The organism is Streptomyces sp. TLI_55 (assembly GCF_900206255.1).
Lineage (GTDB): Bacteria > Actinomycetota > Actinomycetes > Streptomycetales > Streptomycetaceae > Streptomyces > Streptomyces aquilus.
This window is the reverse complement of record NZ_OAOJ01000001.1, coordinates 2,956,878-3,187,563: the sequence shown is the minus strand read 5'-3', so window position 1 is coordinate 3,187,563 and position 230,686 is coordinate 2,956,878. Positions and strand designations below refer to the sequence as shown.

193 protein-coding genes, 4 tRNA genes and 3 pseudogenes (2 of these 200 only partly in view) are annotated in these 230,686 nt (G+C 71.1%); 136 read left to right on the top strand and 64 right to left on the bottom strand.

Annotated elements, in window-relative coordinates; genetic code table 11:
• Window positions 1-193: the end of an Fpg/Nei family DNA glycosylase gene (locus tag CRP56_RS14755; RefSeq protein ID WP_097264107.1), read on the top strand. The gene continues 629 nt to the left of window position 1, outside the view; 193 of the gene's 822 nt are visible here — the last part of the coding sequence; its start codon lies beyond the left edge, outside the window; the stop codon is at window positions 191-193.
• A 12-nt stretch (window positions 194-205) separates the two neighbouring features.
• Here the strand turns inward: CRP56_RS14755 and CRP56_RS14750 are convergent, their stop codons facing one another.
• On the bottom strand, window positions 206-1,447 hold the full coding sequence (locus CRP56_RS14750) for a GNAT family N-acetyltransferase (protein WP_179851022.1): 1,242 nt from the start codon (window positions 1,445-1,447) through the stop codon (window positions 206-208).
• Window positions 1,448-1,609: 162 nt separating this feature from the next.
• On the opposite strand from CRP56_RS14750, the gene CRP56_RS14745 reads away from it, so the two are divergent.
• The 4 genes from CRP56_RS14745 to CRP56_RS14730 all read left to right on the top strand — a co-directional run bounded on the left by CRP56_RS14745 (window position 1,610) and on the right by CRP56_RS14730 (window position 6,562).
• Complete coding sequence (locus CRP56_RS14745) at window positions 1,610-2,794, top strand: PP2C family protein-serine/threonine phosphatase (RefSeq protein WP_097264103.1); 1,185 nt, start codon at window positions 1,610-1,612, stop codon at window positions 2,792-2,794.
• Window positions 2,795-2,880: 86 nt separating this feature from the next.
• The gene (locus tag CRP56_RS14740) at window positions 2,881-3,672 is read left to right on the top strand and encodes an ABC transporter ATP-binding protein (RefSeq protein WP_097264101.1); all 792 of its coding nucleotides are present in this window, start codon (window positions 2,881-2,883) and stop codon (window positions 3,670-3,672) included.
• On the top strand, window positions 3,672-6,101 hold the full coding sequence (locus CRP56_RS14735) for an ABC transporter permease (RefSeq protein ID WP_097264099.1): 2,430 nt from the start codon (window positions 3,672-3,674) through the stop codon (window positions 6,099-6,101). The genes CRP56_RS14740 and CRP56_RS14735 overlap by 1 nt, the downstream gene beginning before the upstream one ends.
• Window positions 6,098-6,562, top strand: a complete 465-nt coding sequence (locus tag CRP56_RS14730; protein WP_097264097.1) for an HD domain-containing protein — start codon at window positions 6,098-6,100, stop codon at window positions 6,560-6,562. The genes CRP56_RS14735 and CRP56_RS14730 overlap by 4 nt, the downstream gene beginning before the upstream one ends.
• 12 nt (window positions 6,563-6,574) lie before the next feature.
• Here CRP56_RS14730 and CRP56_RS14725 read toward each other — a convergent pair whose 3' ends face one another.
• Window positions 6,575-7,744, bottom strand: coding sequence for an acyltransferase family protein (locus tag CRP56_RS14725; RefSeq protein WP_097264095.1), 1,170 nt, complete (start codon window positions 7,742-7,744; stop codon window positions 6,575-6,577).
• A gap of 534 nt (window positions 7,745-8,278) precedes the next feature.
• Here CRP56_RS14725 and CRP56_RS14720 point away from each other — a divergent pair.
• Together CRP56_RS14720 and CRP56_RS14715 are read left to right on the top strand one after the other, a co-directional pair.
• Window positions 8,279-8,473: a hypothetical protein gene (locus tag CRP56_RS14720; protein ID WP_059191782.1), complete on the top strand. Its 195-nt coding sequence runs from the start codon at window positions 8,279-8,281 to the stop codon at window positions 8,471-8,473.
• Between the two features lie 73 nt (window positions 8,474-8,546).
• Entirely contained in the window at window positions 8,547-10,688 is a 2,142-nt protein-coding gene (locus CRP56_RS14715) for a serine/threonine-protein kinase (protein ID WP_097264093.1), read from the top strand.
• Window positions 10,689-11,707: 1,019 nt separating this feature from the next.
• On the opposite strand, the gene CRP56_RS14705 is transcribed toward CRP56_RS14715, so the two are convergent.
• Window positions 11,708-11,781, bottom strand: a tRNA-Gly gene (locus CRP56_RS14705).
• A 153-nt stretch (window positions 11,782-11,934) separates the two neighbouring features.
• On the opposite strand from CRP56_RS14705, the gene CRP56_RS14700 reads away from it, so the two are divergent.
• From CRP56_RS14700 to clpX, 5 genes are all read left to right on the top strand, one after another.
• A tRNA-Pro gene (locus tag CRP56_RS14700) sits at window positions 11,935-12,011 on the top strand.
• Between the two features lie 167 nt (window positions 12,012-12,178).
• Window positions 12,179-13,585 carry a trigger factor gene (tig, locus tag CRP56_RS14695; protein ID WP_097264089.1) on the top strand — a complete coding sequence of 469 codons (1,407 nt, stop codon included), beginning with the start codon at window positions 12,179-12,181 and terminating at the stop codon, window positions 13,583-13,585.
• Between the two features lie 267 nt (window positions 13,586-13,852).
• Window positions 13,853-14,458 (top strand): ATP-dependent Clp protease proteolytic subunit, encoded by a 606-nt coding sequence (locus CRP56_RS14690; protein ID WP_165951168.1) that lies wholly within the window; start codon window positions 13,853-13,855, stop codon window positions 14,456-14,458.
• Between the two features lie 70 nt (window positions 14,459-14,528).
• Complete coding sequence (locus tag CRP56_RS14685) at window positions 14,529-15,209, top strand: ATP-dependent Clp protease proteolytic subunit (RefSeq protein ID WP_097264084.1); 681 nt, start codon at window positions 14,529-14,531, stop codon at window positions 15,207-15,209.
• A gap of 189 nt (window positions 15,210-15,398) precedes the next feature.
• Entirely contained in the window at window positions 15,399-16,688 is a 1,290-nt protein-coding gene (gene clpX, locus CRP56_RS14680; protein WP_097264082.1) for an ATP-dependent Clp protease ATP-binding subunit ClpX, read from the top strand.
• Between the two features lie 757 nt (window positions 16,689-17,445).
• Here clpX and CRP56_RS14675 read toward each other — a convergent pair.
• Window positions 17,446-18,393, bottom strand: a complete 948-nt coding sequence (locus CRP56_RS14675) for a hypothetical protein (protein ID WP_097264079.1) — start codon at window positions 18,391-18,393, stop codon at window positions 17,446-17,448.
• A gap of 136 nt (window positions 18,394-18,529) precedes the next feature.
• Between CRP56_RS14675 and CRP56_RS14670 the strand changes: the two genes are divergently transcribed.
• The 12 genes from CRP56_RS14670 (at window position 18,530) to CRP56_RS14615 (ending at window position 34,637) form a co-directional block, all read left to right on the top strand.
• Window positions 18,530-21,154 carry a valine--tRNA ligase gene (locus tag CRP56_RS14670; RefSeq protein WP_097264077.1) on the top strand — a complete coding sequence of 875 codons (2,625 nt, stop codon included), beginning with the start codon at window positions 18,530-18,532 and terminating at the stop codon, window positions 21,152-21,154.
• Between the two features lie 171 nt (window positions 21,155-21,325).
• Window positions 21,326-22,813 (top strand): bifunctional tetrahydrofolate synthase/dihydrofolate synthase, encoded by a 1,488-nt coding sequence (gene folC / locus CRP56_RS14665; RefSeq protein ID WP_097264074.1) that lies wholly within the window; start codon window positions 21,326-21,328, stop codon window positions 22,811-22,813.
• Window positions 22,814-22,819: 6 nt separating this feature from the next.
• Window positions 22,820-23,194, top strand: coding sequence for a DUF4233 domain-containing protein (locus CRP56_RS14660; protein ID WP_097264072.1), 375 nt, complete (start codon window positions 22,820-22,822; stop codon window positions 23,192-23,194).
• A gap of 74 nt (window positions 23,195-23,268) precedes the next feature.
• Window positions 23,269-23,682, top strand: a complete 414-nt coding sequence (ndk, locus tag CRP56_RS14655; RefSeq protein WP_079311146.1) for a nucleoside-diphosphate kinase — start codon at window positions 23,269-23,271, stop codon at window positions 23,680-23,682.
• 264 nt (window positions 23,683-23,946) lie between these two features.
• A complete protein-coding gene (locus CRP56_RS14650) occupies window positions 23,947-24,966 on the top strand; it encodes a rod shape-determining protein (RefSeq protein WP_004931372.1) in 1,020 nt (339 codons plus the stop codon).
• 154 nt (window positions 24,967-25,120) lie between these two features.
• Window positions 25,121-26,068 carry a rod shape-determining protein MreC gene (gene mreC / locus CRP56_RS14645; RefSeq protein ID WP_097264070.1) on the top strand — a complete coding sequence of 316 codons (948 nt, stop codon included), beginning with the start codon at window positions 25,121-25,123 and terminating at the stop codon, window positions 26,066-26,068.
• A gap of 13 nt (window positions 26,069-26,081) precedes the next feature.
• The gene (gene mreD, locus CRP56_RS14640; protein WP_097264068.1) at window positions 26,082-26,759 is read left to right on the top strand and encodes a rod shape-determining protein MreD; all 678 of its coding nucleotides are present in this window, start codon (window positions 26,082-26,084) and stop codon (window positions 26,757-26,759) included.
• Window positions 26,760-26,940: 181 nt separating this feature from the next.
• Window positions 26,941-29,190: a penicillin-binding protein 2 gene (gene mrdA, locus CRP56_RS14635; RefSeq protein ID WP_097264066.1), complete on the top strand. Its 2,250-nt coding sequence runs from the start codon at window positions 26,941-26,943 to the stop codon at window positions 29,188-29,190.
• On the top strand, window positions 29,187-30,383 hold the full coding sequence (rodA, locus tag CRP56_RS14630; RefSeq protein WP_097264064.1) for a rod shape-determining protein RodA: 1,197 nt from the start codon (window positions 29,187-29,189) through the stop codon (window positions 30,381-30,383). Before mrdA ends, rodA begins: the two co-directional genes overlap by 4 nt.
• A 22-nt stretch (window positions 30,384-30,405) precedes the next feature.
• Window positions 30,406-31,014 carry a hypothetical protein gene (locus tag CRP56_RS14625; RefSeq protein WP_097264062.1) on the top strand — a complete coding sequence of 203 codons (609 nt, stop codon included), beginning with the start codon at window positions 30,406-30,408 and terminating at the stop codon, window positions 31,012-31,014.
• A 73-nt stretch (window positions 31,015-31,087) separates the two neighbouring features.
• Window positions 31,088-32,590: a CYTH and CHAD domain-containing protein gene (locus CRP56_RS14620; protein WP_097264060.1), complete on the top strand. Its 1,503-nt coding sequence runs from the start codon at window positions 31,088-31,090 to the stop codon at window positions 32,588-32,590.
• Window positions 32,591-32,666: 76 nt separating this feature from the next.
• Window positions 32,667-34,637 carry a TIGR03960 family B12-binding radical SAM protein gene (locus CRP56_RS14615; RefSeq protein ID WP_097264059.1) on the top strand — a complete coding sequence of 657 codons (1,971 nt, stop codon included), beginning with the start codon at window positions 32,667-32,669 and terminating at the stop codon, window positions 34,635-34,637.
• A 4-nt stretch (window positions 34,638-34,641) separates the two neighbouring features.
• Here CRP56_RS14615 and CRP56_RS14610 read toward each other — a convergent pair whose 3' ends face one another.
• Window positions 34,642-35,730, bottom strand: a complete 1,089-nt coding sequence (locus tag CRP56_RS14610) for a tetratricopeptide repeat-containing glycosyltransferase (protein ID WP_179851021.1) — start codon at window positions 35,728-35,730, stop codon at window positions 34,642-34,644.
• A 214-nt stretch (window positions 35,731-35,944) separates the two neighbouring features.
• Between CRP56_RS14610 and CRP56_RS14605 the strand changes: the two genes are divergently transcribed.
• A complete protein-coding gene (locus tag CRP56_RS14605; RefSeq protein WP_179851020.1) occupies window positions 35,945-37,393 on the top strand; it encodes a glycosyltransferase family 39 protein in 1,449 nt (482 codons plus the stop codon).
• Window positions 37,394-37,423: 30 nt separating this feature from the next.
• Here the strand turns inward: CRP56_RS14605 and CRP56_RS14600 are convergent, their stop codons facing one another.
• Window positions 37,424-38,245, bottom strand: coding sequence for a hypothetical protein (locus tag CRP56_RS14600; RefSeq protein WP_097264055.1), 822 nt, complete (start codon window positions 38,243-38,245; stop codon window positions 37,424-37,426).
• A 222-nt stretch (window positions 38,246-38,467) separates the two neighbouring features.
• On the opposite strand from CRP56_RS14600, the gene CRP56_RS14595 reads away from it, so the two are divergent.
• The 18 genes from CRP56_RS14595 (at window position 38,468) to CRP56_RS14510 (ending at window position 64,437) form a co-directional block, all read left to right on the top strand.
• On the top strand, window positions 38,468-39,562 hold the full coding sequence (locus CRP56_RS14595) for a hypothetical protein (protein ID WP_097264052.1): 1,095 nt from the start codon (window positions 38,468-38,470) through the stop codon (window positions 39,560-39,562).
• A gap of 48 nt (window positions 39,563-39,610) precedes the next feature.
• On the top strand, window positions 39,611-40,369 hold the full coding sequence (locus CRP56_RS14590; protein ID WP_097264050.1) for a TIGR03936 family radical SAM-associated protein: 759 nt from the start codon (window positions 39,611-39,613) through the stop codon (window positions 40,367-40,369).
• Window positions 40,370-40,630: 261 nt separating this feature from the next.
• Complete coding sequence (locus CRP56_RS14585; protein WP_097264048.1) at window positions 40,631-44,602, top strand: Rne/Rng family ribonuclease; 3,972 nt, start codon at window positions 40,631-40,633, stop codon at window positions 44,600-44,602.
• A 266-nt stretch (window positions 44,603-44,868) separates the two neighbouring features.
• Window positions 44,869-45,936: a glucose-1-phosphate thymidylyltransferase gene (locus tag CRP56_RS14580; RefSeq protein WP_097264046.1), complete on the top strand. Its 1,068-nt coding sequence runs from the start codon at window positions 44,869-44,871 to the stop codon at window positions 45,934-45,936.
• On the top strand, window positions 45,933-46,922 hold the full coding sequence (gene rfbB / locus CRP56_RS14575) for a dTDP-glucose 4,6-dehydratase (RefSeq protein WP_097264044.1): 990 nt from the start codon (window positions 45,933-45,935) through the stop codon (window positions 46,920-46,922). Before CRP56_RS14580 ends, rfbB begins: the two co-directional genes overlap by 4 nt.
• Entirely contained in the window at window positions 46,919-47,815 is an 897-nt protein-coding gene (gene rfbD / locus CRP56_RS14570; protein ID WP_097264042.1) for a dTDP-4-dehydrorhamnose reductase, read from the top strand. The genes rfbB and rfbD overlap by 4 nt, the downstream gene beginning before the upstream one ends.
• Window positions 47,812-49,815 (top strand): glycosyltransferase family 2 protein, encoded by a 2,004-nt coding sequence (locus CRP56_RS14565; RefSeq protein ID WP_097264039.1) that lies wholly within the window; start codon window positions 47,812-47,814, stop codon window positions 49,813-49,815. The genes rfbD and CRP56_RS14565 overlap by 4 nt, the downstream gene beginning before the upstream one ends.
• A 46-nt stretch (window positions 49,816-49,861) precedes the next feature.
• Complete coding sequence (gene rfbC / locus CRP56_RS14560; protein ID WP_097264037.1) at window positions 49,862-50,455, top strand: dTDP-4-dehydrorhamnose 3,5-epimerase; 594 nt, start codon at window positions 49,862-49,864, stop codon at window positions 50,453-50,455.
• Between the two features lie 191 nt (window positions 50,456-50,646).
• Window positions 50,647-50,967 (top strand): 50S ribosomal protein L21, encoded by a 321-nt coding sequence (gene rplU, locus CRP56_RS14555; protein WP_007381993.1) that lies wholly within the window; start codon window positions 50,647-50,649, stop codon window positions 50,965-50,967.
• A gap of 14 nt (window positions 50,968-50,981) precedes the next feature.
• Window positions 50,982-51,236 carry a 50S ribosomal protein L27 gene (gene rpmA, locus CRP56_RS14550; RefSeq protein ID WP_004950923.1) on the top strand — a complete coding sequence of 85 codons (255 nt, stop codon included), beginning with the start codon at window positions 50,982-50,984 and terminating at the stop codon, window positions 51,234-51,236.
• Window positions 51,237-51,354: 118 nt separating this feature from the next.
• Window positions 51,355-52,800: a GTPase ObgE gene (gene obgE, locus CRP56_RS14545; protein WP_097264034.1), complete on the top strand. Its 1,446-nt coding sequence runs from the start codon at window positions 51,355-51,357 to the stop codon at window positions 52,798-52,800.
• Between the two features lie 80 nt (window positions 52,801-52,880).
• The gene (locus CRP56_RS14540; protein WP_097264032.1) at window positions 52,881-54,278 is read left to right on the top strand and encodes an FG-GAP repeat domain-containing protein; all 1,398 of its coding nucleotides are present in this window, start codon (window positions 52,881-52,883) and stop codon (window positions 54,276-54,278) included.
• A gap of 31 nt (window positions 54,279-54,309) precedes the next feature.
• Window positions 54,310-55,770, top strand: coding sequence for an FG-GAP-like repeat-containing protein (locus tag CRP56_RS14535; protein WP_097264030.1), 1,461 nt, complete (start codon window positions 54,310-54,312; stop codon window positions 55,768-55,770).
• A gap of 39 nt (window positions 55,771-55,809) precedes the next feature.
• Window positions 55,810-57,318 (top strand): FG-GAP-like repeat-containing protein, encoded by a 1,509-nt coding sequence (locus tag CRP56_RS14530; protein ID WP_097264028.1) that lies wholly within the window; start codon window positions 55,810-55,812, stop codon window positions 57,316-57,318.
• Window positions 57,319-57,497: 179 nt separating this feature from the next.
• On the top strand, window positions 57,498-59,048 hold the full coding sequence (locus CRP56_RS14525; protein WP_097264026.1) for an alkaline phosphatase D family protein: 1,551 nt from the start codon (window positions 57,498-57,500) through the stop codon (window positions 59,046-59,048).
• A gap of 261 nt (window positions 59,049-59,309) precedes the next feature.
• Window positions 59,310-60,809 carry a bifunctional cytidylyltransferase/SDR family oxidoreductase gene (locus tag CRP56_RS14520; protein ID WP_097264023.1) on the top strand — a complete coding sequence of 500 codons (1,500 nt, stop codon included), beginning with the start codon at window positions 59,310-59,312 and terminating at the stop codon, window positions 60,807-60,809.
• Window positions 60,810-60,964: 155 nt separating this feature from the next.
• The gene (locus tag CRP56_RS14515; RefSeq protein ID WP_257040786.1) at window positions 60,965-63,016 is read left to right on the top strand and encodes a CDP-glycerol glycerophosphotransferase family protein; all 2,052 of its coding nucleotides are present in this window, start codon (window positions 60,965-60,967) and stop codon (window positions 63,014-63,016) included.
• Window positions 63,017-63,222: 206 nt separating this feature from the next.
• Complete coding sequence (locus CRP56_RS14510) at window positions 63,223-64,437, top strand: glycosyltransferase family 2 protein (RefSeq protein WP_257040785.1); 1,215 nt, start codon at window positions 63,223-63,225, stop codon at window positions 64,435-64,437.
• On the opposite strand, the gene CRP56_RS14505 is transcribed toward CRP56_RS14510, so the two are convergent.
• Together CRP56_RS14505 and CRP56_RS14500 are read right to left on the bottom strand one after the other, a co-directional pair.
• Complete coding sequence (locus CRP56_RS14505; protein WP_179851305.1) at window positions 64,415-66,454, bottom strand: hypothetical protein; 2,040 nt, start codon at window positions 66,452-66,454, stop codon at window positions 64,415-64,417. The genes CRP56_RS14510 and CRP56_RS14505 overlap by 23 nt on opposite strands.
• 218 nt (window positions 66,455-66,672) lie before the next feature.
• On the bottom strand, window positions 66,673-68,070 hold the full coding sequence (locus CRP56_RS14500) for a polysaccharide pyruvyl transferase family protein (RefSeq protein WP_097264016.1): 1,398 nt from the start codon (window positions 68,068-68,070) through the stop codon (window positions 66,673-66,675).
• Between the two features lie 182 nt (window positions 68,071-68,252).
• Here CRP56_RS14500 and proB point away from each other — a divergent pair, with 182 nt between their 5' ends.
• The 5 genes from proB to CRP56_RS14475 all read left to right on the top strand — a co-directional run bounded on the left by proB (window position 68,253) and on the right by CRP56_RS14475 (window position 73,276).
• Entirely contained in the window at window positions 68,253-69,380 is a 1,128-nt protein-coding gene (gene proB / locus CRP56_RS14495; RefSeq protein ID WP_097264013.1) for a glutamate 5-kinase, read from the top strand.
• A 214-nt stretch (window positions 69,381-69,594) separates the two neighbouring features.
• Window positions 69,595-70,053 (top strand): hypothetical protein, encoded by a 459-nt coding sequence (locus CRP56_RS14490; RefSeq protein WP_097264011.1) that lies wholly within the window; start codon window positions 69,595-69,597, stop codon window positions 70,051-70,053.
• A 90-nt stretch (window positions 70,054-70,143) separates the two neighbouring features.
• A complete protein-coding gene (locus CRP56_RS14485; RefSeq protein ID WP_097264009.1) occupies window positions 70,144-71,430 on the top strand; it encodes a glutamate-5-semialdehyde dehydrogenase in 1,287 nt (428 codons plus the stop codon).
• A 93-nt stretch (window positions 71,431-71,523) separates the two neighbouring features.
• Complete coding sequence (locus CRP56_RS14480; RefSeq protein WP_441349495.1) at window positions 71,524-72,102, top strand: SCO2584 family spore wall biosynthesis protein; 579 nt, start codon at window positions 71,524-71,526, stop codon at window positions 72,100-72,102.
• A 100-nt stretch (window positions 72,103-72,202) separates the two neighbouring features.
• The gene (locus tag CRP56_RS14475) at window positions 72,203-73,276 is read left to right on the top strand and encodes an SCO2583 family membrane protein (RefSeq protein WP_097264004.1); all 1,074 of its coding nucleotides are present in this window, start codon (window positions 72,203-72,205) and stop codon (window positions 73,274-73,276) included.
• A 115-nt stretch (window positions 73,277-73,391) separates the two neighbouring features.
• On the opposite strand, the gene CRP56_RS14470 is transcribed toward CRP56_RS14475, so the two are convergent.
• A complete protein-coding gene (locus CRP56_RS14470) occupies window positions 73,392-74,477 on the bottom strand; it encodes a M48 family metallopeptidase (RefSeq protein WP_097274050.1) in 1,086 nt (361 codons plus the stop codon).
• A 125-nt stretch (window positions 74,478-74,602) separates the two neighbouring features.
• Here CRP56_RS14470 and CRP56_RS47580 point away from each other — a divergent pair, with 125 nt between their 5' ends.
• The 7 genes from CRP56_RS47580 to CRP56_RS14435 all read left to right on the top strand — a co-directional run bounded on the left by CRP56_RS47580 (window position 74,603) and on the right by CRP56_RS14435 (window position 78,873).
• Window positions 74,603-74,764, top strand: coding sequence for a hypothetical protein (locus CRP56_RS47580; RefSeq protein ID WP_097264001.1), 162 nt, complete (start codon window positions 74,603-74,605; stop codon window positions 74,762-74,764).
• Between the two features lie 114 nt (window positions 74,765-74,878).
• On the top strand, window positions 74,879-75,043 hold the full coding sequence (locus CRP56_RS47575) for a hypothetical protein (protein WP_097263999.1): 165 nt from the start codon (window positions 74,879-74,881) through the stop codon (window positions 75,041-75,043).
• A gap of 61 nt (window positions 75,044-75,104) precedes the next feature.
• Complete coding sequence (nadD, locus tag CRP56_RS14455; RefSeq protein WP_059191742.1) at window positions 75,105-75,743, top strand: nicotinate-nucleotide adenylyltransferase; 639 nt, start codon at window positions 75,105-75,107, stop codon at window positions 75,741-75,743.
• A gap of 16 nt (window positions 75,744-75,759) precedes the next feature.
• Window positions 75,760-77,478, top strand: a complete 1,719-nt coding sequence (locus tag CRP56_RS14450) for an LCP family protein (RefSeq protein WP_097263997.1) — start codon at window positions 75,760-75,762, stop codon at window positions 77,476-77,478.
• 129 nt (window positions 77,479-77,607) lie between these two features.
• Complete coding sequence (gene rsfS / locus CRP56_RS14445; RefSeq protein WP_097263994.1) at window positions 77,608-78,051, top strand: ribosome silencing factor; 444 nt, start codon at window positions 77,608-77,610, stop codon at window positions 78,049-78,051.
• Window positions 78,051-78,725, top strand: coding sequence for a histidine phosphatase family protein (locus CRP56_RS14440; protein WP_097263992.1), 675 nt, complete (start codon window positions 78,051-78,053; stop codon window positions 78,723-78,725). The genes rsfS and CRP56_RS14440 overlap by 1 nt, the downstream gene beginning before the upstream one ends.
• Before the next feature lie 75 nt (window positions 78,726-78,800).
• A tRNA-Ala gene (locus CRP56_RS14435) sits at window positions 78,801-78,873 on the top strand.
• A 50-nt stretch (window positions 78,874-78,923) separates the two neighbouring features.
• On the opposite strand, the gene CRP56_RS14430 is transcribed toward CRP56_RS14435, so the two are convergent.
• Window positions 78,924-79,772 (bottom strand): helix-turn-helix transcriptional regulator, encoded by an 849-nt coding sequence (locus CRP56_RS14430; RefSeq protein WP_097274048.1) that lies wholly within the window; start codon window positions 79,770-79,772, stop codon window positions 78,924-78,926.
• Window positions 79,773-79,881: 109 nt separating this feature from the next.
• Here CRP56_RS14430 and CRP56_RS14425 point away from each other — a divergent pair, with 109 nt between their 5' ends.
• The 4 genes from CRP56_RS14425 to CRP56_RS14415 all read left to right on the top strand — a co-directional run bounded on the left by CRP56_RS14425 (window position 79,882) and on the right by CRP56_RS14415 (window position 82,006).
• Window positions 79,882-81,351 (top strand): MFS transporter, encoded by a 1,470-nt coding sequence (locus tag CRP56_RS14425; protein WP_179851019.1) that lies wholly within the window; start codon window positions 79,882-79,884, stop codon window positions 81,349-81,351.
• A 69-nt stretch (window positions 81,352-81,420) separates the two neighbouring features.
• Window positions 81,421-81,594, top strand: a complete 174-nt coding sequence (locus CRP56_RS46685; RefSeq protein WP_101924580.1) for a hypothetical protein — start codon at window positions 81,421-81,423, stop codon at window positions 81,592-81,594.
• Between the two features lie 3 nt (window positions 81,595-81,597).
• Window positions 81,598-81,831 (top strand): hypothetical protein, encoded by a 234-nt coding sequence (locus CRP56_RS14420; RefSeq protein ID WP_019523121.1) that lies wholly within the window; start codon window positions 81,598-81,600, stop codon window positions 81,829-81,831.
• A 102-nt stretch (window positions 81,832-81,933) separates the two neighbouring features.
• Window positions 81,934-82,006, top strand: a tRNA-Ala gene (locus tag CRP56_RS14415).
• A 125-nt stretch (window positions 82,007-82,131) separates the two neighbouring features.
• Here CRP56_RS14415 and CRP56_RS14410 read toward each other — a convergent pair.
• On the bottom strand, window positions 82,132-83,745 hold the full coding sequence (locus tag CRP56_RS14410) for an NADH-quinone oxidoreductase subunit NuoF family protein (protein WP_097263990.1): 1,614 nt from the start codon (window positions 83,743-83,745) through the stop codon (window positions 82,132-82,134).
• Entirely contained in the window at window positions 83,742-85,028 is a 1,287-nt protein-coding gene (locus CRP56_RS14405; protein WP_257040784.1) for a cytochrome b/b6 domain-containing protein, read from the bottom strand. Before CRP56_RS14405 ends, CRP56_RS14410 begins: the two co-directional genes overlap by 4 nt.
• Window positions 85,029-85,441: 413 nt before the next feature.
• On the opposite strand from CRP56_RS14405, the gene leuS reads away from it, so the two are divergent.
• The 9 genes from leuS (at window position 85,442) to CRP56_RS14360 (ending at window position 97,316) form a co-directional block, all read left to right on the top strand.
• On the top strand, window positions 85,442-88,321 hold the full coding sequence (gene leuS, locus CRP56_RS14400) for a leucine--tRNA ligase (RefSeq protein WP_097263985.1): 2,880 nt from the start codon (window positions 85,442-85,444) through the stop codon (window positions 88,319-88,321).
• A gap of 119 nt (window positions 88,322-88,440) precedes the next feature.
• A complete protein-coding gene (locus CRP56_RS14395; RefSeq protein ID WP_097263983.1) occupies window positions 88,441-89,196 on the top strand; it encodes a hypothetical protein in 756 nt (251 codons plus the stop codon).
• Between the two features lie 72 nt (window positions 89,197-89,268).
• On the top strand, window positions 89,269-90,114 hold the full coding sequence (locus CRP56_RS14390; RefSeq protein ID WP_097263980.1) for a DegV family protein: 846 nt from the start codon (window positions 89,269-89,271) through the stop codon (window positions 90,112-90,114).
• Between the two features lie 180 nt (window positions 90,115-90,294).
• On the top strand, window positions 90,295-91,350 hold the full coding sequence (locus CRP56_RS14385) for a ComEA family DNA-binding protein (RefSeq protein ID WP_097263978.1): 1,056 nt from the start codon (window positions 90,295-90,297) through the stop codon (window positions 91,348-91,350).
• Window positions 91,347-94,082, top strand: coding sequence for a ComEC/Rec2 family competence protein (locus CRP56_RS14380; RefSeq protein WP_097263976.1), 2,736 nt, complete (start codon window positions 91,347-91,349; stop codon window positions 94,080-94,082). The genes CRP56_RS14385 and CRP56_RS14380 overlap by 4 nt, the downstream gene beginning before the upstream one ends.
• A gap of 91 nt (window positions 94,083-94,173) precedes the next feature.
• The gene (locus tag CRP56_RS14375) at window positions 94,174-95,019 is read left to right on the top strand and encodes an arylamine N-acetyltransferase family protein (protein WP_097263974.1); all 846 of its coding nucleotides are present in this window, start codon (window positions 94,174-94,176) and stop codon (window positions 95,017-95,019) included.
• A gap of 181 nt (window positions 95,020-95,200) precedes the next feature.
• Window positions 95,201-95,446, top strand: coding sequence for a hypothetical protein (locus CRP56_RS14370; protein WP_097263972.1), 246 nt, complete (start codon window positions 95,201-95,203; stop codon window positions 95,444-95,446).
• 102 nt (window positions 95,447-95,548) lie between these two features.
• On the top strand, window positions 95,549-96,538 hold the full coding sequence (holA, locus tag CRP56_RS14365) for a DNA polymerase III subunit delta (protein WP_179851018.1): 990 nt from the start codon (window positions 95,549-95,551) through the stop codon (window positions 96,536-96,538).
• 379 nt (window positions 96,539-96,917) lie between these two features.
• Window positions 96,918-97,316, top strand: a complete 399-nt coding sequence (locus CRP56_RS14360) for a nuclear transport factor 2 family protein (protein WP_097263970.1) — start codon at window positions 96,918-96,920, stop codon at window positions 97,314-97,316.
• Between the two features lie 196 nt (window positions 97,317-97,512).
• On the opposite strand, the gene rpsT is transcribed toward CRP56_RS14360, so the two are convergent.
• Window positions 97,513-97,779: a 30S ribosomal protein S20 gene (rpsT, locus tag CRP56_RS14355; protein WP_059191727.1), complete on the bottom strand. Its 267-nt coding sequence runs from the start codon at window positions 97,777-97,779 to the stop codon at window positions 97,513-97,515.
• A 222-nt stretch (window positions 97,780-98,001) separates the two neighbouring features.
• Here rpsT and lepA point away from each other — a divergent pair, with 222 nt between their 5' ends.
• Together lepA and CRP56_RS14345 are read left to right on the top strand one after the other, a co-directional pair.
• Entirely contained in the window at window positions 98,002-99,870 is a 1,869-nt protein-coding gene (lepA, locus tag CRP56_RS14350; RefSeq protein WP_097263969.1) for a translation elongation factor 4, read from the top strand.
• 261 nt (window positions 99,871-100,131) lie between these two features.
• Window positions 100,132-102,006 carry an AMP-dependent synthetase/ligase gene (locus tag CRP56_RS14345; protein ID WP_097263967.1) on the top strand — a complete coding sequence of 625 codons (1,875 nt, stop codon included), beginning with the start codon at window positions 100,132-100,134 and terminating at the stop codon, window positions 102,004-102,006.
• An 83-nt stretch (window positions 102,007-102,089) separates the two neighbouring features.
• Here CRP56_RS14345 and CRP56_RS14340 read toward each other — a convergent pair.
• Together CRP56_RS14340 and CRP56_RS14335 are read right to left on the bottom strand one after the other, a co-directional pair.
• A pseudogene (locus CRP56_RS14340) lies at window positions 102,090-102,661 on the bottom strand (response regulator).
• A gap of 12 nt (window positions 102,662-102,673) precedes the next feature.
• Entirely contained in the window at window positions 102,674-106,813 is a 4,140-nt protein-coding gene (locus tag CRP56_RS14335) for a HAMP domain-containing protein (RefSeq protein WP_179851017.1), read from the bottom strand.
• A gap of 102 nt (window positions 106,814-106,915) precedes the next feature.
• On the opposite strand from CRP56_RS14335, the gene CRP56_RS14330 reads away from it, so the two are divergent.
• The 3 genes from CRP56_RS14330 (at window position 106,916) to CRP56_RS14320 (ending at window position 112,865) form a co-directional block, all read left to right on the top strand.
• Window positions 106,916-108,871: a SpoIIE family protein phosphatase gene (locus CRP56_RS14330; RefSeq protein ID WP_179851016.1), complete on the top strand. Its 1,956-nt coding sequence runs from the start codon at window positions 106,916-106,918 to the stop codon at window positions 108,869-108,871.
• 109 nt (window positions 108,872-108,980) lie between these two features.
• Window positions 108,981-111,938, top strand: coding sequence for an SdrD B-like domain-containing protein (locus CRP56_RS14325; RefSeq protein WP_097263965.1), 2,958 nt, complete (start codon window positions 108,981-108,983; stop codon window positions 111,936-111,938).
• An 81-nt stretch (window positions 111,939-112,019) separates the two neighbouring features.
• Window positions 112,020-112,865: a hypothetical protein gene (locus CRP56_RS14320; protein ID WP_097263963.1), complete on the top strand. Its 846-nt coding sequence runs from the start codon at window positions 112,020-112,022 to the stop codon at window positions 112,863-112,865.
• Here CRP56_RS14320 and CRP56_RS14315 read toward each other — a convergent pair.
• Window positions 112,862-114,220: a right-handed parallel beta-helix repeat-containing protein gene (locus CRP56_RS14315; protein ID WP_257040783.1), complete on the bottom strand. Its 1,359-nt coding sequence runs from the start codon at window positions 114,218-114,220 to the stop codon at window positions 112,862-112,864. The two genes, CRP56_RS14320 and CRP56_RS14315, sit on opposite strands and share 4 nt — an antisense overlap.
• A 23-nt stretch (window positions 114,221-114,243) precedes the next feature.
• On the opposite strand from CRP56_RS14315, the gene CRP56_RS14310 reads away from it, so the two are divergent.
• Entirely contained in the window at window positions 114,244-115,284 is a 1,041-nt protein-coding gene (locus CRP56_RS14310; protein ID WP_257040782.1) for a Dyp-type peroxidase, read from the top strand.
• Here CRP56_RS14310 and CRP56_RS14305 read toward each other — a convergent pair.
• On the bottom strand, window positions 115,223-115,969 hold the full coding sequence (locus CRP56_RS14305) for a L,D-transpeptidase family protein (RefSeq protein ID WP_097263962.1): 747 nt from the start codon (window positions 115,967-115,969) through the stop codon (window positions 115,223-115,225). The two genes, CRP56_RS14310 and CRP56_RS14305, sit on opposite strands and share 62 nt — an antisense overlap.
• 114 nt (window positions 115,970-116,083) lie before the next feature.
• Between CRP56_RS14305 and hemW the strand changes: the two genes are divergently transcribed.
• Window positions 116,084-117,316, top strand: a complete 1,233-nt coding sequence (gene hemW, locus CRP56_RS14300; RefSeq protein ID WP_097263961.1) for a radical SAM family heme chaperone HemW — start codon at window positions 116,084-116,086, stop codon at window positions 117,314-117,316.
• A gap of 82 nt (window positions 117,317-117,398) precedes the next feature.
• Here hemW and CRP56_RS14295 read toward each other — a convergent pair whose 3' ends face one another.
• Window positions 117,399-118,205 carry a DUF3097 domain-containing protein gene (locus CRP56_RS14295; protein ID WP_097263959.1) on the bottom strand — a complete coding sequence of 269 codons (807 nt, stop codon included), beginning with the start codon at window positions 118,203-118,205 and terminating at the stop codon, window positions 117,399-117,401.
• A 31-nt stretch (window positions 118,206-118,236) separates the two neighbouring features.
• Complete coding sequence (locus tag CRP56_RS14290; RefSeq protein WP_097263958.1) at window positions 118,237-118,968, bottom strand: MBL fold metallo-hydrolase; 732 nt, start codon at window positions 118,966-118,968, stop codon at window positions 118,237-118,239.
• Between the two features lie 153 nt (window positions 118,969-119,121).
• On the opposite strand from CRP56_RS14290, the gene hrcA reads away from it, so the two are divergent.
• The 10 genes from hrcA to CRP56_RS14240 all read left to right on the top strand — a co-directional run bounded on the left by hrcA (window position 119,122) and on the right by CRP56_RS14240 (window position 129,847).
• The gene (gene hrcA, locus CRP56_RS14285; RefSeq protein ID WP_097263956.1) at window positions 119,122-120,138 is read left to right on the top strand and encodes a heat-inducible transcriptional repressor HrcA; all 1,017 of its coding nucleotides are present in this window, start codon (window positions 119,122-119,124) and stop codon (window positions 120,136-120,138) included.
• On the top strand, window positions 120,139-121,275 hold the full coding sequence (gene dnaJ, locus CRP56_RS14280; RefSeq protein WP_097263955.1) for a molecular chaperone DnaJ: 1,137 nt from the start codon (window positions 120,139-120,141) through the stop codon (window positions 121,273-121,275).
• Window positions 121,276-121,450: 175 nt separating this feature from the next.
• Window positions 121,451-122,539 (top strand): nitronate monooxygenase, encoded by a 1,089-nt coding sequence (locus CRP56_RS14275; RefSeq protein ID WP_097263953.1) that lies wholly within the window; start codon window positions 121,451-121,453, stop codon window positions 122,537-122,539.
• Window positions 122,536-123,285, top strand: coding sequence for a 16S rRNA (uracil(1498)-N(3))-methyltransferase (locus CRP56_RS14270; protein WP_097263952.1), 750 nt, complete (start codon window positions 122,536-122,538; stop codon window positions 123,283-123,285). The genes CRP56_RS14275 and CRP56_RS14270 overlap by 4 nt, the downstream gene beginning before the upstream one ends.
• 22 nt (window positions 123,286-123,307) lie before the next feature.
• Window positions 123,308-123,700: a VOC family protein gene (locus tag CRP56_RS14265; protein WP_097263950.1), complete on the top strand. Its 393-nt coding sequence runs from the start codon at window positions 123,308-123,310 to the stop codon at window positions 123,698-123,700.
• A 93-nt stretch (window positions 123,701-123,793) separates the two neighbouring features.
• Entirely contained in the window at window positions 123,794-124,312 is a 519-nt protein-coding gene (locus tag CRP56_RS14260; protein ID WP_097274037.1) for a hypothetical protein, read from the top strand.
• A 15-nt stretch (window positions 124,313-124,327) separates the two neighbouring features.
• Window positions 124,328-127,525, top strand: coding sequence for a S41 family peptidase (locus tag CRP56_RS14255; protein WP_097263948.1), 3,198 nt, complete (start codon window positions 124,328-124,330; stop codon window positions 127,523-127,525).
• A gap of 46 nt (window positions 127,526-127,571) precedes the next feature.
• Window positions 127,572-127,925, top strand: coding sequence for a histidine triad nucleotide-binding protein (locus CRP56_RS14250; protein WP_097263947.1), 354 nt, complete (start codon window positions 127,572-127,574; stop codon window positions 127,923-127,925).
• A 6-nt stretch (window positions 127,926-127,931) separates the two neighbouring features.
• The gene (locus tag CRP56_RS14245) at window positions 127,932-128,837 is read left to right on the top strand and encodes a ribonuclease Z (RefSeq protein WP_097263946.1); all 906 of its coding nucleotides are present in this window, start codon (window positions 127,932-127,934) and stop codon (window positions 128,835-128,837) included.
• A gap of 20 nt (window positions 128,838-128,857) precedes the next feature.
• Window positions 128,858-129,847 (top strand): adenosine deaminase, encoded by a 990-nt coding sequence (locus tag CRP56_RS14240; protein WP_097263944.1) that lies wholly within the window; start codon window positions 128,858-128,860, stop codon window positions 129,845-129,847.
• Here CRP56_RS14240 and CRP56_RS14235 read toward each other — a convergent pair.
• Window positions 129,844-131,034 carry an MFS transporter gene (locus CRP56_RS14235; protein WP_097263943.1) on the bottom strand — a complete coding sequence of 397 codons (1,191 nt, stop codon included), beginning with the start codon at window positions 131,032-131,034 and terminating at the stop codon, window positions 129,844-129,846. The genes CRP56_RS14240 and CRP56_RS14235 overlap by 4 nt on opposite strands.
• Window positions 131,035-131,231: 197 nt before the next feature.
• On the bottom strand, window positions 131,232-132,017 hold the full coding sequence (locus CRP56_RS14230) for an IclR family transcriptional regulator (protein ID WP_097263942.1): 786 nt from the start codon (window positions 132,015-132,017) through the stop codon (window positions 131,232-131,234).
• A gap of 103 nt (window positions 132,018-132,120) precedes the next feature.
• On the opposite strand from CRP56_RS14230, the gene CRP56_RS14225 reads away from it, so the two are divergent.
• Together CRP56_RS14225 and CRP56_RS14220 are read left to right on the top strand one after the other, a co-directional pair.
• A complete protein-coding gene (locus CRP56_RS14225; RefSeq protein WP_097263940.1) occupies window positions 132,121-133,410 on the top strand; it encodes a glucarate dehydratase family protein in 1,290 nt (429 codons plus the stop codon).
• 95 nt (window positions 133,411-133,505) lie between these two features.
• On the top strand, window positions 133,506-134,663 hold the full coding sequence (locus tag CRP56_RS14220; RefSeq protein WP_097263939.1) for a carbohydrate kinase family protein: 1,158 nt from the start codon (window positions 133,506-133,508) through the stop codon (window positions 134,661-134,663).
• A 14-nt stretch (window positions 134,664-134,677) separates the two neighbouring features.
• Here CRP56_RS14220 and CRP56_RS14215 read toward each other — a convergent pair whose 3' ends face one another.
• Entirely contained in the window at window positions 134,678-135,397 is a 720-nt protein-coding gene (locus CRP56_RS14215) for an FAD binding domain-containing protein (protein WP_097263938.1), read from the bottom strand.
• A 257-nt stretch (window positions 135,398-135,654) separates the two neighbouring features.
• Here CRP56_RS14215 and CRP56_RS14210 point away from each other — a divergent pair, with 257 nt between their 5' ends.
• From CRP56_RS14210 to CRP56_RS14195, 4 genes are read left to right on the top strand one after another with little or no spacing between them, the layout of a single operon-like run.
• Entirely contained in the window at window positions 135,655-136,713 is a 1,059-nt protein-coding gene (locus CRP56_RS14210; protein WP_097263936.1) for a PhoH family protein, read from the top strand.
• 13 nt (window positions 136,714-136,726) lie between these two features.
• Entirely contained in the window at window positions 136,727-137,224 is a 498-nt protein-coding gene (gene ybeY, locus CRP56_RS14205; protein ID WP_059191699.1) for an rRNA maturation RNase YbeY, read from the top strand.
• Window positions 137,221-138,510 carry a hemolysin family protein gene (locus tag CRP56_RS14200; RefSeq protein WP_059191698.1) on the top strand — a complete coding sequence of 430 codons (1,290 nt, stop codon included), beginning with the start codon at window positions 137,221-137,223 and terminating at the stop codon, window positions 138,508-138,510. The genes ybeY and CRP56_RS14200 overlap by 4 nt, the downstream gene beginning before the upstream one ends.
• Window positions 138,507-138,866 (top strand): MmcQ/YjbR family DNA-binding protein, encoded by a 360-nt coding sequence (locus tag CRP56_RS14195; protein WP_097263934.1) that lies wholly within the window; start codon window positions 138,507-138,509, stop codon window positions 138,864-138,866. The genes CRP56_RS14200 and CRP56_RS14195 overlap by 4 nt, the downstream gene beginning before the upstream one ends.
• Before the next feature lie 15 nt (window positions 138,867-138,881).
• Here the strand turns inward: CRP56_RS14195 and CRP56_RS14190 are convergent, their stop codons facing one another.
• The 6 genes from CRP56_RS14190 to CRP56_RS14165 all read right to left on the bottom strand — a co-directional run bounded on the left by CRP56_RS14190 (window position 138,882) and on the right by CRP56_RS14165 (window position 143,665).
• The gene (locus tag CRP56_RS14190; RefSeq protein WP_373559754.1) at window positions 138,882-140,075 is read right to left on the bottom strand and encodes a hypothetical protein; all 1,194 of its coding nucleotides are present in this window, start codon (window positions 140,073-140,075) and stop codon (window positions 138,882-138,884) included.
• Window positions 140,076-140,183: 108 nt separating this feature from the next.
• Complete coding sequence (locus tag CRP56_RS14185) at window positions 140,184-140,603, bottom strand: hypothetical protein (protein ID WP_097263933.1); 420 nt, start codon at window positions 140,601-140,603, stop codon at window positions 140,184-140,186.
• A complete protein-coding gene (locus tag CRP56_RS14180) occupies window positions 140,597-141,370 on the bottom strand; it encodes a M23 family metallopeptidase (protein WP_257040781.1) in 774 nt (257 codons plus the stop codon). Before CRP56_RS14180 ends, CRP56_RS14185 begins: the two co-directional genes overlap by 7 nt.
• A 40-nt stretch (window positions 141,371-141,410) precedes the next feature.
• Window positions 141,411-142,298, bottom strand: a complete 888-nt coding sequence (locus tag CRP56_RS14175; protein ID WP_097263932.1) for a C40 family peptidase — start codon at window positions 142,296-142,298, stop codon at window positions 141,411-141,413.
• A 169-nt stretch (window positions 142,299-142,467) separates the two neighbouring features.
• Entirely contained in the window at window positions 142,468-142,974 is a 507-nt protein-coding gene (locus CRP56_RS14170) for an RNA polymerase sigma factor (RefSeq protein ID WP_373559645.1), read from the bottom strand.
• A gap of 25 nt (window positions 142,975-142,999) precedes the next feature.
• Window positions 143,000-143,665, bottom strand: coding sequence for a M15 family metallopeptidase (locus CRP56_RS14165; protein ID WP_097274031.1), 666 nt, complete (start codon window positions 143,663-143,665; stop codon window positions 143,000-143,002).
• 246 nt (window positions 143,666-143,911) lie between these two features.
• Between CRP56_RS14165 and CRP56_RS14160 the strand changes: the two genes are divergently transcribed.
• From CRP56_RS14160 to CRP56_RS14140, 5 genes and pseudogenes are all read left to right on the top strand, one after another.
• The gene (locus CRP56_RS14160) at window positions 143,912-147,298 is read left to right on the top strand and encodes a BTAD domain-containing putative transcriptional regulator (RefSeq protein ID WP_257041923.1); all 3,387 of its coding nucleotides are present in this window, start codon (window positions 143,912-143,914) and stop codon (window positions 147,296-147,298) included.
• 143 nt (window positions 147,299-147,441) lie between these two features.
• Window positions 147,442-147,861 (top strand): hypothetical protein, encoded by a 420-nt coding sequence (locus CRP56_RS14155; protein ID WP_097263930.1) that lies wholly within the window; start codon window positions 147,442-147,444, stop codon window positions 147,859-147,861.
• A 74-nt stretch (window positions 147,862-147,935) separates the two neighbouring features.
• On the top strand, window positions 147,936-148,313 hold the full coding sequence (locus CRP56_RS14150; protein WP_097263928.1) for a hypothetical protein: 378 nt from the start codon (window positions 147,936-147,938) through the stop codon (window positions 148,311-148,313).
• Between the two features lie 29 nt (window positions 148,314-148,342).
• Entirely contained in the window at window positions 148,343-148,726 is a 384-nt protein-coding gene (locus CRP56_RS14145; protein WP_097263927.1) for a hypothetical protein, read from the top strand.
• An 11-nt stretch (window positions 148,727-148,737) separates the two neighbouring features.
• Window positions 148,738-148,854, top strand: a pseudogene (locus CRP56_RS14140) (MmcQ/YjbR family DNA-binding protein); the annotation flags it as partial.
• Here the strand turns inward: CRP56_RS14140 and CRP56_RS14135 are convergent.
• On the bottom strand, window positions 148,816-150,270 hold the full coding sequence (locus CRP56_RS14135; RefSeq protein ID WP_097263925.1) for an MFS transporter: 1,455 nt from the start codon (window positions 150,268-150,270) through the stop codon (window positions 148,816-148,818). The pseudogene CRP56_RS14140 and the gene CRP56_RS14135 overlap by 39 nt on opposite strands.
• Before the next feature lie 148 nt (window positions 150,271-150,418).
• Between CRP56_RS14135 and CRP56_RS14130 the strand changes: the two genes are divergently transcribed.
• From CRP56_RS14130 to CRP56_RS14115, 4 genes are all read left to right on the top strand, one after another.
• A complete protein-coding gene (locus CRP56_RS14130) occupies window positions 150,419-151,237 on the top strand; it encodes a helix-turn-helix transcriptional regulator (RefSeq protein WP_097274027.1) in 819 nt (272 codons plus the stop codon).
• Between the two features lie 19 nt (window positions 151,238-151,256).
• Window positions 151,257-151,607 (top strand): cytidine deaminase, encoded by a 351-nt coding sequence (locus CRP56_RS14125; protein ID WP_097263924.1) that lies wholly within the window; start codon window positions 151,257-151,259, stop codon window positions 151,605-151,607.
• 173 nt (window positions 151,608-151,780) lie between these two features.
• Window positions 151,781-153,091, top strand: coding sequence for a beta-xylosidase (locus CRP56_RS14120; RefSeq protein ID WP_097263922.1), 1,311 nt, complete (start codon window positions 151,781-151,783; stop codon window positions 153,089-153,091).
• 56 nt (window positions 153,092-153,147) lie between these two features.
• Entirely contained in the window at window positions 153,148-154,170 is a 1,023-nt protein-coding gene (locus CRP56_RS14115; protein WP_097263920.1) for a WxL protein peptidoglycan domain-containing protein, read from the top strand.
• Here CRP56_RS14115 and CRP56_RS14110 read toward each other — a convergent pair.
• Entirely contained in the window at window positions 154,064-154,402 is a 339-nt protein-coding gene (locus CRP56_RS14110; protein ID WP_097263919.1) for a P-II family nitrogen regulator, read from the bottom strand. The genes CRP56_RS14115 and CRP56_RS14110 overlap by 107 nt on opposite strands.
• Entirely contained in the window at window positions 154,399-155,709 is a 1,311-nt protein-coding gene (locus tag CRP56_RS14105; RefSeq protein WP_097274025.1) for an ammonium transporter, read from the bottom strand. Before CRP56_RS14105 ends, CRP56_RS14110 begins: the two co-directional genes overlap by 4 nt.
• A 165-nt stretch (window positions 155,710-155,874) precedes the next feature.
• Here CRP56_RS14105 and era point away from each other — a divergent pair, with 165 nt between their 5' ends.
• The gene (gene era, locus CRP56_RS14100) at window positions 155,875-156,843 is read left to right on the top strand and encodes a GTPase Era (protein WP_097263918.1); all 969 of its coding nucleotides are present in this window, start codon (window positions 155,875-155,877) and stop codon (window positions 156,841-156,843) included.
• On the opposite strand, the gene CRP56_RS14095 is transcribed toward era, so the two are convergent.
• Complete coding sequence (locus tag CRP56_RS14095; RefSeq protein ID WP_097263916.1) at window positions 156,840-157,694, bottom strand: helix-turn-helix transcriptional regulator; 855 nt, start codon at window positions 157,692-157,694, stop codon at window positions 156,840-156,842. The two genes, era and CRP56_RS14095, sit on opposite strands and share 4 nt — an antisense overlap.
• A 119-nt stretch (window positions 157,695-157,813) precedes the next feature.
• On the opposite strand from CRP56_RS14095, the gene CRP56_RS14090 reads away from it, so the two are divergent.
• Complete coding sequence (locus tag CRP56_RS14090) at window positions 157,814-158,668, top strand: NAD-dependent epimerase/dehydratase family protein (RefSeq protein ID WP_097263915.1); 855 nt, start codon at window positions 157,814-157,816, stop codon at window positions 158,666-158,668.
• Between the two features lie 20 nt (window positions 158,669-158,688).
• On the opposite strand, the gene CRP56_RS14085 is transcribed toward CRP56_RS14090, so the two are convergent.
• Genes CRP56_RS14085 through CRP56_RS14070 form a run of 4 tightly spaced genes read right to left on the bottom strand, consistent with a single transcriptional unit; the run spans window position 158,689 to window position 162,669 of the window.
• Entirely contained in the window at window positions 158,689-159,936 is a 1,248-nt protein-coding gene (locus CRP56_RS14085; protein ID WP_097263913.1) for an MFS transporter, read from the bottom strand.
• Window positions 159,933-161,249 carry a GH1 family beta-glucosidase gene (locus tag CRP56_RS14080; RefSeq protein WP_097263912.1) on the bottom strand — a complete coding sequence of 439 codons (1,317 nt, stop codon included), beginning with the start codon at window positions 161,247-161,249 and terminating at the stop codon, window positions 159,933-159,935. Before CRP56_RS14080 ends, CRP56_RS14085 begins: the two co-directional genes overlap by 4 nt.
• A 58-nt stretch (window positions 161,250-161,307) precedes the next feature.
• Window positions 161,308-161,574 carry a protealysin inhibitor emfourin gene (locus tag CRP56_RS14075; protein ID WP_097263911.1) on the bottom strand — a complete coding sequence of 89 codons (267 nt, stop codon included), beginning with the start codon at window positions 161,572-161,574 and terminating at the stop codon, window positions 161,308-161,310.
• Window positions 161,575-161,595: 21 nt separating this feature from the next.
• Window positions 161,596-162,669, bottom strand: a complete 1,074-nt coding sequence (locus tag CRP56_RS14070) for a M4 family metallopeptidase (RefSeq protein WP_097263910.1) — start codon at window positions 162,667-162,669, stop codon at window positions 161,596-161,598.
• A 344-nt stretch (window positions 162,670-163,013) separates the two neighbouring features.
• On the opposite strand from CRP56_RS14070, the gene leuA reads away from it, so the two are divergent.
• The 5 genes from leuA (at window position 163,014) to CRP56_RS14040 (ending at window position 169,935) form a co-directional block, all read left to right on the top strand.
• On the top strand, window positions 163,014-164,735 hold the full coding sequence (leuA, locus tag CRP56_RS14060) for a 2-isopropylmalate synthase (protein ID WP_097263908.1): 1,722 nt from the start codon (window positions 163,014-163,016) through the stop codon (window positions 164,733-164,735).
• Between the two features lie 287 nt (window positions 164,736-165,022).
• Entirely contained in the window at window positions 165,023-165,718 is a 696-nt protein-coding gene (locus CRP56_RS14055) for a TerB family tellurite resistance protein (protein WP_097263906.1), read from the top strand.
• A 160-nt stretch (window positions 165,719-165,878) separates the two neighbouring features.
• The gene (locus tag CRP56_RS14050; RefSeq protein WP_097263905.1) at window positions 165,879-167,966 is read left to right on the top strand and encodes an MMPL family transporter; all 2,088 of its coding nucleotides are present in this window, start codon (window positions 165,879-165,881) and stop codon (window positions 167,964-167,966) included.
• Window positions 167,967-168,028: 62 nt separating this feature from the next.
• Window positions 168,029-169,270, top strand: coding sequence for a sensor histidine kinase (locus CRP56_RS14045; protein WP_257040779.1), 1,242 nt, complete (start codon window positions 168,029-168,031; stop codon window positions 169,268-169,270).
• Window positions 169,267-169,935, top strand: coding sequence for a response regulator transcription factor (locus CRP56_RS14040; protein WP_097263901.1), 669 nt, complete (start codon window positions 169,267-169,269; stop codon window positions 169,933-169,935). Before CRP56_RS14045 ends, CRP56_RS14040 begins: the two co-directional genes overlap by 4 nt.
• Before the next feature lie 5 nt (window positions 169,936-169,940).
• Here the strand turns inward: CRP56_RS14040 and CRP56_RS14035 are convergent, their stop codons facing one another.
• Window positions 169,941-170,876, bottom strand: coding sequence for a dihydrodipicolinate synthase family protein (locus CRP56_RS14035; protein WP_097263899.1), 936 nt, complete (start codon window positions 170,874-170,876; stop codon window positions 169,941-169,943).
• A gap of 21 nt (window positions 170,877-170,897) precedes the next feature.
• Window positions 170,898-171,323: an ester cyclase gene (locus tag CRP56_RS14030; protein WP_097263895.1), complete on the bottom strand. Its 426-nt coding sequence runs from the start codon at window positions 171,321-171,323 to the stop codon at window positions 170,898-170,900.
• 106 nt (window positions 171,324-171,429) lie between these two features.
• On the opposite strand from CRP56_RS14030, the gene CRP56_RS14025 reads away from it, so the two are divergent.
• On the top strand, window positions 171,430-172,113 hold the full coding sequence (locus CRP56_RS14025) for a TetR/AcrR family transcriptional regulator (RefSeq protein ID WP_257040774.1): 684 nt from the start codon (window positions 171,430-171,432) through the stop codon (window positions 172,111-172,113).
• The gene (locus tag CRP56_RS14020; protein ID WP_097263893.1) at window positions 172,100-172,543 is read left to right on the top strand and encodes a protein-tyrosine phosphatase family protein; all 444 of its coding nucleotides are present in this window, start codon (window positions 172,100-172,102) and stop codon (window positions 172,541-172,543) included. Before CRP56_RS14025 ends, CRP56_RS14020 begins: the two co-directional genes overlap by 14 nt.
• Here CRP56_RS14020 and bla read toward each other — a convergent pair.
• Entirely contained in the window at window positions 172,527-173,348 is an 822-nt protein-coding gene (gene bla / locus CRP56_RS14015) for a class A beta-lactamase (RefSeq protein ID WP_097263890.1), read from the bottom strand. The genes CRP56_RS14020 and bla overlap by 17 nt on opposite strands.
• A 184-nt stretch (window positions 173,349-173,532) precedes the next feature.
• Here bla and CRP56_RS14010 point away from each other — a divergent pair, with 184 nt between their 5' ends.
• Window positions 173,533-174,666, top strand: a complete 1,134-nt coding sequence (locus CRP56_RS14010; RefSeq protein ID WP_373559753.1) for an abortive phage infection protein — start codon at window positions 173,533-173,535, stop codon at window positions 174,664-174,666.
• Here the strand turns inward: CRP56_RS14010 and CRP56_RS14005 are convergent.
• On the bottom strand, window positions 174,654-176,126 hold the full coding sequence (locus tag CRP56_RS14005) for an alpha/beta hydrolase (RefSeq protein WP_097263885.1): 1,473 nt from the start codon (window positions 176,124-176,126) through the stop codon (window positions 174,654-174,656). The two genes, CRP56_RS14010 and CRP56_RS14005, sit on opposite strands and share 13 nt — an antisense overlap.
• Window positions 176,127-176,267: 141 nt before the next feature.
• Here CRP56_RS14005 and CRP56_RS14000 point away from each other — a divergent pair, with 141 nt between their 5' ends.
• From CRP56_RS14000 to CRP56_RS13975, 6 genes are all read left to right on the top strand, one after another.
• On the top strand, window positions 176,268-178,868 hold the full coding sequence (locus tag CRP56_RS14000) for a DUF6185 family protein (protein ID WP_097263883.1): 2,601 nt from the start codon (window positions 176,268-176,270) through the stop codon (window positions 178,866-178,868).
• Window positions 178,869-179,094: 226 nt separating this feature from the next.
• On the top strand, window positions 179,095-179,310 hold the full coding sequence (locus CRP56_RS13995; RefSeq protein ID WP_097263882.1) for a hypothetical protein: 216 nt from the start codon (window positions 179,095-179,097) through the stop codon (window positions 179,308-179,310).
• Between the two features lie 98 nt (window positions 179,311-179,408).
• Window positions 179,409-180,155, top strand: coding sequence for a DNA repair protein RecO (gene recO / locus CRP56_RS13990; RefSeq protein ID WP_059191671.1), 747 nt, complete (start codon window positions 179,409-179,411; stop codon window positions 180,153-180,155).
• A gap of 21 nt (window positions 180,156-180,176) precedes the next feature.
• Window positions 180,177-181,016, top strand: a complete 840-nt coding sequence (locus tag CRP56_RS13985) for an isoprenyl transferase (protein ID WP_097263881.1) — start codon at window positions 180,177-180,179, stop codon at window positions 181,014-181,016.
• Window positions 181,017-181,076: 60 nt separating this feature from the next.
• Window positions 181,077-182,420, top strand: coding sequence for a histidine-type phosphatase (locus CRP56_RS13980; RefSeq protein ID WP_097263879.1), 1,344 nt, complete (start codon window positions 181,077-181,079; stop codon window positions 182,418-182,420).
• 24 nt (window positions 182,421-182,444) lie between these two features.
• Window positions 182,445-182,978 (top strand): YcxB family protein, encoded by a 534-nt coding sequence (locus CRP56_RS13975; protein ID WP_097263878.1) that lies wholly within the window; start codon window positions 182,445-182,447, stop codon window positions 182,976-182,978.
• Window positions 182,979-182,988: 10 nt separating this feature from the next.
• Here the strand turns inward: CRP56_RS13975 and CRP56_RS13970 are convergent, their stop codons facing one another.
• From CRP56_RS13970 to CRP56_RS13955, 4 genes are all read right to left on the bottom strand, one after another.
• Window positions 182,989-183,408 carry a Fur family transcriptional regulator gene (locus tag CRP56_RS13970; protein ID WP_097263875.1) on the bottom strand — a complete coding sequence of 140 codons (420 nt, stop codon included), beginning with the start codon at window positions 183,406-183,408 and terminating at the stop codon, window positions 182,989-182,991.
• 62 nt (window positions 183,409-183,470) lie between these two features.
• Entirely contained in the window at window positions 183,471-184,373 is a 903-nt protein-coding gene (locus CRP56_RS13965) for a metal ABC transporter permease (RefSeq protein ID WP_097263873.1), read from the bottom strand.
• The gene (locus CRP56_RS13960) at window positions 184,373-185,146 is read right to left on the bottom strand and encodes a metal ABC transporter ATP-binding protein (RefSeq protein WP_097263871.1); all 774 of its coding nucleotides are present in this window, start codon (window positions 185,144-185,146) and stop codon (window positions 184,373-184,375) included. Before CRP56_RS13960 ends, CRP56_RS13965 begins: the two co-directional genes overlap by 1 nt.
• Window positions 185,143-186,099 carry a metal ABC transporter substrate-binding protein gene (locus tag CRP56_RS13955; protein ID WP_097263870.1) on the bottom strand — a complete coding sequence of 319 codons (957 nt, stop codon included), beginning with the start codon at window positions 186,097-186,099 and terminating at the stop codon, window positions 185,143-185,145. Before CRP56_RS13955 ends, CRP56_RS13960 begins: the two co-directional genes overlap by 4 nt.
• A gap of 155 nt (window positions 186,100-186,254) precedes the next feature.
• Between CRP56_RS13955 and CRP56_RS13950 the strand changes: the two genes are divergently transcribed.
• The 3 genes from CRP56_RS13950 to CRP56_RS13940 all read left to right on the top strand — a co-directional run bounded on the left by CRP56_RS13950 (window position 186,255) and on the right by CRP56_RS13940 (window position 189,434).
• A complete protein-coding gene (locus CRP56_RS13950; protein WP_097263868.1) occupies window positions 186,255-187,637 on the top strand; it encodes a glycine--tRNA ligase in 1,383 nt (460 codons plus the stop codon).
• Between the two features lie 170 nt (window positions 187,638-187,807).
• A complete protein-coding gene (locus CRP56_RS13945) occupies window positions 187,808-188,821 on the top strand; it encodes an aldo/keto reductase (protein WP_097263867.1) in 1,014 nt (337 codons plus the stop codon).
• 25 nt (window positions 188,822-188,846) lie between these two features.
• Entirely contained in the window at window positions 188,847-189,434 is a 588-nt protein-coding gene (locus CRP56_RS13940; protein WP_097263866.1) for a TetR family transcriptional regulator, read from the top strand.
• Window positions 189,435-189,438: 4 nt separating this feature from the next.
• Here CRP56_RS13940 and CRP56_RS13935 read toward each other — a convergent pair whose 3' ends face one another.
• Together CRP56_RS13935 and CRP56_RS13930 are read right to left on the bottom strand one after the other, a co-directional pair.
• Window positions 189,439-189,645, bottom strand: coding sequence for a hypothetical protein (locus CRP56_RS13935; RefSeq protein WP_059191659.1), 207 nt, complete (start codon window positions 189,643-189,645; stop codon window positions 189,439-189,441).
• An 89-nt stretch (window positions 189,646-189,734) separates the two neighbouring features.
• Window positions 189,735-191,165: an MFS transporter gene (locus CRP56_RS13930; RefSeq protein ID WP_097263864.1), complete on the bottom strand. Its 1,431-nt coding sequence runs from the start codon at window positions 191,163-191,165 to the stop codon at window positions 189,735-189,737.
• Window positions 191,166-191,275: 110 nt separating this feature from the next.
• Between CRP56_RS13930 and CRP56_RS13925 the strand changes: the two genes are divergently transcribed.
• Window positions 191,276-192,172: a helix-turn-helix transcriptional regulator gene (locus CRP56_RS13925; RefSeq protein WP_097274021.1), complete on the top strand. Its 897-nt coding sequence runs from the start codon at window positions 191,276-191,278 to the stop codon at window positions 192,170-192,172.
• Here CRP56_RS13925 and CRP56_RS13920 read toward each other — a convergent pair.
• Complete coding sequence (locus CRP56_RS13920; protein ID WP_097263862.1) at window positions 192,169-193,614, bottom strand: MFS transporter; 1,446 nt, start codon at window positions 193,612-193,614, stop codon at window positions 192,169-192,171. The two genes, CRP56_RS13925 and CRP56_RS13920, sit on opposite strands and share 4 nt — an antisense overlap.
• Window positions 193,615-193,765: 151 nt before the next feature.
• On the opposite strand from CRP56_RS13920, the gene dusB reads away from it, so the two are divergent.
• The gene (gene dusB, locus CRP56_RS13915) at window positions 193,766-194,908 is read left to right on the top strand and encodes a tRNA dihydrouridine synthase DusB (RefSeq protein WP_097263860.1); all 1,143 of its coding nucleotides are present in this window, start codon (window positions 193,766-193,768) and stop codon (window positions 194,906-194,908) included.
• Window positions 194,909-195,116: 208 nt separating this feature from the next.
• On the opposite strand, the gene CRP56_RS13910 is transcribed toward dusB, so the two are convergent.
• The 3 genes from CRP56_RS13910 to CRP56_RS13900 form a co-directional block, all read right to left on the bottom strand.
• Complete coding sequence (locus CRP56_RS13910; protein WP_097274020.1) at window positions 195,117-196,736, bottom strand: sulfatase-like hydrolase/transferase; 1,620 nt, start codon at window positions 196,734-196,736, stop codon at window positions 195,117-195,119.
• A gap of 297 nt (window positions 196,737-197,033) precedes the next feature.
• Window positions 197,034-198,977, bottom strand: coding sequence for an amylo-alpha-1,6-glucosidase (locus CRP56_RS13905; protein WP_097263859.1), 1,944 nt, complete (start codon window positions 198,975-198,977; stop codon window positions 197,034-197,036).
• The gene (locus CRP56_RS13900) at window positions 198,974-200,371 is read right to left on the bottom strand and encodes an MGH1-like glycoside hydrolase domain-containing protein (RefSeq protein WP_097274018.1); all 1,398 of its coding nucleotides are present in this window, start codon (window positions 200,369-200,371) and stop codon (window positions 198,974-198,976) included. Before CRP56_RS13900 ends, CRP56_RS13905 begins: the two co-directional genes overlap by 4 nt.
• 120 nt (window positions 200,372-200,491) lie before the next feature.
• On the opposite strand from CRP56_RS13900, the gene CRP56_RS13895 reads away from it, so the two are divergent.
• Entirely contained in the window at window positions 200,492-201,688 is a 1,197-nt protein-coding gene (locus CRP56_RS13895; RefSeq protein ID WP_097263857.1) for an ROK family protein, read from the top strand.
• A gap of 382 nt (window positions 201,689-202,070) precedes the next feature.
• Window positions 202,071-204,791, top strand: a complete 2,721-nt coding sequence (gene ppdK / locus CRP56_RS13890; RefSeq protein WP_097263856.1) for a pyruvate, phosphate dikinase — start codon at window positions 202,071-202,073, stop codon at window positions 204,789-204,791.
• A 130-nt stretch (window positions 204,792-204,921) separates the two neighbouring features.
• Here ppdK and CRP56_RS13885 read toward each other — a convergent pair whose 3' ends face one another.
• Both CRP56_RS13885 and CRP56_RS13880 read right to left on the bottom strand, forming a co-directional pair.
• The gene (locus CRP56_RS13885; protein WP_097263854.1) at window positions 204,922-205,323 is read right to left on the bottom strand and encodes an excalibur calcium-binding domain-containing protein; all 402 of its coding nucleotides are present in this window, start codon (window positions 205,321-205,323) and stop codon (window positions 204,922-204,924) included.
• Between the two features lie 187 nt (window positions 205,324-205,510).
• The gene (locus tag CRP56_RS13880) at window positions 205,511-205,963 is read right to left on the bottom strand and encodes an excalibur calcium-binding domain-containing protein (protein ID WP_097263852.1); all 453 of its coding nucleotides are present in this window, start codon (window positions 205,961-205,963) and stop codon (window positions 205,511-205,513) included.
• A gap of 200 nt (window positions 205,964-206,163) precedes the next feature.
• Here CRP56_RS13880 and CRP56_RS13875 point away from each other — a divergent pair, with 200 nt between their 5' ends.
• Window positions 206,164-207,090, top strand: coding sequence for an oxidoreductase (locus tag CRP56_RS13875; RefSeq protein WP_097263851.1), 927 nt, complete (start codon window positions 206,164-206,166; stop codon window positions 207,088-207,090).
• Between the two features lie 33 nt (window positions 207,091-207,123).
• Window positions 207,124-207,567, top strand: a complete 444-nt coding sequence (locus CRP56_RS13870; RefSeq protein ID WP_097263849.1) for a hypothetical protein — start codon at window positions 207,124-207,126, stop codon at window positions 207,565-207,567.
• A gap of 10 nt (window positions 207,568-207,577) precedes the next feature.
• On the opposite strand, the gene CRP56_RS13865 is transcribed toward CRP56_RS13870, so the two are convergent.
• Genes CRP56_RS13865 through CRP56_RS13845 form a run of 5 tightly spaced genes read right to left on the bottom strand, consistent with a single transcriptional unit; the run spans window position 207,578 to window position 213,219 of the window.
• Window positions 207,578-208,348 carry an SDR family NAD(P)-dependent oxidoreductase gene (locus CRP56_RS13865; protein WP_097263847.1) on the bottom strand — a complete coding sequence of 257 codons (771 nt, stop codon included), beginning with the start codon at window positions 208,346-208,348 and terminating at the stop codon, window positions 207,578-207,580.
• Window positions 208,349-208,407: 59 nt separating this feature from the next.
• Complete coding sequence (locus tag CRP56_RS13860; RefSeq protein WP_097263846.1) at window positions 208,408-208,989, bottom strand: TetR/AcrR family transcriptional regulator; 582 nt, start codon at window positions 208,987-208,989, stop codon at window positions 208,408-208,410.
• Between the two features lie 53 nt (window positions 208,990-209,042).
• Window positions 209,043-209,393, bottom strand: a complete 351-nt coding sequence (gene nirD, locus CRP56_RS13855; protein WP_097263845.1) for a nitrite reductase small subunit NirD — start codon at window positions 209,391-209,393, stop codon at window positions 209,043-209,045.
• Window positions 209,390-212,005 carry a nitrite reductase large subunit NirB gene (gene nirB, locus CRP56_RS13850; protein ID WP_097263843.1) on the bottom strand — a complete coding sequence of 872 codons (2,616 nt, stop codon included), beginning with the start codon at window positions 212,003-212,005 and terminating at the stop codon, window positions 209,390-209,392. The genes nirD and nirB overlap by 4 nt, the downstream gene beginning before the upstream one ends.
• Window positions 212,005-213,219: an NAD(P)/FAD-dependent oxidoreductase gene (locus tag CRP56_RS13845; RefSeq protein ID WP_097263842.1), complete on the bottom strand. Its 1,215-nt coding sequence runs from the start codon at window positions 213,217-213,219 to the stop codon at window positions 212,005-212,007. Before CRP56_RS13845 ends, nirB begins: the two co-directional genes overlap by 1 nt.
• A gap of 195 nt (window positions 213,220-213,414) precedes the next feature.
• Between CRP56_RS13845 and CRP56_RS48350 the strand changes: the two are divergent.
• A pseudogene (locus CRP56_RS48350) lies at window positions 213,415-213,639 on the top strand (hypothetical protein); the annotation flags it as partial.
• Between the two features lie 15 nt (window positions 213,640-213,654).
• A complete protein-coding gene (cpt, locus tag CRP56_RS13835; protein ID WP_097263841.1) occupies window positions 213,655-214,188 on the top strand; it encodes a chloramphenicol phosphotransferase CPT in 534 nt (177 codons plus the stop codon).
• Here the strand turns inward: cpt and CRP56_RS13830 are convergent.
• Both CRP56_RS13830 and CRP56_RS13825 read right to left on the bottom strand, forming a co-directional pair.
• The gene (locus CRP56_RS13830; RefSeq protein ID WP_097263839.1) at window positions 214,172-214,807 is read right to left on the bottom strand and encodes a class F sortase; all 636 of its coding nucleotides are present in this window, start codon (window positions 214,805-214,807) and stop codon (window positions 214,172-214,174) included. The genes cpt and CRP56_RS13830 overlap by 17 nt on opposite strands.
• A 108-nt stretch (window positions 214,808-214,915) precedes the next feature.
• Complete coding sequence (locus CRP56_RS13825) at window positions 214,916-215,437, bottom strand: hypothetical protein (protein ID WP_097263838.1); 522 nt, start codon at window positions 215,435-215,437, stop codon at window positions 214,916-214,918.
• A 278-nt stretch (window positions 215,438-215,715) separates the two neighbouring features.
• On the opposite strand from CRP56_RS13825, the gene CRP56_RS13820 reads away from it, so the two are divergent.
• A complete protein-coding gene (locus tag CRP56_RS13820; protein ID WP_097263836.1) occupies window positions 215,716-216,315 on the top strand; it encodes an NADPH-dependent FMN reductase in 600 nt (199 codons plus the stop codon).
• 95 nt (window positions 216,316-216,410) lie between these two features.
• Here CRP56_RS13820 and CRP56_RS13815 read toward each other — a convergent pair whose 3' ends face one another.
• Window positions 216,411-217,142, bottom strand: a complete 732-nt coding sequence (locus CRP56_RS13815; RefSeq protein WP_097263835.1) for a TetR/AcrR family transcriptional regulator — start codon at window positions 217,140-217,142, stop codon at window positions 216,411-216,413.
• Between the two features lie 140 nt (window positions 217,143-217,282).
• On the opposite strand from CRP56_RS13815, the gene CRP56_RS13810 reads away from it, so the two are divergent.
• A complete protein-coding gene (locus tag CRP56_RS13810) occupies window positions 217,283-218,797 on the top strand; it encodes an MFS transporter (protein ID WP_097263834.1) in 1,515 nt (504 codons plus the stop codon).
• Window positions 218,798-219,015: 218 nt separating this feature from the next.
• On the opposite strand, the gene CRP56_RS13805 is transcribed toward CRP56_RS13810, so the two are convergent.
• On the bottom strand, window positions 219,016-219,339 hold the full coding sequence (locus CRP56_RS13805; protein WP_097263832.1) for a helix-turn-helix transcriptional regulator: 324 nt from the start codon (window positions 219,337-219,339) through the stop codon (window positions 219,016-219,018).
• A gap of 128 nt (window positions 219,340-219,467) precedes the next feature.
• Here CRP56_RS13805 and CRP56_RS13800 point away from each other — a divergent pair, with 128 nt between their 5' ends.
• Window positions 219,468-220,127 carry an anti-sigma factor antagonist gene (locus CRP56_RS13800; protein WP_257040766.1) on the top strand — a complete coding sequence of 220 codons (660 nt, stop codon included), beginning with the start codon at window positions 219,468-219,470 and terminating at the stop codon, window positions 220,125-220,127.
• A 68-nt stretch (window positions 220,128-220,195) separates the two neighbouring features.
• On the opposite strand, the gene CRP56_RS13795 is transcribed toward CRP56_RS13800, so the two are convergent.
• Window positions 220,196-221,866, bottom strand: coding sequence for a M4 family metallopeptidase (locus CRP56_RS13795; RefSeq protein WP_097263831.1), 1,671 nt, complete (start codon window positions 221,864-221,866; stop codon window positions 220,196-220,198).
• Window positions 221,867-221,993: 127 nt separating this feature from the next.
• On the opposite strand from CRP56_RS13795, the gene CRP56_RS13790 reads away from it, so the two are divergent.
• Window positions 221,994-222,404, top strand: a complete 411-nt coding sequence (locus tag CRP56_RS13790) for a gamma-glutamylcyclotransferase family protein (protein WP_097263829.1) — start codon at window positions 221,994-221,996, stop codon at window positions 222,402-222,404.
• Between the two features lie 26 nt (window positions 222,405-222,430).
• Here the strand turns inward: CRP56_RS13790 and CRP56_RS13785 are convergent, their stop codons facing one another.
• Window positions 222,431-224,512, bottom strand: a complete 2,082-nt coding sequence (locus CRP56_RS13785) for a molybdopterin oxidoreductase family protein (protein ID WP_097263827.1) — start codon at window positions 224,510-224,512, stop codon at window positions 222,431-222,433.
• A gap of 303 nt (window positions 224,513-224,815) precedes the next feature.
• On the opposite strand from CRP56_RS13785, the gene CRP56_RS13780 reads away from it, so the two are divergent.
• From CRP56_RS13780 to CRP56_RS13770, 3 genes are read left to right on the top strand one after another with little or no spacing between them, the layout of a single operon-like run.
• Window positions 224,816-226,360, top strand: a complete 1,545-nt coding sequence (locus CRP56_RS13780) for an amino acid adenylation domain-containing protein (RefSeq protein WP_097263824.1) — start codon at window positions 224,816-224,818, stop codon at window positions 226,358-226,360.
• Entirely contained in the window at window positions 226,357-227,604 is a 1,248-nt protein-coding gene (locus CRP56_RS13775; protein ID WP_097263821.1) for a hypothetical protein, read from the top strand. The genes CRP56_RS13780 and CRP56_RS13775 overlap by 4 nt, the downstream gene beginning before the upstream one ends.
• 25 nt (window positions 227,605-227,629) lie before the next feature.
• Window positions 227,630-228,397: an enoyl-CoA hydratase-related protein gene (locus CRP56_RS13770; RefSeq protein ID WP_097263817.1), complete on the top strand. Its 768-nt coding sequence runs from the start codon at window positions 227,630-227,632 to the stop codon at window positions 228,395-228,397.
• Between the two features lie 135 nt (window positions 228,398-228,532).
• Here the strand turns inward: CRP56_RS13770 and CRP56_RS13765 are convergent, their stop codons facing one another.
• Window positions 228,533-229,249: a SanA/YdcF family protein gene (locus CRP56_RS13765; protein ID WP_097263814.1), complete on the bottom strand. Its 717-nt coding sequence runs from the start codon at window positions 229,247-229,249 to the stop codon at window positions 228,533-228,535.
• Between the two features lie 284 nt (window positions 229,250-229,533).
• Here CRP56_RS13765 and CRP56_RS13760 point away from each other — a divergent pair, with 284 nt between their 5' ends.
• Both CRP56_RS13760 and CRP56_RS13755 read left to right on the top strand, forming a co-directional pair.
• Window positions 229,534-230,346, top strand: coding sequence for a sirohydrochlorin chelatase (locus CRP56_RS13760; protein WP_257040765.1), 813 nt, complete (start codon window positions 229,534-229,536; stop codon window positions 230,344-230,346).
• A 55-nt stretch (window positions 230,347-230,401) separates the two neighbouring features.
• Window positions 230,402-230,686 carry the 5' end (the start) of a deoxyguanosinetriphosphate triphosphohydrolase gene (locus CRP56_RS13755; protein WP_097263809.1) on the top strand. 966 nt of this gene lie beyond the right edge of the window, so the window shows 285 of its 1,251 coding nt (coding positions 1-285); the start codon lies at window positions 230,402-230,404; the stop codon falls past the right edge of the window.

The window sequence follows — 230,686 nt, the reverse complement described above, 5'->3', positions numbered from 1 at the left end:
CCGCATCGACACCGTCCGCCCCGAGCACACCCCGGAGGCGATGGGCCGCCCGCCGCGCGTCGACGACCACGGCGGCGAGGTGTACGTGTACCGCCGGGCGACCCTGCCCTGCCACATCTGTGGCGGCGAGATCCGCACCGCCGACCTCGCCGCCCGCAACCTCTTCTGGTGCCCGGGCTGCCAACGCGCCTGAATCAGGCCTGACTCAGAAGCCGTGCGGCAGCCAGGGCGCCACCGGCGACCCGAACCCGACCGCCGCCTCCGTCAGCGCCCCCTGCCGCAGCTCCCGCACCCTTCCTGCGGCCCCCAGCGCGGCCAGGCTCACCCCGCCGAGATACGCGGCCCCCAACTCCCGTACGGACAGCGCCAGATCGGCAGCGTCCTCGGTCCGCTCGCAGGACGCGCCCTTCGCGTCCCCGCTGAGCCGCCAACGCCCCGTGTTCCAGGGGCAGAAGTCGTCCTCGACGTCGAACACCACGTCCACCGGCGCCTGATAGGTCCGCGCCTCCAGCGCGGCCCCCACGTCCACCAGCCGTACGTGCAGCGAGTCCCGCAGCCGCGGCTCGCAGCGCCGGAGGTCGGAGACCAGCTGCTGCCAGACCTCGTCCACCGGCCGCGCCCGCGCATGCACCTTCGACGTCAGGTCGATCCCGAACAGGAACCGCCACAGCGCCGCGTGCGCGGCCGGATCCAGTGCCTGTACGTCCCGCAGCGCCACGGTCCCCTTGGGCCCGGCGCCGTCCCACTCCGGCTTCACATGGAAGCGCGCGTACCCGACGACCTCGCCGTCCCGCTCCGCGACCACGCACTGCAGCGGCGAGGCACCCTCCCGCTCGCCCGGGGGATCGAGCACCCCGAGCCGCTCCCAGCCGGGAACGCGCGCCACCATGCCGGGCCGCCGCGGCACCAGCCGCGCGTACACCGCCTCGCAGGCGTCGAGGACGTCGGCCGGCTTCGCGTACCGCACGCGTACGTCATCGGTACCGGGCGGCACGGACAGCCGTACCCGTGTGGTGTCGATCTCGGCGCTGACGTGGAACGTCGCCGGCGCGTACCCGAACCGGCCGTAGATCGCCGGTTCGCTCGCGGTCAGCACGGCCAGCGGCCAGCCCCATTCCCGTACGTCGTCCAACTGGCGCCGCATCATGGAGCGCAGCACCCCGCGCCGACGATGGGTCGCGGCCACACTGACCATGGTCACGCCCGCGGCCGGCACCGAGGCGCCGCCCGGCACGGTCAGCCGGAAGCTGAACGCCCCTGCCGTACCGACGCATTCGTCCCCGTCCCAGGCGCCGATGGAGCGGTCGAGTTCGGTGAGCGCGTTCCACAGCTCCCGTTCCTCGGCCGCCTCCGGGACTCCGCCGAAGGCCCGGATCAGGTTGTCGTACCACTCGTCCCACTCGTCCTGCCGCAGCACCCGCAAGTCGATCGCCAAGTCAGAAGCCATGGACCATGCCTACCAGGGCATTGCGGGACGAGCCAGGGAATTTCTCCTTGGTGGCCGCAGGGTGGCTTTCCGTGAAGTTCACTGTGAAGTTGAACCTCGGACGGGGGACAAGTGGGACCTCCCGTGCCAAGCAGCTGGTCCGATGGATAGGGTCCCGAACTAATGGCAGCAGGACGAGAGCGGCGCGCGGCGGCCGACACGTTCACGGCCCGGTTGAAGATGCAGTGGCACCGGGCCCGCGTCGGCCTGCGCAGAAGCGCCGTGGACTACTTCCGCGGGGACGGCTCGGACTGGGTCGCCCTGGCCGGTCTGCTCCTGACGATCCCGCTGATCGCGGCCACCACCCTGATGAACTCGGTGTGGTGTTCACCGGCCGCGCTGGTCCTGCCGATCGTCGCGGGCGGACTGCTGCTGCGGCCGGCGAGCCTGCTGGGTCTGTACGCGGCGGCGGCGACGGCGCTCATCGTGGAGTCGGTGCAGCTCGGCCCGTACACGGAGGGCCCGTCGAGAGTCACCCCCGGCATTGTTCTCGTGGTGGCCGCCTGCGGGTTCTTCGGCCTTCTCATCGCCCAGTTCCGCAGCCGGGTCGGCGTGCCCTGGCGGCGCGGCGGCACCATGCTCTTCGACCTGCGCGAACGCATCCGCGTCCAGAGCAAGCTCCCCAAACTCCCGCCCGGCTGGCACCGCGAGATGGCCCTGCGCCCGGCGGGCGGCCAGTCCTTCTCCGGCGACTTCGTGGTCGCGGCCCGCACCAACGGCGGCCGCACGATGGAGGTCGTCCTCACGGACGTCTCCGGCAAGGGCATGGACGCGGGCAGCCGCGCCCTGCTCCTGTCCGGCGCCTTCGGCGGCCTCCTGGGCAGCCTGCCCCCGCACGCGTTCCTGCCCGCCGCCAACGGCTACCTCCTGCGCCAGGACTGGGACGAGGGCTTCGCCACCTCCATCCACCTGGTCCTGGACCTGGACTCCGGCGACTACGAGCTCTACTCCGCGGGCCACCCGCCGGGCCTCCAGCTCAGCGCGGGCAGCGGCCGCTGGGAGGAGAAGGCGGCGGAGGGCCCCCTCCTCGGGGTCTACGACGGCGCCCAGTTCGACCCCGTCAAGGGCACCCTGCGCCCCGGTGACGTCCTGATGCTCTTCACGGACGGCCTGGTGGAGACGTCGGACCGGGACATCGTCGAGGGCATAGACCGCCTGACCGGCGAAGCCGACCGCTATGTGGCCGGCGGCTTCCACGGCGCGGCCTGGCACCTGATCGAGGCGGTGGCGAAGGACGTCAACGACGACCGGGCCCTGCTGCTGATCTGCCGCGAGGGCCCGACGGCCCAGGCGGCCTCTGCCACCTAGCCGCGCCGAGGTGGGGTTTTCCCCCGCCCCGATCCGCCAGCCGCCCTCATCGCCCCGCCCGCCCTCCGGTCCGTAGCGTCAAGTGCATGACCTCGGACCGGAAGAAATCCCCCATGTCCACCCCCGGCGAATGGGCCGTAGAACTCCACGGCGTCACCCGGCGCTACGGCCGTGGCCGCACCGCCGTCCACGCCCTGCGCGGCATCGACCTCACCCTCCCGCCGGGCACCTTCACCGCGGTCATGGGCCCTTCCGGCTCCGGCAAGTCCACGTTCCTCCAGTGCGCGGCCGGCCTCGACCGCCCCACCGCCGGCACGGTCCGCCTCGGCGGCACGGAGATCACCGGCATGAAGGAGAACAAGCTCACCGCCCTGCGCCGCACCCGCCTCGGCTTCGTCTTCCAGGCCTTCAACCTGCTCCCGTCCCTCACGGTCGAGCAGAACGTCGCCCTCCCCACGCGCCTCGCGGGCCACCGCCCCGACCGCCGCCGCACCGCCGAGGTCCTCGCCCAGGTCGGCCTCGCCGACAAGGCCCGCCGCCGCCCCGGCCAGCTCTCCGGCGGCCAGCAGCAGCGCGTCGCCATCGCCCGAGCCCTCGTCACCCGCCCCGACGTGGTCTTCGCCGACGAACCGACCGGCGCCCTGGACACCACCACCGCGGCCGAGATCCTCGCCCTGCTCCGCCAGGCCGTCGACACCGAGCGCGCCACGGTCGTCATGGTCACCCACGACCCCACGGCGGCGTCCTGGGCCGACCGCGTCCTGTTCCTGGCGGACGGCGAGATCACCGCCCACCTGGACCGCCCGACCCCCGACCAGATCGCCACCCGCATGCAGACCCTCACGGCCCGCCGGGACGACGTGAAGGCCGCCGCCTGATGCGTCCCAACGGCCTGGCCCGCGCCTCCCTCCGCTTCCGCCCCTCCGCGTTCGTCGGCACCTTCGTGGCCCTCGTCATGGCCGCCGCGATCGTCTCGGCCTGCGGCATCCTCCTGGAGACCGGCGTCCGCGCCGAGGTCCCGCCCGGCCGCTACGCGGGCGCACCCGTCGTGGCCGCCGCCGACCAACGGGCCCCCTACGGCAAGGGCGACAGCGCCGACAGCGAGCCGGTCCCCGACCGCGCCCGCCTCGACGCCGCCCTGGTCGCCAAGGCGGCCACCGTCCCCGGCGCCCGCACCGCCGTCCCCGACGTCACCTTCCCGGTCACCAGCCCGCACGGCCCCCTCGCCGCCCACAACTGGTCCGCGACCGCCTTCACCGGCGAACACCTCACGGCGGGCCGTGCCCCGGGCCCGGGCGAGGTCGTGCTGAGCGGAGCCGAGGCCGGCACCCGCGTCACCCTCACCACCCCCGACGGCACCCACACCTACCGCGTCTCCGGCACGACCACCGCCCCCGGCGTCTGGTTCACCGACACGGAGGCCGTACGACGCTCAGGGCACCCCGGCCGCATCGACGCCATCGCCGTCCTCCCGAAGCCCGGCGTCACCACCGGCACCCTGGCGGCCCAGGTGGCCCACGCCCTGGGCGGCCAGGCCGAGATCCACACCGGGGACGACCGCGGCACCGTCGCGGACCCCACCCTCGACGAGGCCAAAGAGGTCCTCATCGGCATCGGCGGCTCCTTCGGCGGCATCGCCACCGTCGTCGCCATGTTCACGGCGGCCGGCACCATCGCCCTCGCCGTCGGCCAGCGCGCCCGCGAGTTCGCCCTGCTGCGCGCCATCGGCACCACCCCGCGTCAGATCCGCCGCACCATCGCCACCGAGACCCTCCTCGCCGCCCCGCTCGCGGCCGCCCTCGGCTGTCTGCCGGGCACGGCCCTGGCGGCCTGGTGGCTGGACCAACTCCGCGACCGGGGCGCGGTCCCGGAACAGGTCGACCTGGCCGTCTCCTGGATCCCCCTGGTCTCCGCGACCGGCGCGGTCCTCCTCGCCGCCCTCCTCTCCGGCTACGTCGCCGCCCACCGCAGCTCCCGCATCAAGCCGGGCCAGGCGCTGAGCGAGGCGAGCGTGGAGCGGCTGCGCGTCGGCTGGATCCGCACCCCGCTCGGCCTCGCCGCGGTCGCGGGCGGTGTCGTCTGCGCCGCCCTGTCGGCCTCCCTCACCGGCGAGGACGCGGCCAACGCGGCGCTCGGCGTCGTCGTGCTCTTCATGCTCGCCGTGGGCCTGCTCGGCCCGCTGGTCGCCCGTGCCTGCGCGGCCCTGTTCGGCCTCCCGCTGCGCGGCGGCAGCGCCTCCGCGGCCCTGGCCGCCGCCAACTCCCGTACGAACGCCCGCCGTCTGGCGTCGGCGATCACCCCGATCGTGCTGGCGATGGCGTTCTCGTCCGTCCTGGTCTTCCTGCACACCAGCGAGGACCACGTCACCGCCCAGCAGCAGCGCGACGGCATCACCGCCGACCACATCGTCACCGCCTCGGACGGCGGCCCGGGCCTCGCCCCCGATGCCGTACGACGGGCCGAGGGCACCCCCGAAGTGACGGCCGCCGTGGGCCTGTTGAGGACCTCCGTGCTGGTCCCCGGTGCGGGCGGCACCCTGGAGGCGGCCACCGCGCAGGGCGTGACCGGTTCCGCGAGCGCCCTGGCCGCCGTACAGGATCTGGACGTGAAGTCAGGCCAACTGTCCCTCGCCCAGGGCGAGATCGCGGTCGACGCGTCCCTCGCCGACACGGCGGACGTCCGGGTCGGCGACCGCCTCCACCTCCGCCTCCCCGACGGCACGAAGGCCGCGCCGCGGGTCGTGGCGACGTACGGCCGCGGCCTGGGCCTCGCCCAGGTCACCCTGAGCCGTGCCGCCCTGGCCGACCACGTCACCTCCGCCTACGACACGGAACTGTGGACGAAGGGCGGCACGACGGCCGGTCTGCAGCCGCTCGGCACCGTCCAGGACCGCGACGACTACACCACCGCCCAGTCCGTGGACCGCGAGCTCAACGCCTGGGCGAACAACCTCATGGCGGCCGTCCTCGGCGGCTTCGCGGCCGTCGCCGCCGTCAACACCCTGGTGATGACGGTCCTCGACCGCCGCCGCGAACTCGGCACGCTCCGCCTCATCGGCTCCACCCGCCGCCAAGTGCTGCGGATGATCCGCTGGGAGGCCCTGCTGGTCGCCCTCGCGGGCATCGCCCTCGGCACCGCGATCGCCCTCGCCACCCTGGTGCCGATGATGAACGGCCTGACGGGACAGGGCCCTTACATCCCGCCGCTGACGTACGGAGCCTTCGCGGGAGGGATCCTCGCACTGGGCCTGACCGCGGCCACCCTCCCGGCCAAGGCGGCACTCCGCAGGGAGACACTGGACGAGTGACCGAACTCCTGACGCCGGCCGAGATCGAGGCCCTGGCCCGCACGGCTCACGAGGGCCAGACCGACAAGGCCGGACGCCCTTACGCCGAACACCTCCGGGCCGTCGCCGAGGGCGTCCGCACCCGCGGCGGCGACACCGACCAGATCGCGGCGGCCTGGCTGCACGACGCCGTGGAGGACGACGCCCTCTCCGAACAGTGGCTGACCGAGGCGGCACTGAGCCGCCGTACGAAGGACATCGTGCGCGCGGTCACCAAGCGCGAGGGGGAGCCGCCCGAGACATACGCGGCCCGCATCCTCGCCACCCCGGGGGCGTTGCTGGTGAAGGAGGCGGACCTGGCCCACAACGCGGACCCGACGCGACTGGCGGTGCTCGACGAACCGACCCGGAAACGACTGACCGAGAAGTACGCGCACATGCGCACACTTCTCGGTCTCGTACGGAGTGAGGGGCCGGAGTGAGGGGCCGACGGTCTAGGCGGAGACCTTCTCCCGCCGCTCCTGCTGCTGCCGTTCGCGGGCCAGTTCCGCCGCGTCGCGCTTGAACGCCCACTCCATCTTCGGCTCCATCGCGAACCGGAACACCCGTCGCACCGGCGCGGTGCACAGCGCCGTGACGACCGCGGCGGCGACCACGCTCACGAAGATCTCACCGGCCGGCCGGTGCAGCCAGGCGTGGTCGAACCAGCCCTGGTAGTCCCCGGCCTTCACCAGGAAGCCGTGCAGCAGATAGCCGTAGAGCGTGCCCGCGCCGAGCGCCGTGAACCACATCTTCCGGCGCGGCACCCAGGCGAAGAAGCACGCGGTCAGCAGCAGCGAGCAGCCGAACATCGCGAGCACCATCACCGGACCGACCCACCACGGGGCGCCCAGGTCCTGGGCGGCGTCGCGGTGGTAGAACCACGCCGTGTTCATGCGCGGCACCGCCCACCAGCCGACGGCCAGCGCGGCCGCGAACACCGGCACGGCCAGGATGCGCATCCGCCATGTGCGCACCATGTGGAAGTGCTCGGCCTTCATGCACAGCCCGAGGACGAAGTAGGGCAGGAACTGCAGCACCCGCTGGAGGTCCAGGTCGTTGCCGATCGACGGCGCCACGGACGCCAGCATGGCGATGCCGAGGGCGAAGGGGAGCGGCCAGCGGATCATCTTCAGGATCGGGGTGCACAGCCGCCAGACGAACAACGCGCACAGGAACCAGGTCAGATACCAGGGGTCGAGCAGACTGACGTCCTTGCCGGGGTCGTCGCCCACCGTGCGCTCGAAGAGGACGTACGCCGTCTCGAACAGGATGTACGGCACCGCCACGCCCGTGATCAGCCGCTTGAGCCGGTCGGGGCGCATGTCGAAACTGCGCGAGAAGAAGCCGGAGATGATGATGAACGCCGGCATGTGGAAGGAGTACACGACCGTGTACACGCCCTCCAGGATGCGGCTGTCGCCCTTGAGCGGCTCCCAGGCGTGACCCACCGCGACGAGCACGATCGCCAGGTACTTGGCGTTGTCGAAGAACGCGTCACGCTGCTTGCCCTGTGGCTTGCGCCGAGGCTGCTGCTGGGCGAGCGGTGAGCGGGGGCTCGGCACTCCGGGTGCCGACGACTGTGCCGGCGGGAGCGGCACGCGGGGCGAGGCGGCGTGGAACATCTGAGGCACCCTAGCGTTGTCTGTGCGATTTCGTAAAACCGGCCACGTCATTCCTGGTTATCGGCTTCGGGTACCCGATATTTCGGCAAGCCGACGCCATTCTCCACGTGACGGTGAACACAGCGAATGGATAGGCGCAGTCGTCACTGCAAGGGTCGTATTGGTGTGATTCATCCCGACTAAATAGGGCATATGAGCCGCAGCCGACTACGGCGGAATGTCCGCTTCCTGTGGGGCGGTTGGGGCCGCCGCTCATTTTCGAATTACCTGCGAACGGGATGTGTGGAGACCGAAACGATACGGTCGAATTCCCTGTGCGAGCTCCGCGTGAGGGCGCGCTCGAATTGCTGTACGGAACCTGGGGCGTTGGCCACGGACCCGGACGGCGCCGCACAGTTCGGGCACGGGTGTGGTCAACGATGTCTCACCTGCCGCATACAGCGGCTTGGTTGGTGGCACGATGGTTCTGGCGGGGGTGCGCGGGGCTGGCACCCCCGGGCCGGGAGAGCGGACCGACCTAGGGTGTGATCAGTTGTGGCCATTTCGCTGTCAGTGGTGCTGCTGTTGGCGATCATCATGGTGGTGTTGATCCGTGGCGGGTCCCTCAAGGCCGGACCCGCGGTCGTGGCCGTGCTGTTCGGCTTCTTCCTCGCCTCGACAGGCATGGCCGACGACATCCAGCGCTTCCTCAACTCGATAGCGGAGACGATCAACTCGATCCAGTTCTGACCCCGTTGAGCCGCCGGGCTAGGCTGACCAGCCCGGTCACGGGGGCCGGTGACGGACGGGGGGACGTACGGGGATGGCGCTGCGCGACTCGGACCCGGCGGAGGTGGGCGGTTACCGCATCGAGGACCGGCTGGGCAGCGGTGGCATGGGCGTGGTCTACCTCGCCCGCTCCGCCTCCGGCCGCCGCCTCGCGGTCAAGGTGGTGCACGGCCAGTACGCGGACGACGACGAGTTCCGTGCCCGGTTCCGCCGCGAGGTGGACGCCGCCCGCCAGGTCAGCGGCGCCTTCACCGCACCCGTGGTGGACGCGGACGCCGACGCGCCGCGCCCCTGGATGGCCACGCTCTACATACCGGGCGCCGACCTCGGCACCCACATCCGTGTCCACGGCCCGCTGCCGCCGTCCCGCGCCCGGGAGTTGGCCGCGGGTCTCGCCGAGGCCCTGCGCGACATCCACCGCGCCGGCGTCGTCCACCGGGACCTCAAGCCGGCCAATGTGATGCTCGCCGACGACGGCCCCCGCGTCATCGACTTCGGCATCTCCCGCGCCACCGGGCTCGCCGCCTCCGACGCCCTCACCCAGACCGGCCGCGTGATGGGCACCCCGCCCTTCATGTCCCCGGAGCAGTTCTCCGCTCCGCACGAGGTGGGCCCCGCGTCGGACATCTTCTCCCTCGGCGCGGTGGTCGCCTTCGCCGCCTCCGGCAAGGGCCCCTTCGACAGCCCGAGCCCGTACGAGACGGCGATCCGCGTGGTGGAAGGCACCCCGGAACTCACCGACGTACCCGAGGAGTTGCTCCCCTTCATCCGCCTCTGCCTGGCGAGGGACCCCAAGTCCCGCCCCAGCGCGGACGAACTGCTCCGCCTCCTGCGCGACGGCACCCTGCCCGCCTCCGACCCCCCGACCCTCGTCGACGCCCCGCGTCCCCGCCCGCGCCGCGGCCGCTTCTGGCTGCTCACCGCGCTCGGCACGGCCCTCCTCGCCGCCATAGCCACCACCACCCTCGCCCTCACCGACGACGACGCCGCGGACCCGGCAAGCCTCCCCGCGGGCTGGCAGGCCTGGCACCGGCAGGCGAAGGACCCCAGCGTCGACAAGGACCCGATGGGTCCCACCGCCCTCTTCAACCGCTGCGTCGCCTCCGGCACCTCGCTGGTCTGCGCGGGCGACGAGATCATGGCCACCCGCTTCGCCCTGGCCGACGGTGCCAACACCTGGGGCCGCCCCATGGACCCGACCGCCGAGGACTCCGGCTTCGGCAGCAGCAGCTCCGGCGCGGGCACGATCATCGGCACCCACAAGGGCCGCGTGTACGTCTACGGCGCCGACGACCGGCCCAGCGGCGACCAGACGTCGTACCCGACCCGCTACACGATCCAGGCCCTGGACGCCGAGACCGGAAAGGTGGCCTGGAAGACGGTCACCGCCGACAGCACGGACGGCACCGAGCCGAGCAGCGACCAGGGCGCCTCCGCCGCCGTCCCCGCGGGCGTCGTCACCGTCTACGGCAGGACGGGCAACCAGTACGCCCTCCTCGACGCCGACACCGGCGAGGTCCGCTGGAAGCGCCCCCTGCCGAACCCGGGCCAGTACATGAGCCTGCTGCGCGGCGTGGGCGGACAGGCGTACCTGCTCACCGCGAAGTACACGTCCGACGTCATCGAGGACACGAGCGTCAGCCAGCTCGACCCGGCCACCGGAAAGCCCCGCTGGACCGTGAAGCTCAAGGGCGACGTCGACATCGTCGGCCGGCGTGACGGCCGCCTGCTGCTGCTCAACACCACCGGCCCGCGCCGCACCCTGACCCTGATCAAGACGTCCACGCACATCGTCACCACGGTGAGGCTCGCCAAGCCCCAGCCCGAGGCCGCGACCCCCACCCTCACGGGCGGCACCCTGTACTTCACCCTCTCCAACGGCGGCATCCGCGCGGTCGACCCGGACACCGGCCGCCAGCTGTGGGAGGGCAACTCCGGCGTGGAACTCGCGGGCCCGCCCACCGCCTCCCGCACCCATCTGTACCTGGCGTCCCCCAGCGGCCGCCTCGCCGCCGTCAACCGGACGACCGGCAAGGTCGACGACACCCTCGACGGCCGCGACGACGCTGCCGTGGACGGCTCCCCGACCGGCGCCCCGCTCACCCTGGTGGGCGACGCGCTCTACGTCCCGTACGGCCTGCGCTCGGTCTACACGGTGGACGTACGCACCCTCTGACCAGGTGCGACGGTCCAGTACGACGAGAGGGCCCGGTTCCTCAGGAACCGGGCCCTCTACATCGAACAGAGCGGGCGACGGGAATCGAACCCGCGTAGCTAGTCTGGAAGATCGCGTAACCGGATCCGAGCTGACCTGGCGAGATCGCCGCGACTCCCCGCTGTTCCCCGTGCCGTACTTCCACATCGGGCACGCAGGGGGCACGCGTGGCTCTCTCCGACCGTGCAACCTCGTCGGCCTTCACGCGGTCGGTGAGGCGGGTTCGGCATGGCCGTAGAGTGTGTGAGTCCGATCACCGCGGGATGGCCGTCACGACACCTGCCACGGTGCGCATGGATCATGAGCGCATGCATCCTCGGTTAAGCCGCATTGCTGGCATAGCGCTCCTCCTGCTCGGTATCGCCCTCGTGCTCTGGAGGGTCTTCGGTAGCCCTCAGGACTGGGAGGGCGCCATGAGATGGCTTCGTACCGGTCTCATGCTGGGAGCTCTGGGGATGATCAGCCTCAGCGCACGACTGATATTCCCCGGCGCCAGGGACGACGCACCGGATGAGGTGTCCCAGAAGGCCGACGGTGCAGCTCCGGATGAGAGGCCCAACTCCCATGGTTGACCGGCCTGTTCGTCAATGGATGCATGTCCAACCGCCGAACCCGTCAACGTCCGAAGGGTCAACAACGACCGCCTCGAACTGCCACCGTCACCGCTTCAGAGCCCGCCGTGAGTACTCCAGAAGAGGCCCGCGCCAGGGCGGTGCGACGGCTAATGGAGCCGGGGCGGGAGCGCGTTCGGCTTGTCGCAGAGTTGGAACGTCTGGACGCCCGGATTCGTCCGCTGAAGGCGCTCTCTGTGAGTCAGCAAGTGAGCGGTGCCCCCTGCATGCCACGTGACCTGAAGGGTTGAGGCACGGCAAGCCCGAAAGCCGAAGAGGCACGCGGGGGACACGCAGGACAGAACGCGACCCCGGAACGCGATCAGGGCCAGGCGGAGGAATCATCCTCTGACCTGGCCCTGAGCCGTATGGAGCGGGCGACGGGAATCGAACCCGCGTAGCTAGTTTGGAAGACTAGGGCTCTACCATTGAGCTACGCCCGCACGCGACGCGCCGCAGGTCAGGTGACCGCGGCACAGAAGGCATCGTAGCGGGTCGGCCCCCTTCGCCGCACACCCCGGTCCACCTTGCCGCGCGGCCCCGTAAATGCGGCGATCCCATGGCCTGCGGGCATGTACCCTACGTGTCGCACCAGACGGGGTGTGGCGCAGCTTGGTAGCGCGTCCGCTTTGGGAGCGGAAGGCCGTGGGTTCAAATCCCGCCACCCCGACCACCTTTCTTGATCGCCTTTTGGGGCGTGTCGTGGCTGCGGTTACTATGCAAGCTGCATGCCCGTGTGTCTCTCGTCTGACCCTGACGACGTCCTCCGGGCGGCGAATCCGCCGGAGCCGTTCTGGCCCCGGCAGAATCCAAGAAGTCAGCCCCCAAGGAGACCGAACCGTGAAGAGCGCCGTGGAGACCCTGAACCCGACCCGGGTTCGGCTCAGCATTGAGGTGCCCTTCGAGGAGCTCAAGGACAGCCTCGACGCGGCGTACAAGAAGATCAACCAGCAGGTCACGGTGAAGGGCTTCCGCAAGGGCAAGATCCCGGCCCGCGTCATCGACCAGCGGTTCGGCCGCGGTGCGGTCCTGGAGGAGGCGGTCAACGACGCGCTCCCGAAGTTCTACACCGAGGCGGTCAACGAGGCAGACCTGGACGTCCTCGGCCAGCCCGAGGTCGACATCACCGAGCTGAAGGACGGCGACACGCTGAACTTCACCGCCGAGGTCGACATCCGCCCCGCCCTGGAGATCCCGGACTTCTCCGGCATCGAGGTCGAGGTCGACGCCGTCGAGGTCACCGACGAGGACGTCGACAAGTCCGTCGAGCAGCTCCGTGAGCGCTTCGCCGCCACCTCCCCGGTCGAGCGCGCCGCCGAGGACGGCGACGTCGTCACGATCGACCTGGAGGCCAAGGTCGACGGAGAGGTGCTGGAGGACGGCATCGCCAGCGGTGTCTCCTACACCATCGGCTCCGGCGAGCTCCTCGACGGCATCGACGACGCCGTGAAGGGCCTGGAGGCCGGTGGCGAGGCCACCTTCACCTCCGAGCTCAAGGGCGGCTCCGCGGCCGGCAAGGAGGCCGAGGTCACCGTCAAGGTCACTCAGGTCGCCGCCCGCGAACTGCCCGAGCTGGACGACGAGTTCGCGCAGCTCGCCTCCGAGTTCGACACCCTCGACGAGCTGAAGGCCGACAGCCGCAAGCGCCTCGAGAACATGAAGCAGTACGACCAGGCCACCCAGGCCCAGGAGCGCGTCCTGGAGAAGCTCCTGGAGCTCGTCGAGGTGCCCGTCCCCGAGAAGCTGCTCGAGGACGAGATCAACACCCGCAAGCACAACCTGGAGCACCACCAGCTCGGCCAGATGGGCCTCGACCTCGAGAAGTACCTCGAGATCCAGGGCAAGACGGCCGAGGAGTTCGACGCCGAGACCAAGGACGCCGCGGTCAAGGGCATCAAGACCCAGTTCGTCCTGGACGCCCTGGTCAAGCGCGAGAAGCTGAACGTCAACCAGGAGGAGCTCACCGAGCACCTCATGCGCCGCGCCGCCTCCTCCGGCATGTCCCCCGACCAGTTCGCCCAGGCGGTCGTCGAGGGCGGCCAGGTTCCGCTCCTCGTCGGCGAGGTCGCCCGCGGCAAGGCCCTGGCCGTCGTGGTCGAGGCCGCCACGGTGAAGGACACCAACGGCGAGGTCATCGACCTGGATGACGAAGACGAGGCCGCTGAGGTCGAGGAGGCCGCCGAGGTCGCCGCGGAGGCCACGGAGGCCGACGCCACCGAGGCCGGCACCGAGAAGACCGAGGGCTGAGCCCACGGCACCTCGTAGGTCGTAGGACGGGCCCCGGGTCACTCATGACCCGGGGCCCGTTCGCCTTCCCGGCGAGGTGCCCCGCGCTACGCCCCCGGCGAACAGCCCGGTATCCGGGATTCCCCGAAGGGACCAGCGCGTTAGGGTCCATGAATACGAGGGGAGTGGAGTCCCCCAGCGGCTCCAAGCCCCGCAGGGAACACGCAGGGAAACGTGAGACGGCCCGGCGCCGTCGTAAGACGAGCAGGTGGATACGTGACGAATCTGATGCCCTCCGCCGCCGGCGAGCCTTCCATCGGTGGTGGCCTCGGCGACCAGGTCTACAACCGGCTGCTCAACGAGCGGATCATCTTCCTCGGCCAGCCGGTCGACGACGACATCGCGAACAAGATCACCGCACAGCTGCTGCTCCTTGCCGCGGACCCGGACAAGGACATCTACCTCTACATCAACAGCCCGGGCGGTTCGATCACGGCCGGCATGGCGATCTACGACACCATGCAGTACATCAAGAACGACGTGGTGACGATCGCCATGGGCCTCGCCGCCTCCATGGGCCAGTTCTTGCTCAGCGCGGGCACCCCCGGCAAGCGCTTCGCGCTGCCGAACGCCGAGATCCTGATCCACCAGCCGTCCGCCGGCCTCGCCGGCTCGGCCTCGGACATCAAGATCCACGCCGAGCGGCTGCTGCACACCAAGAAGCGCATGGCCGAGCTCACGGCCCAGCACACCGGTCAGTCGTTCGAGGAGATCACCCGCGCCTCCGACCGCGACCGCTGGTTCGACGCGGAGGAGGCCAAGGAGTACGGCCTCATCGACGAGGTCATCACCACGGCCGCCAACATGCCGGGCGGCGGCGGCACCGGGGCCTGAGCCCCGCAGCAGGGCCCGCAGCGGCCCGCAGAGCCCCCAGCCGACCGCCTCAGCTCCTAGGAGACAGACAGTGAACGACTACCCCGGCAGCGGCCTGTACGACCGCACGCGCGCCGAGTACACGGGCCCCTCGGCGGAGTCCCGGTACGTCATCCCGCGCTTCGTCGAGCGCACCTCGCAGGGCATTCGTGAGTACGACCCGTACGCGAAGCTCTTCGAGGAGCGCGTGATCTTCCTCGGCGTCCAGATCGACGACGCCTCCGCCAACGACGTCATGGCGCAGCTGCTGTGCCTGGAGTCGATGGACCCCGACCGGGACATCTCGGTCTACATCAACAGCCCGGGCGGCTCCTTCACCGCCCTCACGGCGATCTACGACACGATGCAGTTCGTGAAGCCCGACATCCAGACGGTCTGCATGGGCCAGGCGGCCTCCGCCGCCGCGATCCTGCTGGCCGCCGGTACGCCGGGCAAGCGCATGGCGCTCCCGAACGCCCGCGTCCTGATCCACCAGCCGTACAGCGAGACCGGCCGCGGTCAGGTCTCCGACCTGGAGATCGCCGCCAACGAGATCCTGCGGATGCGCTCGCAGCTGGAGGAGATGCTGGCCAAGCACTCCACCACGCCGATCGAGAAGATCCGCGAGGACATCGAGCGCGACAAGATCCTCACGGCCGAGGAGGCGCTCTCGTACGGCCTGATCGACCAGATCATCTCCACCCGGAAGATGAACAACGCCGCAGTCCGCTGACGCGGCTGCTGTATCGTCTGCCGCCCCTTGGCATGGTTCGTGTGCTTTGACACGCTGCACGTCAAAGTGAACCCGGCCAAGGGGGGCCCGAACGGGGGGCCAGGCAAGGTACCGTCGGATTAAGGCAGCACCAGGAGCCGCTGGACTCGAAAGTGTCCAGTCGTCTCCCAGGCGAAGGGGAAGCACACCGTGGCACGCATCGGTGACGGCGGCGATCTGCTCAAGTGCTCGTTCTGCGGCAAGAGCCAGAAGCAGGTCAAGAAGCTCATCGCAGGGCCCGGTGTCTACATCTGCGACGAGTGCATCGATCTCTGCAACGAGATCATCGAGGAAGAGCTGGCGGAGACCAGCGAGGTCCGCTGGGAGGAACTCCCCAAGCCCCGCGAGATCTACGAGTTCCTCGAGGGCTACGTGGTGGGCCAGGAGGCGGCCAAGAAGGCCCTCTCCGTGGCGGTCTACAACCACTACAAGCGCGTCCAGGCCGGCGAGAACGGCGGCGGCAACGGCCGTGACGACGCGATCGAGTTGGCGAAGTCCAACATCCTGCTGCTCGGGCCCACGGGCTCCGGCAAGACCCTCCTCGCCCAGACCCTGGCGCGCATGCTGAACGTCCCGTTCGCGATCGCGGACGCGACGGCGCTGACGGAGGCGGGTTACGTAGGCGAGGACGTAGAGAACATCCTGCTGAAGCTCATCCAGGCGGCGGACTACGACGTCAAGAAGGCCGAGACGGGCATCATCTACATCGATGAGATCGACAAGGTCGCGAGGAAGAGTGAAAACCCCTCCATCACGCGCGACGTGAGCGGCGAGGGCGTCCAGCAGGCCCTCCTCAAGATCCTCGAAGGCACCACGGCCTCGGTCCCGCCCCAGGGCGGCCGCAAGCACCCCCACCAGGAGTTCATCCAGATCGACACGACGAACGTCCTGTTCATCGTGGGCGGTGCCTTCGCGGGCCTGGAGAAACTCATCGAATCGCGGGCCGGCGCCAAGGGCATCGGCTTCGGCGCGACGATCCGCTCGAAGCGTGAGCTGGAGGCCAAGGACCAGTTCGAGGACGTCATGCCGGAGGACCTGGTGAAGTTCGGGATGATCCCCGAGTTCATCGGCCGCCTCCCGGTCATCACGTCGGTCCACAACCTGGACCGCGAGGCCCTCCTCCAGATCCTGGTCGAGCCCCGCAACGCCCTGGTGAAGCAGTACCAGCGCCTCTTCGAACTCGACGGCGTGGAGCTGGACTTCGAGCGCGAGGCCCTGGAAGCCATCGCCGACCAGGCCATCCTCCGCCAGACCGGCGCGCGTGGCCTGCGCGCCATCATGGAGGAAGTCCTCCAGGGCGTGATGTACGAAATCCCGTCCCGCAAGGACGTGGCGCGGGTCGTCATCACGGCGGACGTGGTCCACTCCAACGTCAACCCGACCCTGATCCCGCGGGATGCGCGGGGCGGACGGGGGTCTGGGGAGGCGAAGACGGCGTAGCCGTCAGCAGTGAGCTCTGCAGGGGCGCTTGGCGGATTTACCGCTGGGCGCCCCTTTCATTGGCTGAACAGGGCTCGCCGCGATAGCGGTTGAAGCGCTTGCTTCTGTGCCTATCTGCCCCGTCGAACTGGCATCCTGCTGACCGCCTGCGTGCCCTGGCACGGCAGAGCCAACCCGCGACGTACGGAACGAGCCTCTTGGCCAATCGGATTGCCGGGGAAGCGGGGTTCACCAGGACGGTGAAACGGTTCTTTTGCGTCTGCCGACGAAATGATCAAGTCAGCTTTATGCGGCGACGCCTCACTTGTCCGCCTCCGTGATCTCAGGAACCCGACCAACGAATGACTGTTCGACTTGAAGGTCGGGGAAACGGGAGGAACCAGGATGAAGTTTGGCGGCGCAAAGCGGGTGTTGTCGGTAGTGGGGGTGCTGGCAGCTGCAGGAGCCATGCCGCTGGTTACCGCAACAACTGCGAGTGCAGACCAGATTGCCTGTGTGGACTATGTGGGCAGCCACGGCTACATGGTTGGTCCCAAGGTGAGGGCGGCGTGCAGTCACGAGGCAATTTTCTCGGGGGTCTCCAAGTCGCCCAATCCGAAGTGTCTGGTCGGGCTTGCAGATATTCACGTGAGTGCCAGCGTCTCGGGGCCGGCTTGTCGTCGTGCCTGATGGCAGGCGATCGGTCACAGCGTCGATATGAACGGCGGTGACTGAGGGAGGCGGCTCGATGCTTCCGAGCCGCCTCCTACGGTGAGGCTCAAGCCTTGACGCGGACTTCCTTGCGAATCTTGGCGGTCAGTTCGGCCGCGCTCTCCAGGTCGGCGCCCTTGCCGGCCATGGCGCTCGCCATGTCGACATGGATGATCACACCCAGAGTGCTGTGGTCACCCCAGATGCAGACAGGCATGCTGATCTCGCTCGGGCCGGTCGAGGTGGACGACTTGCCCTCGCTGTACTTCGTCTCCTGGCACTTGAGGACCGCGCCGTCGAGGCCGCTCGGCGAGTACGCCTTCGGGCTGCCGACGACCTCACCTCCGTCCTCGTCCTTCGCGTTCTTCTTCATGTCGGCGAACATCGCGTCGACGACCGCTTCCGGGTCCTCGATCTCTCCGTACACGCCCATGTAGTTGATCATCTGCATGGCGAGCGGGTTGTCCTGGTTCCCCGCCTGGTATCCGGCGTGCACGTCCTTGGCGTTCTTCACGCCGTGCTTCTCGGCTTCCTTGACGTCGCTCTCGTCGAAGCCGCCGCTGTCGGCGTCGTCCGCCTTCTTGTACTCGCCGTTGAGCAGCGACCCCGGCGTCGTCAGCTTGTGCGGACCGTCGTCGGCGACGTCCGAGCTGCCTCCGCCCTTGCCGAGCAGCAGCGTCGCCACCACCGCGATAGCCGCCACCACAGCCACCGCGCCGATGATGATGCCCAGCTTCTTCTTGCCGCCGCCCGGGGCCGGGGGCTGCGGGACGCCGTACGGGGGCTGGCCGTAGGGGGGCTGCTGGCCGTAGGGGGGCTGGCCCTGGGGCGGGACGCCCTGCGGGGGCTGCTGCGGGTAGCCGTAGCCCGGCTGCGGCGCGGTCGGCTGCTGAGGGTAGCCATAGCCGGGCTGGGGGGCCTGCGGCGGCTGCTGGCCGTAGGGGCCCGGCTGGCCGTACGGACCGGGCTGCTGAGGCTGCTGCCCGCCGTACGGGCCCGGCTGGTTGTAGCTCATTACTGGGTTCCCCTCCAGATACTTATGTGTTCCAGACATCCTGGCGCAGGCCCGGCGTGCGCAACGCATCGGGGGGCGCACCGTTACAGAACAAACGCGTTTCGGGACACGCCCGGGACACCCCTAAACTGACCCCGTGACCGAGAACGCTCAGCAGCAGCCACCAGCGCCCGACACCGAACTGCCGACCCAGTACGCGCCGGCCGATGTAGAGGGGCCGCTGTACGAGCGCTGGGTAGAGCGTGGTTACTTCGAGGCCGATGAGAAGAGCGACAAGCCGCCCTACACCATCGTCATTCCGCCTCCCAACGTCACCGGCTCGCTCCACCTCGGGCACGCCTTCGAGCACACCCTCATCGACGCCCTGACCCGTCGTAAGCGCATGCAGGGCTTCGAGACGCTGTGGCAGCCCGGCATGGACCACGCCGGCATCGCCACCCAGAACGTCGTCGAGAGGGAGCTCGGGAAGGAAGGCAAGTCCCGCCACGACCTCGGGCGCGAGGCCTTCGTCGAGCGCGTCTGGCAGTGGAAGGGCGAGTCCGGCGGGCAGATCTCCGGGCAGATGCGGCGCCTCGGTGACGGTGTTGCGTGGTCGCGTGAGCGGTTCACCATGGACGAGGGGCTGTCCCAGGCCGTCCAGACCATCTTCAAGCGGCTCTACGACGACGAGCTGATCTACCGCGCCGAGCGCATCATCAACTGGTGCCCGCGGTGCCTCACGGCCATCTCGGACATCGAGGTCGAGTACCAGGACGACGACGGCGAGCTGGTCAGCATGAAGTACGGGGAGGGGGACGACACCATCGTCGTCGCCACGACCCGTGCCGAGACGATGCTCGGTGACACCGCCGTCGCCGTTCACCCCGACGACGAGCGCTACAAGCACCTGGTCGGCAAGCAGATCAAGCTGCCGCTGACCGACCGCTCCATCCCGGTCGTCGCCGACACCCACGTCGACCCGGAGTTCGGCACGGGCGCCGTCAAGGTCACCCCGGCCCACGACCCGAACGACTTCGAGATCGGCCAGCGGCACGACCTGCCGGCCATCACGATCATGGACGAGCACGCCGTCATCACGGCCCACGGTCCCTTCCAGGGCCTGGACCGCCTGGAGGCCCGCTCGGCCATCGTCGCCGCGCTGCGCGCCGAGGGCCGGATCGTCGCCGAGAAGCGGCCGTACGTCCACTCCGTGGGCCACTGCTCGCGCTGCAAGACCACCATCGAGCCGCGCCTGTCCATGCAGTGGTGGGTCAAGGTCGGTCCGCTCGCGAAGGCCGCCGGTGACGCGGTCCGCGACGGCCGCGTCAAGATCCATCCGCAGGAGATGGAGAAGCGCTACTTCGACTGGGTCGACAACCTCCACGACTGGTGCATCTCACGGCAGTTGTGGTGGGGACACCGGATTCCCGTCTGGTACGGCCCGGAAGGTGAAGTCGTCTGCGTCGGTCCCGACGAGGAGCCGCCCACCGGTGAGGGCTGGCGTCAGGACACCGACGTCCTCGACACCTGGTTCTCCTCCGGCCTGTGGCCGTTCTCCACCCTCGGCTGGCCCGAACAGACCGAGTCGCTCGCGAAGTTCTACCCGAACTCCGTCCTGGTCACCGGCTACGACATCCTCTTCTTCTGGGTCGCCCGGATGATGATGTTCGGCCTGTACGCGATGGACGGCACCCCGCCGTTCCACACCATCGCCCTGCACGGCATGGTCCGCGACCAGTTCGGCAAGAAGATGTCGAAGTCCTTCGGCAACGCGGTCAACCCGCTGGACTGGATGGACAAGTACGGCTCCGACGCGCTCCGCTTCACCCTCGCGCGCGGTGCCAACCCCGGCGTCGACGTCCCGATCGGCGAGGACTGGGTCCAGGGTTCCCGCAACTTCGCCAACAAGATCTGGAACGCCACCCGCTTCGCGCTGATGAACGGCGCGACGGTGGACGGCCCGCTGCCCTCTCAGGAGCAGATGTCGGCCACGGACCGCTGGATCCTCTCCCGCCTCAACTCGGTCGTCGCCGAAGTCGACGCCCTCTACGAGGACTTCCAGTTCGCGAAGCTCTCCGACGCCCTCTTCCACTTCGCGTGGGACGAGGTCTTCGACTGGTACGTCGAGCTGTCCAAGACCACGTTCCAGGCGGGCGGCGAGCCGGCCGAGGTCAGCAAGCGCGTCCTGGGCGAGGTCCTCGACGTGACGCTGAAGCTGCTGCACCCGGTGGTCCCGTTCGTCACGGAGACGCTGTGGACCACCCTCACCGGTGGCGAGTCCGTCGTCATCGCCGAGTGGCCCACGGACAGCGGCTTCCGCGACAAGGCGGCCGAGCGCGAGATCGAGAGTCTCCAGTCCGTCATCACCGAGGTCCGCCGCTTCCGCGCCGACCAGGGCCTCCAGCCCGGCCAGCGCGTCCCGGCCCGCCTCACCCTCGACGGCACGGCGCTGGCGCCCCACGAGGCCGCCATCCGCCAGCTCCTGCGCCTCCAGCCGGAGGGCGAGAGCTTCTCCGCGACGGCGACCCTCCCGGTCGCGGGCGCCACGGTCGCCCTCGACCTCTCCGGCACGATCGACGTCGCGGCGGAGCGCAAGCGCCTCGCCAAGGACCTCGCCGCGGCGGAGAAGGAGAAGGCCCAGGCCACGGCCAAGCTCGGCAACGAGGCGTTCCTGGCCAAGGCCCCGGACAACGTGGTGGACAAGATCCGCGGCCGCCTGGCGAAGGCGGACGAGGACATCGCAAGGATCCAGTCCCAGCTGGACAAGCTGCCGCCCGCGTAAGGGTTTCTACGACGCCGAAGGCTCCCGGAACCATTTGGTTCCGGGAGCCTTCGCGTACCCAAGGGGCGCGGGGAACTGCGCGACCGGCCACGAACCACCCGCACCCGCCGAACAAGACAAGCCACCCCACTCCATAGGCGAGCTGTCACCCCCCGTCCGTAGACTGACCCCGTGAGCGACACCGACGACCCCTTCGACGAGATCATCTCGGCAGAGACCGACCGCGACCCCGACCTCGCGGTCATCGAGGCCGGCAGCCGCACCCTGCGCACCCAGGGCACCCCGCCCGAGGCCCAGGTACCGACCCGCCCCGAGGACCCCGAGCTCGACAAGGCCCTCAGGGACGTCGAGGCGGAGCTCGCCACGCGCTGGGGCGAGACCAAGCTGGAGCCCTCCGTCAGCCGCATCGCCGCGCTGATGGACGTCCTGGGCGAGCCGCAGCGGTCGTACCCCTCGATCCACATCACGGGGACGAACGGCAAGACCTCCACGGCCCGCATGATCGAGGCCCTGCTCGGCGCCTTCGAGCTGCGTACGGGGCGGTACACCAGCCCTCACGTGCAGTCCGTCACCGAGCGCATCAGCCTCGACGGGGCGCCCATCTCCGCCGAGCGCTTCATCGAGACGTACGAGGACGTCAAGCCGTACGTCGAGATGGTGGACGCGCAGCAGGAGTACCGGCTGTCGTTCTTCGAGGTGCTGACCGGCATGGCGTACGCCGCCTTCGCGGACGCGCCCGTGGACGTGGCCGTCGTCGAGGTCGGCATGGGCGGCACCTGGGACGCCACCAATGTCATCGACGGTGACGTCGCCGTCGTCACGCCCATCGATCTCGACCACACCGACCGGCTCGGCGAGACGCCCGGCGAGATCGCCAAGGAGAAGGCCGGCATCGTCAAGCAGGACGCGACGGTCATCCTGGCCCAGCAGCCGGTCGACGCCGCTCAGGTGCTGCTCAAGAAGGCGGTCGAGGTCGACGCCACGGTCGCTCGGGAGGGGCTCGAGTTCGGGGTCGTCTCGCGGCAGGTCGCCGTCGGCGGGCAGCTGCTGACGCTGCGCGGGCTCGGCGGGGAGTACGAGGAGGTCTACCTCCCGCTGCACGGCCCCTACCAGGCACACAACGCCGCCGTCGCGCTCGCCGCCGTCGAGGCGTTCTTCGGCGTCGGCTCGCAGCGGCCCGAGCCGCTCGACATCGACACCGTCCGCAAGGCTTTCGCGGCCGTGTCCTCGCCGGGCAGGCTGGAGGTCGTACGGCGGTCTCCGACCGTCGTGCTGGACGCCGCCCACAACCCGGCGGGCGCCCGTGCCACCGCCGAGGCGGTCGGTGAGGCCTTCGACTTCAGCCGGCTGATCGGCGTGGTCGGGGCGAGCGGCGACAAGAACGTACGAGGGCTGCTCGAGGCCTTCGAGCCGATCTTCGCGGAGGTGGTGGTCACGCAGAACTCCAGCCACCGCGCCATGGACGCGGACGAGCTGGCCGCGATCGCCGTCGAGGTGTTCGGCGACGAGCGCGTCCAGGTCGAGCCGCGGCTGCCCGACGCCCTGGAGGCCGCGATCACGCTGGCCGAGGAGGAGGGCGAGTTCGCGGGCGGCGGTGTGCTCGTCACCGGTTCCGTCATCACTGTCGGCGAGGCCCGACTGCTTCTGGGGAGGGGCTGACCACCCGTGCGTACGCTCTGTTCTTCGACCCTGATCGGCGAGTTCTTCGTCATCGGCTTCGCCGCCCTGGTCGCGATGAAGGACGACGACCTGTCCATGTCCACGGTGTGGACGGTCAGCGGGATCGCCATGTTCCTGTGTCTGGCGCTGTGCGGCGTGGTGACCCGGCCGGGCGGCATCGCGCTGGGCTGGGCGCTGCAGGTCGCCCTCATCGCCTCCGGGTTCGTGGTGCCGACGATGTTCTTCCTGGGCGCGGTCTTCGCCGCCCTGTGGTGGGCCTCGGTGCACTACGGCCGGAAGATCGACGAGGCCAAGGCCAGATTCGCGGAGCAGGAGCAGGCGCAGACGCAGGCCGAGACTCCCGCACCTGACGCTGCGTGACAGACGGCCGGACACGCCCTGTAACCTCGGTCTTCCCGCACCACGCTTGACACGCTCGACTAAGGAGCCCCCTCGTGACGCAGCGCACCCTCGTCCTCCTCAAGCCCGACGCCGTCCGTCGTGGCCTGACCGGCGAGATCATCAGCCGTATCGAGCGCAAGGCCGGCTGGCAGATCACGGCGCTGGAGCTGCGCACGCTGGACCAGGAGACGCTGGAGCAGCACTACGGCGAGCACAAGGGCAAGCCCTTCTACGAGCCGCTGGTGGAGTTCATGGCCTCCGGCCCGGTCGTGGCGCTGATCGTCGAGGGTGAGCGGGTCATCGAGGGCGTGCGCGCGCTGGCCGGTCCGACCGACCCGATCGCCGCCGCGCCCGGTTCGATCCGCGGCGACTTCGGTGTGATCGTCCGTGAGAACCTCATCCACGCCTCCGACTCCGAGGAGTCCGCCGAGCGCGAGGTGAAGATCTTCTTCCCGGGTCGCGCCTGACGCGTGTGCCGTTGGTGAAAGTCCGGGGGACCGCCTCCGGACTTTCTTGGCATATGCGTGCCGATCGAGGGAACGAGCACCCCCGAACGCCCCTCTCCAGAAGCGAACACCGTCGGCATCTGCTGACAATGGCGGAGACCCTTACGCAGTGTTCGTGCGGGCGCCACTACGATGGAAGCCTTCACGTCACAGCACCCACTTCGCCGACCTGAAAAGCCCTCAAAAGCTCCCAGGAAGGCCAGACGAATCCTGATGGGGAACTCAATGTCGTTCATCGGCCGTGACATGGCTGTCGACCTCGGGACCGCCAACACGCTGGTGTACGTCAGGGGTCGCGGGATCGTACTCAACGAGCCGTCCGTCGTCGCGATCAACACCAACACCGGTGGCATCCTGGCGGTCGGCGCCGAAGCGAAGAAGATGATCGGGCGCACGCCCGGCAACATCGTTGCCGTCCGTCCGCTGAAGGACGGCGTGATCGCCGACTTCGAGATCACCGAGCGGATGCTCCGCTACTTCATCCTGAAGATCCACAAGCGGCGGTATCTGGCTCGTCCGCGGGTCGTCGTCTGTGTGCCCTCGGGCATCACCGGCGTCGAGCGCCGTGCCGTCATCGAGGCGTCGTCCCAGGCCGGCGCCCGCCAGGTGCACATCATCGAGGAGCCCATGGCCGCGGCCATCGGCTCCGGCCTGCCGGTCCACGAGGCCACGGGCAACATGGTGGTCGACATCGGCGGCGGCACGACGGAGGTCGCGGTCATCTCGCTCGGCGGGATCGTCACCGCCCAGTCGATCCGCGTCGCGGGTGACGAACTGGACAACGCGATCATCCAGCACATCAAGAAGGAGTACTCCCTCCTCCTCGGTGAGCGGACGGCCGAGCAGATCAAGATCACGATCGGTTCGGCGTACGACCTCGACGCTGACGAGCACACCGAAATCCGCGGCCGGGACCTCGTCTCCGGGCTGCCCAAGACCGTCGTCATCTCGGCCGCCGAAGTCCGCAAGGCGATCGAGGAACCCGTCAACGCGATCGTGGACGCGGTGAAGACGACCCTCGACAAGTGCCCGCCCGAGCTGTCCGGCGACATCATGGACCGCGGAATCGTTCTGACCGGCGGCGGCGCCCTGCTGCGCGGCCTCGACGAGCGGCTGCGCCGGGAGACCGGCATGCCGATCCACATCGCCGAGGACCCCCTCGACAGCGTGGCGCTCGGCTCCGGCAAGTGCGTGGAGGAGTTCGAGGCGCTCCAGCAGGTGCTGGACGCCCAGCCGCGCAGATGACGTAACTCTTCGATTCCGCCGTACGAGATGATCTCCTCTCGTACGGCGGATCGTTGATATAGAGGCATAAGCTCGCGCATACACATCCGCGCATACACACCCGCACATTCCTGAACACTGCACATTCCTATTGAGGAAGGCACGGCCGCCGCACGTGAGGGACACACGAGAGAGCCGGCTGCTCCTGGTGCTGCTGATCGCCATCGCGTTCGCACTGATCACGGTGGACATCCGCGGCGGAGAGGACTCACCGGTCGACGGTGCCCGCCAGGCCGCGGCCACGGTCTTCGGCCCGATCGAGGACGGCGTCTCCGCCGCGGTGAACCCGGTCGGCAACGCGATCTCCTCGATCCGCGACTCCGGTGAGCGCCACGACCGGCTCGCCGCGCTGGAGAAGGAGAACGCGGCCCTCAAGGCGAAGCTCGGCAGCGACGACCGCAACGCCAGCCGCCTCAAGCAGCTCAACAAGATGATGGGCATCGCGGCCGAGGGCCAGTACGGCATCAAGGGCGCCGAGGTCATCGCCATAGGAGCGGCCCAGGGCTTCTCCTGGACCATCACCATCGACGTCGGCTCCAACGACGGCATCAAGCGCGACATGACGGTCCTCAACGGCGACGGACTGGTGGGCCGCGTGACGACGGTCGGCCCGAACACCGCCACCGTGCTCCTCGCCAACGACCCCGACTTCACCGTCGGCACCCGCATGGAGGCCGGCGACGAGCTCGGCTTCGCCTCCGGGCAGGGCGACCGCCCGCTGCGCGTCGAACTCCTCAACGGCAAGGCCGAGGTGAAGAAGGGCGACCGCCTGGTCACCTTCGGTTCGCAGGCCGACAAGCCCTTCGTGCCCGGCGTCCCGGTCGGTGTCGTCTCCCGCGTCGATCCCTCCGGCGGCGGCCTGACCCGCACGCTGTACGTGACGCCGTACGTCAGCTTCACCAAGCTCGACGTCGTCGGGGTCGTCGTCGAGGCCCCGAAGAAGGACCCGCGGGACACGGTGCTGCCGAAGAAGCCGAAGCCGACCCCCACCCCGACCGTCACCGTCACGGTCACCCCCTCGGCGAACGCCAATGCCGACGGCCAGTTCGAGCAAGAGCAGTAGGAGCTGATTCCCCGTGCGTGTCAACCGGATCCTGCTCTCCACCTCCCTCGTCGTCGTCGCCCTGGTCCTCCAGGTCAGCGTCCTGTCCAGACTCCATCTGCCGGGCGCCGTCCCCGACGTGCTCCTGCTGACCGTCCTGGGCCTCGCCATGGTCTACGGCCATGTCGGCGGCGCCCTCGTCGGGTTCGGCGCGGGACTCCTCGCCGACCTCGCGCCGCCCGCGGACCACGCCGCCGGCCGCTACGCGCTGGTGCTGTGCGTCATCGGCTACCTCGCCGGCCTCGCCAAGCCGGAGAACGGCCGTCTGAAGTCGGCCACGGGCCCGATGGTCGTCGTGGTCGTCGCCGCCCTCGGCACGACCTTGCTGTACGCCGGTGTCGGCGCCCTCGTCGGCGACACCGCCGCCCGTCATGTCGGCCTCGGCAGCCTGCTGTTCACGGCCGCGCTCTACGACCTGCTGCTCGCGCCCTTCGTCGTCCCCGGCATCATGGCGCTCGCCCGCCGCGCCGAGAACGACCCGCTCGCGGAGACCAACTCCGCCGCGAAGGCCACCGACATCTCGTCGGGGTGGCTGTCGTCCGGGACGGGGCTGAAGATCGGCGGTCAGCGGGGCGGGCTCGGCTCGCTGAAGACCAAGGCGCGGACGCGCACCGCGCGGGTCGGCCGCATCAAGGGGGTCAAGCGGCTGTGAGGGCGGGTGTGTTGAGGGCCCATCAGGTGTCTGTGGCCGTCTCGGGCGCCCGCGCGCGGAGCGCGCTAGTGGATGGATCACTCGAACGGGTTTGCCAGGGCGGAACGCCGTCTCACAGGTCAGCCGTTCATCATTCGTACGCGCACACAACCCCGCGCACTGAGAGGGGGCGGCAGCCGCAGTGACCAACATCCCCGAGACCGGTCGGACCCCACGGGTCCAGATCAGGCTCATCGTGATCCAGATCCTCGTCCTGTCCCTCCTCGGCACCCTCGGCGGGCGCCTGTGGTACCTCCAGATCCGCGAGGGCGACGAGTACGCGAAGGAGGCGTCCGGCAACCACGTCCAGCAGGTCGTCGAGCCCGCCGTCCGCGGCTCGATCCTGGACGCGCGCGGCGTGCCGATCGCGGACAACGAGACCCGGCTGGTGGTCTCCGCCTCCCGCACGGACCTGCTGAAGATGAGGGACGACGGCAAGGCCGTCCTCACCAAGCTGGCCAAGGTCCTCGGCATGAAGCCCGAGGAGGTCATGCTGAAGGTCCGCCTGTGCGACGCCGAGACCCCGCAACCCTGCTGGAACGGCTCGCCGTACCAGCCGATCCCCATCACCGACGAGGCCACCGCCAAGCAGGCCCTGCAGATCCGCGAGCGCGCCGAGGACTTCCCCGGCATCACCGCCGAGCCGCAGGCCGTGCGCCGCTACGCCGCCCCCGGCAAGGCCAACACGGCCCAGGTCCTCGGCTACCTCTCCCCGGTCACCGACGAGGAGATCACCAAGGCCCAGGACACCGACTCGCCCTACCTGCGCTCCGACCAGGTCGGCCGCTCGGGCCTCGAGCGCCAGTACGACAAGGAACTGCGCGGCAAGGCCGGCGTCACCCGCTACGAGGTGGACAACCTCGGCCGCGTCATCGGCCAGGCCGAGGCCGACGAGGCCCAGCCCGGCGCCAATCTCGTCACCAGCATCGACTCCCGGGTCCAGCGGGTCGCCGAGTACGAGCTGAACCAGGCGATGAAGATCGCCCGCCAGCAGTTCGACAAGATCACCGGCGAGAACTACAAGGCCGACTCGGGCGCCGTCGTCGTGATGGAGGCCAAGACCGGCCGGATCGTCGCGATGGCGTCCGCCCCGACCTACGACCCGAACGTCTGGGTCGGCGGGATCTCCGCCAAGGACTACAAGAACCTCACCAGCAAGAACTCCGACTACCCGCTGCTCAACAGGGCCATACAGGGTCAGTCCGCGCCCGGTTCGACGTTCAAGGTGGTCTCCACGGCCGCCGCGGTCGAGGCCGGCTACGAGTGGGACGGCGGCTACCCCTGCACCAGCTCGTACTCGGTGGGCGGCCAGGTCTTCAAGAACTTCGAGGGCGAGAGCTTCGGCCCCATCTCCCTCGGCCGCGCCCTGGAGGTCTCCTGCGACACCGTCTTCTACGGTCTCGCCGACCGGGAGTGGAAGAAGGACGGCGGCATCAACCCCAAGAAGGGCGAGCCGAAGGACTACTTCTACAAGGCCGCCCACCAGTTCGGCCTCGGCAAGGAGACCGGCATCGACCTCCCCAATGAGGTCACCGGCCGCGTCCCCGACCGCCAGTGGAAGGAGTCGTACTGGAAGGCCAACAAGGACGCGTGGTGCAAGACCGGCAAGAAGGACGGCAGCTACGTCGAGAAGATCGCGTACGAGAACTGCCTCGAAGGCAACAAGATGCGCGAGGGTGACTCCATCAACTACTCCATCGGTCAGGGCGACACCCTCGTCACCCCGATCCAGGAGGCCAGGATCTACGGAGCGCTCGCCAACGGCGGCACCATGTACCAGCCGAGCATCGGCAAGGCGATCATCAGCGCCGACGGCAAGACCGTGCAGGAGATCAAGCCCAAGGCGACCGGCCGGCTTCCGGTCAGCAAGGCCACCCTCAGGGGCATGGACGCCGCCCTGGAAGGCGTCGTCACCCGCGGTACGGCCGCCTGGAAGTTCGGCGGCTGGCCGCAGGACAAGATCCCGCTGCACGCCAAGACCGGCACCGCCGAGGTCTACGGCAAGCAGACCACGTCCTGGCTGGCCACGTACTCCAAGGACTACACGGTCGTCATGACGATCGCCCAGGCCGGTACCGGCTCCGGCGCCTCGGGTGAGGCCGTGCGCCACATCTACAACGCCCTGTACGGCGTCGCGGCCGACGGCACCATCAACAAGAAGAACGCGCTGCTGCCGACCCCGCAGAAGGGTCTGCCGAAGGTCCGCACGGACGGCACGATCAAGTCCCCGAAGGTCGCCAAGGACCCGGCCAAGGAGCAGCGGGTGAGCCAGGAGGGCGCCCCCAAGCCGGAGGAGACCACGCTGGCGGCGACCGTGGAGCAACCGACCAGCGGCAACCGCAATACCCGCAGGCGGCGGCGCCGCAGGGGAAGCCGGAGGATGTGCGCATGACCGGCAACAGCTTCTCCGTCTCCGGGTACGGACCCGAGCGCGCGGGCTGGACGCGGCTGTTCGCCCGTGACTCGCTCGCCCGTCGGCTGGACTGGCCGATACTGTTCGCGGCGCTCGCGCTGTCGGGCATCGGCTCGCTGCTGGTCTTCTCGGCGACCCGCAACCGCACCGAGATCAACCAGGGCGACCAGTACTACTTCCTGATCCGGCACCTCATGAACACCGGCATCGGGTTCGCCCTGATGATCGGCACGGTGTGGCTCGGTCACCAGGCGTTGCGGACGGCCGTGCCGATCCTCTACGGCGCCTCGGTGTTCATGATCCTCCTGGTGCTCACGCCGCTGGGTTCCACGGTCAACGGTGCCCACTCCTGGATCGTGCTCGGCGGCGGCTTCTCCCTCCAGCCCTCGGAGTTCGTGAAGATCACGATCATCCTGGGCATGGCGATGCTGCTGGCGGCGCGGGTCGACGCGGGCGACAAGCCCCACCCGGACCACCGGACCGTGCTCCAGGCCCTGGGCCTGGCCGCCGTGCCGATGCTGGTCGTGATGCTGATGCCCGACCTCGGGTCGGTCATGGTCATGGTCATCATCGTGCTGGGCGTGCTGCTGGCCTCCGGCGCCTCCAACCGCTGGGTGTTCGGGCTCCTCGGCGCGGGTACGCTCGGCGCGGTCGCGGTGTGGCAGCTGCACATCCTGGACGACTACCAGATCGCCCGCTTCGCCGCCTTCGCCAACCCCAGCCTCGACCCGGCCGGTGTCGGCTACAACACCAACCAGGCGCGGATCGCGATCGGTTCGGGCGGTCTGACCGGGGCGGGGCTGTTCCACGGCTCGCAGACCACCGGCCAGTTCGTGCCCGAGCAGCAGACGGACTTCGTCTTCACGGTCGCGGGCGAGGAGCTGGGCTTCGTCGGCGCGGGCCTGATCATCGTGCTGCTCGGCGTGGTGCTGTGGCGGGCCTGCCGGATCGCCCGGGAGACGACGGAGCTGTACGGCACGATCGTCGCGGCGGGGATCGTGGCCTGGTTCGCCTTCCAGTCCTTCGAGAACATCGGGATGACGCTGGGCATCATGCCGGTCACCGGTCTGCCGCTGCCGTTCGTGTCCTACGGCGGAACCTCCATGTTCGCGGTGTGGGTCGCCGTGGGACTGTTGCAGTCGATCAAGGTGCAGCGGCCGATGTCGGCCTAGCGGTGTCACAGGGGGGAGCGGGGTGTCCGAGGAGTATGTGTCCGTGTGCCCGGTCGGCGAGGAGCTGGTCGACCGGCTGCTGGCGCTGGCGGAGCTGGACCTGACCGACGGCGAGAGCGTGGCGGCCCGGCTGCGTGCGGCCGGCTGGCCGGACTGGTCGGAGGCGGTCGGCGGGCCGGCGTACGAGGAGACGCCCGACGTCCCCGAGGCCACCCATGTCACCCCGCACGGCCACTTCGTCACCGCCGACGGCGACGGGACGCTCCACCTGCCCTTCGCCTACCTCTACACGGTCGACGGCGGCCTGCTCGACGAGGACATCTGGGCGTCCGTCCCCGGCTGGACGAGTCAGGAGGGCGCCTGGCGGCCGGAGTTCGACGCCCACCACGCCACCGTCGTCCAGCGCTTCACCGACCGCCTCGGCCTCCCGCACCACGACATACGCCAGCCCCGCTTCCACACGCGGTACGTCAGCTGGCGCCTGGAGCACAACGTCGTGATCGTCGGGCAGGGCCCCGAACCGATGTCGTACGACCAGTTCGAGGACGCCCACGTCCTCCTGCTGTCCCGTACGGCGCAGGACGCGCCGTTCTCGGACAGCGAGGCGATGAGGGCGCTGCTCACCTCCTGATTCCCGGCTTTTCCTCGGCATTCGGGCCTGGCGCCCTCTGCCCTCCCGCCCCGACTCGGTCTAGATTCGGTTCATGGCGGACACAAAGCGCGAGATCGAGCGAAAGTACGAGTCCGACGACAGTGGGCTGCCCGACCTGACCGGTGTCGCCGGGGTCGCGGCCGTCATCGACAAAGGTGTGGCCCACCTCGATGCCACCTACTACGACACCTATGACGAACGCCTCGCAGCGTCCTCGATCACGTTGCGCCGCCGCACGGGAGGCCACGACGCCGGCTGGCACCTGAAGTTCCCCGTCGCGCCCGGCGTACGGGACGAGATCCAGGCGCCCCTGTCCGACACCCTGCCCGACACCCTCGCCGGGCTGGTCCGCTCCCGGGTGCGCGAGAGCGAGCTGGTCCCCGTGGTCCGGTTGCGCTCCGACCGTGATGTACGCGACCTCATGGACGCCGACGGGCAGCTGCTCGCCGAGGTCAGCGTGGACGCCGTGCACGCCCAGCGGCTCGCCGGGGGCGACGGCAGCGCCCAGTGGACCGAGCTTGAGGTGGAGCTGGCGGACGGCGGCGACCCGGTCTTCCTCGACGAGGTGGAGAAGCGGTTGCGCAAGGCGGGGGTGCGGCCCTCGAAGTCGGCGTCGAAGCTCGCGCGTGCCCTGGCGGAGACCGCCCCGAAAAAGCGTCCGCCGGCGCCCGTGGAGAACCCGGTGACCGCCGGCGAGCATGTGCTCGCCTACGTCCGTGGCCAGCGGGACGCGATCGTCGAGCTCGATCCCGCCGTACGCCAGGACGTCGAGGACTCCGTCCACAGCATGCGCGTCGCCACGCGCAGGCTGCGCAGCACGTTCAAGTCCTTCGGCAAGGTGCTGGACCGGGAGGTCACCGATCCGATCGGCGAGGACCTGAAGTGGCTGGCCGGCGAGCTGGGGGAGGACCGGGACCGGGAGGTGCTGAGCGCACGTCTGTCGGCGGCTCTCGACGAGGTGCCCGCCACGCTGATCCACGGACCGGTCGCGCGGAGACTGAGCCACTGGGCGGGCGACCGGCCCGGCGGGGCGAGCGCGCGCCTGATCGGCGTCCTCGACTCCCGCCGCTACCTGGCCCTGCTCGACGCGCTGGACGGGGTGCTCACCGAACCGCCACTGCTGAAGGCGGCCGGGAAGCAGCCCGAGAAAGTGCTGTCCAAGGCCGTACGGAAGTCTTTCGGCAAGGTGTCCGCACTCGTCGAGGAGGCGCTGGAGCTGGAGCCCGGCTCCGATCGGGACGTCGCCATCCACGAGGCCCGCAAGAAGACCAAGCGCACCCGGTACGCGGCGGAGGCGGCCACTCCGGCACTCGGCAGGTCCGCCAAGTCACTGGCCAAGGCCATGAAGGGGCTTCAGAACCTGCTCGGGGAGCACCAGGACAGCGTCATGGCCCGCGGGACCCTGAGCGAGCTGTCCGCGCTGGCGCACGCGGCGGGGGAGAGCGCCTTCACGTACGGGCTGCTGTACGGGCGTGAGGAACAGCGGGCGGCTGCCGTGGAGGCGGAGCTGCCCGGCCTCTGGGACGGGATCAAGGGCGGTGCGGACGCCCTCTGAGCCATGGGGCGTCCGTGGGGTGGCCGCGCTCGCGTTACGCTAGATGGTCACCCCTGTCAGTCCACGGAAGTGCGAGATGTCAGCCGAAACCGCCGAGTCGGTGTTCCCGCAGCTCGAAGCTCTGCTCCCGCATGTGCAGAAGCCGATCCAGTACGTCGGCGGCGAGCTCAACTCCACGGTCAAGCCCTGGGAGTCCTGTGACGTCCGCTGGGCGCTCATGTACCCGGACGCCTATGAGGTCGGGCTGCCCAACCAGGGCGTCATGATCCTCTACGAGGTGCTGAACGAACAGGAGGGCGTCCTCGCCGAGCGCACGTACAGCGTGTGGCCGGACCTGGAGGCGCTGATGCGGGAGCACGGCGTCCCGCAGTTCACGGTGGACAGCCACCGCCCGGTGAAGGCCTTCGACGTGTTCGGCCTGTCCTTCTCCACCGAGCTGGGCTACACGAACATGCTGACGGCGCTGGACCTGGCGGGCATCCCGCTGGAGTCGAAGGACCGCGGCCTGGACGATCCGATCGTGCTCGCCGGCGGCCATGCGGCCTTCAACCCGGAGCCGATCGCGGACTTCATCGACGCGGCGATCATCGGCGACGGCGAGCAGGCCGTCCTCGACATGACGCGGATCATCCGCGAGTGGAAGGCGGAGGGACAGCCCGGCGGCCGCGAGGAGGTCCTGTTCCGCCTGGCGAAGACGGGTTCCGTCTACATCCCGGCGTTCTACGACGTCGAGTACCTCCCCGACGGCCGGATCGCCCGCGTGGTCCCCAACAAGTCGGGCGTGCCGTGGCGCGTGTCGAAGCACACGGTCATGGACCTCGACGAGTGGCCCTACCCCAAGCAGCCTCTCGTGCCCCTGGCCGAGACGGTCCACGAGCGCATGTCGGTCGAGATCTTCCGCGGCTGCACCCGCGGCTGCCGCTTCTGCCAGGCGGGCATGATCACCCGCCCGGTGCGCGAGCGCTCGATCACGGGCATCGGCGAGATGGTCGAGAAGGGCCTGAAGGCGACGGGCTTCGAGGAGGTCGGCCTGCTCTCCCTGTCGTCCGCGGACCACTCGGAGATCGGCGACATCGCCAAGGGCCTGGCGGACCGCTACGAGGAAGACAAGATCGGCCTCTCGCTGCCCTCCACCCGCGTCGACGCCTTCAACGTGGACCTGGCGAACGAGCTGACGAGAAACGGCCGCCGTTCGGGCCTGACCTTCGCCCCCGAGGGCGGCAGCGAGCGCATGCGCAAGGTCATCAACAAGATGGTGTCGGAGGAGGACCTGATCCGCACCGTCTCGACCGCGTACGGCAACGGCTGGCGCCAGGTGAAGCTGTACTTCATGTGCGGCCTGCCCACGGAGACCGACGAGGACGTCCTCCAGATCGCCGACATGGCCGCGAACGTCATCGCCAAGGGCCGTGAGGTGTCCCGCTCCAACGACATCCGCTGCACGGTCTCGATCGGCGGTTTCGTCCCCAAGCCGCACACCCCCTTCCAGTGGGCCCCGCAGCTCTCGGCGGAGGAGACGGACGCCCGCCTGGAGAAGCTCCGCGACAAGATCCGCGGCGACAAGAAGTACGGCCGCTCGATCGGCTTCCGCTACCACGACGGCAAGCCCGGCATCGTCGAGGGCCTGCTGTCCCGCGGCGACCGCCGCATCGGCGCGGTCATCCGCGCGGTCTACGAGGACGGCGGCCGCTTCGACGGCTGGCGCGAGCACTTCTCCTACGACCGCTGGATGGCGTGCGCCGACAAGGCCCTCGCCCCCTTCGGCGTGGACGTCGACTGGTACACCACCCGCGAGCGCACCTACGAGGAGGTCCTGCCCTGGGACCACCTCGACTCCGGCCTGGACAAGGACTGGCTCTGGGAGGACTGGCAGGACGCCCTCGACGAGACCGAGGTCGACGACTGCCGCTGGACGCCCTGCTTCGACTGCGGCGTCTGCCCGCAGATGGACACCCACATCCAGATCGGCCCGACCGGCAAGAAGCTGTTGCCGCTGACGGTCAAGAACGCGGCGCCGGCGCCGGCTGGGAGCGGGCACTCGCACTGAGAGGTCACCTTCCAGGGGCCGCTCCCACCGCCAGTTTGGTGCGGGCGAAGTCGTGGTTGGCGGTGACCCGTTCGCGGTGTTGTGCCGGTAGCTTTCCGCCGTCCAGGAGTTGCTCACAGGCCTCCAGGGACTCGCGGTAGGCGCCCATCCAGTACGCCGCCACCGCCAGCTCGTCCAGGGCCCGCCAGTCGTACCAGGCGTGCTCGACGAAGAGGATGTCGTCGGGCGGGGGGAGCTCCGCCGCGCGTCGTGCGAACAGGTAGGCGAGCGGCCAGCGTTCGCCGCGGGTCCGGCACAGGTGGGCGAGTTCGCCGAGGGGTTCGGCTCGGGTGGGCCGGTGTTCGTGGGCGTCCAGGAAGCGGGACATGACCTCGGGCATACGGCGCTTCAGCTCCAGGGCGAGGCGGGCCGCGTAGAGCCGGGAGCAGAACGCCTCCTCGGCGAAGCCGTCCATGGCCGCGCGGCGGTCGTAGGCGGCCAGCGCCTTCGCCGGTTCGTCGGCGTCCCGCCAGCTCTGGGCGAGATAGAAGGCGTACCGGGTGTTGCCGGGTTCCTTGGCGAGGCCGTCCTTCAGGAGCGCCGCGTCCCGCAGGTACTTCGTGCGCTGGCTGCCCTGGGACCGGCCTCCGCCGCCCATGATGACCATGCGCACGCCGTCGAGGGTGGCCCGGCTGAACTCCGTGTCGCACTCCAGGTATTCGTGCAGCACACCGACGTACCGCCAGGGGAGGCGGGTCGACACCAGCGTCGGGCGCCAGTGGACGACCGGGCCGTGGCGCACCTGCAGGTCGTAGCAGTCGTGGGTGAGCGCCGGCAGGGTGAAGCCGGGGTCGGTCTCCAGGACGTCGTCGGCGTCGATGAACAGCAGATGGCCCGCCCGCTCCCGGGCCCGCTCGATCGCCTCGGTGCGGCTCGCGCCGAAGCCGCGGAAGGGGCTCTCGTACAGCGCCCCGGGCAGGTCGGCGAGGGTCTCGCGGACGATGTCCTGGGTGCCGTCGGTCGAGCCGGTGTCCAGGATCACCCAGCTGTCGACGAGGGGCCGTACGGACTCGAGGCAGCGTCGGATCACATGCGCCTCGTCCTTGACGATCATATTGAGGCAGACCGCGTTTGTGTTATTCGATTTTGTGTTATTCATGGCATTTTCTTTTCTCTGCAGAAAAGGACCGCCCGGTGAAATTATCCAGTGCAGGGGGTGCGTGCAAGCAGACACCGGTGAAATGACAGGTATAGGTATTCCTATGGCTATCGCCGCGCAGCTTCCCCCGCCTCGCGAAGAATTCCGTCCCGCTGCCGCGGACGCGCCCGTGCGCGGTCGCGTGCTGCTCTGGGCGGCGCCGTTCGCCCTCGCTCTGGGCCTGGGCGGCTTCGGGCTGACCGGTCCGCTGCTCAGCCGCGACGAGCTGGTCACCTGGGACATGACCGGCCGGGACACCGGCCGGATCCTCGCCACGCTGCGCAACGTCGACGCCGTACACGGCACCTATTACCTGCTGATGCACGGATGGGTGAAGCTCTTCGGCGATTCCGTCCTTTCCCTGCGATTGCCCTCCCTGCTCGCGGTGGCCGGGGCGGCGGCCGTAGTGGCGCTCCTCGGGAACCGGCTCTTCGGATATCGGGCCGGAATTCTGGCCGGGTTCCTCTTCGCGCTCGTCCCGGCCGTGAGCCGCTACGGCCAGGAAGCCCGCTCCTACGCCCTGGTGATGCTCGCCGTCGCCGTCGCCACGCTCCTGCTGCTCCGCGCCCTGGACCGGCCGCGCGGCCTTTGGCGCTGGGCCGCCTACGCGCTCGCGCTGGCCCTCACCGGGCTCCTGCACCTGATCGCCCTCTCCGTCGTGATCGCCCACCTCTGTCCGCTCGCCGCCCACGCCCGCCGCGACCGCTCCCTGTGGTGGCGGGCCGGCCTCGCCCTGACGGCGGTCGCCGCGACGGTCGCCCCGCTCGCCCTGCTCGGCCGCTCCCAGGCCGGACGGCAGCTGTACTGGGTCCCGGCGCCCGACGGCTGGGCCTTGCTCTCCCTCCCCGGCGAGGTCTTCGCCTCCGCGCTGTGCGCTGGAGCCCTGATCGCCCTCGCCCTGGTCGCCCGCTCGCAGCGCAGGGCGCCGCTGCTGCTGTGCGGCACCTGGGCGCTGCTGCCCCCGGCCCTGGTCTGGGCCGCCTCGCACGGCGAGGTCTCCTACTTCCGCGGCGTCTACGTCCTGTTCACCCTCCCGGCCTGGGCGCTGCTGGCCGGCTCGGGACTGGCCGCGGCCCGGCGGTCCCGGAAGGCGGCAGCCGTGGTGGTCGTGGCGCTGGCCCTGGTCACCCTCCCGGACCAGCGGCACATGCGGCAGCCCTTCGAGCACAACGCCCCGGTGCCCCTCGACTACGCGGCGGCCGCCGAGGTGATCGAACGGCTCCATCAGCCCGGCGACGCGGTCGTCTACGACCGGTACGACAGCTGGCAGCTCGACGGTGGTGTGCGCTACTACCTGCCGCGGGACCTGAAGCTGCGGGATGTCTTCCTGGTGCGGACCCCGGCCGAGATCGACGACCTCTACGCGGTCCAGTGCTCCGTACCGGAGCTGTGCCTCGGGGGCGAGCGTCGCATCTGGCTGGTGACGCAGGGCGCCGAATTCCCCTTCAACGCGATCGACCCGGCGCAGGCGGGGGCCTTGCAGACGCGGTACCGGGTGTCGACGAGCACGCCGGTGACGGGGATGACGGTGAGTCTGCTGGAGCGCGTCGGCGCGGCAGGGGGCGCCCGGCAGTCCTGACATGCTGCCGGAGGCCCCCTTGCCGTGCTGCTACGGGACGATCGTGCCGCTGTTCACAGCGCCGGGCGCCGGCTGCCTGTTCACCAGCGTCCACGGGTTGCTCGCACAGTTCAGCGTGCGGTCACTGGTGACCACCGCGCAGGTGGTCTCGTAGATGGCTCCTGTCGTGGTGATGACGTCGATCCTCAGGTCTCCCTCGGTCTGATTGCCTTGGGCGTGCTGGGCGATGGAGATCCCGCAGGCGTTCTGCGGGTACCCCTCGTGACCGGTGAGGTCGGTCCACAGGAAGGGACCGGGTGTCGCGGTCGTGAGGTCCCGGATGCCCGCGTAGGTCCTGGCCGGGCCGCCCATGACCGGCGGGGTGAGCGCGGCCCGGAGCTCGAAGTTGTTGCTGTCCTGGCTGGCGTCGATCTCGACGCACGGGCCGACGGGACCGGTCGCACCCGTGGCCCCGGTTGCACCCGTTGCTCCGGTGGCACCCGGGGTGCCGTTGTCGCCCGTCGCCCCGGTGGCGCCCGTCGCACCCGTGGGCCCGGTCGCCCCGGTGGCGCCCGTCGCGCCCTTCGGGCCCGTGGCGCCCTTCGGGCCCGTCGCCCCGGTGGCGCCCTTGCACTTGTCCTTGCCGGTGTACGCCTCCGCGCCCGCCCTCGACTGATGGGGCTTGTGCGGCTTGCACTTGTCGCCCGTCCGCGGCGTCGCCGCCGGCCGCTCGGACACCGCCTGCGCGGCCGCCGCGGCCGGGGCGACCAGTCCGCCGGAGACGACCAGGGCGAGGGAGGTCAGCACCCCGGCTTTCTGGAATCTCGCCCGGGCCAACGGCCCCAGCAGTGAGGGAGTGTGTCGAGGACTCATAGGAATGCTCCTTGGCACCAAACGGGTCCGGGGGAGTTCCCGGACCTCGGTGCGAGGGTGACCCGACCGGCCACGACAACCGACGCGCGCACGACGGACGCGCCGTCAAATAGGTAAAACGGTCTAGCGGATTGGTAAAACGGCCTAGCGGACAAGTGCGCCGTGACGGCATCGCAACCCACGGGGTGCATCCAGGGCGCGGGCCGCGGCGTCCTGTCCGGTATGGAACCGCAGAAGCCGCTGCCCGAGCCCCGACAGCCGGAGGGGTGCCTCGTGACGGCCATCCGCATCCCGGTGCGGATCGTCGTGCTCGTGTTGGTCGTCCCCGTGCGCATGGCGTGGGACGCGCTCGTCGTCGCCGGACGGTTCCTGAACGACACCGTGCTGCGGCCGCTGGGGCGGGCCCTGGAGTGGGCGCTGGAGTGGACGGGGCGCATCCTGTTCGTGTGGCCGCTCCTGGGCCTGTGGCGGTATCTGCTGGTACCGCTCGGCAAGGGGCTCGCGTGGCTCGGGAACGTACTGGTCGTCGTCCCCGCCGTGTGGCTGTACCGGTATCTGCTCACGCCCGCGTACGCCGCGGGGGCCTGGCTCGTGCGGTATCTCGTCGTCGTACCCGCTGTCTGGCTCTACCAGTGGATCCTCACGCCCTCCGGACACGGCGTGATGTGGCTGTTGCGGGGGATCGGGCGCGGGATCGCCGCCGCCGGGATCGGTGTGTACACGGCGGTCGCCTGGCTGGTGCGGTATCTCGTCGTCGTGCCGGCTGTCTGGCTGTATACGTGGGTGCTCACGCCGGTCGGGCGCGGGGTGACGTGGCTGCTGCGGGGGATCGGGGTCGCGCTGTACTGGGTCGCGCGTGTGGTGTTCGTGCTGCCGGTGCTCGCCCTGTGGCGCTGGGTGCTCACCCCGGTCGGGCGGTTCCTCGCCGTGGTCGGGCGGGAGGTGGGGGACGCGCTCGGGCACGCCTGGCGGATCGCCGGGCACATCTCGCTCGCCGTCGGACGGTTCCTCGCCACCCTCTTCCGGTGGGTCTTCGTCGAGCCGGTGCGCTGGGTGTACCGGACCGTGCTGACCCCGGTCGGACATGTCGTACGCGATGCCGTGCTGCGGCCCGTCGCCCAGGTCGCCCGCGGGGTGGGAAGGGCCACGCGGGAGGCGCTCGCCTCCGTACGGGAGACCGCGCGGCAGGCGCGCGCCGACTTCCGGCGCATGCTCCTCGGCGAGCCCCGGGAGCCGGTCGCCGTGGACCGGCGGGAACCGACCGGGCTCGAGACACGTACTCTTGGTAGGAGTACGACCGCTCTCACGAAGGACTGAACGACACTGGGCAAGCGACAGCCCGAAGGCCCGCCGCCCGCACCCGCGGTGCAGCGCATCCGACTGCGTTACACCAAGCGCGGCCGCCTCCGGTTCACCAGCCACCGTGACTTCCAGCGCGCCTTCGAGCGTGCGCTGCGCCGTGCCGAGGTGCCGATGGCGTACTCGGCGGGGTTCACGCCGCATCCGAAGGTGTCGTACGCCAATGCCGCACCCACCGGCACGGGCAGTGAGGCGGAGTACCTGGAGATCGCCCTCACCGAGGCGCGGGACCCCGAGAAGCTCAGGGTTCTGCTCGACGAGTCGATGCCCCTCGGCCTCGACATCGTCGACGCGGTCGAGGCCCGGACGTCCGGGCTCGCCGACCGGCTCACCGCCTCGGTGTGGGAGCTGCGGCTCGACGGAGTGGAGCCGGCGGAGGCCGAGAAGGCCGTTGTCGCCTTCAACGCCGCCGACGCCGTCGAGGTCCAGCGCAAGACCAAGAACGGCATCCGTTCGTTCGACGCCCGCTCCGCAGTCGTACGGCTTCAGACGCACAGTCCCCAGGCTGATAGGCCGACGGACCAGCCCTGTGCGATACTGCGGCTGGTTGTTCGGCACGTGACGCCTGCCGTACGACCCGACGACGTCCTGTCCGGTCTCCGCGCCGTGGCCGACCTGGCGCCGCCGGTCCCCGCAGCGGTGACCAGGCTGGCGCAGGGGCTGTTCGATGAAGAGACCGGCGAGGTGACCGACCCGCTCGCGCCCGACCGCGAGGCAGCTGAGGCCCCCACAACGGCCGCTGCCGCCGCGAAGGCGCCGGCATAGGGAAGGTCCCGCGAAAGGACGGACGTCGTAGCGCCGCCCTCGTACTCGGGAGCCACCTGGGTCGGGCAGCGCACCGACCAGAAGACTTTCGCCAGGCCGTACCCAACAAGGGAGTACGGAACCGGCGAGACAGGACACAGAGAGCTCCCGTGCGGCGCCCGCGCCCCGGACGGCGGCACCGCGCATCGCGCGAGCCGCGGACGTCACCGGCATCGCCGGACCAGGCGCGGCGCCCGGGAGCCTGACGGGAGAAACGCCCGCATGCTCGAGCCGACCGAACCCACCGAGGGTTCCGAACTCAACACCCCCAGCGACACTCTGCCGCCGCGCCGCCGGCGCCGTGCCGCATCCCGGCCGGCGGGTCCGCCGGTCGCCGCCGCGGCCGAAGCGCCGGACGAGGTGACGCCGGCCATACCGGCCGCCACCGAGACCGCCGCCGAAGAGCCGACGCCGGCCGCGGAGACGGTGACCGAAGAGGCGCCCGCGCCGCGTACGCGTCGGCGTGCCACCCGTAGGGCCTCCGCGCCCGCCGGGGCCCCCGCTGCCGCCGAGACCGCCGTCGCCGAGACGGTCGTGCCGGTGGCCGAGGAGAGCGCGCCCGCCGAGGCCGCCGCCGTCGAGACTCCGGCCGCCGAAGCCACCGAAGAAGCGCCCGCGCCGCGGCGTCGCCGTGCCACCCGCCGGGCGTCCGCGCCCACCGGGTCCCCGGCCGCCGCCGAGACCGCGGCCGCCGAGACCGTCGTACCCGCCGCCGAACCGGAGGCCGAGGCCGAGGCTGAGCCCGAGGTCGTCGCGGAGACGGTGGCCGAAGAGGCGCCCGCGCCGCGTACGCGTCGGCGTGCCGCCCGCCGGGCCTCCGCGCCCGCCGGTGCGCCGGTCGCCGCCGGCACCGAGGCCGCCCCTGAGACCGTTTCCGAGCCCGCTCCTGCGGCCGTTTCCGAGGCCGTGTCCGAGGCCGATGCCGCCCCCGAGGCCGTCGTCGAGGAAGAGGCCCCGCGTCGGGGTCGTCGGCGTGCCACGCGTCGAGTGGCCGCGCCCGCCGAGGCGCCCGAGACCGTGGAGGCGCCCGTGAGCGCTGACGAAGAGACCAAGCCCGCCGAGGAAGCCGCCGCCGAGGCCCCGGCCGCCGAGGAGGCCGCCCCGCGCCGCGCCACCCGTCGGCGTTCCGTGCGCCGCGCCGCCACCGGGTTCTCCGAGCCCGCGCGGACCGCCGGTGACGAGGCCGCCGAGGAGGACTCGCCGCGCCGCCCCGCGCGGCCCGCCGTGGCCGTGTTCCAGGCGCCCGTGTTCGCCGAGCCGCAGTTCCAGACGCCCGAGCGGGCCGCCGCCGCGGCCGCCGCCGAGGCGGAGGTCGAGGAGCCCGAGGAGCCCGCCGCCGAGGAGCCCCAGGAGGAGCCGGTCGCCTCGCGGCGCCGTCGCCGCCGCCGGGGTGAGCCCGCCGAGACCGAGGCGCCGCAGGTTGTCGAGACCGACGCCGAGGACGAGGCCGAGGAGGCCGACGCCGAGGACGCCGTCGAGGGCGACTCGGAGGAGTCCGAGGAGACCGGTTCCCGTCGTCGCCGTCGCCGTGGCGGCCGTCGCCGTCGCCGTGGCGAGTCCGCCGACGCGGACGCCGAGGGCGAGGAGGGCGACGAGCTCGCCGAGCAGGCCGAGCAGGACGCCGAGGACACCGCCGAGCAGCTCGAGGAGGACGCCGAGGACGAGCACGGCGACGAGGGCGGTTCCTCGTCCTCCAGCAGCCGTCGCCGCCGACGCCGTCGTCGTCGCGCCGGTGACGCCTCCACCGACTCCGAGCCCGGTGACGGCGACCCCGAGCGGACCGTCGTCAAGGTGCGCGAGCCGCGCCCGAAGGCGGAGCCGTCCGACGAGGTGCAGTCCATCAAGGGCTCCACGCGTCTGGAGGCCAAGAAGCAGCGCCGCCGGGAAGGCCGTGAGCAGGGCCGCCGCCGCGTCCCGATCATCACCGAGGCCGAGTTCCTGGCCCGCCGCGAGGCCGTCGAGCGCGTGATGGTCGTCCGGCAGAGCGGTGAGCGCACGCAGATCGGCGTCCTGGAGGACGGTGTGCTCGTCGAGCACTACGTCAACAAGGAGCAGGCCACCTCGTACGTCGGCAACGTGTACCTGGGCAAGGTGCAGAACGTGCTGCCGTCCATGGAGGCCGCGTTCATCGACATCGGCAAGGGGCGCAACGCGGTCCTGTACGCCGGTGAGGTCAACTTCGAGGCGCTGGGCATGGCCAACGGGCCGCGGCGCATCGAGTCCGCCCTGAAGTCCGGCCAGTCGGTGCTCGTCCAGGTCACGAAGGACCCGATCGGCCACAAGGGCGCGCGTCTGACCAGCCAGGTCTCCCTCCCGGGCCGCTACCTCGTGTACGTCCCCGAGGGCTCGATGACCGGCATCAGCCGCAAGCTGCCCGACACCGAGCGGGCCCGGCTGAAGACCATCCTCAAGAAGATCGTCCCCGAGGACGCGGGCGTCATCGTGCGCACCGCCGCGGAGGGCGCCAGCGAGGACGAGCTGCGCCGCGATGTCGAGCGACTGCAGCAGCAGTGGGAGGACATCCAGAAGAAGACCAAGAACGGCAACGCGCCGACGCTGCTGTACGGCGAGCCGGACATGACCGTCCGGGTCGTCCGCGACATCTTCAACGAGGACTTCACCAAGGTCGTCGTCAGCGGCGACGACGCGTGGGAGACCATCCACGGCTACGTCTCGCACGTCGCGCCCGACCTCGCCGACCGGCTGTCGAAGTGGACCAGCGAGGTCGACGTCTTCGCCACGTACCGGATCGACGAGCAGCTCGCCAAGGCGCTGGACCGCAAGGTCTGGCTGCCCAGCGGCGGTTCGCTGGTCATCGACCGGACCGAGGCGATGGTCGTCGTCGACGTCAACACCGGCAAGTTCACCGGTCAGGGCGGCAACCTCGAGGAGACGGTCACCAGGAACAACCTGGAGGCGGCCGAGGAGATCGTGCGTCAGCTGCGGCTGCGCGACCTCGGCGGCATCATCGTCATCGACTTCATCGACATGGTGCTGGAGTCCAACCGGGATCTTGTCTTGCGCCGCCTCCTTGAGTGCCTGGGCCGGGACCGGACCAAGCACCAGGTCGCCGAGGTGACCTCGCTGGGCCTGGTCCAGATGACCCGCAAGCGGGTCGGCCAGGGTCTGCTGGAGTCGTTCTCCGAGACCTGCGTCCACTGCAACGGCCGCGGTGTCATCGTCCACATGGAGCAGCCCACCTCCGTCGGCGGTGGCGGCAAGCGCAAGAAGCGCGGCCGCGGCGGCATCGAGCACGTGCACGAGGCCGCGGTGGCGGCGGAAGCGGCCGAGGCCGTCGACCACGACCACGACGAGGTGGAGACCGAGGCCGAGGTCGCCGCCGAGCTCGCCGAGCCGGTCGCGCTGCCCGCGCCCTTCGAGCCGGACGAGGAGCTGTACAGCAGCGCCGCCGAGGCGGAGGCCGCGGCCACCCGGGGCCGTTCGCGGCGCCGGGCGAGCCGGCGGGCGTCCGCCCCGGCCGGTGCACCGCGTCGCGAGAGGGCGTCCGAGCGGGCCGACAGGTCCGAGCAGAGCGAGCGCGCGGAGCAGGTCGAGGAGACCGTCCCGACCGCGCAGGACGTCACCGTCGCGGAGGAGGTAGAGCGTCCGGTGCAGCCGGAGCCGGCCGCCGAGGCGCACGCCGAGCCGGTCGCCGCCGAGGACCCGGTCGTCGAGGAGGCCGCACCCAAGGGCCGTACCCGCCGCCGTGCCACTCGCAAGGTGTCCGCGCCCGCCGGGTCGCCCGCGGGTGCCGAGGCCGCCGTGGTGACCGTCGCCGAAGCCGCTCCCGCGGTCGAGGCGCCGGTGGAGCAGCCCGAGGCCCAGCCGGAGGCGCCCGCCGAGAGCGCCGCCCCGGCCCGTCCGCGGCGCCGCGCCGTGCGCAAGGCCACCGCGCCGACCGCGTCCGAGGAGGCGGCCGTCGTGGTCGTGCCGACGGCGACGGAGACCGCGGAGACGTCGGAGGCCCCGGCCGCCGACGTCGAGGAAGCCGCGCCCGCCAAGAAGACGGCCCGTAAGACGGCCAAGAAGGCGACGGCGAAGAAGGCCGCCACCAAGAAGACGGCGGCCAAGAAGACCGCGGCGAAGAAGACCGTCGCCAAGAAGACGACCGCCAAGAAGGCGGCCGCGAAGAAGACGGCGGCGGCCGAGCAGCAGCCGCTCTCGTCCGTCTCGACGACGGCCGACGAGAGCTGACGCTCAGAAGGCCGCGCACTCATGAAGCCGCCCCCTGGTCCCATGGCCCAGGGGGCGGCTTCATGTTTTTTTCTTGTTACCTGGGCAACCCCGACAGAGTTCGGGTCGTCATACAAGTGTCGAAAGTGCGAACAGGCGTTGAATCACCCCTACCTGCGGTGAATCACTCTTCCGCCAGCATGGTTACGATGTAAACCGAGATCGACGACAAATCCTGACAGTTGGGGTTTCACCCCCTTCTCGGCACAGTCATTGGGGCTCAATACGTGAAGGCACTCGTGCTCTCCGGGGGAGCGGGCACTCGCCTCCGCCCGATCACCCACACCTCGGCCAAACAGCTCGTGCCGGTCGCCAACAAACCCGTGCTCTTCTACGGCCTGGAAGCGATCGCCGACGCCGGGATCACCGAAGTCGGCATCGTGGTCGGCGACACCGCGGACGAGATCCGCGAAGCGGTCGGCGACGGCTCGCGGTTCGGCATCGAGGTCACCTACATCCCGCAGGACGCGCCGCTGGGGCTGGCCCACGCGGTGCTGATCGCGCGGGAGTTCCTCGGCGACGACGACTTCGTCATGTACCTCGGCGACAACTTCATCGTCGGCGGCATCACCGGTCTGGTGGAGGAGTTCCGGGCCGAGCGGCCCGAGGCGCAGATCCTGCTGACCCAGGTGCCCAACCCGACGTCCTTCGGTGTCGCGGAACTCGACGCCCAGGGACGGGTGGTGGGCCTGGAGGAGAAGCCGAAGCAGCCCAAGAGCGACCTGGCGCTCGTCGGCGTCTACCTCTTCACCCCGGCCATACACGAGGCCGTCCGCTCCATCGAGCCGTCCTGGCGCGGCGAGTTGGAGATCACGCACGCCATCCAGTGGCTGATCGACGAGAAGCGCGACGTCCGCTCCACCACGATCTCCGGCTACTGGAAGGACACCGGCAACGTCGCCGACATGCTCGAGGTCAACCGCTCGGTCCTGGAGACCGTCCCCCCGTCGAACGAGGGCACGGTCGACGAGGACAGCGAGATCATCGGCCGGGTCCGCATCGAGGCGGGCGCCCGGGTCAGCGGCAGCCGGATCGTAGGGCCCGCGATCATCGGGGCCGGGACGGTCGTCAGCGACGCGTACATCGGCCCGTTCACCTCGGTGTCCGAGGACTGCCGGATCGAGGACAGCGAAATCGAGTACTCCATCGTGCTGCGCGGCTCGTCCGTGACCGGTGTGCGCCGGGTGGAGGCCTCGCTCATCGGACGTGACGTCGAGGTCACGCCCGCTCCCCGTAACCCCAAGGCCCACCGGCTCGTGCTCGGTGATCACAGCAAGGTGCAGATCTCCTCATGACGACCACCAAGATCCTGGTGACCGGCGGCGCCGGTTTCATCGGCTCGCACTACGTCCGTACGGTGCTCGGCCCCGAGGGCCCCGGTGACGTCGAGATCACCGTCCTCGACAAGCTGACGTACGCGGGCAACCCGGCCAACCTCGACGAGGTGCGCGAGCACCCCGGGTTCTCCTTCGTGCAGGGCGACATCTGCGACCCCGAGCTGGTCGGCAAGCTGATGGCCGAGCACGACCAGGTGGTGCACTTCGCCGCCGAGTCGCACGTCGACCGGTCCATCGACGGCGGCGCCGAGTTCGTCCGTACGAATGTCGTCGGCACGCACACCCTCATCGACGCCGCCCACCGCGCGGGCATCAAGACCTTCGTGCACATCTCCACCGACGAGGTCTACGGCTCCATCGACGAGGGCTCCTGGCCGGAGACGCACCCGCTCCAGCCGAACTCGCCATATTCCTCCGCGAAGGCCTCCAGCGACCTGATCGCGCTGTCGTACCACCGCACCCACGGCCTGGACGTGCGCGTGACCCGCTGCTCCAACAACTACGGGCACCACCACTTCCCCGAGAAGGTCATCCCGCTCTTCGTGACCAACCTCCTCGACGGCAAGAAGGTCCCGCTCTACGGCGACGGCGGCAACGTCCGCGACTGGCTGCACATCGACGACCACGTCCAGGGCATCGAGCTGGTGCGCACCAAGGGCCGGGCCGGCGAGGTCTACAACATCGGCGGCGGCACCGAGCTCTCCAACAAGGAGCTCACCGGGCTGCTCCTGGAGGCCTGCGGCGCGGACTGGGAGACCAGCGTCGAGTACGTCGAGGACCGCAAGGGCCACGACCGCCGCTACTCGGTGGACTGCACGAAGATCCGCGAGGAGCTCGGCTACGAGCCCCGCAAGAGCTTCCGGCAGGGGCTCGCGGAGACCGTGCAGTGGTACAGAGACAACCGCGCCTGGTGGGAGCCGCTGAAGGAGCGGGCCGCGCTGTGAGCGACAACCGCATCTGGCTGGTCACCGGCGCGGGCGGCATGCTCGGCCAGGACGTCCTGGCCCGGCTCGCCGAGGCGGGCGAGCAGGCCGTCGCCCTCGACCGCGCCGCCCTCGACCTCACCGACGCCGACGCCGTGCGCGGCACGATCGAGACGCACCGGCCCGCGGTCGTCGTCAACTGCGCGGCCTGGACGGCTGTCGACGACGCCGAGAGCCACGAGGAGGAGGCCCTGCGCATCAACGGCGACGGCCCGGCCCATCTCGCCGCCGCCTGCGCCGCCACCGGCGCCGTCCTCCTGCACGTCTCCACCGACTACGTCTTCGCGGGCGACGCGACCACCCCGTACGCGGAGGACGCCCCCACCGCCCCGCGCAGCGCCTACGGCCGCACCAAGCTCGCCGGCGAGCGGGCCGTGCTCGGCATCGAGCGCGGCTATGTGGTGCGCACGGCCTGGCTGTACGGCACGGGCGGCCCCAACTTCGTCCGTACGATGATCAAGCTGGAGGGGCTCAAGGACACCCTGGACGTCGTCGACGACCAGCGCGGCCAGCCCACCTGGAGCGCCGATCTCGCCGGGCTGCTGTACGAACTGGGCCGCGGCGCCCTGGCCGGCACCGCCCCGGCCGGCGTCTACCACGGCACCAGCTCCGGCGAGACGACCTGGTACGGCCTCACCCGGGAGATCTTCCGGCTGCTCGGCACCGACCCCGACCGGGTCCGCCCCACCACCAGCGAGGCCTTCGTCCGCCCCGCCCCCCGCCCGGCCTACAGCGTCCTCGGCCACGACCGCTTCGCGGCGGCCGGTATCCCGCCCCTGCGGGACTGGCGGGCGGCGCTCACCGAGGCCTTCCCGGAGATCCACCGGGTCCAGACGAAGGAGGACCCGGCGTGACCGTCAAGGTCAGCGTGGTCATCGCGGTCCACAACCCGGGCAAGTACGTCGAGGACTGCATCGGCGGTCTGCTGCGGCAGAGCCTACCGACCGACGAGTTCGAGGTGTTCTTCGTCGACGACGGCTCCACCGACGAGACCCCGGCCCGGCTGGACGCGCTCGCGGCCGAGCACCCGCACCTCCACGTCGTGCACCAGGAGGCCTCCGGCTGGTCGGGCAAGCCCCGCAACACCGGCATCGACGCCGCCCGCGGCGAGTACGTCATGTTCGTCGACCACGACGACTGGCTGGGCGACGAGGCCCTGGAGCGGATGTACGACTACGGCACGGCGCACGACGCCGATGTCGTCGTAGGGAAGATGGCGGGCATCGGACGGCCGGTGCCGCAGGAGCTGTTCCGGGTCAACCGGCCGCGGGCCACCGTCGAGAACGCGCCGCTGATCGACAGCCTCACCCCGCACAAGATGTTCCGGCGGGAGTTCCTCGCCGAGCACGGCATCCGCTTCAAGGAGGGGCGCCGTCGCCTGGAGGACCACGTCTTCGTCATCGAGGCGTATCTGCGGGCCAAGAGCGTCGCCGTCCTCGGCGACTACCCGTGCTACTACCACATCGCCCGCGACGACGGCTCCAACGCGGGCTTCCAGCGCTTCGACCCGGCCGGCTACTTCGGCAACCTCCGCGAGGCCCTCGACGTGGTCGAGGAGCTCACCGAGCCCGGCCCCCTGCGTGACCGGCTGTTCAGCCGCTGGCTGCGCGTCGAGATGGTCGAGCGGCTGCGCGGCAACCGGCTGCTGAAGCTCCCCGAGGACTACGCCGAGGAGCTCTACCGCGAGATCCGCGGCGTGGTCGTCGAGCGCTTCGGCCCCGGCGTCCTCACCCACCTCGCGCCCACGCAGCAAGTCGTCGCGGGCCTCGTCGCCGCCGACCTCTACGACGACATCCGCGCGCTCGCCCAGTGGGAGGCCGCGATCCGGCCCACCGGCGAGCTGACCTCCCTGAACTGGGAGAACGGCTCGCTGACCATCGGCTTCGGCGCCGAGTACGAGTCCGGCGGCACCCCGCTCGTCTTCCGCCGCGAGGACGGGCGTGACGTGCTCGACCTGCCGCTGTCCGAGAAGGCGCGTGAGGCGCTGGACGGGCAGGGGATCACGCTGGACGCCCGTGTCGACGACAGCGATGTCGACCTGGTGGTCCGCAACCGCGACGACGCCACCCAGTACTACCTGCCGCTGAAGAGCGAACGGCACGAGGTCGACGCCGAAGCGGACGGCGCCTTCCGGCAGCGGATCACCGCGACCGCCGTGCTCGACCCCGAGACCGCCGCCGCGGGCTCGCCCCTGACCAAGGGCATCTGGGACTTCCACCTGCGCATCAAGGCCGGCGGCTTCAGCAAGGAGTGCCGGATCGGCGCGGTGCACGGCGAGGGCGTGGAGCCGGGGCGGCTGGCCGCGCTCACCGGTGAGCCGCGCCGGCTCGTGCTGCCGTACTGGACCGACGGGCCGGGGAACCTCTCCCTCGACGTCGACCAGCACACCAACAAGCTGGAGCGCGAGGCCGTGGTGCTGGTGGACCCGGCCGCGGCGGTGGTGGCCGAGGGGGCGGCCCTCCGGCTTCCGCTGCCGCTCGCGGTGACCGGCGAGGAGACGGTGCAGCTGCGCTTCGAGCGCAAGGACGTCGGCAAGTTCGCCGCCGACGCCGCGGCGGACGGCCGTACCGTGACCGCGCGGCTGCCGGTCGAGCGGCTCACCGGGGCGCGCTGGGCGGTCCGGATCGGGCTGCCGTCCGCCGACCGGGGCGAGCCGAAGTGGACCCGGCTGCCCGTCGACGTGGTCGTCGCGGCCGACGGCACCGCTAAGGTCATCGACCGGCACATCCCGCCGGCGAAGCCCGCCCCGACACCGGCGCCGAAACCCAAGCAGCCGGCCCCGCCGCGGCCGCTGTGGCGCCGGGTCGCCGGACGCGTCAAGCGGGCCCTGACGAACCCGCAGAAGAAAAGCTGAGGGCGTTGTGATGCGACCTCCGCAGGACAAGAGCTGAGGACCTGTGATGCGACCTCTTTCGATTTCCGGCTCCTGGGTGCACGAGCCGAAGGTCTTCCCCGACGGCCGGGGCAGCTTCCACGAGTGGTTCAAGGCCCCCCTCTTCACCGAGGCGGCCGGCCACCCGCTCACCCTCGCCCAGGCCAACATGTCCGTCTCCAGCCGGGGCACCCTGCGCGGCATCCACTTCGCGGACGTGCCGCCGGGCCAGGCCAAGTACGTCAAGTGCGTGCGCGGCGCGGTCCTCGACGTGATCGTGGACATCCGGGTCGGCTCGCCCACCTTCGGCCAGTGGGAGATCGTCCGCCTCGACGACCAGGACCACCACGCCGTCTACCTCTCCGAGGGCCTCGGCCACGGCTTCATGGCGCTGACCGACGACGCGACCGTGGTCTACCTGTGCTCCGAGGGTTACGCCCCCGAGCGGGAGCACGGCATCCACCCGCTCGACCCGGAGCTCGGCATCGAGTGGCCCGCCGACCTCGCCCCGCTGCTGTCCGCCAAGGACGAGCAGGCGCCGAGCCTGGCCCAGGCCCGTGAGCAGGGGCTGCTGCCCTCGTACGAGGAGTGCGTGGCGTACCGGGCCGGTCTCGGCGGGTGACCGGGACGGGGCCGGTTTGACCCGTTCGGCAGCGGCCCCGTAACCTTGACCGTCGGCGTGTCCTTGGATATGGGCGCGCCACATCCCCGTAAACCTCATCCTCTCGGGCCTTGCGGCCGGGAGAGGCCGCTCGTTCTGCCGGGCGGCTGGACTGCGGGGGTGCCGTTCCCGAGCGAGAGAGTGAGATCCGCGTGTACGCCATCGTGCGCAGCGGTGGTCGCCAGCACAAGGTTGCTGTCGGCGACATCGTTGAGGTTGACAAGATTTCCACCGCCAAGGTTGGCGACACGGTCGAGCTCTCGACCCTGCTCGTTGTCGACGGCGACGCTGTGACCAGCGACCCGTGGGTGCTGGCCGGCATCAAGGTCCAGGCCGAGGTCGTGGACCACCACAAGGGCGTCAAGATCGACATCCTTCGCTACAAGAACAAGACCGGCTACCGCCGTCGTCAGGGCCACCGCCAGCAGTACACGGCGATCAAGGTCACTGAGATCCCCGCGGCTGCGAAGTAAGGGACTGAGGAGAGATGGCACACAAGAAGGGCGCATCGTCCACCCGTAACGGTCGTGACTCCAACGCTCAGCGCCTCGGCGTGAAGCGCTTCGGTGGTCAGGTCGTCAGCGCGGGCGAGATCCTGGTCCGCCAGCGCGGTACCCACTTCCACCCGGGTGCGGGCGTCGGCCGTGGCGGCGACGACACGCTGTTCGCGCTGAACGCCGGTGCGGTGCAGTTCGGTACGCACCGTGGCCGCAAGGTCGTGAACATCGTTCCGGTCGCCTGAATCAGGCACTGATCGGAAGCTTTCGCGAGGCGGACCTCACTTCCCTTCCGGGAAGGCGGGTCCGCCTTTCGCGTGTTACGCAAGTAAGTATTCGTACGTTTTCTGGAGGCACCGAACCATGACCACCTTCGTGGACCGCGTCGAACTGTACGTCGCCGCGGGTAACGGAGGTCACGGCTGTGCCTCCGTCCACCGGGAGAAGTTCAAGCCGCTCGGCGGCCCCGACGGCGGCAACGGCGGCCGGGGCGGCGACGTCATCCTGACCGTCGACCAGTCGGTGACGACACTCCTGGAGTACCACCACTCCCCGCACCGCAAGGCCACCAACGGCAAGCCCGGCGAGGGCGGCAACCGCTCCGGCAAGGACGGCCAGGACCTCGTCCTGTTCGTGCCGGACGGCACCGTCGTCCTCGACAAGGCGGGCAACGTCCTCGCCGACCTGGTCGGTCACGGCACCTCGTACGTCGCCGCCCAGGGCGGCCGCGGCGGCCTCGGCAACGCGGCGCTGGCCTCGGCCCGCCGCAAGGCACCCGGCTTCGCGCTGCTCGGTGAGCCCGGGGACATGCAGGACGTCGTCCTGGAGCTGAAGACCGTCGCCGACGTGGCACTGGTCGGCTACCCGAGCGCGGGCAAGTCCTCGCTGATCTCGGTGCTGAGCGCGGCCAAGCCGAAGATCGCCGACTACCCCTTCACCACCCTGGTCCCGAACCTCGGTGTGGTCACCGCCGGCTCGACCGTCTACACGATCGCCGACGTGCCCGGACTGATCCCGGGCGCCAGCCAGGGCAAGGGCCTGGGCCTGGAGTTCCTGCGGCACGTGGAGCGGTGCAGCGTGCTGGTGCACGTGCTGGACACGGCGACCCTGGAGTCCGACCGCGACCCCGTCTCCGACCTCGACATCATCGAGGAGGAGCTGCGGCAGTACGGCGCCGGGCTCGACAAGCGGCCCCGCATGGTCGTCCTCAACAAGATCGACGTGCCCGACGGCAAGGACCTCGCCGAGATGGTCCGCCCGGACCTGGAGGCCCGCGGCTACCGCGTCTTCGAGGTGTCCGCCGTGGCCCACATGGGGCTCAAGGAGCTGTCGTTCGCGCTGGCCGACGTGGTCGCCAAGGCGCGGGCCGCGAAGCCGAAGGAGGAGGCGACGCGGATCGTCATCCGGCCGAAGGCCGTCGACGACGCAGGCTTCACCGTCACCCGCGAGGAGGACGGGCTGTACCGGGTGCGCGGCGAGAAGCCCGAACGCTGGGTGCGGCAGACCGACTTCAACAACGACGAGGCCGTCGGCTACCTCGCCGACCGGCTCAACCGCCTCGGTGTCGAGGAGGAGTTGATGAAGGCGGGCGCCCGCTCCGGCGACGGCGTCGCCATCGGACCCGAGGACAACGCCGTCGTCTTCGACTGGGAGCCGACCGTCATGGCCGGTGCCGAGATGCTCGGCCGCCGTGGTGAGGACCACCGCCTCGAGGCCCCGCGTCCGGCCGCCCAGCGCCGCCGCGACAAGCAGGCCGAACGGGACGAGGCGGAGCGGGAGTACGACGGCTTCGACCCGTTCGAGAAGTAGTTAACGGCAGGGAAAGCTCTGGCCTACGGCAGGGCAACCAACTGCGGTTCCGATGTGTCGTACTGGGCATGCCAACGCCTATGCGCAGAACCCGGCGCGCCGTCGTCGTCGCGATCACCCTGGTCGCGGCCACGTGCGGCGCGCTGCCCGTGGCCGAGGCGACCGGGCGAGCCGCGGTCGCGGTACGGCAGGACTTCAACGGCGACGGCTACGAGGACCTCGCCGTCGCCGCGCCCTACGCGACGGTCGGCGGCAAGGCCAAGGCGGGATACGTCGCCGTCCTGTTCGGCTCGGCGAGCGGTCTGCGGACCTCCGCCAAGAAGGTCTACAGCCAGGCCTCCGCCGGCATCCCCGGTACCCCCGAGGCCGGCGACCTCTTCGGCTCCCGGCTGGCCGCGGCCGACCTCGACGGCGACGGGTACACCGACCTGCTCGTGGAGACCCTCGCCGAGCAGTGGCAGCAGGACGGCGTCGAACACTCCGGCACCCGGACCGTGCTCTGGGGCGGCCCCGCCGGACTCACCTCCGGCACGGTGCTGCCCGCCGAGGGCACCGGCCGCCTCCAGGCCCCGCTGACCGTCACCGGTGACTTCGACGGCGACGGCCACCAGGACCTCGCCCGCGACGGCCGTGTCCTCTTCGGCCCCCTCGACCGCGACGGACGCCCCGCCGCCACCCAGGAGAACGCCCCCTTCACCGACCACGACCTGCTGATCGCCGCCGTGGCCGCCGGGGACACCGACGGCGACGGGACCGACGACCTCGCGGTCATCGCCCGGGAACACGACTGGGACAGCGAGACCGACTACGGCAACTACGTCTACTACGCGCACGGCAGCCGCGAAGGCCTGCGCCCCGGCGCCCAGTTGACGGCCCTCGCCCTGCGCAAACAGGACGCCATCGCCCTCGGCGACCTCGACGGCGACGGCCGCGCCGACCTGGTCCTGGGCGAGGACGGCCTCCGTGTCGTCCGCGCGGGCCGGCAGGGCCTGCCCGACACCGCACCCCGGATCATCACCCAGGACACCCCCGGCGTGCCCGGCGCCCAGGAGGCCGGGGACGACTTCGGCTGGACGGTGTCCATCGGGGACAGCGACGGCGACGGGTACGGCGACATCCTCGCCGGCATCCCGGAAGAGGACTTCGGCGGACTGAAGAACGCCGGGACCTTCGCCGTCGTACCCGGCGGACCGGGCGGGGCGACCGGCGCCGGCACCAAGGTCCTCAGTCAGAACACCCCGGGCGTGCCCGGCACCGCCGAGAACGGTGACCGGTTCGGCCTGAACGCCACGTTCGTCGACGGCAACGGCGACGGAAGGGCCGAGCCGGTCGTGGCATCCGTCGCCGAGAACTCCTTCGCGGGCGGCGTCTGGGTCTTCCCCCACGGCGCCACGGCCAAGGGTTCCTTCACCTTCGGCGCCCGCACCCTCGGCACGGTCGCGAACGGGGCCCGGCTGGGCACCGCGTTCCCGCGCTGACCCTCCTTTCACCTCGATCAACCGGAGCACCATGAGCAAGCGCAGGCTCGCCCTCGCGGCGGCCGTGGCGGTCACCGCTGCCCTCACCGTCCCCGTGGCCGCGCAGGCCGCCGATGCCGGGCCGGCCGCGAGCAGGCTGCACGACGACTTCAACGGCGACGGCTATCCCGACCTGGCCATCGGCGCCCCGCCGAAGACGAGCGCCGGCACGAAGCCGGGTTCGGTCACCGTGCTGTACGGCTCGGCGAACGGTCTGTCGACCTCGCGCAGGCAGGTGCTCGACGACTCGAAGGTGTACGACGAGTCGCACCCGACCGGGTACGGCACCGACCTGCAGAGCGCCGACCTCGACGGCGACGGCTACGCCGATCTGCTGTCGTTCATCCAGTGGGCTCCGGTCGACGGTGACCGGGGCAACACGGTCACCGTCAACTGGGGTGGTCCCAAGGGCCTTTCGGCCGACCGGGACAACCTCGTGCGGCTGCCCGACTCGGTCTGGACGTACGGATTCACCGTCGGGGACGTCGACGGGGACAAGCACCCGGACGTGATCACGCTGGGCAACGAGTACGGCGTCGAGGACGGCTACGGCGACGTCCTGAACGGCCCGTTCGACCGCTCCGGCAACCCCGCCCGCACCTCCACGTTCACCATCGACACCGACAACTTCCAGATCGCGAGGACGATCGCGGCCGGTGACGTCAACGGCGACGGCATCGCCGACCTCGCCGTGGGCGCCGTGGACAGCGAGGAGCCCGACTCCCGCAAGACCGCGCTGCTGCTGGGGAGTTCGCGGGGTCTCGCCGCCCCGATCTGGCTCAAGGACCCGAACGGGCGCCGCATGGGCGGCGAGGACCTGGCGATCGGCGACCTCAACAAGGACGGCTACGCCGAGATCGTCATCGGCCACTCCATGGACGTCTACGACAGCGACGTCGAACTCCCCACCAGGGGCGGCGCGTTGGGCGTCGTCTACGGCGGCCCGAACGGTGTCTCCACCACCCGCAAGCCGGTGTGGATCAACCAGGACACCGCCGGCGTGCCCGGCGCCGGCGAGCGCGGCGACGGCATGGGCACCGGCCTGTCCATCGGCGACACCGACGGCGACGGCTATCAGGACGTGGCGACCGGACTGCCCGGCGAGGACCTCGGCACCCTCGCCGACGCGGGCAGCGTCCTCGTGCTGCGCGGCGGAGCCCACGGTCTGACCGGCACCGGTGCCAAGACCTTCCACCAGAACACCACCGGTGTCCCCGGCACCGCCGAGAAGAACGACCGCTTCGGCACCGCGACGACGCTCGTCGACGCCGACGGCGACCACAAGTACGGCCTGGTCGTGGGCGACCCGGCGGAGAACGCGAACAACGGTTCCGTGTGGGTCTTCGCCGCCACGTCCGGCGGCATCACCGCGAGCCGCTCCTTCACGTTCGGCGCGGCCACGGTGGGCGTGACACCGACCGGGGCGCGGTTCGGGACGTCGCTGGGGGACTGACGGCGTCGACAGCAACGTAGGACGACAGGGGAGGAGCAGATGAGGGGACGCAGAGGCAGATGGGGCGCGGCGGTCGCCGTGGTCCTGGCCGTCACCGGGGCCGCGGTCCCGGCGGCGGCGGACTCCGGGGCCACGACCGTGCGGCTCCAGGACGACTTCAACGGTGACGGGTACGCCGACCTCGCGGTGGCCGCGCCGGCGGCGACCGTGGGCGGCAAGGCCAAGGCCGGGTACGTCGCGGTGCTGTACGGGTCGGAGAACGGGCTGACCACCACGGGCCGAAAGGTGTTCACGCAGAACACCGCGGGCGTGCCCGGCAGTGCGGAGGCGGGCGACGGCTTCGGCTCCGCGCTCGACACCGCCGACCTGGACGGCGACGGCTACGCGGACCTGGTGGTCGGCGTCGGCGGTGAGGACACCTCGGCCGGTGTCGACGCCGGGCTCGTCGAAGTGGTGTGGGGCGGCGCGCACGGGCTCGCGGGCGGTGCGTCCGTGGCGAGCGGGAAGGCGCACGACCAGCTCGGCGCGAAGGGCCGGCTGACCGTGGGGGACATCGGCGACGACGGCTCCCCGGACGTGGTGACCGTGGCGAACCAGCACGATCTGCGGGTCCTCAAGGGCCCGTTCACGCGCGGCGGCGCGTACGGCGGCGAGGTGCTGGTGCCGGACCGGTACGACAGCCGCGTCCTGGACCTGGCCACCGGCGACGTCAACGGCGACGGCCGCACCGACGTCGTCGGCGCCGAGAACGACGCCGAGGAGTTCGACTCGCGCCGGGTCGTGTACTGGCTCGGCAACGGGACCGGGCTCAACCCCTTCACGCTGGTCTACGACATCGACGGCGCCGGGCTCCAGGGCGGCGAGAGCCTCGACGTCGGGGACGTGAACCGGGACGGCTACGACGACATCGTGGTGGGCCGGGCGATCGACGGCTACCCCAGCGACCACGACGCCTATCTCGCCAAGGGCGGCCGCGTCGCCTGGATCCCGGGCACGCCCGACGGGCCGGACGGCGTGGAGAAGGCGCAGTTCCTCAACCAGGACAGCCCCGGGGTGCCCGGCACCGCCGAGAAGGGCGACCGGTTCGGCACCGACGTGCAGCTCGGGGACGTCGACGGGGACGGCTACCTGGACGTCCTGACCGGGGTGCCCGGCGAGGACCTCGGATCCGTCGCCGACGCCGGTGCCGTGGTCGTGCTGAGCGGCCGGGCCGACGGGCTGACCGGCGTCGGCTCCCACCAGGTGGTCACGCAGGACAGCAGCATGGTGCCGGGCACCGCCGAGAAGGGCGACGCGTTCGGCACGGCCGTCCACCTCGGGGACGCCAACGGCGACGGGCTGGCCGACGCGGCCGTCGGGGCGCCGGGGGAGAACGCGAACACCGGGTTCGTGTGGTCCTTCCGCTCCAGCGAGTCGTATGTCGTCGAGCCGGGCGGTGTCCCGCTGCCGGCGACGATCGTGGCGCCGAACGGCACGACGGCCTTCGGCAACACACTGCTGGGGACGACGGCCACGGGCGCACGTCTCGGCAGCGGGTTCGCCTACTGAGCCGAATCGTCTGATCATCCCTCAGACCCGTTGTGGCCACGGCGAGTTCGTGTGTCGCGACGGGTCTCCTGTTGTCTGCTCAGTTGTCATGTGCGTGCATCCCGGCGTTCAGCGGGTGGACCGCCCCGGAGCATGAGCTTCCTGTGTCCATGAGGCCAGTGAGGCAAGGGAGTTCGCTGATGACCGGAGCTGTTTCGCCCGACCGCCGCCGCTTTCTCACCGCCGGGGCCGCCGTGCTCGGCGCCGCCGCCTCCGCCCAGCTGTGGCTGCCGACCGCCGCCCGGGCAGCCGAGACCCCGCTGCCCGACGGGGTGTTCAGCCTCGGTGTGACCTCCGGTGACCCGCTCCCCGACGGCATCGTGCTGTGGACGCGGCTCGCCCCGGACCCGCTGAACGGGGGCGGGATGCCCGACCGCGTGGTCCCCGTGGAGTGGGAGCTCGCCGAGGACGAGCGCTTCAGAAAGACCGTCCGCCGTGGTGTCACCCAGGCCCGGCCCGAGTACGGGCACAGCGTTCACGTGGACGTACGGGGCCTGCGCCCGGGCCGTGACTACTGGTACCGCTTCCGCACCGGCGGCCAGCTCTCCCCGGCCGGCCGTACCCGCACCGCCCCGCACCCGCACAGCAAGGGCGGCAGCCTGCGCGTCGCGCTCGCGTCCTGCCAGAACTGGCAGCACGGCTACTTCACCCCGTACGCCGACATGCTCGCCCAGGACCCCGACTTCGTGCTCTTCGTCGGCGACTACATCTACGAGTCGACGCCGTCCTCGACGGGTGTCCGCCGCCACGAGGGCACCGGTGAGCCGTACAGCCTGGTCCAGTACCGCAACCGCTACGCCCAGTACCGCACCGACCCCGACCTCGCCGCGATGCACGCGAACGCGCCCTGGGTCGTCACCTTCGACGACCACGAGGTCGACAACGACTTCGCCGGCGAGATCCCGCAGGACCCCGACAAGCAGACGCACGACGCCTTCGTGGCCCGGCTGACCGCGGCCTACCAGGCGTACTACGAGCACATGCCGGTCCGAGCGACCGCGGTGCCGAACGGGCCGCACATCCAGATGTACCGGCGCCTGGAGTTCGGCCGGCTGGCCCGGCTCAACGTGCTCGACACCCGGCAGTTCCGCAGCGACCAGGTGACCGGCCAGGAGGCCGCGAAGGACCCGTCGCTCACCATGCTCGGCGCCGAGCAGAAGGAGTGGCTGCTCGACGGGCTGCACGACTCGCCCGCCCGCTGGAACCTCGTCGCCTCGCAGATCATGATGGCCGAGACGGACATCCTGCCGGGCGAGGGCAAGCAGTGGTACTACGACGCCTGGGACGGCTACCAGGCCGAGCGCAACCGGTTCCTCGCCGAGTTCGAGGACGTCCGCAACCCGGTCGTGCTCAGCGGCGACCGCCACCTGACGATGATCAGCGACCTCAAGAAGGACTTCGCCGACCCGGACTCGGACGTCGTCGGCGCCGAGTTCGTCGGCACCTCCGTCTCCAGCAACGGCGACCAGGACCAGGCCGCCTTCCACGCCCAGTGGGACCCGCTGAAGGCGGACAACCCGCACTGGAAGCTGATCGACGCCCACCGCGGCTACCACCTGTTCGACATCGACAAGCACGGCATCGACGCCCAGGTGAGGGTCGTGGACACGGTCCGGCAGCCGACCGCGACGGCGAGCACGCTGGCCGCGCTGCGGGTGGAGGCGGGCCGGCCAGGAGTGGAGCTCGCGTAAGCGCTTGGCATGTCCGTGTGACGACGGGCCCGGGACACCTCTGTGTCCCGGGCCCGTCGTCACACACAGCAATACATAATTCCTGTGGAGTTACTCACAGCAATTCCAGGGTGCTCACCACAACCGTCTCCTCAATCACCAGGAGTACAAGGTGAATGACAGATGGCGCGCACATATGCGGCGGACGGCGCTCACCTTGCACTGCGGTAACCCCAAGTGGGACCATTTCCTCGTTCCCTGTCGCCCCGAGGTAGGTCACCTGTGTCCCAGCACATCGCCAAGCCCCGTACCACCGCAGTGATCCTGGCCGGCGGTACCGGTCAGCGCGTGGGTCTCTCGATCCCCAAGCAGCTGCTGAAGATCGCCGGCAAGGCAGTCATCGAGCACACCCTGACCACCTTCGAGAACGCCGACTCGATCGACGACATCATCGTCCTGATGGCGCCGGGCTACGTGCCGGACATAGAGAAGATCGTGGCCAAGGCCGGGTTCACGAAGGTCAAGAAGATCATCGAGGGCGGTTCCACGCGGAACGAGACCACCGAGCGCGCCATCGAGGCGCTCGGCGAGGGACTGGCCGACGGCGAGGACCTCAACGTCCTGTTCCACGACGCCGTTCGCCCCCTGCTCTCGCAGCGCGTCATCGACGACTGCGTGGTCGCCCTGGAGCGCTACCAGGCCGTCGACGTCGCCATCCCGTCCGCGGACACCATCATCGTGACCCGCACCCACGGCGAGGACGGCGAGTTCATCACCGAGATCCCGGACCGCTCCCGGCTGCGCCGCGGCCAGACGCCGCAGGCCTTCAAGCTGTCCACGATCAAGCGGGCCTACGAGGTCGCCGCCGGCGACCCCAACTTCCAGGCCACGGACGACTGCTCGGTCGTGCTCAAGTACCTGCCGGACGTGCCGATCCACGTCGTCGCGGGCGACGAGTACAACATGAAGGTCACCCAGCCCGTCGACGTCTTCATCGCCGACAAGCTGTTCCAGCTGGCCTCCACCGCCGCGCCCGAGCAGGTCTCCGAGGAGGCCTACCGCGAGCTGCTGACCGGCAGGACCATGGTCGTCTTCGGCGGGTCGTACGGCATCGGCAAGGACATCGCCGAGCTCGCCGAGTCCTACGGCGCGAAGGTCTACGCGCTGGGCCGCTCCACCACCGGCACGCACGTCGAGAACCCCGAGGAGGTCGACGACGCGCTGTCCAAGGCGTACGCCGAGACCGGGCGCATCGACTACGTCGTCAACACCGCCGGCGTGCTGCGCATCGGCAAGCTGGCCGAGACCGACAACGCGACCATCGAGGAAGCGCTGAAGGTCAACTACCTGGCCCCGGTGCAGATCGCCCGTTCGTCGTACAAGTACCTGTCCGAGACCAAGGGCCAGCTGCTCCTCTACACCTCCAGCAGCTACACCCGCGGCCGCGCCGAGTACAGCCTCTACTCCTCCACCAAGGCCGCGATGGTGAACCTCACCCAGGCCCTGTCCGACGAGTGGGCCGGTGACGGCATCCGGGTCAACTGCGTGAACCCCGAGCGCACCGCGACTCCGATGCGCACCAAGGCCTTCGGTCAGGAGCCCTCCGGTTCGCTGCTGTCCTCCGAGGTCGTGGCCCGTACGTCGCTGGACGTCCTGCTGTCCGAGCTGACCGGACATGTCATCGACGTCCGCCAGCAGGACCCGACCGCCGCCGCGGGCAAGGCCTCCGGCTTCGAGCAGGCGCTGGCCTCCGTTCTGGACCGTCAGGACGGCGTGGCATAATCAACTGCAATTAGACATCTGTTATTCAGGCCTCTGTGTCTGCCCGTTATCGGAGCATTCGCAGGGGCCTGAATCAGTACCTCTCGCGAATTCCTCACATTTTCGCCGCACCACCGAACAAAACCGGCACTCCCCCTCCAAGAGCAGGTTCCTCCGTGATAACCAGAGCCATTCGCGTCGCCCGGGTGGGCAGTGCGGCCGAGCTGGCCGCGGCGGCCCTCATGATCCTGGGCTTCCCTGTGCTCATGCTGGCCGCGCTCGTCCCGAGCGTCCCCGCCTTCGCGGCCGCGGCCGCAGTGACGTACCTGGCGGACCACTATCTGCATCGCAAGAGCAGCTATCTGATCAACCGCCTGAGCAAGGTGCGCGCGGGTCTGTCGATCCGCTTCCTGATCCGGCAGCTGCTGCTGATCCTGCTGCTGGCTCGCCTGGATCTCGCGGACGGCATCATCTTCTACGGGGCGGTCGCCTGCTTCATCGCGTTCTACGGCCTCCAGGCCCCGCACGGCGCCCTGGTCACCCTGATCCGCAACCGCCGCCGGATGCCGGTCGCCACCCGCAACGTCGACCTGGCCGCCCGGATCCGCATCCCGGACGCCCCGCCGCGCCGGCTGCTGAACCGCTCCGCGGAGAAGATGCTGCACCTGGACCTGTTCGCCGTCGTCGGTGTGCTGGTCTCGGCGTTCATGGACGACACCCTCGCGGCGTTCATCGGCATCGGCGCGACGATAGGGCTGGGCACGCTGTACGTCGTCGCCCTGATGCCGTACGTCCGCGGCAGCAAGATCCCGCCGAACGCGGAGAAGGTCCTGGCCGCGGTCGACGACTGGCTGGCCGGCTACCGGCCGGAGACGGTGCTGTACTTCTCCGGCTCCAAGGACTCGGCGTACCAGGTCAACATGTGGCTGGAGACCATGGAGCAGCTGGACTCCAAGCCGCTGATCATCCTGCGTGAGCGGGCGATACTGAACAATCTGGCGCCGACCACGGTCCCCGTCATCTGCGTGCCCGGAGGGGTGCACCTGATGAACATGGACCTGTCGAACGTGCGCGTCGCGCTGTACGCGGCGAACGTCGGCAAGAACATCCACCTGCTGCGCGTGCCGACCATGAAGCACGTCTTCATCGGCCACGGCGACAGCGACAAGCTGGCCAGCGTCAACCCGTTCAGCAAGGTGTACGACGAGGTGTGGACCGCCGGCCGTGCGGGCCGCGACCGCTATGCCATCGCCGACGTGGGTGTCCGCGACGACGACATCGTGGAGGTCGGCCGCCCGCAGCTGGCGCCGATCCAGACCTGGCAGGGCGTGCCCGACGGACGTATCCCCACCGTGCTGTACGCGCCCACGTGGGAGGGCTGGGACGGCAACCCCGGCAACACCTCCCTGGTGCTCGCCGGCGAGACCATCGTCAAGAAGCTGATCAAGGCCGATCCGCCGGTCCGCGTCCTCTACAAGCCGCACCCGTTCACGGGCACGGTCAGCAAGGAGGCGGGCGCCGCGCACGCGCGCATCACCGCTCTGGTCGAGAAGGCCGCCGCCGAGCGCGCCACCGACGCCCGCTTCACCGCGGACGCCGCCGCCCAGGCGCAGGCCAAGGCCGAGCTGACCCGCATCGAGGCGCGGATCGCCCAGCTGGCCGGCAACGGCGGCGAGAAGGGCGACGAGGCCGAGGCCACCCGTGACGGGCTGGTCGACGTGGCCAAGCACGAGGAGATCGCGCGGCTGCGCGCCGAGTGGAACGACACCTACTGGCGTTCCTTCGGCACCCACGAGCACCGCGTCATCACCGGCGCCGAGCCGCGGCTGTACGACTGCTTCAACGTCTCCGACGCGATGGTCTCCGACATCTCCTCCGTGGTCTCCGACTTCATCGCGAGCGGCAAGCCGTACGCGGTGACGGACTCCGCGGAGCTGGGTGTGGAGGAGTTCAAGCGGCAGAACACGGCGGTGCGGGCGGCCACGATCCTGTCCAACAGCGCCGCCGAGCTGGGCGAGCTGCTGGGCGCGGTGCGCGACCCCGCGGGCGACCCGCTGGCCGAGGACCGCAAGGAGCTCAAGCAGTACCTGCTGGGCCCGGACGAGCCCACGTCCATCGAGCAGTTCAACACCGCGGTGGCGGACCTGGCCCGCAAGGCCGACACCCGCAACGTCGGCCAGGAGTCACGGGCGGCGGCCTCGGCCGCGGAGGCCGCGACCACGGCCTGACCCGGCGCCTGACCCGGCGGCCTGGCCCATTCGGCCCAGGGCCCGGTTTTCGAGGAGTGATTCTCGAAAACCGGGCCCTTTTGCGTATCTGAGAGGGGAACGGTCGTTGTAGTCCGTGACCTGCCTCACAAATGTCCTGCACAAAGACAACCGCTTACGCCATTAGACCGTCTGACTGATTGTGAATATGAGGATACGGGGGAAATGTGACCCAGCCTGATGTGACCGTGGTCATCGGCGCCTACGAAGCGATGCCCTATCTCGTCGAGTGCCTCGCCTCCGTCGAGGCCCAGACCCTCGACCACGCCCGCATCGAGGTCATCGCGGTCGACGACGGCTCCACGGACGGCACGGGGGAGTGCCTGGAGCAGTTCGCGGCCCGCGCGGACATGCCGGTCACCGTCATCCGCCAGGACAACTCCGGCGGCCCCAGCGGCCCGCGCAACGTAGGCCTGGACAAGGCCGCCGGGCGGTACGTGTTCTTCCTCGACGCCGACGACCGGCTCGGCCCCGAGGCGCTGGAGCGGATGGTCGCGATGGCCGACCGCAACGGCACGGACGTGGTGCTCGGCCGCGTCGAGGGCATCAACCGCAAGCCGCCGCAGTCCATGTGGGGGCGGACGCTGGAGCGCACCGACGTCTGGTCGTCCAACATCAAGTTCACGCTGAGCGCGCAGAAGCTGTTCCGCCGCGAGCTGCTGAACCGTCACAGCATGCGCTTCGACGAGTCGCTGTGGACCGGCGAGGACGCCCTGTTCACCATGGAGGCCTATCTGCGGGCCGACGGCGTCTCCCTCATCGACGACTACACCTGCTACTACCTGGTGGGTCGCGACGACGGCAAGCACGTGACGAAGGGCGGGAGTTACACCCTGCGCTTCGACTCCGCTCGTGCCCTGATGACCCTCATCGCCGACATGCTCCCGCCGGGCCCGCGCCGCGACATGCTCATGGTCCGCCCGTTCGTCGTCACCCTGCTCCCGCAGTTCGGCCCCAAGTACCTCAAGGACAGCGAGACGGTACGACGGCACAAGTTCGAGCTGGCGAAGCCGCTGCTGGACGCGTACTGGACCGAGGAGGTCGCCCACCGGCTGCGGGTCGAGGAGCGGCTGCGGATGCACGCGGTGGCCGAGCAGCGCCCCGAACTCCTCCTGGACTTCCTGGAGTTCCAGCGGGCCAGGAAGGAGCCCGAGGCGCTGCTGGAGAAGCGCGGCCGCCGGGTCTACTTCGCCTACCCGCACTTCCGGGACACCGCCGTCGGCATCCCGGACGCCCGCTACCTCGCCGAGCCCCGCGAGGCCCGCGCCGTCCCGGGCTACCGGGAGGGCGGGTTCGACTCGTTCGTGCGACGGGCGGTGCGCAAGGCGCGCCGGTCGCTGCCGTCGCGGTCCCGGGACGTCAGGCCGGCTGCGGCGGCGTGACGGCGGACGGGTCCTCGGCCGGCCGGGGCGTGGGGATCTCCGCGGCCAGCCGCTCGGCCATCCGTGCGCGATGGTCCCGCGCCGCCGCGCACAGCGTCTGAACGGCCGCGTTGAAGCGCTCCTGCGAGGACGGCTCGTCAGGGCCCAGCAGATGCCGCTTCAACTCGGCCCGCGCCTCGGCGAGTTCGTCCTTCTCCGGATGCCGTACGGCGTCCAGCAGCCCCGGCACCCCCGCCGCGTCCGGCGTCAGCACGGTCGCCGCCCGCACGGTCGGGAACGCCTCCCGGAAGGCGTCCTCGCCCAGCCCGCTGGTGTTGGCCACCGCATAGGGCTTGCCGCTGGCCAGGAAGTCGCTGACGACGCTCGACACATCGCTGACCAGCAGATCGGCCCGGTTGAAGCAGGCGTACAGCGCGGGCCGGGTACCGGTGACGATCTGGTGCTCCCACTCCGGCAGCGACGCCCAGTACGCCGCCTCCCAGGCCGCCGTGGCCCGCTCCACCGCCCTGGCCCGCCCCCGCGGCGGCGCGGACTGGAGCATCATCCGCTCCACCGAGTCGGCGCTGGTCCGGAAGTCGGCGGTGGTGAGCCGGTCCAACTCCTCGGTGCACCGGGCCAGTTCACCTCCGGTCGTGGGCCGCGCCCCGGACCGCGCCCGGTTGGCGGCCCGGATCAGCTCCCGGATGCGCAGATCGGCCGCCCCCGCCCGCGGGTCCACCGACCCGGTCAGCGGATGCGGCTTGTAGAGCAGCCGTACGCCGGGATCGGCGAGCAGCGCCCGTACGAGGTTCTCGCCTGCCTCGATGACGGAGGTGTTGCCCGGATTGCCGTCCCAGCCCTCCCAGGTGGGCGCGTACAGGACGGTGGTGTACGTGCCCTTCGGCGGGCCCGCGTACGGCCGTACGGCCTCCAGCTGCGGCCGTCCGATCTCCCGCACCTCGCGGTCGTCCACGCCCACCTCGGCCAGCGCGTAGCGCTCCCGTGCCGCCGGGCCGGCCACCCACACCTCGTCGTACGCCTTGGCGTAGGGGTTGCACGAGGACAGCTTGTCGCTCTCGCCGTGGTTGACGAACGTGTGCTTGAGGGTGGGGATGCGCAGCACCTGGGAGGTCTTGCCGGAGTTCGACGGGTGGATGAGGACCTGGAGCGTGGAGTGCTCCAGGCGCATCAGGGTGGTGACCTTGGGCAGGCAGATGATCGGCACGTCGGTCGCGGCGATCTTCTGCACCATGAAGCGCTCGCGCAGCACGATGACCGGCCGCCCGTCGAGCTGGGCGAGCGGCTCCAGCCACATGTTCGCCTGGTAGGCCGAGGACGCGCCGCCGGAGAAGTAGAGGCCGACGGTGGGCCGGTAGTCGGCCAGCCAGGCGTCGAACCAGTCGATGACCTGCTGCTCGCTCGCCGGGCGACGGCTCGGCAACAGCCGCAGCAGCAGCTCACCGAGGCCGAGCAGTCCGAGGACGAGGGACACCGCGAGCCCGCCGGCCGCGGCGGCCGGATGGTCGGTCGCCGCCGTGGCCGCCAGGCCGAAGGTCGCGGGCAGTCCGAACACCAGCAGCCGGTGCCCGGGGCGGCGCAGCAGCAGCGCGGGCGGGGCGGTCGACAGACGGAGCGCGGAGGCGTCGATGTTCCGGGTCACCACCGGCAGCGTGCGGGTGCGGCGGACCAGCACGGAGACCGCCTGGATCGCGCAGTGCAGGGCGTAGAAGAGCAGCAGCGCGGCGACGATCGGCCCGTACACCCCCTCCCGGTCCTGCTCGCCCACCCGCAGCAGGCCCGCCACCAGCAGCAGGTCCCGCAGGACGTGCCGGACGGTGATGTCCGCGTGGGACTTGGCGAACACCGTCGCCATGCCCCGCTGCCAGCGGTGCAGCACCCCTTCACCGGCGACCGAGGCGGCCGTCGCGACGAGCAGCAGCGGCACGTCCGGGACGAACGCGGCGACGGCCTGGGCGGTGATGGCGGCGGCCAGCAGGGCCGTGACGAGGACGCGGGGCGCGGCACGCCGCAGGGGCAGGCGCCTGCGCCGCGGGCGGCTCTTGGGGCTGTCGGCGGAACGCTTCAGCGGGCGTCTGAGGCGGAGCAGCCGGGGTCGGCGGAGTCTCTTCGTGGGCACGGCGTCACTCCAAGGTCGTCAAGGACGTGCGCCTGGGTTAACGCCCGCCGACCACTGGACGACACGCGCGTGTCCGGGCGCCTTGGGGCGACCGTGGAGTGATAAGACGCCTGGTCCGCTCAGCGGCCCGACTGAAGCGCCCGGCGGATCGGGGCGCCGACGACCCGGCGGGCGCGGCGGTAGACCGACGGCGCCGGGATGATCCCGCCCGTTCCCCCCGACCGGGAACCGGTCTTGGCGCGGGCCAGATCGCGCTTCAAGCGCTCGTTGTCCTGGGTCAGGTCGGTGATCGTGCGCTGCATGAACGCCATCCGCGTGGCGAGCGAGCCGAGGTCGGCCTCCAGCCAGGGGCGGACGCCCGCCGGGAACGACAGCTTCCGCAGCCGCTCCTCGAAGGCCGCGCCGCCGTCGCCGTGCGTGAAGGTGTTCTGCAGGCCGTTGCGGTCGAGGAAGCCCATGAACCGCTCGTAGCGCTCGTGGTGACCGCTCATCAGCTTGGTGAAGTCAGCGTCCTCGTACAGCTTCGCCGGGTCCAGGTCCGCGGGCACCTTGTCGATGCGCAGGTGCGGGATGTCGAAGTAGCGGCACAGCTCCAGCGTCCGGGAGTCGCCCGAGAGCACGGTCGCGGGCGTCCCGGCGAGCAGCGCGGCGATGTTGCCGTGGATGCGGGAGCCGAACGAGTAGTCGAAGCCGCGCAGGTCGTCGATCCAGGTGACCGGGTCGATGTAGACGCGGACCTTGTCCTCGGCGTACATCGGGTGGTCGGGGTGCGTCGGTATCGCCTTGACCTTGGCGTTCGGGTCCGACAGGTCCCGCCAGTGCAGCTGCCGCGCGTCGGACAGGTTCTGGCCGATGAAGCGCAGCCGCGGGTACTGGGCGTGGGTGCGCTCGATGACCTTGCCCAGGCCCTGCTTCCGGACGGCACTGTGCGAGCCGTTGATCGCGATCCGGGACTCGGCGGTCAGCTCCGGCGCCCGCTTGTGCACGGCGAGCTCCTTGCCGTACATGAACAGCGACGGGCAGCCGATCACCTCGACGTCCCGGAAGCCCATGTCCTTGAGGTACTGCTCGGTGAACTCGCCGCGCACGCCGATCGAGGCGCTGCGGTCGAGGACCGCGGAGACGAAGTCGCGCACCGTGGGCTCGATGGGCTTGAGCCGCGACGGGTCGTAGTTCAGCCCGGTCTGCGCGCCGACGCCGGCGATGACGACCGGGATCTTCAGGCGTCTGATGAGCCGGGTCAGCCGCTTGAGCGCGGGCTCGAACGACGGACGGAAGGCGTTCGCCAGCGGTACGACGAAGGCGTCGTACTCCGCGTTGATCTGGTCCGCCGATGCCACGTCGGTCCTCATGCCGTTCGACACCACCTCGGTGGACGGCGTCTGGAGGATCTTGTGGGCGGCGTCGCTGAAGATCAGATTGCCCGAGTTGGTGGCGATGACGTCGCGCTGGAGGGCTTCCTCCACAGGGACGACGTCGAACGGACTCTTACCGGACCTTAGGAGAACGCGCTTCACGGCGTTCAACCTAAGTTGGCACGTTCTTTGATTTCTATACGGAACGCCTACAACCTTTTTGCCGTATGCGACGCGTGAGCAAACGGTCACGTCCTGGTGTGTCCGGGGGCTGAAACGCCGAGGCGGGCGCAGGGGCGCTTCGCGTAGATTGCTGGCACGCTGCGCAGAATTGGAGAGTGCAAGTGGCCGGGGCAAGGCAGGGTGTCGTAGAGGCCCGCAGGATCGTCGTCAAGGTGGGCTCCTCGTCGCTGACCACCGCGTCGGGAGGGCTGGACGCCGACCGCGTCGACGCGCTCGTCGACGTCCTCGCCAAGAGCCGCAGCGGGGGAGAGAGGGAGGTCGTCCTCGTCTCCTCCGGTGCCATCGCCGCCGGACTCGCCCCGCTCGGGCTGCGCCGCCGCCCCAAGGACCTGGCCCGCCAGCAGGCCGCCGCCAGCGTCGGCCAGGGCCTCCTCGTCGCCCGCTACACCGCTTCCTTCGCCCGCTACGGCGTCCGCGTCGGCCAGGTGCTGCTCACCAGCGACGACATGAGCCGGCGCTCCCACCACCGCAACGCCTCCACCACCCTCGACAAGCTCCTCGCGATGGGCGCCTTCCCGGTCGTCAACGAGAACGACACCGTCGCCACCGACGAGATCCGCTTCGGCGACAACGACCGGCTCGCCGCCCTCGTGGCCCATCTCGTACGGGCCGACCTGCTCGTGCTGCTCTCCGACGTGGACGGCGTGTACGACGGCGACCCCAGCAAGCCCGGCACCTCGCGGATAGCGGAGGTACGCGGACCGGCCGACCTGGCCGGCGTCGAGATCGGCAGCAGCGGCAAGGCCGGCGTCGGCACCGGCGGCATGGTCACCAAGGTCGAGGCCGCCCGGATCGCGGCCGCCGCCGGCATCCCGGTGGTGCTCACCAGCGCCGTGCACGCGGCCGACGCGCTGAGCGGCGCCGACACCGGCACCTACTTCCACCCCACCGGCAAGCGCTCCGCCGACCGGCTGCTGTGGCTCCAGCACGCGTCCACCCCGCAGGGCTCGCTGACCCTGGACGACGGCGCGGTGCGGGCGGTGGTGCAGCGCCGCACGTCGCTGCTGCCGGCCGGGATCGCCGCCGTGGACGGCGAGTTCAACGCCGGGGACCCGGTCGAGCTGCGGGACGCCGAGGGGCGTGCGGTGGCCCGGGGGCTGGTCAACTTCGACGCCAAGGAGATCCCCCAGCTGATCGGCCGCTCGACCCGGGAACTGGCGCGGGAGCTGGGGCCGGCCTACGAGCGGGAGGTCGTGCACCGGGACGACCTGGTGCTGCTCCAGCCCTGAGGGCTTCCCCAGGGGGCGCCGCCCGGCCGGAAGGCCGCGGCCCGGCCGAAAACAGGGGGAACGCCCTGTTCTAGGGGTCACCCCCAGGTGGACGTTCCGCAAAAGTGCCACGCGAGCCTTTGCGGCCTGCTCAACTTTGTCTCAGGGACACATTCCGCAGGACCACCGTGTGGGTCACTGGGATCACTGGGTAAAGGAGGCCGTCGTGAGACGAGTGCGCCCTGGGGCCGCGCCCCGTGGTGGTGCCAAGGAGGCCTCGTCCCGAGCGGCCGGTGAGGAGCGCCTCTTGACGAGCGTCGCGGCCGGCGACCGCTACGAGGAGCCGGCCGAGCTGCCCCGGCTGTGGCACGTCACCCTCAGCGTCTCCGGCAAGGAGGCCCCGCTGAAGGAGGTGCGGCGCGGACTCGAACAGCTGGCCCACGACCACCCCTTTCTGCTGACCAGCCGCTACGCCAACGACCACGCGGAGATCCGCTACTGGGAGGAGGCCCGCGACCTCCACGACGCCGCCGCCGTCGCCCTGCGCCTGTGGGGCGAGCACCGCCAGACCGCCCAGCTGCCGCCCTGGGAGATCGTCGGCCTGGAGGTCATCGACCGCGAGACCTACCACCAGCGCGTCGCCGAGGGCTACGGCCCGGCCCCGGCGACCCCGGTAGGGGTTCACCCCTTTTGACCTGCATCGCTCGATAGCGGCGCATTGGCCCCGTCTCGCGGTGCAAGACGACGGGGCCCTCACCCCCGTACGGCGCACTACCCTTCCCTCATGACCACGCTCTCGCCGTACGACTCGATGTCCCCGGTCACCCAGGCCGCCTACCGCGCCAAGGCCGCCGCCGCCGACCTCGCCCCGCTGCCGCGGGCCGAGAAGGACGACGCGCTGCTCGCCATCGCGGACGCGCTCGAGGTCCGTACGAGCGAGATCGTCGAGGCCAACGCCAAGGACATCGCCAAGGCCCGCGAGGCCGGCACCAGCGAGACCGTGATCGACCGGCTGACCCTCACCCCGGAGCGGGTGCGCGCCATCGCCTCCGACGTCCGGGACGTCGTCGCGCTGCCCGACCCGGTCGGCGAGGTCGTCCGCGGCTCCACCCTCCCCAACGGCATCGACCTGCGCCAGGTCCGCGTCCCGCTCGGCGTCGTCGGCATCATCTACGAGGCCCGGCCGAACGTGACGGTCGACGCCGCCGCCCTCTGTCTGAAGGCCGGCAACGCCGTGCTGCTGCGCGGCTCGGCCTCCGCGTACGAGTCCAACACCGCCCTCGTGCGGGTGCTGCGGGACGCCGTGGGCGGGGCGGGGCTGCCCGCCGACGCCGTGCAGCTGGTGCCCGGCGAGAGCCGCGAGAGCGTGCGCGAGCTGATGCGGGCCCGCGGCCTGGTCGACGTGCTCATCCCGCGCGGCGGCGCCTCGCTGATCCGGACCGTCGTCAGCGAGTCGACCGTCCCCGTCATCGAGACCGGCACCGGCAACTGCCACGTCTACGTCGACGCCCACGCCGACCTCGACATGGCCATCGACATCCTGATCAACTCCAAGGCCCAGCGCCCCAGCGTCTGCAACTCCGCCGAGACCCTCCTCGTCCACCAGGACATCGCCCCCGAGTTCCTGCCCCGCGCCCTGGACGCCCTCGCCGAGGCCGGCGTCACGGTCCACGCCGACGACCGGGTGCTGGCCTACGCCAAGGAGTCCAAGGCGACCGTCGTCGAGGCCACGGCGGAGGACTGGGAGACCGAGTACCTCTCCTACGACATCGCCGCCGCCGTCGTCGACTCCCTGGACAAGGCCGTCGAGCACATCCGGCTGTGGACCTCCGGCCACACCGAGGCCATCGTGACGACCTCGCAGCAGGCCGCCCGCCGCTTCACCCAGCTGGTCGACTCCACCACCGTCGCCGTGAACGCCTCCACCCGTTTCACCGACGGCGGCCAGTTCGGCTTCGGCGCCGAGATCGGCATCTCCACCCAGAAGCTGCACGCCCGCGGCCCGATGGGCCTGCCGGAGCTGACCAGCACGAAGTACATCGTGACCGGGGACGGGCACGTGCGCCGCTGAGGCGCACGCCCGTGCGGACGGGAGCCGTCTCACCCAGCGGATGAATTTCCATACCGTCTGCCCAAATTGACCCCCCAGGTCTACTCTGGATCCGTGCCGGAGGACGTGGGGGGTACGCCGTTCCCTGACGGCTGGGAGCCCGACGACGACCACGACCGCGGGGTGTCGGACGAAGAGTTCGCCTCCGTGGTCTTCGACGAGGCCTTCATCCGGGCGGCCGTGGTGCACGAGCCGACCGCCGTCGAACGCCTCCTGGCCGCCGCCCAGGCGAGAGCGGAGGCCTCCGAGGCCGAGGCCCGCCGCGCCCACAGCCGCGGCGAGCGCTACGACGACGGGTACGGCACCGACGGCCGCGCCGGTTTCGGCCATGATCCCGAGCTCGACGACCTGGACGACACGGACATCCTCGAAGGCCGCTACGGCGCCCCGGGCACGTACGGCAAACAGGTCCGCTGGCACCGCCCCGTCGCCTGGATGCTCGCGCTCGTCATGGGCATCGGCATGGTCGCGCTGGCCTTCACCGCGGTCTACCGCGGCGCGTCCTCGAACAACCGCGACCAGGTCCCGCCCCCGCCCGCCACGACCGGTCTCGAACAGGGCCGCACGGCGTCCCCCTCCGCCTCCGCCGAATACTCCCAGCCGGCCTTCTCGGCGACCCCGAAGACGCCCTGACGGCTTGCCGGCCATCCGCTGACGGTCCTGGTGAGAACCTGTCAGAACTTGTCGTGCGGCAGGGCGTTTACCTGAGCTCCCGGAGACCTACTCTGAAGATATGGGAGGGCCTGGAGAACCACCTGAGGGTGCACCCGAGGGCGGCCCCGGGGGTGGTGAGGACGAGTACCGATCCGTCGTGTTCGACGAGTCGTTCGTCCGTGCTGCCCGGCTCCAGGAGTACTCCGCGCAGGAGCGCATGGCCGACCACGCCCCCGCCGTCCGACGCCGCCCGCCGATGCGCCGGGGACTGTCCCGGCAGGCCATCGCCCTCGTCCTGCTGATCGCCCTCGCCTTCGGCACGGCGATCTACATGGGCGTACGGCACCCCTACGAGACCCCCGCCGCGGTACGGGACGTCTCGCTGCCCCTCCAGACCACCGTCGTCCCGCTCGCCCCCGTCGGCAAGGTGCCGGGCGCGACCGGCCCCGAGTACCTGTACGACCACAGTCCCGCCGCCCAGTTCCGCATCGGCGCCGCCGGGATCACGCTGCCCGCCGCGCGCGACACCTCGCACTTCTCCGAGACCCAGGTGATGAGCGCGCTGGACACGGTCAAGGAGTACCTGGTCCGGTCCGCGCTCTACCCGGAGGTGCTCACCGGCGGCGAGACCCGGCCCGTCCGCGTCCTGCTCCCCGCCGACCAGCACCTTCAGTTCGACGAGAGCCTGAGCCATCCGGCCGCGGACGGGCGGCACGCGGTGACCGGATGGCTGGTTCGCTTCGACGCCAGGAGCGTGCGGCTGGCCGACCCGCAGATCCGGGTGCGCGGGACGCTGGCCGTGAGCGAGACCGAGTCCACGATCCTGGAGGTGACCGCGGACCACACGTACGTGTACGCGCTGCGGCCCGCCGGGGGCGACACCAAGGCGAAGGCCTCGCTGTTCACCGTCCGGCGGGAGCTGCACTTCCGGTTCGACCGGGAGGACGTACGGCTGCATCAGGCACAGCTGTCCACGTCGTATGTGCAGGCCGGGCCGTTGTCCTGCGGTGACAACGCGGCGGACGTGCTGAGTCCGCTGCTGGCGGGGCAGACGGCGAAGGCGGGTGGGCCGGTGGGGACCGATCCGTTCGCTACGGATCGGGCTACGGCGGTGTGCGGGACGTTGGCTGCGGGGGCTCTGCCGAAGCCGTAGGGCCTAGGCGCCGTTGGCGCCGTTGGGGTTCCGTGGTGGGGCGGGTGCGGGCTGTGTGTGGCTTGTCGCGCAGTTCCCCGCGCCCCTGGGCGGCGTCAGTCCCTCCCGGCGATTTTCAGTCTTCGTCCGCTTCCCTCGGGGGCTGGTCCTTCGGGTTGGTGGTGGTGAAGCCGCCGAAGCCTCGGCGGACCCGGCCGCCCAGGTCGCCCGCGCCGCCCGCGATGTCCGTGACCAGCTTCATCAGCGGGTCCTTCGAGCTCTTGACGTTGGTCGCGTAGCTCGCCGCCGACTCGCGGAAGGAGTCGGTGACCGACGTGTCCTTGTCCTCGGTGCGGCGCGGGTAGTGGCCGTCCATCAGGCGCTGGTAGTCGCGGGACTCGGACCACTTCTTCAGCTCGGCCGCGCGGACCGTGGTGAAGGGGTGGCTGCGCGGGAGGACGTTGAGGATCTTCAGGACCGAGTCGCGCAGGTCGCCGCCGGCCTCGTACTCCTCGGCCTGCTTCAGGAACGCGTCCACGTTCATCTCGTGCAGGTGGTGGCCGCCCGCGAGCTTCATCAGGCCGCGCATCGAGGCCTGGAGGTCCTGGCCGACGAGCAGGCCCGCGCGGTCCGCGGAAAGCTCCGACTTGCGGAACCACTCGCGCAGCGCGGTCACGATCGCCATGATCGCGAGGTTGCCCAGCGGGATCCACGCCACCCTCAGCGCGAGGCTCGTCAGGAAGAGCAGGATGGTGCGGTAGACGGCGTGGCCGGACAGGGCGTGCCCCACCTCGTGGCCGACGACGGCCCGCATCTCCTCCTCGTCGAGCAGGTCGACGAGGCCGGTCGTCACCACGATGATCGGCTCGTCCAGGCCGATGCACATCGCGTTCGGCTTCGGGTCCTGGCTGACGTACATCGGCGGGACCTTCTCCAGGTCCAGGATGTAACAGGCGTCCCGCAGCATGTCGTTGAGGTACGCGAACTGCTGGTCCGAGACCCGCACCGAGTCGGACAGGAACAGGAGCCTGAGGCTCCGCTCGGGCAGCAGGCCGCTGAGCGCCTTGAAGACCGTGTCGAAACCGCTGAGCTTGCGCAGCGCCACCAGGGCGGAGCGGTCGGCGGGGTGTTCGTACGCACGCGAGGAGATCCCGGGGAAGCGCCTGCGCTGCCTGCTCGGGACGTTCTCGTGTCCGTTCTGCTCGTGGCCGTCGTCGGACATGTCTTCCCCCATGTGCGTGAGTGTGGTCCTTTGCGGACCCTTGTGCGGCCCTTTGCGCCCCCCGAGGCAGAGCCCAGCCTAGGCGGAGATACCGTGGACGGGCAGTACAGCGAAGGAGTCCCGTCATGGAGCACAGCCCCGCGTCCGCCTGGCTGACCGAAGCCGCGAACGCAGCCCAGCAGGAAGGGTCGGGGTATCTGCTCCGGGTCGTACTGGTCGTGATGGTGGTGGGCTGTGTGCTGACCGCGTGGTTCCTGCTGCGGGGCTACAAGCAGAAGGACGACTGAGCCGGGCCGGAAGTTCCGTCCGGTGCGCCAACGGCGGAGTCGGCGTGATCGCCGCCGAGCCGCCCGCTTACGATGGGCCGACATCTTTATCCCGCCCACATCGGATAGGTCCAGATGAGCTTCCACAGCACCGCTGCCCAGTTGGTCACCCTCGCCGCAGAGGGCGAGGAGCACGGCGGCAACCACGAGAGCCTGAGCCCCTACCTCACCGGCGGTGGCGCCTTCGTCGTCCTGCTGCTCCTGCTGTGGATCACCACCCGCTTCAACCGCGACCGCTGAGCGGCCGAGGAACCCCGGGGGAGACCGGACCCCGCAGGACGGGCCGGTAGGGTCTGCATGCATGGGAGAGCAGGACATGCCTACCGGCCCGGTCAACGGACCGTCGAACCCCGGCAAGCGCCGCCTCGGCGTCATGGGCGGAACGTTCGACCCGATCCACCACGGACACCTCGTGGCGGCCAGTGAGGTCGCCGCGCAGTTCCACCTGGACGAGGTGGTGTTCGTACCGACCGGGCAGCCGTGGCAGAAGAGCCACCGCAGTGTCTCGCCGGCCGAGGACCGCTATCTGATGACGGTCATCGCCACCGCCGAGAACCCGCAGTTCTCGGTGAGCCGCATCGACATCGACCGCGGCGGACCCACGTACACCGTGGACACCCTGCGCGACCTGCGGGTGCTCAACCCCGACACGGACCTCTTCTTCATCACCGGAGCCGACGCCCTCGCCCAGCTCCTCACCTGGCGGGACACGGAGGAACTGTTCTCCCTCGCGCACTTCATCGGCGTGACCCGGCCGGGCCACCACCTGACCGACGCCGGGCTCCCGGAGGGCGGTGTCTCTCTGGTGGAGGTTCCCGCGCTCGCCATCTCCTCCACAGACTGCCGTGCGAGAGTCGCCAAGGGCGACCCGATCTGGTACATGGTGCCGGACGGAGTCGTGCGCTACATCGACAAGCGCGAGCTGTACCGCGGCGAGTGAGCCGAGAGGGGCACCGGTGAACGACCGATACGACGCGGGCCACGGCGGCGACGCCGACGACCAGTACCAGCTCGTCGGCTACGACGAGTACGGCCGGCCCGTCTACCAGCAGGTGCCCCAGCAGCAACCGCACCAGCAGCCGTACGACCCGTACGCGCAGCAGTCGCAACAGGGTTACGGCTACGACCCGTACGCCGCCGGAGCACAGCAGCAGACGGGGCAGTACCCGGCGCAGGCCTACGACCCGTACGACACCGGTCAGCAGAACCCCGTGCCGTCCTACGACCCCTACGGGGGCGCGCAGGGCGGGGCGCCGGCAGCCCCGTACGACCCCTACGGGCAGGCCGCGACCAGCGGGCAGCAGCCCCGGGTCGCCGAACAGACCGCCTACATCCCGCAGCAGGCGGGACCGGTCGAGGAACCGGCCGGCCGGGCCCGGCCCGAGAGCCCCGAACGCGACTACCGCACCGAGCAGTTCGCCTTCGTCGAGGAACCCGACGGTGACTCCGAGGACGTCATCGACTGGCTGAACTTCACCGAGAACCGCACCGAGCGCCGCGAGGAGGCCAAGCGCCGCGCCCGCAGCCGGCTCGTCGCCCTGGTCGTCGTCCTGGCCCTCGTCGCGGTCGGCGGCGTCGGCTACCTCTGGTACGCCGGGAAGCTGCCCGGGCTGTCGTCCTCGTCCGACTCCGGGACCGGCACCGGCACGTCCGTCGCCGCCCAGAACCGTGACGTGATCGTCGTCCATCTGCACAACACCAAGGGCGGCGGCACCTCCACGGCGCTGCTCGTCGACAACACCACCACCAAGCAGGGCACCACCGTCCTGCTGCCCAACTCCCTCGCCCTGACCGACGACGACGGCACCACGACCACCCTCGCCAAGTCCGTCGAGGACGACGGCTCCTCCGGCACCCGCGACGCGATCGACACCGTCCTCGGCACCCAGATCCAGGGCACCTGGCGCCTGGACACCCCCTACCTGCAGAACCTCGTCGACCTCGTCGGCAACATCGACGTCGACACCAACACCGACGTGCCCGACCCGGCCGCCAAGAAGAAGGGCACCGCGCCCTTGGTGAACAAGGGCAAGGACCAGACCCTCAGCGGCAAGACGGCCGTCGCCTACGCCACCTACCGCGCCCCCGGCGAGGCCCAGAACGCCCAGCTGGAGCGGTTCGGGCAGGTCATGCAGGGCGTGCTGCGCAAGCTGTCCTCCGACGCGGGCGCCGCCACGACCACCGTGCAGACGCTGGCGCAGATCCTCGACCCGTCGCTCACCGACAAGGACCTCGGCACCTTCCTCGCCAAGCTCGCCGACCTCGCCAAGGGCGGCGACTACAAGACCGCGCTGCTGCCCGTCCAGAGCGACGGCACCCTGAGCGCCCAGGCCAGCGACAGCGTGGTCAAGGACGTCCTCGGCGGCACCGCCAAGAGCCCCGACCAGGACGCCGCCGTCCGCGTCTCCGTCCAGAACGCCAGCGGTGTGAAGGACAACACGGAGAAGGCCCGCGTGGTCCTCCTCAACGGCGGCTTCACCTTCCTGGAGGGCGGCACCGCCTCCGGCACCCAGGCCGCCTCCAAGGTCGTCTACGCCGACGCCGCCGACAAGGACAACGCCACCGAGGTCGCCAAGACCCTGGGCCTGCCCACCAGCGCCGTCAGCAAGGGCAAGACCACCTCGAACGCGAACGTCTCCGTGGTCCTCGGCCAGAACTACAAGCCGTCCTCGTAGCGGCCCCGGAAGGTCGGGTCGCGGACGTCCGTGACCCGGCCCCACCTGGTGGTCCCTTAATCACATGGGGTGCGCTCGGCGGTCCGTGAGACCCTTGAGGTCAAGTGACCGCCGACCGAAAGCCGTGTAGTGACCGCCACTGACCGCTCCATCGAGCTCATCCACACCGCCGCTCAGGCGGCCGCCGACAAGCTCGCGCACGACATCATCGCCTACGACGTCAGCGACGTGCTGTCGATCACGGACGCCTTCCTGCTGGCCTCCGCGCCCAACGACCGCCAGGTCAAGTCGATCGTCGACGAGATCGAGGAGCGCCTGCAGAAGGAGCTCGGCGCCAAGCCGGTACGCCGCGAGGGCGACCGGGACGCCCGCTGGATCCTGCTCGACTACGTCGACATCGTCGTCCACGTCCAGCACAGCGAGGAGCGCGTCTTCTACGCCCTGGAGCGGCTGTGGAAGGACTGCCCCGAGCTGGACCTGCCCGAGGACGCCAAGGCCACCCGCGGCAAGGCCGAGGAGCACGCCAAGCTGCAGGCCGCAGAGGAGTCCGCCGACCTCGGTGGTGACTGGTGATGAGTGCCACCGGTGAGGTGACGGACGCGAAGCGGGGCGGCCGCGGTCGCCGCGTCATCCTGTGGCGGCACGGCCAGACCTCCTGGAACGTGGAACGCCGCTTCCAGGGCACCACCGACGTCGCCCTGACCGAGACCGGCGTCGCCCAGGCCCGCCGCGCCGCCCGGCTGCTCGCCTCGCTGAAGCCCGACGCCATCATCGCCTCGGACCTCCAGCGGGCCGCGAACACGGCCGCCGAGCTCGCCGTGCTCACCGGCCTCGACGTCAGCCACGACGAGGGCCTGCGCGAGACGTACGCGGGCGCCTGGCAGGGGCTGACGCACGAGGAGATCATCGCCTCCTACGGCGCGGAGTACGCCGCGTGGAAGCGCGGTGAGCCGGTCCGCCGCGGCGGCGGCGAGCTGGAGACCGAGGTGGCCGACCGCGCCGCCCCCGTGGTGCTCCGGCACGCCGACAAGCTGCCCGACGGGGGCACCCTCGTCGTCGTCAGCCACGGCGGCACCATCCGCACCACCATCGGCCGCCTCCTGGGCCTGGAGGCCCAGAGCTGGGAGAGTCTCGGCGGCCTCTCCAACTGCTGCTGGTCCGTCCTCGGCGAGGGCGCCCGCGGCTGGCGGCTGCTCGAGCACAACGCCGGCACCCTGCCGGAACCGGTGCTCGGGGACGACGACTGAGCGGATTTCACTTTCCGGCAGGTCGCAGGCTAAAGTTCTTCTTGTTCGCCCCGCCGAGCGGGAAGAACAAAGCTTGGGGCTATAGCTCAGTTGGTAGAGCGCCTGCATGGCATGCAGGAGGTCAGGAGTTCAATTCTCCTTAGCTCCACAGATCGACACTCTTGAGTTGTCAAAGATCAGTTGATGAAGATCCCGTCCCTAGAGGGCGGGATTTTTCATTTCCATCAGGCGGGCCGTCCGCCGCGTCGTCTCCTCGTCGTCCGGCGTGTAGACGACGATCCGGCACTCCGGCATCCCGTGGATCGACAACGACACCGACGTCATCCGCAGCTCGCCCACCGCCGCATGCCGGAAACCCTTCACATGCCGTCCGGGCTCCGCCACGTCGCCGCTCTCCCACAGCCGGGCGAACAGCGGGCTCGCCGCGGACAGCTTGCGTATGAAGTCCTCCCAGGAGGGCTCGCCGGCATGCAGGCCGTAGGCCGCGCGCAGGGTCGCGACCATCGACGGCAGTTCCCTTTCCCGGAACATCAGCGGGCAGTCGTCCTCCGCCGCGGTGAACAGCCCCCACAGGGCGTTGGGAAGGCGACCGGAGCGCTGCACCGGCGGCGCGCCGAACAGGGTGCGGTAGACGTCGTTGGCGGCCAGGATGTCGTACCGCGCGTTGTAGACCACCGCCGGGCGCGGTTCGAGGGCGTCGATGATGCCCTGGATCTCCGGACCCGCGGTCTGCGCGGTGGCCTCGGGGACGACGGAGTACGGCACGTCCGCCAGGTGGTACAGATGCTCGCGCTCCGGCGGGTCGAGCCGCAGGGTGCGGGCCACGGCGTCCAGGACCTGCGGGGAGGCGTTGATCGGGCGGCCCTGCTCCAGCCACGTGTACCAGGTCACGCCGACCCCTGAGAGCTGGGCGACCTCCTCACGCCGCAACCCCGGGGTGCGGCGCCGTAAGCCCGGTGGCATCCCCACGTCCTCCGGCGTCACCCGGGCCCGCCTGCTGCGCAGGAAGGCGGCCAGCTCAGGTCGGCGGCGTTGTGTCGTCCCCATCGTCACATCCCCCATCGTCGACGCCCGGACCGTGCGCTGCCAGGTGCTGTCAGTACCAGCATCAATGGGCTCTCGGCACCCGTACCGGAGCGGCGGCACGCTCGATGGCATGACGACAACACCCCGTTCCGGACCGGGTACAGCACCCGTTCCCAGCACTGCGATCAGTGAAGCACCCGGCACTGACAAAGGCCCCGGGCCGCTGCTCGCCGTCGTGCTCGCCGCCCTGTTCATGGCGCTGCTCGACGTCTTCATCGTCAACGTCGCGGCCCCCACCATCGGCACCGAACTCCATGCCTCCGGCGCGGAGTTGCAGCTGGTGGTCGCCGGCTACACCATCACGTACTCCGTGCTGCTGATCACCGGGGCCCGGCTCGGCGACCGGTTCGGGCACGGCCGGGTCCACCTCGCCGGGATGGCGCTGTTCACAGCCGCCTCGCTGGCCTGCGGTCTCGCGCAGGGCGCCACGGAACTCATCGTCTTCCGGCTGATCCAGGGCGCCGGCTCGGCGGTGATGATCCCGCAGGTGCTCAGCCTCATCCAGCGGAACTTCGTCGGCGAGGCGCGGGTGAAGGCGCTCGGCGCGTACTCGGCGGTCCTCGCCGTCGGCGCGGCCGCCGGGCAGATCCTCGGCGGAGTCCTTGTCAGCGCCGATCTGCTGGGCACCGGCTGGCGGCCGGTGTTCCTGGTGAACGTACCCGTCGGCGCCGTCCTCCTGATCGTCGGCCGGCGCGTCCTGCCGTGGGAGAGCGGCGGCGAGCGGGAGCGCGGACGCGCCATGGACCTGCCGGGACTGGTGCTGCTCGGCGCGGGCGTATCGCTGTTCACGGTGCCGCTGGTGCTCGGGCAGGAGGAGGACTGGCCGCTGTGGTCGTGGCTGTCGCTGGGCGCGGCCGCCGTCCTGTTCGCGGTGTTCTGGCGGTACGAGTCCGGGCTCGCCCGGCGCGGCGGCGACCCGCTGATCGCGCCCCGGGTGCTGCGCCACCCCGGCATGGGCCTCGCCGTGCTGCGGATCCTGGCCGCCATGGCGGTCAACGGGGGCTTCCTGTTCGTGCTCACGCTGCACGTCCAGGGCGGCCTCGGCTACAGCGCCCTGCGCGCCGGGCTCACCTTCGCGCCGACCGCGGCCGTCTTCGGCGTGGTCGGACTGACCTGGCGGCGCTGGCCCGCCGCCTGGCAGCGCTTGCTGGCACCGACCGGGTTCCTGCTCACCGCGGTGGCCGTGGCCGGGGTCGGCCTGGCGCTCCACGGCGGCGGCGACGGCGGGGTGTGGGTGTACGTGTCGTACGCCGGGGTCGGCGTCGGGCTCGCGCTCGCCTTCAGTCCCACCCTGACCCGGGCGCTGGCCACGGTGCGGCCCGAGGACGCGGCCGACGCCAGCGGGCTGCTCGCCACGGTCACCCAGCTCGGCCAGCTGACCGGTGTCGCCGCGTTCGGCACACTGTTCTTGAACCGGCTTGAGTCACTCGGGGCCTTGGAGGCGTATACCTCTGCGGAGGCGCTGTCGGTGTGCATGTTCGCGCTGGCCGGGACGGCCGCTCTGGGGGCCGTGTCCGGACTGGTACTGAGGCGTCGCTGACCGTATTGGTCCGGCCGTGGCAGAATCAAACGGCCGGAAGGGGGCGCGGCCCGACGGGAGGGAGCAGTGATGCCTGCGAGCATCCTCAAGGAGGTCGGCCACCTCCTTGAAGCAGCGTCGACACGGGACACGGTCACCCGGCTCATCTGCCCTTCCTGCGGTTCCCTCCATGTCGCCCAAGTCCTCGGTGACAACGGCGGAATCTCCTACGTGTGCACGGCCTGCGGCCACAGCTGGAGCTGATCGATGGGTGCACACAGGCGAAAGTGCGATTGGTGCGGCAGCGGGACGCCGATCGTCCGTGACATGGAGCCGCTCAATCCCGACTACCAGTACTGGTGCGAGGAATGCGCGCGGGCGCTGATCATAAAAGGCGACCCGATCGAGACGTACCGCGAACTCGAGGGTGAGCCGATCTACGGTCGACTCCTCGAGGAGCACTGCACACTCAAGCGTTTCTACTCGTTCGTTACGGCTTGACCGGTTCGTCCGGTGGGGGCCGGAAACGATTTGGTGTTCCGCCCCGGCGCCGGTTAATGTTGGCGTCGTCGCCGGGGGAAACCCCGGGGAGACACCAAGCAAGGGGCTATAGCTCAGTTGGTAGAGCGCCTGCATGGCATGCAGGAGGTCAGGAGTTCAATTCTCCTTAGCTCCACAGAAAAGATCCCGCCGGGTCATCTCGACCCGGCGGGATTCTTGCGTTTCCAGGGGCAGTTGTCCTCGCGCTCCGCGAACGCCGAAGGGGCCGCGCGGATCGGGCGGCCCCTTCGTGCGGTCGGCTCAGCGGCCCAGTGCCCGCCGGCCGCGGCCCTGGGAGAGGACCGGGAGGTTGCGGGACTGGCCGTTGTCGCGGGGGGCCGACTCCTCCAGGCGCAGGGCGAGGGCGGGGCAGCGGCGCACCGCGCGCAGGGCCTTCGCCTCGGCGTAGCGGGGGACCTGGGCCTGGGCGACGGTGGGGAAGCCGTCGGCGCCGAGTTCGAAGACCTCCGGGAGGATGTCGGCGCACAGGCCGTGGCCGCGGCACAGCGTCCAGTCGACGTAGATCTTCTGACGGCTGGGGCCGTTCTCCTCGGCCTCGCCGCCGCCGGGGATGCCCACCGGGGCCTTGCCGCCCTCGAAGAGCGGCAGAACGCCCGCCACGGGCCGTCCGCAGCCGTTTCCGAGGACATGGGCGGCGAGGTCGTCGGTGAACGCCTTGATGGTCGACTCCAGGAACATCGCCGAGCCGTCCGGGTGCGAGCACGCGCCGCGCCGCTTCACGTTCTTGGCGACCTGCTTGAGTGCCTCCAGGGCGGCCGGACCGCCGCCGTTGAGGATGTCCTCCATGCCGCGCGCGGCGGCCGGCAGTCCGAGGTAGCAGGGGCCGCACTGGCCCGCGCTCTCCTCGGCCAGCCACTTGGCCACCATCAGGGACTCGCCCAGCGGGCAGGTGTCCTGGCTGATCGGCAGGATCGCGCCCGCGCCGAGCGAACCGCCCACCGCGTCCAGGGAGTTGCGGGAGACGATCGCCTCGTTGACCGTCGCCGCGTCGATCCACTTGCCGTGGTAGCCGCCGGTCAGCACACCCTGCGGGACCGGCGGGGCGCCGGCGAGCTGGAGGACGTAGCGCAGCGGCACGCCCGTGGGGACCTCGATGACCATGGGGCGGGCGACCGCGCCGGAGACCGTGAGCATGACGGTGCCCGGCTCGTCGTACAGGCCGGTGTTGCCGTAGCGCTCGGGGCCGATGCGGGCGGCGATCGCCAGCTGCGCGAAGGTCTCGGCGTTCGACAGGAGGGTCGGGGCGCCGCCGACGCCGTTCTGCGAGGCGCTGACCTTGCGGCCGGGCGGGATCGCCGGGCCGCCGTCGATGGAGCGGATCAGCGAGGCCGCGGCTCCGGTGACCATACGGACGGGGTTGCGCTGCACGCGCGCGCGGAGCGCCGATCTACGGCCGTTGCTCAGACCGCGTTCGGCGAGCGCGGCCTCCATGGAGCGCTGCGTGGACTCCCGGGTGACCCCCACCACGAGCGTGCGGGCACCGAGGGCCTCCGCGGCCAGCAGGGCGCCGTCCAGGATGAGGTGCGGGGCACGGTTGATGAGCACCGTGTCCTTGCGGCACGCCGGTTCGTCCTCGCTGCCGTTGACGACGACGACCGGCCGTACCCCGCGCTTGATGGCCGCCTCGGCGACCGAGCGCAGCTTCTTGTGGAAGGGGAAGCCCGCGCCGCCGCGGCCCTTCAGGTTGATGTTCTCGGCGAGCTTCGCGAGTTGCTCGCCGCCCAGGGGTTCGAGCGGCCCGTGCACCTTCAGGTGCATGGGCAGATCGAGTCTTTCGACAAGGTCGAAGCCCGACGTGAGCTGGGGAAGACCGACCACGCGGACTTCTGGGACGTCGGGCAGGGCCTCGTTCACCTATAGCCTCCGGAAGGCATGTTCCAAGGTTCGCCCGAGCCCGGTGCACCGAAGTCGTAGGACTCACCGGGCGTTGGATCAGTGGCGGGACCGCTGTTGTACGTGTCGTTCGAGTAGTACGCGCCGGAAACGGTGTTCGACTCACCGGTGTCGTACACGTCACTCGTGCCGTATCCGGACGTGTCCGTATTGCGGTAGGTCGGGATGTTGTATCCGGTGTCCTGGAGCGGGTCGTAGGCGGACGGGGGTGCCTCGCCGACCGGGGGCGGCGAGGGGATCGGCCAGCTGCCCGAGGTGCTGCCGCCGCTGTCGTAGCGGGGCATGGCCTCCGTGGCCTGCATGTCCATCGGCAGGTCCATGCGGGCGGTCTGGTCGGCGGCGCCGTACGACGGCTGCTGCGGGATGCCCGGCGTCGGGGTGACGGCCCGGTAGGCGGCCGCGAAGCCGTTCGCGGGTTCCGGGGCGGGGGCGGGGGTGTCGTAGGAGGGTGTCGCGCGCGGTGCGGTGCGGGCGTTCTCGTAGCCGGGCAGCGCCGAGGAGGAGGCCTCGGCGACCCTGGCCCGGCTCGCGTCCAGCTCCTCGCGGCCCGGCCGCTCCTCGGTGCCCAGGATCGCCTGGATGCGGTCGGCGACCTTGCGCTTGACCGGGCGGGGCGCCGCGCGCAGGGCGAGCGCGGCCATGACGCCGGCCAGGGAGAGGCTGTAGAGGATCACGAAGATCGGCTTCGCCTGGCGACCCGCGTAGAGTCCGTGGATCAGGGCGAAACACCAGGCCGGGTAGGCCAGCATGTGCATGGCGCGCCAGCGGGCCGCGACCGGCGCCGGGGAGGCGAACTGGTTGCGCAGGGCGCCGGTGATGCCCACGAAGATCATCAGCAGTCCGGCCAGCGAACCGAGGCCGATCAGACCTCCGATGCCGGTGACGCCGAGCGAGAACGGGATGAACGCGGCGATCAGCTTGGTGTGGTCGAGGGCGACCTTCGTGGTGATGTGCAGCAGCAGGAACGCGATCGAGCCGACGGCGGTCGTGCGGTGCACGGCCTGGCCGATGATCCGCTGTTTGGGGTTGAGGAAGATCCGGTCCTGGGCGACCAGGCCCCAGATCACCGAGCAGCTGAGGGAGACGAGGCACAGCACGCCCGCGCCGAAGTTCAGGAAGTCACGGACCGTGTCACCTCCTACCAGCACGAACACGGGTATGAAGAGCAGAGCGACAGCCGTCGCCATGCCGTAGGCCGAGCGGCCGGGCCTGGGGAGCGAGCTGTTACTTCGACGAGGGTTCATGGGGGCAACTCCGAGCAGTTCGGGTAGGCGGTCCCGCTGCCGCACTCTAAGTGGAGCCATACCGATCGGTACGGGATTTGAGTTATTGCGCTGTTACCAAAAGGCCGTGAGGTCGTTGTGGTGTCCCTTAGGGGGCGTTACGCGAAGTAACTTTTGACGTTTGTTCAGTTCGGTACCCGATGTCCGGGGCCATAGGAGGCATACGTATGTGCGTCGCAGCTTGCTCAACGGCTGCGGTACCCTGACGCCATGCGTGCCGTACGCCTTCTGCTTAGCGGGCCGCGCTGATCAGTCCCGACCGCCGGACGAGCCGGCCGGTCGGAGTCAGCGCGGCGTCCCCTCCTGTGCGAGGGGATTTTTCGTTTCCGGACGAGACAGCCGCCGGCAGAGACGATCGATGGAGCTTGAGGATCATGAGCGAGACGAACCCCGCCGCTGCCGCCGAGGTGGCCGCGCCGCACCGCTACACGGCCGCCGTCGCGGCCGAGATCGAGGCACGCTGGCAGGACTTCTGGGACGCCGAGGGTACGTACGCCGCACCGAACCCCAAGGGTGACCTGGCGGGCGACCCGGAGCTGGCCGCCAAGCCCAAGAAGTTCATCATGGACATGTTCCCGTACCCCTCCGGTGCGGGCCTGCACGTCGGCCACCCGCTGGGTTACATCGCCACCGACGTCTTCGCCCGCTTCCAGCGGATGACCGGCCACAACGTCCTGCACACCCTGGGCTTCGACGCCTTCGGCCTGCCCGCCGAGCAGTACGCGGTGCAGACCGGCACGCACCCGCGGGTCTCCACCGAGGCCAACATCGAGAACATGAAGACCCAGCTGCGCCGGCTGGGCCTGGGCCACGACAAGCGCCGGTCGTTCGCCACGATCGACCCCGAGTACTACAAGTGGACCCAGTGGATCTTCCTGCAGATCTTCAACTCCTGGTACGACGACGAGGCCAAGAAGGCCCGCCCGATCGCCGAGCTGGTCGCCCAGTTCGAGTCCGGTGAGCGCGCCGTACCGGGCCACACGCGCGCGTGGAACGAGCTGAGCGCCGCCGAGCGTGCCGACGTCCTGGGCGAGTTCCGCCTGGCCTACGCCTCCGACGCGCCCGTCAACTGGTGTCCCGGCCTGGGCACCGTGCTGGCCAACGAGGAGGTCACCGCCGACGGCCGCTCCGAGCGCGGCAACTTCCCGGTCTTCAAGGCCAAGCTGCGCCAGTGGAACATGCGGATCACCGCCTACGCAGACCGGCTGCTGGACGACCTGGACGCCCTGGACTGGCCCGAGGCCATCAAGCTGCAGCAGCGCAACTGGATCGGCCGCTCCGAGGGCGCCCGCGTCGACTTCCCGATCGACGGCGAGAAGATCACCGTCTTCACCACCCGCCCCGACACCCTGTTCGGCGCGACCTACATGGTGCTGGCGCCCGAGCACCCGCTGGTCGAGAAGTTCACCCCGGCCGCCTGGCCCGAGGGCACCCGCGACGTGTGGACCGGCGGTCACGCCACCCCGGCCGAGGCCGTCGCCGCGTACCGCGCGCAGGCCGCCTCCAAGTCCGACGTGGAGCGGCAGGCCGAGGCCAAGGACAAGACCGGCGTCTTCATCGGCTCGTACGCCACCAACCCGGTCAACGGCGAGCAGATCCCCGTCTTCATCGCCGACTACGTGCTGATGGGCTACGGCACCGGCGCGATCATGGCCGTTCCGGCGGGCGACCAGCGCGACTTCGAGTTCGCGCGCGCCTTCGAGCTGCCGATCACCTGCATCGTCGAGCCGACCGACGGCCGCGGCACCGACACCTCCACCTGGGAGGACGCCTTCGCCTCGTACGACGCGAAGATCATCAACTCCTCCGGCGCGGGCGTCTCCCTGGACGGCCTGCCGGTCGCCGAGGCCAAGGCGCGCATCACCGAGTGGCTGGAGCGGTCCGGCATCGGCGAGGGCACCGTCAACTTCCGGCTGCGCGACTGGCTGTTCAGCCGGCAGCGCTACTGGGGCGAGCCCTTCCCGATCGTCTACGACGAGGACGGCATCGCGCACTCGCTGCCCGAGTCGATGCTGCCGCTGGAGCTGCCCGAGGTCGAGGACTACTCGCCCCGCACCTTCGACCCGGACGACGCGGACACCTCCCCGGAGACCCCGCTGTCCCGCAACGAGGACTGGGTCAACGTCACCCTGGACCTGGGCGACGGGCGCGGCCCGCGGAAGTACCGGCGCGAGACCAACACCATGCCCAACTGGGCCGGTTCCTGCTGGTACGAGCTGCGCTATCTGGACCCGCACAACGACCGGCAGCTGGTCGACCCCGAGATCGAGCGGTACTGGATGGGCCCGCGCGCGGGCCAGCCGCACGGCGGCGTCGACCTGTACGTCGGCGGCGCCGAGCACGCCGTGCTGCACCTGCTGTACGCGCGCTTCTGGTCCAAGGTGCTGTTCGACCTGGGCCACGTCTCCTCCGCGGAGCCGTTCCACAAGCTGTTCAACCAGGGCATGATCCAGGCCTTCGTCTACCGCGACAGCCGTGGCTTCCCGGTGCCCGCCGAGGAGGTGGAGGAGCGCGACGGCGCCTTCTACTACCAGGGCGAGAAGGTCACCAAGCTGCTGGGCAAGATGGGCAAGTCCCTGAAGAACGCGGTCACCCCCGAGTCCATCTGCGAGGAGTACGGCGCCGACACCCTGCGCCTGTACGAGATGGCCATGGGCCCGCTGGACGTCTCCCGGCCGTGGGACACGCGCGCGGTGGTCGGCCAGTTCCGGCTGCTGCAGCGGCTGTGGCGCAACGTCGTCGACGAGGCGACCGGTGAGGTGACCGTCGTCGACACCGAGGCCGACGAGGACACCCTGCGGGCGCTGCACAAGGCCATCGACGGCGTACGGCAGGACCTGGAGGGCATGCGGTTCAACACCGCCATCGCCAAGGTCACCGAGCTGAACAACCACCTGACCAAGGCGGGTGGCGCGGTGCCGCGTTCGGTCGCCGAGTCGCTGGTGCTGCTGGTCGCCCCGCTGGCCCCGCACATCGCCGAGGAGCTGTGGCGCAAGCTGGGGCACACCGACTCGGTGGTCCACCAGGACTTCCCGGTCGCCGACCCGGCGTACGTCGTGGACGAGACCGTGACCTGCGTCGTGCAGATCAAGGGCAAGGTCAAGGCCCGCCTGGAGGTCTCGCCGGCCATCTCCGACGAGGAGCTGGAGAAGGTGGCGCTGGCCGACGACAAGGTCGTGGCGGCGCTGGACGGGGCCGGTATTCGCAAGGTGATCGTGCGGGCGCCGAAGCTGGTGAACATCGTTCCGGCGTAAGACCCCTTAAGGGTTGGGTACGGGCAGGTTCGGGGTTCTTCTGGAACTTCGGGCCTGCCCGTGGCGTTTACCGTTGAAGAGAGGCGCGGAGCCTCGCGCCCGGTCGTAGGAGGAGCGCTGTGGAGGCACTGTTGACGGTCGTCGCTCTGCTTTTCGTATTCCTCCTGGTGCTGGGTGCTTACGCCACCGTGAAGGCCGTCGGCGCCGCCAAGCGGGGCGTGGACCGTACGATCACCCAGGCCCGGCGCACCGTCGAGGACCACACCCTGCGCGCCAAGTCCATCGTGCAGCCCGGCCCGGCGGGCGAGGTCGCCCAACTGCGGCTGAAACTGCGCACCTCCATGCGCGCCACCCAGGACGCGCTGCACGCGGGCGTGGCCGAGGACGAGTCCCTCAAGGAGTCCCTCGCCCTCTTCGAGCGACTCAGCGCGCACGGCCACGAACTGGACGCCGAACTGCGCCGACTGGAGTCCGAACCGGACCGCGCGACCCTCGCCGAGCGGCTGCCCGCCCTGCGCGAGCGCACCGAGACCATCACCCGGTCCGCGGACTCCCTGCGCTGGGCCGCGCGGGACCGGGCCCGCCGTTTCGCCGACGACGACCTCGACTCGCTCAGCACCCAGATCGACATGGAGGCCGGCGCGCTGCGGCACTGGACCACGACCGAGCCGTCGAACCCCGCCGCCGCCCAGTCCTCGCCACCGCCGTGGCCCGAGGCCCCCGCCGCCGACGGCTCCCGCTCCCAGCAGACCTGGCCGGAGACCCCCCGGTCCCGTACGGCCGAGGAACCCACACAGACCGCAGCCATCACTCCGCCGGCCACCCGTCCCACCTACCCCTGGCAGAAGAAGCCCCGCCCCGAGAGCACGACTTGATCCGGCCACGGCCCTCCCGGCCGGGAGGGGTCGGACTGCCGCCCGGGCGCTACGCCAGGTAACCTCCAGCTCATGTCCCGCCATGTCGCGATCGTCACCGATTCAACGGCCTACCTGCCGCCGCGGACGATGGAGCGTCACGGCATCACGGCAGTGCCGCTGACCGTGGTCCTCGGCGACCAGGCACTCGAAGAGGGCACCGAGATCTCGACCCGGTCCCTGGCCCAGGCGCTCCAGAAGCGACGCCCGGTCACCACCTCCCGCCCGAGCCCGCAGCTCTTCGCGGAGACCTATCGCAGGGTGGCCGAGACCGGTGCCACCGGAATCGTCTCCCTCCACCTCTCCGCCGAACTCTCCGGCACCTACGACGCGGCCGTCCTCGCGGCCCGTGAGGCACCGGTGCCGGTGCGGGTCGTGGACACCGGGATGATCGCCATGGCCCTCGGCTTCTGCGCGCTCGCGGCGGCCGAGGCCGCGGAGGCGGGGGGCACGATGGACGAGGCGGTCACCGCGGCGGAGAAGCGGGCCGCGGGTACCTCCGCCTACTTCTACGTCGACACCCTCGACTATCTGCGCCGCGGTGGCCGGATCGGGGCGGCGCAGGCCCTCTTCGGCTCCGCGCTCGCGGTCAAGCCGCTGCTTCAGCTGCAGGGCGGTCGCATCGAACCGCTGGAGAAAGTGCGTACGGCGTCGAAGGCGATCGCGCGCCTGGAGGAGATCGTGGCCGACCGGGCGGGGAGCGCCCAGGTCGACATCGCGGTGCACCATCTCGCCGCCCCCGACCGGGCGTCGGCCCTGGCGGACCGGCTGCGGGCGCGGGTGCCCGGGCTGGCGGACCTGCATGTGAGCGAGGTCGGGGCGGTGATCGGGGCGCATACGGGGCCTGGGTTGCTGGGGGCTGTGGTCTCGCCTCGGTGACGGTCGTTCTGCGGGGGTGCAGAGGGGTGGGTTGAGGTGGGCTGGGTTGAGGTGGGCTGGGCCGGGCTGGGCCGGGTGTACGTCACTCGAGTGGGTGGCCGAGTTATCCACAACTGGGTGGTTGTCCCCGGGAATTGAGCAAGATCATCGCGGCTGGGTGATGTGCCCGATCCTCGTCGCATGGCACTTCGATCACGTTCACGCACAGCGACTCCCACCAGTGGGCCGGGCCGTGGCCCCGCCTCGGATGTCCGCACACGCCATCGCCACACTCCTGCGACCAGGGGCCGGGCACGGCAGCGGTATGCGTCGGCCGAGGAGCTTCGGCGGCGCGCGGAGGTGATTTTCGCGGAACGGGCGGGGGTGGAGCGGGAGTCGGGGGTTGGTTTTGTAGAGGCGGGCGCGGGCGCGGGGGCGGCGCTGCCCGGGGCGGATCGTCCGTCGGACTCGCAGTCCTGGGTGGATCCTCCGTCGGCCTCGGGGTTGGCGTCGTCGGGTTCGGGTTCGGGGGATTGGCGGGGGCGGGTCGGGCTTGCCGTGCGGGAGCGGGTGCCGGTGTGGCTTCAGGCCAGGTGTGGTCTGGAGCGGCGGAGCGTCGTCGCGCTGACCGTGCTGCTCGTGGTCGCGGCCGGTTTCGCCGTGCAGCACTTCTGGAGCGGCCGTGCGCAGTCGGTGGCGGCGCCGGAGGTCGTGCGGGCCGCGGTGCCTTTCGAGGAGCGGCACGAGGAGGCGGGGCCCGGTGCCGCGAGCGGTGCGCCGAGTGCGGCCGGTACGGCGACGGCCGAGATCGTGGTGGACGTCAGCGGCAAGGTCCGCGAGCCCGGCATTCGCCGACTCCCGGCGGGGTCGCGGGTCGCCGACGCCCTCCGCGCGGCGGGAGGAGTGCGGCCGGGTACGGACACCACCGGCCTCAACCGGGCCCGGTTCCTGGTGGACGGTGAGCAGGTCGTCGTGGGCGCACCGGCGGGAGTAGCCGGAGGGTCGGCAGGGGTGGCCGGAGGGTCGGCCGGTTCGGTGGGTTCCGTGCCGGGGGCCGGGCCCGCCGCGCCCGTCTCCCTCAACACGGCGACCGTGGACCAGCTCGACACGCTTCCCGGCGTCGGCCCGGTGCTGGCCCAGCACATCGTCGACTACCGCACCCAGCACGGCGGTTTCCGCTCGGTGGACGAACTGCGCGAGGTCAACGGCATCGGGGAACGCCGCTTCGCCGACCTGCGAAATCTCGTACGGCCATGAGTCGCCTCCCAGGGCCTTCGACGCCCCCGCAGGCAACGGACGCCCCGCGCCCTCCTGCGCACGCCACGGCCCGCGCCCGGCGGGGCGCGGCCCACCCACGGCAGGAAGGGCCCACCGACCTACGACTCGTGCCGCCCGCGTTGGCCGCGTGGGTGACGGCGGCGTCGATGCTGGGCGCCGCGCCGGAGTGGGTCACCGGTGTCGCCGTCGGGTGTCTGGTCACGGGGGTCGTGCTCCTGCTGTGGCGCGGACGTGCGGGGCGACGCGTGGCGGTCGCCGGGGTGCTGCTGTGCGTCGCCGCGGCCGCCGCCTCCGCCGGGCTGCACGGCGCCGATCTGCGCCGGGGGCCGGTTCCCGGGCTGGTGCGGGAGTACGCCACCGTGACCGCCGAGATCGAGGTGACCTCCGATCCCCGGCTCACCCGACCGCGGGTCAAGGGGGATCACATGGCACCGGCCTCCGTGCTGATCGGCGCGGAGGTGCGGAGGGTCGAGGAGGCCGACGGGAGGACGGTGGCGACGCGGACGCCGGTGCTGGTGATCGTTGACGTGGGGTCGGGGAAGGGGAGTGGCCGAGACGGAAGGGGTGCGGACGGGGTTGGCGGTCGGGAGGAAGGGGCCGGCGGACGGCTTGGTGGTCGGCTGGATCGGCCACTCGGCCGGTCGGACGAGGCCGGTGGTCGGCTGGATGGGCCACTCGGTCGGTCGGACGAGGTCGGTGGTCGGGCGGGGCAGGGCGATCGGGGTGGTGGTGCGGAGGTCGGGTCGGGGGCGGCGGCGTGGCTTCGGTTGTTGCCTTCCACTCGGGTGCGGGTGAGTGCGCGGCTGGCGCCGACGATGGTGGAGGGGGACCGGGTCGCGGGGGTGGCGCGGGTCTCGGGTCGGGTGAGGCCGGAGGTCGTGGCGGAGCCGTCGGGGGTGCAGCGGTTCGCGGGGCGGCTGCGGGCGGGGCTGCGGGCGGCCACGGAGCCGTTGCCCGGTGACGCGCGGGCGCTGTTGCCGGGGCTGGTCGTCGGGGACACCTCGCGGATCACGCCGGAGCTGGACGAGGCGTTCAAGGCCACCGACCTCACCCACACGCTCGCCGTCTCCGGGAGCAACCTCACGATCATCCTCGCCCTGCTCATTGGACCGCCCGGGCTGGCCCAGCGCGTCGAGCGCAGAGGCCTCGCGCCCAGGCTCGGCCTCCCGCTGCGGACGACGGCTGTGCTGGGCGGAGTGCTCACGCTGGCCTTCGTGGTCGTGTGCCGGCCGGACCCGAGCGTGCTGCGGGCCGCGGCCTGCGGAGCGGTCGTCCTGCTCGCGCTGGCGACCGGCCGCCGCAGATCGCTGATCCCGGCGCTGGCGACGGCCGTACTGCTGCTGGTGCTGTACGACCCTTGGCTGTCCCGCAGTTACGGGTTCCTGCTGTCCGTGCTGGCCACCGGAGCCCTGCTGACGATCGGACCCCGCTGGAGCGCCGCCCTGCAACGGCGGCGGGTGCCACCGCGGCTGGCCGAGGCGCTGGCCGCCGCCGGTGCCGCGCAGGCCTTGTGCGCGCCGGTCGTGGCGGTGTTGTCGGCGCGGGTGAGTCTGGTGGCGGTGCCGTGCAATCTGCTCGCGGAGTTCGCCGTGGCGCCGGCCACGGTGCTGGGGTTCGCGGCGCTGGCCACGGCTCCCGTGGCGTTGCCGGTGGCCAAGGTGCTGGCGTGGTGCGCGAGTTGGCCCGCCGGATGGATCGCGGACGTCGCCCGCACCGGGGCCGCATTGCCCGGCTCCGGGGTGGACTGGCCGGGCAGTTGGGGTGGGGCGGCGCTGCTCGCCGTGGCCACGGGGGTGGTCGTCCTGGCCGGGCGGCGGTTGCTGCGGCACCCGTGGTGGTGCGGGGCGTGCGGGGTGCTGCTCGTGCTGGTGGTGGTGCAGCCGCCGCCGCTGACCCGGGTGGTCACGGGGTGGCCGCCGCCGGGCTGGCGGTTCGCGGTCTGTGACGTGGGGCAGGGTGACGCAACGGTGCTCGCGGCGGGTGACGGCACCGGCGTGGTCGTCGATGCCGGGCCCGACCCGGCGCTCGTCGACCGGTGCCTGCGCACACTCGGCATCACCAAGGTCCCGTTGGTCGTGCTGACCCACTTCCACGCCGACCATGTGGCGGGCCTGCCCGGTGTGTTGCGGGGACGGGCCGTGGGCGCGATCGAGACGACCGGGTTCGAAGAGCCCGTGGATCAGCTGGAGTTCGTCCGGAGGGAGGCGGCGCGGCGGCACATCCCGGTCACGCACGCGGCCGCGGGGGAGGAGCGGCGGACCGGGGAGCTTGCCTGGCAGGTCGTGTGGCCGCCCCCGAGTTCGCCGCCAGGGGTCGCGGGAGGGCCTGCGACGCCGGAACCGGAAGGGCCGAACGACGCCAGCGTCACGCTGCTCGTGCAGTCGGGCGGGTTGCGGTTCCTGTTGCTCGGCGATCTCGAACCCCCGGCTCAGCAGGCGCTGTTGAGGTCACCGGCGGGCGCGTCGCTGGGCGGCGTGGACGTGCTCAAGGTGGCGCACCACGGCTCGGCCTACCAGGATCCGGAACTCATACGGAGGGTGGCCCCCCGGCTGGCGCTGATCTCCTGCGGACGGGACAACCCGTACGGCCACCCGGCCCCCGGCACGGTCGCGGCCCTGCGGGCCCAGGGCGCGGTGGTGCTGCGCACGGACGAGGACGGGGCGCTGGCGGTTGTCGGCATGAAGGAGGAGCTGAGGGTGGTGGGCGGTTGAGGTCCGCGGGGAAGGGCGGACGGGGGCGGCGGGTGGCTGAGGTCGGTCGCGAGCGTGGGTGGACGAGGGAGGCGTGGCGGAGACTGAAGACATGGATTCTGTACAGGTCGACGCCTACCTCCGTCGTCTGGAAGCCGGCCGCCCCGCGCGGCCCACCACGGACGCCTTGCGCGAGCTTCAGCTGCGCCATTTGCGGGCCGTGCCCTTCGAGAACCTGTCGGTGCATCTCGGCGAGGAGATCGTGCTGGAGGAGAAGCGGCTGCTGGACAAGGTCGTGGGGGCGAACAGGGGCGGGTTCTGCTACGAACTCAACGGCGCCTTCGGGGCGTTGCTCGGCGCGCTGGGCTTCGACGTGACGTTGCTCGCGGCCCGGGTGTACGGGGAGGAGCAGCGGCTCGGCATCCCGTACGACCATCTCGCGCTGCGGGTGCGGACGGTGGACGGGGGCGACTGGCTGGTCGACGTCGGCTTCGGGGCGAACAGTCACCGGCCGCTGGCGATCGGGGTGCGCGAGGAGCAGACGGATCCCGCGGGTACGTTCCGGGTCGTCGAGGCGGCGCCGGACGGGGCGGGGGTACGGGGCGGTGGGGTCGCGGCGGCCGAGGCGGCGGACCTGGAGGTCGTCATGAACGGTGAACGCCAGTACCGCCTGGAGGTCCGGCCCCGGGTGCTGCGTGACTTCGTGGCGGGCGCGTGGTGGCACAGCACGTCGCCGGGGTCGCACTTCACGCGGTCGCTGGTGTGTTCGCGGGTCGCGGAGGACGGGGGCAGGATCACGCTCAGCGGGCGGGGCCTCACGGTGACGGCGGCGGACGGGACGCGCGAGGTGCGGGAGCTGGCGACGGACGAGGAGGTGCTGGCGGTGTATCGGGAGCGGTTCGGGATCGGGCTGGAGCGGGTGCCGGAGGTGCGGGACTTCGGCCGGGTGGGGCGGTGAGCGCGGCGGGGAGGGGGCGGTCGTCGGTGGTGGTGATGGTGGTGCGGGTGGGTGTCTGAGGGACGTGGCCGTCCGTAGGGGGTGTGGTGTCCGAGGGGGTGGCCGCCGACGGTGCGTGGTGCCGGACTGGACGGTCGTTCGAGGTGCGGGTGGTGTCGGGTGGGTGCCGGAGAATGGGCGGGTGAGTGATGTGAGACATGTGCTGGTGCTGCCCGACCGGGATGCCGCCGAGGAAGTGGCGGAGGCGCTCGGGGAGCGGTTCGGGGTGGCGGAGGAGCCGCAGTTGGTGCGGGACGCGTTGGCCGGGGAGGACGACGCGGAGGACGCGCAGTGGCTGGTCGTCCTGCGGGACGAAGAGGGACGGCTCGACCCCGGGGAGCTGGACGAGTTCGTGGGCGCGTGGGACGGGTGGCGGGAGGAGCCGTAGGGCCCGTGGGACGGGGCGCGGGAAGAGCCGTAGGGCCCGTGGGGACGGGGAGGGTGGGCTCGGGGGCGTTCGCTGTCAGTGGTGCGTGCCATGCTTGTCGCGATGGCCAGGAAGACTGCGAATGACGACCCTCTCGCCCCCGTGACGCTCGCCGTGGGCCAGGAGGACCTTCTGCTCGACCGTGCCGTGCAGGAGGTGGTGGCCGCCGCTCGGGCCGCCGACGCCGACACGGACGTACGGGATCTGTCCCCGGACCAGTTGCAGCCCGGCACGCTTGCCGAGCTGACCAGTCCCTCGCTCTTCGCGGAGCGCAAGGTCGTGGTGGTACGCAACGCGCAGGATCTGTCGGCCGACACCGTGAAGGACGTGAAGGCGTATCTCGGGTCGCCCGCCGAGGAGATCACGCTGGTGCTCCTGCACGCGGGCGGTGTGAAGGGCAAGGGGCTGCTCGACGCCGCGCGCAAGGCCGGGGCGCGGGAGGTGGCCTGCCCGAAGATGACCAAGCCGGCGGATCGGCTGGCGTTCGTGCGGGGTGAGTTCCGGGCGGCGGGGCGGTCGGCGACGCCAGAGGCGAGTCAGGCGTTGGTCGATGCGATCGGCAGCGATCTGCGGGAGCTGGCGTCGGCCGTGTCGCAGCTGGTGGCCGACGTCGAGGGGACGATCGACGAGGCGGTGGTCGGGCGGTACTACACCGGGCGGGCCGAGGCGTCGAGCTTCACCGTCGCCGACCGGGCGGTCGAGGGGCGGGCCGCGGAGGCGCTGGAGGCGCTGCGGTGGTCGCTTGCGACCGGGGTGGCGCCGGTGATGATCACCAGTGCGCTCGCGCAGGGTGTGCGGGCGATCGGGAAGCTGTCGTCGGCGCGGGGTGGGCGGCCTGCGGATCTCGCGCGGGAGTTGGGGATGCCGCCGTGGAAGATCGATCGGGTGCGGCAGCAGATGCGGGGGTGGACGCCGGACGGGGTTGCTGTGGCGCTGCGGGCGGTGGCCGAGGCGGATGCGGGAGTGAAGGGCGGGGGGGATGATCCCGAGTACGCCCTGGAGAAGGCGGTTGTCGCGATTGCTCGTGCGGCGCGGTCTCGGGGGCGGGGGTAGGCGGGCGGCGGTAGGTCGGTTGCGTTGGGGCTGGCCCCGGGGATTTTCTCGCCCCCGCCGCCCCTACCCGTCCCATCACCAGGGGCTGCCGCCCCTTCGACCCCGCCCAGGGGGCTCCGCCCCCTGGACCCCCGTCGGCCCCGAAAGGGCCTCGTCCTCAAACGCCGGACGGGCTGGATAAAGCGGGCCTGTGCTGGAGAGGTGGAGCCCGGTGGGGGTGGGGCTGGTGCGGGCCTCGTCCTCAAGCGCCGGACGGGCTGGGAGATGTGGGTCGGCGCTGGAGAGGTGGAACCCCGTCGCCATGACGACCGGCGGTGCGGAGAGGACAATCGGAGGCATCAGCCGCATATCGCCGAGACATGGAGAGGTGGCGGTTGCCATGGCTGAACACCCGCACGCAGCGCTCGTCCGCAAGGGCTACGAGGCTTTCCAGCGCGGAGACATGGACACCCTGCGCGGGCTGATGACCGGGGACTGCACCCACCACGTGCCCGGCTCGCACCCGCTCGCGGGGGACTACAAGGGCCTCGACAACATCATCGAGGGGTACTACGGCCGGCTCTACTCGGAGACGGGCGGGACCTTCCGCGTCGAGCTGCTGAATCTGTTCGTGGACGGCCGCGGGCACACCATCTCCGTGCACCGCTTCACCGCTGACCGGGGCGACAAGCACATAGAGGAGAACGGCGGGATCTTCTTCCGGATCGTCGGAGACAAGATCACCGATCTCGACGAGTGCGTCGAGGACATGGACAAGGTCAACGCGTTCTGGTCGTGAACAGGGCACAGGCCCGGGCCCGCATGCCGAAGGCCCCGGCGGGCCGCCCTGGAGCAGGGCGGGTGCCGGGGCCTTCGGTTCACGATGTCGAGCCCGTACCCGCGTGGCGAACGCAGGCCGCGTACAGGCTCTGAGGTGCCGGTCGGGAGCGGATGAGAGAGGGCCCGCTCGGGTCCTTCCGGCGTCAAATCAAGTGTCAGCCGTTGAGGCCGGCGACCTTGGAAGCAAGCGCCGACTTCTTGTTGGCGGCCTGGTTCTTGTGGATGACGCCCTTCGAGACGGCCTTGTCGAGCTGACGCGCGGCAGCGCGCTGGTACTCGGTGGCCTTCTCGACGTCACCCGCGGCAGCAGCCTCACGGGCCTTGCGGATCGCGGTCTTCAGGGAGGACTTGACGGCCTTGTTGCGCAGCCGGGCCTTCTCGTTGGTCTTGATCCGCTTGATCTGGGACTTGATGTTCGCCACTGATTGAGCCTTTTCAGGTTCAGGCACGGAACCGCGAAGGATCCGGGCCAGGTGATTTCTTGGGGTGTGCCTCGCGCTGAGAGGGCATGAGACACAGCCACCCAGGCTACCAGGGGGGCGGCCGGTGGCCCAAAACGGTCCCCGGTCGCCCGCCGTGGGACCATGGAGCCTACGTATCGATCCGACCCGAGGCATAAGGCGCCTCAAGAGACAGGACCCTGCGTGCCCGCGACCCCTAACAATGTGCCCGAGCCGAGCCGTACCGACCCGGCTCTGATCCGCAATTTCTGCATCATCGCGCACATCGACCACGGCAAGTCCACCCTCGCCGACCGGATGCTCCAGCTGACCGGTGTGGTCGAGCAGCGGCAGATGCGTGCTCAGTACCTCGACCGTATGGACATCGAGCGTGAGCGTGGCATCACGATCAAGTCCCAGGCGGTGCGTTTGCCGTGGGCTCCGACCCATGACAAGACCAACACGCACATCCTGAACATGATCGACACCCCCGGGCACGTCGACTTCACCTACGAGGTCTCGCGGTCGCTCGCCGCCTGCGAGGGGACCGTCCTCCTCGTCGACGCCGCCCAGGGCATCGAGGCCCAGACCCTCGCCAACCTGTACCTGGCGATGGAGAACGACCTCAAGATCATCCCCGTACTGAACAAGATCGACCTGCCGGCCGCCCAGCCGGAGAAGTTCTCCGAGGAGCTCGCCAACCTCATCGGCTGCGACCCCGAGGACGTCCTCAAGGTCTCCGCCAAGACGGGCGTGGGCGTCGACGCGCTGCTCGACAAGGTCGTACGCGAGGTCCCGGCCCCCGTCGGTGTCGCCGACGCGCCCGCCCGCGCGATGATCTTCGACTCGGTCTACGACTCCTACCGCGGTGTCGTGACGTATGTCCGTGTCATCGACGGCCAGCTCAACAAGCGCGAGCGCATCAAGATGATGTCGACCGGCGCCACCCACGAGCTGCTGGAGATCGGGACGAACTCGCCCGAGATGCTGGGTGCCGACGGCCTCGGCGTCGGTGAGGTGGGCTACCTCATCACCGGCGTGAAGGACGTCCGCCAGTCCAAGGTCGGTGACACCGTCACCAGCCAGCAGAAGGGGGCCACCGAGGCGCTCGGGGGGTACAAGGACCCCAAGCCCATGGTCTTCTCCGGGCTCTATCCGCTGGACGGCTCCGACTACCCCGAGCTGCGCGAGGCGCTGGACAAGCTCCAGCTCAACGATGCCGCGCTGGTCTACGAGCCGGAGACCTCGGCGGCGCTGGGCTTCGGTTTCCGCGTCGGCTTCCTGGGCCTGCTGCACCTGGACGTGATCCGGGAGCGGCTGGAGCGCGAGTTCGGCCTCGACCTGATCGCGACCGCGCCGAACGTGGTCTACCGCGTCCTCATGGAGGACGGCACCGAGCACACGGTCACCAACCCGAGCGAGTTCCCCGAAGGCAAGATCAACGAGGTGTACGAGCCCGTCGTACGGGCCACCATCCTCGCGCCCTCGGAGTTCATCGGGGCGATCATGGAGCTGTGCCAGACCCGGCGCGGCACCCTGCTCGGCATGGACTACCTCTCCGAGGACCGGGTCGAGATCCGCTACACCCTGCCGCTCGCAGAGATCGTCTTCGACTTCTTCGACCAGCTGAAGTCCAAGACCCGCGGCTACGCGTCCCTCGACTACGAGCCCACCGGCGAGCAGGCCTCCAGCCTCGTCAAGGTCGACATCCTGCTGCACGGCGACAAGGTCGACGCCTTCTCGGCGATCACGCACAAGGACGCGGCGTACGCGTACGGCGTGCGGCTCGTCGCCAAGCTGCGCGAGCTCATCCCGCGGCAGGCCTTCGAGGTGCCCATCCAGGCCGCCATCGGCTCCCGGGTCATCGCCCGCGAGACCATCCGCGCCATCCGCAAGGACGTCCTCGCCAAGTGCTACGGCGGTGACATCTCCCGTAAGCGGAAGCTGCTGGAGAAGCAGAAGGAGGGCAAGAAGCGGATGAAGATGGTGGGCTCTGTGGAGGTTCCGCAGGAGGCCTTCATCGCCGTACTGAGCAGCGACGACGCCGCGGGTTCCGGCAAGGGCAAGAAGTAACCCGGATTTCCCGTGAAAATAGGGGCCTGTCGCAGCTGAGCGCGACGGGCCCCTACGCGTGCGTAACGTCGCCCTCTGTAGGAAGTGACAGGCCGCCGCCTCTTACGCGGGCGGCGGTCGCGCTCTACTCTGATCTCCACTCGATAGTTACTCGTGAGTTAAACAACACCCACTCGGGCACACCCCGTGAGTGCCCGGCCCCTCGAGTACACCAGCCGCACTGAGCCAGCCGCCGCACTGTCGCGGGCCCCGGAGGATGTCGTGAGCGACACACAGACCCTGATCGAGAACCGACCGCCGAGCGTGGCGACCCTCTTCCTGGAGCGCGTTGCGGCCACGCCCGACGCGGAGGCGTACCGCTACCCGGTGCCACCGGCCGCCGGTGAGGGCCCCGACGACTGGAAGTCGCTGAGCTGGGGGGAGGCCGCCGAGCGGGTCTTCGCCATCGCCGCCGGCCTGATCGAGCTCGGGGTGCAGCCCGAGCAGCGGGTCGCGCTGTCCTCCTCGACCCGCGTCGAGTGGATCCTCGCCGACCTCGGCATCCTGTGCGCCGGGGCCGCCACGACCACGGTGTATCCGCAGACCAACGCCGACGAGTCGGCGTTCATCGTCTCCGACTCCGAGAGCCGCGTGCTGTTCGCCGAGAACGCCGAGCAGCTGGCCAAGGCGCGGGACAAGCGCGCCGAGCTGCCCGAGCTGACGCATGTCGTGGTCATCGACGCCGAGGGCGTGGAGACCGGCGACTGGGTGCTCACCCTCGCCGAGCTGGAGGCCCGTGGCGCGGCCCGCCTGGAGAAGGACCCCGACCTGATCAAGGAGAAGGTCGGCGCGATCACCAAGGACCAGCTGGCCACCCTCATCTACACCTCGGGCACCACCGGCCGTCCCAAGGGCGTACGGCTCCCGCACGACAACTGGGCCTACATGGCCAAGGCGATCGCCGCGACCGGGCTGATCAGCGCCGAGGACGTGCAGTACCTGTGGCTGCCGCTCGCGCACGTCTTCGGCAAGGTCCTCACCTCCGGCCAGATCGAGGTCGGGCACGTCACCGCCGTCGACGGCCGCGTCGACAAGATCATCGAGAATCTGCCGGTCGTGCAGCCGACGTACATGGCGGCCGTCCCGCGCATCTTCGAGAAGGTCTACAACGGGGTCGCCGCGAAGGCCCGGGCGGGCGGCGGCGCCAAGTACAAGATCTTCCAGTGGGCGTCCGAGGTGGCCCGCGAGTACGCCAAGGCCAGCCAGGACAACTTCCGCCGCACCGGCACGGCGAGCGCCCCCTTCGGCCTCTCCGCCAAGCACAAGGTCGCCGACGCGCTGGTCTTCGCCAAGATCCGCGAGGCGTTCGGCGGCCGGCTGCGGGCGTGTGTCTCCGGGTCGGCCGCCCTCGCGCCGGAGATCGGCTACTTCTTCGCCGGCGCCGGCATCCACATCCTGGAGGGCTACGGCCTGACGGAGTCCTCGGCCGCTTCGTTCGTGAACCCGGGTGAGGCGTACCGCACCGGCACGGTCGGCAAGCCGCTGCCCGGCACGGAGGTGCGTATCGCGGACGACGGGGAGATCCTGCTGCGCGGGCCCGGCATCATGGAGGGCTACCACGGGCTGCCCGAGAAGACCGCCGAGGTGCTGGAGAGCGACGGCTGGTTCCACACCGGGGACATCGGTGAGCTCTCGCCGGACGGCTATCTGCGGATCACCGACCGCAAGAAGGACCTCATCAAGACGTCGGGCGGCAAGTACATCGCGCCGGCCGAGGTCGAGGGGCAGTTCAAGGCGGTGTGCCCGTACGTCTCCAACATCCTCGTGCACGGGGCCGACCGGAACTTCTGCACAGCGCTCATCGCGCTCGACGAGGTCGCGATTCTCGGGTGGGCCGAGGAGAACGGGCTCGGCGGGAAGCCGTACGCGGACGTGGTGGCGGCGCCGGAGACGGTGGCCCTGGTCGAGGGGTATGTGAAGCAGCTCAACGAGGGGCTTCAGCGGTGGCAGACCATCAAGAAGTTCCGGTTGCTGCCTCGGGATCTCGATGTGGAGCACGGGGAGATCACGCCGAGTCTGAAGTTGAAGCGGCCGGTTGTGGAGCGGGAGTACAAGCATCTGATTGATGAGATGTACGCCGGGGCTCGCGAGGCGTAGGGGGTGGTGGGGCCGGCTGTTGGGCGGCTGCGGGTGGGTGGGGGCTGGTCGCGCAGTTCCCCGCGCCCCCAAGAAAAAAAGCCTTAGCCCCGACCCCTGCCCAACAGTTGCCGTAGCTCCTGGATCCGGGTGCGTAGCGCCGCCCGGTCCGGGGGGCCCTCCGTGTCCAACTGGGCCTCCAGCTCCGCCAGTCTGGCCGCCACCTCCCCGCACTCCGCCTGATCCTGCGCCAGCAGCCTCTCCAACTGCTGGTTCTTTCTGTGCAGGTCCAGGAACACGCTGACCTTCGCCCTGAGGACCCAGGGGTCGAACGGCTTGGTCAAGTAGTCGGCCGCGCCGGTCGCGTAGCCGCGGAAGGCGTAGCCGGAGTCGTCCTCCGCGCCGGTCAGGAAGATGATCGGGACGTCCTTGGTCTGGCGAGCCGTTTGATGTTCGCGGCCGTCTCGAAGCCGTCCATGCCCGGCATGCGGACGTCGAGCAGGACGAGGGCGAACTGCCGGCGCAGCAGCGCCTTCATCGCCTCCTCGCCCGAACGTGCCCGGACGAGCGGCTCGTTGAGGGACCCCAGGACGGCCTCCAGCGCGATCAGGTTGTCCTCCATGTCGTCGACGAGGAGGATGCCGGCGCGCTCGTCGGTGGTTGCCTCAGCGCTCATGGTGGCTGTGCCTCATTCGGTCTCGGGCGGCGGGGCTGTCGCCTTCTCGACGTCCGCCTGCTCCTCGTCGCCCGCGCCCTCCGGGGCCAGGAGTGCGCACACGACGGTCAGCAACTGGTCGACGTCCACCGGTTTGGGTACGTAGTCGTTGGCGCCCCGCGCGATCGACTTCTCCCGGTCACCGGGCATCGCCTTCGCGGTCAGCGCGACGATGGGCAGCCCGGTCCAGCGGGGGGTGCGGCGGATGGCGGCGATGGTCTCGTAGCCGTCCATCTCCGGCATCATGATGTCCATCAGGACGAGTTCGACGTCCGGGTTGCGCTCCAGCGTCTCGATGCCCTCGCGGCCGTTCTCGGCGTAGAGGACGGGCATGCCGACCCGGCCCAGGACATGGGTCAGCGCGAAGACGTTGCGGATGTCGTCGTCGACGATCAACACCCGGCGCCCGGGAAGTACTTGGCCCGCCCGGCCGGCCTTCCACGCCTCCAGCTTGGTCGGCGCGGGCCAGGCGTCGTCGACGTCGTGGGTGGCCGTGAAGGGCTCCGCGGACAGCTGTTCCGGCACCGCGGGCACCGAGCGGTCCTCGGGGACCGGGCCGGTCGCCGGGTGGCCGGGGCTGACGACGGGAACGTAGAGGGTGAAGGTGGAGCCCTTGCCGGGTTCGCTCTCGGCGACGATACGGCCGCCCAGCAGGCCGGCGATCTCCCGGCTGATGGACAGCCCGAGGCCGGTGCCGCCGTACTTGCGGTTGGTGGTGCCGTCGGCCTGCTGGAACGCCTCGAAGATCACCGGGAGTTTCTCGGCCGCGATCCCGATGCCCGTGTCGGAGACGGCGAAGGCGACCACGTCGTCGCTCTCGCGGATGAACCGGTGGTCGGGGTCCTTGATGCGGTTCACCCGGAGCTCGACCCGGCCGCTCGCGGTGAACTTGATCGCGTTGGACAGCAGGTTGCGCAGGATCTGCTGGAGGCGCTGTTCGTCGGAGTACATCTCGCGCGGTACCGCCTCGCCGACGGCCACCTCGAAGGCGAGCCCCCGGTCGAGGGTGAGCGGACGGAAGGTGGCGTGGACGTAGTCGAGGAGTTTGATCAGCGGGAGCTTCTTCGGGCGGACGTCCATCCGGCCCGCCTCGATCTTGGAGAGGTCGAGGATGTCGTTGATGAGTTGCAGGAGGTCGGAGCCCGACCGGTGGATCGTCGTCGCGAACTGCACTTCCTGGTCGGAGAGATGGCCGTCCGGGTTGTCCGAGAGCAGCCTCGCCAGGATGAGCAGGGAGTTGAGCGGGGTGCGCAGTTCGTGGGACATGTTCGCCAGGAACTCCGACTTGTACTGGGAGGACGTGGCCAACAGGGCGGCCTTCTCCTCCAGTTCGGCGTTCGAGCGCTGCAACTCAGCCTGTTGCTTCTGGAGTTCGTCGGAGCGTTCCTGGAGCTGCATCGCGAGGCGCTGGGACTCGCCGAGCAGCGACTCCGTGCGGGAGTTGGCGATGATCGTGTTGATCGCCACGCCGATGGTGTTCACGAACTGGTCGAAGAACGCCAGGTGGACGTCGGAGAAGCGGGAGAACGAGGCGAGTTCGATGACACCCAGGAGCTTGTCCTCGAAGAGGATCGGGATGATCACGACGCTCGTGGGGGCCGCCTCGCCCAGACCGCTGTTGATCTTGATGTAGTCCGGCGGGGCCTCCTCGACGAGGATGCGTTTCTTCTCGCGGGCCGCCTGCCGGACCAGCCCGTGCACCGGGAGGCCGCCGGTCTCGACCGTCGCGCCCTGGGCCGAGCCGTAGCCCGCGATGAACGCCAGCCCCTTGGTCGGAACCGTGGTGCGGATGGAGGCGCCGTCCTCGTCCGGGTCGGCCAGGAAGAACGCCCCGTACTGGGCGTTCACCAGCGGCGTCAGCTCGCGCAGGATCAGGTCCGCGACCTCCATCAGGTCGCGGTGGCCCTGCATCAGCGCGGCGAGGCGGGCCAGGTTCGACTCCAGCCAGTCCTTCGCGCGGGTCGTCTCGCGGAGGTTGGCCACCATCAGGTTGATGTTGTCCTTCAGCTCGGCGACCTCGCCCTGGGTCTCCACGGTGATCGAGCGGGACATGTCGCCCTGCGCCACCGCGGAGGCGACCTCGGCGATCGCGCGGACCTGGGTGGTCAGGTTGGAGGCGAGTTCGTTCACGTTGGTCGTCAGGCGCTTCCATGTGCCGTACACGCCCTCCACCCGGGCCTGGCCGCCGAGTTGGCCCTCGGAGCCGACCTCGCGGGCCACGCGGGTCACTTCGGAGGAGAAGGAGGAGAGCGTGTCGACCATGGTGTTGATGGCCGTCTTCAGCTCCAGGATCTCGCCGCGCGCGTCCACGTCGATCTTCTTGGAGAGGTCACCGTTGGCGACGGCGGTGGTCACCTGGGCGATGTTCCGCACCTGCGAAGTCAGGTTGTCGGCCATGTAGTTGACGTTGTCGGTCAGGTCCCGCCAGACACCGCTCACGCCCAGCACCTGGGCGCGCCCGCCCAGCCGGCCGTCGGTGCCGACCTCGCGGGCCACGCGGGTGACCTCGTCGGCGAAGGCCCGCAGTTGCTCCACCATCGTGTTGACGGTGTCCTTGAGTTCGAGGATCTCGCCGCGCGCGTCGACCGTGATCTTCTTGGAGAGGTCGCCGTTGGCGACGGCGGTGGTCACCTGGGCGATGTTGCGGACCTGCGAAGTCAGGTTCAGGGCCATGAAGTTGACGTTGTCCGTCAGGTCCTTCCACACGCCCGACACGCCCCGCACCTGGGCCTGGCCGCCCAGGTTTCCTTCCGTGCCCACCTCGCGGGCGACGCGCGTGACCTCGTCGGCGAAGGCGGAGAGCTGGTCCACCATCGTGTTGATCGTGGACTTCAGCTCCAGGATCTCGCCCTTGGCCTCGACCGTGATCTTCTTGCCGAGGTCGCCCTGGGCCACCGCGGTGGAGACCAGGGCGATGTTGCGGACCTGCGAGGTCAGGTTGTCCGCCATGAAGTTGACGTTGTCGGTGAGGTCCTTCCAGACGCCGCTCACGCCGCGCACCTGGGCGCGTCCGCCGAGGTTGCCCTCGGTGCCGACCTCGCGGGCGACGCGGGTGACCTCGTCGGCGAAGGCGGAGAGCTGGTCCACCATCGTGTTGATGGTCGACTTCAGCTCCAGGATCTCGCCCTGCGCGTCGACCGTGATCTTCTGCGAGAGGTCGCCGTTGGCGACGGCGGTGGTCACCTGGGCGATGTTGCGGACCTGTGAAGTCAGGTTCGACGCCATGAAGTTGACGTTGTCGGTGAGGTCCTTCCAGACACCGCTCACGCCGCGCACCTGGGCGCGTCCGCCCAGCTGGCCCTCGGTGCCGACCTCGCGGGCCACCCTCGTCACCTCGTCGGCGAACGCGGAGAGCTGGTCGACCATCGTGTTCACGGTCAGCTTCAGTTCCAGCAGCTCACCGGTGGCCTCGACGGTGACCGTGCGGGTCAGGTCGCCGCGGGCCACGGCCGTGGTCACGAGGGCGATGTCACGGACCTGCGCGGTCAGCCGGGACGCCATGGTGTTGACCGCCTCGGTCACATCCCGCCAACTGCCCGACAGACCCGTCACCTTGGCGCGTCCGCCGAGCCGCCCCTCGGTGCCGACCTCGCGGGCGACCCGCGTCACCTCGCCGGTGAACAGGGACAGCTGGTCGACCATCTTGTTCACGGCCCGGCCGAGCCGCCGCAGATCACCCCGCAACTGCCGGTTGCCGTCGTGCAGATCGACGCGCTGGGTCAGATCACCGCCCGCCACCGCGTCCAGCACCCGGGTCGCGTTGGCGGCCGGCGCGACCAGGGCGTCCAGCAGCTGGTTCACATCGCTGACCCGGGAGGCCCAGGCGCCGGCCCCGGGGCTCGGTGAGAGCCGCTCGTCGAGCCGGCCGTGCCGCACCAGCTCCCGCTTGACCCGCTGGACCTCCGTCGTGAAATGGACGTTCCGGTCCACCAGCTGGTTGAAGATCGCGGACAGCTCGGCCACGACCGGGCCGTGCCCCGTCTCCGGCACCTTGGAGAAGTGTCCGTCCCGCGCGGCCGTCATCGCGGCGAGCAGCGGACGCAGATCCGATGCTCGAATCTGGTCCTGAATGTGTCCGTCTTCGAGCACACGCGTAGCACTGTTCTCACTCATGGCGGCCCACTTCGGTAACTCGGCGCTTATGGGCGCAGCCAGTCTGTCACTCTGTCCGCATCGACTGAGGTGTATTCGTCCGAACTGCTCGGGGAGCTGGACATGGGGGCCATTCCGACGCAACGGGAGAAGGATTCCCGTGCTTCTGATGCGCCCGGGTCCGACCGCGTGCCCCCGTGCGCCCGGGCGCACGCCGTCCTTCCCGGCAGCTCCCGGGCGCCGGGCGCCGCCCGCGCACTGCTGCGCGCCGCGCTCGCGGAATGGGCCGAACTCGCCCTGCCCGGCGCGGAACTGCTCACCGAACGCGTCACCGACGACCTGACCATCGTCACCAGCGAACTCGTCACCAACGCGGTCGTCCACGCGGGCACCGACGTCGAACTGGACTGCCGTCTGGAGGAGACGGGCGCGGTGGTCGTGGAGGTCACCGACCACCACCCGTCGCGCGCCCCGCGCGCCGGCGCGCCCGAAGCGCCGTACGAGAGAGCCGAGTTCGCCGGCGGAGCGCAGGAGTACGGGCGCGGTCTGCGGCTCGTCGCCACCCTCGCCGAGTCCTGGGGCATCACCTACCGCACCGGCTCCAAGACGGTGTGGGCCAAGCTCACCGCGACCGCCGGCGACCTGGACACGTACCCCGGGGAGAGCGGCCTGCGCGTCGCCGAGATCCTCGCCCCCGAACCCGCGCGCGCCGAGCGCGACCGGGACTGGCTCAACCGCGGTGCCCTGTCCTTTCTCGCCGAGGCCTCCGACCTGCTCGCCGGGCAGCTCGACGAGGACCTGGTGGCCGCGCTCGCCGGACAGCTGATCGTGCCGCGGCTCGCCGACTGGTGCGCGGTGTGGCTGGAGGACGACCTCATGGGCCGCTGGGGTTCCCCGCGCGCGACCGAGGCCGACGGCGGGGGCGGCGTCGCGGGCTGGGGCGCCGACGGGATCACCGGACCGGGACCGCGGCTGGCCCGCGTCTGGCACGGCAGCGAGAACCTCATCGAGGACCTGCGCCAGGCCCTGGACAAGGAGGTGCCGCGGCTGCCGGACCCGCCGCGCTCGGGCCCCGTCCCCTTCCCCTGGCCCGGCGAGGCCCTCGGCCCGCACGGCCTGCACGGCGCGGCCCTCGCGTACCCCCTGATAGCCGGCGGCCGTCCGCTCGGCACGCTGGTCATCGGGCGGGCCGGCCTGCTGCGCTTCCCCGACGAGGTCACCGGGCTCGTCGAGGACCTCGGCCGCCGGGTCGCCCTCGCCATCAGCGCCGCCCGCCAGTACGCCCGCCAGGCCACCATCAGCGCCGTCCTCCAGCGCGGGCTGCTGCCCGGCGCGGTCGCCGAGATCCCCGGTGTGAGCAGCGCCCTCGTCCACGAACCCTGCGACAAGGCGGGCCCCAGCGGCGACTTCTACGACCTGTTCCCCTGCGGCGACGGCCGCTGGTGCTTCGCCATCGGCGACGTCCAGGGCAAGGGGCCCGAGGCCGCCGTGGTGATCGGCCTGGCCCGGCCCTGGCTGCGGCTGCTGGCCCGCGAGGGGTACGCCGTCGCCGAGGTCCTCGACCGCCTCAACCAGCTCCTCCTCGACGACGCCACCGAGGCCGCGGACGCCGCCGCCCGCGCCTTCGTCGGACCGGTGGGCCCCGCCGGTCCCGCCGACGGCCCGCAGACCCGCTTCCTGTCCCTCCTGTTCGGCCAGCTCCGCCCCTTCGACGGCGGCGTCCAGGTCACCCTCGCCTCCGCCGGCCACCCCCTGCCGCTGCTCCTCGGACCGGACGGCGGGGTCCGCGCGGTCGCGCAGCCGCAGACCCTCCTCGGGGTGGTCGAGGACGCCGTCTACACCAGCGAGATCATCGAGCTGCGCCACGGCGACACCCTCCTGTGTGTCACCGACGGGGTCACCGAGCGGCGCAGCGGCTCCCGCCAGTTCGACGACGGCGACGGCCTCGCGGCGGCCCTCGCCGGCTGCGCGGGCCTGACCGCCCCGCTCATCGCCGAGCGCATCAAACGCCTGGTCCACGAGTTCGGCGTACGACCGCCCGACGACGATCTGGCGCTGCTGGTGCTGCAAGCGGAGTAGACCTGACGGTCCGTCATCACCCCCGCAATCCTCCCAATGGCCCGATTGGTAGATCTTCACACTTTCCATACATGAGCGGTGGGGGCCGTTTTCATGAGACGAGGGAAGCGTGCTGCACAGAAACTGGAAAGCGACCGGGCTGGGCGGAATCAGTCTGGCGCTGCTGGCGGCGGGAACGCTCGCCGGTTCGGCCGGAACCTCGGTGGCCCTGGCCGCCGGAGCGGGCGACGGCACGGTCACCGTGCGTGTGGTCACGGAGGTCGACGCCGACGGGGCGTACGACAGCGTCCTGGAACCCGGCCTGTCCGGCGTCAAGGTCACCCTGACGGACGACGCCGGCGCGACCCTGACCGCGACGACCGGCGCCGACGGCACCGCCGTGTTCACCCCGTCGTCCTCCGCCCTGACCGGCGGAAAGTACCGCGTCCAGGTCGCCAACCCCGACCCGGACACCCTCTCCCCGGCCGTCGCCGGGCTCGGCACCGGCGCCGACGTCATCCGCTCCAATGTCGGCTTCGTCGACGTCGGCGGCGGCACGGACGTCACCTACACCACCGGCTTCTGGGAACCGGACCTGTACTGCCAGGAGAACCCGGCCCTGGTCACCTGCGGCCTGGCCAAGGGCGACGCGACCGGACAGCAGGGCCTGGTCTCCTTCCCGTCGGACTTCGCCGGCTACCAGGACGGCCCGCTCACCCAGCTGACCGACAACACCCAGCAGAAAGCGGTGTTCGGCATCGGCACCGACCGCACGGGCAACGTCTACGCGGGCACCTCGGTCAAGCGCCACACCGAGTACGGCCCGGCGGGCGCGGTCAACGCGGTCTACCGCTACAACGCCACCAGCAAGGCGCTGACCACCTTCGTCACCCTGCCCGGCACCCTGACCGCGCACGACAGCGGCACCAACTACCTCCACGACGACGCCGTCTACGCCCAGGTCGGCCGCGAGGGCCTCGGCGACGTCGACGTCTCCGGCGACGGCAAGACGCTCTACGCCGTCGACCTCAACGACGCCAAGCTCTACGCCGTGCCCATCCAGGGCACCGGCGACGCCGTCACCGCCGGCACCCCCGCGCCGTACGCCATCCCCAAGCCCGCCTCCTGCGCCGGCGACTGGCACCCGTACGGCATCGGGGTGCGCGGCGCCCGGGTCGTGGTCGGCGGGGTGTGCGGCGCCGAGACGACCGTGTCCAGTGACGCGGCCTGGGGCGACCCGTCCCAGCTCAGCGCGCACGTCTACGAGTTCAAGGGCGGACAGTTCAGCGAGCTGTTCACCCACAGACTCGACTACGCGCGTGGCTGCGCCTACCGCTTCACCGGCACCCCGTCCGTGTTCTACCGCTGCGACGACAACACCACCGTCGGCCAGTGGATGAGCGCCGACTGGGAGGCCTGGAACCAGCGGGTCCCGCTCAAGGAGGAGCACGGCTTCGTCTCCGCCCCGCAGCCGATGCTGGCCAACATCGAGATCGCCGACAACGGCGACCTGATCCTCGGCTACCGCGACCGCTTCGCCGACATGCAGGGCAACCGCACCTACTCCTACGGCTCCACGGACACCCAGGTCTCGGCCGTCGCCGCCGGTGACACCCTGCGGGCCTGTCTGTCCGGCACGACGTACACGCTGGAGAACAACGGCGGCTGCGGCGGGCTGACCGGCGCCCTGCCGGGCGACAAGCGCGGTCCCGGCGGCGGTGAGTTCTACAAGGACTTCACCACCCTCGCCGACGCCCAGCACGACCAGATCGACGAGGGCGGCCTGGTCCTCCAGCCGTACCGGAACAAGCTGTGGACCACCGCCTACGACCCGTACACCAACCAGGCCTACGAGCAGGGCGTACGGCGCTGGACCGACGACTCCGGGGCCATCGAGGCCAACCTGAGGCTCAAGTCCACCTGGAGCGACGGCGCCAACCTCTTCGGCAAGGGCAACGGCCTCGCCGACCTGGAGATGATCTGCGACCAGGCGCCCGTCCAGATCGGCAACCGGGTCTGGTACGACTCCGACGGCGACGGCGTCCAGGACCCCTCCGAGCCGCCCGTCGCCGGGGTCAAGGTCACCCTCAAGGACAAGGACGGCAACACGCTGACCACGACGACCGACGCCAACGGCGAGTACTACGTCGGCACCGCGGACGGTCTGAAGCCGAACACCGAGTACCAGGTCACCTTCGACCACAGCGGCATCGACACCGCCACGCTGCCCGGCAAGCCGGCGCTGGACGAGATCAAGTGGACGGTGAAGGAAGCCGGTTCCGACCGGGCGATCGACTCGAACGTCGACCCCGCCGGCAAGACCACCGTCAAGGTCGGCGACCCCGGCTACGTCAACCACGACGTGGACGCCGGCCTGGTCGGGCCGATCAACAAGCTCGGCGACCACGTCTGGTACGACACCAACGGTGACGGCATCCAGGACAAGGACGAGAAGGGCGCCAAGGGCATCACGGTCAAGCTCGTCGACCCGAAGACCGGCAAGGTCATCAGGACGACCACGACCGACGAGAACGGCAAGTACCTGTTCACGAACCTGCCCGACGGCGACTACCGGGTCTGCTTCGTCAAGCCGCACGACTACAACTGGACCAAGCAGAACGCGGGCCGGGACGGCGACGACTCCGTCGTGGACCCCGCCACCGGCTGCTCCCCGGTCGTCACCCTCGGCCCCGGCAAGCGCGAGAACCTCACCCTCGACGCCGGTCTCGTCAAGGAACTGGGCCTGACCGTCGCCAAGACCGACGCCAAGACCCACAAGCCGCTCGCCGGCGCGGTCTTCCAGCTCTGGCGGGACAGCAACGGCACCCGCGGGCTGCAGCGCACGGGCCCGAAGAAGGACACGTTCGTCGACGACTGCGTCACCAGTGGCAAGGGGCGCTGCTACTTCGACGACCTGCCGGTGGGCACGTACTACCTGGTGGAGACGGACGTCCCCGAGGGCTACCTCCTGCCGAGGAAGGCGGTCAACGGACCGTACGCGGTCACGCCGAAGACCGCGTCGTCGAAGGACGGTCTGGTCGTGAGGATCGCCAACAAGCGAGGGGAGCCGTGCAAGGGCAAGTGCTGACACGCCCGCGTGGGTGAACGTCGGGTGGGCCGTGCGCCGGTGTCGACCGGGGCACGGCCCACCCGGCTGTAGAGACGTGCCATGCGTATCAAGGTGAAGACGCTCCTGGTGACGGGAGCGGTCCTCGCGGCGGCCGGAATCACCGCCACGACCGCCGTGTTCGTCTCCGACCCCGACGAGGGCCCGCGCCCCGTCACCGCTGCCGAGGCCCAGCGGATGGCCGTGACCCGCTTCCGCATGTACCGGGCCAGTCCGTCGGCGGTCACCGTGCGGGTGACGACATCGGCGGGTACGACGGTGATCCGCGCGGTCGTCGACCACCGGCGGCACCGAGCGGTCGGCGCCTACGAGGCCGGGGGCGAGGCGACGCGTGGGCTGCTGGCCTGGGACATGTCGGGGGTGGCGGTCGCCCGGGGCGGGGCGGCGGAAGCCGTGCGGCCGGGGGAGTCGGGCGGGGCCGGGGAATCGGGCAGGCCGGGGGAGTCGGGCGGGCCGGCGCCCGGCGCGGAGGCCTCGGTGCCCGCCGTGCTGCGGTCGGTGCGCGCGGTCGGGGCGGGCGAGTGGACGCGGCGCGGCTTCGTCGGCGGGCCGCTCGACACGGGGCTGCGACTGGTCCTCGGCCTGGCCGCCGACCGGCCCGACAACGCCCAGCTGCTCGCCCAGTCCGGCCCGTCATGGCTGCGCGGCGACCGGATCGACGGGCGTGCCCTGGACGTCTTCTCCGGCCCGCGGCCCCGCCCCCAGGGCTCGGCGCCACCCGCCGGCCGCTCCCCGCTGGCGTACTGGATCGACGCGGACGGCGACCTGCGCCGCGTGACCGCGACGCTCGGCACGGGCCGGACGGTCACCGTCGACGTGACGGCGGGCCATGCGACGCCGGGGAAGCTGCCGGACGGGCCGTGGAAGCCGCGCCGGAACAGGAACTAGTGCCGCACCGGCACCGCCTTCGCCGACTTCGGCAGCGGATAGTCCCCGGCGTTCACCCGGCCCGGCAGGCCCACGGCCGGGCGTGGGGGTGCTGTGCGGGGGCCCGGCTGGTTCGGCTGGGCGGGGGGTGCCGGGGCGTCCTGGAAGGAGATGCCGGGCGGGGGCTGGAGCGGATGGGCGCGGCCCAAGGGACGGCGGCCGGTGCCGGGTTCGGCGGGGAGCGGGGTCTCCGTGCGGGTGGCGCGGCCGCAGCGGGTCAGTGTGCTCAGGTTCGCGGGGCTGGTGACCGGCTCCCCGTTGTCCGCGAAGCAGTTGCCGGCCGGCGCGCCGGTGGCCAGCACCAGGTCCGTGCCGTTGCCGGTGACCCGGTTGCCGCGGACGGTGTTGTCCCGCGCCGGGTAGCCCTGGACGTCGCTCAGCAGGACACCGGCCGCGCGGTTGCCGGAGATCAGGTTGCGCTCGATGACATTGCCCCGGCCGCCCCCCGCCCCGACGCCGATCCCGAAGCCCCCGTCGGCCTGTTCGGGGCTGCGGTCGTCGTTGTTGTCGGTGAGCGCGTTGCCGGCGATCACCGCGTCGTGCTGGGGGCCGAGGGCCTCCAGGTCGTTGGAGTTGAGGGTCAGGCCCACCCGGTTGCGGGCGGCCCGGTTGCCCAGCAGATACAGCCCCTCGGACGCGTTCGTCACCTCCAGGCCCACCGCGTTGTGCTCCACGGTGTTGTGCCGGACCACCGTGTCGCAGGGGCGGCACTGGCCGACGTAGATCCCGGAGTCGGCCTGCCCGGAGGCGTAGGAGTGCTCGATGACGCCGGAGCGGGCGTCGAAGGCGTAGATGCCGTACAGGGCGTTGTTGTAGGCGGTCACGTAGGAGGCCCGGAAGCCCTTCAGCGGGGGGAACGCGACCGTGTCCAGCGGGTCGTAGCCCGCGCCGCCCGCCCCGCCCGACTGGAGGCGCTCGTCGGTCACGCCGGTGAACAGGACCCCGTTGGCGAGGTGGTCGCGGACCGTCAGGTTCTCCACGACCGAGCCCGCCCCGGTCACCGTGATCCCGTTGGACCGCTCGAACTCCCCGTCCACCACGACCTTGGAGCGCTCCGTCCCGCGCAGCACCACGCGCGGCTTGGCCACGACGACGCTCTCCCGGTAGACCCCGGGCGAGACGAGCACCAGCCCGCCGGGGCGCACCCGGTCCACCGCTCGCTGGAGGGAGCCGACATCCTGCGGGACCCGGACGACGGCCGGGCCGGCCGTGCCGCCCGAGCTGCCCGGTGAGCCGCCGCCGGGCGCGCAGGAGACGAGGAGGAGAAGAAGCGCGGCCGCCCACAGGACGGGGCGCGGGAAACGGATCGTTCGCACGCCGCAGATGTATCGTCCCGTTCGTGCTCAAGGCAACGAATGCCGGATTCGACACGCTTGACGGTTCCCCCGAGACCGGTCCCGCCCGCCGGACCCTCCTCGCCGTCGCCACCGGCCTCGCGATGACCGGCTGTACGGCCGCCCCCCGGTCCGGCCGCGAGGGCCCCGGCCCCGACGGCGTACGCCAGCCCGGAGTGACCACCCCGCAGCAGAGCGCCGCACTCGTCCTGTCGTACGACCTCACCGCGGACCGCCGCCGACTGCGGCCCGTACTCGACGCCTGGGCCCGAGCCCTCGCGGCGGACGGCACCCCGTCCCTGACCGCCACCGTCGGCCTCGGCCCCCGCCTCGCCCCCAACGCCCTGCGCGAGCTGCCGCCCTTCCCCGGCGACCGGCTCGACCCCGCCCGCTGCGGCGGCGACCTCCTCGTCAAGCTCTGCGCCGACGACCCCGAAGCCCTCACCCGCACCGCGGCCCGGCTCGCCCACCCGGAGCTGCGGCCGCGCTGGCGGCAGCCGGGCTTCCTGCCGCCGCACCGGAGCGGCTCGGTGCCCCGCAACCTGCTCGGCTTCAAGGACGGCTCGGCGAACCCGACGCCCGAGGAGTGCGAGCGCTGGGTGTGGCGGCCGGACGGCGGAACCTTCCTCGTCGTCCGCCGCATCCGGCTGCGCGTCGACGACTTCACCCGCCTCACTCCGCAGCGCCAGGAGGAGGTCATCGGCCGCCGCCGGGCCGACGGCGCCCCGCTGGACGGCGGGCGCGAGGACGACGACGTGGACATCTTCGCCAAGACCCCGCACGGCCGGTACATCACCCCGCTCGGCGCCCACGTCCGCGCCGCCAGCCCCCGCCTCGACGGCGGCGCCCGCATGCTGCGCCGCGGCTACTCCTACGACGCTGGCCCCGACGACCGCGGCCTGCTGTTCCTCGCCTATATGCGCGACCCGGCGCTGTTCGTCCGCGTCCAGCGGCGGATGGCGGCACAGGACGAGCTGAGCCGGTTCAGCGAGCACCGGGGGTCGGCGGTGGCGTATGTGCCGCCGGCGAAGGAGCTGTGGGCCTGAGGGTGCGTTCCGTGCCCGGCTTGACGCCCCACACGAAGACCGCGTCGTTCTCGGCGAGGGTGTCCCACAGCCGCCGCGCGTCGTCGAGCCGCAGATTGACGCAGCCGTGCGAGCCGCCGCTGTACAGGTCGCCGTTGCTGCCGTGGAAGGCCTGACCCTCGTCGAAGAACTGGGCGTACGGCATCGGCGCCTCGTACAGGTCGGAGTAGTGGTCGATCTCCCGCCAGTAGACGGTGTGCCATCCGGTGCGGGTCTCGTAGCCGTCGCGGCCGGAGCGGATCGGCACCGGCGCGAACACCACCCGGCGCCCGTCCTGCACCCACATCAGCTGCCGGTCCAGGTCCACACAGGCGACCCGGTACGCGCGCACCGGGCAGCGGCCGGCCGCGTTCGGGTTCGGGCGGGCCTCCACCACCAGCATGGTCCGGTACGTCGCGAGGCCCGCGTACCCGTCGGCGGGCCCGACGCCGTTGCGGGACTGGAAGGCGCGGATCGCCTCGCAGTCGGCCGGCGACTGCCGCCCGTCCACCGTGAGCCGCAGATGCCGCTCCAGCTCCCGCTGGTAGGGGCCGGTGCCGGTGGTGCAGGGCGCGGGGGCGGCGGTGGCGGGGGCGGCCAGGGCGAGGGGGAGGAGGCCGGCGAGGAGGGTGGAGGTGGCGGTGCGGAGCGGCCTGGATATGCGCATGACGGCCTCCTGTCTCGATGGGTCCGGACCTCCAGCAATACGGCAGCGGGACCCGACCGGCGGCCCGGACTGAGCCATCCGGAGCCTTCGCCGACGTACGGGACAATGGGACACATGCCTTCCGCACTCCCCGACGGCGAGCCCGTCCCCGACGACGGCGCACTCCCCGCGCACGCGCTCTCCGGAGCCGCCGAGCGCCCCCTCGGGTTCTATCTGCACGTCCCCTACTGCGCGACCCGCTGCGGGTACTGCGACTTCAACACCTACACCGCGACCGAGCTGCGCGGCACCGGCGGCGTCCTCGCCTCCCGCGACAACTACGCCGACACCCTGATCGACGAGATCAGGCTGGCCCGGAAGGTGCTGGGCGACGATCCGCGCGAGGTCCGCACGGTGTTCGTGGGCGGCGGTACGCCGACGCTGCTGGCCGCGGGCGATCTCGTACGGATGCTCGCCGCGATCCGCGACGAGTTCGGCCTCGCGGCGGACGCCGAGGTCACCACGGAGGCGAACCCGGAGTCGGTGGACCCGGCCTATCTGGCCACCCTGCGCGCGGGCGGCTTCAACCGGATCTCCTTCGGCATGCAGAGCGCGAAGCAGCATGTGCTGCGCGTGCTGGACCGCACCCACACGCCGGGGCGCCCGGAGGCGTGCGTGGCGGAGGCGCGTGCGGCGGGCTTCGAGCACGTCAACCTGGACCTGATCTACGGCACGCCGGGAGAGTCGGACGACGACTGGCGGGCCTCCCTGGACGCGGCGATCGGCGCCGGTCCCGACCATGTCAGCGCGTATGCGTTGATCGTGGAGGAGGGCACGCAGCTGGCTCGTCGGATTCGGCGGGGCGAGGTGCCGATGACCGACGACGACGTGCACGCGGACCGGTACCTGATCGCGGAGGACGCGTTCGCCGCCGCCGGGTTCGACTGGTACGAGGTCTCGAACTGGGCGACCTCCGAGGCCGGGCGGTGCCTCCACAACGAGCTGTACTGGCGCGGCGCGGACTGGTGGGGGGCCGGTCCCGGGGCGCACTCGCATGTGGGCGGGGTGCGCTGGTGGAACGTGAAGCATCCCGGCGCGTACGCGGCGGCGCTGGCGGCGGGGCGGTCGCCGGGGGCCGGGCGTGAGGTGTTGTCGGAGGAGGACCGGAGGGTCGAGCGGATTCTGCTGGAGCTGCGGTTGAGGGAGGGGGTGCCGTTGTCGCTGCTGCGGGAGGAGGGGCTGGCGGCTTCTCGGCGGGCGCTGTCTGAGGGGCTGCTTGAGGCCGCGGCGTACGGGGAGGGGCGCGCGGTGCTCACCCTGCGGGGGCGGTTGCTGGCTGACGCTGTGGTGCGCGACCTGGTGGACTGAGGGCGGCTGCGACCCGCCCAGGGGCGCGGGGAACTGCGCGACCAGCCCCCACCGGCCCGCAGACGTACGACCGCCCGCATACTCACGGCGCGGTGACGAAGTCGATCAGTTCCTCGACCCGACCCAGGAGCTCCGGCTCCAGGTCTCTGTAGGACCCCACCCGCTTCAGGATCGCCTGCCACACCGCCCCCGTGTTCTCCGAGGGCCAGCCCAGGGCCTTGCACACGCCCGTCTTCCAGTCCTGGCCGTGGGGGACTCTGGGCCACGCCTCGATGCCCAGGGACGACGGCTTCACCGCCTCCCAGATGTCGATGTACGGGTGGCCCACGACCAGGGCGTGTTCGCTCGTGACCGATGCCGCGATACGGGACTCCTTGCTGCCCGGCACCAAGTGGTCCACCAGGACGCCGAGGCGGGCGTCCGGCCCCGGGGCGAACTCGGCGACGATCGCGGGGAGGTCGTCCACGCCCTCCAGGTACTCCACCACCACGCCCTCGACGCGCAGGTCGTCGCCCCACACCTTCTCGACCAGTTCGGCGTCGTGCCGGCCCTCGACGTAGATGCGGCCGGCGCGGGCCACGCGTGCGCGGGCGCCGGGGACGGCCACCGAGCCGGAAGCCGTACGTGTGGGACGTACCGGAGCCGATGACGTCGGGCGGACGAGCGTCACCACCCGGCCCTCCAGCAGGAAGCCCCTCGGCTCCATCGGGAACACCCGGAGCTTGCCGAAGCGGTCCTCCAGGGTCACCGTGCCCGCCTCGCAGCGGATCACCGCGCCGCAGAAACCGGTGCCGGGCTCCTCGACCACCAGCCCGGGCTCGGCCGGGACCTCCGGGACGGGCTTCGGCTTCTTCCACGGCGGGGTCAGGTCGGCGGAGTACTGGCGCATTCGGATGACGATAGGAGAAGCCCGCGGCGGGTTACCGCGACACGCCGAAACGTGCCGCCAGGGCGTCGCGCTGTGCCCGTACGAACGCCGCGTCCACCACCGCTCCGTGACCGGGTACGTACAGCGCGTCCTCGCCGCCCAGCTCCAGGAGCCGGTCCAGGGCGGCCGGCCAGTGCGACGGCACGGCGTCCGGGCCCGCCTGCGGCTCACCGGACTCCTCGACCAGGTCGCCGCAGAACACCACCTCGGGCGAGCCCGGGACCAGGACCGCGAGGTCGTGGGCCGTGTGCCCGGGGCCGACGTTCGCCAGCAGGACCTGCCGGCCGCCGCCGAGGTCGAGGGTCCACTCGCCGGAGACCAGATGGCGGGGGTGGGGGAGGGCGTCGACCGCCTCGTCGGCCAGGTGCTCCGCCAGCCCTTCGCGTACCGCGTCCGCGCGCAGCTCGGCGCGGGCCTGCTGCTGGTCGAGGAGCGTGTCCATGCCGACCGGCCCGAACACCTCCGCGCCCGCGAACGCCGCCGCACCGAAGACATGGTCGAAGTGGGGGTGGGTGAGCGCGAGATGGGTCACACGGTGCCCGGCGAGCGCCTCCGCCTGCGACCGCAGCCGCGCCCCCTCCGCGAGGCTCGACCCGGCGTCCACCAACAGGGCCGTGTCCGCGCCGACGACCAGCCCCACCGTGCAGTCCCAGACCGGCAGCCGGCACCGGCCCACCCCGGCCGCCACCCTGAGCCACCCCAGCTCTTCCCAAGTCACCGTCATACCGCGACGCTAGCGGTACACGCGGTCACACCCGGGCCGACCTTGCCCGGGTGGTACCCCACCGCCGTACACTGGGCCGCGGGGAACGCTGGCACTCGGACGGACAGAGTGCCAGAGAGGGGCCTGGGGAACGACTTCTGGAGGTGTGCGCGGATGCTGAGTGAACGCAGGCTTCAGGTGTTGCGCGCCATCGTCCAGGACTATGTCGGCACCGAGGAGCCCGTCGGTTCCAAGGCCCTCACCGAGCGGCACAACCTCGGCGTCTCCCCGGCGACCGTGCGCAACGACATGGCCGCCCTGGAGGACGAGGGGTTCATCGCCCAGCCGCACACCAGCGCCGGGCGCATCCCCACGGACAAGGGCTACCGGCTGTTCGTCGACAAGCTCGCGGGCGTCAAGCCGATGAGCGCGCCCGAGCGGCGCGCGATCCAGAACTTCCTCGACGGCGCCGTCGACCTCGACGACGTGGTGGCCCGCACCGTGCGGCTGCTCGCGCAGCTCACCCGGCAGGTGGCGGTGGTGCAGTACCCGTCGCTGACCCGGTCCACCGTGCGGCATGTGGAGCTGCTCTCGCTCGCTCCCGCGCGCGTGATGCTCGTCCTGATCACCGACACGGGCCGGGTCGAGCAGCGCATGATCGACTGCCCGGCGCCCTTCGGGGAGGCCTCGCTGGCCGATCTGCGGGCGCGCCTCAACAGCAGGGTCGCGGGGCGCCGCTTCACCGATGTGCCGCGACTGGTCGAGGACCTGCCCGAGGGCTTCGACGTGGAGGATCGGGGTACGGTCGCCACTGTGCTCTCCACTCTGCTGGAGACACTCGTCGAGGAGAACGAGGAGCGGTTGATGATCGGCGGAACCGCCAATCTCACCCGCTTCGGACATGACTTCCCCCTCACCATCCGGCCCGTCCTGGAGGCGCTGGAGGAGCAGGTCGTCCTCCTCAAGTTGCTTGGCGAGGCAGGGGATTCGGGCATGACCGTACGCATCGGTCACGAGAACGCCTATGAGGGACTCAACTCAACTTCGGTGGTGTCGGTCGGCTACGGTTCGGGCGGCGAGGCAGTAGCCAAGCTCGGCGTGGTCGGACCGACCCGCATGGATTACCCGGGAACGATGGGAGCGGTACGCGCAGTGGCACGGTACGTCGGACAGATCCTGGCGGAGTCGTAAGTGGCCACGGACTACTACGCCGTTCTCGGCGTGCGCCGCGACGCGTCGCAGGATGAGATCAAGAAGGCGTTCCGTCGGCTCGCGCGCGAGCTGCACCCGGACGTCAACCCGGATCCGAAGACCCAGGAGCGGTTCAAGGAGATCAACGCCGCTTACGAGGTGCTGTCGGACCCGCAGAAGAAGCAGGTCTACGACCTCGGCGGCGACCCGCTGTCCCAGGCGGGCGGCGGTGGCGCGGGCGGCTTCGGCGCCGGTGGGTTCGGGAACTTCTCGGACATCATGGACGCGTTCTTCGGTACGGCGTCGCAGCGCGGTCCGCGGTCGCGTACGCGGCGGGGCCAGGACGCGATGATCCGGCTGGAGATCGAGCTCGACGAGGCGGCCTTCGGCACGACGAAGGACATCCAGGTCGACACCGCGATCGTGTGCTCCACCTGTAGTGGTGAGGGTGCGGCGCCGGGCACCTCCGCGCAGACGTGTGACATGTGCCGGGGCCGCGGTGAGGTCTCGCAGGTCACCCGGTCCTTCCTGGGCCAGGTCATGACCTCGCGGCCCTGCCCGCAGTGCCAGGGCTTCGGTACGGTCGTGCCGACGCCGTGCCCCGAGTGCGCCGGTGACGGCCGGGTCCGCTCGCGTCGCACGCTGACCGTGAAGATCCCGGCCGGTGTCGACAACGGCACGCGCATCCAGCTCGCGGGTGAGGGCGAGGTCGGGCCCGGTGGCGGTCCCGCCGGTGACCTCTACGTCGAGATCCACGAGCTGCCGCACTCGATGTTCCAGCGGCGCGGCGACGACCTGCACTGCACGGTGACGATCCCGATGACGGCGGCGGCGCTCGGCACGAAGGTGCCGCTGGAGACGCTGGACGGCCTGGAAGAGGTCGACATCCGCCCGGGCACGCAGTCCGGGCAGTCGATCCCGCTGCACGGCCGCGGTGTCACGCATCTTCGGGGCGGGGGGCGTGGTGACCTCATCGTGCACGTCGAGGTGCAGACGCCGAACAAGCTGGACCCGGAGCAGGAGCGGTTGCTGCGCGAGCTGGCGAAGCTGCGGGGCGAGGAGCGGCCTCAGGGGCAGTTCCAGCCTGGGCAGCAGGGGTTGTTCTCGCGGTTGAAGGACGCGTTCAACGGGCGCTGAGTCGGTTGAAGGACGCCTTCGACGGGCGCTGAGTCGGTTGAAGGACGCCTTCGACGGGCGCTGAGGCGGGACGGGCGCCGGCACCGTGAGGTGGCCGGCGCCTTCTCGTGCCAGGGGACTATGCCTGGGGAAGGCCGGATTCGGACTTGTTCGGGGGACGTGGCACCATGCGGGCATGTCCTCCGCGCTGACCGATCTCTTCCCCCATCCGATCGTGCAGGCCCCCATGGCGGGCGGTGTCTCCGTGCCGCAGCTCGCCGCCGCCGTGTCCGAGGCCGGGGGGCTCGGGTTCCTTGCCGCCGGGTACAAGACGGCCGACGGCATGTACCAGGAGATCAAGCAACTGCGCGGGCTGAGCGGGCGGCCCTTCGGCGTCAACCTCTTCATGCCGCAGCCCGAGTACGCCGACCCCGCCGCGGTCGACGTCTACGCGCATCAGCTGGCCGGGGAAGCCGCCTGGTACGAGACCGAGCTAGGTGACCGCGACAGCGGGCGGGACGACGGATACGACGCCAAGCTCGCCGTACTCCTCGACAACCCCGTCCCCGTCGTCTCCTTCCACTTCGGCGTGCCGAACGGTGAGGTGCTGGAGGCGCTGCGGCGGGCCGGGACCTTCACCCTCGTCACCGCCACCACCCCCGACGAGGCGCTCGCCGTGGAGCGGGCCGGGGCCGACGCGGTCATCGCGCAGGGCGTCGAGGCGGGCGGGCATCAGGGCACCCACCGGGACGTCCCCGAGAGCGACGGGGCCGGGCTCGGACTGCTCTCGCTCGTCGGGCAGATCCGGGAGACCGTCCGGATTCCCGTCGTCGCCGCCGGCGGCCTCATGCGCGGCAGCCAGATCGCCGCCGTCCTCGCCGCCGGCGCCAGTGCCGCCCAGCTCGGCACCGCCTTCCTCGCCACCCCCGAGTCCGGCGCCGCCGACCTCCACAAGCAGGCGCTGACCAACCCGCTCTTCGTGCGGACGGAACTGACCCGGGCCTTCTCCGGGCGCCCCGCCCGCGGGCTCGTCAACCGCTTCATGCGCGAGCACGGCCCGTACGCCCCCGCCGCCTACCCCGAGGTCCACCACCTCACCGCCCCCCTGCGCAAGGCCGCCGCGAAGGCCAAGGACGCGCAGGGCATGGCCCTGTGGGCGGGACAGGGGCACCGGATGGCGCGGGCGCTGCCCGCCGGGCAGCTCGTGGAGGTGCTGGCCGCCGAACTGGCGGACGCCACGACAGCGTTGTCGTCGTTCCGTACCCCCGGAGGTGAGCTGCGATGACCGCTCCCGTGTTCGTCGTCGAGCACTTCGACGCCGGTGGCGGCGGCCACTACGTCCTCGACGGGCCCGAGGGACGGCACGCCGTCTCGGTGAAGCGCCTCCAGGCGGGCGAGGACGTCATCCTCACCGACGGTGCCGGACGCTGGGCCGACTGCGTCGTGCTCGGCACCGAGGGCAAGGACCGGCTGATCGTCAAGCTGGACAGCGTCAGCGAGGAGCCGGTGGCGCAGCCGCGCATCACCGTCGTCCAGGCCCTTCCCAAGGGCGACCGGGGCGAACTCGCCGTCGAGACCATGACCGAGGTCGGCGTCGACGCGGTCGTGCCCTGGCAGGCGGCCCGTTGCATCACCCAGTGGAAGGGCGAGCGGGGGCTGAAGGCGCTCGGCAAGTGGCGGGCCACCGCCCGCGAGGCCGGCAAGCAGTCCCGGCGCGTCCGCTTCCCCGAGGTCGCGGACCTGGCGACGACCAAGCAGGTCGCGGCACTCCTCGCCCACGCCGACTTCGCCGCCGTGCTCCACTCCGACTTCGAACGCGGCAGCCGGCCGCTCGCCACCGCCGAACTCCCCGACGAGGGCGAGATCGTGCTCGTCGTCGGGCCCGAAGGGGGCGTCGCCAAGGACGAGTTGGCGCTCTTCGAGGAGGCGGGTGCGGAGGCGTACGTGCTGGGTCCTACCGTGTTGCGTACGTCGACCGCCGGGACGGCGGCCGCGGCCCTGCTCCTGGGCCGCACCGGCCGCTGGTCCTGACCGAACCCCCGGGGGAAACACCGTGGAACTCGCCCAAGTACGGCTCCTCGTCACCGACTTCGCCGCCTGCTACCGCTTCTACGCCGAAGTCCTCGGCCTGAAGCCGCAGTCGGGGGCGGCCGAGGGACCGTACGAGAAGTTCAGCCCCACCACCGGGTCGGCCGGCATCGCCCTCCAGGACCGGGCCATGATGGCCGGCATCCTGGGCGAACTGGGCGACGAGGCGACCGGGCACCGGTCGCTGGTGGTGCTACGGGTCGACGACCTGAACTCCTACATCGAGCAGATCACCTCCCGAGGCGCACACCTCCTCCACGGCCCCGCCGCCATGACGGACCGCATGCGAGTAGCCCACCTCAAGGACCCCGAGGGCAACCTGGTGGAGCTCCAGGAGTGGCTGCTGCTGCGCGCCTGAGGGTCCCTCCGGTGCACGCGTGTCACTCGAATGTGGGATGAGTGTCCGTATGTGCTCTACCGCGTCGGGCGGGACAGTGGGAAGCTGCCCTCCATGGGGGTATTGAGGAGGATTTGGCGGCACCGGGGCCGGCGTATCGGCGCGGTGGTCGCGTTCGGTGTGGTGGCCGTCGGTGGGGTCGTCGCCTGTGATCCCGCCGGGTTGAGTTCCGCGTCCGTGGCGTACACCACCGATCAGACCGTCACCAAGGAGCTGGAGCGGCAGCACGCGAAGGTGCAGTGGCTCACCTGCCAGGCCTCCTACGGCAACCGCCCCACGCCCACCGCCACCGAGAACGCCGTCGCCGAGGTGCACTGCACCGGTGAGACCAACGACGGCAAGGACATCAAGGTCGACGGGAAGATCACCCGGGTCGTCAACGGGCAGTGCGTGCGCGGGGAGTTGACCGCGAAGATCGACGGGAAGCAGTGGTTCCAGGTGAACGGGCTGGGCAACTGCAATGCCACCCCGAAGCCCGCGAACAACAACCCCGGGGCCACGGTCACCGTCACCGTCACCGAGACCGTGTGGTGCGACAAGTACCCGGACTGCCGTCCGGTGCAGGGCAAATGACCTTAGGGTGATCGGGTGACCCAGCCCGCGACGCCCGCGTATCTCCGATATCCGCATCTGCACGGCGACTTGGTCGCCTTCACCGCCGAGGACGACGTGTGGATCGCGCCCCTCGACGGCGGCCGCGCCTGGCGGGTCAGCAGTGACAACGTGCCCGTCTCCACCCCCCGCATCTCACCCGACGGCACCACCGTCGCCTGGACCTCGACGCGGGACGGGGCGCCCGAGGTGCACATCGCCCCGGTCGACGGCGGGCCCGTCAAACGGCTGACGCACTGGGGGAGTTGGCGTACCCAGGTGCGGGGCTGGACGCCTGACGGGCAGGTCCTCGCCCTCACCACCCACGGCCAGGCCAGCCTGCGCCGCTCCTGGGCGCACACCGTCCCGCTCGACGGCGGCCCGTCCACCGTCCTGCCGTACGGTCCCGTGGGGGCCGTGGCGCAGGGGCCGAGCACCGTTCTCCTCTCCGCCCCGATGGGGCGCGAGGCCGCCTGGTGGAAGCGGTACCGGGGCGGCACCGCGGGCAAGTTGTGGATCGACGACGGTGGGGACGGGGAGTTCGTACGGCTGCATGAAGAGCTCGACGGGAACATCGAGTTCCCGGTGTGGGCGGGGGAGCGGATCGCTTTTCTCTCCGACCATGAGGGGGTCGGGGCTGTCTATTCGTCCCTCGCGGACGGGGCCGATCTGCGGCGGCACACCCCCGTCGACGGGTTCTACGCCCGGCACGCCGCCGGGGACGGCGACCGGGTCGTCTACTCCTCCGCCGGTGAGCTGTGGGTCCTCGACGACCTGGACGGGGCGGAGCCGCGCCGGCTCGACATCCGGCTCGGCGGCTCCCGCGCCGACCTCCAGCCCTACACCCTGAACGCCTCCCGCTGGGTCGAGTCGGCGTCCCCCGACCACACCGCGCGCGGCAGCGCCGTCTGTGTGCGCGGGGCCGTGCACTGGGTCACCCACCGCTCCGGCCCGGCCCGCGCGCTCGCCGCCGAGCCCGGCGTGCGGTCCCGGCTGCCGCGCGCCTTCCGCGCCGACGGCGAGGAGTGGGTGGTGTGGGTGACGGACGCCGACGGCGACGACGCCCTGGAGTTCGCGCCCGCCACCGGCCTCGCCCCCGGCGCCACCCCGCGCCGGCTCGCGGCGGGCCGGCTCGGCCGGGTCCTCGACCTGGCGATGGCACCGGACGGCAGCCGTGCCGCCGTAGCCGCGCACGACGGACGCGTCCTCCTCGTCGAACGCGAGACGGGCGAGGTCCGCGAGATCGACCGCAGCGAGGACGGCGACGCCGCCGGGCTGGTCTTCTCACCCGACTCGGCCTGGCTCGCCTGGTCCCACCCCGGCCCGCGCCCGCTCAGCCAGCTCCGCCTCGCCAACACCACCGACCTGTCGGTCACCGAGGCGACCCCGCTGCGCTTCCAGGACTACGCCCCCGCCTTCACCCTCGACGGCAAGCACCTGGCGTTCCTCTCCACCCGCTCCTTCGACCCGGTCTACGACGAGTACGTCTTCGACCTGGCCTTCGTGGAGGGCGCCCGCCCGCACCTCATCACCCTCGCCGCCACCACCCCGTCCCCCTTCGGACCGCAGCGGCACGGCCGCCCGTTCGACGCGCCCGACAAGGACGAGACCCCCGACAGCGAGGGCGCCCCGGCCACCCGGATCGACCTCGAAGGCCTCGCCGACCGGATCGTGCCCTTTCCGGTGGAGGCCGCCCGCTACTCCGACCTGCGGGCCGCGAAGGACGGCGTGCTGTGGCTCAGGCACCCGGTGCGCGGGGTGCTGGGCGCCTCCCGGGCCACGCCCGACGCGCCCGACCCCAAGACCGAACTGGAGCGCTTCGACCTCGTCCAGCAGCGCGTCGAGCATCTGGCAGCCGACGTCGACCACTTCGCCGTCAGCGGCGACGGCAAGCGGGTCCTGCTCGGCACCGACGGCCGGCTGAAGGTCGTACCGAGCGACCGCCGCGCCTCGAACGACGACGACAGCGACACCAACATCACCGTCGACCTCACCCGGATCCGCCAGACGATCGACCCGGCGGCCGAGTGGCGGCAGATGTACGACGAGACCGGCCGCATCATGCGCGACCACTTCTGGCGCCCCGACCTCGGCGGCACCGACTGGGACGGCGTCCTCGACCGCTACCGCCCCGTCCTCGACCGCGTCGCCACCCACGACGACCTCGTCGACCTCCTCTGGGAGGTCCAGGGCGAGCTGGGCACCTCGCACGCCTACGTCGTCCCGCGCGGCGGCTACGGCAGCGGCGCCCGGCAGGGCCTCCTCGGCGCCGACATCTCCCGCCACCCGGACGGCAGTTGGCGCATCGACCGCATCCTGCCCTCGGAGACCTCCGACCCCGACGCCCGTTCCCCGCTCGCCGCCCCCGGTGTCGCGGTCCGCGCCGGGGACGCGATCGTCGCGGTCGCGGGCCGGCCGGTCGACCCGGTGACGGGTCCGGCACCGCTGCTCGTCGGTACGGCGGGCAAGGCGATCGAGCTGACCATCTCCCCGTCCGGCGGCGGCGACGTACGGCACGCGGTCGTCGTCCCGGTCGCCAACGAGGAGCCGCTGCGCTACCACGCCTGGGTCACCGACCGCCGCGCCTACGTCCACGAACGCTCCGGCGGCCGCCTCGGCTACCTCCACGTCCCCGACATGCAGGCCCCCGGCTGGGCCCAGATCCACCGCGACCTGCGCGTCGAGGTGGCCCGCGAGGGGCTCGTCGTCGACGTCCGCGAGAACCGCGGCGGCCACACCTCCCAGCTGGTGGTGGAGAAGCTGGCCCGCAGGATCGTCGGCTGGGCCAGCCCGCGCGGGATGCGCCCCTACAGCTACCCGCAGGACGCCCCGCGCGGCCCTGTCGTCGCCGTCGCCAACGAGTTCTCCGGCTCGGACGGCGACATCGTCAACGCGGCCATCAAGGCCCTCGGCATCGGCCCGGTCGTCGGCACCCGCACCTGGGGCGGTGTCATCGGCATCGACAGCCGTTACCACCTCGTCGACGACACGCTCGTCACGCAGCCCAAGTACGCCTTCTGGCTGGAGGGTTACGGGTGGGGCGTGGAGAACCACGGCGTGGACCCGGACGTCGAGGTCGTCCAGCGCCCGCAGGACCACGGGGCGGGCCGGGACGTCCAACTGGACGAGGCCATAAGGCTCGCGCTGGAGGAGCTGGAGGGAACTCCGGCGAAGGTGCCTCCGTCGCTTCCCTGACCTGCTCGATACGATGCCCCCGAGACCGTAGGGCGAAAGGGAGACCATGCCAGGGGAGCCGCAGGCGGACTGCCTGTTCTGCAAGATCGTCGAGGGTCAGATCCCGGCCACGATCGTCCGCGAGTCGGACACCACCGTCGCCTTCCGGGACATCAACCCCCAGGCGCCGACGCATGTCCTGATCATCCCCAAGGTGCACTACGAGAACGCCGCCGCCCTCGCCGCCGCGGAGCCCACCATCGCCGCCGACGTGCTGCGCGAGGCGCAGACCGTCGCCGACGAGGAGAAGCTGGAGAGCTACCGCATCGTCTTCAACACGGGCGCCGGCGCGGGCCAGACCGTCTGGCACGCGCACGCGCACGTCCTCGGCGGCCGCGGCCTCGAATGGCCCCCCGGGTAAGTCACCGTGTCCGTACGTGAATTGGTGGTCCTCGGCACCGCCAGCCAGGTCCCCACCCGGCACCGCAACCACAACGGCTACCTGCTGCGCTGGGACGGCGAGGGCATCCTCTTCGACCCGGGCGAGGGCACCCAGCGCCAGATGCTGCGCGCCGGGGTCGCCGCGCACGACCTGAACCGGATCTGCGTCACCCACTTCCACGGCGACCACTCCCTCGGTCTCGCGGGCGTCATCCAGCGCATCAACCTCGACCGCGTCCCGCACGAGATCACCGCCCACTACCCGAAGTCCGGCCAGCGCTTCTTCGACCGGCTGCGCTACGCGACGGCGTACCGGGAGACCGTCGAGGTCACCCAGGCGCCGGTGAACGAGGACGGCGTGCTGGGCGGGTCCGCCTCCTACGCGCTGGAGGCCCGCAAGCTCTCCCACCCCGTCGAGTCGTACGGCTACCGCCTCGTCGAACCCGACGGCCGCCGCATGCTGCCCGACCGCCTCGCCGCGCACGGCATCAAGGGGCCGGACGTGGGCCGCATCCAGCGCGAGGGCACGGTCGGGGACGTGACCCTGGCGGACGTCAGCGAGGTCCGCCGCGGACAGCGGTTCGCGTTCGTCATGGACACCCGCCTGTGCGACGGCGTGTACGCCCTCGCGGACGGCTGCGACATGCTCGTCATCGAGTCCACGTTCCTCGACGAGGACACGCACCTCGCGGTCGAACACGGCCACCTCACCGCCGGGCAGGCCGCGACCGTCGCCCGGGACGCCGGCGTACGGCATCTCGTCCTCACCCACTTCAGCCAGCGCTACACCGAGCCCGACGAGTTCGAACGGCAGGCGCGGGCCGCCGGGTTCGAGGGCGAGCTGACGGTGGCACACGACCTGCTGCGGGTGCCGGTTCCGAAACGCCGATAAAGCGGCCGTACGATGCTTTGATGCCCCTCCCCAAAGCTGAACTGCACCTGCACATCGAAGGCACACTGGAGCCGGAGCTGGCGTTTGAGCTGGCCGCGCGCAACGGCGTCGAGCTGCCGTACGCGGACACCGAAGAGCTGCGCAAGGCGTACGACTTCGAGGACCTCCAGTCCTTCCTGAACCTTTACTACGAGCTCATGGCCGTGCTCCGCACCGAGCGCGACTTCGAGGACCTCGCGAACGCCTATCTCGCCCGCGCCGCCGCGCAGGGCGTGCGGCACGCGGAGATCTTCTTCGACCCGCAGGCGCACATCGCGCGCGGTGTGGGCATGGGCACGGTGGTGCAGGGGCTGTGGCGGGCGCTCGGTGAGAGCGAGGCCCGGCACGGCGTCTCCACCCAGCTGATCATGTGCTTCCTGCGGGACGAGTCCGCCGAGTCGGCCCTTCGGACGCTGGAGGCCGCGAAGCCGTACCTCGACCGGATCGTCGGCGTCGGGCTCGACTCCGCCGAGGTCGGGCATCCGCCGGTGAAGTTCCGCGAGGTGTACGAGGCGGCTGCGGCGCTCGGGCTGCGGCGGGTTGCTCATGCGGGCGAGGAGGGGCCGCCGGAGTACATCACCGAGGCGCTGGACGTGCTCGGGGTGGAGCGGATCGACCACGGGCTGCGGTGCGTGGAGGATCCGGCGCTGGTGGAGCGGCTGGTGCGGGAGCGGGTTCCGTTGACCTTGTGTCCGCTGTCGAATGTGCGGCTGCGGACGGTTGATGTGCTTGCGGATCATCCGCTTCCGGCGATGTTGGATGCGGGGCTGTTGTGCACCGTGAACTCTGACGACCCGGCCTATTTCGGGGGGTATGTGGGGGACAACTTCGATGCGGTGGGGTCCGCGTTGGGGTTGGGGGAGGAGCGGTTGCGGGAGCTTGCTCGGAACTCGTTCCTGGCGAGTTTTCTTGAGCACGATGAGGAGCGGCGGGCTCGGTATCTCGCCGAGGTGGAGGAGTACGAGTTCTAGGCCGCCGTGACGGTCTGCGGGGCCGGCATCTCCACCGGTACCTCCACCACCGGCAGGGGGCGCCTTCCCTTGCCCATCGCCACCGCCGTCATCGGCACCGCGATCAGGAGCAGGCCCGCCGCCAGCACCCAGCCCATCGCCTCGAAGCCCGCCTGTGCCGACAGGAGGCTGCCTGCCAATGGGCCCGCCGCCGTGCCCAGTGATGATGCCGAGCCGACCAGGACCGCCCAGCGGCCCCTCGGGTCCAGGGAGGCGGCGAGGCCTATGACGTACGACAGGACGATCGGGTAGAGCGTGTTCCACGCGATCTCGCCGGTCGCGAACGTCGTGAGGTCGGTCGCGGAGGCGCTCAGGGCGATGCAGGCGGCGATCAGGGCCGTGCCCGCGCCGATGGGGAGGGCCCTGCCGAGGCGGGGGCCGAGTGCGCCCGCGCCGATGACGCCGAGCAGGCCGGCGCCCAGGGCGACGGCGAAGACCGCGCCGACGGTCGCCTCGGTGAGGTGGGCCTGGTCGAGGCCGATGCGGCCGCTGACGCCCCACAGGGAGTTCTGGGCGAGCGACCAGCACGGCAGGGTGAGGGCGAGGAGCAGTCCGGCGCGCAGGTGGGGGAGCGGGGTCCTCGGCTGTTGCCGGGTGCGGTGGGGGGTCGTCGCGGGTGTGAGGCGGGCGGTCAGGGGCCAGACCGCCGCCGCCGTGAGGGCGATCGCCGCCAGCGGCTGGCCGTGGCCCGGGCCGAGGTGCGGGACCGTCAGATAGACGGCGCCCGCGAGCGCGGAGACGCCGAGCAGGCCGAGCGTGGTGGTGCGGTGCGGGTCGGGCTGGGCGGCGATGCCGGTGGCGGCCACCGCCGTCGCCGTACCCGAGCCGAAGCCGCCGATGAGCACGTCCGCGATGACGGCCCCCACGGTGTGCGTGAGCGCGGCGCCGCCGTAGCCGAGGACGGCGAGGACGAGGCCGGTGCGGGCGAGGAGGCGGGGGCCGATCCGGTCGACGCGGGCGGCGAGCAGGAAGCCCGCCGAGGCCGAACTCAGCAGCAGCGCGCTGCCGACGGCGCCCGCCTCGGTGGCGGAGAGCGGAAGCCCCGAGTCGAGCCTGCCGACGGTGGTCGGGAGGAGGTACGGGGCGAGGTACCCGGCCGTGAAAAGGGCGACGAGGGGCCAGGGCAGGGTGGAGCGACGGGCGGACACGGGCGTTCCCAGGGCATGCGAAAGAAGCGGCTCAGAAAAGGGGGTTGGGCGACGACCGTCGACGGACAGGAACGCGCGGGCAATTTGTATCAAGCACGCGGTTCGAGAAGAAGAGCGGGGGGTGTGATGTGGGGCACTTGGTGTTTGGGGTGGGGAGGGGTGGGTAAACGTGCCGCCCGTGGCGGGCGGTCGGCGGTTTAACGCCAGTGGACCGCCGCGCCGCCCGCCGCCGGTACCGTCGCCTCGATCTTGCCCCTGATCTCCCGCATCACCGCGATGATCCGCCCCTCGTGCTCCGGCGTCAGCCGGGCCACCGGCACCGAGCAGCTGATGGCGTCCTGGGCGGGGGAGTCGTAGCGCAGGGCGAAGCCGAAGCCGATGATGCCGGGGACGCCTTCCTCGCGGTCGACGGAGTAGCCGCGGGCCCGCGTCTCGGCGAGGTCCGCCGTGAGGGCCTCGCGGGTCGTGCGGGTGTGGGGCGTGAGCGTCTCGTACGGGCCCTCGGGCAGTTCCGCGTCGGGGCGCTCGGCGAGCAGGGCCTTGCCGAGGGCGCCCGCGTGGGCGGGGAGGCGGCGGCCGACGCGGCTGATCGTGCGCAGGTACTCGTGGGACTCGCGGGTCGCCAGATAGGCCACGTCCCGGCCGTCGAGCCGGCCCATGTGGATGGTCTCGCCCAGCGCGTCGGACGCCTCGTCGAGATACGGCCGTACGACCCGGACGCGCGGGTCGGAGTCGAGGTAGCTGGTGCCGGTCAGCAGGGCGTGGATGCCGATGCCGTAGAGGGAGCCGGTGATGTCGGTGCGGACCCAGCCGCGCGAGATCAGGGTCTGGAGGAGGGCGTACATCGAGCTGCGGGGGACCTGGAGCGCGTCGGCCAGCTCCTGGAGGCGTGCCGGGCGGTCCCCGCGGGCCGCGAGGAGTTCCAGCAGCTCGACCGTCCGCGCCGCCGACTTCACCTCGCGGACGCCCCCTGTCTCTGACATGTGCCGATCGTAATCCGACCGGGCGGCGCCATTGACGGCTGTTGTTCGCGTATCTAACCTCCATCTTTATATGTGGATGTCGTCTACATGAGGAGATGGCATAGTGGATCTCACGATCGCCGACGTACGGCTGACGCCGATCCTCGTCGCCGACCCGCCGCTGCTCAACACGCAAGGGGTGCACCAGCCGTACACGCCCCGGCTGATCGTCGAAGTCGAGACGGCTGATGGGGTGGTGGGGTTCGGGGAGACCTACGGCGACACCAAGTACCTGGAGCCGGCACGGCCGTTCGCGCAGAAGCTGATCGGTCGTCAGGTGTCCGACCTGAACGGGCTGTTCGCGGTCGCCGACGAGGTGGCCGTGGCCGATGCGCGGGTCTCCGGGCAGGTCGACGTGGGCGGACTGCGCGGCGTGCAGACCGCCGACAAGCTGCGGTTGTCCGTCGTCTCCGGGTTCGAGGTCGCCTGCCTCGACGCGCTCGGCAAGGCGCTGGGGCTGCCCGTGCACGCGCTGCTCGGCGGCAAGGTGCGGGACGCCGTCGAGTACAGCGCCTACCTGTTCTACAAGTGGGCCGACCATCCGGCGGGCGTCGCCGCGGAGAAGGACGACTGGGGGGCCGCCCTCGATCCGGCCGGGGTCGTGGCGCAGGCCCGGCTGTTCAAGGAGCGGTACGGGTTCACGTCGTTCAAGCTCAAGGGCGGGGTGTTCCCGCCGGACGAGGAGATCGCCGCGGTACGGGCGCTCGCCGAGGCGTTTCCCGGCCATCCGCTGCGGCTCGATCCCAACGGCGCCTGGTCCGTGGCCACTTCGCTGAGGGTGGCGGCGGAGCTCGGGGACGTTCTGGAGTATCTGGAGGATCCCGCGCTCGGTACGGCCGCCATGGCCGAGGTGGCCGCCGGGACCGGGGTGCCGCTCGCCACGAACATGTGCGTGACGACGTTCGCGGAGATCGCGGAGGCGTTCGGGACGGGGGCCGTGCAGGTGGTGCTGTCCGATCACCACTACTGGGGCGGCCTGCGGAACACGCAGCAACTCGCCGCGATCTGCCGGACGTTCGGGGTGGGGGTGTCGATGCACTCCAACACCCATCTGGGGATCTCGCTGGCCGCGATGACGCAGGTGGCGGCCACCGTGCCCGGCCTGCACCACGCGTGCGACTCGCACTATCCGTGGCAGACGGAGGACGTGCTGACCCAGCGGTTGGTGTTCGAGGACGGGAAGGTGGCCGTGTCCGACGCGCCGGGGCTGGGGGTCGAGGTCGACCGGGAGCGGCTGCGGGCGCTGCACCAGCGGTGGGCCGACGACGACGGGGGACTGAGGGAGCGGGACGACGCGGCGGCCATGCGGGTCGCGGAGCCGGGGTGGGTGACGCCGGGGGTGCCGCGCTGGTAGGGGAGGGCCGAAGGGTGCGGGCCGGTGTTGGCACCCCTGTTGTCGGTGGTGTGGTGCAGACTGGCTGAATCCGTACCACTCGCAGGGAGCGCCCCGTGATCGCGTCCAGCGCATCCGTCGGAAAGGGACCGTCGCACTTCGGAGCGGCCGAGCCGGGTCAGGCCCAGGTCGACCCGCTCGCCGCGCTGCGCACCCCCGACGACCCCCCTTGGGACGTCTATCTCACCGGCACCGTCTTCCTCGACATCATCTTCACCGGCCTCGACTCCGCACCCGTGCGCGGGACCGAGTCCTGGGCGCGCGGGATGGGGTCGAGCCCCGGCGGTGTCGCCAACATGGCCACCGCGCTCGCCCGACTCGGGCTCAGGACCTCCCTCGCCGCCGCCTTCGGCTCCGACCACTACGGCGAGTACTGCTGGGACGCCCTGGCCCAGGGCGAGGGCATCGACCTCTCGCCGTCGCGCACGGTCGCGGGCTGGCACTCGCCCGTCACCGTCTCGATGGCGTACGAGGGCGAGCGCACGATGGTCTCCCACGGCCACGAGCCGCCCCCGGAAGCTGCAATTATTCAAGAGGGCGCCCCCGACTGCCCCCCACGCGCGCGTGCCGCCGTCGCCTCGCTCGTGCCGGGCAAGCGCGCCCCCTGGATCGCCCAGGCCGCGAGCAAGGGCACCCGCGTCTTCGCCGACGTCGGCTGGGACGACACCGGCGCCTGGGACCTGGCGGGCCTCGCCGACCTCGAACACTGCGAGGCCTTCCTGCCCAACGCCGAGGAGGCCATGCGCTACACCCGCACCTCCTGCCCGCGCGAGGCGGCCCACGCCCTCCTCGACCATGTGCCGCTCGCCGTGGTCACCCTCGGCGCGGAGGGCGCCTACGCGGTCGACCGGCGCACCGGGGAGTCCGCCGAGGTGCCCGCCATCGCCGTGGAGGCCCTCGATCCCACCGGCGCCGGTGATGTCTTCGTCGCCGGGTTCGTCACCGGCACGCTCGCGGGCTGGCCGCTCGCCGACCGGCTCGCCTTCGCCGGGCTCACGGCCGCGCTCTCCGTCCAGGAGTTCGGCGGCTCCCTGTCGGCACCGGGCTGGTCGGAGATCGGCGCCTGGTGGCGCAAGGTCCAGTCGCTGCCGGGCCAGGACCCCGCGGCCCTGCGGCGGTACGGCTTCCTGGCGGAGCTCGTACCGACGGAACAGGCCCGCCCGTGGCCGCTGAGACGAGCGGTACCGACGATCGGGTTCCGCCGGTCGGCGTAGCGGCCCGCGCGGCCCTACGAGGGCGTGCGGGCCAGCAGTTCCGTCACCTGGTCCCGGACCACCGCGCGCGCCTCGGCCGGCAGCGTGCCGATCGCCGTGCCGGTCAGGGCGTCCAGCACCGACTCCGCGCCGCTGTCGCACTCCGTGCTCTCGGCGAGCACGTCATAGCCGTCGCGGACGGCGATCCGCAGGCGGGGGCGCAGGCCCGCGGGGGCGTGCACGGCGGTCGCGACGACCAGCGGGGGCGGGCCGCCGGGGGCCTCCGACAGCTTGCGGTAGGCGCTCGCCAGCGGGGTGCGCCAGCGCAGGCTCAACAGCAGCGGACGCTTCGCCGTGAGCTCGGCGAGGTCGGTCTCGTAGGGGCCCTCCGTGTCCAGCACCACCGCACGCGCGTCCAGCACGACGGCCGCGGGCAGCAGACAGCGCAGGGTGCTGCCGACGATGTTCCCGCCGACCGTGGCGCTCTTGCGCACGGCACCGGTGCCGATCCCGGCCGCCGCCCGGCGCAGCACCTCCGGCACCCGCTCGTCGATCCGGTGCAGCAGCACCGCCGCCCCCAGCTCCCCGGCGCCGAGCACATTGGCCTCCGGCACCTCCCGCAGGCTCATCGCCTGCCGCGGGAAGCCGTCCCGTTGCCAGACGGCCCACTGGAGAGTGGCTCCGCCGACGGGTATCGCCCCCTCGGACAGGCACTGGCGTGCCTCGGACACGGACGTGGGCAGACGCAAGAGCACGGCCGACCTGCTTTCCCCGGACTGGCGCGACGAGAACCCGGTGCGCGCGGAGCGGTGTCGGCGCGCATTCTCCCCACGCGCGCGGGGGGCGTATGCAGGGCTCATCGCGGCACCGAGGGCGCCCGCATCCCGGTCGCCGCGGGCGGAAAAGGCCTTCGGCGTTGTCAGTCCCCCGGCGTACCCTGGAAATCGCCAGACCGCCCATGTGGCGGGCGAGTCGTTTCGAGGAGGACGAGCAAGGCCTTCAGAGCCGGCCCATGACTCAGACACCCACAGATCGCACCCCCGCGCAGGGACAGGCGAGAGCACAGTTCACCGTCCCCGCCCAGCACCCCATGGTGACCGTGCTGGGGTCCGGCGACTCCCTGTTGCGCGTGATCGAGAAGGCCTTCCCGGCGGCCGACATCCATGTCCGGGGCAATGAGATCAGCGCGGTCGGCGACGCCGCCGAAGTGGCCATCGTCCAGCGCCTGTTCGACGAGATGATGCTGGTGCTCCGCACCGGACAGCCGATGACGGAGGACGCAGTGGAACGATCCATCGCGATGCTCAGAGCGAGCGAGAACGGCACCAACGACGGCCAGGAGACCCCGGCCGAGGTGCTCACCCAGAACATCCTCTCCTCGCGCGGCCGGACGATCCGCCCCAAGACCCTGAACCAGAAGCGGTACGTCGACGCGATCGACAAGCACACGATTGTCTTCGGCATCGGCCCCGCCGGTACCGGCAAGACCTATCTCGCCATGGCCAAGGCGGTGCAGGCCCTGCAGTCCAAGCAGGTCAACCGCATCATCCTGACCCGGCCTGCGGTGGAGGCCGGCGAGCGGCTGGGCTTCCTGCCCGGCACGCTCTACGAGAAGATCGACCCGTATCTGCGCCCGCTCTACGACGCGTTGCACGACATGCTGGACCCGGACTCGATCCCGCGCCTGATGGCCGCGGGCACGATCGAGGTCGCGCCCCTGGCGTACATGCGCGGCCGTACGCTCAACGACGCCTTCATCATCCTCGACGAGGCCCAGAACACCTCGCCCGAGCAGATGAAGATGTTCCTCACCCGCCTCGGCTTCGAGTCGAAGATCGTGATCACGGGTGACGTGACCCAGGTCGACCTGCCCAACGGCACCAAGTCGGGTCTGCGTCAGGTCCAGGACATCCTCGAAGGCCTCGACGACGTCCACTTCTCCCGCCTGTCGTCACAGGACGTCGTACGGCACAAGCTGGTCGGCCGTATCGTCGACGCGTACGAGAAGTACGACAGCCACCACGGCACGGAGAACGGCACCCACAAGGGCGGCCGTACGAAGCGGAAGTAGACGAACCAGCACCATGTCGATCGACGTCAACAACGAGTCCGGAACCGAGGTCGACGAGCAGGCGATCCTCGACATCGCCCGCTACGCACTCGCGCGGATGCGCATCCACCCGCTCTCCGAGCTCTCGGTGATCGTCGTGGACGCCGACGCCATGGAGCAGCTGCACATCCAGTGGATGGACCTGCCCGGGCCGACCGATGTCATGTCCTTCCCGATGGACGAGCTGCGGCCGCCCGGCAAGGACGACGAGGAGCCCCCGCAGGGGCTGCTCGGCGACATCGTGCTCTGTCCCGAAGTGGCCAAGAAGCAGGGCGAGGACGCCGAGACGCAGCACTCCATGGACGAGGAGCTCCAGCTCCTGACCGTCCATGGCGTGCTGCACCTGCTCGGCTACGACCACGAGGAGCCGGACGAGAAGGCCGAGATGTTCGGCCTCCAGGCCGCCATCGTCGATGGCTGGCGCGCGGAGAAGGGGCTGACCGGTCCGTCGCCGGCCCCGACCGTGTCATGAGCCTTCCCCTCGTCTCCGGCGCGATCGCCCTGGTCGTCGTCGCCTGGCTCGCCGCCTGCGCGGAGGCGGGCCTCGCGCGGGTCTCCAGCTTCCGCGCCGAGGAGGCCGTCCGCGTCGGCCGGCGCGGCAGCGCCAAGCTCGCGCAGATCGCCGCCGACCCGACCCGCTATCTCAACGTGGCGCTGCTGGTCCGCGTCGCCTGCGAGATGGCCGCGGCGGCGATGGTCACCTACGCCTGCCTCCAGGAGTTCGACGGCACCACCCAGGCCCTGCTCGTCGCGATCGGCGTCATGGTGCTGGTGTCGTACGTCGCCGTCGGCGTCTCCCCGCGCACCATCGGCCGCCAGCACCCGCTGAACACCGCGACGGCGGCGGCGTACGTCCTGCTGCCGCTCGCGCGGATCATGGGCCCGATCCCGAACCTGCTGATCCTCATCGGCAACGCGCTCACCCCCGGCAAGGGCTTCCGGCGCGGCCCCTTCGCCTCCGAGGCGGAGCTGCGCGCGCTGGTCGACCTCGCCGAGAAGGAGTCGCTCATCGAGGACGACGAGCGCCGCATGGTGCACTCCGTCTTCGAGCTCGGCGACACCCTCGTGCGGGAGGTCATGGTGCCGCGCACCGACCTCGTCGTCATCGAGCGCTACAAGACGATCCGTCAGGCCCTCACCCTCGCCCTGCGCTCCGGTTTCTCCCGCATACCGGTGACCGGGGAGAGCGAGGACGACATCGTCGGCATCGTGTATCTGAAGGACCTGGTCCGCAAGACGCACATCAGCCGCGACGCGGAGAGCGAGCTGGTCTCCACGGCCATGCGGCCCGCCGTGTTCGTGCCCGACACCAAGAACGCCGGCGACCTGCTGCGCGAGATGCAGCGCGACCGCAACCACGTCGCCGTCGTCATCGACGAGTACGGCGGCACCGCCGGCATCGTCACCATCGAGGACATCCTGGAAGAGATCGTCGGCGAGATCACCGACGAGTACGACCGCGAGCTGCCGCCGGTCAAGGAGCTGGGCGACGACCGCTACCGGGTCACCGCCCGCCTCGACATCACCGACCTGGGCGAGCTGTACGGCCTCGACGAGTACGACGACGAGGACGTGGAGACCGTCGGCGGACTCCTCGCGAAGGCGCTGGGGCGCGTCCCGATCGCCGGCGCCTCGGCCGTCGTGGACCTGCCCGACGAGCGGGCCCTGCGGCTGACGGCGGAGGCCGCGGCCGGCCGGCGGAACAAGATCGTGACCGTGCTGGTGGAGCCGGTAGAGGTGCCCAAGGAGGACGAGTGACCCCGCAGGAGCTGCGCTCGTTCTGCCTGTCCTTCAACGCCGCCGTGGAGGACTTCCCCTTCTCACCGGAGATCTCCGTCTTCAAGGTGCTGGGCAAGATGTTCGCCCTGTCCTGGCTGGACAACCGCCCCCTGACGGTCAACCTCAAGTGCGACCCGGAGGACGCGGTCCGGCTGCGCGCCGACCACCCCGGCCTGATCATCCCCGGCTACCACATGAACAAGCGGCACTGGAACACCGTGACGGTCGACGGGGAGCTGCCCGATCAGCTCGTGCGGGAGCTGATCGAGGACTCCTACGACCTGGTGGTGGCCGGCCTGCCGCGGGCGGAACGGTTGCGCCTGGACCGGCCGTGACCGTTCCGGGGCGCGTCAGCAGACCGGTACGCCGGGTACCTGGTTCTCCGGCGTGCTGAGGTAGATGTTGGTCATGTAGCCGCCGTACTGCGGCAGTCGGGCCCACCAGTCGTTGACGTAGGGCGGTTGGCTGACCTGTTCGCCGCGCTTCTGGCAGCCGACCAGGACCTCGACCCCGGCGGGCAGGGTGGTGATCGCGCCGGAGCCGGTCGTCGCCTCGGTGCGGACGCGGACCCCGCTGCCCCAGGTGCCGACCCAGGTACCGGTGGGGCGGGAGGCGCCGGGGACGTCCAGTGAACGGGTCAGCCGCCCGAGGTCGGTGTAGGCCTTGCCGTAGGACGTTCCGCTGGGGTGCAGGGTGAAGACCGCCACGATGGAGCGGTCGCCCGCGCCCACCACACCCGTCGTGTGCAGTGCCGGGCGGGAGAGATCCACGGTGTCGGCGGCCGCCGACGTCCGAGCGGCGGTTCCCGCCGGCGCCTCACCGGTCTCGGCCGCCTTCGCGGCCGTCGCGGCCGGTGCCGTGCAGCCGCCCGAACTGAAGCCCGACCAGCCCTGCTTGACGGCCCAGGGCCGGTTGAAGGAGCCGGCGATGCCGAAGTGCTGGTCGTAGCCGTCGGTGGCGCAGCGGGTGGACTGCCGCAGGTCACCGAGGACGTAGTCGCGGGTCGCCGCCGGGGCGGAGTCCAGCAGATAGCGGTAGATCTTCACGGTGTCGCGGGCCGAGAGGGCGGTGTAGCCCCAGTAGCCGGGATGGGTGGACGGCGGCCGGGCGGTGTCGGTCAGGCCGAGCCGGGTGACCATCCGGTCGACGATCGCCCCCGAGCCGTTGTTCGACCAGAAGGTGCTCGCGGCGGCGTCGTCGCTGCCGCGCAGCATGATGTCGATCCGGGCCCGGTCGGTGGCCGACAGGGCGTCCGGGCTGCGGTTCCAGAGCACGTCCAGGGCGATCAGCAGCTTCACCACGGACGCGGATCTGAACTGTGCTGCGGTGTTCAGCTGTTCGGTGAAGGTGCCGGTCTGGCGGTCGAAGACGGCGACGCCCGCCGTCACCCCGGCCGGCACGTCGGCGCGGACCGCCGCCGGGCGCGCCGAGGGGGACTCGGCGGAGGCGGCGGACATGGTCGTCGCGGTGCCGCACAGGAGCGCGGCGAGGGCGGCGGTCAGCACGCCGGTCCGCAGCGCGCCTCGTGCGCGGTTCAAGGTCATCATGGTCGTCCTCGGGATCGGGATCGGGATCGGGATAGGGGGAGGCGGGGAGGTGGGGAAGGAGCACGAGAGCGCCGAGGAGAGGGGCTCCTCGGCGCTCTCAGCCGGTCAGCAGACCGGCAGGCCCGAGTCCCGCTCGTCGTCGCCGCCGCCGACGAGGAAGATCTCGCTCATGTACGCGGCCGGAGCCATGCCGCTGGCCGGGGTCTTGACCCACCAGGTGTGCCAGTAGCCGCCGTAGGTCGCGCGACCGCCCCTGACCTGGCATTCCGTCAGCAGCCAGCCGTCGGCGGGCGACGTGGCGACGACCGGGGCCTCCGGATCGGGGCGGGACCGCAGATTGACGTCCGTGCCCCAGATCGGGCAGCGGTACAGCCCTTCGTAGTCGGGGTCGGGGGTGCAGGGCGCCGAGTCGGCGGCCCGCGCGGACGAGGTGAGGCCGGGGGAGAGGAGCAGCCCGGCGGCCAGTGCCACCGCCGCGACCCCCCTCGTACCGGCGTGGGATCGGCTCAGGATGCCGGTCAGCACTCCGGCACCCCCGGCAGCCAGGAGGCGGGGTGGTCGATGTAGATGTTGGAGATGTAGCCGCCGAGCGCCGGGACGAAGGACCAGGCGTCGTTGGTGTAGCCCTCGGCGTTGACCACGTCGCCGTGCTTCTGGCACTGCACGTTGACCGCCGTCGGCCCGGTCAGCGTGCGCACGACCGCCGCGTTCAGCCGGGCGTCGGTGCGCACCCGGACCGAGGTGCCCCAGGTGGTGAAGTTGGTGCCGGGCGTTCCGCTGCCCGGGGTGCACGGCAGGTTCACACCGCGCTCGTTGAGATAGGGGACGGGGTCCACGCCCCGGGTGGCGGACGTGGAGGCGTACACCCTGAGGTGCAGGTGCGGCCCGGTGGAGTCGCCTTCGGAGCCCATGCGCGCGATCAGCTGGCCGCTGTCGACCCGCTGGTTCACGGAGACGAGACGCTCGTACATGTGGCCGTACTCGGTGATCGTGCCGTCGTCGTGCCGGATGCGGATCCACTGGCCGTAGCCGCTGGCGGGGCCGGAGGCGATGACGGTGCCGGGTCCGGTGGAGTAGATCGACGTACCGCGGCTGTTGGCGATGTCGACGCCGTCGTGGCCGGAGCTCCACCCCTGGGTGACCGTGCCGGCCGCCGGGCAGGAACCGGCGTAGGCGGCGGCCTTGGCGGGCGGGGCGGCGGCGGCCTGGCCGGCCGCGAGCGGGACCAGCCCGGCCGCGGCGACCGTGGCGACGAGCAGGCCCAGGGACTTGGTGCGCTTCACTACGCGCATGGCGGTGTCTCCTTCATGGGTGGGATGAGCGGTGTGCGGGTCAGGACGGGGGCGCGCACTCGGGGACCCCGGGCAGCCAGGCCGCCGGGTCGTTGATGTAGATGTTCGAGATCCACGCCTTGTACTTGGGCAGGTACGACCAGGCGTCGTTGGTGTAGCCCTCGGCGGTGATCATCTGGCCGTGCGTCTGGCAGAGGACGTCCACGGCCGTGGGGCCGGGCAGCCGGGCCACGGGCGGCCGCTGGAGGCCGGGGTCGGGACGGAGGCCCACATCGGTGCCCCAGGTCATGAACCGCTTGGTGTCCGCGGGCGGCTGCTGGGCGCCGGTGATGCGCAGGGCCCCCGCGTACTCGGAGTTCAGCCGCACGTCGCTGACCATCACGAGCGTCCCGGACTCCCGGGCCTCGACCATCCTGCCGTTGCCGAGGTAGATGGCGATGTGGTGGACGCTGCCGAGGTCGGCCGGGTCCGAGCCCCACAGCAGCAGATCGCCGGGCTGCAAGGGCGCGATCCCCTGGGCGCGGGTGAACCGTGCGGTGGCCTCGCTCCACCGGGCCTGGTTCCACGTCCCCTCGGGCAGAGCGATGCCCGCTCCCTGCCAGGCCGCGTACTGCACCAGGTGCGAGCAGTCGAAGCCCTTGACCTGGCTGTCGTGGGCGCCGGGGCCGCCGCCGGGATAGTCCTGACCGTACGTCGGCCCGTGGATCGAGCCGCCGCCCCACGAGTACGGCACCCCGATCTGCGAACACGCGGCGTTGACGATCGCCTGTGCCTGGGCGGGCGCGTCCGCCAGGGGACGGCAGTCGGCGGCGGACCCGTCCGCCGAGGCGACCGGCGCCGAGGCGGCCATCGCCGTACCGGTACAGGTCAATGCGGTGGCGAGCAGCAGTCCTCCTGCCGTCGCGAGTGCGCGGTTGGTGCGACGCATGGGTTCCCCCCGGTGGTCAGTGCGTGGGTGCGTGGGTGCGGTACGGGTCGGTGGCGTCCGGTGCGGTGGTTGGTGCGGCGGTCTGGTCTGCGTGTGCGTGGGGCCGGCTCAGTGCGGCGGGCTGCGTGAATGTGTGCGTGGGCCGGTTCCTGCGCGGCGGGCCCGCTTCCTACGCGGCGAGCGCGGCGCGGATCTTGGCGAGGCCGCGCATCCGGTTGCGCTGCACCGTGCCGCGATGTGCGCCGAGCCGTTCGCCCGCCATGTCGTGGGTCAGGCCCTCGATGTCGACGAGGATCACGGCCGCCGCCTCCTTGGGGGACAGTCCGCGCAGCAGCGCCGCCGTCTCCGCCTCGGCCTCTCTGCTCGCGAAGCCGCCGTCCCAGCCGTGTTCCGGCAGCCGGTCGGTGCAGCGCTCCTGGCGCGAGGGGTGCCGCCACAGGTCGCGCAGCAGGTTCAGCGCCGCCGCGCAGGTGTAGGCGTACGGCTGCTGCTGGCGCGCCAGGGTGCTCGCCCGGGCGCGGCGGGAGAGTCTCAGGTACGTCTCCTGCAGCAGGTCGTCGGCGTCGTGTGGATTGCCGGTCAGCGCCAGCAGCCGGCGCCGCAGCTTCGGCATCACGGCGGTGAACGCCTCGTCGAACTCGGCGGCGGTCATATGGTCGGTGGTGGTGTTCTCCACGGTGTTCCCCCGGAATCCTGCTGTCTCAGACTGTGGTGGGGCTCAGGGTGGCGAGCCCGTACTTGGCCGCCGGCGCTTCGGTCAGGAGCGCCCAGTACCGGTCCCCGTACGACCAGTGCCACCACTCGGTGGGGTAGTTGACGAACCCTGCGGCCGTCATGGCGCGGCCCAGCGCCGCCCGGTGGGCACGGGCCTCGGCGTCGATGTTGAGCGCGCCGGTGCGGCAACCGCCCGCGCTCTCCTCGGGGGTGGCGTTGACCTCCGTACCGAGCGGCAGTTCGACACCGTCGTCCGTGCACAGCGTCAGATCCACCGCGCCGCCGCTGACGTGCGGAGCGACCTCCGGGGGCGAGATGTACGCGCTGGCCAGCTCCCGGATCCGGTCCGGGCCGACGTCCGGGTGCGCCAGGCGCAGCGCCGCCGCGTACTCCTCGAAGTAGCGGCGTTGCAGGGCGGGCGGCCGGAAGCCCTCCACCATCAGCAGGCGCACGCCCGGGGGCAGCGCCTCCTGAGCGAGCAGCAGCCGGCGCAGTACGTCGGCCCGCAGATGCGCGTACGAGCCGGCGTCGTCGGACTTTCGCGTGTCGACCCGCAGGGCGGCGAACTCCCGGGCGTCGACCAGGGCTTCACCGTTGTCGGTGACACGCGTCGCGGCGACCCGGGGGTCCGAGAGCAGGATGATGTCCGTCACGCTCACAGCGTCGCGGCGGGCGTTGCAGGATCGATGCAGATCTTCTGCAGGACGCATGCAGCGCCAGGAACACGCCACCGCTACCTGCGGACCGATGAGTTCCGGCCACCCCTTCCGCCACATCGGTCCGCCGTGCAACCTGCCGTCCGCGGGTGGAGGTGAGTGTCAGTGGGGGCGGCACGGCCCCGGCTCCAGGACGTGAAATCGGGGGACACGGTGGACGTTTGCCTTCTGGGTCCGGTCGAGGTGTTGAGCGAGGGACACCGGATCGCGTTGAACGGTCCCAAACCGACCGCGATCCTCGCGGCTCTCGTCGTACGTCTCGGTGAGGTGCTGTCCGTGGAGCGGCTGGTCGATCTGGTCTGGGAGGAGGAGCCGCCCGCCACCGCGCGGGCGCTCGTCGCCTCGCACGTCTCCGGACTGCGCCGGGCCCTGGCCGGTACGGAGGGTGCGGAGGCCATCCGTACCCGCACCCCTGGCTACGTCGCCGAGTTCCCGCCCGCCGCCGTGGACGCCCGGCGCTTCGAGGCGGCGTTCGCGTCCGGCCGGGAGGCGGCCGTCGCCGGGCGGGCCGAGGAGGCCGTCGAGATCCTTCAGGCGGCGTCGCGCCTGTGGCGTGGCCGGGACGCCCTGGAAGGGCTCGGTCAGTCCTTCGCCCGGGTCGAGGCGCTGCGCCTGACGGAACTCCGGCTGGAGGCACAGGAGTTCAGGTTCTCCGCCGAACTGGACCTGGACCGGCACACGGATCTCGTCTCCGAACTCGTCGCCCATGTCGCCGCCCACCCGCTCAGGGAACGCCCGCGCGGTCAGCTGATGACCGCCCTGTTCCGCTCCGGCCGGATGCCCGACGCGCTGCGCTGCTACGACGAGGGCCGTCGGCTGCTCCGTACGGAACTGGGCGCGGACCCCGGCCCGGAACTGCGGGCCCTGCACCAGGCCCTGCTCCGGGCGGACACGACGGTGCTGGGAGTGCCGACGGCCCGCAGAGCCGCGCCCGCCGGGAGGAGATCCGTGCCCGCACCGGCGGCGGCCGCCCCGGGCGCGGACGAGGACACGGCGGCAGTCCGCCGTGCCGACCGGCCCCACGGCACCCGTCAGCCGGTGCCCACCCAACTCCCGCCCGACGCGGCCGATTTCGTCGGGCGTGCCGAGCAGACGGCCTGGCTGACCGCACTGCTGGAGAAGGTGCGCGACCCGCTGCGCACCGCGCCGCCCATCGGGGTGATCTCCGGCCGCTCGGGCACCGGCAAGACCGCCCTGGCCGTCCACGTGGGCCATCGCACCGCCGCGCTCTTCCCCGACGGCCAGCTCTTCGTGGACCTGCGCGCCTCGGACTCGGAGCCGGTACGGACCGCTGACGCCCTGGCCAGACTGCTGCGTGCGCTCGGGGTGGATCCGCAGACCCCGGCACGCGACGAGGAGGACCTCCTGGGGCTGTACCGCACGCACATCGCACGCCGCCGGGTCCTGCTCATTCTCGACAACGGTGTCAGCGAGGCCCCGCTGCGTCCGCTGCTCCCGCCGGGCGGCGGCTCGGCCGTGCTGATCACCGCCCGCCGCCGGCTCGTCGCGCTGGAGGGCGCCGCCCATCTTGATCTGGGGGTGCCGTCCGAGGGGGAGTCCCTGGACCTGCTGGCCCGCGTGGCCGGTCCGGCCCGGACCGCGCCGGAACCCGAACGGGCCGCCGAGATCGTCGCGCTGTGCGGCCGGCTGCCGCTCGCCGTCCGGGTCGCCGGCGCCCGTCTCGCCGCCCGGCCGCACTGGACGCCGGCGCGGCTGGTGGCCCGCCTGCGGGACGAGCACCGTCGGCTGGACGAACTGCAGGCGGGCGACCTGGAGGTGCGCGCGAGCCTCGGTCTGGGCTACGCGGACCTGGACAAGGAGGAGCAGCGCGCCCTGCGCCGCCTGGCCCTGATCGACCTGCCCGACTTCGCCGCGTGGGTCGCCGGGCCGCTTCTGGACGTGGGCGAGGACGACGCGGAGGACGCGGTCGAACAACTCGTGGACTGCCACTTCGTGGAGGTCGTGGGCACCGACGGGACGGGCCGGACGCGCTACCGGATCCACGACCTGGCGCGCGAGTACGCCCGCGAGCGCTGCCTCGTCGACGAGACCCGGGAGGACCGGGACGCGGCGGTGCGCAGACTGGTCGCGCGCTGGCTGACCATGGCCCGCATCGCGGCGGCCCACGGCCCGGGAGGCGCGTCACGGCTGCTGCCGGTCACGGGCAGGGGAACGGGTACGGATGGGGCGGGGCGTCCGGATGCCGGGGCGGGGCGGGGTGCGGGTGGGGGTTTGGAGGTCGCGGGTGGAGCGGGTGCGGGTGCGGGTGGGGCGGCGGAGGTCGTAGGTGGGCCGGGGGCGGGTGGGGGCTGGGCTGCGGGGGGCCTGGGTGGGGTGGTGGCGGGATCGGGTGGAGCTGCGGGTGGGGCGGAGGCGGGTGCGGGCTGGGCTGCGGGGGTCCTGGGTGGGGCGGAGGCGGGTGCGGGTGGGGCGGCGGAGATCCGGGGCGGGCCCGGGTACGGGGCGGACGGGGTTTTCCGGGGTACGGACGAGCCGTCCGCGTGGTTCGCGGCCGAGCTGCCGAGTCTGCTGGCCACCGTCATCCACTGCGCCGACCACGGAATGTTCGACGCCGCCCGCGAACTCGCCGCCACCCTCATGGCCGCCTCCGTGGCCCTCTACAACCAGTTCGACGCATGGTCCCGTTCCCACGACGTGGCCCTGGCGGCGGTACGCCGGGCCGGGGACATCGAGGGCGAGGCCTGGCTGCTGAACGGGCTGGGCCGACTCCGCCTGGAACAGGATCGCCTGGACGAGGCGTACGCGTTCTTCGCCCTGGCGCTGCGGCTGTTCGAGGAGCGGTCCGTACGCACCGGACGGGCGGACGCGCTGGCCGGCATGGGCGCGGCCCGGCGTGAACAGGGCCGCTACGAGGAGGCGTTGCCCCTGCTGACGTCGGCGCTCGAACAGTACCGGGAGCCGGCGGACATCGCGTCCATGGCCCATGTGCTGTACGGCATCGGCTTCGTGCACCGGGAACAGGGCCGGGACGGCGAGGCCTGGGAGGCGTTGTCCCGTGCCCACCGTCTGTACGTCAGCGCCCGGGACCGGCACGGCGAGGCGCTCGCGCTGCGGTCACTGGGCCTGTGTCACCGGGCGCGGGGTGAACTGGCGGCCGCGGAGGCCCTGCTGCGGCAGTCCCTCGCCCTCTTCGAGGAGACGGACGACGCCTATGGCGTCATGTACGCGAGCCAGTCCCTGGCCAAGGTCGAGTTCCGGCGGGGCCGGATGACCGAGGCCCGGCAGCGGCTCGACCGGTGCCTGGAGATCACCCGCAAGCGGCAGGACATGTTCGGCGAGGCCCTCGTCCTGCGCACCCTCGGCGAGTGGCATCTCGCCGCGTCCGACTGGGAGTCGGCGACCGGGACGCTGCGACAGGCGCTGGGACTGTGGGACGCACTGCACCTGCCGCTGTGGCGCGCCCGCACCCTGCGGGACCTGGCGCGCGCCGAACTGGCGCAGGGCCGGACCGCGACGGGACGCGAGCTCGAGCAGGAGGCGCACGACGTCTTCGGCCGACTCGGCACCCGCGAGGCGCTTGAGCCCTTGGAGCCCACTCGGGGGCGCTGACGCAGGCACCGGCACTCATACGAGAGGCGGCCACGCCTCGTCGCTGGTGTGAACGGCGCGACACCCGCCGCCCCGCCACCGCCGCCGGAAGAGGAAGAGGCCCCTCCACCATGCCGAACACATCACCACGTACCTCACCACGCATGCTCCGAGCGCTGACCACGGCCGTCCTTGTCGCCGCCGCGGCGCTGGCCGCCCCCGCGACCGCGACGGCCCAGCCGGAAGCGGCCGAGCAGCCCGCCGTGCCGCGGGCCGCGGCGACGGGCTTCACGGAGGTCCATGTGTGGGCGACCGACGTCAACGTCCGCAACGGCGCCTCGGGAGCCCCCGCCGAGACGTGCAGGGCCTTCCCCTCCCGGCAGAACTGCGGGGTCGTGGCGACGCTGTCCCAGATCACCGTCACCGCCTACTGCCAGAAGCAGGGGGAGCTCATCAGCGACGCGGGTTACACCAGCCGGTGGTGGACGTACGTGGAGACACCGAGCGGGCCCTGGGGCTGGGTGAACAACGTGTACATCACAGGGGACGAACACCTCGCGCACGTCGACGACTGCCCCTTCTGACCGGACAGTCATACGGACGCCCAGCGCCACCCGTCGTAAGACCGACCAGGAAGCAACCACCGCAAGGGGAAACAATGGCGAAGCGATCCACCAGGCTGGCGGCGACGGGGCTGGCGCTCGGTGCGGCACTCTCCCTGCTCGGCACGGCCGGCAGCGCGGAGGCCACCGCGCAGAGCATCAACACCACGATCCAGGGTGGCAGCAACCTCCGTGAGGCCGCCACCACGAACAGCGGGCTCGTCGGCACCACCACGTCCACGAGCAAGGCGTTCATCAGGTGCTACACGCGTGGCCAGTACGTGGAGGCCGGCGGCTACGGCACCGACGTCTGGTACTTCGGCTACGTCGACGACTACTCCGCGACACCGCCGCACTCCTACTACGACGTCTGGGTCTGGGGCGGCAACGTCAACGTCGGCGCCGACCCGTCCCCTCAGCTCTCCCCCTGCTGATGCGCGGAACCACACCGAGGAGCACCTCCATGACCAAGCGAGGCAGGGCCGCCGTGGCCACCGGGCTGGCACTCGGCGCGGCCCTCTCCCTGCTCGGCGCGGCCGGGACCGCCGAGGCCGCGCCGTCCGGCACCGGCGACGTCCGTGCGACGACCGTGCAGGCCCACAGCAACCTGCGCGACGCCCCCAGGACCAGCGGCCGACTCTTGCACACGACGACCGAGGAGACCGAGGCCGGGATCCTCTGCTACTCCCGCGGTGAGCGCGTCACCGCGGGCGGATACACCACGGACGTCTGGTACTACGGCCAGGTCGTCGACTACGCCGCCGGCCAGGTCTTCAACGGCGTGTACGTGTGGGGCGGCAACGTGAACGTGGGTACCGACCCGGCCGCCGGCATCGAACTCTGCTGACCGGCACCGTCACCGTCACCGTCGACGAGCTCCCGGACCGGCTGGTCCGGGAGCTCGTGGCGTACTCGTACGACCTGGTCGTGGCGGGGCTACCGCGCGCCGAGCGCCTCCGCCTCGACCGCCCCTGAACTGCGGCGGGTCCGAAGGCCTACGGCGAGCAGTGCGGCGGTGGCAAGGACGACCGCCGCGTCGATCGCGACGACCGTGCGGACCCCGGACAGCAGGTCACCGGCGGTCGTCGCCAGGACGCCCAGCAGCGGGATGCCGATCGTGATGCCGACCTGCTGGGTGGAGGTCACCAGCCCGGTCGCCAGGCCCTGTTCCTCGTCCGGCACGCCCGAGGTGACGGTCAGGCCGTACGAGATGATCGCGCCGAGGTGGAACATGCTGGCCAGCGAGACGGCGGCGACGGCCAGCCAGACCGAGGCGTTGCCGTCGCCGAGGCCCAGCAGCGCGGCGATCAGGACGCCCTGGCCGGTGAGCGAGACGACCAGCGTCCGGCGGGCGCCGCCGAGCCGGGCGATGACCCTCGGCGTGTAGATGCCCGCCACCACCGAGACCACGCCCTGCACCCCGAAGACGAGGCCGGTCTCGAACGCCGACAGGCGCAGGACCTCCTGGAGGTACAGGGTCAGCACGAAGACGATCGTCGACATCATCGAGAAGGTGACCAGGCCGCCCAGGTTGCCCCACGCCACCGTGCGGCGGCGCAGCATCGGCAGCGACACCAGCGGGGCCGCGCTGCGGGACTCGACGACCGCGAACGCGGTGAGCAGGGCGAGGCCCGCGACCAGGGTGATGATGACGTCCGTGCGTCCGAAGCCGTGGTCGGCGGCCGTCGACAGGGCGTAGATCAGCGAGAGCAGACCGCCGGTGACGGTGATCGCGCCGGGGATGTCCAGGCGGGGTCGGTCCGGGGTGCGGGACTCGGGCAGCAGGCCGGGTGCGAGGGGCAGGACGAGCAGTGCGAACAGGGTCAGCAGGCCCATGGTGGAGCGCCAGCCGAGGGCGTCGGTGAGGACGCCGCCCGCCACCATGCCGACGGTGTAGCCGAGGGACAGCAGGGTGCCGGAGATGCCGAGCGCGCGGTCGCGGGCCGGGCCCTCGGGGAAGGTGGTGGTGAGCAGGGACATGCCGGTCGGCACGATGGCCGCCGCGCCCACGCCCTGCAACGCCCGGCCGGCGAGGAACGACGCCGGGTCCCAGGCGAACGTCGCCAGCAGCGAGGCCGCGCCGAACAGGGCGAGGCCGGTGAGGAACAGCTTGCGGCGGCCGTAGAGGTCGCCGATCCGGCCGAACAGCAGCAGGAAGCCGCCGGACGGCAGCGCGAACGCGGTGACCGCCCACTGGAGTGCGGACTGGCTCATGCCGAGGTCCGCGCCGAGGACGGGCAGGGCTACGTTCAGGACCGAGAAGTCCAGGGCGACCATGAACTGGGCCGCGCACAGGACGAAGAGGACGAGCTTGTCGCGGTGCGAGAGCCGTGGTGCGGGGACGGGGCCGGTCTCGGTGCCGGTGGTGGTGGATGCGGTGTCGATCGCCATGGGCAAGAGCCTCGCGGCCGCGGAATAGCCGTGGGGAGACGGAAGTTGTCCTGGTGGTGGCACCACCAGGCAACAGCGGCGGTACGAGGGGGACGAGTTCGTGGTGGCGGAGGCTGTCCAGCGGCGGCAGGAGCTGCGGGAGTTTCTGATGAGCCGGCGGGCCCGGGTCTCGCCCGCCGAGGCCGGGCTGCCGGACGGCGGGGCGCGGCGCCGGACGCCCGGGCTGCGGCGCGAGGAGGTCGCCGTGCTCGCCGGGGTGGGCGCCTCCTGGTACCAGTGGCTGGAGCAGGGGCGGGACATCTCGGTGTCGCCGCAGGTCGTGGACTCCGTCGCGCGCGTGCTGCGGCTCAGCGACGCCGAGCGCCGTCATCTGTACGTCCTCGCCGGGCTGAACCCGCCCGTGCCCGAGGTGGAGCCGGGCCGGCGGGACATGTGCGACGGGCTGCGGCGGATGATCGACGCGTGGATGCCGTATCCGGCGCACATCATGGACCTCTACTACAACTGCGTGCTCTACAACGACGCCGCCGCGACGGTCCTCGGGATGCGGCCCGACAACACGCAGAACTGCCTCGTCGACTTCTTCATCGACCCGATGTACCGGTCCCGTTCCCAGAGCTGGGCAGAGAACGCGCGTACGGTCGTGGCGCAGTTCCGGGCGGCGTCGGCCGCGCGGCCCGACGACGAGGGGTTCCGGCAGGTGCTGGCGGACGTGTCGGCGGCGAGCGAGGAGTTCGTCGCGCTCTGGAAGGAGCGGGACATCGAGGACGCCGGGCAGATCCGCAAGGAGCTGGACCATCCGGTGGTGGGGCTGCTGCATGTCGAGGCGAGCGTGCTGAAGATGCCCGTACGGCCGGACCTGTCGATCGTGCTGCACACGCCGATGGACGAGGTGACGGCCGGCAAGCTGGAGTGGCTGGCGTCGCCGGAGGGGCGGCGGGGGGCCATGTATCCGGTGGCCGGGTGAGGGTCCGTATCCTCGGCTCATGACCGACAGCGCGCTTGATCCCGAGGACCGCAAGATCGTGACCCTGGCCCGTTCCGCGCGGGCGCGCAACGGGGTCCCCGAGGGGGCGGCGGTACGCGACGACACCGGCCGTACGTATGTCGCGGGGACGGTGGCTCTCGCCTCGCTCCAGCTGAGCGCGTTGCAGACGGCTGTGGCGATGGCGGTGGCTTCCGGGGCCAAGTCGTTGGAGGCGGCGGCGGTGGTGACGGAGGCGGAGACGGTCGCCGTCGCGGACCGGGCCGCGGTGCGGGATCTGGGCGGGGCGGCCACGCCGGTGCTGCTGGCGGGGCCGGACGGGGTGGTGCGGGCCACGGTGGCGGCGGGCTGACCTCGCCCGCGCCGCACCTTTCCGCGGAAAGGTGCGGCCCCTTTCCGCAGAAACTGATGGTTCGTCAGATTATTGCGGCGGCTCCATTGACTTCTCACGCAATCCCCACATCAATGCCCCCTGTCGGCGCAGAAGAGCCGCTGCGCCCGCATCCCTCGGAGGGGGCAACCATCATGAGAAACCGAAGACGCCGACTGGCGTCGCTGCTGGGGGCGACCGCGCTCGCCGCCACCGCCGGCGGTGCGCTCGCCGGGCCGGCCGAAGCCGCGGGCAACGTCGACTTCGCCACCCACTGCATCCCGCCCGCCGTCGCCGGCATCCCGCCCATCGACGGCACCACCACCGCGCTCATCACGGTCGACAACGCCGCCCCCAAGGTCGGCGACACCGTCACCGTGACCTACACCGTGGTCAAGCCCGCCGCCAGCAACCCCACCGCCATCAGCCTCCCGGCCGACATCATGACGCCGTCCGGCAAGGTCACCCTCGGCGGGGCGCAGACCGGGGACGTGACCGTCGTCGGGCCCAAGAAGAACGATCCGGTCGCCGGCAACGCGCCCTTCCCGTCGTTCAGCATGACCGGCACCTTCACCGTCACCACCGCCGGAGCCATCACGCTCTCGCCCGGCGACTACAACATCCACACCAGCTACATCCTGGAGCTGGACACCCCCTGCACCGTCATCAGCCCGCCCGCGCCCGTCTCCGAGACGATCACCGCGAGTCCGGCCACCCAGCCCAACACCCGTGCCATCACGCTCGGTTCGGCCTCCGGGAACCCCGGTGCCGGCGTCACCGTCAACGGCAGCCACTTCACCCCGGGCGCGACCGTCACCCTCGCCGGACGCTCCGGTGCCGGCCAGACCGCGGACACCGCGACCGTGACGGCGGACACGGCCGGTGCCTTCAGCGGGTCGCTGGTCGTGAACGACAAGACCACCACCGGTGTCGTCGCCTACGAGGGCGCGAGCTGGAACGACCAGTCCGGTGCCGGGCCCGCCGCCTACACCGTCATCGACGACACACCCGTCCCCGACAACGCCCAGAAGATCGCCACCACCGTCCGAGCGGGCACCCTGTCCATGACCCAGGCCGGGGACTCCGTGTCCCTGGGCGCGGTCGACTACGGCAGGGGCGGTGCCTCGGGCGGCGACCTCAACACGGTGAGCGTCAAGGACTTCCGTGGCGGTGTCGCGGGCTGGTCCCTGACCGGCAAGGTCACCGACTTCACCGGTCCCGGCGCCAAGATCGGTGCCGGGGCGCTCAGTTGGACCCCCGCCTGCACCACCAAGGCGGGCAGCCCCAGCACCTGTCAGGCCGGTTCGTCCGGCACCGTGGGCGCGGCCGGGGCGACCCTCGCGTCCGCCCCCAACGGCACGGTCACCGGCGGTGAGTTCACCGTCGACGCGAAACTCTCCCTGAACGTACCGGCGTTCACGCCTCCGGGCACGTACTCCGGCGTTCTCACCCTCACGCTCAGCTGACCGTACGGGCGTCCGCACCCGCCCGTGTCGCCTCGTCCCCGTGGGGGTCCGCACCCATGCGCCGTACGTTCCGCACCCTTGTCGCCCCGGTCCTCGGGATTCTTCTCGCCGTCCTCGCCCCGCCCGCGCACGCCGCCGACAACGGCAGCTGGTCCGTGTACCCGCTCGCGTCCAAGATCGCCGCGCGTCCCTACTTCTATCTCTCCGCCGACCCCGGGCAGACCCTCACCGACCAGGTGGTCGTCGCCAACAAGACCGGCAAGGCGCTGACGTTCCGGCTGTACGCCGCCGACGCCTACAACACCGCCCGCGACGGCGGCTTCGCCGTGCGCACGGTGACGGAGAAGATGCGGGGCGTCGGGAACTGGGCGCGGCCCGCGAGGACCCGGGTGACCGTACCCGCGCACGGCAAGGTGACCGTGCCGTTCACGATGAAGGTGCCGGAGGATGCCGAACCCGGTGACCATCCGGGCGCCATCGTGGCCCTCGACGAGCGGATCGACCGGGGCGACGGCTCGGTCGCGCTCGGGGTGCAGCGGGCCGTGGCCGCCCGCGTCTATCTGCGGGTCGGCGGGCCCGTCCTCCCCGCGATCTCCGTCGAGGACGTCCGGGTCAGCCACCACCAGCCGCTCGTGCCGGGACTGGGCGACAGCGCCGCGACCGTCTCGTACACCCTGCACAACACCGGCAATGTCACCCTCGACCCGAAGGTCGAGCTGCGCGCGACGGGACTGTTCGGCCGTACGCTGCTCGCCCGCGACCTGACGAAGGTCCCCGCCGAGCTGCTGCCCGGGCAGAGCGTCCGGCTGAGCGAGCCGTGGCCGGACGCGCCTCAGCTGGACTGGGGCGAGGTGACGCTCACGGCGAGCGCCAAGGACACCCGCGAGTCCGCGGGCGCCTCCTTCCTCGCGTTGCCGTGGCTGATGGCCGTGCTGCTGGGGATGGTCGTGGGGGCGGGGGCCGTCCTCGCGATCAGAGCGCGTCGGGGCCGCGTTCGCCCGTCCGTACCCGGACGACCGTCTCCACCGGCAGTGCCCACACCTTCCCGTCCCCGATCTTCCCCGTCTGCGCGGCCTTGACGATCGCGTTGATGACGGCGTCGGAGTCGGCGTCCTCCACCACGACCTCGATCCGGACCTTCGGGACCAGGTCGACCTGGTACTCGGCGCCGCGGTACACCTCGGTGTGGCCGCGCTGACGGCCGTAGCCGCTGGCCTCGCTCACGGTCAGACCGTGGATGCCCAGCTCCTGGAGGGCGGTCTTCACCTCGTCGAGGCGGTAGGGCTTGACGATGGCGGTGATGAGCTTCATGCCTGGCTCTTGACCTTCTGGGCGGAGGGGACGGAGGACGCGCTGACCGGGGCGCCGTGGCCCAGGACGCCGTGATCGTATGCGGTCTCGGCGTGCACCGTAAGGTCCAGGCCGGTGTGCTCCTGCTCCTCGCTCGCGCGGAAGCCGATCGCCCTGTCGAGCAGCTTGCCGATGCCGTACGTCACCAGGAAGGCGTACGCCCCCACGGCGACCACGGCCACCAGCTGCTTGCCGAGCTGGGCGAGGCCACCGCCGTAGAGCAGGCCCTCGGCGCCGCCGGTCATCTCCTCCACCGCGAAGACGCCGATGAGGAGGGTGCCGACGACGCCGCCGACCAGGTGGACGCCGACGACGTCCAGCGAGTCGTCGTAGTTGAGCTTGAACTTCCAGCTCACGGCGTAGGAGCAGGTCACGCCCGCGGCGAGGCCGACGACGAGGGCGCCGAGCAGGGAGACCGAGCCGCAGGACGGGGTGATCGCGACCAGGCCCGCGACCGCGCCGGACGCGGCGCCCAGCGTGGTGGGGTGGCCGTCGCGCTTCTGCTCGACGAAGAGCCAGCCGAGCAGGCCCGTGCAGCCGGCGGCGAGGGTGTTGAGGAAGGCGGCCGCGGCGAGGCCGTTGGCGCCGAGCGCCGAGCCGGCGTTGAAGCCGAACCAGCCGAACCAGAGGAGACCGGCGCCGAGCACGACCATGGGGAGGTTGTGCGGGCGCATCGCGTCCTTCTTGAAGCCGAGGCGGGGGCCGAGGACGAGCGCGAGGGCCAGTCCGGAGGCGCCGGAGGTGATCTCGACGGGCAGACCGCCCGCGAAGTCCAGTGCGCCGAGCTTGTCGAGGATCCAGCCGCCCGGGCCCCAGACCCAGTGGGTGACGGGAACGTATACGAGCAGCGCCCAGACCGGCACGAACACCAGCCACGCGCCGAACTTCGCGCGGTCCGCGATCGCGCCGCTGATCAGGGCCGCCGTGATGATCGCGAAGGTGAGCTGGAAGGTGGCGAAGAGGAGGGTGGGGACCGTGCCCTGGACGCTGTCCGGCCCGAGGCCCTTCATGCCGGCGTGGTCGAGGCCGCCGATGAGCCCTGCTCCGATGTCGTCGCCGAAGGCGAGGGAGTAGCCGGCGGCCAGCCACACCACCGTCACCAGCGCGATCGACACGAAGCTCATCATCAGCATGTTGAGGACGCTCTTCGTGCGGACCATGCCGCCGTAGAACAGGGCCAGACCCGGGGTCATCAGCAGGACGAGGGCGGTGGCGGCGAGCAGCCAGGCGGTGTCGCCGGTGTCGATGCCTTGCGCGGCGAGGGTCACGGTCGTCTCCAACGGTGTGGGGGCTCGTCAGAGGTTCACCGGCGTGCGTTTCCGGTCGGGCACGGCGGTGTTTCCTCGATGTTTCGTTGCGTGGAGGTTTCCGGGAGCTCACCGGGAAGCGGCTAGGGGGACGCTGGTGCGGCGGCGGTCTGTGGATCAGGGAGAATGGGCGCCATGAGCGTTCGCAGTCAGTCATCCGAGCCGTCTGAGCCGACCGGGGCTCCCCATCGCGCCGGCTTCGCCTGCTTCGTGGGCCGCCCCAACGCGGGCAAGTCCACCCTCACGAACGCTCTGGTCGGGCAGAAGGTGGCGATCACCGCCGACCAGCCGCAGACGACGCGGCACACCGTGCGCGGGATCGTGCACCGGGAGGACGCCCAGCTGATCCTGGTGGACACCCCGGGGCTGCACAAGCCGCGGACGCTGCTGGGCGAGCGGCTCAACGACGTCGTGCGGACGACGTGGGCCGAGGTCGACGTGATCGGCTTCTGTCTGCCGGCGAACGAGAAGATCGGGCCCGGTGACCGCTTCATCGCGAAGGAGCTCGCCGGGATCAAGAAGTCGCCGAAGGTCGCGATCGTCACGAAGACGGACCTCGTCGACTCCAAGGCCCTCGCCGAGCAGCTGATCGCGATCGATCAGCTGGGCAAGGAGCTGGGGATCGAGTGGGCGCACATCGTGCCGGTGTCGGCGACGGCGAACAAGCAGGTGGACCTGCTGGCCGACCTGCTGGTGCCGCTGCTGCCGGAAGGCCCCGCGCTCTACCCCGAGGGTGACCTCACCGACGAGCCCGAGCAGGTCATGATCGCGGAGCTGATCCGTGAGGCCGCGCTGGAGGGCGTGCGCGACGAGCTGCCCCATTCCATCGCGGTGGTCGTCGAGGAGATGCTCCCCCGCGAGGACCGCCCCGCCGACAAGCCCCTCCTCGACATCCACGCCTTCGTCTACATCGAGCGCCCCAGCCAGAAGGGCATCATCATCGGTCCCAAGGGCAAGCGCCTGAAGGAGGTCGGCATCAAGAGCCGCAAGCAGATCGAGGCACTGCTGGGGACGCCGGTGTTCCTGGATCTGCATGTGAAGGTGGCGAAGGACTGGCAGCGGGATCCTCGGCAGTTGCGGAAGCTGGGCTTCTAGGGGGTTGTCTGCTGGGGGGTGAGGTCCTGCAAGCCCACCACCCTCAGCAGCTGGAGGCGCTCGTAGGCCTCTGTGCCCGGGCGGGCCGAGTGGACGATCAGGAGGTGGCGGTGCTCGTGGCTGAGCATCACCTCGCAGTCCAGTTCCAGGAGGCCGACCACGGGGTGCAGGAAGCGCTTCGTCGCCCGGTTGCGCTGCGACACCTCGTGTTCCTGCCAGAGGGTCTCGAACTCCTCGCTCCCGGCGCGTAGTTCGGCGACGAGCGCCGCCGGCTCCGGGTCGTCCGGGCGGGCCGCCGCCACCGCCCGCAGCGACGAGACGTGGGAGCGGGCATGGACGGCGATCTCCTCCTCCGGGAAGAGGTCCCGGGCCGCCGGGTCCAGGAAGAAGCGGCGCAGGAGGTTGCGGTCCCGGCGCGGGCGGGACATCACGTCACCGACCAGCGCCTTCGCCATCGCGTTCTGGGCCAGCACCTCACCGCAGTCGTTCACCACCTGCGCCGGGGTGTCGTGCAGCCGGTCGAGGATGAGCAGCAGGCCCGGGCGGACGTGCGCCGACGCCGTCTCCCGGCGTGGGGGTTCCTCGCCCGCCAGATGGAACAGGTGGTCCTGCTCGACGTCCGTGAGGCGCAGCGCCCGCGCCAGCGCCGTCAGCATCTGCCGGGACGGGCGCGGGCCGCGGGACTGTTCCAGGCGCGTGTAGTAGTCCACGGACATGCCCGCCAGGGAGGCCACCTCCTCCCGCCGCAGGCCGGGCGTACGGCGCCTCGCGCCTGGTGCCAGGCCCACGTCCGACGGGGTCAGGCGGGCGCGGCCACGGCGTAGGAAGTCCGCCAGTTCGGGTCGGTTCACCCCTCCAGCGTGCGGCACTCCGCCCCTCTTATCCAGGGACTGCCGGTCCCCCGATCAGGAGGTCTCTCCCGGACGCCGCGAACCCGGCAGAGGCTGGTCACCGACGAGAGGAGCACAAGATGCTGACATTGGTGACAGGGACGACCGGGCAGGTCGGCCGACGGTTCGTGCCCCGGCTGCTGGCCCAGGCCCGGCCGGGCGAGAGGGTACGGGTGCTCGTGCGGGACGCCACCCGCGGGGAACCCTTCGCGGAGCTGGGCGCCGAGGTCGTGGTCGGCGATCTGCGGGACGCCGAGGCGCTCGGCAAGGCGGTCGCGGGCGTGGACGCGGTCGTGAACGTCGCGGCCGCCTTCCGCGGAGTGCCGGACGAGGAGGCCCGGGCCGTCAACCACGAGGCGGCCGTGGAGCTGGGGCGTGCCGCGCTCGCGGCCGGGGTGGAGCGGTTCGTGCAGGTCAGCACGGGCCTTGTGTACGGCACCGGACGCGGGCGCCCGCTGACCGAGGACGACGAGAGCCGGCCCGGCGGGGCCATGTGGGGCGCCTACCCCGAGTCCAAGGCGCGGGCCGAGCGGGAACTGCTCGCGATGGACGGGCTGGACGTACGCATCGCCCGTCTCCCCTTCGTCTACGGCGAGGGCGACCCCCATCTCGCCCAGTCCCTGATGTGGGCCGGGAACTGGGCGGCGACCCAGCGCCTGCACATGGGCCACCACGTGGACGTCGCCCAGGGCCTGCTGCGCATCCTGCACGCGCCGGGCATCGCGGGCCGGATCTACAACATCGCCGACGACGCCCCCGTCACGGCGGTGGAGCTGCACCAGCTCAACGGGGTCGAGGTCCCCGAGCAGCTCCACACCCGCACCGACCCCGACCCGTGGCTGGGGCTCATGTCCACGGAACGGATCCGAAGGGAGCTGGGGTACCGGCCGGTGTATCCGTCGGTCTACGCGGCCAGGGAGGCCGGAGCGCTCTAGTCCGCGCCCCTTGTACGGCTCTAGTCCACGCCCCTTATTCGGTCGACGAACACAGCCCCCGCCAACCCGATCACCGCCGCCACCGCGTACAGCACCCGGTACCCGCCGAGATGCGTCACGATCGGCGCGGCCACCGCGGGGGCGGCGACCTGGGGGAGGGCGTTGGCGACGTTGATGACGCCGAGGTCCTTGCCCCGGTCCAGGGCCTTCGGCAGGACGTCCGTCATCAGCGCGAAGTCGACCGACATGAACACCCCGAGGGCCAGGCCCAGCAGCGCCGCCACCACGATCGCGCCGGCCCACGTCTGCCAGGCCGCGAGCAGCGCCGTGGCCGCCGCCATCAGCGCCCCGGACCAGCGCACGAACGGTTTGCGGCGGCCCACCCGGTCCGACCAGGCCCCGCCCACCACCACCGTGGCCAGCAGCGTCACGCTGTTCACCGCGGTGAGGATCAGGACGCCCTGCTCCGGATCGTCGTGGTGGAGACGGTCCCGGAGGTAGTAGAGGAGGTAGAGGATCACCAGCGCGTTGCTGAGGTTGATCAGGAACCGGGTCAGCCAGGCCCAGCCGAAGTCCGGATAGCGGCGGGGGCTCAGCCAGAAACCGCGGGCGAAGGACCGGCCGTGCCACGGCGGGCGGTCCGCCGCCGCCAGCCGCAGGTCCGGGTAGCGCAGGACGTACGGCAGGACGCCCGCCAGCGCGAACACCGCGCACGCCGCATACCCCGCCGTGATCCCGCCGGCCGCCGTCGCCAGCCCCGTACCGGCCACCGCGCCCAGGATCTGCGCCGCCCCCAACCACCCGCCCACCACGCCCCGTTGGAGCCGCGGCACCCGGTCCGGCACCGCTGCCGTCACCGCCGCGAAGGACGCGTTCAGGGTCAGCTGGACCAGGCACCAGCCGAGCGTCATCAGCCACAGCCCGCCCGCGCCCGCGAGCAGCAGCAGGGACAGGAACCCGCCGCCCGCTCCGGCCACGATCCACGGCGTACGGCGGCCCCAGCGTGCCGTCGTCCGGTCCGACAGGGCGCCGAAGAACGGGTTCGCGGCCAGCGACACCACCGCGCCGGCGCCCGTCACCCACGCCAGCAGCGTCTCCTTGGACATGCCGGTGCCGGGTGCGAAGTCCTCCGCCTGCCGGGCCAGCAGGATCTGCAGCGGGCCGTACCAGCCCACCCAGATCGCCACGTTGGCGAGCGAGAGGGCCGCCGTCCAGCCCCGGCCGACCCGCTCGACGGGTTCGTCCAGGGCCGTCGCCGTGGACGTCATCTCTGGGCCCGCAGCAAGGACCGGTACCAGGCGTACGAGTCCTTCTTCGTCCTCTCCTGGGTCGTGAAGTCCACGTGCACCAGGCCGAACCGCTGCGCATAGCCTTCGGCCCACTCGAAGTTGTCCATCAGCGACCACACGAAGTAGCCGCGGACGTCGACGCCCGCCTCCGACGCCCGGTGCAGCGCCCGGACATGGCTGTCGAGGTAGTCGATCCTGGCGCGGTCGTGGAGGCCCTCGTAGGAGCAGCCGTTCTCCGTGATGACGACGGGCGGGAGCCGGTCGCCGTAGCGTTCGTGGAAGGTCGTGAGCAGTTCGGTCAGCGCCTCCGGGACCACCGGCCAGCCGAAGTCCGTGACCGGGACGTCCTCGATCTCCTGGACGGAGAAGGGGAGTTCGGCCGGGATCGTCAGCCCGCCGAACTCGATGTCCTCGCCCTTCGGGGCGCCCACCCGGGTCGGCGCGTAGTAGTTGACGCCGTAGAAGTCCAGCGGCTCGGAGATGACCTTGAGGTCCGACGCCACGTCACCCGGCATCAAGTCGCCCAGCCCGTGCGGGTATTCGCCCAGCAGGATCGGCTCGGCGAACAGCCGGTTGAGCAGCAGGTCGTAGAACGCCGCCGCCTCCAGGTCCGGCTGCTCCTGCGAGGCGGGCCAGGTCGGGCCGTGCGAGTTGGCGATGCCGACGTCCGTGGCGCCGGCGGCGCGCAGGGCCCGGACGCCGAGGCCGTGGGCGAGGAGCAGATGGTGGGCGACCGGGAGCGCGTCGAACATCAGCCGCTTGCCGGGGGCGTGGGCGCCCAGCGCATGGCCGAACAGGGTGTGTTCGGCGGGCTCGTTGATGGTGATCCACTTCTGCACCCGGTCGCCGAGCCGCTCGGCGACGACCGCGACGTACTCGGCGTACCGGGCCGCCGTGTCCCGCTCCAGCCAGCCGCCCTTCTCCTCAAGCGCGGCCGGCAGGTCCCAGTGGAACAGGGTCGGGACCGGGCGGACGCCCGCCGCGCAGAGCTCGTCGACCAGCCGGTCGTAGAAGTCCAGGCCGCCGGGGGAGTTCACCCGTGGCCAGGAGACCGAGAAGCGGTACACGTCCACGCCCAGGTCGGCCAGGAGTGCCACGTCCTCGCGGTAGCGGTGGTAGTGGTCGCAGGCCGTCGCCGCCGTCGAGCCGTCCTTCACCCGGCCCGGCTCGGCGGTGAACGCGTCCCACACGGAGGGCTCGCGCAGCTCCGCCGCGCCCTCGATCTGATGGGCCGAGGTCGAGACGCCCCAGAGGAAGCCGGCCGGGAACTTCGGTATCGCGTTGGTCGCCATGGGCGGGATCATCCTTACCGGCGGTAAGGGAAGTCAACGCCCCAGCGTGAACTGGCCGTTACGCTCCTTCCTTCAGTACCCGCGCGATCAGCTGCCGCTGCTCCTCGGTGAGCCGGGGGTCGGCGGCGTAGACCGTCCTCCCGTTCACCGTGATCTCGTAGCTGAACCCGTCGGGGACCCCGACGGGCGGGACGTGCCGCCCGTCGGAGACCGCCTTCTCGGCCAGGGCTCGCCATTCGGGTGCGTCGGGCAGCCCCGAGGTGTCCACCTCGGCGCTGCGCTCGATGCCCGCGAATCCGCCCGTGCGCCTCACTCGAATACGCATGGAACCGTGTGTAGTACGGAATTACGCCGTGCGCACCCCGACCTGCTCCCACGCCTTCAGCACGGCCTGGAGTTCCTCGCCGTCCTGGTAGCGGGCCTTGGCCGCCGCCACCGTCAGCGTCGCGAAGTCCGTGAACAGCGCGTCCTTCTTCAACTGGCCGCCGGTCAGCACGTCGTACCAGATCTGCCCCGCCCGCTCCCAGGCGTGGCCGCCGAGGGTGCTCGCGACGATGTAGAACGCGTGGTTGGGGATGCCGGAGTTGATGTGGACGCCGCCGTTGTCGCGGCCGGTGCGGACGTAGTCGTCCATCGTCGCGGGCTGCGGGTCCTTGCCGAGGACGTCGTCGTCGTACGCCGTGCCCGGCTCCTTCATGGAGCGCAGCGCCTTGCCCGTGACGCGCGGGGCGAGCAGGCCCGCGCCGATCAGCCAGTCGGCCTCGGCGGCGGTCTGGCCGAGCGTGTACTGCTTGATGAGGGAGCCGAAGACGTCGGACAGCGACTCGTTGAGCGCGCCGGACTGGCCGAAGTAGGTCAGGTTGGCGGTGTACTGCGTGACGCCGTGGGTGAGTTCGTGGCCGATGACGTCGATCGGGATGGTGAAGTCGAGGAAGATCTCCCCGTCCCCGTCGCCGAACACCATCTGCTCGCCGTTCCAGAAGGCGTTGTTGTAGCCCCGGTCGTAGTGGACCGTCGCGTCGAGCGGCAGGCCGTTGGCGTCGATGGAGTCGCGGTCGTACGCCTTCTGGTACAGCTCGAAGGTGGCGCCGAGGCCCGCGTACGCGCGGTTGACCGTGGCGTCCTTGGTGGGTTCCGAGCCCTCGGTGCGGACCTTCTTGCCGGGCAGTTCGGTGTGGTGCTTCGCGTCGTAGAGGGTGCGGTGCGGCTTGCCGGCCTCCGCGCCGGGCGGCGCGGCGACGGACGGGGCGCCGATGACGGTGGTCAGCCGGCGGTGGGTGCGCTCGAAGGCATCGCGTTCCAGGGTCTTGCGCGCGGGATCGGCGAGCGCGGGGTCCTCGGCCTGGGCCAGCTTGTCGAGGACGTGCGGCGGTACGACGGTGCAGAAGACGGGCTCGAAGCCCCCGTTGGTCTTCGTCATGCCCGGCACCCTTGCACTGCGTCATTCCGGTGTCACTACCCGCAACCATGATTGGTGAAATATGCGGACAGGGAGCGGCACACTCCGTGACGAAGTGCTATGGCCAAGTGGCGTGGCGCACTTTTTGTCCGGTTCCCTGGTCATTCGTCCACCGGGTCCCGCATGCTGATACAGCGCCCCGCATCCGAACCGGCTCGGCTAGCATGCTTCGCATCATGCGTTTCGGGCTGCTTCTCCTTAGCTGCCGCGGCGAGGGCCTGTAATCCAGGTCGACTCCCTCCCCGCGGAGCTTGGCGTTGCGTCGTCGGCCGTCCTTCCGGACACCCTGAGGAGCCCGAGTCATCATGGCGAACCGCCAGCAGCCCAGCAGCATGCCGATCCACAAGTACGGCCAGTACGACCAGGTCGACATCCCGGACCGCACGTGGCCGGACAACCGGATCACCGTCGCCCCCCGCTGGCTCTCCACCGATCTGCGTGACGGCAACCAGGCCCTGATCGACCCCATGTCGCCCGAGCGCAAGCGCCGGATGTTCGACCAGCTGGTCAAGATGGGCTACAAGGAGATCGAGGTCGGCTTCCCGGCCTCCGGCCAGACGGACTTCGATTTCGTACGCTCGATCATCGAGGAGCCGGGCGCGATCCCGGACGACGTCACCATCTCCGTACTGACCCAGGCCCGCGAGGACCTGATCGAGCGGACCGTCGAGTCCCTGAAGGGCGCCAAGCGCGCGACCGTCCACCTGTACAACGCCACGGCTCCCGTCTTCCGCCGGGTCGTCTTCCGCGGCTCCAAGGACGACATCAAGCAGATCGCCGTCGACGGCACCCGCCTGGTCATGGAGTACGCGGAGAAGCTGCTGGGCCCGGAGACGGAATTCGGCTACCAGTACTCGCCCGAGATCTTCACCGACACCGAGCTGGACTTCGCCCTGGAGGTCTGCGAGGCGGTCATGGACGTCTACCAGCCGGGCCCGGGCCGCGAGATCATCCTCAACCTGCCCGCCACGGTGGAGCGTTCGACGCCGTCCACGCACGCGGACCGCTTCGAGTGGATGCACCGCAACCTGTCCCGCCGCGAGTACGTCTGCATCTCCGTCCACCCGCACAACGACCGCGGTACGGCCGTCGCCGCCGCCGAGCTGGCGCTGATGGCCGGCGCCGACCGCGTCGAGGGCTGTCTGTTCGGACAGGGCGAGCGCACCGGCAACGTCGACCTGGTGACCCTGGGCATGAACCTGTTCTCGCAGGGCGTCGACCCGCAGATCGACTTCTCCGACATCGACGAGATCCGTCGCGTGTGGGAGTACTGCAACCAGATGGAGGTCCACCCGCGCCACCCGTACGTGGGCGACCTGGTCTACACGTCCTTCTCCGGCTCCCACCAGGACGCCATCAAGAAGGGCTTCGACGCGATGGAGGCCGACGCGGCGGCGCGCGGGGTCACGGTCGACGACATCGAGTGGGCGGTGCCTTACCTGCCGATCGACCCGAAGGACGTGGGTCGTTCGTACGAGGCGGTCATCCGCGTCAACTCGCAGTCCGGCAAGGGCGGTATCGCGTACGTCCTGAAGAACGACCACAAGCTGGACCTGCCGCGCCGGATGCAGATCGAGTTCTCGAAGATCATCCAGGCCAAGACGGACGCCGAGGGCGGCGAGGTCACGGGCTCGGACATCTGGGCGACCTTCCAGGACGAGTACCTGCCGAACCCCGAGAACCCGTGGGGCCGTATCCAGGTCAAGAACGGGCAGTCGACCACCGACACGGACGGCGTGGACACGCTGAAGGTGGAGGCCACGGTCGATGGTGTCGACACCGTGCTGACCGGTACCGGCAACGGTCCGATCTCGGCCTTCTTCGACGCGCTGGCCAAGGTCGACATCGACGCACGGCTGCTGGACTACCAGGAGCACACGATGAGTGAGGGTGCGTCCGCGCAGGCCGCGTCGTACATCGAATGTGCGATCGACGGCAAGGTTCTGTGGGGGATCGGGATCGATGCGAACACGACACGTGCGTCGCTGAAGGCGGTTGTGTCTGCTGTTAACAGGGCTGCGCGCTAAGAGGGTGCCGCGCGGGATTGGGTTGCGGCTGCGGCGCCGTCGTGGCTGGTCGCGCCCCGCGGCGGAGCCGCAAATGTCACAGCCCTGCGCCCCTGAAAGCCTTCACCCCGCCCGGCGCTGACAGGTCCCGCCCGCTGTGGTCCAGCGGGCGGGGCCCGGTCGTTTCCGGCCATCTCGCTGTGGAGGTCACGGAAAGGTCTCGTCCAGGGTGCTGACTGGGGGTCTCCGATGTGGCTAACATCACGCCAGCGCGGCGATGTTGCCGTGCGGTTACGCGGAGGTGTGACGTGCTGCCAGGACGGGGACGAAACGACCGTGTCGTCAGGCCTGCGCGCATGCTGGGCACGCGTACCGCATGGACGCCCGTGGGCGACGGGGAGTTCTTCTGCCCCGGCTGCGGCGGGGACCGCAACTACCAGCGGCTGACCGGCCGCCGCCGCTTCACCCTCCTCGGCGTCCCGGTGCTGCCGCGCGGCGAGACCGGGCCGGTCGTGGAATGCGCCGCCTGCTGCCGTCACTTCGGGACCGACGTCCTCGATCACCCCACCACCACCCGCTTCTCCGCGATGCTCCGCGACGCCGTCCACACCGTCGCCCTCGCGGTCCTCGCCGCGGGCGGCATCTGTTCGCGTACGGCGCTGGAGGCGGCCGCCGCCACGGTCCGCGCAGCCGGGTTCGACGACTGCACGGAGGACCAGCTCGGCGCGCTGGTGGAGGCGCTGGCCGCCGACACCGGGCGGGTCTTCGGCGAGCCCTGCGGGGCGGGGCTGGCGATAGAGCTGCACGAGGCGCTGGATCCGCTGGCACCGCATCTGGCACCGGCCGGGCGGGAGTCGATCCTGCTCCAGGGGGCGCGGATCGCGCTGGCCGACGGGCCCTACACCCCCGCCGAGCGCGATGCGCTGGCCACGGTCGGCGCCGCTCTCACCATCTGCGCCGACGACGTCACGCGGCTGCTGGCCGCGGCGCGGACACCGTCGTAGGACCCTCGTCACTCGTTTCTCGTTACTCCCCAGGGAGTAATCGGGGGCTTGTGCCGCCCTGCGTAGTAGTCCCCAACTCGCCCTTCCGCGCGACGAATCCGCCCTCGGCCGCCGGGAGTCTGGACACGACCCAGACATCCGACCGGAGGGAGGCCCGTCGATGGGGGCCGCAAGGACATCCGCACGACGGCGGCGTGCCGTGCCCTGGGTGATGCTCGGGCTGTGGATCGCCGTGCTGGCGATCGCCTCGCCGTTCGCCTCGAAGCTCGCCGACGTCCAGCACGACCGGGCCGTCGACTACCTGCCCGGCAGCGCCGACTCGACGCAGGTCGCCAAGATCCAGGACCGGCTGCCCGGTGGCGAGGCCACCGAGATGGTCGTCGTCTACCACCGCGACAGCGGACTGACCGCGGCCGACAAGGCGACCGCCGCCCGGCAGATCGAGCGGATCGCCGGCGCGCACCAGCTCACCGGCACCCCGCGGGGCGTCCCGTCCAAGGACGGCACCACCCTGATGTACCCGGTGGCGAGCACCGAGCCGGGCACCGACGAGAAGGCGCGCGACGCGCTGGTCAACGACGTACGGGACATCGCGCACGACGACGGCGGGATGAGCGTCGACGTGGGCGGCCCGGGGGCGCTGCAGACCGACGCCGCCGAGGTGTACAACGCGCTCGGCGGGCCGCTGCTCTACACCACGGCCGGGGTCGTCGCGCTGCTGCTGATCCTGATCTACCGCAGCCCGGTCCTGTGGCTGGTGCCGCTCGCCGTCGCCGGCCTCGCCGACTACCTGTCGACGGGCGTGGCGTACGGCCTCCACCAGGCGTTCGGCACCGCCGTGACCGGCGCCAGCACCGGCATCATGACGATCCTCGTGTTCGGCGCGGGTACGGACTACGCGCTGCTGCTCGTCTCCCGGTACCGCGAGGAGCTGCGGCGCTTCGAGCGGCCGTACGACGCGATGGCCGCCGCGCTCAGGGGCTGCGGCCCGGCGGTGCTGGCGTCCTCCGGCACGGTCGCGGCGGGGCTGCTGTGCCTGCTCGCCGCCGACCTCAACTCCAGCCGCGGCATGGGCCCGCTCGGCACGGTCGGCATCCTGTGCGCGCTGGCCGCGATGCTGACCCTGTTGCCCGCGGTGCTCGTGCTGCTCGGCCGCCGCGTCTTCTGGCCGCTCGTACCGCGCTACGGCAGCACCCCCAAGGCCCGCCGGTCCCTGTTCGCGGCGATGGGCAGCTCCGCCGAGCGGCGCCCCCTGGCCGTGCTCGCCTCCGGCGCGGTCCTGCTGGGCGCGCTGGCGCTCGGGACGCTGAACCTGCCCGGCGCGCTCAAGCAGGAGGACTCCTTCACCACCAAGCCCGACGCGGTCGCCGCCATGGAAACCCTGGCCAAGGCCTACCCCGAGCAGGGCACCCAGCCGCTCACCGTCCTCGCCCCCACCGGCAAGGCCGACGCCGTGCTCGGCGAGGTCCGGGGCACCCGGGGGGTCGCCTCGGCGGAGCGCGGGCGCAGCGGGGACGGCTGGACGGAGATCTCGGTCGCCACGACCTCCGCACCCCAGTCGGCGGGCGAGACGGCGACCATCGAGGCCCTGCGCGACCGCCTCGACGACTCGCTGGTCGGCGGGGCCAGCGCCCAGCAGCTCGACCTCGCCGACACCAACGCCCGCGACCGCATGATCGTCGTACCGCTCGTCCTCGTCTCCGTCCTGCTGATCCTGATCGCGCTGCTGCGGTCGGTGGTCGCGCCGCTGATCCTGGTCGGCGCGGTGGTCGCGGTGTGGGGGGCGGCGCTCGGCATCGGCGGGCTGGTCTTCGGGCCGGTGTTCGGCTTCGAGGGCACGGACCCGGGGCTCGGCCTGCTGTCCTTCGTCTTCCTGGTGGCGCTCGGCGTCGACTACGGCATCTTCTTGATGCACCGGATGCGGGAGGAGTCGCTGAAGGGCACCGAACCGGTGGCGGCGGCGCTGACCGCGCTGCGCACGACCGGCGGCGTCATCGCCTCCGCCGGGATGGTCCTCGCCGCGACCTTCGCGGTGCTCACCAACATGCCGCTGGTCAGCCTCGTCGAGCTCGGCTTCGTCATCGCCGTCGGCGTTCTGCTCGACACCTTCCTGGTCCGCACCTACCTGGTGACCAGCGCCGCAGTCGCGCTGCGCCGGAAGGTGTGGTGGCCGGGCGCCCTGTCCCGCGAGCCCGAGCCGCCGGCCCCGCCGAAGGAGCCGGAGCCCGTGGCGGCGGTGACGCACTGAACGGAACCGACCGGCGCCCCTCCTCTCCCGGAGGGGCGCCGTCCCGTCGGAGGATGACCCCCATGCACCTCACCACCACCCCGGTGCGGCCCCGCCTCGGCGAACGCGTCACGGCGACGCTCACCCGCGACCCCAGGACCGCGCCGCACGCCACCCGCAACGACGCGGTGCTGGCGGCCGTGCTCGCCGCCGTCGCCGCGGTCCTCGCGGCCTTCACCGACACGCTCCGCCACCCGGACGCGCTGGGCTGGACCCTGCTCCTCGCCGCCCATGTGCCGCTGGTGTGGCGCAGGCGGCGGCCGCTGCTGGTGCTCGCCGCGGTGGTGGTGCTCGTCATCCCATACCACGCCCTCGACAACAACCACGGCGCGCCCGTCCCCGCCTCGCTCGTCGCGCTCTACACGGTCACCGTCACCCAGCGCCCGGCCCGCTCGATCCTGGTCGGCGCCGCGGGCCTCGCCGTCTCCCTGACCGTGATGCTCACCTTCGGCGACCACAAACAGGCCTCCGACCTGGTGCGCACCTACGGCTGGGTGCTGGCCGTCCTCTTCATCGGCATCGACGTCCGCTACTACCGCCAGTACGTCGCCTCCCTCGTCGAACGCGCCGAACGGGCCGAACGCACCCGTGAGGAGGAGGCGCGGCGCCGGGTCGCGGAGGAGCGCCTGCGGATCGCCCGCGACCTGCACGACCTCCTCGCCCACACCATCACCCTGATCGGCGTCCAGACCTCGGTGGCCGCGCACGTCCTGGCCGCCGACCCCGAGCGCCTGGACCGGGAGACGATCGCCAAGGCCCTCAACGACATCGCCGACACCTGCCGCACCGCCCGCGGTGAGTTGCGTACGACCCTGGAGGTGCTGCGCGAACAGGGCGCCGTCGCCGGGGAGACGCGCGGCCCGCTGCCCGGCCTCGACGGCGTCCCCGACCTGGTGGAGGCGGCCCGGCTGGCGGGGGCGCGGGTCACCCAGACGGTACGAACCGGCGACACCCCGCCCGCCGTGGGGGCAGCGGCCTATCGCATAGTCCAGGAGGCCCTGACGAACGCGGTACGGCACGCGGGGGCGGAGCCGGTGGTACGGGTCGAGGTCTACGAGGAGCAGGGCGCCCTGCGGCTCGCGGTCACGGACGACGGGACGGGGGACCCGGGTTCCGCTCCCGGTGAGGGCGGATTCGGGCTGGTCGGGATGCGAGAGAGGGCCCGCAGCGTGGGTGGCACACTCGACGCGGGGCCGCGGGCCGGGGGCGGTTTCGAGGTGACGGCGGTGCTGCCGCTCAGGGGTGCTCTGGAGGGGGCCGGATGACGATCCGCGTACTGCTTGCGGACGACCAGACGCTCGTACGGGCCGCGTTCGCGATGCTCGTCGAGTCGGCGGGGGACATGGAGGTCGTGGGCGAGGCCGGCACCGGCCGGGAGGCGGTGGAACTGGCCCGGGGCACGCGTGCCGACCTGATCGTGATGGACATCCGGATGCCGGACCTCGACGGCATCGAGGCGACCCGGCTGATCGCCGCGGACCCCGACCTGACCGGGGTGAAGGTGCTGGTCCTCACGACGTACGACACGGACGAGAACATCGTGGAGGCGCTCAGGGCGGGGGCGTCCGGGTTCCTGGTGAAGGACACGCGGCCGGCGGAGATGCTGGAGGCGATCCGGACGGTGGCGGCGGGGGAGTCGCTGCTGTCACCGGGTCCGACGGCGCGGTTGATCGCGCGCTTGCTGAGCAGCCCGACGGCGACCACTCCGGTGACGGGCGGCCCGGAGTGCCTGTCCGAGCGGGAGCGGGAGGTGCTGACGCTGGTGGGGCGGGGGCTCAACAACGCGGAGATCGGCGAGGTGTTGGGGCTGAGCCCGCTGACCGCGAAGACCCATGTCAGCCGGATCATGGGGAAGCTGGGGGCGCGGGACCGGGCGCAGTTGGTGATCGTGGCCTACGAGTCCGGGATGGTGACGCCCGGGGGTGTGTAGGCGCATTACAGCAGCCCCGCCCCCGCCAGGAACTTCCCCACCTCCGCGACCTCCGCCTCCGACAACCCCACCTGAGGCTCGGCCGTGGCAGGGCATGCGATGACCCCGCGGAGGTACAGCGCGGCCTTGAACGCCCCCAGGGCCGCCGAGGATTCCCCCATCCGCCCGAGGTCCCCGGTCCGCACCATGCCGAACAGGCCGCACAGCCGGTCCTGTTCGGTGCGGGCCGCGGCCCAGTCCCCGGCGCGGCACAGCTGGTACAGGCGGACGTAACCCTCGGGGTCCACGTTCGCCAGGCCCGGTACCGCGCCGTGGGCGCCCGCCGCGAGTGCCGAGTCGACGAGCAGTTCGGAACCCGTGAGGGCAGCGAAGCCGCCGAGGTCGGAGTGGCCCCGCAGGCCCCGCAGGACGTCGCGGAAGCCCGCCAGGTCGCCGCTGGAGTCCTTCAGGCCCGCCAGCACCCCCTCCGCCGCCAGCTCCAGCACCAGCTCCGCCGGGAGTTTCGTGTGGACGCCGCTCGGGAGGTCGTAGGCGATGACCGGGAGGTCGGTCGACGCCGCGAGGAGGCGGTAGTGGCGGGCGATCTCCGCCGGGTGGGTGCGGGTGTAGAAGGGTGCCGTGGCCACCACCGCGTCCGCGCCCGCCGCCGTCACCGCCCGGACGTGCTCCCGCACCCGCGGCGTCGTCATGTCGATGACCCCGGCCAGCACGGGCAGCCGCCCGCCCACATGACCCGTCACCGCCCGCACCACCAACTCCCGCTGCCTGTCCGTGAGGTACGCCGCCTCCGACGACGTACCGAGCACGAACAGGCCGTGCACCCCCGCCTCCAGCAGGTGGTCGACCAGGCGGAGCAGCGACGGGACGTCCACCTCGCCGTCCGGCGTCAGCGGGGTGCAGACGGGTGGTACGACGCCGGTCAGCGGGGCGGGGACGGTCATCGAGGCTCCCTGTCGTCGGTCCTACACGGGCGGCGCGGTCAGCTGGGCCGCGATCGCCGCGCCGTCCAGCCACACGTTCTCGCGGGAGATCTTCCCCTCCTTGAACTCGAAGACATGCAGCATCCGGAAGGTGATCCGGCGGTTGTTGCCCGGGATGCCCATGAACTGGCCGGTGACCACGGCGGTGATGAAGTCCTCGGTGATCGCCGCGTCGTCGGCGTAGTACGTGTGGGTGCGCTCCGCCTTCTCCACGCGGAGGTCCTTCACCAGCTGGTGGTAGCGGTCCAGTGCGGCGTCGACGCCGTGGATCGGGTCGCCCGGGAAGCCGACGACGTCGTGCTCGACGTCCTCGGTGTAGACGGAGACCGCGCGCTGCGGGTCGCCGTTCTCCTCGGCCAGCATGTGCGTCCCGATCAGTACTTCCATTTCGGCGGGTGTGGTGCCCATGGGGCACCCCCTCTCGCTCATGCCGCGGCCCTCGTGGCCACGGCCCCCGTTGATGAGACAGTGCTACCGTAATGAGAAGAGTTTCTCACTACAAGAGGGGATTCGCATGACGGAGGGGCGCACCGGAAGCGCGACCGGCGCGACCGGAGGGCTTGCGCGCGGTGGGGTGTCCGAAGGGCGACGCAACCAGAAGCTGCGCACGCGCCGGGCGCTCGTCGACGCCGCCGTCACCCTGGTCCGCGAGGGCAGGCCGGTCACCATCGCCGACGCCGCCGAGGTCGCGCAGGTGTCCGTCGCCACCGCCTACCGGTACTTCTCGCACCCGCGTGACCTGCTGCGCGAGACCCAGAGCACGGCCCTCGGCTTCGAGGCCCTCGCCGATCTGCCGGACGACCCCGCCGAACGGGTCGACCAGCTCGTCTCCCGCGTCGCCGACCTCCAGCTCGGCGACGAGGCGGTGTGGCGAGCCGTGCTGCGCTCCTCCCTGGAGCGCTGGACCCCGTCCGACGCCGGTGCGCCCGAGGACGCCGACGACAGCACCCCCATCCGCAACCGGTTCCGCCTCGACCTCTCCCGCACCGCCCTCGAACCCCTCGCCGGCACCCTCCCGCCCGACCTCCACCGGCGCCTCCTCATGGCCGTCACCCTCGTCTACGGCGTCGAGGCCCTCATCACCACCCGCGATGTCTGCGAACTCGACCCCGCGGAGGCCAAGGACGTGATGCGCTGGGCGGCGGGCGCGCTGCTGGAGGCGGCGCTGAGAGAGGCGGAGGGCGATGACCGAGGCTGAGTGGGGCCAGGACGACACCGGCGTGATGCGGCTGCCGTCCGGTCGGCTGGTCCGGGGGCGCGGCCTGCGGCACGCCCTCCCACCGGGGGCGCCGACCCCCTCGTACGGCCTCTATCTCCTCGGTCACCGGCCGCCGGCCGTCCCCTGGGAGTCGCGTTGGCTGCGCTGGCCCGACTTCCGGCTGCCCGCCGATCGCGCGGACGCCCGCGACGCGCTCACCGAGGTGTGGGAGCGGGCCGCGGGCGAGCGCGTCGAGGTCGCCTGCGGAGGCGGTCGCGGGCGTACGGGGACGGCGCTGGCGTGTCTGGCCGTACTGGACGGCGTACCGCCGGGTGAGGCCGTCGCGTACGTCCGTGCGCACTACCACCGGGGCGCGGTGGAGACACCGTGGCAGCGGCGCTATGTGCGGCGGTTCAGGGCCTTGCCGTGAGGGTGTCCGCCAGCAGGGCCGCCGTGTCGCGGATCAGTACGTCGTCCCGGGCGGCGTCCTGCGCGGGCTTGGTCGTCAGGACGGCCAGCAGCAGCGGGGTGCCGTCCTCGGTCCAGGCGATGCCGACGTTGTTGTTGGTGCCGTAGGAACCGCCGCCCGTCTTGTCGGCGACCGTCCAGGCCGGCGGCAGACCGGCGCGCAGGCGGGTGCCGCTCGTGGTGTTGCTCCGCAGCCAGTGCGTGAGCAGGGCGCGGTCGGGACCGTCGAGGGCGTCACCGAGGACCAGTCGGCCGTACGTCCGGCCGATCGCGTACGGGCTCGTCGTGTCCGTGATCCGCCAGGGCTCGGCAGAGTTGAGCTCCGTCTCCCAGCGGTCCAGGCGGGTCACCCGGTCGCCGAGGGAGCGGGCGAAGCGGGTGATGGCGGTGGGGCCGCCGAGTTCGCGCAGCAGCAGGTTGCCGGCGCCGTTGTCGCTGAAGGTGATGGCCACCTCGGCGAGTTCGGCCACCGTCATGCCGTCGGCGAGGTGCTCCCGCGTCTTGTCGGAGCCCTCCTTCGGCAGGTCGGCGTCCGTGTAGTGGATACGGCGGGACAGGAACTCGCCGTCGCGGTCGAGGTCGCGCAGCACGGCGGCGGACGCGAGCGTCTTGAACAGCGAGCACATCGGGAAGAGTTCGCGGGCGCGGTGCCGGACGGTGCGGCCGGTGGCGAGGTTTCGGGCGAACACGCCCAGGCGGGCCCCGTGTTGAGCCTCCAGCTCGCGCAGGCCCTTGGGCGTGGAGGCGTGGGCGGGTGCGCTGGTCATGAGGGCGGTGGCGGTGGCGGCGGTCAGGAGGGTTCGGCGGGTTAAGATCGCGCTCTCCTTCGGTCGGTGGGTGATTGCCGATCTTCGTAGTGATCGACGCCGTACGTCATTCCTTGGTTGCGGGCTCGTAGACCATCGGCGGACGGCGGTGCGGGTGCGGGCCCGCCACAGTGGCCGTATGGAGATGACCAGGAAGACCGAGGGGATCAGCCGGGCGCGGTTTCTGACGGGGGCGGCGGCGATCGGGGTCGCGCTGCCCTCGGGGGCCGCCGCGGCGGTCGAGAAGGGCCCGGCCCGCAGCGGACTGACCCGCCGCGGCGTCGTCTACACCGTCGGCGCGGGGGAGACGCCGGCCACCGCCTGGAGCAGCGCCCGGATGCGGCGTGACCTCCGCGCCGTCCGCGACGACCTGCACGCGAACACCGTCGACGTCACCGGCGACGGCGTCGAACGCCTCACCGCGACCGCCGCCGAGGCCGCCGAACTCGGTCTGCACGTCTGGCTCCAGCCGACCCTCGGTGACGTCCCGGAGCGGGACATCCTCGAACACCTCGCGGAGACGGGCCGGTTCGCGGAGCGGCTGCGCCGGCAGGGGGCGAGCGTCGATTTCAGCGTGGGCTGCGAGTTCTGGCTGTTCGTGCCCGGGATCATCCCCGGGGACGACGTGTTCGAGCGCATCGCCCACCTCCAGAGCGGGAACCTCGACCGGCCCGCGATGCAGCGCCGGCTCGCCCGCTTCACCGCGAAGGCGGCGCGGCTCGGCCGCAGGGTCTTCCACGGCAGCCTCAGCTACGCCTCCGCCCCGGAGATCGACCAGGTCGACTGGGACCTCTTCGACATCGTCGGCGTCGACTACTACTCGTACTTCCCCCGACGCTCCGCCTATGTACGGGAGTTGAGGCAGTACCTGCGCCACGGCAAGCCCCTCGCCATCACCGAGTTCGGCACCTGCGCCTACCGTGGCGCCCCTGAGACGGGCGGCATGGGCTGGGACATCGTCGACCACCGCAAGACGCCGGAGGAGATCAAGGACCCGGTCCCGGTCCGCAGCGAGCGCACCCAAGCCGCTTATCTCGCCGACCTGTTGGACGTCTTCGAGTCGATGAACCTCTACGCGGCGATGGTCTTCGAGTTCCTCACCGCGGACGCCCCGCACCGCCCCGGCGACCCGCGCCACGACCTCGACCTGGCGAGCTACGGCATCGCCAAGGCGATCCAGGACCGCCCCGGCGACCCGGACTCGCCCTGGCACTGGGAGCCGAAGGCGGCGTTCCACGCCGTGGCCCGGGCCTACGGGAAGGCGGGTCAGCGGCAGTAGAGGTCGGCGGCGGGGCGCCTGCCCGTGGCCAGGAAGCGGGTCACCGCCGCGTCCCCGCAGGCGTTGCCGTTGTCGAGGTAGGCGTCATGGCCCGTGGAGTTCACGGTCACCATGACCGCCCGCCGTCCGAGCGCCGTACGGAGCTTCAGGGCGCCGCCCACGGGGGTGGCGACGTCCCGTTCGTTCTGTACGAGGAGGATGGTGGACGGCCCTCGGTCGGTGATCCGTACCGGCGGCTCCTGGGGCGCCCAGGGCCAGGCCGCGCAGACCATCGCGTTGCGGGGCATGCCGGCGGTGAGCGGGAACTTGGCGCGGCTCTCCTCGACTCCCTTGCGGTACACGGCCGTTGAGGTCGGCCAGGCCACGTCGTTGCAGAGCGTCCCGGCGCCCACGGCGGAGACGTTCTGGAGGACGGCGTCGGGCGGCGAGGCCGGCGCGGGCGGCACCGTGCCCTTCTCGGCGGCCAGCATCAGCTGCGCGAGCGCGGGGAAGTCGTCGGGGTCGTAGAGGCTGCTCAGCATGGCCTGGCGCAGCATGTTGCCGTTCAGCTCGGCCGGGTTGGCGCCGGGCCAGGGGAGGGGCTCGCGGTCCAGGCGCGCCGCGAGAGCCAGGAACTTGGGGCGCACCTCGGCGGCCGTTGTGGCGACGCGGTACGGATTGCCGGGCGCGGCGGCCCACCGGGCGAACTCGGGGAAGGTGTCCTCGACGCCCTGCTCGTGCCCGGCGAGCCAGGCGCGGGCCACCCGGGTGGGGTCGGGGTCGTCGTTGCTGTCCAGCACGAACCGGTCGGTGCGGCCCGGGAACATCTCGGCGTAGACGGCGCCCACGTACGTCCCGTACGACACTCCCCACGCGGAGATCCGCCGCTCGCCCAGCGCGGCCCGCAGCCGGTCCAGGTCGCGGGCCTCGTTGCGGGTGCTGAGGTGCTTGAGCAGCTCACCGCCGTTGCGCTCGCAGGCCTCGGCCATCCGCCGGGCGGTGGCCATGTTCGCGTCCACGGAGCCGTCCGCGGCGGGCCAGGGGCGTGACGCGGTCAGCGCGAGGTCGCCGCGGTCCAGTCCGCAGTCGACGGAGGTGGAGGGCGCGAGCCCGCGCGGCGCGAAGCCGATCAGGTCGTAGGCGTCGCGCACCTCCTGCGGCAGCTTCTGCCCTTTCCCGGAAGGGTCGTTGAGACTCGACCCGCCGGGCCCACCGGGGATCAGGAACAGCGCCCCGCGCCGGGCGGCGGGTTTCTCGCTGACGATCCGCGAGACGGCGATCCCGATGCGCGGACCATCGGGATGGGCGTAGTCCATGGGCACGTCGAGCAAGGCACACTGCTGACGCGGATCGAGCCCGCCGCCCGCGCACTTACCCCACTCCAGGGCGGGCGCGGCGGAGGCGGTGAGGGGCGTGAGAGCCCCGAGGACGATCCCGGAGGCGACGGCGATCTGGACGAGATTCCTGGTCAGCTGCTTCATGCCGTAGAGCCTTCCGGATCTTCACGCCCGCCCCCATCCGGCCAACTGCCTTGTCCCCACGGGGGTTTACCCCAGTGATCAGCTACCGGCAGTGCCACCCCGCGCTTGCGGGTATACATGGAGGCGGGGAGGGGACGGGGGATGCGTAAGTTTCTGCTGCCGGTGTTCGTGCTGGGGCTGATCATGCTGTTCGTGTCGGCCGGGGCCGGGACGGCGTCGGCCGAGGAGGCGGACCCGTGCGAGTCCCGGGCGCTGCGGGACGCCGAGGTGACCAGCTCGGTGCGGATCAAGCACGACGGCGAGGACTACACACGCGCCGAGGCCGACATGATCGTGGAGGTGCCGAAGTCCTGGCCGCTCTCCGACGATCTGCTGCTCAACGGGGACGCGGCGGCCTACCGGGCAGCGATGCGGTGTCTGGTGCACGACACCTACGACGACTACCCGTACCGCGACACCGAGTGGCGGCCCTGGCCGCCCCGGGTGACGGTCGGCGCGAAGACCATCACGGTGAAGTACCGGGCCGTCAGCTCCGTGGACAGCCTGACCGACCGCTGGTTCGGCCCCTGGCGCATCACACCGGGCAAGCGGCTGTGGACGCTCTCCCTGGAACGCCCGCCGGCGCTCGCGCAGTCCTGGTGGCGGGAGATCTCCGTCGACCTCGGCAACCGCGGCGCGCGGGACATCTGGCCGATGCCCACCAAGGGCTCGGCGAACGAACTGACCTGGACCTGGGCCAAGTCCGACATGCCGATGCCGGCGCTGTGGGTGCGGATGCAGCCGCCGGCCACCAAGGCACTGGCCCTGCGCTGGGAGGAAGGCGCCCCCTGGTATCTGGTGCGGTCGGTCACCTGGGTCTCCTGGGACCTCGCCCTGTTTCCCGTGGCCCTCTTGCTGGTCCGGCGGCTGTCCCGGTCCCCGGCCCCGACCCTCCGGACTCCCGCGGAGGCGGCCACCCGGCGCAACCTGCTCCTGTGGGTCTGGCTGATGTTCGTCATGTCGCTGCTCTTCGAGCTGGCGGACGATCTGCCCCGGCTGTCCACCTGGTGGGACAGCCATCGCGTCGCCTGGAACCTCGTGCTCGGCGTGGTTTTCGGCATCGTGCCGTCCCTGTTCGGCAGGCCCCAGGTCGCCGCCCGGGTGGCCGTCGCGGTGGCCGGCGTGTATCCCCTCGTGGTGGCGGTACGCCCCGGTTGGTTCGGGCTGCCCGGTGGCTTCTGGCTCGACCAGGCGATCACCGACGAGGTCCTGCGGGCGCAGCGGACGGGCGGGTTCTGGTGGCTCGCCCTCGCCTGCGTCTGTATCGCCTTCGTATGGATGGTCGGCGGGGTGTCGGCGCTCCGGCGGATCAGGGCGGGAGCGGAGATCCAGAACACCGGGACGCCGCCGCGGGGCACCCTCCCCCGGTGGGTCCTGCCGGTCTGCGCGGTCGGCGCGGTGGTCCTGCCCGCCCTGACCCTGTGGGCCACACACAACACCTGGTCCCAGACCACCTGGCTGAGCACCCGGGACGACTTCTGGGAGCTGTGGCGCTTCGTCTACCGCTACAACCAACTGGCCTGGTTCCCCTCCGACCTGTCCCTCTGGTGGTTCGTGACAGTGTGCTGGTGGTACGGCCTGACCGCGGCGCTCCTCGCGGTCCTCGCCGCCCGCGCGGCCGCTCCCCACGACGACCCGGTCGCTCCCGAGGGGACGACGCTCCTCGTCCTCGCCCTCTTCTCCTTCCAGTTCGTCTGGCCCACCCCGGGCTGGTACGTCGGCCTGTGGCTGTCGCCCATCACCGTGCCGGTCACCCTGCTCACCGGCTTCCTGTTGCTCGCTCTCGGCCGGCGCCGTGCGGTGCTGTGGCAGAAGCCGCTGCCGAACCAGCCGGACAAAATGCTGCGGCACGCGATTCGGGAGTCCGACCGGAGCTGGCTCATCGAGTCCGCCCGCACCTATCGGGACCTCCACTCGCGGCTGCGCCGGCTGGAGCAGGGCGACCCGGAGGGCAAGCGGCAGCAGATGGAACAGGATCTCGACGCCCTGCACCACTGGAACCCACCCGGTGCCACCGCCCCGTTCGCCGGCGTCCGGCTGCCCGAGTCGGTGGACGTCGTGGAACTCGCCCTCGCCTGGGGGCCGCGCGCGACCTGGTGGCAGAACGCCTGCCGCGCCGCCCTGCTCACCGCCCTGATCGCTCTGCCCGCCAATGCCGTCTCGTTCTGGGCGAACAACATCCGGGGGTCGCTGTGGGACAGCGTGACCAGGGACGAGCTCGGCATCGTCGGCCTACTCGCCAACGCGGCCGGCCTGGAACTCTGGGCAGCCGCCCTCGGCTTCGTCCTCGGTGCGCTGTGGCGCGTGCTGCCCGGCCGCCGCGGCCCCGCCAAGGCCCTGGGCCTGTTCCTGGTGTACGCCGTCCCCGTCGCCGCCCACTGGATCCTCACCCGGGCGACCGGCCAGGCCTTCGGCACCTGGGCCCTCGATCTGGCGCTGACCCTGTTCGTCCTCACCGTGACGGGCGTGGTCATGGACATCGACACATTCCGTCAGGAGGGCATCTACTGGCCTACCAAGGCGTCCCTGCTGTTGTCGATCTACCAGCTGCGGACGGCCTCGGTGCAACTGGCGTTCCTCGTCGCCCAGGTAGTGGCCCTCGTCGGCCTCTGGCAGCAGCTGAAGGGCAACGACCCCATGATCCTCATCCAGCCGGGCGAGGCCACCGACAAGTCGGGTGGCCCCGACGCCTCGAACCCCTGATCCGCACCGGCGGCGCACAGACTCCTGCCGAGTGTAGGGAAACCGGCTCGGCCCGGAGAGGTGAAGCGTGAAATCCGGGGGAGCCGGGGAGGGACGTGGAGGAACATCATGCGGCGTGCCGCGTCGGAGAAGTGAGGGAGCCGGTGAAGGAACTGCGGGCGGCGTCGGAGAAGCTCCGGGGCGAACCGGTAGGTGGGGCGCGCGACGCACGCTGTCCGGTGTCTCGATGAGGGTCCCCGTCGGCAGTCACGTCGTGGACACCCGCACCGGACGGCTCGGCATCGTCATGGGGCACGAGGGCCCCTACCTCCAGCTCAGACCCTACGGCGGCGGCAAGGAGTGGGACGTCGCGCCCGACGCCGTACGGTACGCGACCCCGGCCGAGCGGCTCAGCGCGGCGACCGCGTACGCCAACGCCCGCAGCCGGGGTGAGGGGCCGTGACCGCCCTGTCGTAGGGTGCGGGTCCGCGTGAGTACGCCGACACCATCAGCCACCCCGACCGGGCCCGCCGACCCCTCGACGTACGGGACAATGACCCCATGAGCCTTTTCCGGGACGACGGCATCGTCCTGCGGACGCAGAAGCTCGGAGAAGCGGACCGCATCATCACCCTCCTCACCCGGGGCCACGGGCGCGTGCGGGCCGTCGCGCGGGGTGTGCGGCGGACCAAGTCCAAGTTCGGGGCGCGACTCGAACCCTTCTCCCATGTCGACGTGCAGTTCTTCGCGCGCGGCAGCGAGCTGATCGGGCGCGGGCTGCCGCTGTGCACGCAGAGCGAGACCATCGCCGCCTACGGCAGCGGGATCGTCTCCGACTACGCCCGCTACACCGCCGGCACCGCGATGCTGGAGACCGCCGAGCGGTTCACCGATCACGAGGGCGAACCCGCCGTACAGCAGTATCTGCTGCTCGTCGGGGCGCTGCGGACGCTGGCCAATGGCGAGCATGCCCCGCATCTCGTCCTCGACGCCTTCCTGCTGCGCTCCCTCGCCGTCAACGGCTACGCCCCCAGCTTCGGCGACTGCGCGAAATGCGGGCTCCCCGGGCCGAACCGGTTCTTCTCCGTCGGCGCCGGAGGCTCCGTCTGCGTGGACTGCCGGGTGCCCGGCAGCGTCGTACCCTCTCCGCAGACCCTGGAACTCCTCGGCGCGCTGCTTACGGGAGACTGGGGGACAGCGGACGCGTGCGAGCCGCGGTACGTCCGGGAGGGCAGCGGACTGGTCTCCGCCTACCTGCACTGGCATCTGGAACGCGGGCTGCGCTCGCTGCGTTACGTAGAGAAGTAAGCCGGAGAGGAACGAAGCAACATGGTCGTACGTGGTTTCCTGGGGCGCCAGCGCCGCGAGTACAGGACGCCCGAGCCCCACCCCTCCGGCGCCCGCCCGCCGAAGCTCCCCGGCGAGCTCGTCCCGAACCACGTGGCGATCGTCATGGACGGCAACGGCCGCTGGGCGAAGGAGCGCGGGCTGCCCCGCACCGAGGGCCACAAGGTCGGCGCCGAGCGCGTCCTCGACGTCCTCCAGGGCGCCATCGAGATGGGCGTCGAGGCCATCTCGCTGTACGCCTTCTCCACCGAGAACTGGAAGCGCTCGCCCGACGAGGTCCGCTTCCTCATGAACTTCAACCGGGACTTCATCCGGAAGACGAGGGACCAGCTCGACGAGCTCGGGATCCGGGTCCGCTGGGTGGGCCGGATGCCCAAGCTGTGGAAGTCGGTCGCCAAGGAGCTCCAGGTCGCCCAGGAGCAGACCAAGGGCAACGACAAGCTGACGCTGTACTTCTGCATGAACTACGGCGGCCGGGCCGAGATCGCGGACGCCGCGCAGGCGCTCGCGGAGGATGTGAAGGCGGGCCGGCTCGACCCCTCCAAGGTCAATGAGAAGACCCTCGCCAAGTACCTCTACTACCCGGACATGCCGGACGTGGACCTGTTCCTGCGGCCCAGCGGCGAGCAGCGCACCTCCAATTACCTGCTGTGGCAGAGCGCGTACGCCGAGATGGTCTTCCAGGACGTCCTGTGGCCCGACTTCGACCGCCGCGACCTGTGGCGGGCCTGCGTCGAGTACGCCTCCCGCGACCGCCGCTTCGGCGGCGCCCTGCCCAACGAGGAGCTGCTGGCGATGGAGGGCAAGCAGACCGCTCCCTGATCGGGGACATGGCCATGTCGCGGCCACTCGGCGTTCACGGGGGTCGCGCACGATCCGGCCATGAAGGTCACGCACCGCGTTCTCCCCGCCGCCCTCGCCCTGGGCACCCTGCTGGTCGCGGCCCTGCCCGCGCAGGCCGCGCACCAGCCCGCCCACGCCACGAGCTACGGCACCAAGGCCCCGTACGCCCCGGCGCAGAGCGCGCACTCCTACCAGCGCCCGCCCGCCGGCTTCACCCCGGTCTTCACGGAGAACGTCTCCCGGCACGGCTCCCGTGCCGCCTCCGACAGCGAGGACGGCGATCTCGTCCTCGCGCTGTGGGACAAGGCCGAGACCGCGGGCCAACTCACCCGGAAGGGCAAGGAGTTCGGCCCCACGGTGCGCGCCCTCCAGGCCGCCATGGCGAAGGTCGGCTACGGCAACCTCAGCGCGCGCGGCAAGCAGGAGATGCGGGACACCGCGGCGCGCATGCAGCGGCGGCTGCCCTCCCTCTTCGCGCGGATCGCCGCCGACGGAGAGAAGATCGACGTCGTCAGCTCCGGGCAGGGCCGCGCCATCGACAGCGCGAACGAGTACGCCGGTGAGCTCGCCGCGACCGACCCGGCCCTGAAGCCGCTGATCGGCGCGACCCGCACCGACAAGGACCTGCTCTACTTCCACAAGGCCGCCGGCGGCGCCGCCTACCGCGACTACATCGACCACGACCAGCGGCTCGCCGCGACCCTGAAGGCGATCACCGACCAGCCCCGCACCCACGAGGCCGCCCGCAACGTCCTGCGCCGCCTCTTCACGGCCGCCTTCGTCGAGCAGCTCAGCGCCGCCGACCAGGTCGCCGCCGCCCAGGCCGTCTACAACCTCTACGCCATCGCCCCCGCGATGAGCGAGGAGAGCCCGGACGGCAAGGGCTGGGGCATGCAGCGGTACATTTCGCGCTCGGACGCCGCCTGGTTCGGCTATTTCTCCGACGCCGAGGACTTCTACGAGAAGGGTCCCGGCTTCGCGGACAGCGACATCACGTACAAGATGGCCGACGTCCTGCTCGACGACTTCTTCCAGCAGGTCGAGGCGGAGCGGGCGGGGACCAGCACGCTCGGCGCCGAACTCCGCTTCTCCCACGCCGAGGAGATCATCCCGCTGGCCGCGCTGATGGGCCTGCCGGGCAGCACCCAGCCGGTCACCGCGCAGCAGCCGTACACGTACGCCACCAACCCGTGGCGCGGCGCCTCGGTCTCGCCGCTCGGCGCGAACATCCAGTGGGACGTCTTCCGCAAGGGCGACCGCTGGCTGGTGCGGATGCTCTACAACGAGAAGGAGACCGCGTTCAAGACGGGCTGCGAGCCGGTCGCGAAGGGCAGCACGTTCTACGACCTGGACGAACTGGAGAGGTGCTTCGGCCGTGCGTAGGCGGTGGGCGTACGATCCCGCCTCATGGTCATGAACATGGGGCGGGACGCCGAACAGGGCGTGGTCGAGCTGGCGTACCAGCCGGTCGTCGGGGACTACGCGGGGGCGCTGCGGGAGCGCCGGCGCTTCAATCGTGCGGGGCGGCTCCAGAAGGTGGCGCTGGTACTGATCGCGCTCGCCTGGGTGCTGAACCTCGCGACTGCGGTGAGCGGCGGGGACTCCCACCCGTTTCTGCTGATCTGGATGCCCCTGACGGTGGCGCTGGTGCTGTGCCAGCCCTGGTTGACGGCCCGCCAGGTGTTCAAGGCCGCCGCCCGCAACGGGGTCTACCGGGCGACGGTGTCGGACGCGGGCCTGACGGTGGTCACCGAGCACAGCTCGACCTCGGTGGGCTTCGCGGCCCAGCCGCGCTACCGGGAGACCAAGGAGCTGTTCGTCCTGTACAGCGACGACAAGAACGCCACCTGCTTCACGGTGCTGCCCAAGCGGGGCGTCGCGGACCCCGCCGACGTGGACCGGTTGCGCGGGATCCTCGACCGGAACCTGAGCCGGGTCTGACGCGCTGGGGTCAGCCGGCGGAGGCCGCCGCGCAGTCCGCGCACGTGCCGAAGATCTCCACCGTGTGCGCCACGTTGACGTAGCCGTGCTCCGCCGCGATGGCCTCGGCCCACTTCTCCACCGCCGGGCCCTCGACCTCCACTGCCTTGCCGCAGACGCGGCAGACGAGGTGGTGGTGATGGTCGCCGGTGGAGCAGCGGCGGTAGACGGACTCGCCGTCGGAGGTGCGCAGGACGTCGACCTCACCGGCGTCGGCGAGGTTCTGGAGCGTGCGGTAGACCGTGGTCAGGCCGACCGAGTCGCCCTTGTGCTTGAGCATGTCGTGGAGCTCCTGCGCGCTGCGGAACTCGTCGACCTCGTCCAGGGCCGCCGCCACGGCAGCCCGCTGCCGGGTCGAACGGCCCTTCACGGGCGGTCCAGCGGTCGTCACCGGTTGCCTCCTCACACCTTCTGCGTCTGCCGGGCCATTGTGCCAGCCCGCGCAGTGCCCAGTCAGACGCCTACCTTTCCCTCGCCAGCCCGACTGGCCGGAATCACACACTCCGCCGGGTCCCCGGCGGTCCGCGCGGCCGCTGCCGCTCGCGCCCGGCGGCGGGCCAGCGGGGTGGCCAGGGCCGTGGTCAGGATGAATGCCGCGATGGTCAGCAGGACGATCGTCGCGCCGGGCGGGACGTCCTGGTAGTACGACGTGGCGGTGCCGCTGATGGTGACCGTGACGCCGATGGCCACGGCGATCGCGAAGGTCGCGGCGAAACTGCGGCTGAGCTGCTGCGCCGCCGCCACCGGGACGACCATGAGGGCCGAGACCAGCAGGAGGCCCACCACCCGCATGGCGACCGTGACGGTCACGGCCGCGGTGATCGCCGTCAGCAGGTTCAGGGCGCGCACCGGCAGTCCCGTGACCCGCGCGAACTCCTCGTCCTGGCTGACCGCGAAGAGCTGGCGGCGCAGACCCAGGGTGACCAGCACCACGAAGGCCGCGAGCAGACAGATCGCCGTCACGTCCGACTGCGACACCGTCGACAGCGAGCCGAAGAGGTACGAGGTGAGGTTGGCGTTGGAGCCGGTGGGCGCGAGGTTGATGAACATCACGCCGCCGGCCATGCCGCCGTAGAAGAGCATCGCGAGGGCGATGTCGCCGCGGGTCTTGCCGTACCAGCGGATCAGCTCCATGAGCACCGCGCCGAGGACGGAGACGAGGGTCGCCATCCACACCGGCGAGGTGTTCAGCAGGAAGCCGAGGCCGACGCCGGTCATGGCCACATGGCCGATGCCGTCGCCCATGAGGGCCTGGCGGCGCTGGACGAGGTAGATGCCCACGGCCGGGGCGGTGATGCCGACCAGGACGGCGGCGAGCAGGGCCCGCTGCATGAAGGCGTAGTCGAGGATCTCCATCAGCTCAGCAGTCCCGTGTGGATCGGCTCGTGGGGGTGGACGTGGTCGTGGCCGGGGAGCGCGTGCTGGCCGACCGCCTTCGGGGGCGGTCCGTCGTGCAGGACACAGCCGTCGCGGAGCACGACCGCGCGGTCGATCAGGGGCTCCAGGGGGCCCAGTTCGTGCAGCACCAGCAGGACCGTCGTACCGGCCGCGACCTGCTCCTCCAGGGTGTGCGCGAGCACCTCCTGGCTGGCCAGGTCGACGCCCGCCATCGGCTCGTCCATGATCAGCAGTTCGGGTTCGGCGGCGAGCGCGCGGGCGATCAGCACGCGCTGGTGCTGGCCGCCGGACAGCGCGTCCACCGAGTCCTTCGCACGGTCCGCCATGCCGACCAGCTCCAGGGCCCGGCGCACGGCCTCGCGGTCGGACTTGCGCAGCACGCCGAAGCGGGCGCGGGACAGACGGCCCGAGGAGACGACCTCGGTGACCGTCGCCGGGACGCCGCCCGCGGCGGTGGTGCGCTGCGGGACGTAGCCGACGCGCGCCCAGTCCTTGAACGCCTTGCGGGGGGTGCCGAACAGGCGTATCTCGCCCGCGGCGAGCGGCACTTGGCCGATGATGCTGCGCACGGCCGTCGACTTGCCGGAACCGTTGGCGCCGAGCAGCGCGACGACCTCACCGCGGTTCACGGTGAGGTCGATGCCGCGCAGCACGGGCCGCGAGCCCAGGTCGGCGCGGACGCCGCGCAGGGAGATGACGGGCTCGGACACGAACTCCTCCGGGTGGGTCATTTGGCGCCTAGCGCGCTCTGCAGCGCCTTGAGGTTGGACTCCATGACCTGGAAGTAGTCGTCGCCCTTGGACTTGGACGTGATGCCCTCGATCGGGTCGAGGACGTCCGTCCTGAGGTTCGCGTCGGAGGCGATGGTCTTCGCGGTCTTGTCGCTGACGAGCGTCTCGTAGAACACGGTGGTGACGCCGTCGGCCTTGGCCATCTTCTCAAGGTCCTTGACGCGGTTGGCGCTGGGCTCCGACTCGGGGTCGAGGCCGTTGATGGCCTCCTCGGTCAGGCCGTAGCGCTCGGCGAGGTAGCCGAAGGCGGCGTGGGTGGTGATGAACACCTTGGTCTTGGTGTTCTTCAGCCCGGCCTCGAACCGGGTGTTGAGGCCGGCGAGCTTCTTCACCAGGGCCGCGGTGTTCTTCTTGTAGTCGGCCGCGTGGTCCGGGTCGGCCTTCTCGAAGGCCTTGCCGACGCCCTCCGCGACCTGGGCGTAGCGCACCGGGTCGAGCCAGATGTGGGGGTCGAGGCCGGCCAGTTCCTCGTTCGCGTGGTCGTCGTGCTCGGCCGCGTGGCCGCCGACCTCGTTGCCGTGCTTCTCCAGCGTGGTGAGGGAGGCGGCGTCGATCTTGGTCTTGACCTCGGACTGGGCCACCGCGTCGTCGACGGAGGGCTGGAGGTTCTTGAGGTAGAGCACCGCGTCGGACTCCTGGAGCTGCGCGGTCTGCTTGGCGCTGATCTCCAGGTCGTGAGGCTCCTGGCCGGGCTCGGTGAGGCTGGTGACGTGCACGTGGTCCCCGCCGATCTGCTCGGCGAGGTAGGCCATCGGATAGAACGAGGCGACGACGTCGAACTTGTCCGTGTTGCCGGCCGCGCTCGCGCCGGAGCACGCGGAGAGGGTCCCGAGACCGAGGGCGGAGACGGCCGCGATGACGGTCCCGGATATGTGCTGTCGTCGTACGTTCATGACAGTCATTTTCAACAAATATGGAAACCGTTGTCAACAAAGCTGGGTAAGGGGCCGGTGAGAGGGGTGGAGGCCCGGACCGATTTGATACCGGGGGTGTCGGCGCCGGTAACCTGAGTCATTCGCTGCCGTCCATTCGTCATGAAGAGAGCACCGTGGCCGCCGACAAGATCGACACCATCGTCAGCCTGAGCAAGCGCCGTGGCTTCGTTTTCCCCTGTAGTGAGATCTACGGCGGTCAGCGCGCCGCCTGGGACTACGGACACCTGGGTGTCGAGCTCAAGGAGAACCTCAAGCGCCAGTGGTGGCGTTACATGGTGACGTCGCGCGAGGACGTGGTCGGTATCGACTCGTCCGTGATCCTGGCTCCCGAGGTCTGGGTGGCCTCCGGTCACGTCGCCACCTTCTCGGACCCGCTGACCGAGTGCACCTCCTGCCACAAGCGTTACCGCGCGGACCACCTGGAGGAGGCGTACGAGGAGAAGAAGGGCCGCCTCCCCGAGAACGGCCTCGCCGACATCAACTGCCCGAACTGCGGCACCAAGGGCCAGTTCACCGAGCCCAAGCAGTTCTCGGGTCTGCTCTCCACGCACCTCGGCCCGACCCAGGACTCCGGTTCCGTCGCGTACCTGCGCCCGGAGACCGCCCAGGGCATCTTCATCAACTTCGCCCTGACGCAGACCGCCGCGCGCAAGAAGCCGCCGTTCGGCATCGCGCAGATGGGCAAGTCCTTCCGCAACGAGATCACGCCCGGCAACTTCATCTTCCGCACCCGCGAGTTCGAGCAGATGGAGATGGAGTTCTTCGTCAAGCCGGGCGAGGACGAGAAGTGGCAGGAGTACTGGATGCAGGAGCGGTGGAACTGGTACACCGGCCTGGGTCTGCGTGAAGAGAACATGCGGTGGTACGAGCACCCGCAGGAGAAGCTCTCCCACTACTCCAAGCGCACCGCCGACATCGAGTACCGCTTCCAGTTCGGCGGCAGCGAGTGGGGCGAGCTGGAGGGTGTCGCCAACCGCACCGACTACGACCTCACCGCGCACTCCAAGGCCTCCGGCCAGGACCTCCAGTTCTTCGACCAGGAGGCCGGTGAGCGCTACACCCCGTACGTCATCGAGCCCGCCGCCGGTGTCGGCCGCACCATGCTGGCGTTCCTGCTCGACGCCTACGTCGAGGACGAGGCGCCCAACGCCAAGGGCAAGCTGGAGAAGCGCACGGTGCTCCGGCTCGACCACCGCATCGCCCCGGTGAAGGTCGCGGTGCTGCCGCTCTCCCGCAACCCCGAGCTGTCCCCGAAGGCCAAGGGCCTCGCCCAGGCGCTGCGCCAGAACTGGAACATCGAGTTCGACGACGCCGGCGCCATCGGCCGCCGCTACCGCCGCCAGGACGAGATCGGTACGCCGTACTGCGTGACGGTCGACTTCGACACGCTGGACGACAACGCCGTGACCGTCCGCGAGCGTGACTCGATGAAGCAGGAGCGCGTGTCCCTCGACCAGATCGAGGGCTACCTGGCGAGCCGCCTCGTCGGCTGCTAGGACGCGAAGCCTCTCCGCATCGGCCCTTGGTGCGGGTCCCTCAGGGGACCTGCGTCGAGGGCCGTTGTGCTGTCCGGGGAGCCTTTGCTGATGGCTGATGACTGATGGCACTGACGGATGACAGCTGACAGATATTGAAATCTGTCAGCTGTCATGTCAGGCTGGACGGCATGACGACTCAGACCCCCCGCACCCTCGGAACCACCGGCCCCCAGGTCTTCCCCCTCGGCCTCGGCTGCATGGGGATGTCCGGCATGTACGGCGAGGCGGACCGTGCCGAGTCCATCGCCACCATCCACGCCGCCCTGGAAGCAGGCGTCACCCTGCTCGACACCGGCGACTTCTACGGCATGGGCCACAACGAACTGCTCGTCGCCGAGGCCCTGCGCACCGCCCCGCCCGCCCTCCGGGAGAACGCGCTGCTCAGCGTGAAGTTCGGCGCCCAGCGCGGCCCGGACGGCTCCTGGCTCGGCTACGACACGCGCCCGGCCGCCGTGAAGACCTGGGCCGCCTACTCCCTCCAGCGTCTCGGCGTCGACCACATCGACGTCTACCGCCCCGCCCGGCTCGACCCGAACGTGCCGATCGAGGAGACCGTCGGCGCGATCTCGGAACTCGTCGAGCAGGGATACGTCCGCCACATCGGCCTGAGCGAGGTCGGCGCCGACACCATCCGCCGGGCCGCCGCGACCGCCCCGATCGCCGACCTCCAGATCGAGTACGCGATCATCTCCCGCGGCCCGGAGCGGGAGATCCTGCCCACCCTGCGCGAGCTGGGCATCGCCGTCACCGCGTACGGTGTGCTCTCGCGCGGGCTGCTCTCCGGCCATGTCACACCCGGCCAGGAGTACGCGGCGAACGACTTCCGCGCCCACTCGCCCCGCTTCCAGGGCGACAACCTCCAGCACAACCTCACTCTGGTCGAGGCCCTGCGCAAGATCGCCGAGCAGAAGGGCGTCTCCGTCGCGCAGATCGCGATCGCCTGGGTGATGTCCCAGGGCGACGACATCGTGCCGCTGATCGGCGCCAAGACCCGGGCGCGGCTCGACGAGGCCCTGGGCGCCCTGGACGTGACGCTGGACGCGGCCGACCTCGCCGCCGTCGAGGCCGCCGTACCGGCGGACGCGGCGGCCGGCGACCGGTACGCCCCCGCCCAGATGGCCATGCTCGACAGCGAGCGCTGATCGCGACGCCGGGTACCGTCTAGGCATGCCCGCCACCAGCGAGACCCTGACCGCCGAGCGCATCCTCGAAGCCACCGAGGAGGTGCTGCGCCGCCACGGCCCGGCCAAGGCCACCGTGGTCGACGTGGCCCGTGCGCTCGGCGTCAGTCATGGCAGCGTCTACCGGCACTTCCGCACCAAGGCGGCGCTGCGGGAGGCGGTGACGAAGCGGTGGCTGGACCGTACGACCGAGACGCTGGCCCGGATCGCGACGTCCGGCGGCGACCCCGAGACCCGGCTGCGCGAGTGGCTCACCGCCCTGTTCGCCGCCAAGCGCCGCAAGGCCGGTGACGATCCCGAGCTGTTCGCGACCTACCAGGTCCTGGCCGTGGAGAGCGGCGAGGCTGTCAGCGCCCATCTCGCCGATCTCACCGGCCAGTTGGCCCGGATCGTCCAGGACGGCGTCGACACCGGCGTCTTCACCGCCCCCGACCCCGAGGCCACGGCCCGTGCCGTCTTCCACGCCACGGGCCGCTTCCACGACCCCGGTTACGCCGCCGCCTGGCAACGCCACGACATCCAGGCCGAGTTCGAGGCCGTCGTGGACCTTCTCGTCCGGGGGCTGCGGGCCTGAGGGGTCAGTCGTCCTTCGGGTTCACCGTCGCCTGATGGGCCTCCAGCAGATGTTCCTCCGCCTTCAGCCAGGGCAGGAACTGTGCGGCCTTCTTCCAGCCGCAGGTGTCGCATCTGATCGTGCGCTGGGGGCCCTTGCGCAGCACCTGGACGACATGCTCCCGCCCGTGCTGGTCCCAGCGGCTCACCTTGCTCGTGCTGATCTGCAACATGATGCCTCGCCTCCGGTGAGGCAGTGTGCAGCAATCACAACATCAACAGGAGCTTCTTCACGGCGAGTTCGCTGAACCGTGAACAGTCCTCATCCGACGGTCCGAGGCAGGCGCAGGCTCAGCAGGCCCGTCAGGGCCACTCCCGCCAGTTGGGCGAGGAGCGTGGTGATCAGGGCGTCGCGCATGCCCAGGGTGGGGATCAGGGAGAGGAACAGCGTGCCGAGGGTGGCCACGCCCAGCGCCAGAGCGGCCTGCTGGGTGGTGATCATCACGCCGCTGCCCACGCCCGCCCGGGCCTGCGGAACCTCGGAGAGGACGATGCGGAAGATCACGGGGAGTTGGAGGGCCTGGCCCGCGCCCGCGATCGCCGCGCCCGGCAGCAGTTCGACCAGGCCGAGGTCCGGCCAGGAGCGCCAGGCCGCGAGGGCCATCAGGGCCACGCCCACCGCCTGGATCACCGCACCCGCGGTGACGACCCGTGTGCCGTACTTCGCGACCAGCCGCGGGCCCGCGAGCGAGGTGAAGAAGAACACCACCGCCATGGGCGCGAGAGCGAGCCCCGCCTTGACGGGCCCCAGCCCGGCGCCGCGCTGCAACGCCACCGCGATCACGAACATGAAGCCGCTGAACCCGATCGAGAACGGCACGATCATCACGAGCCCGCGCCGCAGCGACACCAGCCGGAACAGGCTCGGCGGGACCAGGGGCGTACGGCCGCGCCGGTCCGCCCCGCGCTCCACCGCCCAGAACGCCGCCGCCGCGAACGGGAACGCCGCCAGCGACAGCCACGTCCACAGCGGCCAGCCCGCCGCCCGGCCCTCGGTCAGCGGGGCCAGCAGGGTGAGCAGGGAGACGCCCAGCAGGACCGTGCCGGGGCCGTCCACCGGCTCGGGGCGCGGGGAGCGGGTCTCCGGTACGGCACGGGCGGCGAGGACCAGGCCGAGGACGACGACCGGGACGTTGACGAGGAAGACCGAGCGCCAGCCGGTGCCCGCGATGTCGGCCGCGACCAGCACCCCGCCGAGGATCTGGCCGGCGACCATGGACAGGCCCGCCGTGGCGCCGTACAGGCCCATGGCCTTCGCGCGGCGCTGGCCGCTGGTCGCCGCCTGGATGGTGGCCAGCACCTGGGGCAGCATCGCGGCCGACGCGGCGCCCTGCGCGACCCGGGCCGCGACCAGCGTCCACGCGGTGGGCGCGAGCCCGCAGGCCAGCGAGGTCAGGCCGAAGGCCGCCATGCCGCCGAGGAAGAGCCGGCGCCGGCCGAAGAGATCGCCGAGCCGGCCGCCCAGGACGAGCAGCACGGCGTACGCCAACCCGTAACCGGACACGACGAGTTCGAGGACCGACTCGCTCGCCGACAGGTCCCGGCCGATCGTGGGCAGGGCGACGTTGACGATGAAGAAGTCGATGAGGGGCAGTGCCGCGCCGAGCAGCACCGTGAAGAGACCGAGGCCGCCGAGCACGGGCGGTGCGCCGGTGGTGTCGAGGTGACGTGGAGTGATGGTTTCGGTGGTCACGTACTCCAGCGTCCGCCGGACCTCAGACTGGTACCAGAGTGTCTTTATCCTGGTAGAAGGAGTACCTGGAAACAGGGTTCGCCCGGCGGCACGCTGGAGGCATGACGACGATGGCCGAGGTGACGGTTACGGCCCCCGCGAGCTCCGGCGCGACGGGAGCCGCGGAGGTGCGGCGGCATGAGCTCGCCGCGTTCCTGCGGCACCGGCGTGAGCACATCAGCCCCGAGCAGGTCGGTCTGCCCCGAGGGCGCCGGCGCCGGACGCCCGGGCTGCGGCGCGAGGAGGTCGCGCATCTCTCGGCGGTCGGCGTCACCTGGTACACGTGGCTGGAGCAGGCGCGGGACATCCAGGTCTCGGTACAGGTCCTGGACGCGCTGGCCCGCACCCTGCTCCTGGATCGCAGCGAGCGGGCCCACCTCTTCCAGCTCGCCGGCGCGGTCGACCCGACGCCGGCCACCACCTGTCCCTCCATCACCCCCGCGATCCAACGTGTCCTGGAACAGCTGGAGCCCATCCCGGCGTGCGTGCAGAACAGCCGGTACGACATCCTCGCCTACAACCGCACGTACGGGCTGCTGCTCTGCGACCTCGACGCGGTGCCCGCGGAGGACCGCAACTGCCTGATCCTCTCCTACACGCACGAGCCGTGGCGGTCCTCGATCGTGCACCTGGACCAGACCCAGCGCCTCATGGCCGCCCGCTTCCGCGCCACCATGGCCGGGCACCTCGGTGAGCCGGCCTGGAAGATGCTCCTCCAGCGCCTGCGCACCGAGTCCCCCGAATTCCGCGAGGTCTGGGACCGGCATGAGGTCGACGCCCATCGCGGCAAGCGCAAGGAGTTCCTGAACCGGTACGTGGGCCGGGTCGCGGTCGATCACACCGACATGTGGCTGGGGCCGGAGGCGGGGCCGCGCATCGTGACGTACGTGCCGGCGGACGAGGAGTCCAAGGAGCGGCTGGAACGGCTGCACGCGATCGCCCTGGAACGGACCCCCAACGGCGCTTAGGCGGACACCCCCACAGCCTCCCGCACCTCAGCAGACGACAACCGCTCGGCCACCCGCTCCGCACTGCGCCGAGCCCGCACCCCACTGCTCAGCGCACCCAGCACCAGCACCGCGAACCCGCACCCGGCAAGAATCCACCACCCCGGCCCGGCGGCCGACACAAAGGCTTCGGCATACGACGACGATCGCACCCCGGCCGCCAGCACCGCACCGATCACCGCGACCCCCAGCGTCTGCCCGAGCTGCCGACTCGTGGAGGCGACCGCCGCCGCCACCCCGGCCTGGGCGCGCGGCATCCCGGACACCGCCGTATTCGTGATCGGCGCGTTCACGAACCCGAAGCCGACGCCGAACAGGACGTATCCGATGAAGAGCGTGACGTCCGAGGTCTCCGCGTCGAACGCCGCGAACATCACCCCGCTCGCCGTCATCGCGACCCCGGCGATCAGCAGCGGCACACGCGGCCCCCGGGTGCCGACCAGCCGCCCGGACATCGGCGCGCACAGGAACGTCGGCACCGCCATCGGCAGCATCCACAACCCCGCGTGCAGCGCGTCCAGCCCCCGGACGTTCTGCAGATACAGCGTCGACAGGAACAGGAACCCGCCCAGCGCCGCGAACGCGCTGATCGCGATCACCGTCGCCCCGCTGAAGGGAACGGAACGGAAGAACCGCAGGTCGATGAGGGGCTCCTCGCGCCGCGGCTCGTACCCGAGGATGCCCAGCAGCGCGGCCAGTGCCAGCGCGGCGTACGGCAGTGTCGAGGTGAACCCGGCGTTCGGGGCCTCGATGATCGCGTACGTCAGTGAGCCGAACAGCACGATCACCAGGAACTGGCCCAGCGGGTCGGGGCGTTTGGCCTTGGGGGCGCGGGACTCGGGGACGTAGCGGAGGGTGAGCAGGAGGGCGGCGAGGCCGACCGGGAGGTTGATCCAGAAGATCGAGCGCCAGCCCACCGAGTCCACGAGCAGGCCGCCCACCAGTGGTCCGGCGGCCATCGAGATGCCGACCACCGCGCCCCACGCGCCGATCGCGCGGGCGCGCTCACGCGGGTCCGTGAAGGTGTTGGTGATGATCGACATCGCGACCGGGTTGAGCATCGAGCCGCCGACCGCCTGCACCATGCGGAAGACGACGAGCGCCTCCAGGTTCGGGGCGAGGGAGCACAGCACCGAGCCGAGCGTGAAGACGACCAGGCCCGCCATGAAGACCCGCTTGCGGCCGATCCGGTCGGCCGTCGACCCGGCCAGCATCAGCAGCGAGGCCAGGACGAGCGTGTAGGCGTCGATCGTCCACTGCAGGCCCGACGTGGTGGCGTCGAGGTCGTGCTGCATGGACGGCAGGGCGACGTTCAGCACCGTGTTGTCGAGGCTCACGATCAGCAGGCTCATGCAGCAGATCGCGAGGACGAGGAGGCGCCGGCGGTGGCTGAGCTCGGGCATGCGCTCCAGCGTACGCCGATTTCGATAGTGCGTCTAACTAATGGTCATTACATGATCGAGTGGGAATCGAGCAGGGGTCCAGCGGGGGTCCAGCAAGGGGCGAGCGGGAATCGAGCGCGGGGCACGGGTCGTCGTACGCGACAATGGGGGAATGTCCACGACCACCGCGCCCCTCCAGATCGGGCCGCACACCGTTCAGCCGCCCGTCGTCCTGGCACCCATGGCCGGGATCACCAACGCGCCCTTCCGCACCCTGTGCCGGGAGTTCAGCGGGGGCAAGGGGCTGTTCGTGAGCGAGATGATCACGACGCGGGCGCTGGTCGAGCGCAACGAGAAGACCATGCAGCTGGTCCACTTCGACGAGAGCGAGAAGCCGCGCTCCATCCAGCTGTACGGCGTCGACCCGGCCACCGTCGGCAAGGCCGTCCGCATGATCGCGGAGGAGGGGCTCGCCGATCACATCGACCTGAACTTCGGGTGCCCGGTGCCGAAGGTGACGCGCAAGGGCGGCGGGTCGGCGTTGCCGTACAAGCGGCCTTTGCTGCGGGCGATCCTGCGTGAGGCGGTGTCGGGGGCGGGCGATCTGCCGGTCACGATGAAGATGCGCAAGGGCATCGACGACGACCACATCACCTACCTCGACGCCGGGCGGATCGCGGTCGAGGAGGGCGTGACGGCGATCGCGCTGCACGGGCGTACGGCGGCGCAGCACTACGGCGGCACGGCCGACTGGGACGCCATCGCGCGCCTGAAGGAGCATGTGCCCGAGATCCCGGTCCTCGGCAACGGCGACATCTGGTCGGCGGAGGACGCGCTGCGAATGGTGCGCGAGACCGGCTGCGACGGCGTGGTCGTGGGGCGTGGGTGCCTGGGGCGGCCGTGGCTGTTCGCGGACCTGGTGGCGGCGTTCGAGGGGCGTACGGAGGACATCTCGCGTCCGTCGCTGCGTGAGGTGGCCGACATCATGGTCCGCCATGCGCGGTTGCTCGGGGAGTGGATCGGCGACGAGTCCAAGGGTGTGGTCGACTTCCGCAAGCATGTCGCCTGGTATCTGAAGGGCTTCGCGGTCGGCAGCGAGATGCGCAAGCGGCTGGCGATCACGTCGTCGCTGGAGGAACTGCGGTCGGGGCTCGACGAGTTGGACCTCGACCAGGCGTGGCCGGTGGGGGCGGACGGTCCTCGGGGGCGTACGTCGGGGAACAACCGGGTTGTCCTGCCGGATGGTTGGCTGAAGGATCCGTACGACTGCGCGGGTGTCGGCGAGGACGCGGAACTGGACACGTCCGGCGGGTGAGCCGTGGGTGCGGCCGGGTGGGGGTTCGCGTTCGCGGGGCGGTTCGTTGGGGGTCGGGGCCGCGCCGGGGGGTGTCCGTCCTCGGAACGGCGCGGAATCGGTCGCCTGTCAAGGGCGGCCGTGTTGACGCGCCAACCGCTGCGGGCGGACACCCCCCGACACGTCCCCTTCCCGCCGTCGCGCGCTGCGGGTCCGCGGGGGCGGCTGCTCAGTCCTTCGACGGGTGCGGTGTCGATCCGTATGCCTTCAGGAAGCGGTCGCGGAACGCGCTCATCTTCCAGACCGGGGCGTTGTGGGCCGGCTTCAGGCCCTCCGTCCAGTTCCAGTCGGCGATCTTGTCCAGGACCTTGGGGTCCTTGGCCACTATGGAGATCGGGACGTCGCGGCTGGCGTGGTTGCCGCTGACCCGGGCTATGGGCTGGTGGTCGCCCAGGAAGACCAGGAGGGTGTTCTTGGTGCCGTAGCGCTCCAGCCACTGGGTGAGGGCCGTCACCGAGTACTGGATCGACTTGCCGTACTCCTCGCGGGACCTGGTGGGGTCCGTGATGATGTCCGCGGGCTTTTTGCCCGCCTTCTGGATGGCGTTGAAGATCTTGCCGTCGCCCAGGTCGTTCCAGTCGACCATCTTGGGGATCGGGGCCCACGGTTGGTGGCTGGAGGTCAGGATGACCTCCGACATCAGGGGCTTGTCCCGCTTCTTGCCGTGGACCTGGCGCTGGAAGGCCTCCAGGGCGTACTGGTCGGGCATCGTCGACCAGCTGAACTTCGGGCCCTGATAGCCGAGTTGGAAGGCGTTGTAGACCTTGTCCAAGCCGTAGTAGCGCTGCTCCGGCCAGCCCTTCTGGATGCCCGGCATAACGCCGACCGTGTCCCATGCGCCCGTCTTCTGGAACGCCTTGGTGAGGCTGAGGTGGTCGCTGGCCATGACGGTGCGGTAGCGCTGCTGGTTGTCGATCCACAGGCCGGACAGGGTGGTGGAGTGGCCCAGCCAGCTGCTGCCGCCGTACGTCGCCGACGTCAGCCAGCCGCTGCGCGCGCTGTAGCCCGCCTTCTTGAGGGCCTCGGTGCTGGTGGTGAGCGTCCGGTCCACGCCCGGCGCCATGATCGGGTCCTCGATCGCGCTGCGGCCGTAGCTCTCGATGAAGGTGAAGATCACGTCCTTGCCCCGGAGGTCGGGGACGAGCTGGCTGCCGGGGGTCGCCCCGAACGTGTCCGACTTGGCCTCGCGGGCGAACGCCGCCTCGTCGCGGATCGTGTCCGTCACCCGCGTCGCCTGGATCTTCAGCGCCGCCGCGGCCCGGTCGGCGGCGATCGGCATGCCGCCGAGCTGGAGCCCGAGGGCGTAACAGGTGATCCAGACGATGGCCGCGATCAGGGTGCCCCGGGTCGCCTTCGCCCGGTTCGCCACGAGTACGTTGCTCAGCCTGACCATGGCCAGGGCCGTCAGGGACAGCAGGAGCAGGACGAGGACGATCGCTCCGACGGTGGCGAGGACGGTGACCGTTCCGCCCATCGAGTCCTTCATGTACGACTGCGCGTCGTCCAGCAGCTCCCAGTCCAGGATCATGTTGAAGCCCCGGCCCAGGTAGTCCCGGAAGCCCATGTCCAGCAGGTTCAGGATCGTCAGGACGCCCAGGCCTGCGCCTGACACCGCCGCCACGATGATCCTGGGGCGCCTCGGCAGCCACAGCGCCACCGCCGCCCCGATGATCGCCTCCACCGGGATGCGCGTGAACCGGTTGGGCTTGAGGGCGGGCAGCGCGTTGGGGAGGAGGAGTGCGGCCAGGACGAGAAGGGCGGCGAGGGCGGTGACCGTCCAGCGGAGGATCGGGGGACGGGGGCTGGCTGGGGCGTCGAGGACGACGTCCTCGGTCGGCGGGGGCGTGCTGGTGGAGACGGACACCCGAAGGACCTTCCGTGCGGGACCCGATGGCGTGGTGGCGGGTCCGACATGGGGTCTCGGACCCGCCACATTCGGGTACGGGGTGCCGTGGGTGGCCGTTCAGGGGTGCCGGGCAAACACCAAGCAAACGGCTGCTCAACGCCGTGCTTTCAGGGGCGCGGGGAACTGCGCGACCAGCCGAAGCCCACCCGCACCCGCCCCACAACAGGTCCTGACGAGCTACTAGGCGCCCCCCACCGCCGTCAGCAACGCAAGAGGCGCCGCAGCCGACCGAGCCTCCCGCACACACGCATGCGGATAAGGCACCGGCTCCTGATGCGTGTCCCTGCCGTACCCGGCGATGACTTCCGGGAGCCGATGGCCGGCCGCCGTCGCCGCGTCGACCAAGCCGTGGGCCACCGAGCGCGCCTCGTCGTGCAGCCCGTACCGGGCCAGTCCCAGCGTGATGAGCGCGTTGTCGTGCGGCCACACCGAACCGCGGTGGTACGACAGCGGGTGGTACGCCGCCTGCCCGGCCGCCAGCGTCCGTACGCCCCAGCCCGAGAAGAAGTCCGGTTCCAGCAGGCGCCGGCCCACCACCTCGCCGTACTCCTTGTCCAGCAGCCCCGACCACAGCAGATGCCCGGCGTCGGAGGCGAGCGCGTCGAGTTGGCGGCCGTCGCCGTCCAGGGCGAGGGCGGGGAAGGCGTGGTCCCGCATCCAGAAGTCCCGCTGAAAGCGGTCGCGCAGGTCGCCCGCGGCCTGTTCGAGGAGGGCCGCGTACGTCTCGTCCGCCCACACCGTCCGCGCCAGCCACGCCGTGCGCCGCAGCGCGTCGTACGCGTAGCCCTGCGCGCCCGCCGCCATCACCGCGCCGGAGGCCCGGGTGCCGTCGGAGGAGCAGATGGAGCCGGGGGAGTCCTTCCAGTTCTGGTTGGCGAGGCCGCCCTGGTCGGCGCGGTAGACGAGATAGCCGCGGGAGGTCAGGCCGCCGTGGTCCAGCATCCAGCCGATCGCCGCGCGGGCGTGGGATTCCAGGCGGTGGGCGAGGGTGACGTCCCCGGTCTGTTCGACGTAGGCGCCCAGGAGGACGAGGAAGAGAGGCGTCGCGTCCACCGAGCCGTAGTAGCGGCCGTAGGGGACCTGGCCGAAGTGCGCCAGCTCTCCGTGGCGTACCTCGTGCACGATCTTGCCCGGCTGGGCCACCGCGTTCGCGCCGGTCTCCGTCGCCTGGGCCGCGGCGAGGGCGGGGAGGGTGGCGGCGGCCAGCTGGGGGCGGTAGGGGAGGGCGAAGAGCGAGGTCAGCAGGGCGTCCCGGCCCAGCAGGGTCAGGAACCAGGGGGCGCCTGCCGCCGGGACGTGCAGGGTCTCGCCGTCCGGGCCCGTCGCCGGGACCTGGAGCGAGGCCAGGTCCGCCAGGCCCCGGGCGCACGCGGCGGCCAGTTCGGGCCAGCCGGTCGGGAAGGCCACGCCCTCCACGAACTCGCCCTCCAGGGCGATGAGTTCGGCGTTGAGTGCGGTGGGGGACTTGGGGACGCGGAGGGCGCGTTTGTCGCCGTGCGGGCGGGCCATCACCCGGAGGGTCAGCTCCGCCGTGGCGTGCGACTCCAGGTCCAGCGTCCAGACCAGGCGGCGGGCGCCGGTGCCGGTCTCCTCCACGGCGTCCGGCGCGGGCTCGGCCGTCACCGTCGTGCAGGAACGCCATTCGCCGCGCTGGTAGGTGAACTCCACGCCGGAGTCCAGGACTTCGCGGGAGCGGGTGGCGCCGATCTTGGTGTAGGTGCGGTAGTCGGAGCGGAGTTCGAACTGGTCGGTGAAGTCGGCGTCCGCGGTGACCGCCAGGCGGACCGTGGTGGGGACCGGGCGGTTGCTCGTCACCTTCAGGGATTCCACGAACGCGCCGTCGCCCACCGCCTGTTCGCGGAAGATCGTGTATGCCGGGGGCTCGTTGCGGCCGCCCCGGGGGACCAGGACGCAGCGGGCCGTGTCGCCGTCGGCCACGGGGGTCAGGGTCTCGGGGACGGCGCCGTCCACCGTGAGCTGCCAGCGGCTGAGATGGCGGGCGTCGCGTACGAATAACCCTTCGGGGGACGGGGAGCTGCCGCTCCGGACTCCGCTGATGTCCCCGCCGTCTCCCACGGCCGCGAACGTCCCGCCGCGCACGAGCAGATGATGCCGGTCCGTCATTCCCGGTCCCCTCCCTTGGATCCCGTGTGGGTGGTGGCGCTGTGGAGCAGGTCGAGCGAGAGCGCGGCGGTCCAGCCGAAGCCGGTCGCCCCGCAGGCCTCGCCGGTGTACGGGTCGACGTACTCCGCGAAGTCCGAGGTGTCGGCGAGGTGCAGGACCGCCCTGCGCAGGGCGGCGGCCCGGCCCCGTTCGCCGTGGGTGCGCAGGCCGCGCTCCAGCAGCCAGTTGGTGTTGAACCAGGCCGGGCCGCGCCAGTAGCGGTGCGGGTCGAAGGCCTCGCCGAGCAGGTCGTAACTGGGGACCAGGCGGGTGGTGGCGCCGAGTCCGAAGTGCTTGGAGGCCGTCGTGCGGACCAGGGCCGTGACGACGTCCCGGGGGAGTGTGGGCAGGACGAGGGGGATCAGACCGGAGACGCTGCGCTCCGGGATGAGCCTGCCGGTGCGGACGTCACGGCAGAAGAACATGCCCTCCGCCGGGTCCCAGAGCCGGTCGATCAGGGCCGTGGTCAGGCGCTCGGCCCGGGTGTGGCGGGCGGTGCCCGGGGCGCCCAACTCCTGGGCGATACGGGCCAGTGCGTGCTCGGAGGCGATGAGCAGGGCGTTGAAGGACGGGTCCTCGACCGCGAACTCCCCTGCCCCGTCGGCGTATTCGCCGTCCCGGTAGTCCGTCGCCAGGCGCACGTAGCGGCCGTAGTCCAGGTCCGTGGGGCGGTCCTCCGGGGAGCCGTGGTCGAGGTCGGCGCGGCGGAAGGAGCGGGCCGGGGCCGGGGTGATCCGGCTCAACGGGGCGTCCCAGCAAGGACTGTTGTCCATGCCCTGCTCCCAGGGGTGGACCACCGACGCCAGACCGGCGCCGCCCAGGTCCCTGCGGTGCAGGAGATAGCGGTGCCAGGCGGCCAGGCGGGGGTAGACCCGGGTGAGGAAGCCGCGGGCCCGGGACAGGCCGGGGTCGGCCTGGTGCACCAGCCAGGCGGCCAGCGCGTGCACCGGTGGCTGCACGATGCCGGACGTCTGTACGGTGCGCGGGGCGCCCGCAGCGCGCCCCGCGGTCGAGGAGCGCCAGAAGTCGGGGCTCGGGAAGTACGCGTCGAGCGGCACGGAGGGGTTGAAGACGATGTGCGGGATGCGCCCGTCACCCCATTGGGCGTCGAGCAGCGTCTCCAGTTCCGTCTGTGCCCTTAACGGCGACAGGTGCCGCAGGCCGATCGCGATGAACGCGGAGTCCCAGGACCACTGGTGCGGGTACAGGTTGCGGGAGGGGACCGTGGAGGTGCCCGTCCAGTTGGCCTCCAGTACGTGGGCCGCCCTGACGTGCAGAGAATGTGTCGTGACGTCCGGTTCGTATACGAAGGGTCGGGTCCGGACATGCGAGGTCAGCTGGGCGGTGCGATCCACTCGGGGCTCCCCGAAGACGTTCGGCCTGACCAGTTCGGTCGAGGCCACCTTAGAGTTACGTCTATTTAACACGCAAAACTCAATATGTAATGCAAGCTTGAGAAACACAAGGGGGTGCGCATGAGTGGTCGAGCTCAAGCGAGCGCCGGCGAACTGCTCGAACTGGTGCGAAGCGGACGAGCGACGACTCGTGGTGCCCTGCAACAGGTGACCGGTCTCTCCCGGGCCACCGTCGGCCAGCGCCTCGACCGGCTGTTCCGGGCCGGCTGGCTGCGCGAAGGGGCCGGCGGTCCGGTGGACTCCCCGCTCGGCGGACGCCCCTCCATCACCCTGGAGTTCGACGACTCCCACGCCGTCGTCCTCGGCGCCGACCTCGACACCCGGCACGCCCGCGCCGCCGTCCTCTCCCTGACCGGCGAGATCCTCGCCGAGCACGGCGGGACCCTCGTCATCGAGGACGGTCCGGACGCGGTGCTGGGCGAGCTGGGCCGCTGGTTCGGCGAGCTGCTGGAGAAGGCGGGGCACCGGGCCGGCGAGGTGTGCGGCATCGGGCTCGCCGTGCCGGGGCCGGTCGACAGCGAGAGCGGCCGGGTCGTCCAGCCGCCGATCATGCCGGGCTGGGACGGCTACGACATAAGAGAGCGCCTGGCGAGGGCGTTCAGCGAGCACACCGGCGCCGGCCGGGTGCCGGTCCTTGTCGACAACGACGCCAACCTCATGGCGTACGGCGAACAGCGCACCGGACACCCGGACTGCTCGGCCTTCGTGCTGGTCAAGGTGTCCACCGGTATCGGCGCGGGTGTGGTGGTCGACGGTTCGATCTATCGGGGGATCGACGGGGGCGCCGGGGACATCGGGCACATCCGGGTCGGTACCGACGCGCTGTGCCGGTGCGGGTCGTACGGCTGTCTCGCCGCCGTCGCGAGCGGCGGTGCCGTGGCGCGGCGGCTGGCCGAGCGCGGGGTGCCCGCGGCGTCCGGCTCGGACGTGCGGGACCTGCTGACCGCCGGGCATGTGGAGGCCGCCGCGCTCGCCCGGGAGGCCGGGCGGCAGGTCGGGGACGTGCTGGCGACCGTGGTGACGCTGCTGAACCCCGGGGTGCTGATGATCGCCGGGGATCTGGCCGGAACCCCCTTCCTCACGGGCGTGCGCGAGCTGCTGTACCAGCGGGCGCTGCCGCGCTCCACCGCTCATCTGGACGTCGTCACCTCACGGCTCGGCGAGCGGGCCGGGCTGGTGGGGGCGGGTGCCCTGGTCGTGGAGCACCTGTACGCGCCCGGGCGGGCGGAGGAACGGCTGCTGGCGCTCGGTGTGTGACGTCCGCATGGTGGTACCCGGCCGCTGAGGACGGCGTGATTCTCGCCACCTCTGATCGGGGTGACGCTCAGATGAGCGGATCTTGGGCGACTGCACTTCTCCAAGGGGTGGCACCCAGTGCCACCCCTTGATCGTTCATCGATCGAAATCAGACGTACCCAAAGCCGCTCATGTGAGCGTCATGAGGCGGCTTTGGGATGACATGCGTTCAAGAGATGAACACATGATCACCCGATTGCTTGCCAAGCTTTGACTTTCGATCCGCTGGCAGAGGGCTGGTTACGAGCACATGACGCGCAAGTGGACGTACCCATGAGCCTTCGATCTGGGTATGTTCCCCGTCGTCAGGGCAGCCACCGCGTCCTCGAGGGAGTCGAGAACCGTGTCGGAAAACAAAGAACCCCACGTAGCGAAGTTCGTTTACGACTTCACCGAGGGAAACAAGGACCTCAAGGACCTCCTCGGCGGCAAGGGCGCGAACCTCGCCGAGATGACCAGCCTGGGACTCCCCGTTCCCCCCGGCTTCACCATCACGACCGAAGCCTGCAAGGTCTACCTGGAGAGCGGCGCGGAGCCGGTGGCACTGCGTGACGAGGTGAGTGCGCACCTCGACGCCCTGGAGAAGCGGATGGGCAAGAAGCTCGGCCAGGCCGACGACCCGCTGCTCGTCTCGGTCCGCTCCGGCGCCAAGTTCTCCATGCCCGGCATGATGGACACGGTCCTCAACATCGGCCTCTCCGACAAGTCGGTGAAGGGCCTCGCCGAGCAGGCGGGCGACGAGCGGTTCGCCTGGGACTCCTACCGCCGCCTCATCCAGATGTTCGGCAAGACGGTCCTCGGCGTCGACGGCGAGCTCTTCGAGGAGGCCCTCGACGCCGCGAAGGACGCCAAGAAGGTCGCGGTCGACACCGACCTGGAGGCGGCCGACCTCAAGAAGCTCGTCACCAAGTTCAAGCGGATCGTCAAGACCGAGGCCGGCCGGGACTTCCCGCAGGACCCGCGCGAGCAGATGGACCTCGCGATCAAGGCGGTCTTCGACTCCTGGAACACCGACCGCGCCAAGCTCTACCGCCGCCAGGAGCGCATCCCCGGCGACCTGGGCACGGCCGTCAACGTCTGTTCCATGGTCTTCGGCAACCTCGGCCCCGACTCCGGCACCGGCGTCGCCTTCACCCGCGACCCCGCCTCCGGCCACCAGGGCGTCTACGGCGACTACCTCCAGAACGCCCAGGGCGAGGACGTCGTCGCCGGCATCCGCAACACCGTGCCGCTCGCGGAGCTGGAGCAGATCGACAAGAAGTCGTACGACCAGCTGATGCAGATCATGGAGACGCTGGAGAACCACTACAAGGACCTCTGCGACATCGAGTTCACCATCGAGCGCGGTCAGCTGTGGATGCTCCAGACCCGCGTCGGCAAGCGGACGGCCGGTGCCGCCTTCCGTATCGCCACCCAGCTGGTGGACCAGGGCCTGATCGACGAGGCCGAGGCGCTCCAGCGGGTCACCGGCGCCCAGCTCGCCCAGCTGATGTTCCCCAAGTTCGACGAGGACGCCAAGGTCGAGCAGATCGGCCGGGGAATCGCGGCCTCGCCGGGTGCCGCGGTCGGCAAGGCGGTCTTCGACTCGTACACCGCCGTGAAGTGGTCGCGCTCGGGCGAGAAGGTCATCCTGGTCCGCCGGGAGACCAACCCCGACGACCTCGACGGCATGATCGCGGCCGAGGGCATCCTGACCTCGCGCGGCGGCAAGACCTCGCACGCGGCCGTCGTCGCGCGCGGCATGGGCAAGACCTGTGTCTGCGGCGCCGAGGAGCTGGAGGTCGACACCAAGCGGCGCCGGATGACGGTCCCGGGCGGACACGTCGTCGAGGAGGGCGACGTCATCTCCATCGACGGGTCGAGCGGCAAGGTCTACCTGGGCGAGGTCCCGGTGGTCCCCTCCCCGGTCGTGGAGTACTTCGAGGGCCGCATGCACGCGGGCGCCCAGGACGCCGACGAACTCGTCGAGGCCGTGCACCGGATCATGGCCTTCGCCGACCGCAAGCGCCGGCTGCGGGTGCGCGCCAACGCGGACAACGCCGAGGACGCGCTGCGCGCCCGTCGCTTCGGCGCGCAGGGCATCGGGCTGTGCCGTACCGAGCACATGTTCCTCGGTGAGCGCCGCGAGATGGTCGAGAAGCTGATCCTCGCCGACACGCAGGAGGAGCGGGAGTCCGCCCTGGCGGAGCTGCTGCCGCTGCAGAAGAAGGACTTCGTCGAGCTGTTCTCGGCGATGGACGGCCTCCCGGTGACGGTCCGTCTCCTGGACCCGCCGCTGCACGAGTTCCTGCCCGACATCACCGAGCTGTCGGTCCGCGTCGCCCTCGCCGAGTCCCGCCAGGAGCCGCACGAGAACGAGCTGCGGCTGCTCCAGGCGGTCCACCGCCTGCACGAGCAGAACCCGATGCTGGGCCTGCGCGGTGTGCGTCTCGGCCTGGTCATCCCCGGCCTGTTCACCATGCAGGTACGGGCCATCGCCGAGGCCGCCGCCGAGCGCAAGAACGCCAAGGGCGACCCGCGCGCCGAGATCATGATCCCGCTCGTCGGCACGGTCCAGGAGCTGGAGATCGTCCGCGAGGAGGCCGACGCGGTGATCGCGGAGGTCGAGGCCGCGACCGGGACGTCGCTCAAGCTGTCGATCGGCACGATGATCGAGCTGCCGCGCGCCGCGTTGACCGCCGGTCAGATCGCCGAGGCGGCGGAGTTCTTCTCCTTCGGCACGAACGACCTCACCCAGACGGTGTGGGGCTTCAGCCGGGACGACGTGGAGGCGAGCTTCTTCACGGCCTACCTGGAGAAGGGCATCTTCGGGGTGTCGCCGTTCGAGACGATCGACAAGGACGGCGTGGGCTCCCTGGTGAAGCTGGCCGCCGAGGCCGGCCGCGCCACCCGCCCCGACCTCAAGCTCGGCGTCTGCGGCGAGCACGGCGGCGACCCGGAGTCGGTCCACTTCTTCCACGAGGTCGGCCTGGACTACGTCTCCTGCTCCCCGTTCCGCATCCCGGTGGCCCGCCTGGAGGCGGGCCGCGCGGCCTCGGAGTCGGCGGGCAGCGACCACCGCTGACCTGACCGACCGAAGACGCCGGAGTCGTCGTCCGTCCCCGACCCTCAACACCGATGGGCGGCGACTCCGGATCACCAAGAAGGGGCGGGACCCTGTGCGGGGGTTCCGCCCCTTCGGCCTTTTCGGCTCTTTACGGGCGGCCCGCCGGCGCCCGGCGCCTGCGCGCCACCAGCAGGACCCCGCTGCCGGCGACGAGGGCGACCACGCTGCCGGCCGCGAGGTACGGGGTGGTGTCGGTGCCGCCGGTCTCGGCGAGGTCGTCGCCGGCCTTGTCGGTCGTTTCACCGGTCGTTTTGTCGGCGGCGGGGACGAAGTCCGCGGGCGGTTGGTCGCAGCCGATGCCGTCGCCGTCCCGGTCGAGATGGGGGCCGTAATGCTCGTCGTCCTTGGGGATGTTCGCGTACCCGGCGGCGTACGCATCCGTGCAGTTCTCGAACGGGTGGTCGCCGTCGTGGGCCGAGGCGGCCGACGGGAGTACGGCCAGGGCCAGCGCGGCGACGACGAGGGCGCCGGGCTTGCGGTGCAGCTTCACTGCGGGTCCTTCCGGGGTCGTGCGGACAGGTCGTGCCGATGTCCGGACGCGTGATCAAGAAGTGACGGTCGGTCAGATACGAGGTGACGAACCTATTGAGGGACCGCACTTGTGGAGGCGGTATGAAGGACCCGTGATGTGAACGTGATGTGACCGGCCGGTAACTCTCGGCGAGCCCGACGCCGGATCAACTGTCGCAGGCGACCCCGTCGTTGTCGCGGTCCAGGTGGGGGGCGTAGCCGGGCTGGCCGCGGTGGATGGGAGCGGCACCGGCGGCGCGGGCTTCGCTGCAGTTGGCGTAGTAGACACTGCCGGAGTCGTCGCCCGAACCGGAGCCGGAGCCGGAGCCGGTGTCCGCCTTGGCCTGTGCCGTGACGGTCCTGGTGACCTTGACGGTCTCCGTGGCGGTGACGGTTTCCGCCGGTTCCGGCTCGGCGGTCTCGGTCGCCGTGGCCGTCACGGTGACCGTCGGTGTCGGCTTGGCCGCCGCGGGCTTCGCGTCGTTCGCCGTGTCCCCGCCGTCGGCGCCTATGCCGACGCCGATGAAGAGGGCGAGCGCGAGAGCGGGCAGGACGTACCGCTTCCGGGCCCACTTGGGCGCCGGGCCGGAAGCGGACGGCGTGGTGTACGGGTTGGTCATGTGGTCCCCCCAGACGTGTGGCGCGAGGGGATGACCGTATGGCCGCACCTTCCTTCGGGAAGGTTGAGTGTTCAATCCGTGACCGATGTGCGGCTACGTCCGTACAGCGGGGTGCCTGTGAATCGCGCGTACGGCTCGCGTGACCGGGAGTGCCCCCGCTCATAGGCTGGGCTTCCGTCATCGGTGGAGGGAGGCCGGTCATGTCCGGCTGGAGCGCGCGGGACATCCCCGACCAGAGCGGGCGCACGGCCGTGGTGACCGGCGCCAACAGCGGTCTCGGGTACGTCACGGCACGGGAGTTGGCCCGCGCGGGCGCCCGGGTGGTGCTGGCCTGCCGCAGCGAGGCGCGCGGTATCGAGGCCGGGGACCGGCTCGTCACCGAAGTGCCGGGCGCGGACGTGGAGTTCATCGGGCTCGACCTCGGGGACCTCGCCTCGGTACGGGACTTCGCGCGCAGTTTCCCGTACGACCGCCTCGACCTGCTCGTCAACAACGCGGGCGTGATGGCGCTGCCGTACGGCACCACGGCGGACGGGTTCGAGACGCAGTTCGGCGTCAACCACCTCGGGCACTTCGCCCTCACCGGGCTGCTGCTGCCCACGCTCCTCGACACACCCGGCGCCCGGGTGGTGACCGTCTCCAGCGGCGCGCACGCGATGGCCAACATCGACCTCCGCGACCTCAACAGCGAGCGCCGCTACCGTCGTTGGATCGCCTACGCCCGCTCCAAGACCGCCAACCTGCTCTTCACCCACGAACTGTCCCGCCGGCTCGCCGGGCACGGCGCCGACGTCGTGGCCGCCGCGGCTCATCCCGGGTACGCGGCGACCAACCTCCAGGAGGCCGGGCCGCGGATGGCCGGGCGGCGGTTCGCCGAGCGGTTCATGGCGGTCGGCAACAGGTTCTTCGCCCAGTCCGCGGAGGACGGCGCCCTGCCCACGCTGTACGCGGCCACCGCCCCCGACGTCCCGCCCGACTCCTTCACCGGCCCCTCCCTGGCGGGCTGGCGAGGCGCACCCGGACCGTCCTGGCGGGCACCCTGGACGGTGAACGACCGCGCGGGCGAGCTGCTGTGGTCCGCCTCCGAGGAGCTCACCGGGGTGACCTACGAAGGCCTGAAGACCTGAGCCGCCGTCGCCTGGCCGGTTAGTGTCACGCCCATGCGCGAAGACCTGCCCGAGATGCTCGCGGACCACCCCCGCAACGCAGCACTGCTGGCCTTCCTACGGGCCCAGGGCTCCGCACCCAGTGGACCGGATGACTACGCGCTGGGCGAATGGCAGTTGCACACCCACCCCGATCTCATGGACCGGCTGGCCGAGCTGGGGCTGGGCGCGCCCTTGTACGCCGCCTACGGTGTTCCCCTCCTGGCCCGTAAGGGCGTCGCGGCCGTCGCCGCCACCGGAACGAGCAGGCTGCTCCTGCGTCTTCCCGCGGCGCCGGACGACCTCAAGCCCTCCACGCCGGTCCCCGGCCTGGACCGTGACGGATGGTGGGCCGTTGACGCCTGGCAGAGCGAGCTGACGACTGTCGAAGGCGACCACCGGCTCCTGACGGCCGTCGACCGGGCGCTGACCCACACCCGAGCCCTCGCCGGCAGGTGACAGGGGTGGCTCAGGCCGTCGCCCCGCTGTCCACCACCAGGTCCGTGCCCACCACCGAGGACGCGTCGTCCGAGGCCAGGTAGAGGACCGCCGCCGCGATCTCGTCCGTGGTGGAGATGCGGCCCAACGGCAGGGTGTCGGCGGCGCGTTGGGTGCGCTCCGCCTCCGTCTCGCCCGGGCGCAGTGACATCGGCGTCTCCACCGCGCCGGGGCTGACCGCGTTGATCCGGACGCCGTCGCGGATGTGGTCCAGGGCGGCGCCTCGGGTGAGTACCGAGACGGCCGCCTTGGTGGCGGAGTAGGCGGCGGCCCCCGGGTGGCGGGCGTGGACGCCGAAGATCGAGGCGATGTTGACGATCGCGCCGCCCGTGGGCTGGGTGCGCATCTGGCGGACCTCCGCCTGGAGGGCGAGGAAGACACCGGTGACGTTGGCGCCGAGCTGCTCGTGCCAGTCGGCCTCCGCGAGGTCGGCGAGCGGCTGTCCGCCCCGGAAGACGCCCGCGTTGTTGACGGCCACGTCGAGTGAGCCGAACCGGTCGACGGCGGCGGCCACGAGGGCCTGGACGTCGGCCGCGTCGGTGACGTCCGCGGTGACGGCGAGGGCCTTGCCGCCGGCCTTCTCGATGAGGGCCACTGTTTCGCTGAGCGGTTCGGGGCGACGGCCGGCGACCACCACCTGAGCGCCCTCGGCGGCGAGAGCCAGGGCGACGGCCCGGCCGATGCCCGAGCCCGCGCCGGTGACGAGAGCGGTCCTGCCGGTGAAGCGTGTCCTGGCGGTCATGATCTCCCCTTATTCTTGACCGATCGGTTCAGTATGGCGCCAAAAAAGAAACGCGGACCTCAGTCCAGCAGCGTCAGCGCCTGTTCCGCCGCGTCCCGCACCCTGGCCGGGTCTGTGGACGCCTTCCCCACGACCTTCAGGCCCTGGAGCAGTACCAGCAGCATGCGCGCGAGAGTCAACGGGTCGCGGCCCGCGGGCAGTTCGCCCTGTGCCTGCGCGCGGACCAGGCCCGAGTGCAGGACCGTCTCCAGGTGGTCCCAGTTCCGCTCGACCTGACGGGCCGCCGCCGGGTCGTGCGGGGCCAGCTCGGCCGCCGTGTTGGTGATGAAACAGCCGTTCAGGCGCAGGTTCTCGGCGGTCGCCTCGTCGGCGTAACGCCGGACGAGCGCGCGGACGGCCGGCAGTACCGGGCCCGGCTGGGACAGCTCCCCGAGCAGGTCCGGGAGCCGTTCCTCGTAGCGCTTCAGTGCCTTCAGGTACAGCTCGTGCTTGTTGCCGAAGGTCGCGTAGATGCTGGCGCGGCCGATGCCGAGGTGCTCGACGAGGTCGGCCATCGACGTCGCCTCGTAGCCGCGCCGCCAGAACAGCTCCAGAGCTGCCTGCAGCGCGGCCTCGGGGTCGAACTCCTTGGTCCTGGCCATGGGGAGCAGCCTAGGACTTTCGAGAACGGTCGGTCAAGAAATTGTCCCGGACCTCAAGCGGCCCGCACCTCGTACGTCGCGATCCGTACCGTCTCGTCGTCCAGGCACTCCCCGGTCTCCAGGTCGAAGCGCTGCTTCAGCAGGGGCGAGGCCACGAAGGGCCGCCCCTGGAAGGAACCCGTCAGGCCGCGGGAGAGGACCGCCGCGCCGCCGAACGGGTCACGGTTGTCGATGGCGTACAGCTTGCCCGCGCGGTCGCGGAACAGGGCCACCTGGCGGCCGTCGGGCAGCAGGGCGGCGACGCCGCGGCCCGGGAGCAGGACGTTCAGGTCGCAGACCGTGAACCAGCTGTCGCCGAGCTGGAGTTGGACTTTGAGGTCGGTGGTCTCGGGTGCCAGGGTCATCGCTGGGCGGTTCCTTCCAGGACGTCTTCGGCGGGGCGCAGGCCGATGGACAGCAGCGGCAGGTCGGGCTTGATCTGGTCGCGCTCGGGGACGAAGCCGACGACCGGGTCAGGGGTGTCGGGGGCGTTCACGAAGGACACGAACCGGGCGAGCTTCTCGGGGTCGTTGATGGTGTCGGCCCACTCGTCGCGGTAGTGGGCGACATGGTTGGCCATCAGGCTCTCCAGCTCCTCGCAGATGCCGAGGGAGTCCTCGACGACCACGTCACGGACGTGGTCCAGGCCGCCGGGGATGCGCTCCAGCCAGGTCGAGGTGCGCTCCAGGCGGTCGGCGGTGCGGATGTAGAACATCAGGAACCGGTCGATGAGCTTGATGAGTTCGGTGTCGGAGAGGTCCTGCGCGAGGAGGTCGGCGTGGCGCGGGGTGGCGCCGCCGTTGCCGCCGACGTACAGGTTCCAGCCGCCGGAGGTGGCGATGATGCCGAAGTCCTTCGACTGGGCCTCGGCGCACTCGCGGGCGCAGCCCGAGACCGCCGACTTCAGCTTGTGCGGGGAGCGCAGGCCCCGGTAGCGCAGCTCCAGGTCGATCGCCATGCGGACCGAGTCCTGGACGCCGTAGCGGCACCAGGTCTGGCCCACGCAGGACTTCACCGTGCGCAGGGACTTGCCGTACGCGTGGCCGGACTCGAAGCCGGCGTCCACCAACCTCGTCCAGATCAGCGGGAGTTGTTCGACGCGGGCGCCGAACATGTCGATCCGCTGACCGCCGGTGATCTTCGTGTAGAGGCCGAAGTCGCGGGCGATCTCGCCGATGACGATCAGGCCCTCCGGGGTGATCTCACCGCCGGGGATGCGCGGGACGACCGAATAGGAGCCGTTCTTCTGGAGGTTGGCGAGGAAGTGGTCGTTGCTGTCCTGGAGGGCGGCCTGCTCGCCGTCGAGGACGTAGACGTCGGCGCCGATGGTCGGGGCGAGGGAGGCGATGATCGAGGCGACCGCCGGCTTGCAGATCTCGCAGCCGTCGCCGCCCCGGGCCTCGTCGCGGCCGTACCGGTCGAGGAGGTCCTGGTAAGTGTTGATGCGCAGGGCGAGGACGATCTCGTACAGCTCCTCGCGGGTCTGCCCGAAGCAGCCGCACAGGCCCTTGTCGACCTCGATGCCGGACGCCTCCAGCTCGGCGTTGACCAGCTGGCCGAGGACCTTGACGCAACTGCCGCACGTCGTACCGGCCTTGGTGCACTTCTTCACCTCGGGCACGGTGGTGCACCGGTGGTCGGTGACCGCGGCGCGGATCGTGCCCTTGCGGACGTTGTTGCAGGAGCAGATGATCGCGTCGTCCGGCAGCGCGGTCGGGCCGAGCTGCACCGACTCACCGGCGCCGGCGGGCAGCACCAGCGACTCGGGGGAGACCGGCGGGATGGAGCCGGTGAACGCCTTCAGCGTGCCGTAGGCCTCGGCGTCGCCGACCAGGATGCCGCCGAGCAGCGTGCCGTCGCGGCCGATGACCAGCTTCTTGTACAGGCCCGCGCGGGAGTCGGAGTAGACGACGTCCAGGCAGTCTTCGGTCGTGCCGTGCGCGTCGCCGAAGGAGGCGACGTCCACGCCGAGCAGCTTCAGCTTGGTCGACAAGTCGGCGCCGACGAAGGCCGCTTCGTCCGACGCGATGGTCGCGGCGGCCGTCTCCGCCTGCTCGTAACCGGGGGCGACCAGGCCGTACACCCGGCCGTCGGCGGCCAGCGCGCACTCGCCGATCGCGAAGACGCTCGGGTCGCTGACCGTGCGGCACTGCTCGTCGACGGTGATGCCGCCGCGCTCGCCGACCGTGAGGCCCGAGGCGCGGGCCAGCTGGTCGCGGGGGCGGACACCGGCGCTGAACACCACGAGGTCGGTGGCGAGTTCGGAGCCGTCGGACAGCTTCATGCCGGTGACCGCGCCGGACTCGTCGACCACGATCTCCTGCGTGCCGACCCCGGTGTGGACGCTCAGGCCCATCTCCTCGATGGTGCGAAGGAGGGCCGCGCCACCGCCCTCGTCGACCTGCACCGGCATCAGGCGCGGCGCGAACTCCACGATGTGGGAGGTCAGTCCGAGCCCCTTCAGCGCGCCGGCGGCCTCAAGCCCGAGCAGACCGCCGCCGACCACGGCACCCGTCGTCGCGTTCTTGGCGTACTCCTCGATCGCGAGGAGGTCCTCGATCGTGCGGTAGACGAAGCAGCCGGTGGCGTCCTTGTTCGGGACCGGCGGGACGAACGGGAAGGAGCCGGTGGCGAGGACGAGGATGTCGTAGCCGAAGACCTGGCCGGACTTCGCGGTGACCCGCTTCGCCTCGCGGTCGATCGTCTCGGCCGGGTCGCCGACGTACAGCTCGATGCCGTGCGCCTGGATGAACTCCAGGTCCGTCAGGGACAGGTCCTCGGGCGTCCTGCCCGAGAAGTACGAGGTGAGGGCGACACGGTCATAGGCCGGGCGCGGCTCCTCGCACAGCACGACCACGCGGTGCGTGGCGGTCAGGCCGCGGTCGGCGAGCGCCTCCAGGAAACGCTGGCCGACCATGCCGTGGCCGACGAGGACGATCGTGGGGGTGGCCTCCGTGGCCTCCGGGCTGGCGGTCATCAGGAGCCTCCATCGTTGGTGAGCAGGTGGAGCAGGGGGCCGTCGTCGGGGAGCGGCTCTGCTCCCTCCCAGGCGCGGGCGAGCGCGCCGACGGTGCCGAGTTCGCCGACGAGGACCCCGCCGACCAGGCGGTCGTCGCGGACGACGACCTTGCGGTAGGTGCCGCGGGTGGCGTCCGTGAGCTGGACGACGTCGTCCCCGGGCCGCGGCTCGGTCTCGCCGAACGCGGCGAGGTCGAAGGGGGAGTCGGGGCCGGTCAGCGTCAGCCGGGTCAGTGAACGGGTGCCGGTGTAGCGGGCGTTGGTCCGGCCGGCGAGCAGCTCGGCGAGCACGTCGGCCTGTTCGAGGGCCGGGGTGGCCAGCCCGTACAGCACTCCGTCGTGCTGGGCGCAGTCGCCGACGGCGTGGATGTGCGGGTCGGAGGTGCGCAGTTCGTCGTCGACGACGATGCCCTTGCGGACCTCCAGGCCCGCGACCTGGGCGAGACCGACCCTGGGGTGAACCCCGCAGGCCAGGACCACGAGGTCGGCGTCGAGGGCGTAACCGTCGGACATCTCGACCGAGCGGACCGCGCCGCCGACGACGCGGACGTCCCGCACCCGGCACTCGGTGTGGATCTCCACGCCGAGGTCCTTCAGGTGCCGCTGGACCAGCTTCGAGGCGCTCGGGTCGAGCTGGCGCTCCATGAGCCGCTCACCCTGCTGGGCGAGGACCACCTGGGCGCCGCGCTGGGCGAGCGCCCGGGCCGCGGAGACGCCGAGCAGCCCGCCGCCGATCACGACCGCCTTCACGCCCGGCCGGACCTGCTGGGACAGGCCCAGGCAGTCGTCCATGGTGCGGAAGGCGTGGACGCCCTCCGGCAGGACATGGTCCGGGGTGAACAGCCCGCGCAGCGGCGGCAGCACCGGGTTCGAGCCGGTCGCCAGGACCAGCGTGTCGTATGCGATCTTCGAGCCGTCCGCGCACGCGACGGTCCGGGCCTCGCGGTCGATGCCGGTGACCCGGGCGCGGGTGAGCCGCGCCGGCGCGGGCAGCGTGATCACGTCGGGGCTGTAGCGCCCGGCCAGCACTTCGGCGAGGAGCACCCGGTTGTACGGGCGGTGCTCCTCCTCGCCGATCAGCGTCACGGGTGTGCCGAGCTCGCCGAGCCGCCGGGCGAGACGGACGCCCGCGAGGCCGGCGCCGATCACCACCACACGCGTATTCGAGGTCATGTTCAGGAGCGTGCGGTGCCGGTGTTACCCGGCCGCATCGCAGCTGTTTCCCACGAGGAACGCTGCCCTCCCCCCTGCCGGGGCGCGGATGTGAGGGTTCGGGACGGGCGTGGGGGGCGCGTTGTGAGGTGGGTGTCGTGGGCCGCAGCGGGGTGGAAGTGAGCCTGATCAGCCGCACGCCCCGAACGGTCTTGGGCGCACGGGTCCCCGGCGTACTCGACCCCTCTGACGGCCGGCTGGATCGACGCCGCGATCGGCCTCGCGGGCCTCGGTATCGGCTTCTACGACGGGCTGATCGGCCCCGGCACCCTGGGCGCGCACACCGCGCTGAAGAAGGGCAGCGGATTCGTCCGGGTCGTGCTGCTGACGGTGGTGTTCGCGCTGGTGGCGAAAATGGCGTGGGAGCAGTGGGTGGCCTGACGCTACGGTGACCGCATGGCGACCCAGGTGATCGTGCTCAACGGCGGTTCCAGCGCCGGCAAGTCCGGGATCGCGCGGTGTCTTCAGGCGGTACTGCCGGACCCGTGGCTGACCTTCGGCGTCGACTCGCTGATCGAGGCGATGCCCGGAGAAGGGGTCGGCATCGAGTTCGCCGCCGACGGCGGGGTGGAGATCGGCCCCGCGTTCACGGCGCTGGAAGCGGCCTGGGCCCGCGGGATCGCCGCGATGGCACACTCCGGCGCCCGGCTGATCATCGACGACGTGTTCCTCGGCGGCGCGGCGACACAGGAGAGATGGCGCCGGGTCCTCGACGGCCTGGACGTCCTCTGGGTCGGCGTCCGCTGCGAGGCGGCGGTGGCCGCGGGCCGGGAGATCGCCCGCGGGGACCGGGTGCGGGGGATGGCGGAGCAGCAGGCGGAGCTGGTCCACCGGGGCGTGGTCTACGACGTCGAGGTCGACACCGCGCACGCCGAGTCCCTGGAGTGCGCCCGCACCATCGCCAAGGCCGTGGTCAGCGGCTCCCCGTGAGGTGCGCGAAGACGACCACGTTCCCCTGGTAGCCGGTCGCGCGTGAGTAGCCGCCGCCGCAGGTGATCACCCGCAGCTCGGGGCGGCGGGCCGCGCCGTACACCTTCGCGTCGGGGAAGTCGTCGGTGTCGTAGACCTCGACGGAGTCGACGGAGAACACGGCCGTGGTGCCGTCGCGGCGTTCCGTCTCGATGGTGCTGCCCTTCTTCAGGGCGCCGAGGTCGTAGAAGACGGCGGGGCCGTCGGCGTTGTCGACGTGCCCGGCGATGATCGCGGTGCCGGTCTCACCGGGGGTCGTGCCGGCCTCGTACCAGCCGGCGAGGTTCTTCTTCGCGGCCGGCGGGACGTCGAGGCTGCCGGTCGGGGTGAGCCCCAGGCTCATCAGGGGCGCGTCGACCCGGATCGAGGGGATGCGGATGCGGTCCGGCGGCGAGGGCGGCAGCGCGGGAGCCGAGCGCGGGTCGGTGTGACCGGCGCGGGCCTCGGACGCGGCCGGCTGCGGCGGCGCGTGCGTCTCGGCGCCGCTGCGCAGCAGCCATGCGCCGGTGCACAGGGCGACCAGGGTGACGGCCGCTATGACGACGTTGCCGGCCCGGCCGGCCCTGCTGAAGCTGCGCACAACAAGCCTCCTGGACGGTGGACCCGCCCCCCTCCGGGCCGCGAGGGGCGTCGGACCCGGAGGGGGAGGGACATGCGGTACCGGCGGACGGACAGCGGAGGGTGTCCGTCAGATCCCGTCGCCTCTCGCCCGGCGATGCAGGAGCCAGGTACCGCCCGCGGCGGCGACGGCGAGAGCCGCCACGCCGGCCGCGGTCTGCACGGGGTCGGGGCCCAGAGCGCCACCGACCCCCGTCTTCACACTTCCTCGGGGATACACCTGCTGCCGCGCCGACGTCATCGTGACCACGAGGTCGCCGGTGACCCGCTTCCCGCCTTCCGCGCAGGTCGCGACGATCTCGTACGTCCCCGGCTGTGCGCTCTCCGGCACCTCGAACTGCCCGATCGCGTCCTGCTCGTGGGTGCTCGGCGCGAGCGTGAACCGCCCGGCGCCGACCGCGCTCGCGTCGCCCTCCGCCGTGGCGTCGTCGCCGCAGGCCGCCGTGTTGACCGTGACCTGCCCGCCCGGCGCCACCGAGGAGGGGTACACCTCCAGGGTCCCGGCACCGGCGGCGTACACCGGTGCGGTGGCCAGCCCAGCGGCCGCGGCGGCGAGCGCGGTGCCGGTGAGCAGACGGGCGGTACGGCGCATCGGGTGCTCCTTCGAGCGATTCGGTGTCCCCTGCCCTTCTGAGGTAAGTGGCAGCGGGCCCAGCGCGCTTCCTGAGGGTGCGTCAGAAATACGGTGAATGGGTGTCAGATCGGCATAAAGGACGCCCGATCGCCCGGAGTTTCAGCAGGTCACCGCCGTACGACAAGGGGGCCGGGAAAGAGAATCCGAAGGGCGCAGAGCGCGCGTGCGACCGGGTGACCCGTCCCTCGCGGCGACGACTTGACCTCGACCAAGCTTGAGGTACGAGCCTGTACCGCATGCCCATCACAGACACGCTCATCTCCGATGCCCCGCTCCACGTCACCCTCGTCGTCGGCAGCAACCGGCACGGCCGGTTCGGCCCGGTGGTCGCCGACTGGCTCCTCGACCGGATGCGCGACCGGGACGACCTGATCCCGGAGGTCGTCGACGTGGCCGACGTCCACCTCCCCACCAGCCTGACCCCGACCCCCGAGGCGACCGCCGCGCTCGCCGACGTCACCCCGAGGCTGGAGGGCGCCGAGGCCTTCGTCGTCCTCACCCCCGAGTACAACCACTCCTTCCCGGCCGGCCTGAAGAACCTCATCGACTGGCACTACGCGGAGTGGCGCGCCAAACCGGTCGGTCTTGTCTCGTACGGCGGCATGGCGGGCGGCCTGCGAGCGGCCGAGCACCTCCGGCAGGTCTTCGCCGAGCTGCACGCGGTGACGGTCCGGGACACGGTGTCCTTCCACAACGCGGGCGCGTCCTTCGACGACACCGGCCGCCTGAAGGACCCGTCGGGCCCGGACGCGGCGGCGAAGACGATGCTGGATCAGTTGGTGTGGTGGGGGAGGGGTTTGAGGGAGGCCAGGGCGAAGCGCCCGTACGGGGCGTAGCCCCGTCCCTCAGGGGCGCGGGGAACTGCGCGACCAGTCCCCACCGGTCGGCAGCCGCCCTACTGCACCTGGCCACCCCCCTCCTCCGCATTCGGTCACTTCGGCAGCCGCAGGGCCAGCCCGTCGAGGACGACCTCCAAGCCGTAGCGGAACTTCTCGTCGCGCAGGGCGGCCGGGTCGGTGATCGCGGGGGCGTCGGTGTAGGAACCGGCGAGATGCTCGTGGCCGGCGGCGGCCTGCTGCGCGGCGGGCATGAGGCGGGCGATGAAGCCGGCCTCGGTCTCGCCGGAGCGGGCCACGGTGGTGAGCCAGGCGGCCTCGGTGGTGCTCATGCCGATGACGTACGACAGCACGGTGTCGATGGCGCGGCTCGGCTCCGGGAATCCGGCCGCCGTGAACAGCGCGGCGAGCCGCTCGGAGTAGCTCATGAGGTTCGGGCCGAGATAGGCGAGGCCCGCCTGGCCGAGGACCGAGGACAGCCAGGGGTGCCGCAGGGCCGTGGCCCGGAACCCGGCGGCGGCCTCGCTGACGGCGGCTCGCCACTGCTCGCCGTCCTGGAGCTCCGGTACGCGGATCTCGGCGGCGACCTCGTCCACGGCGAGCTCCATCAGCTCGTCCTTGGTCGCGACGTGCCGGTAGAGCGAGGTCGCGCCGGCGTTGAGGCGGGCGCCCAGCTTGCGCATGCTCAGCGCCTCGATGCCGTCGCTGTCGAGCATCGCGACCGCCTCCCGCACGATCGCCTCCCGGCTGAGGGCGGGCTGGTCGGGGGTGCGCTGCTCGCGGGCCCAGACGGAGGGGAGGGGGGCGGGCTTGGCCTTGGGGGGCATGGGGCTCCTCGGCGCTCTCTGCGGTGCGTACGGCGTGCGCACTCAGCGTACAGAATTCGCGTCTTGCGTACACCGTTCCGCTGTGCGTACAGTGTTCGCACCAAGGGAACAGTGTTCGCAGCAGTGAGGGGATGTTGGCGATGGAACCGCGTGATCCGCGTCGTTGGTGGATTCTGATCGTGCTCTGTCTGAGCACGCTGGTGCTGACGGTCGACAGCATGGCGCTGACCGTCGCCGTGCCGTCGATGGCCGAGGACCTGGGCGCGAGCGCCCGCGACACCCAGTGGATCCTCGACTCCTACATCCTGGTCTTCGCCGGACTGCTCCTGACCTCCGGCAGCCTGGGCGACCGCTTCGGCCGCCGGAAGGTCATGCTGATCGGGCTCCTGCTCTTCGGGGCGGCGTCACTGGCGGCGACCTTGTGCACCAGCCCGGGCGAGGTCATCGCGGTCAGGGTGGCGATGGGTGTGGGCGGAGCGTTGATCATGCCGTCGACGCTCTCGATCCTCATCACCGTCTTCGACGAGGACGAACGCGGCAAGGCCATGGCGGCCTGGGGCTCGGTGTCGATGCTGGGCCTGGTGGGCAGCCCGGTCCTCGGCGGCGTCCTGATCGACCACTTCTCCTGGCACTCGATCTTCTTCATCAACGTGCCGATCGTGGTGCTGGCGCTGATCGCCGGGGTCGTGCTGATGCCGGAGTCGAAGGCGCCGTGGCAGAAGGCCGACCCGCTGGGCGCGGTGTTGTCGGCGGCCGGGATGACGGCCCTGGTGTGGTGGATCATCGAGCTGCCGCTGCATGGCGCCCTCGGCGGCAGCCAGTCGCTCACCCTCATCACCGCGCTCGGCGCCCTGGTCGGCTTCGTGGTCTGGGAGAACGTCACCAAGGCCCCGATGGTCCCGCTCGTCCTCTTCAAGCACCGCAACTTCAGCGGCGGTTCGCTCTCGCTGGCGCTGGTCCAGATCGGCAACGGCGGACTGCTGCTGGTCCTGACCCAGTACCTCCAGTTCGTCCTCGGCTACTCGCCGATCAAGGCGGGCCTGGCGTTCCTGCCCCTCGCCATCGCCGCGCTCGTCGGCAACGGCCTGGGCGTGAAGCTGGCGGCGAGGATCGGCAACCGGTTCGTGATCCTCGCGGGGATGCTGGTGATGGTGGCGTGCTTCGCGCTGCTGACCACGGTGGACGCGGAATCCGGCGTCACCGTCCCGGCGGTGGCCCTCGGGCTGCTGGGCCTGGGTGCGGGGCTGGCGATGCCGGCCGCGGTGGGCGCCCTGATGGGCACGATCCCGGCCGACAAGGCGGGCGTCGGCTCGGCCCTCAACGACACGATCCAGCAGGCGGGTACGGCACTCGGCATCGCCATCCTGGGCTCGCTCCTCTCCAGCGGCTACGCGGCGAAGATGCCGGCCGGTGCCCCGGAGGCGGCCCGCCACTCGATCGCCGGCGCGGCGACCCTGGGTGACGCGAGCCTGCTGCACACCGCCCGGGAGGCCTTCGCCTCCGCGATGTCGACGACCTTCACGGTCAGCGCGATCGGCGTCCTGGCGGCGGCCCTGCTGGCGGTCCTGGTCATGCGGGACGGCAAGGAGGAGCCGGTGCCCGCGGCGCAGGAAGAGGGGCAAGGGCAGGAGAAGGAGGCCGAGTTCGCGGCCTGACGTGAGAACGAGGAGGCCGGTTCCCGAAAGGGGGCCGGCCTTCGTTGCCGTCTGCCTTCCTCGTCGTCCGTCTGCTGCCCGGGTTCGTTTTCCCGTACCTCCGGGTACCCGCCTCGCGTGCGTATCCCGAGGAGAGACCGCAGATGGTCCTGTTCGGCCGGGTGGTGGGCCGGTGTGGACGGCGGGGTGGTGCGGCGCCCGGGTGGGCGCCACCGGCCTCACCCCTCGGCCGGCGCCCGCCGGGCCTCGTGGTTGGCCAGCAGGTTGAGGAGTTGCGCCACGGTCAGTCCCGACTCCGCCGGATGACGCAGGATCGTCCCCGGCTGGATCTGGTACGTGTTCGATCTGCCCTCGCGCTTGTGGGTCAGATACCCGTCGTTCTCCAGATCCGAAATGATCTTCTGGACGGCGCGCTCGGTGAGATGGCAGCGGGCCGCGATGTCGCGGATGCGGGTGGTGTGGTCCTCGGCGATGGCTGCCAGCACGCGGGCGTGACTGGTCAGGAAGGTCCACCCCGAGTGCGGTTCCGGCACTTCTCCCATGGCCCAAGGATATGACCCATGCTTCACGAAACCAAAAGAGCGAATTAAATTTCCGGTATCCCTTGACGTGTGAAGGAGTGGTGCGGAAGCTGGAACCAGAGCGAACGGACTCGACAAGGACGGCGGACATGCACGCACCGACAGAGGTCGACGAGCCCGTCCTGGACCTGACCATGGACGCGCCGTCCCCGGGCGGCCAGGTACGCGTCACGATTCGCGGCGAGCTCGACCTCAGCGTCGTCCCGGCACTGGAGCGAGCCCTGCGGAAGGCCGTCGCGCGCGCCACCCGGGGCGTGGTCCTGGACCTGAGCGGTACCTCTTTTTGCGACTGCTCGGGTCTCAACGCCCTGCTGACCGCCCGGCGGCACGCGCTGGAAAGCGGCAGGGCGTTCACCATCCGATCCGCCGGCCCCGCGGTACGGCGCCTGCTGACCGCGACCGGCACCTGGCCACTGTTCACACCGGGGGAGCACGCCCTGAACCACGACGAGCAGGCACTGCGCGACGAGGTCGTCCAACTGCGCCGCGCCATGCGGACGCGGCCCGCCATCGACCAGGCGCGAGGCATCCTGATGGCGACGTTCGCGCTCAGCCCCGAGGACGCCTGGGACGTTCTGGTCAGGATCTCCCAGAACACCAACACCAAGCTGCATGTGCTCGCCGGTCAACTGGTGGGCACCGCACAGGACGGAGGGCTCCCCGACGGCCTACGACAACAGGTGACGGCGGTACTGGAGACGCTGCCGGCGCCCTCCGACGCCGGGGAGTCCGCGCCGGACGCGAGCTGAGCAGGCCGGCGGTGCGGTGGCGGAGCCCGATCAGGCCCGCCACCGCCCTTACTTCCGTCCGTCGCCGGTCAGCCGACGTTCACCGCGCTCCACGCCGCGGCCACCGCGTTGTACTCCGTGCTCCCCGCCCCGTACAGGTCCTTCGCCGCGTTCAGCGTCGCCGTCCGGGCGGCCGCGTAGTTCGTCGAGGAGGTCATGTAGACGGTCAGCGCCCGGTACCAGATGGCGCCCAGCTTGTCCCGCCCGATCCCCGACACCGAACTGCCGTTGCAGGTGGGCGAGTTGTAGTTGACGCCATTGACCGTCTTCGCCCCGCTGCCCTCGGCGAGCAGATACGCGAAGTGGTTCGCGACGCCGGACGAGTAGTGGACGTCGAGGTTCCCGACCGAGGAGCTCCAGCAGTCGGCCGAGTTGCCGTCCTTCGACGGCTTGTCCATGTAGCGCAGCGCGTCCCGCCCGAAGCCGGACCGGACGATCTTCTCGCCGATCAGATAGTCCCCGGGGTCGGAGGAGTTCGCCGCGTAGAACTCGACGAGCGTGCCGAAGATGTCGGACGTCGCCTCGTTGAGCCCGCCGGACTCGCCCGAGTACGTCAGTGCCGCCGTCTTCGACGTCACGCCGTGCGACATCTCGTGCCCCGCCACGTCCAGCGACACCAGCGGGCCGAGCTGCGTCCCGTCACCGTCGCCGTACGTCATGCAGAAGCAACTGTCGTCCCAGAAGGCGTTGTTGTAGCTGTTGCCGTAGTGGACGCGGTTGTACGACCCCTTGCCGTCCCCGCCGATGCCGTTCCGGCCGTGGACGTTCTTGTAGTAGTCCCAGGTGACGTCGGTGCCGTACTGCGCGTCGACGGCGGCCGTCGCCCGGTCCGAAGTCGCCCCCGTGCCCCAGTGGTTGTCGGCGTCGGTGAAGAGCGTCGCCGGGGCGCGGCTGATGCAGATGCCGAAGATGCACAGGTCGGTCTTGTTGGCCGCGTCACCGGTGTACGTGTTCCCGCGCGTCGGGTCCTTGAGCTGGTACGTCGACCCCGACAGCGTCGTCTGCAGCGGCACCGTCCCGCCGTACAGCGACTTGCCGTCGCCCGAGGCGCTCTCCAGGGAGTCCCAGGCGTCGATCTGCGCCCCGGTCCCGGCGTCGGTCAGCACCACGCGCGCGACCGGGTTGCCCTGCGCGTCCTGGGCCACGGCCTCGGTGCGCCAGGCCAGCTTGGGCGTGCCGTGCAGGGCGTCGACGACCAGCTGCGGCTTGGCGGTCAGCTTCTTCAGCGTCTCGCCGAGGTTGGCGGCGCGCAGCGCGTTCGCGGCGAGGTCGGCGGCCTTCGGGGCGGACAGGGCGGGCGTCACACCGGGGAGCGAGATCGCCTTCTTCGTCGCCCGGTTGACGCCTTCGTACGCCCCGTCCGGCGCCAGGTGGACGACGAAGTCGCCGCCCAGCACGGGCAGGTTGCGGTACGTGCGGTCGTAACGGACGTGCTGGGTGCCGTCCTTGTCGACGACGACGTCGCGCACCTTGGTCCGCTGCGCGGACGTCAGGCCCAGCGCGGCGGCCCGCTCGACCAGCACCGAGGCCGCGTTGTCGACGGCGGTGGCCCGGGTCGGTCTGTCGGCCGCGTGGGCGGCGGGGACGAGTGCGGCCGCCAGCAGAGCGGTGGTGGTGGCGGCCACTCCGGCCGCGGCGAGCCGGGAGCTCCTCAGGGAGGGGAGGGAGCGGACAGGGCGGACTGAGCGTATTCGGCTCATCTGTCTCCTCAGAAAGGCGCCTGGGGCGCGTGGGGGAGGCGCTCGTGCTGGAGGAGATTCAAAGGGCACAGGCCTGTCATGTCCATACCGCGTCTGTGCCGGAGTGTGTGGAGAGAGAATCGTTTCTGTGAGCCTCCCGTTCTTTGTTTACGGCACTCTTCGCCCAGGTGAGCCCAACCACGACCACTTCCTGCGCGGCCGCACGACGGCCGAGGAACCGGCGCTGCTGCACGGCGTGGCCCTCTACGACGGTCCCGGATACCCGTACGCCGTGGAGGAACCCGGCACAGTCCGCGGCGACCTCGTCACCGCCCGCCCCGAGGAGTACGCCGCCCTCCTCGTCGCCCTCGACCGCCTGGAGGAGTACGCCCCCGGCGACCCCCGCAACCTCTACGAACGGATCGAGCGCGAGGTGGTCCGGGAGGCCGACGGGACGCCGGTACGGGCCTGGGTGTACGTCGCCGCCCCCGCCGTGGCCGAAGATCTTCGGCGCCGCGGCAGCCGTATCGCGACCGGCGACTGGCTGGCCTTGCGCTGACGCTCAGGCCGGGGCGCCGGGCGCGCTCAGGACTCGACCGCCTCCACCCGCACCGCGCACGTCTTGAACTCCGGCATCCGCGAAATCGGGTCGAGCGCCGGGTTGGTGAGGGTGTTGGCGCGGCCCTCGCCGGGCCAGTGGAAGGGCATGAAGACAGTGTCGGGGCGGATGCCGGTGGTGATCCGGGCCGGCGCCACCGCCCGGCCGCGCCGGGACACGACCGCCACCGGGTCGCCCTCGGCCGCGCCGAGCCGGGCCGCGAGCCGCGGGTGCAGCTCCACGAACGGACCGGGCGCGGCGGCGTTCAGCTCGTCGACCCGGCGGGTCTGGGCGCCGGACTGGTACTGGGCGACGACCCGGCCGGTGGTCAGCAGCACCGGGTACTCGTCGTCCGGCTCCTCCGCCGACGCCCGGTGCGAGACCGGCGCGAAGCGGGCGCGGCCGTCGTCGGTGGCGAAGCGGTCGAGGAAGAGGCGGGGGGTGCCGGGGTGGGCGGCGCTGTCCTGGGCGGGGCAGGGCCAGAACACCCCGTTCTCCTCCGCCAGCCGGCGGTAGGTGATCCCGGAGTAGTCGGCCACGCCGCCCGCGCTGGCCCGGCGCAGCTCCTCGAAGACCTCTTCGGGGTCGGTCGGGAAGCCCTTCTCGACGCCGAGCCGGTCGGCGAGTTCGTGCAGGACCTCCAGGTCGCTGCGGATGCCCTCGGGCGGGGTGATCGCCTGCCGGCGCAGCAGCACCCTGCCCTCCAGACTGGTGGTGGTCCCCGTCTCCTCGGCCCACTGGGTGACTGGCAGGACGACATCGGCGAGCGCGGCCGTCTCCGACAGCACGACATCGCACACGGCAAGGAAATCAAGGGACTTGATGCGCTCCTCGACGTGCGCGGCCCGCGGCGCCGACACCACCGGGTTGGAGCCCATCAGCAGCAGGGACTTGATGTCCCGGCCGAGCGCGTCGAGCAGTTCGTAGGCGCTGCGTCCCGGGCCGGGGAGCGCGTCGGGGTCGACGCCCCACACCTCGGCGACATGCCGCCGCGCGGCCGGGTCGTCGAGCTTGCGGTAGCCGGGCAACTGGTCGGCCTTCTGGCCGTGTTCGCGCCCGCCCTGCCCGTTGCCCTGTCCGGTGAGGCAGCCGTACCCGGACAGCGGTTTGCCGGCCCGCCCGGTCGCCAGGCACAGGTTGATCCACGCGCCCACGGTGTCGGTGCCCTTGGACTGCTGCTCGGGTCCGCGCGCGGTGAGCACCATCGCGGCCTCGGGCTCGCAGAACATCCGCACGGCTTCCCGCAGTTGGGGCACCGGCACGCCGGTGATCCGCTCCACGTACTCCGGCCAGTGCGCCATCGCGGCGGCCCGCGCCTCCTCCCAGCCGGCGGTGCGCTCGGCGACGTAGGCCTCGTCGACCCGCCCCTCGGCGACGATCAGGTGCAACAGGCCCAGCGCCAGGGCGAGATCGGTGCCGGGGCGCGGCATCAGATGCAGGTCGGCCTGGTCGGCGGTCTTGGTCCGGCGCGGGTCGACGACGATCAGGGTGCCGCCGTTCTCCTTCAGTTCGGTGAAGAAGCGCAGCGAGGGCGGCATGGTCTCGGCGAGGTTGGAGCCGACGAGGATCACACAGCCGGTCTTCGGGATGTCCTCCAGCGGGAACGGCAGCCCGCGGTCCAGGCCGAACGCCTTGATGCCGCCGGCCGCGGCCGAGGACATGCAGAAGCGGCCGTTGTAGTCGATCTGCGAGGTGCCGAGGACGACCCGGGCGAACTTGCCCAGCGTGTACGCCTTCTCGTTCGTCAGGCCGCCCCCGCCGAACACCCCGCACGCGTCCGGACCATGTTCCGCACGCGTACGCCGCAGCCCCTCGGCGATCCGGTCCAGTGCCTCGTCCCATGTCGCGGGCACCAGCGTGCCCCCGGAGCGCACCAACGGGGAGGTCAGGCGGACGCTCGACGAGAGCACCGCGGGCGCTGTCCGGCCCTTGCCGCACAGCGCCCCCCGGTTCACCGGGAAGTCCGCGCGCTCGGTCACTTCCACGCCCCCGTCCGGGACGGGCGTGAGGTTCATCCCGCACTGCAGGGCGCAGTAGGGGCAGTGGGTGGGCGTCGCGGTGTTCTGCATGCCCTTCAGCGTGCTTCCGCCGTGTTACGGGCGCGGCGGCTCCCGGTTACACGGCCGGGACGGCGACCTCCCCGCGGGGCGACGGCCGCCGTGAGGCACACGGATCCCCACCTATGGGTCGCCGCCGACCGGGGCGGACGTTGCCGCTGTGGTGAAAGACGCCACATGTGGCGCATTCCGTTCCATGGATGGCCGATCACGCCTAGTTGAGTGTTGAAAAACCGCGGCTACAGTCGAGCGCGGATCCAGCTTGGCGCCAGGTCGTCCCTCACGCGAAGAAGCCAGCCAGGAGGTCCCCCCAGCATGCCTCTGCGCCATCTGAGCCCACGCGACCAGCACCTTTTCCTCCAGTACGGCGTCGGCCCGGCCGTCCCCGTCCCGGACCCGCTCCTCCATCACGCCGTGGAACGCCGGGCCGCGGCCACCCCGCACGCCGTCGCCGCCGAACACCTCGGCGCGCGGATCACGTACGCCGAACTCGACCGCCACGCCGACGCCCTCGCCGCCCGGCTGATCCGCGAGGGCGTACGCCCCGGCGACCACGTCGGCCTGTTCGTCCGCCGCTCCCTGCCGATGGTCGTCGGCCTGCTCGGCATCCTGAAGGCGGGCGCCGCCTACGTCCCGCAGGACATCGCCCTCGCCCCCGCACCCCAGCTCGCCCATGTGATCCGCACCGCCCGCACCCGGGTGGTCATCACCGTCGCCGAACACGCCCACCGCGTGCCGCTGCCGCCGGGCCACCACCTGATCGCCCTCGACGAGCCACTGCCGTACGTCCCGGCACCCCGCGCCCCGCGACAGCACCGCCGACCGGTGCCCGTGGGCCCCGACGACGGCTGCTACGTCCTGTTCACCTCCGGCACCACCGGCCGCCCCAACGGCGTGAAGGTCACCCACCGCAACGTCGCCAACATCCTGCTCACCGCCCCCGGCGACCTCGGCATCCGCCCCGGCGACCGGGTCGCCCAGCTCCTCAACATCGCTTTCGACATGGCCGCCTGGGAGATCCTCGGCTGTCTCGCCCACGGCGGCACCCTCGTCATCCGCGGCAAGGACATCGCGGCGGCCGCCCGCACGGCCGACGTCATCGTCGCCACCCCCACCGTCCTGTCCGGCATCGACCCGGCGGCCTGCCCGCGCGTCCGCACGGTCGCCGTCGCCGGTGAGCCCTGCCCGCGCCCGCTCGCCGACCGCTGGGCGCACCGGGCGGCGTTCCACAACTGCTGCGGCCCGACCGAGACGACCATCGTCAACACGATGAGCCGCCACGACCCGGCCGCCCCGCTCCTCACCATCGGCCGCCCCACCCCCAACAACACGGTCTACGTCCTCGACGCCGACCGTCGCCCCCTGCCCATCGGCGAGGTCGGCGAGATGTGGGCCGGCGGCGACTGCGTCTCGGCGGGCTATCTGGGCAACGACGCCCTCAACGCCGAGCGCTACGCCCCCGACCCCTTCCTGGGCGGCGGCCGGAGGATGTTCCGCACCCGCGACCTCGGCCGCTGGACCCCCGACGGCCAACTCGAACACCTCGGCCGCACCGACGACCAGGTCAAGGTGCGCGGTTTCCGTGTCGAACTCGACTCCGTCTCCTCGGTGTTGGAGTCGGTCGACGGCTGCGTCCGCGCGGTGACGCTGAAACGGGACGCCCGCACCCTGGTCGCCTTCGTCACCCCGGCGGACGTCGACCCTGACCGGGCCCGGCGCGCGGTGGCCGACGCGCTGCCGTACTACTGCGTCCCCGAGACTGTCATGCCCCTGACGCATTTACCGGAGACAGACCGCGGCAAGATCGACAAACCGGCGCTGCTGAGGCTGGCGGAGGAGCGCATGGCGGTGTCCCGATGACGACCTCGCTGGAACGGCAGACCACGGACCTCCCCCCGCTCACCCCACGCCTGCGCCGCCTGCTCAAGCACCCCCGCCTGATGCACTACAACCGCCTGTGGGCCCTGGTGCTCCTGGCCAACGGGATTCTTCTGTGGGCGAGTTGGGCCCCGTCCACCCGCACCATGGGTCACGCGGCCCTCGCCAACCTCGCCCTGGCCGTCCTGGCTCGCCAGCAGTACGTCATCAACCTCCTCTTCCGGCTGGCGACTTGGGCGCCGACGAGCTGGCCGCTGAAGGTCCGGTGGACGCTGGGCAAGGTCTACCACTTCGGCGGCCTGCACGTGGGCGGGGCGCTGGCGGGCACGGCATGGTTCCTGGCGGCGACCATCGGCACGCACAACACCCGTCAGGCCACGGTCGGTTGGACCCTCCTGGCCCTGCTGGCGTTCATCATCGCCACCGCCCTGCCCCCCTTCCGCTCCCGCCACCACGACCACTTCGAGAAGATCCACCGCTTCGGCGGCTGGACGGCTCTCGCCCTCTTCTGGACCCACACCCTCCTGTCGTCCCCCGGCCCGGTCGAGGTGTCGGTCCTGTCGGTCGTCACCTTCAGCGTCGCGCTGCCCTGGCTGAGGCTGCGCAAGGTCGCCGTACGCCTCGAACGCCCCTCCCCGCACGTCGTGCTGGCCCGCTTCGACCACGGCGAGACCCCGTTCGCGGGCTCCTCCACGGCTATCAGCCGCAGCCCGCTGAAGGAGTGGCATTCCTTCGCGAACGTCCCGGCCCCCGGGGAGCCCGGCTTCCGTCTGACGATCTCCCGGGCCGGCGACTGGACGGGCGCCTTCATCGACGACCTGCCGGAGAAAGTCTGGGTCAAGGGCATCACCACCGCCGGGGTCGCCAACATCGAGACCCTGTTCACCAAGGTCGTCTACGTCGCGACCGGCAGCGGCATCGGCCCCTGCCTGCCCCATCTGCTGGCCGCCGAGGTTCCCTCCCGCCTGGTCTGGGCGACCCGCGACCCCCGCGCCACCTACGGTGACGCCCTCGTCGACGAGATCCTCGCCGTCCAGCCCGACGCCCTGGTCTGGGACACCTCCCGGCACGGCAAGCCCGACATGGTCCGCCTCGCCTACGAGGCCTACCGCGACTTCGGGGCCGAGGCGGTGATCTGCATCTCCAACAAGAAGCTCACCTGGCAGGTCGTGCACGGCCTGGAGCGGCGGGGGATTCCGGCGTACGGCGCGATCTGGGACTCGTAGAAAGACTCGTAGGAAGGGGACCCGCATGAACCACCTGAAGCTGGAGCGGCAGGGCGCCGTCGTCACCGTACGCCTGCACCGCCCGCACGTCCGCAACGCGCTGAGCGGTGAGCTGCTCGCCGAACTCCTGGCGGCACTGCGCCCGTTGGACGACGACCCCGAGGTCGGCTGCTACGTGCTCACGGGCTCGGAGCGGTACTTCGCGGCCGGGGCCGACATCAAGGAGATGGCCGCGATGACGGCCGTCGACATGGTGACGGAGGACTACTTCGGGGCCTGGGAGGCGTTCGCCGACCTGCGCACCCCGAAGATCGCCGCGGTCAACGGCCCCGCGCTGGGCGGCGGTTGCGAGCTGGTGATGATGTGCGACCTGGTGATCGCGGGGGAGTCGGCGGTGTTCGGCCAGCCGGAGATCAAGCTGGGCGTGATCCCCGGCATCGGCGGCACCCAGCGCCTCACCCGCCTGATCGGCCGCGCGAAGGCGATGGACCTGGTCCTCACCGGCCGCACGATGGACGCGAGGGAGGCGGAAGGCGCGGGCCTGGTGTCCCGGGTGGTCCCCGACGATCAAGTCCTCTCCGAGGCGCTCGAGGCCGCGGAGACGATCGCCTCCTACGGCCGTACGGCGGTCAGAGCGGCCCGCGAATGCGTCGACCGGTCCCTGGAGACCGGCCTGCGGGACGGCATCCGCTTCGAACGCCGGGTGTTCCACGCCCTGTTCGCGACCCACGACCAGAAGGAGGGCATGACCGCGTTCCTGGAGAAACGCGCCCCGCGGTTCACCGGCCGCTAGGGCCTGTCCGGCGGATCATGCCGCAGACGCGGGGCTCGGCACGCCGATCTGCGGCGTTGTCGTCGGTTGCCGACGCTCCGCGTCGACGCCCTCCTCCGCCTTGCAGCTCGCCGCGCCAAGCCCCGCTCACCTGCGCTAATTGAGGCACCGCCGCTTTCCTGCAACCTGATCCGCCGGACAGGCCCTAGCCAGCGCCGCGCCCACCCCCGGTTCCTTGGGCCCGAGGAACCGGGGATCGGGCTCGAAGACCGCGTCCAGCGCGGCCTTGCCGGCCGCGAAGATCTCCCGGGTGCCGCCGTAGTACCAGGTGACGTCGTGCTTGGCGTCGACCCCGACGCCGTACGACGTCACCCCGGCCGCCTCGCACAGCGCGACCGCCCGCCGGATGTGGAAGCCCTGGCTGATCAGCACGGCCCGGTCCACCCCGAAGATCTTCTTGGCCCGGACACAGGAGTCCCAGGTGTCGAACCCGGCGTAGTCACTGACGATGCGGGCGTCGGGAACCCCGTGCCGCGTCAGATAGGCCCGCATCGCGTCGGGCTCGTCGTAGTCCTCCCGGCTGTTGTCGCCGGTGACGAGGACGACCTCGATCCGGCCCTCGCGGTACAGCTTCGCCGCCGCGTCCAGCCGGTGCGCGAGATACGGCGAGGGCTCCCCGTCCCACAGCCCGGCCCCGAAGACGACGGCGACCTCGGTGCGCGGCACGTCCGCGATCGTGCGCAGCCGGTCGCCCGTGACGACGTACATCCAGGTCGCCGGGAGCAGCGCCAGCACACACCCGGCCATCACAGCCTGCACGAGCCGCCGCTGCCCGGTACGGGTGCGCGGCAGACGGGGTCGGCGCAGTCTCACGGGGTCCCTCCCAGGTCGTCCTTCGACAGTCAGGGACGTTCCGTAAGCAGCCACGGTTCGCCGCCGCACACGTGACCAGCCTCACGCACCCGCATGAAACCGCAGGTCAGCCCACCTCACACCGCCCACCCACCCTGCGGTGAACCCCCCGAAAATCCCCGTTATCTTCATGCAACGGGGCGGCAACGTCCCCCCTCCACCATCGGTCCATGACAGCGTCGGGTAATTCGAGAGCTCCCAGCGACCAGTCCAAGGAAGTCCACTTCGACAGTACGGCGCACCTCATGAACCGGATCACCAGCCAGCTCGCGAGCCAGCTCAGCCTCGTGTCCCTCGCCGGCAGGCGGCGCCCCGAGGCTCCCGCGCTCGTCGTCGTGGCCCACGGCAGCCGCGACCCGCGCGCCCTGAGCACCGTACGCAGCCTCCTCGACAAGGTCCGCGCCCAGCGCCCCGGACTCCCGGTCCACCTCGGCCACATCGAGCTCAACGAGCCGCTGCTGACCGACACCCTCAAGACCCTCGGCAGCCGCGAGGCGATCCTCGTCCCACTGCTGCTGAGCCGCGGCTACCACGTGAAGCGGGACATCCCCGAGATGGCCGCCGAGACGGACGTACGCGCACGCGTGGCGCCCGCGTTGGGCCCGCACCCGCTGCTGGTGGACGCGCTGCACGCCCGCCTGCTGGAGGCGGGCTGGGAGGAGTCCCCGCGCGTGGGCAGCGCGGTGGTCCTGGCGGCGGCGGGTTCACGTGACCCGGAGTCGAAGGTCGACATGGCCCGTATGGCGACCTTGCTGTCGACCCGCCTGGAAGTACCCGTGGTCCCGGCCTACGCCACGACGGCGGCCCCCACGGTCCCGGCGGCCGTAGAGGCCCTGGCAGCCCGGGGCTACGACCGTGTGGCCATCGCCTCCTACTTCACGGCCCCCGGCCGCTTCGCGACGGAGTGCGCGGAGGCGGCACCGTGGCTGGCATCGGCACCATTGGGCACGCACGAGGCGATGGCAGACCTGATTCTTCACAGGTACGACCAGATGACGTCCCTGAGGGGCGCGGGGAACGGCGCGACCAGCCGGACACGACCCGCACTCGCCGTCTGACAGCACAAGGCACACGAACCGGCGAATTGTCAGTCCCTGCCCGTACTGTCGAGTCATGCCGTACGACCTGCCCTCAACAGACCGCTGGGCCCCGGAGCCTGACAAGCGCCCCGGCCGCACCGCCTTCCAACGCGACCGCGCCCGCATCCTCCACTCAGCCGCACTGCGAAGGCTCGCCGGAAAAACGCAGGTCGTCACCCCAGGCACCCGAAGCCAGGCCTGGGACGCCAGCCCCAGAACGCGCCTGACGCACTCCCTGGAGTGCGCCCAGGTAGGCCGAGAACTCGGCGCAGCCCTCGGCTGCGACCCCGACTTGGTCGAAGCCGCCTGCCTCGCCCAC

Bases quoted from the DNA above. Each gene is read 5' to 3' on its own strand.
- CRP56_RS14750 (WP_179851022.1), bottom strand. From the start codon at position 1,447: ATGGCTTCTGACTTGGCGATCGACTTGCGGGTGCTGCGGCAGGACGAG.
- CRP56_RS14745 (WP_097264103.1), top strand. From the start codon at position 1,610: ATGGCAGCAGGACGAGAGCGGCGCGCGGCGGCCGACACGTTCACGGCC.
- CRP56_RS14740 (WP_097264101.1), top strand. From the start codon at position 2,881: ATGACCTCGGACCGGAAGAAATCCCCCATGTCCACCCCCGGCGAATGG.
- CRP56_RS14735 (WP_097264099.1), top strand. From the start codon at position 3,672: ATGCGTCCCAACGGCCTGGCCCGCGCCTCCCTCCGCTTCCGCCCCTCC.
- CRP56_RS14725 (WP_097264095.1), bottom strand. From the start codon at position 7,744: ATGTTCCACGCCGCCTCGCCCCGCGTGCCGCTCCCGCCGGCACAGTCG.
- CRP56_RS14715 (WP_097264093.1), top strand. From the start codon at position 8,547: ATGGCGCTGCGCGACTCGGACCCGGCGGAGGTGGGCGGTTACCGCATC.
- CRP56_RS14690 (WP_165951168.1), top strand. From the start codon at position 13,853: ATGCCCTCCGCCGCCGGCGAGCCTTCCATCGGTGGTGGCCTCGGCGAC.
- CRP56_RS14675 (WP_097264079.1), bottom strand. From the start codon at position 18,393: ATGAGCTACAACCAGCCGGGCCCGTACGGCGGGCAGCAGCCTCAGCAG.
- CRP56_RS14650 (WP_004931372.1), top strand. From the start codon at position 23,947: ATGTCGTTCATCGGCCGTGACATGGCTGTCGACCTCGGGACCGCCAAC.
- rodA (WP_097264064.1), top strand. From the start codon at position 29,187: ATGACCGGCAACAGCTTCTCCGTCTCCGGGTACGGACCCGAGCGCGCG.
- CRP56_RS14620 (WP_097264060.1), top strand. From the start codon at position 31,088: ATGGCGGACACAAAGCGCGAGATCGAGCGAAAGTACGAGTCCGACGAC.
- CRP56_RS14615 (WP_097264059.1), top strand. From the start codon at position 32,667: ATGTCAGCCGAAACCGCCGAGTCGGTGTTCCCGCAGCTCGAAGCTCTG.
- CRP56_RS14610 (WP_179851021.1), bottom strand. From the start codon at position 35,730: ATGATCGTCAAGGACGAGGCGCATGTGATCCGACGCTGCCTCGAGTCC.
- CRP56_RS14600 (WP_097264055.1), bottom strand. From the start codon at position 38,245: ATGAGTCCTCGACACACTCCCTCACTGCTGGGGCCGTTGGCCCGGGCG.
- CRP56_RS14595 (WP_097264052.1), top strand. From the start codon at position 38,468: ATGGAACCGCAGAAGCCGCTGCCCGAGCCCCGACAGCCGGAGGGGTGC.
- CRP56_RS14585 (WP_097264048.1), top strand. From the start codon at position 40,631: ATGCTCGAGCCGACCGAACCCACCGAGGGTTCCGAACTCAACACCCCC.
- rfbB (WP_097264044.1), top strand. From the start codon at position 45,933: ATGACGACCACCAAGATCCTGGTGACCGGCGGCGCCGGTTTCATCGGC.
- rfbC (WP_097264037.1), top strand. From the start codon at position 49,862: ATGCGACCTCTTTCGATTTCCGGCTCCTGGGTGCACGAGCCGAAGGTC.
- rpmA (WP_004950923.1), top strand. From the start codon at position 50,982: ATGGCACACAAGAAGGGCGCATCGTCCACCCGTAACGGTCGTGACTCC.
- obgE (WP_097264034.1), top strand. From the start codon at position 51,355: ATGACCACCTTCGTGGACCGCGTCGAACTGTACGTCGCCGCGGGTAAC.
- CRP56_RS14540 (WP_097264032.1), top strand. From the start codon at position 52,881: ATGCGCAGAACCCGGCGCGCCGTCGTCGTCGCGATCACCCTGGTCGCG.
- CRP56_RS14535 (WP_097264030.1), top strand. From the start codon at position 54,310: ATGAGCAAGCGCAGGCTCGCCCTCGCGGCGGCCGTGGCGGTCACCGCT.
- CRP56_RS14530 (WP_097264028.1), top strand. From the start codon at position 55,810: ATGAGGGGACGCAGAGGCAGATGGGGCGCGGCGGTCGCCGTGGTCCTG.
- CRP56_RS14525 (WP_097264026.1), top strand. From the start codon at position 57,498: ATGACCGGAGCTGTTTCGCCCGACCGCCGCCGCTTTCTCACCGCCGGG.
- CRP56_RS14485 (WP_097264009.1), top strand. From the start codon at position 70,144: ATGACCACGCTCTCGCCGTACGACTCGATGTCCCCGGTCACCCAGGCC.
- CRP56_RS14475 (WP_097264004.1), top strand. From the start codon at position 72,203: ATGGGAGGGCCTGGAGAACCACCTGAGGGTGCACCCGAGGGCGGCCCC.
- CRP56_RS14470 (WP_097274050.1), bottom strand. From the start codon at position 74,477: ATGTCCGACGACGGCCACGAGCAGAACGGACACGAGAACGTCCCGAGC.
- CRP56_RS47580 (WP_097264001.1), top strand. From the start codon at position 74,603: ATGGAGCACAGCCCCGCGTCCGCCTGGCTGACCGAAGCCGCGAACGCA.
- CRP56_RS47575 (WP_097263999.1), top strand. From the start codon at position 74,879: ATGAGCTTCCACAGCACCGCTGCCCAGTTGGTCACCCTCGCCGCAGAG.
- nadD (WP_059191742.1), top strand. From the start codon at position 75,105: ATGGGAGAGCAGGACATGCCTACCGGCCCGGTCAACGGACCGTCGAAC.
- CRP56_RS14440 (WP_097263992.1), top strand. From the start codon at position 78,051: ATGAGTGCCACCGGTGAGGTGACGGACGCGAAGCGGGGCGGCCGCGGT.
- CRP56_RS14430 (WP_097274048.1), bottom strand. From the start codon at position 79,772: ATGGGGACGACACAACGCCGCCGACCTGAGCTGGCCGCCTTCCTGCGC.
- CRP56_RS14425 (WP_179851019.1), top strand. From the start codon at position 79,882: ATGACGACAACACCCCGTTCCGGACCGGGTACAGCACCCGTTCCCAGC.
- CRP56_RS46685 (WP_101924580.1), top strand. From the start codon at position 81,421: ATGCCTGCGAGCATCCTCAAGGAGGTCGGCCACCTCCTTGAAGCAGCG.
- CRP56_RS14420 (WP_019523121.1), top strand. From the start codon at position 81,598: ATGGGTGCACACAGGCGAAAGTGCGATTGGTGCGGCAGCGGGACGCCG.
- CRP56_RS14405 (WP_257040784.1), bottom strand. From the start codon at position 85,028: ATGAACCCTCGTCGAAGTAACAGCTCGCTCCCCAGGCCCGGCCGCTCG.
- leuS (WP_097263985.1), top strand. From the start codon at position 85,442: ATGAGCGAGACGAACCCCGCCGCTGCCGCCGAGGTGGCCGCGCCGCAC.
- CRP56_RS14390 (WP_097263980.1), top strand. From the start codon at position 89,269: ATGTCCCGCCATGTCGCGATCGTCACCGATTCAACGGCCTACCTGCCG.
- CRP56_RS14385 (WP_097263978.1), top strand. From the start codon at position 90,295: ATGGCACTTCGATCACGTTCACGCACAGCGACTCCCACCAGTGGGCCG.
- CRP56_RS14380 (WP_097263976.1), top strand. From the start codon at position 91,347: ATGAGTCGCCTCCCAGGGCCTTCGACGCCCCCGCAGGCAACGGACGCC.
- CRP56_RS14375 (WP_097263974.1), top strand. From the start codon at position 94,174: ATGGATTCTGTACAGGTCGACGCCTACCTCCGTCGTCTGGAAGCCGGC.
- holA (WP_179851018.1), top strand. From the start codon at position 95,549: ATGGCCAGGAAGACTGCGAATGACGACCCTCTCGCCCCCGTGACGCTC.
- CRP56_RS14360 (WP_097263970.1), top strand. From the start codon at position 96,918: ATGGCTGAACACCCGCACGCAGCGCTCGTCCGCAAGGGCTACGAGGCT.
- CRP56_RS14335 (WP_179851017.1), bottom strand. From the start codon at position 106,813: ATGAGTGAGAACAGTGCTACGCGTGTGCTCGAAGACGGACACATTCAG.
- CRP56_RS14330 (WP_179851016.1), top strand. From the start codon at position 106,916: ATGGGGGCCATTCCGACGCAACGGGAGAAGGATTCCCGTGCTTCTGAT.
- CRP56_RS14320 (WP_097263963.1), top strand. From the start codon at position 112,020: ATGCGTATCAAGGTGAAGACGCTCCTGGTGACGGGAGCGGTCCTCGCG.
- CRP56_RS14305 (WP_097263962.1), bottom strand. From the start codon at position 115,969: ATGCGCATATCCAGGCCGCTCCGCACCGCCACCTCCACCCTCCTCGCC.
- hemW (WP_097263961.1), top strand. From the start codon at position 116,084: ATGCCTTCCGCACTCCCCGACGGCGAGCCCGTCCCCGACGACGGCGCA.
- CRP56_RS14295 (WP_097263959.1), bottom strand. From the start codon at position 118,205: ATGCGCCAGTACTCCGCCGACCTGACCCCGCCGTGGAAGAAGCCGAAG.
- CRP56_RS14290 (WP_097263958.1), bottom strand. From the start codon at position 118,968: ATGACGGTGACTTGGGAAGAGCTGGGGTGGCTCAGGGTGGCGGCCGGG.
- hrcA (WP_097263956.1), top strand. From the start codon at position 119,122: ATGCTGAGTGAACGCAGGCTTCAGGTGTTGCGCGCCATCGTCCAGGAC.
- CRP56_RS14275 (WP_097263953.1), top strand. From the start codon at position 121,451: ATGTCCTCCGCGCTGACCGATCTCTTCCCCCATCCGATCGTGCAGGCC.
- CRP56_RS14270 (WP_097263952.1), top strand. From the start codon at position 122,536: ATGACCGCTCCCGTGTTCGTCGTCGAGCACTTCGACGCCGGTGGCGGC.
- CRP56_RS14260 (WP_097274037.1), top strand. From the start codon at position 123,794: ATGGGGGTATTGAGGAGGATTTGGCGGCACCGGGGCCGGCGTATCGGC.
- CRP56_RS14250 (WP_097263947.1), top strand. From the start codon at position 127,572: ATGCCAGGGGAGCCGCAGGCGGACTGCCTGTTCTGCAAGATCGTCGAG.
- CRP56_RS14240 (WP_097263944.1), top strand. From the start codon at position 128,858: ATGCCCCTCCCCAAAGCTGAACTGCACCTGCACATCGAAGGCACACTG.
- CRP56_RS14230 (WP_097263942.1), bottom strand. From the start codon at position 132,017: ATGTCAGAGACAGGGGGCGTCCGCGAGGTGAAGTCGGCGGCGCGGACG.
- CRP56_RS14210 (WP_097263936.1), top strand. From the start codon at position 135,655: ATGACTCAGACACCCACAGATCGCACCCCCGCGCAGGGACAGGCGAGA.
- ybeY (WP_059191699.1), top strand. From the start codon at position 136,727: ATGTCGATCGACGTCAACAACGAGTCCGGAACCGAGGTCGACGAGCAG.
- CRP56_RS14200 (WP_059191698.1), top strand. From the start codon at position 137,221: ATGAGCCTTCCCCTCGTCTCCGGCGCGATCGCCCTGGTCGTCGTCGCC.
- CRP56_RS14190 (WP_373559754.1), bottom strand. From the start codon at position 140,075: ATGACCTTGAACCGCGCACGAGGCGCGCTGCGGACCGGCGTGCTGACC.
- CRP56_RS14180 (WP_257040781.1), bottom strand. From the start codon at position 141,370: ATGCGCGTAGTGAAGCGCACCAAGTCCCTGGGCCTGCTCGTCGCCACG.
- CRP56_RS14175 (WP_097263932.1), bottom strand. From the start codon at position 142,298: ATGCGTCGCACCAACCGCGCACTCGCGACGGCAGGAGGACTGCTGCTC.
- CRP56_RS14155 (WP_097263930.1), top strand. From the start codon at position 147,442: ATGCTCCGAGCGCTGACCACGGCCGTCCTTGTCGCCGCCGCGGCGCTG.
- CRP56_RS14150 (WP_097263928.1), top strand. From the start codon at position 147,936: ATGGCGAAGCGATCCACCAGGCTGGCGGCGACGGGGCTGGCGCTCGGT.
- CRP56_RS14145 (WP_097263927.1), top strand. From the start codon at position 148,343: ATGACCAAGCGAGGCAGGGCCGCCGTGGCCACCGGGCTGGCACTCGGC.
- CRP56_RS14135 (WP_097263925.1), bottom strand. From the start codon at position 150,270: ATGGCGATCGACACCGCATCCACCACCACCGGCACCGAGACCGGCCCC.
- CRP56_RS14130 (WP_097274027.1), top strand. From the start codon at position 150,419: ATGAGCCGGCGGGCCCGGGTCTCGCCCGCCGAGGCCGGGCTGCCGGAC.
- CRP56_RS14125 (WP_097263924.1), top strand. From the start codon at position 151,257: ATGACCGACAGCGCGCTTGATCCCGAGGACCGCAAGATCGTGACCCTG.
- CRP56_RS14120 (WP_097263922.1), top strand. From the start codon at position 151,781: ATGAGAAACCGAAGACGCCGACTGGCGTCGCTGCTGGGGGCGACCGCG.
- CRP56_RS14115 (WP_097263920.1), top strand. From the start codon at position 153,148: ATGCGCCGTACGTTCCGCACCCTTGTCGCCCCGGTCCTCGGGATTCTT.
- CRP56_RS14110 (WP_097263919.1), bottom strand. From the start codon at position 154,402: ATGAAGCTCATCACCGCCATCGTCAAGCCCTACCGCCTCGACGAGGTG.
- era (WP_097263918.1), top strand. From the start codon at position 155,875: ATGGGCGCCATGAGCGTTCGCAGTCAGTCATCCGAGCCGTCTGAGCCG.
- CRP56_RS14090 (WP_097263915.1), top strand. From the start codon at position 157,814: ATGCTGACATTGGTGACAGGGACGACCGGGCAGGTCGGCCGACGGTTC.
- CRP56_RS14085 (WP_097263913.1), bottom strand. From the start codon at position 159,936: ATGACGTCCACGGCGACGGCCCTGGACGAACCCGTCGAGCGGGTCGGC.
- CRP56_RS14080 (WP_097263912.1), bottom strand. From the start codon at position 161,249: ATGGCGACCAACGCGATACCGAAGTTCCCGGCCGGCTTCCTCTGGGGC.
- CRP56_RS14075 (WP_097263911.1), bottom strand. From the start codon at position 161,574: ATGCGTATTCGAGTGAGGCGCACGGGCGGATTCGCGGGCATCGAGCGC.
- CRP56_RS14070 (WP_097263910.1), bottom strand. From the start codon at position 162,669: ATGACGAAGACCAACGGGGGCTTCGAGCCCGTCTTCTGCACCGTCGTA.
- leuA (WP_097263908.1), top strand. From the start codon at position 163,014: ATGGCGAACCGCCAGCAGCCCAGCAGCATGCCGATCCACAAGTACGGC.
- CRP56_RS14050 (WP_097263905.1), top strand. From the start codon at position 165,879: ATGGGGGCCGCAAGGACATCCGCACGACGGCGGCGTGCCGTGCCCTGG.
- CRP56_RS14045 (WP_257040779.1), top strand. From the start codon at position 168,029: ATGCACCTCACCACCACCCCGGTGCGGCCCCGCCTCGGCGAACGCGTC.
- CRP56_RS14040 (WP_097263901.1), top strand. From the start codon at position 169,267: ATGACGATCCGCGTACTGCTTGCGGACGACCAGACGCTCGTACGGGCC.
- CRP56_RS14035 (WP_097263899.1), bottom strand. From the start codon at position 170,876: ATGACCGTCCCCGCCCCGCTGACCGGCGTCGTACCACCCGTCTGCACC.
- CRP56_RS14030 (WP_097263895.1), bottom strand. From the start codon at position 171,323: ATGGGCACCACACCCGCCGAAATGGAAGTACTGATCGGGACGCACATG.
- CRP56_RS14025 (WP_257040774.1), top strand. From the start codon at position 171,430: ATGACGGAGGGGCGCACCGGAAGCGCGACCGGCGCGACCGGAGGGCTT.
- CRP56_RS14020 (WP_097263893.1), top strand. From the start codon at position 172,100: ATGACCGAGGCTGAGTGGGGCCAGGACGACACCGGCGTGATGCGGCTG.
- bla (WP_097263890.1), bottom strand. From the start codon at position 173,348: ATGACCAGCGCACCCGCCCACGCCTCCACGCCCAAGGGCCTGCGCGAG.
- CRP56_RS14010 (WP_373559753.1), top strand. From the start codon at position 173,533: ATGACCAGGAAGACCGAGGGGATCAGCCGGGCGCGGTTTCTGACGGGG.
- CRP56_RS14005 (WP_097263885.1), bottom strand. From the start codon at position 176,126: ATGAAGCAGCTGACCAGGAATCTCGTCCAGATCGCCGTCGCCTCCGGG.
- CRP56_RS14000 (WP_097263883.1), top strand. From the start codon at position 176,268: ATGCGTAAGTTTCTGCTGCCGGTGTTCGTGCTGGGGCTGATCATGCTG.
- CRP56_RS13995 (WP_097263882.1), top strand. From the start codon at position 179,095: ATGAGGGTCCCCGTCGGCAGTCACGTCGTGGACACCCGCACCGGACGG.
- recO (WP_059191671.1), top strand. From the start codon at position 179,409: ATGAGCCTTTTCCGGGACGACGGCATCGTCCTGCGGACGCAGAAGCTC.
- CRP56_RS13985 (WP_097263881.1), top strand. From the start codon at position 180,177: ATGGTCGTACGTGGTTTCCTGGGGCGCCAGCGCCGCGAGTACAGGACG.
- CRP56_RS13980 (WP_097263879.1), top strand. From the start codon at position 181,077: ATGAAGGTCACGCACCGCGTTCTCCCCGCCGCCCTCGCCCTGGGCACC.
- CRP56_RS13975 (WP_097263878.1), top strand. From the start codon at position 182,445: ATGGTCATGAACATGGGGCGGGACGCCGAACAGGGCGTGGTCGAGCTG.
- CRP56_RS13965 (WP_097263873.1), bottom strand. From the start codon at position 184,373: ATGGAGATCCTCGACTACGCCTTCATGCAGCGGGCCCTGCTCGCCGCC.
- CRP56_RS13960 (WP_097263871.1), bottom strand. From the start codon at position 185,146: ATGACCCACCCGGAGGAGTTCGTGTCCGAGCCCGTCATCTCCCTGCGC.
- CRP56_RS13955 (WP_097263870.1), bottom strand. From the start codon at position 186,099: ATGAACGTACGACGACAGCACATATCCGGGACCGTCATCGCGGCCGTC.
- CRP56_RS13945 (WP_097263867.1), top strand. From the start codon at position 187,808: ATGACGACTCAGACCCCCCGCACCCTCGGAACCACCGGCCCCCAGGTC.
- CRP56_RS13940 (WP_097263866.1), top strand. From the start codon at position 188,847: ATGCCCGCCACCAGCGAGACCCTGACCGCCGAGCGCATCCTCGAAGCC.
- CRP56_RS13935 (WP_059191659.1), bottom strand. From the start codon at position 189,645: ATGTTGCAGATCAGCACGAGCAAGGTGAGCCGCTGGGACCAGCACGGG.
- CRP56_RS13925 (WP_097274021.1), top strand. From the start codon at position 191,276: ATGGCCGAGGTGACGGTTACGGCCCCCGCGAGCTCCGGCGCGACGGGA.
- CRP56_RS13920 (WP_097263862.1), bottom strand. From the start codon at position 193,614: ATGCCCGAGCTCAGCCACCGCCGGCGCCTCCTCGTCCTCGCGATCTGC.
- dusB (WP_097263860.1), top strand. From the start codon at position 193,766: ATGTCCACGACCACCGCGCCCCTCCAGATCGGGCCGCACACCGTTCAG.
- CRP56_RS13905 (WP_097263859.1), bottom strand. From the start codon at position 198,977: ATGACGGACCGGCATCATCTGCTCGTGCGCGGCGGGACGTTCGCGGCC.
- CRP56_RS13895 (WP_097263857.1), top strand. From the start codon at position 200,492: ATGAGTGGTCGAGCTCAAGCGAGCGCCGGCGAACTGCTCGAACTGGTG.
- CRP56_RS13880 (WP_097263852.1), bottom strand. From the start codon at position 205,963: ATGACCAACCCGTACACCACGCCGTCCGCTTCCGGCCCGGCGCCCAAG.
- CRP56_RS13875 (WP_097263851.1), top strand. From the start codon at position 206,164: ATGTCCGGCTGGAGCGCGCGGGACATCCCCGACCAGAGCGGGCGCACG.
- CRP56_RS13870 (WP_097263849.1), top strand. From the start codon at position 207,124: ATGCGCGAAGACCTGCCCGAGATGCTCGCGGACCACCCCCGCAACGCA.
- CRP56_RS13865 (WP_097263847.1), bottom strand. From the start codon at position 208,348: ATGACCGCCAGGACACGCTTCACCGGCAGGACCGCTCTCGTCACCGGC.
- CRP56_RS13860 (WP_097263846.1), bottom strand. From the start codon at position 208,989: ATGGCCAGGACCAAGGAGTTCGACCCCGAGGCCGCGCTGCAGGCAGCT.
- nirD (WP_097263845.1), bottom strand. From the start codon at position 209,393: ATGACCCTGGCACCCGAGACCACCGACCTCAAAGTCCAACTCCAGCTC.
- nirB (WP_097263843.1), bottom strand. From the start codon at position 212,005: ATGACCGCCAGCCCGGAGGCCACGGAGGCCACCCCCACGATCGTCCTC.
- CRP56_RS13845 (WP_097263842.1), bottom strand. From the start codon at position 213,219: ATGACCTCGAATACGCGTGTGGTGGTGATCGGCGCCGGCCTCGCGGGC.
- cpt (WP_097263841.1), top strand. From the start codon at position 213,655: ATGGCGACCCAGGTGATCGTGCTCAACGGCGGTTCCAGCGCCGGCAAG.
- CRP56_RS13825 (WP_097263838.1), bottom strand. From the start codon at position 215,437: ATGCGCCGTACCGCCCGTCTGCTCACCGGCACCGCGCTCGCCGCCGCG.
- CRP56_RS13820 (WP_097263836.1), top strand. From the start codon at position 215,716: ATGCCCATCACAGACACGCTCATCTCCGATGCCCCGCTCCACGTCACC.
- CRP56_RS13815 (WP_097263835.1), bottom strand. From the start codon at position 217,142: ATGCCCCCCAAGGCCAAGCCCGCCCCCCTCCCCTCCGTCTGGGCCCGC.
- CRP56_RS13810 (WP_097263834.1), top strand. From the start codon at position 217,283: ATGGAACCGCGTGATCCGCGTCGTTGGTGGATTCTGATCGTGCTCTGT.
- CRP56_RS13805 (WP_097263832.1), bottom strand. From the start codon at position 219,339: ATGGGAGAAGTGCCGGAACCGCACTCGGGGTGGACCTTCCTGACCAGT.
- CRP56_RS13800 (WP_257040766.1), top strand. From the start codon at position 219,468: ATGCACGCACCGACAGAGGTCGACGAGCCCGTCCTGGACCTGACCATG.
- CRP56_RS13795 (WP_097263831.1), bottom strand. From the start codon at position 221,866: ATGAGCCGAATACGCTCAGTCCGCCCTGTCCGCTCCCTCCCCTCCCTG.
- CRP56_RS13785 (WP_097263827.1), bottom strand. From the start codon at position 224,512: ATGCAGAACACCGCGACGCCCACCCACTGCCCCTACTGCGCCCTGCAG.
- CRP56_RS13780 (WP_097263824.1), top strand. From the start codon at position 224,816: ATGCCTCTGCGCCATCTGAGCCCACGCGACCAGCACCTTTTCCTCCAG.
- CRP56_RS13775 (WP_097263821.1), top strand. From the start codon at position 226,357: ATGACGACCTCGCTGGAACGGCAGACCACGGACCTCCCCCCGCTCACC.
- CRP56_RS13770 (WP_097263817.1), top strand. From the start codon at position 227,630: ATGAACCACCTGAAGCTGGAGCGGCAGGGCGCCGTCGTCACCGTACGC.
- CRP56_RS13760 (WP_257040765.1), top strand. From the start codon at position 229,534: ATGAACCGGATCACCAGCCAGCTCGCGAGCCAGCTCAGCCTCGTGTCC.